202 protein-coding genes, 1 tRNA gene, 1 other RNA gene and 1 riboswitch (2 of these 205 running past the window's edge) are annotated in these 228,966 nt (G+C 66.8%); of the genes, 92 read left to right on the top strand and 112 right to left on the bottom strand.

The window, feature by feature from the left end:
* The 4 genes from xseA to NED98_RS12850 form a co-directional block, all read left to right on the top strand.
* Positions 1 to 84, top strand: partial view of an exodeoxyribonuclease VII large subunit gene (gene xseA, locus NED98_RS12865; protein ID WP_265313271.1) — the 3' portion only. The gene continues 1,281 nt to the left of window position 1, outside the view; the window shows 84 of its 1,365 coding nt (coding positions 1,282-1,365); its start codon lies off the left edge, out of view; the stop codon is at positions 82 to 84.
* 14 nt (positions 85 to 98) lie between these two features.
* A complete protein-coding gene (locus NED98_RS12860; RefSeq protein ID WP_179510856.1) occupies positions 99 to 299 on the top strand; it encodes a DUF2093 domain-containing protein in 201 nt (66 codons plus the stop codon).
* Positions 296 to 1,156 (top strand): M23 family metallopeptidase, encoded by an 861-nt coding sequence (locus tag NED98_RS12855; RefSeq protein ID WP_265313270.1) that lies wholly within the window; start codon positions 296 to 298, stop codon positions 1,154 to 1,156. The genes NED98_RS12860 and NED98_RS12855 overlap by 4 nt, the downstream gene beginning before the upstream one ends.
* Positions 1,157 to 1,704: 548 nt before the next feature.
* The gene (locus NED98_RS12850; protein ID WP_265313269.1) at positions 1,705 to 4,854 is read left to right on the top strand and encodes a TonB-dependent receptor domain-containing protein; all 3,150 of its coding nucleotides are present in this window, start codon (positions 1,705 to 1,707) and stop codon (positions 4,852 to 4,854) included.
* 111 nt (positions 4,855 to 4,965) lie between these two features.
* Here NED98_RS12850 and NED98_RS12845 read toward each other — a convergent pair whose 3' ends face one another.
* Positions 4,966 to 5,442, bottom strand: coding sequence for a hypothetical protein (locus NED98_RS12845; RefSeq protein WP_265313268.1), 477 nt, complete (start codon positions 5,440 to 5,442; stop codon positions 4,966 to 4,968).
* A 277-nt stretch (positions 5,443 to 5,719) separates the two neighbouring features.
* Between NED98_RS12845 and NED98_RS12840 the strand changes: the two genes are divergently transcribed.
* The 5 genes from NED98_RS12840 to NED98_RS12820 all read left to right on the top strand — a co-directional run bounded on the left by NED98_RS12840 (position 5,720) and on the right by NED98_RS12820 (position 14,043).
* On the top strand, positions 5,720 to 8,887 hold the full coding sequence (locus NED98_RS12840; RefSeq protein ID WP_265313267.1) for a TonB-dependent receptor domain-containing protein: 3,168 nt from the start codon (positions 5,720 to 5,722) through the stop codon (positions 8,885 to 8,887).
* A gap of 113 nt (positions 8,888 to 9,000) precedes the next feature.
* The gene (locus NED98_RS12835) at positions 9,001 to 11,019 is read left to right on the top strand and encodes a tetratricopeptide repeat-containing sulfotransferase family protein (RefSeq protein WP_265313266.1); all 2,019 of its coding nucleotides are present in this window, start codon (positions 9,001 to 9,003) and stop codon (positions 11,017 to 11,019) included.
* The gene (locus NED98_RS12830) at positions 11,016 to 12,173 is read left to right on the top strand and encodes an aspartyl/asparaginyl beta-hydroxylase domain-containing protein (RefSeq protein WP_179510862.1); all 1,158 of its coding nucleotides are present in this window, start codon (positions 11,016 to 11,018) and stop codon (positions 12,171 to 12,173) included. Before NED98_RS12835 ends, NED98_RS12830 begins: the two co-directional genes overlap by 4 nt.
* 78 nt (positions 12,174 to 12,251) lie before the next feature.
* Positions 12,252 to 12,509 (top strand): hypothetical protein, encoded by a 258-nt coding sequence (locus NED98_RS12825; RefSeq protein WP_179510863.1) that lies wholly within the window; start codon positions 12,252 to 12,254, stop codon positions 12,507 to 12,509.
* A gap of 22 nt (positions 12,510 to 12,531) precedes the next feature.
* On the top strand, positions 12,532 to 14,043 hold the full coding sequence (locus tag NED98_RS12820; RefSeq protein ID WP_265313265.1) for a putative 2OG-Fe(II) oxygenase: 1,512 nt from the start codon (positions 12,532 to 12,534) through the stop codon (positions 14,041 to 14,043).
* A gap of 102 nt (positions 14,044 to 14,145) precedes the next feature.
* Here NED98_RS12820 and NED98_RS12815 read toward each other — a convergent pair whose 3' ends face one another.
* Both NED98_RS12815 and clpB read right to left on the bottom strand, forming a co-directional pair.
* Positions 14,146 to 17,028: a TonB-dependent receptor plug domain-containing protein gene (locus NED98_RS12815; protein WP_265313264.1), complete on the bottom strand. Its 2,883-nt coding sequence runs from the start codon at positions 17,026 to 17,028 to the stop codon at positions 14,146 to 14,148.
* A 234-nt stretch (positions 17,029 to 17,262) separates the two neighbouring features.
* Complete coding sequence (gene clpB, locus NED98_RS12810) at positions 17,263 to 19,842, bottom strand: ATP-dependent chaperone ClpB (protein WP_265313263.1); 2,580 nt, start codon at positions 19,840 to 19,842, stop codon at positions 17,263 to 17,265.
* 284 nt (positions 19,843 to 20,126) lie between these two features.
* Here clpB and NED98_RS12805 point away from each other — a divergent pair, with 284 nt between their 5' ends.
* On the top strand, positions 20,127 to 20,900 hold the full coding sequence (locus tag NED98_RS12805; protein ID WP_179510866.1) for a class II aldolase/adducin family protein: 774 nt from the start codon (positions 20,127 to 20,129) through the stop codon (positions 20,898 to 20,900).
* A 148-nt stretch (positions 20,901 to 21,048) separates the two neighbouring features.
* Here the strand turns inward: NED98_RS12805 and NED98_RS12800 are convergent, their stop codons facing one another.
* The 14 genes from NED98_RS12800 to rimP form a co-directional block, all read right to left on the bottom strand.
* Positions 21,049 to 22,110 (bottom strand): class I SAM-dependent methyltransferase, encoded by a 1,062-nt coding sequence (locus tag NED98_RS12800; protein WP_265313262.1) that lies wholly within the window; start codon positions 22,108 to 22,110, stop codon positions 21,049 to 21,051.
* Between the two features lie 316 nt (positions 22,111 to 22,426).
* Positions 22,427 to 24,739, bottom strand: coding sequence for a polyribonucleotide nucleotidyltransferase (gene pnp / locus NED98_RS12795; protein ID WP_265313261.1), 2,313 nt, complete (start codon positions 24,737 to 24,739; stop codon positions 22,427 to 22,429).
* A gap of 152 nt (positions 24,740 to 24,891) precedes the next feature.
* The gene (gene rpsO / locus NED98_RS12790) at positions 24,892 to 25,161 is read right to left on the bottom strand and encodes a 30S ribosomal protein S15 (RefSeq protein WP_179510869.1); all 270 of its coding nucleotides are present in this window, start codon (positions 25,159 to 25,161) and stop codon (positions 24,892 to 24,894) included.
* A 23-nt stretch (positions 25,162 to 25,184) separates the two neighbouring features.
* A complete protein-coding gene (truB, locus tag NED98_RS12785; protein WP_265268493.1) occupies positions 25,185 to 26,150 on the bottom strand; it encodes a tRNA pseudouridine(55) synthase TruB in 966 nt (321 codons plus the stop codon).
* Positions 26,147 to 26,839 (bottom strand): site-2 protease family protein, encoded by a 693-nt coding sequence (locus NED98_RS12780; RefSeq protein WP_265313260.1) that lies wholly within the window; start codon positions 26,837 to 26,839, stop codon positions 26,147 to 26,149. The genes truB and NED98_RS12780 overlap by 4 nt, the downstream gene beginning before the upstream one ends.
* Positions 26,840 to 26,939: 100 nt before the next feature.
* Positions 26,940 to 27,530, bottom strand: coding sequence for a thymidine kinase (locus NED98_RS12775; RefSeq protein WP_179510872.1), 591 nt, complete (start codon positions 27,528 to 27,530; stop codon positions 26,940 to 26,942).
* A gap of 94 nt (positions 27,531 to 27,624) precedes the next feature.
* Positions 27,625 to 28,197 (bottom strand): PEPxxWA-CTERM sorting domain-containing protein, encoded by a 573-nt coding sequence (locus NED98_RS12770; protein WP_179510873.1) that lies wholly within the window; start codon positions 28,195 to 28,197, stop codon positions 27,625 to 27,627.
* Between the two features lie 199 nt (positions 28,198 to 28,396).
* Entirely contained in the window at positions 28,397 to 28,780 is a 384-nt protein-coding gene (gene rbfA / locus NED98_RS12765) for a 30S ribosome-binding factor RbfA (protein ID WP_265268495.1), read from the bottom strand.
* 144 nt (positions 28,781 to 28,924) lie between these two features.
* Positions 28,925 to 29,029: a putative holin-like toxin gene (locus NED98_RS23405; RefSeq protein ID WP_353744667.1), complete on the bottom strand. Its 105-nt coding sequence runs from the start codon at positions 29,027 to 29,029 to the stop codon at positions 28,925 to 28,927.
* 80 nt (positions 29,030 to 29,109) lie between these two features.
* Positions 29,110 to 31,833, bottom strand: a complete 2,724-nt coding sequence (infB, locus tag NED98_RS12760) for a translation initiation factor IF-2 (protein WP_179510876.1) — start codon at positions 31,831 to 31,833, stop codon at positions 29,110 to 29,112.
* A complete protein-coding gene (locus NED98_RS12755) occupies positions 31,834 to 32,562 on the bottom strand; it encodes a DUF448 domain-containing protein (RefSeq protein ID WP_179510877.1) in 729 nt (242 codons plus the stop codon).
* Complete coding sequence (locus tag NED98_RS12750; RefSeq protein ID WP_179510878.1) at positions 32,543 to 32,764, bottom strand: tautomerase family protein; 222 nt, start codon at positions 32,762 to 32,764, stop codon at positions 32,543 to 32,545. Before NED98_RS12750 ends, NED98_RS12755 begins: the two co-directional genes overlap by 20 nt.
* Positions 32,764 to 34,386 carry a transcription termination factor NusA gene (gene nusA, locus NED98_RS12745; RefSeq protein ID WP_265313259.1) on the bottom strand — a complete coding sequence of 541 codons (1,623 nt, stop codon included), beginning with the start codon at positions 34,384 to 34,386 and terminating at the stop codon, positions 32,764 to 32,766. The genes NED98_RS12750 and nusA overlap by 1 nt, the downstream gene beginning before the upstream one ends.
* Positions 34,386 to 34,922 (bottom strand): ribosome maturation protein RimP, encoded by a 537-nt coding sequence (gene rimP / locus NED98_RS12740; protein WP_179510880.1) that lies wholly within the window; start codon positions 34,920 to 34,922, stop codon positions 34,386 to 34,388. Before rimP ends, nusA begins: the two co-directional genes overlap by 1 nt.
* Before the next feature lie 256 nt (positions 34,923 to 35,178).
* A riboswitch (glycine riboswitch) is annotated at positions 35,179 to 35,289 on the top strand.
* Between the two features lie 172 nt (positions 35,290 to 35,461).
* Between rimP and gcvT the strand changes: the two genes are divergently transcribed.
* The 5 genes from gcvT to NED98_RS12715 all read left to right on the top strand — a co-directional run bounded on the left by gcvT (position 35,462) and on the right by NED98_RS12715 (position 41,100).
* The gene (gcvT, locus tag NED98_RS12735; RefSeq protein ID WP_265313258.1) at positions 35,462 to 36,616 is read left to right on the top strand and encodes a glycine cleavage system aminomethyltransferase GcvT; all 1,155 of its coding nucleotides are present in this window, start codon (positions 35,462 to 35,464) and stop codon (positions 36,614 to 36,616) included.
* 1 nt (position 36,617) lies between these two features.
* Complete coding sequence (gcvH, locus tag NED98_RS12730; protein WP_179510882.1) at positions 36,618 to 36,989, top strand: glycine cleavage system protein GcvH; 372 nt, start codon at positions 36,618 to 36,620, stop codon at positions 36,987 to 36,989.
* A 155-nt stretch (positions 36,990 to 37,144) separates the two neighbouring features.
* Complete coding sequence (gcvPA, locus tag NED98_RS12725) at positions 37,145 to 38,503, top strand: aminomethyl-transferring glycine dehydrogenase subunit GcvPA (protein WP_265268499.1); 1,359 nt, start codon at positions 37,145 to 37,147, stop codon at positions 38,501 to 38,503.
* Positions 38,500 to 40,074: an aminomethyl-transferring glycine dehydrogenase subunit GcvPB gene (gene gcvPB / locus NED98_RS12720; protein ID WP_265313257.1), complete on the top strand. Its 1,575-nt coding sequence runs from the start codon at positions 38,500 to 38,502 to the stop codon at positions 40,072 to 40,074. Before gcvPA ends, gcvPB begins: the two co-directional genes overlap by 4 nt.
* Before the next feature lie 93 nt (positions 40,075 to 40,167).
* Positions 40,168 to 41,100, top strand: coding sequence for an NAD(P)H-dependent flavin oxidoreductase (locus NED98_RS12715; RefSeq protein ID WP_265313256.1), 933 nt, complete (start codon positions 40,168 to 40,170; stop codon positions 41,098 to 41,100).
* Positions 41,101 to 41,218: 118 nt separating this feature from the next.
* On the opposite strand, the gene NED98_RS12710 is transcribed toward NED98_RS12715, so the two are convergent.
* Positions 41,219 to 43,261, bottom strand: coding sequence for an NAD(+) synthase (locus NED98_RS12710; protein ID WP_265313255.1), 2,043 nt, complete (start codon positions 43,259 to 43,261; stop codon positions 41,219 to 41,221).
* An 85-nt stretch (positions 43,262 to 43,346) separates the two neighbouring features.
* Here NED98_RS12710 and NED98_RS12705 point away from each other — a divergent pair, with 85 nt between their 5' ends.
* Positions 43,347 to 46,253: a hybrid sensor histidine kinase/response regulator gene (locus tag NED98_RS12705; protein WP_265313254.1), complete on the top strand. Its 2,907-nt coding sequence runs from the start codon at positions 43,347 to 43,349 to the stop codon at positions 46,251 to 46,253.
* Between the two features lie 36 nt (positions 46,254 to 46,289).
* On the opposite strand, the gene NED98_RS12700 is transcribed toward NED98_RS12705, so the two are convergent.
* Entirely contained in the window at positions 46,290 to 47,951 is a 1,662-nt protein-coding gene (locus NED98_RS12700; RefSeq protein WP_265313253.1) for an alkaline phosphatase family protein, read from the bottom strand.
* Positions 47,952 to 47,998: 47 nt separating this feature from the next.
* On the opposite strand from NED98_RS12700, the gene NED98_RS12695 reads away from it, so the two are divergent.
* The gene (locus NED98_RS12695) at positions 47,999 to 50,017 is read left to right on the top strand and encodes a protein-disulfide reductase DsbD family protein (RefSeq protein WP_432423322.1); all 2,019 of its coding nucleotides are present in this window, start codon (positions 47,999 to 48,001) and stop codon (positions 50,015 to 50,017) included.
* Between the two features lie 44 nt (positions 50,018 to 50,061).
* Here the strand turns inward: NED98_RS12695 and NED98_RS12690 are convergent, their stop codons facing one another.
* Complete coding sequence (locus NED98_RS12690; RefSeq protein WP_265313252.1) at positions 50,062 to 50,832, bottom strand: arginyltransferase; 771 nt, start codon at positions 50,830 to 50,832, stop codon at positions 50,062 to 50,064.
* A gap of 249 nt (positions 50,833 to 51,081) precedes the next feature.
* Positions 51,082 to 52,326: a threonine ammonia-lyase gene (locus NED98_RS12685; RefSeq protein ID WP_179510890.1), complete on the bottom strand. Its 1,245-nt coding sequence runs from the start codon at positions 52,324 to 52,326 to the stop codon at positions 51,082 to 51,084.
* A gap of 218 nt (positions 52,327 to 52,544) precedes the next feature.
* Between NED98_RS12685 and NED98_RS12680 the strand changes: the two genes are divergently transcribed.
* Positions 52,545 to 53,384, top strand: coding sequence for an NAD(P)-dependent oxidoreductase (locus NED98_RS12680; RefSeq protein WP_265313251.1), 840 nt, complete (start codon positions 52,545 to 52,547; stop codon positions 53,382 to 53,384).
* On the top strand, positions 53,381 to 55,051 hold the full coding sequence (locus NED98_RS12675) for an amidohydrolase (protein WP_265313250.1): 1,671 nt from the start codon (positions 53,381 to 53,383) through the stop codon (positions 55,049 to 55,051). Before NED98_RS12680 ends, NED98_RS12675 begins: the two co-directional genes overlap by 4 nt.
* A gap of 179 nt (positions 55,052 to 55,230) precedes the next feature.
* Here NED98_RS12675 and ctrA read toward each other — a convergent pair whose 3' ends face one another.
* The 4 genes from ctrA to NED98_RS12655 form a co-directional block, all read right to left on the bottom strand.
* Positions 55,231 to 55,926, bottom strand: coding sequence for a response regulator transcription factor CtrA (gene ctrA / locus NED98_RS12670; protein ID WP_179510893.1), 696 nt, complete (start codon positions 55,924 to 55,926; stop codon positions 55,231 to 55,233).
* 220 nt (positions 55,927 to 56,146) lie between these two features.
* A complete protein-coding gene (aguB, locus tag NED98_RS12665; RefSeq protein ID WP_265313249.1) occupies positions 56,147 to 56,995 on the bottom strand; it encodes an N-carbamoylputrescine amidase in 849 nt (282 codons plus the stop codon).
* Positions 56,996 to 57,173: 178 nt separating this feature from the next.
* Positions 57,174 to 58,139, bottom strand: a complete 966-nt coding sequence (locus NED98_RS12660; RefSeq protein WP_265313248.1) for an agmatine deiminase family protein — start codon at positions 58,137 to 58,139, stop codon at positions 57,174 to 57,176.
* A complete protein-coding gene (locus NED98_RS12655; protein ID WP_265313247.1) occupies positions 58,136 to 59,785 on the bottom strand; it encodes a M28 family metallopeptidase in 1,650 nt (549 codons plus the stop codon). Before NED98_RS12655 ends, NED98_RS12660 begins: the two co-directional genes overlap by 4 nt.
* Before the next feature lie 146 nt (positions 59,786 to 59,931).
* On the opposite strand from NED98_RS12655, the gene dapB reads away from it, so the two are divergent.
* The 3 genes from dapB (at position 59,932) to NED98_RS12640 (ending at position 62,111) form a co-directional block, all read left to right on the top strand.
* A complete protein-coding gene (dapB, locus tag NED98_RS12650; protein WP_179510897.1) occupies positions 59,932 to 60,660 on the top strand; it encodes a 4-hydroxy-tetrahydrodipicolinate reductase in 729 nt (242 codons plus the stop codon).
* Positions 60,657 to 61,322 carry an endonuclease III gene (gene nth, locus NED98_RS12645; RefSeq protein WP_265313246.1) on the top strand — a complete coding sequence of 222 codons (666 nt, stop codon included), beginning with the start codon at positions 60,657 to 60,659 and terminating at the stop codon, positions 61,320 to 61,322. Before dapB ends, nth begins: the two co-directional genes overlap by 4 nt.
* 306 nt (positions 61,323 to 61,628) lie before the next feature.
* Positions 61,629 to 62,111 (top strand): SMI1/KNR4 family protein, encoded by a 483-nt coding sequence (locus NED98_RS12640; RefSeq protein ID WP_265313245.1) that lies wholly within the window; start codon positions 61,629 to 61,631, stop codon positions 62,109 to 62,111.
* Positions 62,112 to 62,929: 818 nt separating this feature from the next.
* On the opposite strand, the gene NED98_RS12635 is transcribed toward NED98_RS12640, so the two are convergent.
* Both NED98_RS12635 and NED98_RS12630 read right to left on the bottom strand, forming a co-directional pair.
* A complete protein-coding gene (locus NED98_RS12635; protein ID WP_265313244.1) occupies positions 62,930 to 64,117 on the bottom strand; it encodes an acyl-CoA dehydrogenase family protein in 1,188 nt (395 codons plus the stop codon).
* On the bottom strand, positions 64,114 to 65,154 hold the full coding sequence (locus NED98_RS12630) for an acyl-CoA dehydrogenase family protein (RefSeq protein ID WP_265313243.1): 1,041 nt from the start codon (positions 65,152 to 65,154) through the stop codon (positions 64,114 to 64,116). The genes NED98_RS12635 and NED98_RS12630 overlap by 4 nt, the downstream gene beginning before the upstream one ends.
* A 95-nt stretch (positions 65,155 to 65,249) precedes the next feature.
* On the opposite strand from NED98_RS12630, the gene budC reads away from it, so the two are divergent.
* Positions 65,250 to 66,017, top strand: a complete 768-nt coding sequence (budC, locus tag NED98_RS12625; protein WP_265313242.1) for a meso-2,3-butanediol dehydrogenase — start codon at positions 65,250 to 65,252, stop codon at positions 66,015 to 66,017.
* Between the two features lie 81 nt (positions 66,018 to 66,098).
* Here the strand turns inward: budC and NED98_RS12620 are convergent, their stop codons facing one another.
* From NED98_RS12620 to NED98_RS12605, 4 genes are all read right to left on the bottom strand, one after another.
* A complete protein-coding gene (locus NED98_RS12620; RefSeq protein ID WP_218850045.1) occupies positions 66,099 to 66,857 on the bottom strand; it encodes a 3'-5' exonuclease in 759 nt (252 codons plus the stop codon).
* 4 nt (positions 66,858 to 66,861) lie between these two features.
* Complete coding sequence (gene pgmG, locus NED98_RS12615) at positions 66,862 to 68,247, bottom strand: phosphoglucomutase/phosphomannomutase PgmG (RefSeq protein ID WP_265268515.1); 1,386 nt, start codon at positions 68,245 to 68,247, stop codon at positions 66,862 to 66,864.
* A gap of 166 nt (positions 68,248 to 68,413) precedes the next feature.
* Positions 68,414 to 68,692, bottom strand: coding sequence for a J domain-containing protein (locus NED98_RS12610; RefSeq protein WP_265313241.1), 279 nt, complete (start codon positions 68,690 to 68,692; stop codon positions 68,414 to 68,416).
* On the bottom strand, positions 68,692 to 69,522 hold the full coding sequence (locus tag NED98_RS12605) for a division plane positioning ATPase MipZ (RefSeq protein WP_432423321.1): 831 nt from the start codon (positions 69,520 to 69,522) through the stop codon (positions 68,692 to 68,694). The genes NED98_RS12610 and NED98_RS12605 overlap by 1 nt, the downstream gene beginning before the upstream one ends.
* A gap of 42 nt (positions 69,523 to 69,564) precedes the next feature.
* Between NED98_RS12605 and panC the strand changes: the two genes are divergently transcribed.
* Positions 69,565 to 70,407, top strand: a complete 843-nt coding sequence (gene panC / locus NED98_RS12600; RefSeq protein ID WP_179510906.1) for a pantoate--beta-alanine ligase — start codon at positions 69,565 to 69,567, stop codon at positions 70,405 to 70,407.
* A 217-nt stretch (positions 70,408 to 70,624) separates the two neighbouring features.
* Entirely contained in the window at positions 70,625 to 70,921 is a 297-nt protein-coding gene (locus NED98_RS12595) for an SEL1-like repeat protein (protein WP_265313240.1), read from the top strand.
* A gap of 82 nt (positions 70,922 to 71,003) precedes the next feature.
* Here NED98_RS12595 and topA read toward each other — a convergent pair whose 3' ends face one another.
* The 4 genes from topA to plsY all read right to left on the bottom strand — a co-directional run bounded on the left by topA (position 71,004) and on the right by plsY (position 75,740).
* Positions 71,004 to 73,535 (bottom strand): type I DNA topoisomerase, encoded by a 2,532-nt coding sequence (gene topA / locus NED98_RS12590; RefSeq protein ID WP_265313239.1) that lies wholly within the window; start codon positions 73,533 to 73,535, stop codon positions 71,004 to 71,006.
* 61 nt (positions 73,536 to 73,596) lie between these two features.
* Positions 73,597 to 73,947: a hypothetical protein gene (locus NED98_RS12585; protein ID WP_265313238.1), complete on the bottom strand. Its 351-nt coding sequence runs from the start codon at positions 73,945 to 73,947 to the stop codon at positions 73,597 to 73,599.
* A 112-nt stretch (positions 73,948 to 74,059) separates the two neighbouring features.
* Positions 74,060 to 75,142 (bottom strand): DNA-processing protein DprA, encoded by a 1,083-nt coding sequence (dprA, locus tag NED98_RS12580; protein WP_265313237.1) that lies wholly within the window; start codon positions 75,140 to 75,142, stop codon positions 74,060 to 74,062.
* Positions 75,135 to 75,740 carry a glycerol-3-phosphate 1-O-acyltransferase PlsY gene (gene plsY, locus NED98_RS12575; protein ID WP_265313288.1) on the bottom strand — a complete coding sequence of 202 codons (606 nt, stop codon included), beginning with the start codon at positions 75,738 to 75,740 and terminating at the stop codon, positions 75,135 to 75,137. Before plsY ends, dprA begins: the two co-directional genes overlap by 8 nt.
* Positions 75,741 to 76,009: 269 nt before the next feature.
* Here plsY and murI point away from each other — a divergent pair, with 269 nt between their 5' ends.
* Both murI and hemA read left to right on the top strand, forming a co-directional pair.
* Positions 76,010 to 76,801: a glutamate racemase gene (murI, locus tag NED98_RS12570; protein ID WP_265313236.1), complete on the top strand. Its 792-nt coding sequence runs from the start codon at positions 76,010 to 76,012 to the stop codon at positions 76,799 to 76,801.
* Between the two features lie 84 nt (positions 76,802 to 76,885).
* A complete protein-coding gene (hemA, locus tag NED98_RS12565) occupies positions 76,886 to 78,130 on the top strand; it encodes a 5-aminolevulinate synthase (protein WP_179510912.1) in 1,245 nt (414 codons plus the stop codon).
* Positions 78,131 to 78,218: 88 nt separating this feature from the next.
* On the opposite strand, the gene queG is transcribed toward hemA, so the two are convergent.
* Positions 78,219 to 79,274, bottom strand: coding sequence for a tRNA epoxyqueuosine(34) reductase QueG (gene queG, locus NED98_RS12560; RefSeq protein WP_265268521.1), 1,056 nt, complete (start codon positions 79,272 to 79,274; stop codon positions 78,219 to 78,221).
* Positions 79,275 to 79,302: 28 nt separating this feature from the next.
* On the opposite strand from queG, the gene NED98_RS12555 reads away from it, so the two are divergent.
* From NED98_RS12555 to NED98_RS12535, 5 genes are all read left to right on the top strand, one after another.
* On the top strand, positions 79,303 to 80,220 hold the full coding sequence (locus NED98_RS12555) for an ABC transporter ATP-binding protein (RefSeq protein ID WP_265313235.1): 918 nt from the start codon (positions 79,303 to 79,305) through the stop codon (positions 80,218 to 80,220).
* Positions 80,221 to 80,323: 103 nt separating this feature from the next.
* Positions 80,324 to 81,559: an ABC transporter permease gene (locus NED98_RS12550; RefSeq protein WP_179510915.1), complete on the top strand. Its 1,236-nt coding sequence runs from the start codon at positions 80,324 to 80,326 to the stop codon at positions 81,557 to 81,559.
* A 48-nt stretch (positions 81,560 to 81,607) separates the two neighbouring features.
* Positions 81,608 to 82,849, top strand: coding sequence for a cytochrome P450 (locus tag NED98_RS12545; RefSeq protein WP_179510916.1), 1,242 nt, complete (start codon positions 81,608 to 81,610; stop codon positions 82,847 to 82,849).
* A gap of 238 nt (positions 82,850 to 83,087) precedes the next feature.
* Positions 83,088 to 84,137: an aspartate-semialdehyde dehydrogenase gene (locus tag NED98_RS12540; protein WP_265313234.1), complete on the top strand. Its 1,050-nt coding sequence runs from the start codon at positions 83,088 to 83,090 to the stop codon at positions 84,135 to 84,137.
* 104 nt (positions 84,138 to 84,241) lie between these two features.
* Positions 84,242 to 85,345 carry a DUF3667 domain-containing protein gene (locus NED98_RS12535; RefSeq protein WP_265313233.1) on the top strand — a complete coding sequence of 368 codons (1,104 nt, stop codon included), beginning with the start codon at positions 84,242 to 84,244 and terminating at the stop codon, positions 85,343 to 85,345.
* A gap of 164 nt (positions 85,346 to 85,509) precedes the next feature.
* Here NED98_RS12535 and ftsH read toward each other — a convergent pair whose 3' ends face one another.
* The 9 genes from ftsH to NED98_RS12490 form a co-directional block, all read right to left on the bottom strand.
* Complete coding sequence (gene ftsH / locus NED98_RS12530) at positions 85,510 to 87,477, bottom strand: ATP-dependent zinc metalloprotease FtsH (protein ID WP_179510920.1); 1,968 nt, start codon at positions 87,475 to 87,477, stop codon at positions 85,510 to 85,512.
* Between the two features lie 62 nt (positions 87,478 to 87,539).
* Positions 87,540 to 88,637, bottom strand: a complete 1,098-nt coding sequence (tilS, locus tag NED98_RS12525; protein ID WP_265313232.1) for a tRNA lysidine(34) synthetase TilS — start codon at positions 88,635 to 88,637, stop codon at positions 87,540 to 87,542.
* Positions 88,638 to 88,783: 146 nt separating this feature from the next.
* Positions 88,784 to 89,716 carry a tetratricopeptide repeat protein gene (locus NED98_RS12520; protein ID WP_179510922.1) on the bottom strand — a complete coding sequence of 311 codons (933 nt, stop codon included), beginning with the start codon at positions 89,714 to 89,716 and terminating at the stop codon, positions 88,784 to 88,786.
* A gap of 198 nt (positions 89,717 to 89,914) precedes the next feature.
* Entirely contained in the window at positions 89,915 to 90,862 is a 948-nt protein-coding gene (locus tag NED98_RS12515) for a helix-turn-helix domain-containing protein (protein ID WP_265313231.1), read from the bottom strand.
* A 171-nt stretch (positions 90,863 to 91,033) separates the two neighbouring features.
* Entirely contained in the window at positions 91,034 to 93,313 is a 2,280-nt protein-coding gene (ptsP, locus tag NED98_RS12510; RefSeq protein ID WP_179510924.1) for a phosphoenolpyruvate--protein phosphotransferase, read from the bottom strand.
* Positions 93,314 to 93,546: 233 nt separating this feature from the next.
* Positions 93,547 to 94,569 carry a Holliday junction branch migration DNA helicase RuvB gene (ruvB, locus tag NED98_RS12505; protein WP_265268529.1) on the bottom strand — a complete coding sequence of 341 codons (1,023 nt, stop codon included), beginning with the start codon at positions 94,567 to 94,569 and terminating at the stop codon, positions 93,547 to 93,549.
* The gene (gene ruvA, locus NED98_RS12500) at positions 94,566 to 95,165 is read right to left on the bottom strand and encodes a Holliday junction branch migration protein RuvA (protein WP_179510926.1); all 600 of its coding nucleotides are present in this window, start codon (positions 95,163 to 95,165) and stop codon (positions 94,566 to 94,568) included. Before ruvA ends, ruvB begins: the two co-directional genes overlap by 4 nt.
* 388 nt (positions 95,166 to 95,553) lie before the next feature.
* Positions 95,554 to 96,042, bottom strand: coding sequence for a crossover junction endodeoxyribonuclease RuvC (gene ruvC / locus NED98_RS12495; protein WP_179510927.1), 489 nt, complete (start codon positions 96,040 to 96,042; stop codon positions 95,554 to 95,556).
* Positions 96,043 to 96,167: 125 nt separating this feature from the next.
* Complete coding sequence (locus NED98_RS12490; RefSeq protein ID WP_179510928.1) at positions 96,168 to 96,911, bottom strand: YebC/PmpR family DNA-binding transcriptional regulator; 744 nt, start codon at positions 96,909 to 96,911, stop codon at positions 96,168 to 96,170.
* Positions 96,912 to 97,013: 102 nt separating this feature from the next.
* On the opposite strand from NED98_RS12490, the gene pdxH reads away from it, so the two are divergent.
* On the top strand, positions 97,014 to 97,595 hold the full coding sequence (gene pdxH, locus NED98_RS12485) for a pyridoxamine 5'-phosphate oxidase (protein WP_265268532.1): 582 nt from the start codon (positions 97,014 to 97,016) through the stop codon (positions 97,593 to 97,595).
* A complete protein-coding gene (locus NED98_RS12480; RefSeq protein ID WP_179510930.1) occupies positions 97,592 to 98,539 on the top strand; it encodes a cation diffusion facilitator family transporter in 948 nt (315 codons plus the stop codon). Before pdxH ends, NED98_RS12480 begins: the two co-directional genes overlap by 4 nt.
* 66 nt (positions 98,540 to 98,605) lie before the next feature.
* Here the strand turns inward: NED98_RS12480 and NED98_RS12475 are convergent, their stop codons facing one another.
* Complete coding sequence (locus tag NED98_RS12475) at positions 98,606 to 98,962, bottom strand: hypothetical protein (RefSeq protein WP_179510931.1); 357 nt, start codon at positions 98,960 to 98,962, stop codon at positions 98,606 to 98,608.
* A complete protein-coding gene (locus NED98_RS12470; protein WP_265313230.1) occupies positions 98,959 to 99,627 on the bottom strand; it encodes an EI24 domain-containing protein in 669 nt (222 codons plus the stop codon). The genes NED98_RS12475 and NED98_RS12470 overlap by 4 nt, the downstream gene beginning before the upstream one ends.
* A gap of 193 nt (positions 99,628 to 99,820) precedes the next feature.
* Here NED98_RS12470 and NED98_RS12465 point away from each other — a divergent pair, with 193 nt between their 5' ends.
* Genes NED98_RS12465 through NED98_RS12455 form a run of 3 tightly spaced genes read left to right on the top strand, consistent with a single transcriptional unit; the run spans position 99,821 to position 103,690 of the window.
* Entirely contained in the window at positions 99,821 to 100,819 is a 999-nt protein-coding gene (locus NED98_RS12465; protein ID WP_179510933.1) for an adenosine kinase, read from the top strand.
* Complete coding sequence (gene hrpB / locus NED98_RS12460) at positions 100,809 to 103,397, top strand: ATP-dependent helicase HrpB (protein WP_432423323.1); 2,589 nt, start codon at positions 100,809 to 100,811, stop codon at positions 103,395 to 103,397. Before NED98_RS12465 ends, hrpB begins: the two co-directional genes overlap by 11 nt.
* A gap of 11 nt (positions 103,398 to 103,408) precedes the next feature.
* The gene (locus NED98_RS12455) at positions 103,409 to 103,690 is read left to right on the top strand and encodes an ETC complex I subunit (protein WP_265313228.1); all 282 of its coding nucleotides are present in this window, start codon (positions 103,409 to 103,411) and stop codon (positions 103,688 to 103,690) included.
* A 108-nt stretch (positions 103,691 to 103,798) separates the two neighbouring features.
* Here NED98_RS12455 and NED98_RS12450 read toward each other — a convergent pair whose 3' ends face one another.
* Genes NED98_RS12450 through NED98_RS12435 form a run of 4 tightly spaced genes read right to left on the bottom strand, consistent with a single transcriptional unit; the run spans position 103,799 to position 106,479 of the window.
* Positions 103,799 to 104,308, bottom strand: coding sequence for an NUDIX hydrolase (locus NED98_RS12450; RefSeq protein ID WP_179510936.1), 510 nt, complete (start codon positions 104,306 to 104,308; stop codon positions 103,799 to 103,801).
* Positions 104,305 to 104,973 (bottom strand): TPM domain-containing protein, encoded by a 669-nt coding sequence (locus tag NED98_RS12445; RefSeq protein ID WP_265313227.1) that lies wholly within the window; start codon positions 104,971 to 104,973, stop codon positions 104,305 to 104,307. Before NED98_RS12445 ends, NED98_RS12450 begins: the two co-directional genes overlap by 4 nt.
* Positions 104,973 to 105,878 (bottom strand): TPM domain-containing protein, encoded by a 906-nt coding sequence (locus NED98_RS12440; protein WP_265313287.1) that lies wholly within the window; start codon positions 105,876 to 105,878, stop codon positions 104,973 to 104,975. Before NED98_RS12440 ends, NED98_RS12445 begins: the two co-directional genes overlap by 1 nt.
* Positions 105,879 to 105,885: 7 nt before the next feature.
* On the bottom strand, positions 105,886 to 106,479 hold the full coding sequence (locus NED98_RS12435; RefSeq protein ID WP_179510939.1) for a LemA family protein: 594 nt from the start codon (positions 106,477 to 106,479) through the stop codon (positions 105,886 to 105,888).
* Positions 106,480 to 106,585: 106 nt separating this feature from the next.
* Here NED98_RS12435 and mscL point away from each other — a divergent pair, with 106 nt between their 5' ends.
* The gene (mscL, locus tag NED98_RS12430) at positions 106,586 to 107,017 is read left to right on the top strand and encodes a large conductance mechanosensitive channel protein MscL (protein WP_179510940.1); all 432 of its coding nucleotides are present in this window, start codon (positions 106,586 to 106,588) and stop codon (positions 107,015 to 107,017) included.
* Positions 107,018 to 107,055: 38 nt separating this feature from the next.
* On the opposite strand, the gene NED98_RS12425 is transcribed toward mscL, so the two are convergent.
* Entirely contained in the window at positions 107,056 to 107,487 is a 432-nt protein-coding gene (locus NED98_RS12425) for an RrF2 family transcriptional regulator (RefSeq protein ID WP_179510941.1), read from the bottom strand.
* Between the two features lie 42 nt (positions 107,488 to 107,529).
* Here NED98_RS12425 and ssrA point away from each other — a divergent pair.
* Positions 107,530 to 107,880, top strand: a transfer-messenger RNA (tmRNA) gene (gene ssrA, locus NED98_RS12420).
* Between the two features lie 136 nt (positions 107,881 to 108,016).
* On the opposite strand, the gene NED98_RS12415 is transcribed toward ssrA, so the two are convergent.
* Entirely contained in the window at positions 108,017 to 108,805 is a 789-nt protein-coding gene (locus NED98_RS12415) for an SDR family oxidoreductase (protein WP_265313226.1), read from the bottom strand.
* Positions 108,806 to 108,945: 140 nt separating this feature from the next.
* Here NED98_RS12415 and NED98_RS12410 point away from each other — a divergent pair, with 140 nt between their 5' ends.
* From NED98_RS12410 to NED98_RS12395, 4 genes are all read left to right on the top strand, one after another.
* Positions 108,946 to 109,773 carry an SDR family NAD(P)-dependent oxidoreductase gene (locus tag NED98_RS12410; protein ID WP_179510943.1) on the top strand — a complete coding sequence of 276 codons (828 nt, stop codon included), beginning with the start codon at positions 108,946 to 108,948 and terminating at the stop codon, positions 109,771 to 109,773.
* Complete coding sequence (locus NED98_RS12405) at positions 109,770 to 111,263, top strand: MFS transporter (protein WP_349293260.1); 1,494 nt, start codon at positions 109,770 to 109,772, stop codon at positions 111,261 to 111,263. The genes NED98_RS12410 and NED98_RS12405 overlap by 4 nt, the downstream gene beginning before the upstream one ends.
* A 194-nt stretch (positions 111,264 to 111,457) precedes the next feature.
* A complete protein-coding gene (locus NED98_RS12400) occupies positions 111,458 to 111,976 on the top strand; it encodes a CHAP domain-containing protein (protein WP_179510944.1) in 519 nt (172 codons plus the stop codon).
* A gap of 119 nt (positions 111,977 to 112,095) precedes the next feature.
* The gene (locus NED98_RS12395) at positions 112,096 to 112,743 is read left to right on the top strand and encodes a hypothetical protein (RefSeq protein ID WP_265268538.1); all 648 of its coding nucleotides are present in this window, start codon (positions 112,096 to 112,098) and stop codon (positions 112,741 to 112,743) included.
* A gap of 166 nt (positions 112,744 to 112,909) precedes the next feature.
* Here NED98_RS12395 and NED98_RS12390 read toward each other — a convergent pair whose 3' ends face one another.
* Positions 112,910 to 113,293, bottom strand: a complete 384-nt coding sequence (locus tag NED98_RS12390; RefSeq protein ID WP_179510945.1) for a PaaI family thioesterase — start codon at positions 113,291 to 113,293, stop codon at positions 112,910 to 112,912.
* A complete protein-coding gene (locus NED98_RS12385) occupies positions 113,290 to 113,742 on the bottom strand; it encodes a PaaI family thioesterase (RefSeq protein WP_265268540.1) in 453 nt (150 codons plus the stop codon). The genes NED98_RS12390 and NED98_RS12385 overlap by 4 nt, the downstream gene beginning before the upstream one ends.
* A gap of 104 nt (positions 113,743 to 113,846) precedes the next feature.
* Between NED98_RS12385 and NED98_RS12380 the strand changes: the two genes are divergently transcribed.
* Positions 113,847 to 114,629: a crotonase/enoyl-CoA hydratase family protein gene (locus NED98_RS12380; RefSeq protein WP_265313225.1), complete on the top strand. Its 783-nt coding sequence runs from the start codon at positions 113,847 to 113,849 to the stop codon at positions 114,627 to 114,629.
* A gap of 96 nt (positions 114,630 to 114,725) precedes the next feature.
* Here NED98_RS12380 and NED98_RS12375 read toward each other — a convergent pair whose 3' ends face one another.
* A complete protein-coding gene (locus tag NED98_RS12375; protein WP_179510947.1) occupies positions 114,726 to 115,490 on the bottom strand; it encodes a DUF1134 domain-containing protein in 765 nt (254 codons plus the stop codon).
* A gap of 174 nt (positions 115,491 to 115,664) precedes the next feature.
* Between NED98_RS12375 and NED98_RS12370 the strand changes: the two genes are divergently transcribed.
* Positions 115,665 to 115,754: transfer RNA gene (locus tag NED98_RS12370), tRNA-Ser, on the top strand.
* 164 nt (positions 115,755 to 115,918) lie between these two features.
* Here the strand turns inward: NED98_RS12370 and catB are convergent.
* Together catB and NED98_RS12360 are read right to left on the bottom strand one after the other, a co-directional pair.
* Positions 115,919 to 116,557, bottom strand: a complete 639-nt coding sequence (gene catB, locus NED98_RS12365) for a type B chloramphenicol O-acetyltransferase (RefSeq protein WP_265313224.1) — start codon at positions 116,555 to 116,557, stop codon at positions 115,919 to 115,921.
* A 208-nt stretch (positions 116,558 to 116,765) separates the two neighbouring features.
* Positions 116,766 to 117,359, bottom strand: coding sequence for a methylated-DNA--[protein]-cysteine S-methyltransferase (locus NED98_RS12360; protein WP_179511009.1), 594 nt, complete (start codon positions 117,357 to 117,359; stop codon positions 116,766 to 116,768).
* Between the two features lie 242 nt (positions 117,360 to 117,601).
* Here NED98_RS12360 and NED98_RS12355 point away from each other — a divergent pair, with 242 nt between their 5' ends.
* A complete protein-coding gene (locus tag NED98_RS12355; RefSeq protein WP_265313223.1) occupies positions 117,602 to 118,006 on the top strand; it encodes a winged helix-turn-helix domain-containing protein in 405 nt (134 codons plus the stop codon).
* Here NED98_RS12355 and NED98_RS12350 read toward each other — a convergent pair.
* Positions 117,888 to 118,886 carry a cytochrome-c peroxidase gene (locus NED98_RS12350; RefSeq protein WP_265313222.1) on the bottom strand — a complete coding sequence of 333 codons (999 nt, stop codon included), beginning with the start codon at positions 118,884 to 118,886 and terminating at the stop codon, positions 117,888 to 117,890. The genes NED98_RS12355 and NED98_RS12350 overlap by 119 nt on opposite strands.
* A gap of 6 nt (positions 118,887 to 118,892) precedes the next feature.
* Positions 118,893 to 119,423, bottom strand: coding sequence for a hypothetical protein (locus tag NED98_RS12345; RefSeq protein WP_265313221.1), 531 nt, complete (start codon positions 119,421 to 119,423; stop codon positions 118,893 to 118,895).
* Positions 119,424 to 119,520: 97 nt separating this feature from the next.
* Here NED98_RS12345 and NED98_RS12340 point away from each other — a divergent pair, with 97 nt between their 5' ends.
* Positions 119,521 to 121,578, top strand: coding sequence for a TonB-dependent receptor plug domain-containing protein (locus NED98_RS12340; RefSeq protein WP_265313220.1), 2,058 nt, complete (start codon positions 119,521 to 119,523; stop codon positions 121,576 to 121,578).
* On the opposite strand, the gene NED98_RS12335 is transcribed toward NED98_RS12340, so the two are convergent.
* Positions 121,572 to 122,141: a hypothetical protein gene (locus tag NED98_RS12335; protein ID WP_265313219.1), complete on the bottom strand. Its 570-nt coding sequence runs from the start codon at positions 122,139 to 122,141 to the stop codon at positions 121,572 to 121,574. The two genes, NED98_RS12340 and NED98_RS12335, sit on opposite strands and share 7 nt — an antisense overlap.
* 130 nt (positions 122,142 to 122,271) lie before the next feature.
* Here NED98_RS12335 and NED98_RS12330 point away from each other — a divergent pair, with 130 nt between their 5' ends.
* The gene (locus NED98_RS12330) at positions 122,272 to 123,252 is read left to right on the top strand and encodes a phosphoribosylaminoimidazolesuccinocarboxamide synthase (protein WP_179511014.1); all 981 of its coding nucleotides are present in this window, start codon (positions 122,272 to 122,274) and stop codon (positions 123,250 to 123,252) included.
* A 319-nt stretch (positions 123,253 to 123,571) separates the two neighbouring features.
* Here NED98_RS12330 and NED98_RS12325 read toward each other — a convergent pair whose 3' ends face one another.
* From NED98_RS12325 to NED98_RS12310, 4 genes are all read right to left on the bottom strand, one after another.
* Positions 123,572 to 123,931: a hypothetical protein gene (locus NED98_RS12325; protein ID WP_265313218.1), complete on the bottom strand. Its 360-nt coding sequence runs from the start codon at positions 123,929 to 123,931 to the stop codon at positions 123,572 to 123,574.
* A 56-nt stretch (positions 123,932 to 123,987) separates the two neighbouring features.
* A complete protein-coding gene (locus NED98_RS12320) occupies positions 123,988 to 125,442 on the bottom strand; it encodes a serine hydrolase domain-containing protein (protein WP_265268549.1) in 1,455 nt (484 codons plus the stop codon).
* 34 nt (positions 125,443 to 125,476) lie between these two features.
* Positions 125,477 to 126,517, bottom strand: a complete 1,041-nt coding sequence (locus tag NED98_RS12315; protein WP_265268550.1) for an N-acetyltransferase DgcN family protein — start codon at positions 126,515 to 126,517, stop codon at positions 125,477 to 125,479.
* 65 nt (positions 126,518 to 126,582) lie between these two features.
* Positions 126,583 to 128,589: a serine hydrolase domain-containing protein gene (locus NED98_RS12310; RefSeq protein ID WP_265313217.1), complete on the bottom strand. Its 2,007-nt coding sequence runs from the start codon at positions 128,587 to 128,589 to the stop codon at positions 126,583 to 126,585.
* 201 nt (positions 128,590 to 128,790) lie between these two features.
* Here NED98_RS12310 and NED98_RS12305 point away from each other — a divergent pair, with 201 nt between their 5' ends.
* Positions 128,791 to 129,417, top strand: a complete 627-nt coding sequence (locus tag NED98_RS12305; RefSeq protein ID WP_265268552.1) for a helix-turn-helix domain-containing protein — start codon at positions 128,791 to 128,793, stop codon at positions 129,415 to 129,417.
* Positions 129,418 to 129,568: 151 nt separating this feature from the next.
* On the opposite strand, the gene NED98_RS12300 is transcribed toward NED98_RS12305, so the two are convergent.
* Entirely contained in the window at positions 129,569 to 130,714 is a 1,146-nt protein-coding gene (locus NED98_RS12300; protein WP_265313216.1) for a dipeptidase, read from the bottom strand.
* Position 130,715: 1 nt separating this feature from the next.
* Entirely contained in the window at positions 130,716 to 132,836 is a 2,121-nt protein-coding gene (locus tag NED98_RS12295) for a S9 family peptidase (protein WP_265313215.1), read from the bottom strand.
* A gap of 384 nt (positions 132,837 to 133,220) precedes the next feature.
* On the opposite strand from NED98_RS12295, the gene NED98_RS12290 reads away from it, so the two are divergent.
* The 6 genes from NED98_RS12290 (at position 133,221) to NED98_RS12265 (ending at position 141,471) form a co-directional block, all read left to right on the top strand.
* Positions 133,221 to 134,231, top strand: coding sequence for a dipeptide epimerase (locus NED98_RS12290; protein ID WP_265268555.1), 1,011 nt, complete (start codon positions 133,221 to 133,223; stop codon positions 134,229 to 134,231).
* Positions 134,228 to 135,523 (top strand): peptide MFS transporter, encoded by a 1,296-nt coding sequence (locus tag NED98_RS12285; RefSeq protein ID WP_265313214.1) that lies wholly within the window; start codon positions 134,228 to 134,230, stop codon positions 135,521 to 135,523. The genes NED98_RS12290 and NED98_RS12285 overlap by 4 nt, the downstream gene beginning before the upstream one ends.
* A 60-nt stretch (positions 135,524 to 135,583) precedes the next feature.
* Complete coding sequence (locus NED98_RS12280) at positions 135,584 to 136,627, top strand: N-acetyltransferase DgcN family protein (RefSeq protein ID WP_265313213.1); 1,044 nt, start codon at positions 135,584 to 135,586, stop codon at positions 136,625 to 136,627.
* Positions 136,628 to 136,643: 16 nt separating this feature from the next.
* On the top strand, positions 136,644 to 138,218 hold the full coding sequence (locus NED98_RS12275; RefSeq protein ID WP_265313212.1) for a serine hydrolase: 1,575 nt from the start codon (positions 136,644 to 136,646) through the stop codon (positions 138,216 to 138,218).
* 36 nt (positions 138,219 to 138,254) lie between these two features.
* A complete protein-coding gene (locus NED98_RS12270) occupies positions 138,255 to 139,898 on the top strand; it encodes an N-acyl-D-amino-acid deacylase family protein (RefSeq protein WP_265313211.1) in 1,644 nt (547 codons plus the stop codon).
* A gap of 184 nt (positions 139,899 to 140,082) precedes the next feature.
* Positions 140,083 to 141,471: a serine hydrolase domain-containing protein gene (locus NED98_RS12265; RefSeq protein ID WP_265313210.1), complete on the top strand. Its 1,389-nt coding sequence runs from the start codon at positions 140,083 to 140,085 to the stop codon at positions 141,469 to 141,471.
* Positions 141,472 to 141,739: 268 nt separating this feature from the next.
* On the opposite strand, the gene NED98_RS12260 is transcribed toward NED98_RS12265, so the two are convergent.
* Positions 141,740 to 143,629, bottom strand: a complete 1,890-nt coding sequence (locus tag NED98_RS12260) for a serine hydrolase domain-containing protein (RefSeq protein WP_265313209.1) — start codon at positions 143,627 to 143,629, stop codon at positions 141,740 to 141,742.
* 128 nt (positions 143,630 to 143,757) lie between these two features.
* Positions 143,758 to 144,816 carry an alpha/beta fold hydrolase gene (locus NED98_RS12255; RefSeq protein WP_265313208.1) on the bottom strand — a complete coding sequence of 353 codons (1,059 nt, stop codon included), beginning with the start codon at positions 144,814 to 144,816 and terminating at the stop codon, positions 143,758 to 143,760.
* Between the two features lie 376 nt (positions 144,817 to 145,192).
* On the opposite strand from NED98_RS12255, the gene NED98_RS12250 reads away from it, so the two are divergent.
* Positions 145,193 to 147,910: a TonB-dependent receptor plug domain-containing protein gene (locus NED98_RS12250; RefSeq protein ID WP_265313207.1), complete on the top strand. Its 2,718-nt coding sequence runs from the start codon at positions 145,193 to 145,195 to the stop codon at positions 147,908 to 147,910.
* 322 nt (positions 147,911 to 148,232) lie between these two features.
* Here the strand turns inward: NED98_RS12250 and NED98_RS12245 are convergent, their stop codons facing one another.
* Both NED98_RS12245 and NED98_RS12240 read right to left on the bottom strand, forming a co-directional pair.
* The gene (locus NED98_RS12245; protein WP_265313206.1) at positions 148,233 to 149,354 is read right to left on the bottom strand and encodes a YkvI family membrane protein; all 1,122 of its coding nucleotides are present in this window, start codon (positions 149,352 to 149,354) and stop codon (positions 148,233 to 148,235) included.
* A 389-nt stretch (positions 149,355 to 149,743) separates the two neighbouring features.
* Positions 149,744 to 150,418: a helix-turn-helix domain-containing protein gene (locus NED98_RS12240; protein WP_265313205.1), complete on the bottom strand. Its 675-nt coding sequence runs from the start codon at positions 150,416 to 150,418 to the stop codon at positions 149,744 to 149,746.
* Between the two features lie 126 nt (positions 150,419 to 150,544).
* On the opposite strand from NED98_RS12240, the gene NED98_RS12235 reads away from it, so the two are divergent.
* Positions 150,545 to 152,905, top strand: a complete 2,361-nt coding sequence (locus tag NED98_RS12235) for a serine hydrolase (RefSeq protein WP_265313204.1) — start codon at positions 150,545 to 150,547, stop codon at positions 152,903 to 152,905.
* 31 nt (positions 152,906 to 152,936) lie between these two features.
* Here NED98_RS12235 and NED98_RS12230 read toward each other — a convergent pair whose 3' ends face one another.
* Complete coding sequence (locus tag NED98_RS12230; protein WP_265313203.1) at positions 152,937 to 154,550, bottom strand: S10 family peptidase; 1,614 nt, start codon at positions 154,548 to 154,550, stop codon at positions 152,937 to 152,939.
* Positions 154,551 to 154,670: 120 nt separating this feature from the next.
* Here NED98_RS12230 and NED98_RS12225 point away from each other — a divergent pair, with 120 nt between their 5' ends.
* Both NED98_RS12225 and ribB read left to right on the top strand, forming a co-directional pair.
* Positions 154,671 to 155,231, top strand: coding sequence for a DUF3617 domain-containing protein (locus NED98_RS12225; protein ID WP_265313202.1), 561 nt, complete (start codon positions 154,671 to 154,673; stop codon positions 155,229 to 155,231).
* 117 nt (positions 155,232 to 155,348) lie between these two features.
* Entirely contained in the window at positions 155,349 to 156,491 is a 1,143-nt protein-coding gene (ribB, locus tag NED98_RS12220) for a 3,4-dihydroxy-2-butanone-4-phosphate synthase (protein ID WP_179511035.1), read from the top strand.
* 125 nt (positions 156,492 to 156,616) lie between these two features.
* Here the strand turns inward: ribB and NED98_RS12215 are convergent, their stop codons facing one another.
* The gene (locus NED98_RS12215; protein ID WP_265313201.1) at positions 156,617 to 157,861 is read right to left on the bottom strand and encodes an NADH:flavin oxidoreductase; all 1,245 of its coding nucleotides are present in this window, start codon (positions 157,859 to 157,861) and stop codon (positions 156,617 to 156,619) included.
* A gap of 274 nt (positions 157,862 to 158,135) precedes the next feature.
* On the opposite strand from NED98_RS12215, the gene NED98_RS12210 reads away from it, so the two are divergent.
* From NED98_RS12210 to NED98_RS12170, 9 genes are all read left to right on the top strand, one after another.
* Complete coding sequence (locus tag NED98_RS12210) at positions 158,136 to 159,767, top strand: class I adenylate-forming enzyme family protein (RefSeq protein ID WP_265313200.1); 1,632 nt, start codon at positions 158,136 to 158,138, stop codon at positions 159,765 to 159,767.
* Position 159,768: 1 nt separating this feature from the next.
* The gene (locus tag NED98_RS12205) at positions 159,769 to 160,641 is read left to right on the top strand and encodes an amidohydrolase family protein (RefSeq protein WP_265313199.1); all 873 of its coding nucleotides are present in this window, start codon (positions 159,769 to 159,771) and stop codon (positions 160,639 to 160,641) included.
* 1 nt (position 160,642) lies between these two features.
* Positions 160,643 to 161,725, top strand: a complete 1,083-nt coding sequence (locus NED98_RS12200) for a Rieske (2Fe-2S) protein (protein ID WP_265313198.1) — start codon at positions 160,643 to 160,645, stop codon at positions 161,723 to 161,725.
* 3 nt (positions 161,726 to 161,728) lie between these two features.
* A complete protein-coding gene (locus tag NED98_RS12195; protein WP_265313197.1) occupies positions 161,729 to 163,237 on the top strand; it encodes an amidase in 1,509 nt (502 codons plus the stop codon).
* A gap of 25 nt (positions 163,238 to 163,262) precedes the next feature.
* The gene (locus NED98_RS12190; RefSeq protein WP_209547654.1) at positions 163,263 to 163,553 is read left to right on the top strand and encodes a hypothetical protein; all 291 of its coding nucleotides are present in this window, start codon (positions 163,263 to 163,265) and stop codon (positions 163,551 to 163,553) included.
* A 54-nt stretch (positions 163,554 to 163,607) separates the two neighbouring features.
* Entirely contained in the window at positions 163,608 to 164,366 is a 759-nt protein-coding gene (locus tag NED98_RS12185; RefSeq protein WP_265313196.1) for an SDR family NAD(P)-dependent oxidoreductase, read from the top strand.
* 61 nt (positions 164,367 to 164,427) lie between these two features.
* The gene (locus tag NED98_RS12180) at positions 164,428 to 164,907 is read left to right on the top strand and encodes an Lrp/AsnC family transcriptional regulator (RefSeq protein ID WP_179511042.1); all 480 of its coding nucleotides are present in this window, start codon (positions 164,428 to 164,430) and stop codon (positions 164,905 to 164,907) included.
* Entirely contained in the window at positions 164,904 to 165,398 is a 495-nt protein-coding gene (locus tag NED98_RS12175; protein ID WP_179511043.1) for an Lrp/AsnC family transcriptional regulator, read from the top strand. The genes NED98_RS12180 and NED98_RS12175 overlap by 4 nt, the downstream gene beginning before the upstream one ends.
* Before the next feature lie 157 nt (positions 165,399 to 165,555).
* Positions 165,556 to 168,111, top strand: a complete 2,556-nt coding sequence (locus tag NED98_RS12170; protein WP_265313195.1) for a TonB-dependent receptor — start codon at positions 165,556 to 165,558, stop codon at positions 168,109 to 168,111.
* 123 nt (positions 168,112 to 168,234) lie between these two features.
* On the opposite strand, the gene NED98_RS12165 is transcribed toward NED98_RS12170, so the two are convergent.
* The 8 genes from NED98_RS12165 to NED98_RS12130 form a co-directional block, all read right to left on the bottom strand.
* Entirely contained in the window at positions 168,235 to 169,419 is a 1,185-nt protein-coding gene (locus NED98_RS12165) for an acyl-CoA dehydrogenase family protein (protein WP_265313194.1), read from the bottom strand.
* Positions 169,416 to 170,477, bottom strand: coding sequence for an acyl-CoA dehydrogenase family protein (locus NED98_RS12160; protein WP_265313193.1), 1,062 nt, complete (start codon positions 170,475 to 170,477; stop codon positions 169,416 to 169,418). The genes NED98_RS12165 and NED98_RS12160 overlap by 4 nt, the downstream gene beginning before the upstream one ends.
* Positions 170,478 to 170,488: 11 nt before the next feature.
* Positions 170,489 to 171,280, bottom strand: a complete 792-nt coding sequence (locus NED98_RS12155; RefSeq protein WP_265313192.1) for an SDR family NAD(P)-dependent oxidoreductase — start codon at positions 171,278 to 171,280, stop codon at positions 170,489 to 170,491.
* The gene (locus tag NED98_RS12150; protein WP_265313191.1) at positions 171,277 to 171,696 is read right to left on the bottom strand and encodes a nuclear transport factor 2 family protein; all 420 of its coding nucleotides are present in this window, start codon (positions 171,694 to 171,696) and stop codon (positions 171,277 to 171,279) included. Before NED98_RS12150 ends, NED98_RS12155 begins: the two co-directional genes overlap by 4 nt.
* Positions 171,683 to 172,600: an NAD-dependent epimerase/dehydratase family protein gene (locus NED98_RS12145; protein ID WP_265313190.1), complete on the bottom strand. Its 918-nt coding sequence runs from the start codon at positions 172,598 to 172,600 to the stop codon at positions 171,683 to 171,685. Before NED98_RS12145 ends, NED98_RS12150 begins: the two co-directional genes overlap by 14 nt.
* A 57-nt stretch (positions 172,601 to 172,657) precedes the next feature.
* Positions 172,658 to 173,491 (bottom strand): SDR family NAD(P)-dependent oxidoreductase, encoded by an 834-nt coding sequence (locus tag NED98_RS12140; protein WP_265313189.1) that lies wholly within the window; start codon positions 173,489 to 173,491, stop codon positions 172,658 to 172,660.
* A gap of 14 nt (positions 173,492 to 173,505) precedes the next feature.
* Complete coding sequence (locus NED98_RS12135) at positions 173,506 to 174,279, bottom strand: SDR family NAD(P)-dependent oxidoreductase (RefSeq protein ID WP_179511051.1); 774 nt, start codon at positions 174,277 to 174,279, stop codon at positions 173,506 to 173,508.
* 248 nt (positions 174,280 to 174,527) lie between these two features.
* Positions 174,528 to 176,234: an N-acyl-D-amino-acid deacylase family protein gene (locus NED98_RS12130; protein ID WP_265313188.1), complete on the bottom strand. Its 1,707-nt coding sequence runs from the start codon at positions 176,232 to 176,234 to the stop codon at positions 174,528 to 174,530.
* Between the two features lie 227 nt (positions 176,235 to 176,461).
* Between NED98_RS12130 and NED98_RS12125 the strand changes: the two genes are divergently transcribed.
* The 6 genes from NED98_RS12125 to NED98_RS12100 all read left to right on the top strand — a co-directional run bounded on the left by NED98_RS12125 (position 176,462) and on the right by NED98_RS12100 (position 181,401).
* On the top strand, positions 176,462 to 177,334 hold the full coding sequence (locus NED98_RS12125) for an SDR family NAD(P)-dependent oxidoreductase (protein WP_265313187.1): 873 nt from the start codon (positions 176,462 to 176,464) through the stop codon (positions 177,332 to 177,334).
* Positions 177,335 to 177,449: 115 nt separating this feature from the next.
* Entirely contained in the window at positions 177,450 to 178,217 is a 768-nt protein-coding gene (locus NED98_RS12120) for an SDR family NAD(P)-dependent oxidoreductase (RefSeq protein ID WP_265313186.1), read from the top strand.
* Positions 178,218 to 178,290: 73 nt separating this feature from the next.
* The gene (locus tag NED98_RS12115) at positions 178,291 to 179,442 is read left to right on the top strand and encodes an LLM class flavin-dependent oxidoreductase (RefSeq protein ID WP_265313185.1); all 1,152 of its coding nucleotides are present in this window, start codon (positions 178,291 to 178,293) and stop codon (positions 179,440 to 179,442) included.
* Positions 179,443 to 179,502: 60 nt separating this feature from the next.
* Positions 179,503 to 180,489 carry a quinone oxidoreductase family protein gene (locus tag NED98_RS12110; protein ID WP_265313184.1) on the top strand — a complete coding sequence of 329 codons (987 nt, stop codon included), beginning with the start codon at positions 179,503 to 179,505 and terminating at the stop codon, positions 180,487 to 180,489.
* Positions 180,486 to 180,827, top strand: coding sequence for a hypothetical protein (locus tag NED98_RS12105; protein WP_179511057.1), 342 nt, complete (start codon positions 180,486 to 180,488; stop codon positions 180,825 to 180,827). The genes NED98_RS12110 and NED98_RS12105 overlap by 4 nt, the downstream gene beginning before the upstream one ends.
* Positions 180,820 to 181,401, top strand: coding sequence for a Dabb family protein (locus NED98_RS12100; protein ID WP_265313183.1), 582 nt, complete (start codon positions 180,820 to 180,822; stop codon positions 181,399 to 181,401). Before NED98_RS12105 ends, NED98_RS12100 begins: the two co-directional genes overlap by 8 nt.
* A gap of 87 nt (positions 181,402 to 181,488) precedes the next feature.
* Here the strand turns inward: NED98_RS12100 and NED98_RS12095 are convergent, their stop codons facing one another.
* Together NED98_RS12095 and NED98_RS12090 are read right to left on the bottom strand one after the other, a co-directional pair.
* Entirely contained in the window at positions 181,489 to 181,947 is a 459-nt protein-coding gene (locus NED98_RS12095) for a nuclear transport factor 2 family protein (protein ID WP_179511059.1), read from the bottom strand.
* Between the two features lie 14 nt (positions 181,948 to 181,961).
* Positions 181,962 to 182,396, bottom strand: coding sequence for a nuclear transport factor 2 family protein (locus NED98_RS12090; RefSeq protein WP_179511060.1), 435 nt, complete (start codon positions 182,394 to 182,396; stop codon positions 181,962 to 181,964).
* A 79-nt stretch (positions 182,397 to 182,475) separates the two neighbouring features.
* On the opposite strand from NED98_RS12090, the gene NED98_RS12085 reads away from it, so the two are divergent.
* Positions 182,476 to 183,270, top strand: a complete 795-nt coding sequence (locus tag NED98_RS12085) for an SDR family oxidoreductase (RefSeq protein WP_349293259.1) — start codon at positions 182,476 to 182,478, stop codon at positions 183,268 to 183,270.
* 5 nt (positions 183,271 to 183,275) lie between these two features.
* Positions 183,276 to 184,037: a 3-oxo-5-alpha-steroid 4-dehydrogenase gene (locus tag NED98_RS12080; protein ID WP_265313182.1), complete on the top strand. Its 762-nt coding sequence runs from the start codon at positions 183,276 to 183,278 to the stop codon at positions 184,035 to 184,037.
* Positions 184,038 to 184,074: 37 nt separating this feature from the next.
* Here NED98_RS12080 and NED98_RS12075 read toward each other — a convergent pair whose 3' ends face one another.
* The 25 genes from NED98_RS12075 to NED98_RS11955 all read right to left on the bottom strand — a co-directional run bounded on the left by NED98_RS12075 (position 184,075) and on the right by NED98_RS11955 (position 210,981).
* Positions 184,075 to 185,784 carry an FAD-binding protein gene (locus NED98_RS12075; protein WP_265313181.1) on the bottom strand — a complete coding sequence of 570 codons (1,710 nt, stop codon included), beginning with the start codon at positions 185,782 to 185,784 and terminating at the stop codon, positions 184,075 to 184,077.
* Positions 185,781 to 186,755, bottom strand: coding sequence for an alpha/beta hydrolase (locus tag NED98_RS12070; RefSeq protein ID WP_265313180.1), 975 nt, complete (start codon positions 186,753 to 186,755; stop codon positions 185,781 to 185,783). Before NED98_RS12070 ends, NED98_RS12075 begins: the two co-directional genes overlap by 4 nt.
* Before the next feature lie 2 nt (positions 186,756 to 186,757).
* Positions 186,758 to 187,825, bottom strand: a complete 1,068-nt coding sequence (locus tag NED98_RS12065) for an alkene reductase (protein ID WP_265313179.1) — start codon at positions 187,823 to 187,825, stop codon at positions 186,758 to 186,760.
* 2 nt (positions 187,826 to 187,827) lie between these two features.
* Positions 187,828 to 188,448: a nuclear transport factor 2 family protein gene (locus tag NED98_RS12060; protein WP_265313178.1), complete on the bottom strand. Its 621-nt coding sequence runs from the start codon at positions 188,446 to 188,448 to the stop codon at positions 187,828 to 187,830.
* Positions 188,441 to 189,241 (bottom strand): SDR family NAD(P)-dependent oxidoreductase, encoded by an 801-nt coding sequence (locus NED98_RS12055; protein WP_265313177.1) that lies wholly within the window; start codon positions 189,239 to 189,241, stop codon positions 188,441 to 188,443. Before NED98_RS12055 ends, NED98_RS12060 begins: the two co-directional genes overlap by 8 nt.
* Before the next feature lie 3 nt (positions 189,242 to 189,244).
* Positions 189,245 to 189,790, bottom strand: a complete 546-nt coding sequence (locus NED98_RS12050) for a nuclear transport factor 2 family protein (RefSeq protein ID WP_179511067.1) — start codon at positions 189,788 to 189,790, stop codon at positions 189,245 to 189,247.
* 5 nt (positions 189,791 to 189,795) lie between these two features.
* On the bottom strand, positions 189,796 to 190,545 hold the full coding sequence (locus tag NED98_RS12045) for an SDR family NAD(P)-dependent oxidoreductase (protein ID WP_179511068.1): 750 nt from the start codon (positions 190,543 to 190,545) through the stop codon (positions 189,796 to 189,798).
* A gap of 69 nt (positions 190,546 to 190,614) precedes the next feature.
* Entirely contained in the window at positions 190,615 to 193,053 is a 2,439-nt protein-coding gene (locus NED98_RS12040; protein ID WP_265313176.1) for a TonB-dependent receptor, read from the bottom strand.
* Positions 193,054 to 193,072: 19 nt separating this feature from the next.
* Positions 193,073 to 195,469, bottom strand: a complete 2,397-nt coding sequence (locus NED98_RS12035; protein WP_265313175.1) for a TonB-dependent receptor — start codon at positions 195,467 to 195,469, stop codon at positions 193,073 to 193,075.
* 23 nt (positions 195,470 to 195,492) lie between these two features.
* Positions 195,493 to 196,245: a glutathione S-transferase family protein gene (locus NED98_RS12030; RefSeq protein ID WP_265313174.1), complete on the bottom strand. Its 753-nt coding sequence runs from the start codon at positions 196,243 to 196,245 to the stop codon at positions 195,493 to 195,495.
* Positions 196,242 to 196,715 (bottom strand): nuclear transport factor 2 family protein, encoded by a 474-nt coding sequence (locus NED98_RS12025; RefSeq protein ID WP_265313173.1) that lies wholly within the window; start codon positions 196,713 to 196,715, stop codon positions 196,242 to 196,244. Before NED98_RS12025 ends, NED98_RS12030 begins: the two co-directional genes overlap by 4 nt.
* Positions 196,712 to 197,224, bottom strand: coding sequence for an SRPBCC domain-containing protein (locus tag NED98_RS12020; RefSeq protein ID WP_265313172.1), 513 nt, complete (start codon positions 197,222 to 197,224; stop codon positions 196,712 to 196,714). The genes NED98_RS12025 and NED98_RS12020 overlap by 4 nt, the downstream gene beginning before the upstream one ends.
* A 269-nt stretch (positions 197,225 to 197,493) precedes the next feature.
* Positions 197,494 to 198,207 (bottom strand): EthD domain-containing protein, encoded by a 714-nt coding sequence (locus NED98_RS12015; RefSeq protein WP_265313171.1) that lies wholly within the window; start codon positions 198,205 to 198,207, stop codon positions 197,494 to 197,496.
* A gap of 160 nt (positions 198,208 to 198,367) precedes the next feature.
* Positions 198,368 to 198,916: a VOC family protein gene (locus NED98_RS12010; RefSeq protein ID WP_179511074.1), complete on the bottom strand. Its 549-nt coding sequence runs from the start codon at positions 198,914 to 198,916 to the stop codon at positions 198,368 to 198,370.
* Positions 198,906 to 199,511, bottom strand: coding sequence for an NADPH-dependent FMN reductase (locus tag NED98_RS12005; RefSeq protein ID WP_179511075.1), 606 nt, complete (start codon positions 199,509 to 199,511; stop codon positions 198,906 to 198,908). The genes NED98_RS12010 and NED98_RS12005 overlap by 11 nt, the downstream gene beginning before the upstream one ends.
* A gap of 204 nt (positions 199,512 to 199,715) precedes the next feature.
* Complete coding sequence (locus tag NED98_RS12000) at positions 199,716 to 200,543, bottom strand: 3'(2'),5'-bisphosphate nucleotidase CysQ (RefSeq protein WP_284699544.1); 828 nt, start codon at positions 200,541 to 200,543, stop codon at positions 199,716 to 199,718.
* Positions 200,543 to 201,751, bottom strand: a complete 1,209-nt coding sequence (locus tag NED98_RS11995) for a DUF1214 domain-containing protein (RefSeq protein WP_265313170.1) — start codon at positions 201,749 to 201,751, stop codon at positions 200,543 to 200,545. The genes NED98_RS12000 and NED98_RS11995 overlap by 1 nt, the downstream gene beginning before the upstream one ends.
* Positions 201,748 to 202,770, bottom strand: a complete 1,023-nt coding sequence (locus NED98_RS11990) for a zinc-dependent alcohol dehydrogenase (RefSeq protein ID WP_265313284.1) — start codon at positions 202,768 to 202,770, stop codon at positions 201,748 to 201,750. Before NED98_RS11990 ends, NED98_RS11995 begins: the two co-directional genes overlap by 4 nt.
* A gap of 5 nt (positions 202,771 to 202,775) precedes the next feature.
* The gene (locus NED98_RS11985) at positions 202,776 to 204,026 is read right to left on the bottom strand and encodes a sulfotransferase family protein (RefSeq protein WP_265313169.1); all 1,251 of its coding nucleotides are present in this window, start codon (positions 204,024 to 204,026) and stop codon (positions 202,776 to 202,778) included.
* A 4-nt stretch (positions 204,027 to 204,030) separates the two neighbouring features.
* Positions 204,031 to 204,783 carry an SDR family NAD(P)-dependent oxidoreductase gene (locus NED98_RS11980; RefSeq protein ID WP_265313168.1) on the bottom strand — a complete coding sequence of 251 codons (753 nt, stop codon included), beginning with the start codon at positions 204,781 to 204,783 and terminating at the stop codon, positions 204,031 to 204,033.
* Between the two features lie 154 nt (positions 204,784 to 204,937).
* Positions 204,938 to 206,419 (bottom strand): FAD-dependent oxidoreductase, encoded by a 1,482-nt coding sequence (locus NED98_RS11975; protein ID WP_265313167.1) that lies wholly within the window; start codon positions 206,417 to 206,419, stop codon positions 204,938 to 204,940.
* Between the two features lie 10 nt (positions 206,420 to 206,429).
* Positions 206,430 to 207,209 carry a fumarylacetoacetate hydrolase family protein gene (locus tag NED98_RS11970; RefSeq protein WP_265313166.1) on the bottom strand — a complete coding sequence of 260 codons (780 nt, stop codon included), beginning with the start codon at positions 207,207 to 207,209 and terminating at the stop codon, positions 206,430 to 206,432.
* The gene (locus NED98_RS11965; RefSeq protein ID WP_265313165.1) at positions 207,202 to 208,017 is read right to left on the bottom strand and encodes an alpha/beta fold hydrolase; all 816 of its coding nucleotides are present in this window, start codon (positions 208,015 to 208,017) and stop codon (positions 207,202 to 207,204) included. Before NED98_RS11965 ends, NED98_RS11970 begins: the two co-directional genes overlap by 8 nt.
* Before the next feature lie 148 nt (positions 208,018 to 208,165).
* Positions 208,166 to 209,371, bottom strand: coding sequence for an acyl-CoA dehydrogenase family protein (locus tag NED98_RS11960; protein WP_265313164.1), 1,206 nt, complete (start codon positions 209,369 to 209,371; stop codon positions 208,166 to 208,168).
* A gap of 107 nt (positions 209,372 to 209,478) precedes the next feature.
* A complete protein-coding gene (locus NED98_RS11955) occupies positions 209,479 to 210,981 on the bottom strand; it encodes a FadD3 family acyl-CoA ligase (protein WP_349293258.1) in 1,503 nt (500 codons plus the stop codon).
* 209 nt (positions 210,982 to 211,190) lie between these two features.
* Here NED98_RS11955 and NED98_RS11950 point away from each other — a divergent pair, with 209 nt between their 5' ends.
* The 16 genes from NED98_RS11950 to NED98_RS11875 all read left to right on the top strand — a co-directional run bounded on the left by NED98_RS11950 (position 211,191) and on the right by NED98_RS11875 (position 225,528).
* Positions 211,191 to 211,973, top strand: coding sequence for an SDR family oxidoreductase (locus tag NED98_RS11950; protein WP_265313163.1), 783 nt, complete (start codon positions 211,191 to 211,193; stop codon positions 211,971 to 211,973).
* Positions 211,974 to 212,118: 145 nt separating this feature from the next.
* On the top strand, positions 212,119 to 213,021 hold the full coding sequence (locus NED98_RS11945) for a VOC family protein (protein WP_179511084.1): 903 nt from the start codon (positions 212,119 to 212,121) through the stop codon (positions 213,019 to 213,021).
* The gene (locus tag NED98_RS11940) at positions 213,018 to 213,899 is read left to right on the top strand and encodes a CoA transferase subunit A (protein WP_265313162.1); all 882 of its coding nucleotides are present in this window, start codon (positions 213,018 to 213,020) and stop codon (positions 213,897 to 213,899) included. The genes NED98_RS11945 and NED98_RS11940 overlap by 4 nt, the downstream gene beginning before the upstream one ends.
* Positions 213,900 to 214,092: 193 nt before the next feature.
* Entirely contained in the window at positions 214,093 to 214,893 is an 801-nt protein-coding gene (locus NED98_RS11935; protein WP_179511085.1) for a CoA-transferase subunit beta, read from the top strand.
* A gap of 2 nt (positions 214,894 to 214,895) precedes the next feature.
* Entirely contained in the window at positions 214,896 to 215,810 is a 915-nt protein-coding gene (locus NED98_RS11930) for an enoyl-CoA hydratase (RefSeq protein WP_179511086.1), read from the top strand.
* On the top strand, positions 215,807 to 216,892 hold the full coding sequence (locus NED98_RS11925; protein WP_265313161.1) for an NAD(P)H-dependent flavin oxidoreductase: 1,086 nt from the start codon (positions 215,807 to 215,809) through the stop codon (positions 216,890 to 216,892). The genes NED98_RS11930 and NED98_RS11925 overlap by 4 nt, the downstream gene beginning before the upstream one ends.
* On the top strand, positions 216,892 to 217,641 hold the full coding sequence (locus tag NED98_RS11920; protein WP_265313160.1) for an enoyl-CoA hydratase family protein: 750 nt from the start codon (positions 216,892 to 216,894) through the stop codon (positions 217,639 to 217,641). Before NED98_RS11925 ends, NED98_RS11920 begins: the two co-directional genes overlap by 1 nt.
* A complete protein-coding gene (locus tag NED98_RS11915; RefSeq protein ID WP_265313159.1) occupies positions 217,641 to 218,801 on the top strand; it encodes an acyl-CoA dehydrogenase family protein in 1,161 nt (386 codons plus the stop codon). The genes NED98_RS11920 and NED98_RS11915 overlap by 1 nt, the downstream gene beginning before the upstream one ends.
* On the top strand, positions 218,801 to 219,772 hold the full coding sequence (locus NED98_RS11910; protein WP_265313158.1) for an acyl-CoA dehydrogenase family protein: 972 nt from the start codon (positions 218,801 to 218,803) through the stop codon (positions 219,770 to 219,772). Before NED98_RS11915 ends, NED98_RS11910 begins: the two co-directional genes overlap by 1 nt.
* The gene (locus NED98_RS11905; protein WP_179511091.1) at positions 219,765 to 220,916 is read left to right on the top strand and encodes an acetyl-CoA C-acetyltransferase; all 1,152 of its coding nucleotides are present in this window, start codon (positions 219,765 to 219,767) and stop codon (positions 220,914 to 220,916) included. Before NED98_RS11910 ends, NED98_RS11905 begins: the two co-directional genes overlap by 8 nt.
* Positions 220,916 to 221,833, top strand: a complete 918-nt coding sequence (locus NED98_RS11900; protein WP_179511092.1) for an SDR family oxidoreductase — start codon at positions 220,916 to 220,918, stop codon at positions 221,831 to 221,833. Before NED98_RS11905 ends, NED98_RS11900 begins: the two co-directional genes overlap by 1 nt.
* Complete coding sequence (locus NED98_RS11895) at positions 221,830 to 222,609, top strand: SDR family oxidoreductase (protein ID WP_179511093.1); 780 nt, start codon at positions 221,830 to 221,832, stop codon at positions 222,607 to 222,609. The genes NED98_RS11900 and NED98_RS11895 overlap by 4 nt, the downstream gene beginning before the upstream one ends.
* Complete coding sequence (locus NED98_RS11890; protein ID WP_265313157.1) at positions 222,606 to 223,070, top strand: MaoC family dehydratase; 465 nt, start codon at positions 222,606 to 222,608, stop codon at positions 223,068 to 223,070. The genes NED98_RS11895 and NED98_RS11890 overlap by 4 nt, the downstream gene beginning before the upstream one ends.
* 7 nt (positions 223,071 to 223,077) lie before the next feature.
* Positions 223,078 to 223,455 (top strand): nuclear transport factor 2 family protein, encoded by a 378-nt coding sequence (locus NED98_RS11885; protein WP_179511095.1) that lies wholly within the window; start codon positions 223,078 to 223,080, stop codon positions 223,453 to 223,455.
* 3 nt (positions 223,456 to 223,458) lie between these two features.
* Positions 223,459 to 224,655 (top strand): acetyl-CoA C-acyltransferase, encoded by a 1,197-nt coding sequence (locus NED98_RS11880; RefSeq protein WP_265313156.1) that lies wholly within the window; start codon positions 223,459 to 223,461, stop codon positions 224,653 to 224,655.
* 123 nt (positions 224,656 to 224,778) lie between these two features.
* Positions 224,779 to 225,528 carry an SDR family NAD(P)-dependent oxidoreductase gene (locus NED98_RS11875; RefSeq protein WP_265268622.1) on the top strand — a complete coding sequence of 250 codons (750 nt, stop codon included), beginning with the start codon at positions 224,779 to 224,781 and terminating at the stop codon, positions 225,526 to 225,528.
* 132 nt (positions 225,529 to 225,660) lie between these two features.
* Here NED98_RS11875 and NED98_RS11870 read toward each other — a convergent pair whose 3' ends face one another.
* The 4 genes in view from NED98_RS11870 to NED98_RS11855 are tightly spaced (at most 5 nt apart) and all read right to left on the bottom strand, a layout consistent with a single transcriptional unit that may run on beyond the window.
* Entirely contained in the window at positions 225,661 to 226,017 is a 357-nt protein-coding gene (locus NED98_RS11870; protein WP_265313155.1) for an EthD domain-containing protein, read from the bottom strand.
* A complete protein-coding gene (locus tag NED98_RS11865; protein ID WP_265313154.1) occupies positions 226,014 to 227,135 on the bottom strand; it encodes a Gfo/Idh/MocA family protein in 1,122 nt (373 codons plus the stop codon). Before NED98_RS11865 ends, NED98_RS11870 begins: the two co-directional genes overlap by 4 nt.
* Before the next feature lie 5 nt (positions 227,136 to 227,140).
* Positions 227,141 to 227,998, bottom strand: a complete 858-nt coding sequence (locus tag NED98_RS11860; RefSeq protein WP_265313153.1) for a sugar phosphate isomerase/epimerase family protein — start codon at positions 227,996 to 227,998, stop codon at positions 227,141 to 227,143.
* Positions 227,995 to 228,966 carry the 3' portion of an FAD-dependent oxidoreductase gene (locus tag NED98_RS11855; protein ID WP_265313152.1) on the bottom strand. It continues 714 nt past the right edge of the window, so only the last 972 of its 1,686 coding nucleotides appear in the window; its start codon lies off the right edge, out of view; it ends in the stop codon at positions 227,995 to 227,997. Before NED98_RS11855 ends, NED98_RS11860 begins: the two co-directional genes overlap by 4 nt.

Here is a 228,966-nt window from a genome sequence, read left to right as displayed (position 1 = left end):
GACGGCACGGTCGATGCCAGGGTTGAGGGCGGGCGCTCGCGTGCCTATGCTCAGCCCGAGCCCGAACAGCCTTCGTTATTATAGGTTTTGTCGATTCAATGTTGATGTCCAATTCCGATCGGCCCGCGCGGCTGCACTATCTCGCCAACGGCTTCCGCGTGCTGGTGCCGGGCGATCACGTCGTCTGCGCGGTCTCCGGCGCGCGGATCGCGCTGGAGGACCTGCGTTACTGGGACGTCGCGGGGCAGCGCGCCTTCGCCTCGGCAACGCTGGCGACCGAGGCGCTTTCGCCGCAATGATCCGCACGGGGCGGGGGGCGTTGCTCGCGCTGGCGGTGCTCTGCATGCCGGCAGCACACGCCCAGCCGCTCCGCACCTCGACCCTGCTGCCCCCGGCGGCATTCGGCCCGTTCACCGGGGTCGCACGGCAGGGGGCATTGCTGCTCGGCACCGCGCCCGCCGGGACGACGCAACTCACGCTCGACGACATGCCGATCGAGGTGGCGCGCGACGGACGTTTCCTGATCGCCTTCGATCGTGACGCCGGCCCGCACGCGTCGCTGGTCGCGATCCTCGCCGACGGGCGGCGCGTGACGAAGGAATTCGATGTCGCGCCGGGCGAATGGCGGATCGAGCGGCTCGATCGCGTCGCCAGGACGCCGGTGCCCGATGCGGAATTCGAGCGCCGTCGCCCCGCCGAACTCGAACAGATCAAGGCCGCGCGTCTGGTGCACAGCGATGCCGACGGCTGGCGCCAGCGCTTCATCTGGCCCGCGACCGGGCGCATTTCCGGATTGTTCGGCGCGCAACGTATCTATCGCGGCGAGCCGGGGGCGTATCACGGCGGGGTCGATATCGCGAAGCCCGCCGGCGCGCCGGTCGTGGCGCCGGCCGACGGGGTGGTGATCCTCGCCGCGCCCTCGCCGTTCACGCTGGAGGGCAACCTCCTGATGATCGATCACGGCATGGGGCTCAACAGCGCCTTTCTCCATCTGTCGAAGATCGAGGTGCGGGTCGGCGATCACCTCCGCCAGGGGCAGGAGATCGGCCGCGTCGGCGCGACCGGCCGCGCCTCCGGCCCGCATCTCCACTGGGCAATGATGTGGCAGGGCCGGCGGATCGATCCGATGCGTGTCGCCGGGGCGATGGCGCAATAGCCGGATACTGAAGGCGGTCGGCAGGTCCCGCAGCGGCTGCCGGCGGTCTGTATTCGCGCCCGCTTCACCTGCCGTCCTTCAGTATGGCTGTGCCATCCGTGATGTGGAATCGCGACGGTCAGGCGATGACGGACGGCGTCTTGCTCTCCGCTATGCCGATCATTCCGCAATGAATCCAATCATTGTCGTAAATATGTGGCGCATGAAGTGCTGCACATAATTCATGTCAAATTGTTTTAATCGTGGGATTTTCCGCGGTTTGTAAATTTATTTGATCCATGACTGCCTGTTGCGAACAGGCAACACAGAATTTGTGAACGTCGGATCAAGTAACAGATTCGATTTACATGAACCGAACATGACGTCACCTAGAAGATCGTAAATGGAGCTAAGAATCCCACTTATGTAATCTAAGGTAAAGTCGTGTCAACTTATGTAAAACAAAACGAGTTGTTGCGATTTTTCTTTATTTCTAGCGGACATTTCAGGGGCCGCGTCGAGATCGAGGGAATCAATTCTCCGGTCATCGAAATAGAGGAGGAAAATCAATGAAACGCTTTGCGACAATCTCGGCATTGAGGAGCGGCGCGGCACCCGCGGCGCTTGTTCTGGCGATGGTTCCGGTATCCGCTTACGCGCAGACCGCCCCCGGCACGCCCGCTGCACCGGCCGAGGCGGCGGCGACCCCCGACGTCGTGGTGACGGGCTCGCGCATCCCGCAATCGGTCAATGTCACCTCGGTCGCGCCGGTGACGGTGGTGAGCAACGAGGATCTCAAGCTGCAGGGCACGACCCGCGTCGAGGATCTGTTGAACTCGCTGCCGTCGGTCTTCGCGAGCCAGAGTTCTACCTTGTCCAACGGTGCATCCGGCACCGCAACGATCGATCTTCGCGGCCTCGGCACCAACCGCACGCTGACGCTGGTTAACGGTCGGCGCCTGCTGCCGGGTGATCCCAGCGGCGGTTCTGCGGCCGATATCAACATCATCCCCGCTGCGATGGTCAAACGCGTCGAAGTGCTGACCGGCGGCGCATCGTCGACTTATGGCGCGGATGCCGTGGCCGGCGTCGTCAACTTCATCATGGACACGGATTTCACCGGCGTTCGTTTCGACGGCCAGTACAGCTTCTACCAGCACAGCAACCGCAATAAGCTGATCCGACCGCTCCTCGATGTGCGTCAGGCGGCGGGGCTAGCTGGCTATGGCTATCCCGACGGCTCGGTCGCGGACGGCGGCGCGTTCGACGGCACGATGGCGATCGGCTCGAAATTCGCCGATGACCGCGGGCACGTGTCGGCTTATTTCGGCTATCGCAAGGTCAATCCGGTGCTCCAGTCGCGGCGCGACTACAGCGCCTGCACGATACAGAACACCGGCAGCGGCTCCTTGCGTTGCGGCGGCTCGGCGACGTCTGACAACGGTAATGCGCTGGTTTTCGTCGACGGTTCGGGCAGTTCGACCTTCTACACCTTCAGGCCGAACGGCGGCTTCGAAAATGCGGTGAGCCTGTATAACTTCGCGCCGCTGAATTATTATCAGCGCCCGGACGAGCGTTTTACGGCGGGCGCGTTCGTCAATTACGAGGTCAGCGACGGGTTCAAGCCGTATCTCGAATTCATGTTCATGGACGATCGCACCGTCGCGCAGATCGCGCCGTCGGGCGATTTCGGCAACACGCTGACGATCAATTGCGATAATCCGCTGATGTCGCCGGCGCAGCGTGCGGTGATCTGCGCCCGCCCGAACCTGATCAACGGCGCGCTGGGGAATTTTCCGCTGGCGACCGGCGCGGGCTACAATCCCAACCCGAACACCCCTGCCACGAACTTCATCGATCCGACGACCGGGCAGACCTATAACAAGGGCTTCTTCCAGCTCCTGCGCCGCAATGTCGAAGGCGGTCCGCGCCAGGCCGATTTGCAGCACACCAATTTCCGCGGTGTGCTCGGTGCGCGTGGCGATCTGGGCAAGGCCTGGTCGTATGATGCCTATTATCAGTACGGCAAGACGATCTACTCGCAGACCTACAGCAACGAATTTTCCGTCGCTCGTCTCGGGCGGGCCCTCGATGCGGTGACCGGACCGGCCAATTCCGCTTATGCGGGTCAGACGGTCTGCCGTTCGGTGCTCGACGGATCCGATCCGAACTGCGTGCCGTATAACGTGTTCGGTGGCGCCGGTGCGGCCAGCCCGGAGGCGATCAAATATCTCTCCGCTATCGGCTTCCAGCGCGGCCAGACGGTCGAGCAGGTCGCCAGCATGTCGTTCACCGGCCGGCTCGGCGAATATGGCATCATGTTGCCATGGGCCGAGGAGGGCATCGCCGTGAACATCGGTGGAGAATATCGCAAAGAAACGCTCGAGCTGCAGACCGACCAGGCGTTTCGGGACGGCGATCTGACCGGTCAGGGCGGTACGACCCAGCCGATCTCGGGCGGGTTCCGTGTCCTTGAAGTCTTCGGCGAAGCGCAGGTACCGCTGGTTCAGCGCAATTTCTTCTACGATCTGACGCTGACCGCCGGCTATCGTTATTCGGCCTATAAGACGACCGCCGGCAACACCTACAACACCAATACGTTCAAAGTTGGCGTCGATTTCGCGCCGATCCGCGACATCAAGTTCCGCGGATCGTTCAACCGTGCGGTGCGCGCGCCGAACGTTCAGGAACTGTTCTTAGCGCAGACCATGCAGCTTGCCGGGAACAACGATCCATGCTCGGGCATGATGATCACCGCGACCGATTATGGCTGTCTCGCGCAGGGACTCGCCGTGGGTCAGGCGACCCCGGGGAACCCGGCTGGGCAGTATAACGGTCTGCTAGGCGGCGTCGCGACGCTGCAGCCCGAAAAGGCAACAACCAAGTCGTTCGGGGTGGTGCTCCAGCCGAGCTTCCTGCCGCGCTTCGCATTGTCGGTCGATTGGTTCGATATCAAGGTGAGGGACTCGATCCGCGGGTTTGGCGCCGACGCGATCCTCCTCGATTGTACGTCCAAGGCAACCGCGACCTTCACACCAGAGACGTGCGGCCTGATCAATCGCGACGCGGGCGGCTCGATCTGGTTGACTTCGGGCGGCTATGTGATCGACCTGCCGAGCAATCGCGGCTCCCAGCAGACGCGCGGGCTCGAGATCAACGGCTCGTATACGCAGCCGGCCGGGGCGGCGGGTAACCTGACGCTCACGTTCAACGGCACCTATCTCGATGCCTATAAGGTCAACAACGGCCTGACCCAGCCTTATGATTGCGCCGGTCTTTATGGGCCGACCTGTAGCAAGGGTGGTACGGTCAATTCGGCGGCACCGCTGCCGCGCTGGCGGCACAAGGCGCGGCTGAACTGGCAGTTGCCGGCAGGCGTCGGGCTGTCGGCGCAATGGCGGTACATCAGTTCGGTCCGGGCCGAGACGACGGTCGATAACGAATCGCTCAAGGGCGCGAACAACTTCAACCCCGGCCTGCGCATCCCGGTGCAAAGCTATTTCGACCTCGCGGCTACCGCCACGGTTGCCACGGGCTATACCTTCCGGGTCGGCGTCAACAACTTGCTCGACAAACAGCCGCCGTTAATTACGTCGGGCAACGGCGGGCGCGCGGGGTCGAACCTGTGCCCGAGCGGTTCGTGCAACGGTAATACCTATCCGGCCGTCTATGACGCGCTGGGTCGTTACATCTACGCCGGCTTCACCCTCGACTTCTAAGCCGGGGATCAGCCTGAAAATCAGGGCGGTCGGCGTTATGCCGGCCGCCCTTTTTCGTATGTAACGTCGCGGAAACAATACCGCCGCGCAGCGATCGCCGCGCCGCCGCCGTCAAATCACCCGGCGCACCTTCACCCCCGGCGCATTGTCGACCCGCAGGATATAGCTGCCCAGCGCGCCGCGCCGCACCACGACGCTCACCCCCGGTTTGGGGTTCTTGAAGGTCGGTTTGCCGTCGGTCTGCGTCCACACGCTGCCGTCGTCGAGCTTGATTCGCCAGCCGTCGACGTCGGGCGTCGCGGAGACGATCTTGCCTTCGATCTGCGCCACCTCCTCGGCATCCTGTTCGTCACCGCGCCCGAACAAATGGAAGCTCGGGAGCGATAGGCCGAACAGCCCGCGCTTGGCCTCGCGCACCTGCTGCTTGTCGACGATCACCACCTCTTTCTTTGCAACCGCGTCATCAAGCGACGCGGCGGCGCGATCGAAACAGGCGAGCCGGGCGGCATCGTCCTTGAGCGCGCGGCAATCGATCAGATGCTGGAACGCGGGGGTGCGGCCAGGCGGCGTCTCCGCGTTCGCGACCATAGTTCCGGCCAGCAAAATCAAAGGGATACCGATGAACGGAAGCGCGCGATGCTTGATCAAGAACCCCTCCTGCGTGACGAGCCGGGCGGAGCATCTACGCTCTGTGGCGCCTGCGCAACACCCGAATAACAAACAAAAACCGGCAAGCCCGTTTCAATTTACAAAATGTGACGGAACGTTACGTGAAGAGACATAATTTGAGCGTGGCATGTTCAGGGACCGCGCCGGCGCCAGGGGAAACCACTCCTTGACCGCCGAAACAGAGGAGGAAAAATCAGTGAAGATCTCGGCATTGATGAACGGCTCCGCCCCCGCGGTTCTTGTTCTGGCGATGGTTTCTGTGCCTGCGTTCGCACAAACCACCCCCGGCGCTCCTGCAACCCTGCCTCCCGCCGAAACGGCCCAGGCGACGACCCCGGACGTGGTCGTGACGGGTTCGCGCATCCCGCAGTCGGTCAACGTCACGTCGGTCGCGCCGGTGACGGTGGTGAGCAACCAGGACCTCAAGCTGCAGGGCACGAGCCGCGTCGAGGACATGCTGAACACCCTTCCGTCGGTGTTCGCGAGCCAGGCCTCCACGCTGTCGAACGGTGCTGACGGCACCGCGACGATCGACCTTCGCGGTCTCGGCACCAACCGCACGCTGACCCTGGTCAACGGCCGCCGCCTGCTGCCGGGCGATCCGAGCAACACCAGCGGCTCGGCCGCCGACATCAACATCATCCCGGCCGCGATGATCAAGCGCGTCGAAGTGCTGACCGGCGGCGCATCGTCGACCTATGGCGCGGACGCCGTCGCCGGTGTCGTCAACTTCATCATGGACACGGATTTCACCGGCGTCCGCTTCGACGGCCAGTACAGCTTCTATCAGCACGACAACCGCGACAAGTTCCTGACCCCGCTGCTCAACGCGCGGCAGCAGGCCGGCCTGTCGAACTATGGCTATCCGACCGGCTCGGTCGCCGACGGCGGTTCGTTCGACGGCACGATGTCGATCGGCGCGAAGTTCGACGACAACCGCGGGCATGTGTCGGCCTATTTCGGCTATCGCAAGGTCAACCCGGTGCTCCAGTCGCGGCGCGACTATAGCTCGTGCGTGCTGCAGAACGCCGGTAGCGGCAAACCGCGTTGCGGTGGCTCGGCGACGTCGGATAACGGCAACGCGCTGCTGTTCAACGGTGGTCCTTCGTCGACGGTCTATACGTTCAAGCCGCACGGCGGGTTCGCCAATTCGACCAGCCTGTATAACTTCGCGCCGCTGAACTATTATCAGCGCCCGGACGAACGTTACACCGCGGGCGTGTTCGCGAACTACGAGGTCAGCGATCACTTCAAGCCGTACCTCGAATTCATGTTCATGGACGATCGCACCGTCGCGCAGATCGCGCCGTCGGGCGATTTCGGCAACACGCTGACGATCAACTGCGGTAATCCCGACACCCCGTCGGGGGCCGGTCGCAACCCGCTGATGTCGCAGGCGCAAGCCGACGTGATCTGCGCGCCGGTGAACCTGATCAACGGCTCGTTGGGTGGCTTCCCGCTCGCCGCCGGCGCTCCTTACAACACCAACCCGGGTGCTGCGCCGACGGTCTTCATCGATCCGACGACCGGGCAGCCCTATAACAAGGGCTATTTCCAGCTCCTGCGCCGCAACGTCGAGGGCGGTCCGCGTCAGGCCGATCTGCAGCACACCAATTTCCGCGGCGTGCTCGGCGCGCGTGGCGATCTGGGCAAGGCCTGGTCGTATGATGCTTATTATCAGTACGGCAAGACCAACTATTCGCAGATCTACAGCAACGAATTCTCGGCCGTCCGCCTTGCGCGCGCGCTCGATGTGGTGACCGGGCCGAACGGCACCCCGGTTTGCCGCTCGACGCTCGACGGGTCGGATCCGAACTGCGTGCCGTACAACGTCTTCGGCGGTGCGGGCGCAGCCAGCCCGGCATCGGTGAACTACCTGTCCGCGACTGGTTTCCAGCACGGCCAGACCACCGAGCAGGTCGCCAACGTGTCGTTCACCGGCCGTCTCGGCGAATATGGGCTCAAGACGCCCTGGGCGGAAGATGGCATCGGCGTGAACATCGGTGCGGAATATCGCAACGAAACGCTCGAGCTGCAGACCGATCAGGAATTCCAGACCGGCGATCTCACCGGTCAAGGCGGCGCGACCCTGCCGATCAAGGGCGGGTTCCACGTCTACGAAGTCTTCGGCGAAGCCCAGATTCCGATCGCGCACAACAGCTTCATCTACGATTTGACGCTGAACGCGGGTTACCGTTATTCGGCCTATAAGACGACTGCCGGGAAGACCTACAACACCGATACCTACAAGATCGGCGTGGACTTCTCGCCGATCCGCGACATCAAGTTCCGCGGGTCGTTCAACCGCGCGGCGCGCGCGCCGAACATCCAGGAATTGTTCGCAACCCAGGTCGTTGCGCTCGACGGATCGAAGGATCCGTGCGCGGGCATCACGATCGCCGCCAACAATTATGGCTGTCTTGCGCAGGGCCTCCTCGCCGGTCAGAAGATTTCCGCCAATCCGTCGGGCCAGTATAACGGCCTGATCGGCGGCGTTCAGACGCTGACCCCGGAAAAGGCGACCACCAAGTCGTTGGGCGTGGTGCTTCAGCCGCGGTTCCTGCCGCGCCTGGCGCTGTCGGTCGACTGGTTCGACATCAAGATCCGGAATGCGATCCGCTCGCTCGGGCCTGATGCGGTCCTTTCGGACTGCGTGACGAACGCGACTGCGACCTTCACGCCGGTATCGTGCAGCCTCGTGCATCGCGATGCGGGCGGCTCGCTCTGGCTGACGCCGGGCGGCTATGTGGTCGACCTGCCGAGCAACAACAGCACGCAGGAAACCCGCGGTATCGAGGTCAACGGTTCGTACAGCCAGCCCGTCGGCAATCTGGGCAATCTGTCGCTGACCTTCAACGGCACCTATCTCGATGCCTATAAGGTCAACAACGGCCTGACCCAGCCCTATGATTGCGCCGGTCTCTATGGCCCGGTCTGCAGTAAGGGCGGCACGACCGACGCCGGCTCGCCGATGCCGCGCTGGCGGCACAAGACCCGCCTGACCTGGCAGCTGCCGGAAGGCATCGGCCTGTCGGCGCAGTGGCGCTATATCGGTCCGGTTCGCGCCGAGACGACGGTCAACAACCAGACGCTGCAGGGCGCCAACCCGCTCAACCCGGGGCTGCGTATCCCGTCGTACAGCTACTTCGACCTTTCGGCGACGGCCACGGTCGGCACCGGCTATACGTTCCGGATCGGCGTCAACAACATCTTCGACAAGCAGCCGCCGTTCGTCACCTCGGGTAACGCGGGCCTCGACGGGTCCAACCTGTGCCCGACCGGTCCGTGCAACGGCAACACCTATCCGGCGGTCTATGACGCGCTGGGTCGTTACATCTACGCCGGCTTCACCCTCGACTTCTAAGCCGGGGATCAGCCTGAAAATCGGGGCGGTCGGCGATAAGCCGGCCGCCCTTTTTCGTGCGACGCAAAATGGAGATTGCCTGTGCCCGCGGCGACGTCCAAAAATCGTCCGCGATGACCAGCACGATGACCGCCGATCAGATTACCGCCCACGCGCTCCGCGACGCGATGACCGCGGCGCGCACCGGCAATCTCGCGCGGGCCGGCCAGATCGCCGAGCAGGCGCTCGTGGCCGGCGGGGACGTGGTGCCGCTCAACGCCTTCCTCGGCATGGTGCGTGCGCGCGCCGGCGACGCGGCGGGATCGATCAGGCATCTGCGCGTCGCGCATCAGGGGAAACCGGGCGATGCGACGATCGCATGCAATCTCATCGCTGCGCTGGCCGATAGCGGTGATCAGGAAGGCGCGCTGGATGTCGCCACGCTGGCGCTGGCGCGCGCCGACCCCAGCCTGCGCGTGGCGCGATATCGCGCGTTCCTCGCGCAGTCGCTCGAACGCTTCGGCGACGCGGTCGAGGCTTATGATCATATCGTCGCGCTGGCGCCGAACGATTTCGAAAGCTGGAACAACCTCGGCAATGCGCGGTCAGCGACGGGCGATACCGATGGCGCGGTCGCCGCGCTGGAGCGCGCGGTGGCGCTCGATCCGAATGCCGCCCCGACGCGGCTCAACCTCGCCTCGGCGCTGCGCGCGGCCGATCGCGGCGCAGAGGCCGAAGCCGTGCTGCGCCAGGCGATCGCCGACTTCCCCGGCGATGCCCGGCCGCACCACGATCTCTACGTGCTGTTCAAGGAACTCGGCCGCGATCCGCCGGCGCTGGAGGCGATCGAAGCGGCGGTCGCACTCGATCCGGCGAATGCGAATCTGCAATTCAAGGCCGCGGTCGAATATGGCATCGTGCCGCGGGTCGAGGAGGCGGAGCGCGCCTATCTGGCGGCGCTCACGCTCGATCCGCTGCTGACCGACGCCTATCTCGGGCTCGCGATCCAATATGAACATACCAATCGCGAGGAAGAGTTCGCGCCGCTGCTCGCGCGTGGTGAGGCGGCCGGGGTGGATGCGGGCGCGCTCGCCTTCATCCGTGCGATGGAACTCCGCCGTGCCGGCCGCTTCGACGAAGCGCTCGCCGAGCTGGATCATGTCCCCGCCGAGATCGAACCGGAACGCACCGTGCATATCCGCGCCACCTTGCTCGATCGCCTCGGACGAAGCGACGAAGCGTTCGCCTGCTTCAGCGAGACCAATCGATTGCACGCCGAGGATGCGTCCGACCCGCTCGGACGGGCGGCGCAGTGGCGCGACGTGCTGGAGCGCGAAATCGCGATGATGACCCCGGAATGGGCGGCGAGCTGGCGCCCGCTCGATCCGGCGCCCTTGTCCGACACCGCCGATCCCGTGTTTCTCGTCGGTTTCCCGCGCTCGGGTACGACCTTGCTCGATACGATCCTGATGGGGCACCCCGATACGGTCGTGCTGGAGGAGCGGCCGCCACTCAATCTGGTCGACGAGCGGCTCGGCGGCGCCGAGGCGTTGCCGACGCTGGATGAGGCGGGCGTCGCCGCCGCGCGCGCGCATTATTACGAGGAAGTCGCGAAGCTGGCGACGCTGCGGCCGGGAATGGCGCTGGTCGATAAGTCGCCGCTGTTCCTGCACAAGGCGCTGTTGATCAAGCGGCTGTTTCCGCGCGCGCGCATCATCCTTGCGCTGCGGCATCCGTGCGACGTGGTGCTGAGCTGCTATATCAGCAATTTCAAGCTCAACTCCGCAATGTCCAATTTCCTGCGGCTGGACGATGCCGCGAATTTTTACGATCTGACCTTCCGCCATTGGGAGGCGGCGCGCGCGCTGGTTCCCCTCGATGTCTATCCGATCGTCTATGAGCGGCTGATCGAGGATGTCGAAGGAACGGTGCGGCCGCTGTTCGAGCATCTCGGGCTCGAATGGCACGAGGCGGCGATCGATCACCGCCGGACCGCGCGCGAGCGCGGCTTCATCACCACCGCGAGCTATTCGCAGGTGACGGAGCCGATCTACAAACGCGCCGCGGGCCGGTGGCAGCGATATCGCGAGCATCTCGCCCCGATCCTGCCCGTGCTCCAACCCTGGATAGAGAGGTTCGGCTACAGCCTATGACGGCAAATGGGGGGGCGGATCGCGGGGTGGAACAGGCGCTGGCGGCGGGTGATTTCGGCCGCGCACTCGAATTGCTGCGCGCGGCGTCGGCGGCAAATCCGGGCGATATCGACACCTTGCTCAAACTCGCCGGGGTAAGCCGCGCCGCGGGCCGGCCGCGCGAGGCGCTCGACGCGGTGCATCGCGCGCTCGCGCTCTCGCCGCTGCATTTCACCGCGCTGCTGCTGCGCGCGAGCCTGCTGCAGCGACTGGACGAGGCAAAAGCCGGCGAAGCGTGGGGAGAGGCGCTGGCGCAGCGCCCGGCGGGCGCCTTGCCGCCCCCGTTGGCGGCGGCGGTGGCCGAGGCCGAAGCGCGTCACGCGGCATGGCTGGCGGCGCGCGAGGAGAGACTGGCGGCGGCGATGGCCCCCGTCGAGGCTACAGCCGGTGATGACGAGCGCCGCCGCATCGCGCGCTTCCGCAGCAACGCGCTGCGCCGGACCCGCCCGTTTCACAGCGAGCCGACGCATTTCTTCTTCCCCGAGCTTACCGAGCGCGAGTTCCACCCGCGCGCGCGCTTCCCGTGGCTCACCGATCTGGAGGCCGCGACCGAGGAGATCGCCGCCGAATTGCAGGCGCTGCTCGCCGCGAACCGCGCCGAGCTGGTGCCTTATATCCAATATCCCGATCATCTGCCGATGCGGCAGTGGCAGCCGCTCAACCACAATCCCGACTGGAGCGCGATCCATCTGCTGCAGAACGGGCGGCGCATCGACGGCAATGCCGATCAATGCCCGCGGACGATGGCGCTGATCGATCGCCTGCCGCAACCCGATGTGCCGGGCGCCTCGCCCAATGCGATGTTCTCGCTGCTCGCGCCGCGCACGCATATCCCGCCGCATGTCGGCGTGAGCAACGCCCGGCTCGTTTGCCATTTGCCGCTGATCGTGCCGGAGGGGTGCTGGTTCCGCGTCGGCGGCGAGAGGCGCGATTGGCGGCGCGGCGAGGCGTTCGTCTTCGACGATACGATCGAGCATGAGGCGATGAACCCCAGCGACCGGCTACGCGTCGTGTTCATTTTCGACGTCTGGCACCCCGATCTCAGCCCGACCGAGCGCGCGGCAGTAACCGCGCTGATCGAGGCCGAAGGCAAGGGAGAGCGCGCGGGACTGTAACGAACACCCCGCGAACCGCTTTGCGCGGGTAACCGAATCGCGCTATCAAATCCGCAGGGACTTCGAAAGATACCGCATATGCGTTCGCTTCGTTACGCAATTGTACTTACTGCGCTTATTGGCAGCGCGGCCCCCGCATTGGCGGATGACGCCAAGCCCCGTCCGAAGGCGGATCCCAACCGGCTGATCTGCGAGGACCAGCCGGTGCTCGGCAGCCGGCTTGGCGGAAAACGGATATGCCTGACGCGGGCGCAATGGGACGATAAATATCGTCAGGAGCGCCAGATGATCGAGCGGTCGCAGGTCAATTCGTGCCAGAAGGGCGCGGGCTGCTGATCGTCGCCCGGCGCCGTCGCGGATGACCTTCGCCGAGGCGCTTGCCGCAGTCACTGCCGCACCCGGGGATCCGGACGCGCTGGATGATCTCGCGCGTGCGGCGATGGCGGAAGGAGAGGAGGAACGGGCGCTCGATCGCCTGCTGCCTGCCGCGCGGCAGGCGGGCCGCAATCCGTTATTGTGGCAATGGAGCGGTTTGCTCGCGCGCGCGCTCGAACGGCATGATGTCGCGCTCGCTGCATTCGAACGGGCGGTCGCCAATGCCCCCGGCGATGCCGGTATCGCGCACGGCCACGCCCGCGTTGCGATGGAGGCCGGGGCGCCGGCGGTCGCGCTGTTTGCGCGCGCCCGGCAACTGGCGCCTAACGACGCGGGCGTCCTGCTGGGCGAGGCCGCGGCGCGCTTCGCGGTCGGCAAGATCGAGGCCGCGATCGGGGGGTTGGAGCCGGTCGTCACGGCCAATCCGGGCTGGATCGAAGGCCATGATACGATCGCGCAATTGCGCGCGCTCGCCGGCGATCGCGCCCATGCATTCGCTTCCTATGATCGCGCGCTGGCCGTTGCGCCGCGTCATCCGCCATTGTGGCATGGGCTGGTGGCGCTGCACATTCGCGGCGAAGACTATCGCGCGGCGCTCGCGACGATCGCGCGCGCGCGTGCCGCGCTCGGCCCCAACCCCGATCTCGATGCGCAGGAGGCGATCGCGCGGGGCGAGACCGGCGATCTCGCCGGCGCCGAGCGTCTCTATGCATTGCCGCATGTTCGCACTGCGCCCGGAATGGCGGTGTGGCGGGTACGGCACTTGCTTCGCGCGGCCCGGCTCGATGAGGCAAGCAAGTTGGTCGAAGTCGGGCTCGAGGCTGCCGACGGTGCGATGTGGCCTTATGCGGCGATTACGTGGCGGTTGACCGGCGATCCGCGGCTGGCCTGGCTTGAGGGTGATCCGCGGCTCGTTTCGGTGGTCGACCTTGCCGATCGACTGCCGTCGCTCGAGCGTGTCGCCGAGGTCTTGCGCGGCATACATCGCGCGCGGGGCGCGCATCTCGATCAGTCGGTCCGCGGCGGCACGCAGACCGACGGCCCGCTCTTCGCGCGTATCGATCCCGAAATTCGCGCCCTGCGCGCGGCGGTGGTCGAGGCGGTCGCGCAGCACGTCGCGCAATTGCCGCCGCCGGATGCGCGTCACCCCACCTTGTCGAAGCGGCGCGACCGCGCACCGCGCTTCGCGGGCTCGTGGTCGGTGCGGCTGGTGGGGCAGGGGCATCACGTCAACCACGTTCACCCGCAAGGCTGGATCAGTTCCGCTCTTTACGTTGCGCTGCCCGAAGCGACCGCGGATGGCGGTGCGCACGCCGGCTGGCTGACGATCGGCGGCCCGCAGGCATCGCTCGGTCTCGCTCTGCCGCCGACGCGCATGATCGAGCCCAAGCCCGGCCGGCTGGTGCTGTTTCCGTCGACGATGTGGCACGGCACGGAGCCGTTTCCGGCGGGCGAACGGCTCACCGTCGCGTTCGACGTGCTACCGCCGATCTGACGGCGCCGCCCGGCTCGGGCGCCTGACAGCGACATTGGAGGCAAAAGAAAAGGGCGGCTGTTCGTTGAACAGCCGCCCGTCATTAGGTTGTTACCGTCGTTATCAGAACTTGAACGTCGCACCTGCGTAGATCATGCGGCCGTACAGGTCATAGGTATTCGCAACGGTGTTGGTGCCGGGCCAGCTGACCGGGCTCGTGTCACCGAAGAACGGCGGCTTCTTGTCGAACAGGTTGTTCACGCCGACGTAGAGTTCCATCTTCCGGGTATCGCCAACCAGGAACTTGCCCTGGATGTTGTGATACCAATAGGCCGGAATACGGGTGGAGTCGCTGTCGGCCGGGAGATTATCCCACAGCGGCCCGAGGTATTCGACGCGGTAGTTGAACTGGAAGTTGCTGCTGCCCAGCGTGAAGTTACCGACGACATGGTCCTTGAAGCCCGAGCCGAGGCGGCCGCAGTTATAGCAATCGGCCTGGCCGAGCTCGTCCTGCACCGGACCACCCGGGAACGGCGTCTGCTCCTGCTTGAAGCGATGGTTGTACATCACGTCCATGTCGAGCTTCCACTCGCCCGTAATCGGCACCGAATAACGGCCCTGGATATCCAGACCGGAGACCAGATACGAACCGGTATTCAGGTTGATCGCGTTGACGCGGGTAATGAACCCGTTGGCATCGCGAACGACGTTGTTGCAGAACAACGGATTGCCGCCGGTGAAGCACTCGTCGATCGAGGTCTGCTGACCGATGATGCCGATCGCGTTCTTCACCTTGATGTGGTAATAATCCACCGTCAGGCTGAGGTTGCGAATGGCCCGCGGCGTGAACACCACACCAGCGGTAATCGTGTCGGCGGTTTCGGCCTTCAGGTTCGGGTTGCCGCCGACCAGACCGTCGATCGTCTGCAGCTGCGACGTCGTGTAGGTGAAGCTGCCGCGATTGGCGACCGTCTTGGCGATCCCCGGAATGGCCGCGCAGCCCGCGGGAAGCGGGCCGGTCGGCGTGCCGTCGCCGCCATTGCCGCCGCCCTGATCGCACGGATCGGTGACCGCGAGGAAGGTCTGGCTCTGCGCCGAGAACAGCTCGCTGATGTTCGGCGCACGCGTCGCGCGGGCATAGACCGCCCGGAAGCGGACATCGGGAACCGGGGCGTAGGTTGCGCCGCCCTTGAAGCTCCAGATCCCGCCGATCGTCGAATAATCGGCGTAGCGTGCGGCGCCTTCGAGGCCGAGATAGTAGAGGCCCGGACGGTCCTCGACGATCGGCGCGTCGATTTCGACGAACGCTTCCTTCACATTGAACTTGCCCTTGGTGTTCGACAGCTGGTTGCCCGCGCTGAGACCCGCCTGGGTGAACGGATCGAACACTTCCGAGCTCTTTTCGTGACGATATTCGCCGCCGAACGCGATCGAGATCGGCTTGCCCCACAGCGAGAACAGTTCGCCGGTGACGCTGCCCGAAATCACGTCCTGCTTCACGTTCGCCAGATAGTCGTACAGCACGTTCTGGCCGTTGACGACGTTGACCGAGCCGCCGCCCTCGAGCGCGATCGTCCGGGTCGGCCCGGTGTAGGTCTGCAGGAACTTCGAGGCCGCCGCGGAGACCGTGTTGTACCCGAAGATGTTCATCGGGACGCAACCCGCCGCACGCGCCGCGGGATCGCTGCACTGCACCTGGCCGTTCGGGCCGATCTCGTTACTCAGCGCCGCGCCGTAGTTCGGCATGTAGATCGACTGCGAATAGGTGTGGTCGCGCGTCTGCGAGTGTTCATAGTACAGATCGTACTTCCACTTGCTGTCGCTCGTGATGTCACCCTTCACGCCCAGCACACCGCGCCAGTAATCGCGGTTGTTGTTGTTGCTGCGGCTGAAGATGTCGTTCGACCGACGACGGAACTGGATCACGTCGACGCCGTTCGCGATCGCGGCCTGACGGATCGCGTCGGGAACATAGGGGCTGGTGATCGGGATGCCGGCATAGGCCGAACCGTCGAAGTTGAGCGCGGCGCCCGGCCCGCTGTTGGCGATCGCCGACGGCTCGAGCGACGAGCTCGAGTTGGTGCGTGCATATTGGCCCTGGAAATAGACCTTGAACGCGTCGGAGAAGTCGTAGTTCGCCAGCAACGTGCCCATGTAGCGCTCGACCGGCACCGACAGGTAGCGATCGTGATCGCGGTTGTAACCGTCGATGTTGGCGCCCTGGTAGCGCTTCACGGCATTTTGCGGCGTGAAGGTGTAGGTGCGCCCGCTCGCCGCGGAGAATTGCGTCTGATCGGCATTGCTGACGTCGAACAGGCCCTGCGCCGCATAGGAGCTGCGCGCCGGAAAGTCGTTCGCCGAGAAGCTGCGATCGCGCGAACGCAGGCCGTGGTCGTCATCGTAGCTGAAGTTCGCGACGACATGGCCGCGCCCGTCGCTGAACGACTTGCCGCCGGTGACCGAGACGTACTGACGCCCGGCATCGCCCTTGTCGGAGATCGTGTTCTGGCCGCGGACCGACAGACCTTCGAACTTGTCCTTGAGGACGAAGTTGACGACGCCCGCGACCGCTTCCGAACCGTAAACCGCCGAAGCGCCGCCGGTCACGACATCGACGCGCTCGACCAGGTCGGTCGGGATGTTGTTGATGTCAGCCGCCGAGGTGCCGGCGATACCGACGGTACGACGACCGTCGATCAGGACCAGCGTGCGCGACGAACCGAGGTTGCGCAGGTTGACGGTCGCCTGGCCGTTGCCGGTGGTCGAGAAGTTCGAGCTCGTGCGGCTGAAGTTCTGGCCGACCTGCGGCAGCGTGGCGAGCACGTCCTGGATGTTCGCCGCGCCGGTCTGCTGGATCCGCTCGAGGCTGACGCTCTGGATCGGCACCGAAGCCTGCAGTTCGGGCCGCGCGATACGCGAACCGGTGACGACGACGTCGGCGGTCTCGTCCGCCGGCTGGGTGGCGGACGGCGCGGGCTGCGTCGTGTCCTGTGCATGCGCCTGCATCGCGATCAAGCTCGATCCGAGGATCAAAGCCGAAGCAAGCACACGCCTCTTCGCATGGAATTGCATATGTATAACCCCTCTACGGCGCTGCGGCCGTGATACGCTTAGTGCGGCCGTACGATGTGAGAGGCCGCATGAGGGATCGGCTAAACCCGGTAGCCTTGCTGTCGCAATGGGAAACGGCGCCGCGCCAGAAAGTTGACGCGACGCCGTGGTTTACGTGTCACACTATCGTCATTTGACGGTCAGTACGAGCTTCCCATCCCCCTCGTCGACATCGACGGTGGCCCCATCCTTCACCTCGCCGCGCAGGATCAGCTCGGCGAGCGGGTCCTGCAGATAGCGCTGCACCGCGCGTTTCAGCGGTCGTGCGCCATAGACGGGATCGTATCCCACCCGGCCGAGCCACGCGCGCGCGGCATCGGTCAGCGCCAGCGTCACCTTGCGGTCGGCGAGCAGCTTCTGGACCCGCCCGACCTGGATATCGACGATCGGCCCCATATGCGCCTGCCCCAACCGATGGAACAGGATGATCTCGTCGAGCCGGTTGAGGAATTCCGGGCGGAAATGCGCGCGGACCACCTCCATCACCTGTCCCTCGACCTTCTCGACATCCTCGCCCTCGCCGAGATTGGCGAGATACTGGCTACCGAGGTTCGAGGTGAGGATGATCAGCGTGTTCGAGAAGTCGACCGTGCGGCCCTGGCCGTCGGTCAGCCGCCCATCGTCGAGCACCTGCAGCAAGACATTGAACACATCGCCGTGCGCCTTTTCAACTTCGTCGAACAGCACGACCTGATAGGGCCGCCGCCGCACCGCCTCGGTCAGTACGCCGCCTTCCTCATAGCCGACATAGCCGGGAGGCGCGCCGATCAGCCGCGAGACGGCGTGCTTCTCCATGAATTCGCTCATGTCGATCCGCACCATCGCGTTGGGATCGTCGAACAGGAATTCGGCGAGTGCCTTGGTCAGCTCGGTCTTGCCCACACCCGTCGGCCCGAGGAACAGGAACGAGCCGAGCGGCCGGTTCGGGTCCTGCAGCCCGGCGCGCGCGCGGCGAACGGCGGTCGAGACCGCGCGTACCGCCTGATCCTGCCCGATCACGCGCTGGCCGATCACCTGCTCCATCCGCAGCAGCTTCTCGCGCTCGCCTTCGAGCATCCGGTCGACCGGCACTCCGGTCCAGCGGCTGACGACGCTGGCGATATCGTCGGCGGTCACTTCCTCGCGCAGCATCGCGCCCTTGGTCGCGCCCTGCGCTTCCTCGAGCTGCTTCTGAAGGCCGGGGATCGTGCCGTAGGACAGCTCACCCGCGCGCGCGAGATCGCCGTCGCGCTGCGCCTGCTCCAGCGCGATGCGCGCCGCGTCGAGCTGTTCCTTGAGCTTGGCCTCGGCGCCGATCTTGTCCTTCTCGGCCTGCCAGCGCTGGGTCAGCTCGGCCGATTGCTCCTCGAGATTGGCGAGCTCGCTCTCGAGATTGGCGAGCCGGTCGCGTGACGCGGCATCGCTTTCCTTCTTGAGCGCCTCGCGCTCGATCTTGAGCTGGATGATGCGGCGATCGAGCGTCTCGATCTCCTCGGGCTTGCTCTCCACCTCCATGCGGATGCGGCTCGCCGCCTCGTCCATCAGGTCGATCGCTTTATCGGGCAGGAAGCGATCGGTGATGTAACGATTGCTCAGCGTCGCCGCCGCGACGATCGCGCCGTCGGTGATCCGCACGCCGTGGTGCAGCTCGTAACGGTCCTTCAGCCCGCGCAGGATCGAGATCGTATCCTCGACGGTCGGTTCGCCGACGAACACCGGCTGGAACCGCCGCTGCAACGCCGGATCTTTCTCGACATATTTGCGATATTCGTCGAGCGTCGTCGCGCCGACGCAATGCAGCTCGCCGCGCGCCAGCGCGGGCTTGAGCAAATTGGAGGCGTCCATCGCGCCATCCGATTTGCCTGCGCCGATCAGCGTGTGCATCTCGTCGATGAACAGGATGATATCGCCCTCGGCGGCCTTCACCTCGTCGAGCACGCCCTTCAGGCGCTCCTCGAACTCGCCGCGATATTTGGCGCCCGCGATCAGCGCGCCCATGTCGAGCGCCATCAAGGTACGGTTCTTGAGCGTATCGGGCACGTCGCCATTGGCGATGCGCAGCGCGAGGCCCTCGGCGATCGCGGTCTTGCCGACGCCCGGTTCGCCGATCAGCGCCGGATTGTTCTTGGTGCGGCGCGCGAGGATCTGGATGGTGCGACGGATTTCCTCGTCGCGGCCGATCACCGGATCGAGCTTGCCGTCCTTCGCTGCCTGGGTCAGGTCGCGCGCGAATTTCTTGAGCGCGTCATAGCGATCCTCCGCCGAGGCGGTGTCGGCGGTGCGCCCGCCGCGCAACTGGTTGATCGCGGCGTTGAGCGCCTCCGGGGTCACCCCCGCGGTCTTGAGCGCCTTGCCCGCCGGGGTGTTGAGCGCGAGCGCCAACGCGACGAGCAGCCGCTCGACGGTGACATAGCTGTCGCCCGATTTCTGCGCGATCTGCTCGGCGGCATCGAGCATGCGCACCGCGTCATTGTTGAGTCCCGGCGTGGTCTGCGCGCCCGAGCCGGAGACCGCGGGGATCTTCGACAGCGCCAGATCGGTCTCGGTCGCGGCACGCCGCGCGTCGCCCCCCGCGGACTGGATCAGCCCGGCGGCCATGCCCTGTTCGTCTTCGAGCAGCGCCTTGAGCAGATGCTCGGGCGTGATCTGCTGGTGGTTCATGCGGATCGCGACGGTCTGCGCCGATTGCAGGAAACCCTTGGCGCGGTCGGTGAATTTTTCGAGGTTCATATTGCTCCCCTTGAGATGCCCGAGGATGTAATGTGGCATTTTTGCCACACAAGGGGCGGCGGGTTGGAATTCCGAATACTCTCTCGTCATTCCCGCGAAGGCGGGAATCCATTCCGGCTGGCCTCGCGATTCTTTCCATGACCTGTGCGAATGGATTCCCGCCTTCGCGGGAATGACGGCGGGGAGAAGGCGCACGAAGGCCGCACATCCAAGTCAGATAGCATGATGGAGTCGGCAACGGATCAGGGCTATATGCGTTGCAAATCGAAACAGGAGAGCGACTCATGGCCACGCTGGCGTCCGTCGAGAGCAAGTTGAACTACGTCCCCGGCGAATGGGAGGCGCGGGTCGATCTCGCGGCGGCCTATCGGCTGGTCGCGCTCTACGGGTGGGACGATCTGATCTTCACCCATCTCTCGGCGCGGGTGCCGGGGCCCGAGCATCATTTCCTGATCAACCCCTATGACATGATGTTCGAGGAGATCACTGCCTCGTCGCTGGTCAAAATCGATGTCGAGGGCAATCCGGTCGGCGCGACGACGCATCCGGTCAATCCGGCGGGATTCACGATCCACTCGGCGCTGCACATGGCGCGCGAGGACGCCAATGCGGTGATGCATCTCCACACCCCGCACGGCCAGGCGGTCTCGGCGATGGAATTCGGGCTGCTGCCGCATACCCAGACCTCGATGATCGCGGGGCACGATATCGCCTATCATGACTATGAGGGGATCGCGACCGATCTGGAGGAACGCGAGCGGCTCGTCGCCGATATGGGCGACAAGCATGCGATGATCCTGCGCAACCACGGCACCTTGGCGGTGGGGGACAGCGTCGGCGCGTGCTTCCTGCGGCTCTATTTCCTCGAGCGCGCGTGCGAGGCGCAGGTGCTGATGCTGTCGGCGGGGAAGGAGCACCTCAACAATCCGCCGCAGGGGGTTGAGGACAAGGTCGCGCGCCAATCCGCCCCCAAGGGGATGGGGATGCTCGCCGAGCGGCTCGCCTGGCCCGCGTTGCTGCGCAAGCTCGACCGGATCGACCCAAGCTATCGGGAATAGGGGAGGGGCACGCAACTCAACCCCCTGTTCGCCCTGAGCTTGTCGAAAGGCTGTCCTTCTTCCACGGAAGAAAAGTGCAGGGCTTCGACAAGCGCAGCCCGAACGGGGCGAGGGAATCGCCATTCTCGCGAAGCCGGAACCAGAAGGTTTACCGCGCCTCCAGCACCATATTGAACGGCCCTTCCGTTGCGCGGCGCACCTCCGCGAACCCGCCCTCGCGGACGATTGCTGACAGCTTCGCCTCGCCCGCCTGCGCGCCGAGCCCTTCGCCCACCTCCTGATCGAGCGAGGTCGGCACGCAAATCATCGTCGAAGCGTTGTAATAGAGCCGCCCGACCGGGTTGAAATTCTGCGCCGGCCGGTCCCCCGCGATCGGCTCGACGATCATCCAGCTTCCGCCGGGGGCGAGGATCCGACGCATATGCGCGGCGCACCCGCGCGGGTCGCCCATGTCGTGGAGGCAATCGTACATCGTGACGAGATCGAAATCGCGCTCGGCGATATCCTTCGCGGTCGCGACCTCGAACCGCACCCGCTCGTGCAGCCCGTGCGCGACCGCGTGGCGCCGTGCCTCCTCGATCGACGGGGCATGGAAGTCATATCCGACGAAGGTGCTGTCGGGATAGGCCTGCGCCATCAGCAGCGTGGAGAAGCCGACCCCGCATCCGACGTCCGCCACCTTCGCCCCGCTGCGCAGCTTGGCCTCGACGCCGTCGAGCGCGGGGAGCCACGATTGGACGATATTGTTGACATAGCCCGGCCGGAAGAAGGCGCCGGTCGCGCAGAACAGGCATCCCGCGTGGTCGCCCCAGCGCACCCCGCGGCCGTTGCGGAAACATTCCTCGACCTTGGCCTCGGCCTCGATCATCGCCGCGACCAGCTCGAACGCGCCGGCGAGATAGACCGGGCTGTCGCGATGCTGGAAGACCATTGCCTGTTCGGGCGAGAGGCTGAAGCTGTCGGTCGCGGGGTCGAAATCGATATAGCCGTTGGCGCTCTGCGCGAGTGCCCATTCGCGGACATAGCGCTCATGCAGCCCGCCGGCACGCCGCGCGAGTTCGGGCGCGGTGGCGGGGCCTTCGGCGAGCGCATCGAACAGCCCCAGGCGGAATCCCAGCCGCACGGTCGGCACGCTCATCGCGCCGCCCAGATCGCCCAACATCTTGCCCACGAAGGCGTGGAGCTTCGCCTCATCGAACGACGCCGGCATGATTCTCTCCTCTCGGTTTGCGTGTGCTCGATTCTCCTTGTGCGGCGACCCTATGGGCCGAAATTTACCACATTGCGGTGGGGGCGGCGAATCTGCTTCCTTTCCCTCCGTCATTCCCGCGAAGGCGGGAATCCATTGTGGCTGGTGGAGCGGCTCTTTCCACCAACTGCGCGAATGAATCCCCGCCTTCGCGGGGATGACGGAGGGAAAGCGGGGCGGGTGGGGGGCGATGGTGCGGGCGATCGACGCCCCAAAAGAAAAAGCCCCGGCATCGCTGCCGGGGCCCTTCCTTTTGCTCCGTTGAACGGCGCTGCGATCAGTCGCGGTCGCCGGTCAGGAAGGCGGGGGCGAAGTCGGGCGCCGAGCCCTCGTCCTTGCCGCCTTCGCTGCGCTCGCGGCGCGGGCCGCGGTCGCGGCGCGGGCCACGGTCACCGCCGCGTCCACCGCGATCGCCGCCGCGGTCACCGCGGTCGCCGCCGTCACGGCGCGGGCCGCGATCGCCGCGCGGTTCGCGCGCCGGGCGGGTGTCTTCCAGCTCGGCGCCGGTTTCCTGATCGACGACGCGCATCGACAGGCGAACCTTGCCGCGCGGATCGATCTCCAGCACCTTGACCTTGACCTCCTGGCCTTCGCTCAGGACGTCGGAGACCTTCTCGACGCGCTCGTTCTTGATCTCCGAGACGTGGACGAGGCCGTCCTTGCCGCCCATGAAGTTCACGAAGGCGCCGAAATCGACCAGATTGACCACCTTGCCGGTGTAGATCTTGCCGACTTCCGCTTCCTCGACGATGCCCTTGATCCAGTTCATCGCCGCTTCGATCTGCGCGCCGTCCGACGAGCTGATCTTGATCACGCCCTCGTCGTCGATGTCGACCTTGGCGCCGGTGGTGGCGACGATCTCGCGGATCACCTTGCCGCCGGTGCCGATCACGTCGCGGATCTTCGACTTGTCGATCGTCATCGTCTCGATGCGCGGGGCATGGGCGGAAAGCTCGGTGCGGGTCTCGCCCAGCGCCTTGTTCATTTCGCCCAGGATGTGCGCGCGGCCTTCCTTGGCCTGCGCCAGCGCCGCCTCGAAGATCTCCTTGGTGATGCCGGCGATCTTGATGTCCATCTGCATCGTGGTGATGCCTTCGGACGTGCCGGCGACCTTGAAGTCCATGTCGCCCAAGTGATCTTCGTCACCCAGGATGTCGGAGAGGATCGCGAAATCCTTGCCTTCGAGGATCAGCCCCATCGCGATGCCGGAGACCGGGCGCTTGATCGGCACGCCGGCGTCCATCAGGCTCAGCGAGCCGCCGCACACCGTCGCCATCGACGACGAGCCGTTCGACTCGGTGATGTCGCTGGTGACGCGGATCGTGTAGGGGAATTCCTCCTTGGACGGCAGCACCGGATGCAGCGCGCGCCACGCCAGCTTGCCGTGGCCGACTTCGCGACGACCCGGCGCGCCGAAGCGGCCCACTTCGCCGACCGAATAGGGCGGGAAGTTATAGTGCAGCATGAAATGCTGGTAGGAGAGGCCGCCGAGACCGTCGATCATCTGCTCCGCATCGCGCGTGCCGAGCGTGGTGGTGGCGATCGTCTGGGTCTCGCCGCGGGTGAACAGCGCCGAGCCGTGCGCGCGCGGCAGGAAGTGGACTTCCGACGCAATCGGGCGGATCTGCTTGGTGTTGCGGCCGTCGATGCGGCGCCCGTCCTTGAGGATCGCGGTGCGGACGATATCCGCCTCGAGCTTCTTGACCAGCTTGGCGGCGACGAGCTGCTCCTGCGGCGTCTTGTCGGCCATCGCGGCCTTCGCCTTGCTGCGCGCCTCGCCCAGCGCGGTCTGGCGCGCCTGCTTGTCGGTCAGCTTGTAGGCGGCGGTGATGTCCTTGCCGACGAGTTTCTTGAGCTCGGCCTTGAGCTTGGTCTGGTTGTCCCCCGCGGGGAGTTCCCACGGATCCTTGGCGGCCTTTTCGGCGAGGTCGATGATCGCGTCGACGACCTGCTGGCATGCCTTGTGCGCGAACAGCACCGCGCCGAGCATCACTTCTTCCGAAAGCTCCTTGGCCTCGGATTCGACCATCATCACCGCGTCGTGGGTCGCGGCGACGACGAGATCGAGCTCGCCCTCGGCGACTTCGGCGTCGGTCGGGTTGAGCTGATATTCGCCGTCCTTGTAGCCGACGCGCGCGGCGCCGATCGGGCCCATGAACGGCACGCCCGAAATGGTCAGCGCGGCCGAGGCGGCGACCATCGCCAGAATATCCGGCTCATTCTCGCCGTCATACGACAACACCTGCGCGATGCAGTTGATCTCGTTGTAGAAGCCTTCGGGGAACAGCGGACGGACCGGGCGGTCGATCAGGCGGCTGACCAACGTCTCACGCTCGGTCGCGCCACGCTCGCGCTTGAAGAAGCCGCCGGGGATGCGCCCGGCGGACGAGAACTTTTCCTGATAGTGAACGGTGAGCGGGAAGAAATCCTGCCCTTCCTTCACGTTTTTGGCGGCAGTGACGGCGCACAGCACGACCGTCTCGCCGAGCGTCGCGAGCACCGCGCCGTCGGCCTGACGGGCAACGCGGCCCGTTTCGAGCGTCAGGGTCTTTCCGCCCCACTCGATGCTTACCTTCTGGGTATTGAACATTTCATTTCCTTTGGACCGGCCGCCCTATGCGTCCGGGGCCTCTTTTGCAGGCTGTCCGGCCTGCGCGGTGTCGGGCGAGGGATCGCCCGTGCCCGTTCGCCGGATTGCGAAGGGGCGGATATGAGAAGGGCGCCGCGAGGGCGCCCTTCGTGTCACTTGCGAAGACCGAGCTTCGCGATGAGGGCGAGGTAGCGATCCCCGTCCTTCTTGCGGAGATAGTCGAGCAGCGAACGCCGCTTGTTGACCATCATCAGCAGGCCGCGGCGCGAGTGGTTGTCCTTCGCATGGCCCTTGAAGTGCTCGGTCAGGTTGCGGATCCGCTCGGTGAGGATCGCGACCTGCACCTCGGGGGAGCCGGTGTCGCCGTCCTGACGGGCGTGGTCCTTGATGAGTTCCTGACGGCGCTCAGCGGTAATCGACATTCGAATTTTCCTTCGACATCACATCACAAGTTGAAGCCGCGGACGACGCGGACCTCGCGGTCCGCCACATCGACCAGCGCCACCGGCACGTCGCCGAGCAGCGCGAGGGTCAAGCCATCCTCGGCGACGATCCCGACCAGAACACGCCCCTGGCGGAGCGCCCCTGCCTGATCGGGGGAGAGGGAAAGTGCCGGGATGTCGTCCAGCGCTGCCCTCAACGGCAGGAGAGATTGTTCAAGCGCGTGGCCCATAGCGATTTCGGCCAATTTGTCCAGCGATATCGCTTGGGAGAGGTCGAACGGGCCGGCCTTGGTGCGTCTTAGATAGGTGACATGACCTACGGTGCCAAGCGCCAGCGCGATATCGCGCGCAAGGCTGCGGATATAGGTGCCCTTGGAGACATGCGCCGTCAGCGTCACTTCCTCCAGAACCTCGTCATTCCCGCGAAGGCGGGAATCCATTGCCGCTGCCGGTGCGGCTTCTTCAACGACCTGCGCGAATGGATCCCCGCCTGCGCGGGGATGACAGACAAGGGAATGAACCGTCACGTTCCGGCTGGCGAGCGTCACTTCCTCGCCGGCACGCGCGAGGTCATAGGCGCGCGCGCCGTCGACCTTGAGCGCCGAATAGGCCGGCGGCACCTGCGCGATCGGCCCGGTGAAGCGCGGCAATACCGCGGCGAGCGCAGCGGCGGTGGGGCGCACGTCGCTGGTCGCGATCACCGTGCCCTCGCCGTCGAGCGTATCGGTCTCGCTGCCGAAGCGGATCGTGAAATCGTAGCTCTTGTCGCTGTCGAGCATCCGCCCGGCGAGCTTGGTCGCCTCGCCAAGCGCGATCGGCAATACTCCTGAGGCGAGCGGGTCGAGCGTCCCGCCGTGCCCGACCTTGGCCTTGCCATAGCCCCCTGCGCGCAGCGCGCGCTTCACCGCGCCGACCGCCTGGGTCGAGCCGGTGCCGAGCGGCTTATCGATGACAAGCCAGCCGTTCACAGGAACAGGCTGGCGAAGGAGAGATAGGCGTGCACCAGCGCCTCGGCCGGCGGGCCGACGATATGCTGCATGATGCTCGCCTTGGGGAAGATCATGGGCAATACCACGAGCAGCACGATCAGCAGCGGAAAGCCGAACCGCGCCAGTTTCGCCCATTGGAAGGCGAGCGGACGGGGCAATAGCCCCTCGACGACATGCCCGCCGTCGAACGGCGGGATCGGCAGGAGGTTGAACACCGCGAGAAACACGTTGATCAGCAGGAAATTGAGCAGGTTCGCCGAAACGAACCCGGCGACGCCCTGGGGCGGGCCATTGCCGGCGGCGTAGCCAGTTACCAGCCCGAGCGCGATCGCGGTGACCCCCGCGAGCAGCAGGTTCATCCCCGGCCCGGCGAGCGCCACCGCCACCATCCCCCAGCGCGGGTTGCGCAGCCGCTCGGCGCGCACCGGCACCGGCTTGGCCCAGCCGAACACCGGCGCCTTGGCGATCGCCAGCGCCAGCGGCAGGATCACCGTGCCGATCGGGTCGACATGCCGCAGCGGGTTGAAGCTCAGCCGCCGCTCCTCATGCGCGGTGGGATCGCCGAGCACGCGCGCCATCAGGCCATGCGCCACCTCGTGAAAGACGATCGCGATCACCAGGGGGATGATCCATACGGCGGCGGCATAGAGAACGTTGTCGGGGTTCATGGCCGGTGATCTAGGGACGAACCGTGTCGATGAATAGGCGGAGCGAGCGTATCTTTTGATGTCCGCCGGGTCAGCCCTTCGCCTGAAGGGGAGGGGGGTCTTAAAGCTCCCGCGCTTCGGCCAGCGCCGCGGTGAAATGCCGGCGGCATAGCGCGACATAGCGGTCGTTGCCGCCGATCTCGGTCTGTCGCCCTTCGGCGACCGCGCGGCCGTCGGCATCGACGCGCAGGTTCATCGTCGCCTTGCGCCCGCAGGCGCAGACCGATTTGATCTCGATCAGCGCGTCCGCCAGCGCCAGCAGCCGCGCCGATCCCTCGAACAGCGCCCCACGAAAATCGGTGCGCAGCCCGTAAGCCAGCACCGGAATGCCGTGGGTATCGGCGAGATACGCGAGCTGATCGACCTGCGCCGCGGTAAGGAATTGCGCCTCGTCGACCAGCACGCAGGCGATGCACCCCGCCGCGTGCCGCTCCACTACGATCGCGGCGATATCGGTCGCGGCGTCGAACATCGTCGCGGGTGCGGCGAGCCCGATCCGCGACGAGATCGTCGCACTCGCGAAACGATCGTCGATCGCCGCGGTGAACAGCATCGTCGCCATCCCGCGCTCGCGATAGTTGAAATCGGCCTGCAGCAGGTTGGTCGATTTCCCCGCGTTCATCGAGGCATAATAGAAATAGAGCTTGGCCATCGTGCCGGGGGCATAGCCGCTCGGCCGGCAAAGGAAAACGGCGCCCGCATGTGGGTGCGGGCGCCGTTCCTATTTGTGCAGACCTCGCTGGGGTTCAGGCGAAGCGCAATTGGGTCGGTTGACGGCGGCGATAGCGCATCCGGCCCGCAACCATCCCGAAGCCGAGGATGAGCAGACCCCAGACAGCGGGTTCGGGAACCGCCGCGGCGAGCGAAGTCACCGTGGTGACGCCAAGCCCGGTCGCGCCGTTGCCGTTGACCGCCGCGGTGAAATTATACCCGCCCGACGGCCCCAGGGTGCCGTTCGAGCCGACGTCGGCGCCGAACAGTCGCAGATTGACGCCGTTGAGCACCATATCGAACAGCCCGTTGTTGGCGCTGCTGTAGAAACGGATTTCCGACGGGACCGCGCTGAGCGCGACGCCGTTGAGCGAGAAGCTGAAATTGCTGATCGCCGACGTGAAGGCATAGCCAGCCGCCGCCGTGATCGTATCCGGCAGATCGAATGAGAATTGGAAGGATTGGTTGGCCCTGCTGACGGCAGTGGTGCTGGTGTTGCTGCCCCAGAAGCCGGTGCCCTGGATCAGCACCGCGGCATCCGCGCTGGTGGCAAAGACCGCCAGCGCGACGCTACTGGCGGCAGCGAGAAGCTTTCGTTTTCCAGTCATACTCGAACCCTTTCATACGGCACACGGGGCACCGGCAAATGCCGGCATCCCGCCGATCGACCGCGAAATACACTCGCAGCCGCAGCATGGCCTACGCTTTCGAAGGGTCGATGTTAATCGTTAGGGGCGCGGTAACCGGGCTTTTCGGGGTGGAGAGAGACTCGCCCGGGGTGAGCGGAAGCCGGGTGCGACGAGCCGTTCAATCGAGGTCGCGCGCGACGCCCGGCGCGCGGAGCAGCGAGTCGATATGGCTGCCCTCGTCGAAGCTTTCATCGGCGATGAACTTCAATTTTGCCGCATATTTCAAGTTGATACGCCGAGCCACTTCGCGCTGGAGGAAGGCGGTGTTGGTCCTCAGCGCCTTCAGCACCACCTCTTCGTCGCGGCCCAGCAACGGTTTGACGAACACGGTGGCGTTGCGCAGGTCAGGCGACATGCGGACCTCGGTCACCGACACGAGATGCGAGGCGAGCGTATCGTCGTGGACGTCGCCGCGCTGCAATATTTCCGCGAGCACATGGCGCACCTGCTCGCCGACCCGGAGGGTGCGGACCGAACGGTCGCCGGCTTCAGAGTGCTTCATCTTGAAGTTTCCCGCACGTTTTGGTACATAGGCAAGGTCGCAAAGGTCGAAGTATTTGCTTCACCTCCTGGGCCCGGTTGTTCCAGCATCCGGGCCCAAATCATATCGGAACCCCGGCGTTCCAGCACCGGGGCTCCTTACTGGCTACCCTTGGCCGAGCTTGATCAGCTCAACTACCAAGGCGAGCAACGCGACCAAAAAGGTCGCGAAACCCAAGACCAGTGTCGCAATTGTCTGTGTATTCACCATTCCCTCCTTTCTGACCGGATCGACCGGTCAGGAAAGGAGGTATCAGGAATACAGATCCGCGCCTTTGACGCGGATCTAATTTACAACGTCCGCTCGCGCAGTTCGACCTCGAAGGTTTCCAGGAAGTCGCCCGGCTTGATGTCGGTGAAGTTGTTGGTGAAGGTCACGCCGCATTCGAGGCCGGCGCGCACTTCCGCCACATCGTCCTTGAACCGCCGCAGCGACGCGATCTCGCCATTGTAGATGATGACGTCGTTGCGCGTGATGCGGGCCTTGAGTGCCTTGCGGATAACGCCTTCGACCACCAGCAGACCGGCCGCCTTGCCGTGCTTGCCGGCCGAGAAGACCTCGCGGATTTCGGCACGGCCGACGACCGTTTCGAACGCCTCGGGGCCGAGCTCGCCCGCCATGCCGGCGCGGATCTCGTCGATCAGGTCGTAGATGACGTCATAATATTTGAGCGCCACCTGATGCCGTTCGGCGATTTCGCGCGCCTTGGCATTGGCACGGACGTGGAAGCCGATGATCGGCGCGCCCGATGCCGCCGCGACGTTGACGTCGCTCTCGGTGATCCCGCCGACGCCCGAGTGCAGGATGCGCACCTTGATGTCGTCGGTCGACAGCTTGTTGAGGCTGGCGACGATCGCTTCGACGGTGCCCTGCGTGTCGGCCTTGACGACGAGCGGATATTCGATCGCCTGATTGGCCTTGAGCGCGGAGAACATGCTCTCCAGGCTCGCCGGCGCCGCGGTGGTGCGCTTCTGGAGCAGCACCCCCTGGCGATATTCGGCGACCTCGCGCGCACGCGCCTCGTTCTCGACCACCTGGAGCTGATCGCCCGCCGACGGGGTGCCGGAAATACCCAGCACCTCGACCGGCATCGACGGCTCCGCCTGCTTGAGCTGGCGGCCCTTGTCGTCGACCAAAGCCCGGACCTTGCCGCTTTCCGCGCCGACGACGAACACGTCGCCGACCTTGAGCGTGCCGCGCGTGACGAGCACGGTGGCGACCGGGCCGCGGCCCTTGTCGAGCTTCGCCTCGAGCACCGAGCCCTCGGCAGCGCGATCGGGGTTGGCCTTGAGCTCCATCAGCTCGGCCTGGAGCTGGATCTTCTCGATCAGCTCGTCGAGGCCGGTCTTCTTGAGCGCGGAGACCTCCACGTCCTGGACGTCGCCGCCCATCTGCTCGACGACCACCTCATGCTCCAGCAGGCGCTCGCGCACGCGCTGGGCATTGGCCTCGTGCTTGTCGATCTTGTTGATCGCCACGATCATCGGCTTGCCGGCGGCCTTGGTGTGATTGATCGCCTCGATCGTCTGCGGCATCAGCCCGTCGTCGGCGGCGACCACCAGCACCACGATATCGGTGACGTCGGCGCCACGCGCGCGCATCGCGGTGAACGCTTCGTGGCCCGGGGTGTCGAGGAAGGTGATCTTCGACTTGTCCTTCAGCGTCACCTGATAGGCGCCGATATGCTGGGTGATGCCACCGGCCTCGCCCTTCACCACATCGGTGCCGCGCAGCGCGTCGAGCAGGCTGGTCTTGCCGTGATCGACGTGGCCCATGATCGTCACCACCGGCGGACGCGGCTGGAGCGCGACATCCTCGTCGACCGCATCATCGATCTGCAGATCGATGTCGGCATCCGACACGCGGACGATATTGTGCCCGAATTCGGTGACGAGCAGCTCGGCGGTGTCCTGGTCGATCGTCTGATTGACGGTGACCGGCATGCCCATCTTGAACAGCGCCTTGACCAGGTCGGCGCCCTTTTCTGCCATACGGTTGGCAAGTTCCTGGACGGTGATCGCCTCCGGCACCTGGACGTCACGGACCTGCTTGGCCTGCGGCTCGCGCGGGCCGCTGAACTGCGAACGGCGTTCCTTTTCACGCGCACGTTTGAGCGCGGCGAGGCTGCGCGCACGCGCGCCTTCCTCGCTCAACGCGCGATTGACCGTCAGCTTGCCGCCGCGGCGCTCGTCGCCCTTGCGGTCGCGCTGCTGCGGACGCGCCGGGGCGGCGTTGCGCGGCGTCGCCTGCCCGCTGGGCATGCTGCGCTGCTGGCCGCCGGCCGACGATCCGCTCGATGCGGGCGCGGAAGGCGCGGCCGAAGCGGCGGGCTTGGCCGGCTCGGGCTTGGGCTGCGGCTTGGGAATCTCGGGGCGCACCACCGGGGTGAAGCGACGCGGCGCCGGCATTGCCGGATCGCGCGACAGTTCGAGCGGCGGGGGCGGGGGAGGCGGCGCGGCGGGTTCCGGTGCGGGCGCCGCGGCGACCGGTGCCGGCTCGGCCTTCACCTCGGGTGCCGGCGCAGGCGTCGGCTCCGCTGCCGGCTGCGGCGCGGGCGTGGGTTCCGGGGTCGGTGCGGGTGCCGGCGCCTCGGCGGCTTTGGCTTCGGCCGCGCGCTTTTCCTCGGCGCGACGCGCTTCCTCTTCGGCGGCGCGCTGACGATCGGCTTCTTCGCGACGCCGCTGGTCTTCCAGCGCGTGCATGCGCTGTTCTTCGGCCTCACGCAGCAGACGCGCCTGGCGCTCCTGCGGAGTCTCCCCGGCAGGCGCGCGCGTCGGCGCCGGGCGCGGCGGCTCGGGCGCCTGCTGGACGGGCGGCGGCGGCGGCGGAGCGGCCGGCGTCGCCTCGGGCGTGCCGCCGGGGCCGAGCACGCGGCGCCGCTTCACTTCGACCACCACCGTGTTCGAACGGCCGTGGCTGAAGCTCTGCTTCACCTTGCCGGTCTCGACCGTGCGCTTCAGCCCCAGCGGCGCGCGCATGCCAAGTTTCGGCTTGTCGTTGTCGGTCTCGCTCACTCAAATTCCTCGTCGCGTCGTCACGGCCGGTTGCCCGGATTGTCCGGGCGGCGATGCGCCTTGCGAGGCCGTTTCGCAAGGCGCAGGAGTCAGTTCAGGGCCGATAAATTGCAGCCACCGATCGAGCGCATCGCCCAATCGCGCGGCCGCCATGCGGTCGGTGACGCCGATATGTACCACGTTCTCGCGGCCCAGCGCCATCGACAATATGGGGCGATTCAGCGGCAACGCCAACCCCTTGAGGTCACTTCCTTCGCGATCGGTGCCGACGCGCCACGCCTGCGCCAGTCGCCCGCGCCCATCCGCACCGGCATCGGCGGCGTGGTAAAGCGCGTGAAGTTTCCCTTCGCGCGCAGCGGCTTCGATCCGCTCCGCGCCGGTCAGCAGTGTCCCCGCGCGCGATTCCAGCCCGAGCCGGTCGAGCGCATTGCGCTCCAGCGCGGCGGCGATCAGATCGGGCAGATCGTCGGGAATCGTGAAGTCGTTGGTCTTGAACGCCCGCGCCAGCGCGCCGCGCAACTTGCCCTTCGGCCCGGCGGCGGCGATCAGCTCGGCACGGTTCACCCCGATCCACGCGCCGCGCCCCGGCGCCTTGGCGCGCACGTCGGGCAGCACCTGACCATCGGGGGCGAGCGCGAGGCGAATCAATGCCCCGCGCGCCGCCTGCTCGCGACCGAGAATGCAGGTGCGGGTGGGGGCCGCTACCGTGTCATTGCGAGGGTGCCGCATGTGCGCCTCCCTCGGGCTGGCGGTCGGCGATGAGAATCCCGGCCGAGCCGTAATTCTCCAGCGAAACTTCTTCGATCACGACTTGCACCGCCGCCGGGTTCTTGCCCAGCCGCGCGACCAGCGAGGCGGTGACGTCGGCCACCAGCCCCGCTTTCTGCTCCTTGGTTGCGGAGCCCGCCAATCGGATCGAGACGAACGGCATCAGGCCTCGGACGCCTCCGCGGTGTCGTCGCCTGCGGGCGCGGCTTCTTCCTCGTCGGTGAACCAGTGCGCGCGCGCGGCCATGATGATCTCGTTGCCCTGCTCCTCGCTGAGACCATATTCGGCGAGCACGCCGCCCTTGTTCTCGGTCTTGCGCGGGGCATCCTCGTTGCGGCGGCGCGGCTCGGCGCGGCGCTTCTCGATCAGTTCGTCGGTCGCGAGATCGGCGAGATCGTCGAGCGTGGTGATTCCCGCCTTGCCGAGCGTGACGAGCATCGCCTCGGTCAGATAGGGCAGCTCGGCCAGCGCATCCTCGACACCCAGCGCGCGACGCTCCTCGCGCGCGGCGGCCTCGCGGCGCTCCAGCGCTTCCTGCGCACGGCTCTGCAGCTCCTGCGCGAGATCCTCGTCGAAGCCCTCGATTCCGGCGAGCTCGTCGAGCTCGACATAAGCGACTTCTTCGAGCTCGCTGAAGCCCTCGGCGACGAGCAGCTGCGCCAGCGTCTCGTCCACGTCGAGCTCGTTCTGGAACAGCTCCGAATTGCGGACGAATTCCTGCTGGCGCTTCTCGCTCGCGTCGGTCTCGGTGAGGATGTCGATCGCCTTGGCGGTGAGCTGCGAGGCGAGGCGGACGTTCTGGCCGCGGCGGCCGATCGCCAGCGAGAGCTGATCGTCGGGCACCACCACCTCGATGCGATCTTCCTCCTCATCGATCAGCACGCGGCTGACGTTCGCCGGCTGGAGCGCGTTGACCACGAAGGTCGCGGTGTCGGGCGACCAGGGGATGATGTCGATCTTCTCGCCCTGCATCTCCTGCACCACCGCCTGGACGCGGCTGCCCTTCATGCCGACGCAGGCGCCGACCGGGTCGATGCTCGAATCGTGGCTGATCACGCCGATCTTGGCGCGGCTGCCCGGATCGCGCGCGGCGGCCTTGATCTCGATGATCCCGTCGTAGATTTCGGGGACTTCCTGCGCGAACAGCTTCTTCATGAAGTCCGGGTGCGCGCGCGACAGGAAGATCTGCGGCCCGCGATTCTCGCGCACCACCTTGAGGATCAGGCTGCGGATGCGATCGTTGACGCGCACCACTTCGCGCGGAATCTGCTGGTCGCGGCGGATCACGCCCTCGGCGCGGCCGAGATCGACGACGATATGGCCGAACTCGACGCGCTTGACGACGCCGGTGATGATCTCGCCCGAGCGGTCCTTGAATTCTTCATACTGGCGCTCGCGCTCGGCATCGCGGACCTTCTGGAAGATCGTCTGCTTGGCGGCCTGCGCCTGGATGCGGCCGAATTCGATCGGCGGGAGGGGATCGACGAGGAAGTCGCCGACCACCGCGCCGGCCTGCAGCTTCTGCGCGCCCTTCACGTCGACCTGCTTGTAGATATCGTCGACCTGCTCGACCACCTCGACGACGCGCCACAGGCGCAGGTCGCCGTTGTTCGGGTCGAGCTTGGCGCGGATGTCCATCTCCTGGCCGTAACGGGTGCGCGCAGCGCGCTGGATCGCATCCTCCATCGCCTCGATGACGATCGCACGGTCGATCATCTTCTCATTGGCGACGGAATTCGCGATCGCGATCAGCTCCGCCCGGTTGGCGGTCACGCCGGTGGCCATTAGTCGTGTTCCTCTGCTTCGATTTCTTGCTCCGCGCCCTCGAAGGAGAGCGGGACGGTTGCCTTGATGAGCTTGTCGGTCAGCACCAGCTTGGCGTCGACCACCCCGCCGAACGGGACATGCGCGACCGTGCCGCTTTTCTGGAGGACGATCGCGATCGTCTCGCCCTCGATCCCGGCGAGTTCGCCCTTGAACTGCTTCTGCCCGTCGATCGGCGCGTCGAGCACGATCCGCGCCTCATGCCCGGCCCAGTCGGCGAAGTCCTGCAGCCGCGTCAGCGGGCGATCGATCCCGGGGGAGGAGACCTCCAGCCGGTATGCCTCCTCGATCGGGTCCTCGCGATCGAGCATGTCGGACAGCCGGCGCGACAGTTCGGCGCAATCGTCGATCGTCAGCTGCCGCGTATCGGGGCGCTCGGCCATCACCTGCAGCGTCCGCTCGTCGCCCTTGCCGAACAGCCGCACGCGCACGAGCGCGAAGCCGAGCGCTTCCGCCTCGGGTGCGATCAATCGGGTCAGCGCGGGATTGTCCGCCATCAATGCTCCAAACATGCGTAGTTGCCGCCGCAGGGCGAGCCCCGCAGCCTCTTCATCTGTCGATGTAGAGAAAGCGATCGCGATATAGGCCGAACCCGCGCGGCGCGCAAGCGGGCAACCGCATGGCGCACGCGACGTTGCTCCGGCGGCGCGAAAACCGCCCGTTGCCCCGATAATGGGGGGCATTAGAATTGATGATTGACTCAGGAACATGGCACGGCCAGAGGCTCGCACATCGTGATCCGGGCAACCGGTTCAGGCACGCGCGGGAGAGAGCCGTCGACGTTGCCCTTTCAGGGCAGTCGGGCGGCCGCCGAAGGAGCAACCACCCCGGAATCTCTCAGGCACGCAGGACCGCATGGCGCCGAACGATACTCTGGAAAGCAGGCGCGGCTTTGAGCTGCGCCTCACCGAAGGGGTAACCCGCCGCCGTCGAACGGCGCGGAGGAAGCTCTCAGGTTCCGTGACAGAGGGGGTGAACGGATCGGCCGCGCGGGTTCCCGCGGTGTCGTCACGCCCTTTCTGCCGGAAGATATCTGATGAGCGAAACGATCGACAGCCAAGCCCATAGCGACGACGGTTACGAAGAACCGGCGATCCTGCCGCTGCCGCTCGATGCCTGGCATCGCGCGAAGGGCGGGCGAATGGTCGAATTCGCCGGCTATCACATGCCCGTCCAATATGAAGGCATCATGGCCGAGCATCTGTGGACGCGCGAGGCGGCCGGGCTGTTTGACGTCAGCCATATGGGCCAGCTCACCTTCACCGGCGCGGGCGTGGTGCCGGCGCTCGAGGCGCTGATGCCCGCCGATATCGCCGGGCTCGCGTTCAACCGCGCGCGTTATTCGCTGCTGCTCGATGCCGAGGGCGGGATTCTCGACGATCTGATGCTGACGCGGCAGGCCGAGGATCGCGTCTATATGGTCGTCAACGGCGCGACCAAATATGACGATATCGGGCATATGATCGAGCAACTGCCCGACGATATCACGCTCAACCTGATGGAAGATCACGCGCTGCTCGCGCTGCAGGGGCCGAAGGCGGTCGACGCGCTGGCGCGGCTGATTCCCGGTGTCGCCGATCTGGTGTTCATGCAGGCGGCGGCGTTCGAGTGGCAGGGCCATAAGCTGTGGATCAGCCGCTCGGGCTATACCGGCGAGGACGGGTTCGAGATTTCGGTCCCCGCCGAGGCGGCCGAGGCGCTGGCCGACGTGCTCGTCGCCCAGCCCGAGGTCAAGCCGATCGGGCTCGGTGCGCGCGATTCGCTGCGGCTCGAGGCGGGGCTGCCGCTCTACGGCCACGATCTGTCGCCCGAAACGACGCCGGTGATGGCCGATCTCGGCTTCGCCCTGTTCAAGCGCCGTCGCGAGACGGCGGACTTCCCGGGCGCCGCGCGCATCCTCAAGGAGCGTGAGGAAGGCGCCGCGACCAAGCGTGTCGGGCTGCTCGTCGAGGGCCGTCAGCCGGTGCGCGAGGGCGCGATCGTCGTCGACGCTGCGGGCAAGGAGATCGGCCACGTCACCTCGGGCGGGTTCGCGCCGACGGTCGGTGCGCCGATCGCGATGGCCTATGTCCCCGCCGCGCTCGCGGTGCCCGGCACGCGTGTCCAGCTTCAGCAGCGCGGCAAGCCGCATGACGCCACCGTCGCTGCGCTGCCTTTCGTTCCCCACCGTTACTTCCGAGGAGTGAAGTGAGATGAGCCGTTATTTCACCCAAGATCACGAATGGATCGACGTCGACGGCGAGACCGGCACCGTCGGCATCTCCGATTATGCGCAGGGCCAGCTCGGCGACATCGTGTTCGTCGAAGTGCCTGAGGACGGCAAGAAGCTGACCAAGGGCGACGACGCCGCGGTGGTCGAGAGCGTCAAGGCGGCGAGCGACGTCTATTCGCCGGTGTCGGGCACGGTGATCGAGGGCAATCCCGCGCTTGCCGACGATCCCGCGCTGGTCAATTCCGACCCCGAGGGCGAGGGCTGGTTCTACAAGATCACCCTGTCCGACCCGTCCGAGCTCGAAGCGCTGATGGACGAGAGCGCTTACGAGGCGTTCGTCGCCAAGCTCTGAACCGTTGCCGTCCTGCCGGACTTGATCCGGCATCCAGAGCCGCAAGCGTCGTCGCACGGAACGCTGGATGCCAGGTCGAGCCCGGCATGACGAAGTAAGGGCAAACGCCCGCCGACTATGCCCGGCTCGCGCCCCACGATGAGAAAGCCCGACTGATGCGATATCTCCCGCTCACCCAGCCCGATCGCGCGGCGATGCTCGCGGCGATCGGCGCCTCGTCGATCGACGATCTGTTCGTCGACGTGCCCGAGGCGATCCGCCTCGACGGGCCGATCGCCGGCCTGCCCGGCCACGCCAGCGAACTGGCGGTCGAACGCCATATGACCGCCCTGGCGCGCAAGAACATGTCGGCCGGCGACGGCCCGTTCTTTCTCGGCTGCGGCGCCTATCGCCACCACGTCCCGGCGAGCGTCGATCACATCATCCAGCGCGGCGAGTTCCTTACCGCCTATACGCCCTATCAGCCGGAAATCGCGCAGGGCACGCTGCAGATGCTGTTCGAGTTCCAGACGCAGGTCGCGCGTCTGCTCGGCACTGATGTCGCCAATGCCAGCATGTACGACGGCTCGACCGCCTGCTGGGAGGCGATCGGGATGGCGCGGCGCATCACCCGGCGCGGGAAGGCGATCCTCTCGGGCGGGCTCCACCCGCATTATGTGTCGGTCGCCAGGACGATGGCGAAATATACCGGCGATGCGCTCGACGTCGCGGTCCCCGCGCTGACCGCCGAAACCGATCTCGAGGCGCTGATCGCCAAGATCGATGGCGATACCTCGTGCGTCGTGGTGCAATATCCCGATATCCTCGGCCGCATCGCCGATCTGCGCCCGCTGGCCGATGCGTGCCACGCGCAAAAGGCGCTGCTGATCGCGGTGGTGACCGAGCCGGTCGCGCTCGGCGCGATCAAGTCGCCGGGCGAGATGGATGCCGATATCGTCGTCGGCGAGGGCCAGTCGATCGGCGTCGGGCTCCAGTTCGGCGGGCCTTATGTCGGGCTGTTCGGCTGCAAGGACAAATATGTCCGCCAGATGCCGGGCCGGCTCACCGGCGAGACGGTCGATGCCGACGGGCGGCGCGGCTTCGTGCTGACGCTTTCGACCCGCGAGCAGCATATCCGCCGCGAGAAGGCGACCTCGAACATCTGTACCAATTCCGGCCTGTGCGCGCTGGCTTTCTCGATCCACATGACCCTGCTCGGCGAGGCGGGGCTGCGCGCGCTGGCGGCGGCCAATCACGCCGGCGCGGTCGCCGCGGCGGAGCGGCTGGCCAAGGTGCCGGGGGTGCGGCTGGTCAACGAGACCTTCTTCAACGAATTCACGCTCGATCTCGGGCGTGAGGCGCGCCCGATCGTCCGCGCGCTGGCGGACAAGGGGATCCTCGCCGGGGTGTCGCTCGGGCGGCTCTATCCCGACGAGGCCGGCCTCGCCAACGGGCTCGTCATCGCAGTGACCGAGACGACCACCGCGGAGGATGTCGAAACACTGGCCCAGGCGCTTGAGGAGGTGCTGGCATGAGCGCGATCAACCAGAGCGGCTGGCGCCCGACCGCCCCGCAGCAGGGCGGCAACGCGGCCCCCACCTTCACCGGCAACAAGGCATTGATGCTGGAAGAGCCGCTGATCTTCGAGATCGGCGACAATCACACCACCGGGGTCGAAGTGGCCCCGCCGGTCACCGCGACCAGCCGGCTCGGCGGGCTAGCGCGCACCGCGGCGATCGACCTGCCGGGGCTCAGCGAACCCGAGACGGTGCGGCATTATACCCGCCTCAGCCGGCAGAATTATGCGATCGACCTCGGGCTGTTCCCGCTCGGCTCGTGCACGATGAAGCATAATCCGCGGCTCAACGAGAAAATGGCGCGGCTGCCCGGTTTCGCCGATCTCCACCCGCTCCAGCCGATCGATACGGTGCAAGGCGCGCTCGAGGTGATCCAGCAACTCGCGCACTGGCTGGTGACGCTGACCGGCATGCATTCGGTGGCGATGAGCCCCAAGGCCGGGGCGCATGGCGAATTGTGCGGCATCCTTGCGATCAAGGCGGCGCTGGAGAAGCGCGGCGAGGGGCATCGCAAGGTGATCCTCGTCCCCGAAAGCGCTCACGGCACCAACCCCGCCACCGCCGCCTTCGCAGGCTTTGCGGTGGAGGATATCCCCGCCACCGCCGATGGCCGCGTCGATACCGCGGCGCTCAAGGCGCGGCTCGGGCCGGATATCGCCGGGGTGATGATCACCAACCCCAATACCTGCGGGCTGTTCGAGCGCGATCTCAGGACGATCTCGGAGGCGGTTCATGCCGCCGGCGGCTATGTCTATTGCGACGGCGCGAACTTCAACGCGATCGTCGGCCGGGTGCGGCCGGGCGATCTCGGCGTCGATGCGATGCACATCAACCTGCACAAGACCTTCTCGACCCCGCATGGCGGCGGCGGGCCGGGGTCGGGGCCGGTGGTGTTCTCCGAGCGCCTCACCCCGTTCGCCCCGCTGCCGTTCGTCGAGAAGCGCGGCGATCATTTCGCGCTGGTCGAGGAAGAAACCGCGCAGGATCACCACGCCGACAGCTTCGGCCGGATGACCGCCTTCCACGGCCAGATGGGGATGTTCACCCGCGCGCTGACCTATATCCTCAGCCACGGCGCGGACGGCCTGCGCCAAGTCGCCGAGGATGCGGTGCTCAACGCCAATTACGTGCTGCGCAGCCTGAGCGACGTGCTCGACGCGCCGTTCGCCGCCTCGGGGCCGTGCATGCACGAGGCGATCTTCTCGGATAAGGGCTTCGCCGAAGGCTTCTCGACGATCGACGTCGCCAAGGCGCTGATCGACGAGGGTTTCCACCCGATGACGATGTATTTCCCACTCGTCGTCCACGGTGCGATGCTGGTCGAGCCGACCGAGACCGAGAGCAAGGCGACGCTCGATCAGTTCATCGGCGCGCTGCGCTCGGTGGCCGAACGCGCGCTTGCCGGCGACGAGACGTTGCGCACCGCGCCGCATTTCGCGCCGCGCAGCCGGCTCGACGAAACCCTCGCCGCGCGCAAGCCGGTGCTGGTGTGGAAGGCACCGGAAACCACCGCCGAAGCGGCGGAGTAACATACCCGGATTTCGGCGCCGGCCCGTTTGGGGCTGGCGTCGGCACCGTGTTCATGCCAACCCGTCTTTCGAAAAACGAAAGAGGAGCGGGCAATGGCGATCAGGACGCGCATCACCGAGCTGCTGGGGATCGAAAAGCCGATCATCCAGGCCGCGATGGGCTGGATCGCGCGCGCGCAATTGTCTTCCGCGGTATCCAATGCCGGCGGGATGGGGATCATCGAGACCTCTTCGGGTGAGCTCGACGCGGTGCGCGGCGAGATCATCAAGATGCGCACGCTCACCGACAAGCCGTTCGGGGTGAATGTCGCGCAGGCCTTCGTCCGCGATCCAGAGATCATCCGCTTCGTGATCGATCAGGGGGTGAAGTTCGTCACCACCTCGGCCGGCGATCCGATGAAATACACCGCGATGCTCAAGGATGCGGGGCTGACGGTATTCCACGTCGTCCCCAATCTCGCCGGGGCGTTGCGCGCGGTCGAAGCGGGGGTCGACGGGCTGATCGTCGAGGGCGGCGAGGGCGGCGGGTTCAAGAATCCCAAGGACGTGTCGACGATGGTGCTCGTCCCGCAGGTGGTCGAGGCGGTCGACGTGCCGGTGGTCGCCGCAGGCGGGATCATGGACGGGCGGACGATGGCGGCGGCCTTCGCGCTCGGCGCCGAGGGCGTGCTGATGGGGACGCGCATCCTCTCCTCCGCCGAAAGCCCGGTCCACGACAATTGGAAGCGCGCGATCGTCGAGGCGGACGCGACCGATACCGTCTTCCTCAACCGCAAGGGGCCGGGGCCGGCGCTCCGCGCGCTGCGTACCGAGCGTACCGCGCGGCTCGCGGCGGAGGGCTCGCCCAATATCTTCGGCGAGTTCGCCGATACGCAGCGGGTCTATTTCGCGGGCGATCTGGAGGCGGGGATCGCGCTCACCGGGCAGGTCGCCGGGCGGATCCACGATGTGAAGCCGGTGGCGCAGATCTTCGACGAGACGATGCGGGAATATGAGGCGGTGACCGCGGGATTGCCGCGAGGATAGGGGGCCAGGCGCTTCCTAACCCCCGCTCGCCCTGAGCTTGTCGAAGGGCTGTACTTCTGAACGTGCAGGGCTTCCACAAGCTCAGCCCGAACGGCGAGGGAGTGCGCCAATGAAGCGCTCAATCCCACCCCGCCAGTTCCGCGAGCCACACTGCGGCGGTGCCGTCGCTCGGCGCGCGCCAGTCGCCGCGCGGGCTGAGCGCGCCACCGGCCGACACCTTCGGCCCGTTGGGCAGCGCCGAACGCTTGAACTGGCTGGTACGGAAGAAGCGCACGAGGAATTTCTCCAGCCACGCGCGGATCGTCTCGAGATCGTAGGCAACCCGCGCCGCTTCCGGGATGCCCTCGGGCCAGCGCCCCGCCGCGGCATCGCGCCACGCGTGCCAGGCGAGGAACAGGATCTTCGACGGCGCGAGGCCGAAGCGGATCACATGATGCGCGAAGAAATCGTTGAGCGCATAAGGCCCGATCCGTGCCTCGGTGCTCTGGATCGCGCCGTCGGCGCCGGCGGGGACGAGCTCGGGGCTGATCTCGGTCGAAAGGATCGCGTCGAGCACCGTATCGGTCTCGGCGTCATATTGGTCGGTCGCGATGCACCAGCGGATCAGGAACTGGATCAGCGTCTTGGGCACGCCGGCGTTGACGCCGTAATGGCTCATCTGATCGCCGACGCCATAAGTGCACCAGCCGAGCGCCAGTTCGGAAAGGTCGCCGGTGCCGACGACAAGCCCCTCGCGCTGGTTGGCGAGGCGGAACAGATAGTCGGTGCGCAGCCCGGCCTGCACATTCTCGAACGTCACGTCATAATGCGGCTCGCCATTGGCGAAGGGGTGGCCGATATCCTCCAGCATCCGCGTCGCGGCGGGGCGGATGTCGATCTCCTCGGCGGTGACGCCCAGCGCCTTCATCAGCTTCCACGCATTCGACTTGGTGGCGTCGCTGGTCGCGAAGCCGGGCATGGTGATGCCCAGAATGTCCGCGCGGGGCCGCCCGAGCCGGTCGAGCGCCTTGGCGGCGACGATCAGCGCGTGGGTCGAATCGAGCCCGCCCGAGACACCGATCACCAGCCGCTTCGCCCCGGTCGCCTCGAGCCGCTTGGCCAGTCCCTCGACCTGGATGTTGAAGGCCTCGTAGCAATCCGCGTCGCGCTTCTCGGGATTGTTGGGTACGAACGGGAAGCGCCGCAGCGGGCGGCGCAATCCGACATCGGCGAAATCGGGCGCATGCGCGAATTCGACGCGGCGGAAGCGCGCCTCGGGGTGGCCGGCGAAGGCGGCGGCGTCGTTGAACGTGCCGAACCGCGCGCGCTCCTGCGCCAGCCGCTCGCAATCGACGTCGGCGATGCACAGGCCGGGTTCATGATCGAAGCGCGTCGATTCGGCGAGCAGCTCGCCCAGTTCGTGGATCGTGCCTTGCCCGTCCCACGCCAGATCGGTGGTGCTCTCGCCGGGTCCGGCCGCGGCGTAGATATAGGCGCTGACCCCGCGCGCCGATTGCGCCGCCGACAGCATCGCCCGCTCGCGCGCCTTGCCGATCGTCACGTTCGACGCGGAGAGGTTGCAGCACACCAACGCCCCGGCCAACGCCCCGATCGTCGAGGGCGGGATCGGCGCCCAATAATCCTCGCAGATTTCGGCGTGGAACACGAAATGCGGCAGATCGCTCGCCGCGAAGATCAGATCGGTGCCGAACGGCACCTCGGCATCGCCGATGCGGATCGCCAGCCCCGATAGCCCGCCGCCGCTCGCGAACCAGCGTTTCTCATAATATTCGCGGTAATTGGGCAGATAGGTCTTGGGCACCACCCCCAGGATACGCCCCCGCGCGATCGCCACCGCGCAATTGTAGAGCCGCCCGTTGCGCGCCAGCGCCGCGCCGACCAGCAACACGGGGGACAGATCGCGCGTCGCGGCAACCACCGCCGCCAGCGCCTCGCGCGTCGCCGCCTGCTGCGCCGATTGCAAATGGAGATCGTCGATCGCGTAGGAGGTGAGGTTCAATTCCGGAAAGACGACGAGATCGACCGCCTCGTCGTGCGCGCGACGCGCAAGCGCGATCGTCGCCTCGGCATTGGCGGCGGCATCGCCGACCGAGGCGCGCGGCATCGCGGCGGCGACGCGGAGCAGGCGATGGGCGTGGATCGAACGGAACACTGGCTTCATCGCGTGCTTACCTAATGGGCTTTGTGCTTCAGCGCCATCGTTCCCGCTTTCCGCGGCGAGACGAAGGGGATAGTGCTCTGCGGCGATGAACGGAACGACCGTGGATCCGCGCTGGGTTGCGCATCAGCTCGCCGGCGGCGGGGCGCTGGCTGAGATGATGCTGGCGAAGGACTGGTCGTCTTCCCCGCTCGGGCCGATCGAGCACTGGCCGCGCGCGTTGCTCGGCGCGATCAGCCTGATGCTGCCCGCCGGCGCGGAGATCGTGCTCTTCTGGGGGCCGGACTATGTCGCGCTCTACAACGACGCTTATGCCGCGACGATCGGCGACCGGCATCCGACCGCGCTCGGCCGGCCGGGGCGCGAATCCTGGCGCGAACTGTGGGCGTCGCTCGAACCGATGCTGGCGCATGTCCGCGCCACCGGCGAGACCTATCACGCCAAGGACCGGCCGTTCCCGATCGAGCGCGACGGCGTTCGCGAGGAAGTCTATTTCGACATCTCCTATTCGCCGGTTCGCGAAGATGACGGCGCGGTCGGCGGCGTGCTGTGCATCGTCTCCGAAACCACCGAGCGGGTGCGCGCGGCGCGCGCGGTGGCGGAGGACAAGGCGCGGCTGGCGCAGATGTTCGAGGAAGCGCCGGGGTTCATCGCGGTGCTGCGCGGGCCGGATCATCAGTTCGATCTGATCAACCTCGCGGGCCGCGAGCTGATCGGCGACCGCGACGGCGACGTGCTGGGGCGGCCGGTGCGCGAGGTGCTGCCCGAGCTGATCGAACAGGGCTATCTCGCGCTGCTCGATCAGGTGCGGACCACCGGTCAGCCCTATCGCGGGAGCGGGGCGGCGGTCGCGTTGCGCCGCCGTCACGATATCGAGCCGGAGGTCCGTTACGTCGATTTCGTCCTCCAGCCGCTCGTCGACGCGAACGGCGCGATGGACGGCGTGTTCGTTCAGGGCAGCGACGTCACCGACCGCCATCTCGCGGAAAACGCGCTGGCGCTGAGCCGCGAATCGCTCGAGCTGGCGACCGAGGCCGCCGGTGCGGGCACCTGGGACGCCGATCTCACCGGGGCGACGTCGCGGGTCAGCTGGTCCGATCGCGCCAAGGCGATCTTCGGCGTCGCCGCCGGGCAGGCGATGAGCATCGACGATTTCTACGCCTTGCTCCATCCCGACGATCTGGGGCGGGTGCGCAGTGGCCTCGATGCGGCGACCGATCCGGCGGTGCGCGAATTGCTCGATATCGAATTCCGCATCTTTCGTGCCGATACGGGGGAGATGCGCTGGCTGGCGGCCACCGGGCGCGGCATGTTCGCCGATCAGGCCTGCATCCGCGCCGCGGGGACGGTGATCGACATCACGCGCCGCCGGCAGGACCGCGAGGCGCTGCGCGAGAGCGAGGCGCGTTTCCGCAACCTGTCGGACAGTCTGCCCGCGCTGATCTGGCAGACCGACGAGCTCGGCAATATCGTCTTCGCCAACCGCTTCTTCGAAACCCTGCTGGGGGTGTCGCCGGCCGAGATCATCCGCGATGGCTGGACCCGGCTCTATCTGCCCGAGGATCGGCCCAGGATGGGTGAGGCGCGGATGCGCATCTTCGCGGAGCGCCGACCGGTCGGCGGCGACTTGCGGCTGATGACCGCGAGCGGCGATTCATGCTGGGTCCATGCCGAGGCGCGCGCGCGGATGGTCGATGGCGTCTATCGCGGTTACGTATGCTGCGCGGTCGACGTCAGCGAGGCGCATCTGGCGGGCGAGGCCCTGGAGCGGCGGATCGCCGAGCGCACCCAGCAGCTCACCGAGCAGATCGCCGAGCGGCAGCGGGTCGAGGCGACCTTGCACCAGATGCAGCGGCTGGAGGCGGTGGGGCAGCTCACCTCGGGCGTCGCGCATGATTTCAACAATCTGCTGACGGTGGTGCTCGGCAATATCGCGATGCTGGAGCGCACGCTGGGTGCGGCCGGGGGTGATGCCCGGACGATGCAGCGGCTGGAGCATGTGCGGATGGCGGCGGAGCGCGGCGCGACGCTGACCGCGCAATTGCTCGCTTTCTCGCGGCGGCAGCGGCTCGAGGCTAAGGTGATCGATCTCAACGCGTCGATCGCCGGGATGCGCGAGCTGATGGAAAGCTCGCTCGGGCGCGCGATCACGATCGATACGCGCCTTGCCCCCGGGGTGTGGCCGGCCTTGGTCGACCCAACCCAGTTCGAGCTGGTGGTGCTCAATCTGGCGATCAACGCGCGCGACGCGATGGGCGCGGCGGGGGGCACCGTCACCGTCACCACCGCCAATGTCGTGCTCGGCGAACCGGCCGCGCCGGCCGATCCCCCTGCGGGCGATTATGTGATGGTCGCGGTGTCGGACACCGGCGAGGGGATGACCGAGGCGGTGCGCGCGCGGGTGTTCGAGCCCTTTTTCACCACCAAGGCGGTGGGCAAGGGATCGGGGCTCGGGCTGGCGCAGGTCTATGGCTTCGTCAAGCAATCCGAGGGCGGGGTGCAGATCGAGACCGCGGTGGGCGAGGGGACGACGGTGCGCGTCTATTTGCCGCGCGCGGCGGGGGACGCCGGGCGGCCGGCGGTCGATCCGGTCGGGGCGAACGGCACGTCGGTCGCGGGGCGGACCGTGCTGGTGCTCGACGACGACGATCACGTCCGCGCGGTGACCGCGCAGGAATTGCGCGACGCGGGCGCGACGGTGATCGAGGCGGCCGACGGCGCGAGCGGGCTGATCGAGCTGCGCAGCGCCGCGACGATCGACGCCGCGGTGGTCGATTTCGCGATGCCGGGAATGAACGGCGCCGAATTCGCCGCGCATGCGCGTGGGCTCGATCCGCACCTGCCGGTGCTGTTCGTCACCGGCTATGCCGATCTCGAAGCGCTGGCCCATGCCGGCGAGGATCGGGTGATCCAGAAGCCGTTCGCCCCCGGCGCGGTCGCGCGACGGCTGGGGGAGATGCTGGCGGGGGGATCGCGACCTGACGGCCGCACTTAGCCCGTCACGCCGGCTCAAGCCCGGGGCGACGGGAGGTCAGCGCGGACAGGTCGACGCGGCGGTCGCATCCAGATCGAGGCAGCGCCCGTCGAGCCCGCTGACCGGCAGCCCGATCGTCGCGGCGAGCGTCGGCACGATATCCACCGTCTCGACCGACAAGGGCTGCTCGAACGGCGCGATCCCCTTGCGCCAGAACAGGATCGGCACGCGGCGGTCGTAATCCCACGGGCTGCCGTGCGTCTCGACATAGCCCGGGCCGGGGACCGGGATCGGGGTGACGCGCGGCTTGGTCAGCAGCAGGATGTCGCCCGACCGTTCGGCATCGAACGAGGCGCGCGCGCGCTCCAGCAGCGTCCAGTTTTCCGGCGGCCCCTTGGGCATCGGGGTCGCGGCGATCTGCTCGCGGGTCAGCGCGGCGGCGATCTGCGGCATCGCGGTGTAGCGCCGCACCGCCTCGGCGATCACCCTGGCGCGCTTCGCGGCGGGGACGTCGTTGGCGACATAGACGTCGCTCTCCGCCGCGATCAGCACCGGGCCGGCGATGCCGAGGTCCTTGCCGATCTCCGCCCCGACCTTCTTGGGCGAAAAGCCCGCATCGAGCCGGGTTTCCATCGGCATCGCATGCTGCACCTGGCGTTCGGTGAGATCGTGCGCGCCGTGATCGGCGGTCAGCGCGACCTCATAATCGACCCCCAGCCCGTCGAGCGCGTCGAAGAAGGTTTCCAGCGCGAGATCCAGCTCGTTCATCTGGATGCACATCTCGCTGCCCTGCGTGCCATAGCTATGGCCGACATAATCGGTCGCGGAGAGCCCGACGATCAGCAGATCGGGCGCCGCGCCGGTGCCGAGCTTCATATCCTTGGCGAGGCCATAGGCCATGCCGAGCACCGCGGTGTCGATCGCCGGCGAGGCGCGGAAGCCCTTGGCGTCGCCCGCCGCGCGCTCGAACCGCCCGGTGCCGAGCGTCAGCGCGCCGGCCTGCACCGGGCGCGCGATCGCCGCGCACCAATTGGGCAAGGGCAGCGGCCCCTGCGGCTTGGCGATCAGATCGGCGACCGCGGTCTGTGCGCGCACGACGGTCGGCGGCGCCTTGCGATCGGCGTAGGAGGCGAAGGTCTTGCCGTTCCAGAACCACAATTCATCGACCTTGTGCCCGCCCATCATGATCGCCGCGCGATCCTTGCCGGCGACCGAGACGACGCGGGTGGCGGGATTGGCCGCCTTCATCATCTCGCCCAATGTCGGGACCTTCAGATGCAGGTCCGAGGCGGTATAATCGTCATGCGTCGAGCCGGGGACGCGCTCGTCCTCCGCGCAATAGACCAGTTTGTCGGCGCGCCCGGCCTTCTGGTCGACCCAGGTATTGGCGATGATCCCGGTATGTGCGGGGCGCATCCCCGTCAGGATCGTCGAATGGCCGGGGCAGGTCTCGGTCGCGGCATGGCTCTGATAGCCCGAGGGGAAGACCACGCCCTGCAGCAGCCGCGCGAACCCGCCGGTAAAGCGGTTGCGATATTGCGCGAACAGATCGGCGGAGAATTGGTCGACCGAGATCGCGACGATCAGCTTTGGCGGGGTGGTCGGCGCGGGCGCGGCGGCGGGGGCTGCGGCCGGCGCGGGGGCTTGCTGCGCGGCCACCGGCAGCGCGATCGCGGCGGACATCAGGGCAAGGGGCAGGGCAGCGATCCGCACGTTCATCTTCGGTCCTTGGTGCAATTGGTCGGGCACGGTATGTCCGCGCCATGATGGCGAGACAAGCGTGGTTAGCGGCATTTCTGGTCGGGTTGATGACGCTGTTCGCGTTGCGCGCCGTCGCGCAGGAGCAGCATCTGGCGATGCGGCTGGTCGCGGAAAGCGCGCAGCCGGCGCCGGGCAAGGCGGTCACACTGGCCTTCGATGCGGATCCAGCGCCGGGCTGGCACGCCTATTGGCAGAATCCGGGCGACGCGGGGCTCGGCACGCGGCTCGAATGGACGCTCCCCGCCGGGATCACCGCGGGCACATTGCGCTATCCGATCCCGGGGCGGCTGACGATCGCCGGCCTGATGAACTATGTGTTCGAGCATCGTTTCGCGATGCTGGTCGATCTGAAGATTCCGCCCGGCCTTGCCGCGGGCACGCGGCTGCCGGTGAAGGTGAAGGCCGATTATCTCGTCTGCACCGATCAATTATGCGTCCCCGAGACGCAGACGCTCGAGACTATGCTGACGATCGGCGACGGCGCGGTCGACGCGGCGACGCGCGCGCGGTTCGACGGCTGGCGGCGCGCGCTGCCGCAACCGCTGAGCGCGACCGCGACCTGGGCGGCGAGCGGCGGCATGTTCCGCCTCGCGGTGCCTTATCCCGCCGATGCGCCGGTCAAGGATGCTTATTTCTACGCCGCCGCGGCCGGCGCGGTGGATTATGCCGCGCCGCAGAAGGTGGGGCGCGACGGCGACCGGCTGGTGATCGAGACCAAGGCGGCGGCCAGCCCCGTCTCCGGGCGGATCGAGGGCGTGCTCGCGACGGGGGAGGGGCGCGGCCTCTCGGTGGTCGCGATGCCGGGGCCGGTCGCGGCGCTGCGCGATACCGGCGGCGCGTGGGGCGGCGCGCTGGTGGCGTTCGCCGGGGCGGTGCTCGGCGGGCTGCTGCTCAACATCATGCCGTGCGTCTTCCCGATCCTCAGCCTCAAGGCGCTGAGCCTCGCGCGATCCGGCGAGACCGCGGGTGCCGCGCGGCGGGAGGCCTTGGCCTATACCGCCGGGGTGATCCTCGTCTGCCTCGCGCTCGGCGGGGCGCTGCTCGCGCTGCGGGCCGGGGGCAGCGCGGTCGGCTGGGCCTTCCAGCTGCAGGACCCGCGGGTGATCGGCGCGCTGCTGCTGCTCGTCGCAGCGATCGCGTTCAACCTCGCCGGGCTGTTCGAACTGCCTACCCCGCGCTTCGCCGGCAGCGGCGGGGCGAGCGGGGCGTTCATGACCGGCGCGCTCGCGGCGTTCGTCGCGACGCCGTGCACCGGGCCGTTCATGGGGGTGGCGCTCGGCGCGGCGCTGGTGCTGCCGACGCTCGCCGCGCTGCTGGTGTTCGCCGGGCTCGGGTTCGGCATCGCCTTGCCCTTCCTGCTGATCGGCTTCGTTCCCGCGCTGCGCCGGCTGCTGCCCCGGCCGGGGGCGTGGATGGCGCTGGTGCGGCGCATCCTGTCGGTGCCGATGTTCCTCACTGCGCTCGCGCTCGCCTGGGTGCTCGGGCGGCAGGCGGGGAGCGACGGGCTGACGCTCGCGCTCGCCGCGATGCTGATCGGCGCGCTCGCTTTATGGTGGACCGGGCGGCGCCAGCAGCGCGGGGCGAGCGGGGCGTGGTGGCCCGCGCTGGCCGCGCTGCCCTTTGCGCTGGCGGCGGTGGTGATGCTCCGTCCCGCCGCGGCGGCCGCGCCCGCGGCGGCGATCGCCGGGGCCGAGCCGTTCAGCGAGGCGCGGCTCGCCGCGCTGCGCGCCGAGCGGCGGCCGGTGTTCGCTTATTTCACCGCCGATTGGTGCCTGACGTGCAAGGTCAACGAAAAGGCCGCGATCGAGACCGAGGCGGTGGCGCAGGCGTTCGCCAAGCGCAAGGTGGCGGTGCTGGTCGGCGACTGGACCAATGGCGATCCCGCGCTCGGCCGGTTCATCGAGGCGAACAACCGCGCCGGGGTGCCGCTCTATCTATGGTACGCCCCCGGCGCCCCGGCGCCGCGCTTGCTGCCGCAGGTGCTGACCAAGGATATGCTGGTGGCGCTGCCCGAGGGACGTTGAGCGGAAAATTGATCCGTTGGGGAGTCCTGGTCTAACCTGCGGCCCTAAGCCGAAACCAACGCCGCCGCGCTGGCGGTTTCCTCTTCCGGCAGCACCGCCCAGCCGCGCGGGCCGAGCATCTCCATCGGGCGATAGCGCGTCTTATATTCCATCCGCGGCGAGCCCTTCACCCAATAGCCGAGATAGACATAGGGCAGCCCCGCGGTGCACGCGCGCAGGATGTGATCGAGGATGATCAGATTGCCCAGTCCCGGCCGCTCGGCGAGTTCGGTATCGAAGAAGCTGTAGATCATCGACAGCCCGTCCGCCTGCCGGTCGGTGAGGCACGCGCCGATCAGCCGGCCCTGCGCGCCGTTCACCGAAGGCTCGCGATATTCGACGATCACCGAATTGACCGGCGATTGCTCGATCATGTCGGCATAATCGCTCTCGTCCATCTCGGCCATCCCGCCGCCGGGGTGCCGCGCCGCGAGATAGCGGCGGAGCAATTGATATTGCTCGTCGGTCGCCCAGGGGCGGCACGCCGTCACCTCGAGATCGCTATGGCGGCGGAGCAATTTGCGCTGGGTGGCGTTGGCGGCGAATTCCTGCGCCACGACGCGCACCGAAACGCAGGCGGTGCACCCCGCGCACGACGGGCGATAGGCAACCGACTGGCTGCGGCGGAACCCGATCCGCCCGAGCGCATCGTTCAGCTCGCTGGCATGTGGGCCGGAAAGCTCGGTGAACACCTTCCGCTCCTGCCGCCCCGGCAAATACGGGCACGGTGCGGGACTGGTTACGAAGAAACGTGGAAAGCGAAATGGCGCCGTCACCGCCCAAACCCCCTGACGCGGCGTGACGATTCACGCTCGTGTCGGCGAAATATGAAGCGACTCGGCAATCGTGAAAAGCGTCTTAACCATGAAAAGGAGTTAATGCTGTCCCGCTTTGGCTGCGAGGGGCGTCCCCGTGCGCTAAATCTGGATCATTGGCTCCACCCCGGCGAAGGCCGGGGTCCAGCGTCGGGCCGGTCGCAACTGGACCCCGGCCTTCGCCGGGGTGGCAGGGGGATATGTATCCCGCTAACCCGCCTCGACCTGGCTCACCTCATAGCCGCCGTCGCGCAGCGCGCTGATCAGCCGGTTGAGATGCTGGCGGTCGCGCGCCTCGCATTCGATATCGGCGATCAACCCCTTGGCAGGAAGCGAGGTGAACACGCGCTGGTGGTACACCTCGATGATGTTGACGCGCTGCTCGTCGAAGATCCGCGCGACATTGTAGAGCGATCCCGGCTGGTCCTTGAGCCGGATACGCAGCCGCGCGAGCCGCCCCGATCGCGCCAGATCGCGCAGCAGCACGTTGGCGAGCAGCCGCGTGTCGATATTGCCGCCGCACAGCACGACGCCGACGGTCTTGCCGCGGAACCGCTCCGGGTGCTGCATCAGCGCGGCGAGCCCGGCGGCGCCCGCGCCCTCCGCGACGGTCTTTTCGATCTGGAGCAGCAGGCTCACCGCTTCCTCGAGGTTGCGTTCGGAGACGAGCAGGATGTCGTCGACCAGCGCCTTGACCATCCCCGCGGTGATCGACCCCGGCTCCTTGACCGCGATGCCCTCGGCCAGCGTATCCCCCGCGCACGGCATATGGGTGCCGTTGATGCGGTTGTACATCGAGGGAAACAGCTCGGCCTGCACCCCGATCACCTCGATCGGCCGCGCCGCCGCGCGCGCGACCGTCGCCATGCCGGAGATCAGCCCGCCGCCGCCGATCGGGGTGATGAAGGTATCGATCTCGGGCGCGTCCTCCAGCATCTCCAGCGCGACCGTGCCCTGCCCGGCGATCACGCGCGGATCGTCGAACGGGTGGACGAAGGTGAGCCCTTCGCTCGCCTCCAGCGTGCGGGCATGGGCATAAGCCGCGTCGAACGTATCGCCCTCCAGCACCACGGTCGCGCCGTGGCCCTGGGTCTGCGTCACCTTCACGATCGGGGTGGTGGTGGGCATCACGATCGTCGCCGGCACGCCCAGCCGGTTGGCGTGATAGGCGAGGCCCTGCGCATGATTGCCCGCCGAGGCGGCGATCACCCCGCGCGCCCGCGCGGCGTCGCTGAGCTGGAGCAGGGTGTTGAGCGCGCCGCGCTCCTTATAGGCGGCGGTGAACTGAAGATTCTCGAACTTCAGATAGACCGTCGCGCCGGTCAGTTGCGAGAGCGTGCGGCTGATGAGGGTCGGCGTGCGTACAATCGAGTCGCGAATCCGCATGTGCGCGGCGCGCACGTCGTCGATCGTGACGGGAAGCGATTCGTTGCTCGTTGCAAGGGTGGCCAACATAACCTCCATCTGGAGCGGCGCCGGACCGCCGCCCATTTGTCGTCATGCCGGACTTGATCCGGCATCCAGAGCCGCGAGCGACAGCATGCGAGGCTCTGGATGCCGGGTCGAGCCCGGCATGACGACATAAGACAAAACCGGAAACGCCCTTTTGGGCTGAATGCCGATCGGCCCTAGACCATCTGGCGCGCCGTGGAAACTCCGCCTAATCGACCTCTATGAAGATCGCATTCATCGGCACCGGCGTCATGGGCGCCCCGATGGCCGGGCATCTCGCCCGCGCCGGACACGACGTCACCGTCTACAACCGCACCCGCGCCAAGGCCGAGGCCACCGGGCTCAGGGTGGCGGACACCCCCGCCGCCGCCGCCGCCGGGGCGGATGCGGTGGTCGCCTGCGTCGGCAACGATGCGGATCTGGAGCAGGTGACGCTGGGCGAAAACGGCGCCTTCGCCGCGATGCGCGCCGAGGCGGTGTTCATCGATCACACCACGGTTTCCGCCGATATCGCGCGGCGGCTGGCGGCGGTGCGCGTGCTCGTCGTCGATGCGCCGGTCTCGGGCGGGCAGGCCGGGGCGGAGAAGGGCGCGCTCTCGATCATGTGCGGGGGCAGCGACGCCGCGATGGCGCAGGCGCGGCCCATAATGGAAGCCTATGCCGCGCGCATCGTCCATGTCGGCGCCGCGGGGGCGGGGCAGCAGACCAAGATGGTCAACCAGATCTGCATCGCCGGGGTGGTGCAGGGGCTGAGCGAGGCATTGCGCTTCGCGCAGGCGAGCGGGCTCGATCTCGACAAGGTGTTCGAGGCGGTCTCGGGCGGCGCGGCGCAAAGCTGGCAGATGGTCAACCGCTGGGGGACGATGGCCAAGGACGAGTTCGATTTCGGCTTCGCGATCGACTGGATGCGCAAGGATCTCGGTCTCACCCTCGACGAGGCGAAGCGCAACGGCGCGGTGCTCCCGGTCGCGGCCCTGGTCGATCAATTCTATGCCGAGGTACAGAAGATGGGCGGCGGGCGGCAGGATACCAGCGCCTTGGTGCGGAGGCTGCCGCGGTGAAGGCGGCGCTGCTGGCGGCGGCCGCCGCGCTCGTCCCCGTTCCCGCGCTCGCCGATGCGCTGATCGACAATGTCCAGGGCATCACGCTCGATCGCAACGGGCAGGTCGTCCGCTTCAAGGCGATCGTGATGGACAAGGACGGCAAGGTCGTGCGCCTCGTCCCGCCGAACGAGCCACCGCACAAGCCGACCAAGAAGGATCCCGGCCCGCGCTACGACTGGCGCGCGGACCTCAAGGGCAAGGTGCTGCTCCCCGGCTTCATCGATGCGCACGGCCATGTCGTCGAGCTCGGCTTCGCGGCTTTGTCGCTCGATCTGTCGGACACCAGGTCGCTCGACGAGGCCAAGGCGAAGGTCGCCGCCTATATCGCCGCCAACCCCGATCGGAAGTGGATCATCGGGCGCGGCTGGAACCAGGAGGTATGGGGGCTGGGTCGCTTTCCCACCGCCGCCGATCTCGATGCGATCTCGGCCGGGCACGCGGTCTGGCTCGAGCGCGCCGACGGTCATGCCGGCGTCGCCAACAGCATCGCGATGCGTGAAGCGGGGGTCACCGCCGCCACCCCGACCCCGACCGGGGGGCGGATCGAAAAGACCGCCGGCGGCCAGCCCGCCGGCACCTTCGTCGATGCCGCCAAGCAATTGGTCGAGAAGGTCATCCCGCAACCCTTGCCCAAGGAGCGCGACGCTGCCTTCCTCGCCGCGCAACAGGTGCTGCTCGGCTATGGCGTCACCGCGATCGCCGATATGGGGACGACGCTCGACGACTGGCTGAGTTTTCGCCGCATGGCCGATATCGGCGCGCTGCGCGTCCGCGTGATGAGCTATGCGATGGGGGTCGAGACCGCGAGCCGCGTCGGCGGCAAGGGGCCGACGCCGTGGCTCTACGCCGATCGGCTGCGGATGGGCGGGGTGAAGCTCTACGCCGATGGCGCGCTCGGGTCGCGCGGGGCGTGGCTCAAGGCGCCTTACGCCGACGCGCCGGGGCAGACCGGGCTCGGCTTCAACAGCGACGCCCAGCTCCAGAACCAGATGAGCCGCGCGGCGATGGACGGCTTCCAGGTCGCGGTCCATGCGATCGGCGATCGGGCGAACCAGCAGGTGCTCGATGCGATCCAGGCTCTGTCGGATACCTATGCCGGCGACCGCCGCTGGCGCGTCGAACATGCGCAGATCGTCGACCCCGCCGATCTGCCGCGTTTCGGTCATTTCACCACCATCGCCTCAATGCAACCGATCCACCAGACCAGCGACCGTACGATGGCCGAGGCGCGGCTCGGCGCGCAGCGGCTGGCGGGGGCCTATGCATGGAAATCGATGCTGGCGAAAGGGTCGAAGCTCGCCTTCGGATCGGACACCCCGGTCGAGAAGCCCGATCCCTGGGCCGGCTGGGCGGCCGGCTTCACCCGGCAGGACGCCGACGGGCAGCCCTATGGCGGGTGGCGGCCGGAGGAAGCGCTGACCCGCGAACAGGCGTGGTGGGCCTATACCGGCGGCGCCTCCTACGCGGGCTTTGCCGAGAACAAGTTCGGCATCCTTGCGCCAGGGCAGCGCGCCGACTTCATCATCGTCGACCGCGACCCGCTCAACGCCAGCCCGACCGAACTACGCAAGACGGTGGTCGAGCAGACTTGGATCGGCGGCGAGAAGGCGTGGGAGCGGAAGTAGCGCACCCGCTTTCCGTTCGCCCTGAGCTTGTCGAAGGGCTGCCCTTCTTCCTCGAAAGAAAAGGGCAGGGCTTCGACAAGCTCGGCCCGAACGGGATGGCTTTCGATAACTCCCAGAATCAAGCGGCCGCGGCACCCCCCGATGCCGCGGCCGCCTCCCGGTAGCGATACAGGTGCTGGTCAGGCGACCTGTGCCGTCTCCTCCGGTTCACGCAATACATAGCCGCGTCCCCAGACGGTTTCGATATAATTCTCACCGTCGCACGCGAGGCTCAGTTTCTTGCGCAATTTGCAGATGAACACGTCGATGATCTTGAGTTCGGGCTCGTCCATCCCACCATAGAGATGGTTGAGGAACATTTCCTTGGTCAGCGTCGTGCCCTTGCGGAGCGACAGCAGCTCCAGCATCGCATATTCCTTGCCGGTGAGGTGGACCCGCGCGCTATCGACTTCCACCGTCTTGGCATCAAGGTTGACGGCGAGTTTGCCGGTTTTGATAACCGATTGCGAATGGCCCTTCGAGCGGCGCACGACCGCGTGGATGCGGGCGATCAGCTCCTCGCGGTGGAACGGCTTGGTGACATAATCGTCGGCGCCGAAGCCGAACGAGCGCACCTTCGAATCCATCTCGCCAATGCCCGAAAGGATCAGCACCGGGGTGGTGACCCGGGCGACGCGCAGCCGCTTCAACACGTCGTAACCGTGCATATCCGGCAGGTTCAGGTCGAGCAGGATGATATCGTAATCATAGAGCTTGCCGAGGTCCAAACCCTCTTCGCCCAGATCGGTCGAATAGACGTTGAAGCCTTCCGCGCTCAGCATGAGTTCGATGGCTCGGGCCGTTGTGGGCTCGTCCTCGATCAGCAAAACTCGCATCTGCAATCCCCCATCCGAGACTGCGATCCGCCCCCATTTTTAGGATCGCATTCAGAATCATTAACCAAATACGGTCTGAACGCAAAAGGTTAATTTCGTCTTAAGCCAGGGATTCCGGCGAGTCGCGCGCGATGCAATACGGCGAATCGGGCAAATTATGCGGTGATGGGGAGAAATATGCGCTTGAACCGTTGCGCTATGGTAAAGACCCCCGCCGCGGCTAAATGTCCTGCACTAACCGTCCGTAGAGCTCCGGCCGCCGATCGCGGAAGAAGCCGAAGGCGGCGCGGTGGCGCTTCACGCGATCGATGTCGAGCGTCGCGGTGATCACGCCCTCCTCGGTGCGGTCGAGCTCGGCGAGGATGTCGCCGCGCTCGTCGCAGATGAAGCTGGTGCCGTAGAAGGTCTGGCCGTGCTCGGTGCCGACGCGATTGGCGGCGACGACCGGCACGACGTTCGACACCGCATGGCCGACCATCGCGCGGCGCCACAGCCGCGCGGTATCGAGCCCCTCGTCATGCGGCTCGCTGCCGATCGCGGTGGGATAGAACAGCAGTTCGGCGCCCATCAGCATCATCGCGCGCGCGGTTTCGGGATACCATTGGTCCCAGCAGATCCCGACGCCGATCTTCGCCGCCGGGCCGTTCCACACCTTGAACCCGGTGTTGCCGGGGCGGAAATAGAATTTCTCCTCATAGCCCGGACCGTCGGGGATATGGCTCTTGCGATAGACCCCGGCGACCTTGCCGTCGGGATCGACCATCGCCAGGCTGTTGTAATGATGCGGCCCGTCCGCCTCGAAGAAGCTGGTCGGGATCCATACTTTGAGCTCGGCGGCGAGCGCCTGCATCGCGGCGACCGCGCGATGCTCGCCGACCGGCTTGGCGCGGGTGAACAGCCCCTCGTCCTCAACGCGGCAGAAATATTCGCCCTCGAACAATTCGGGCGGCAGGATCACCTGCGCCCCCTTCGTCGCTGCCTCGCGGACAAGGCGGGAAACATTGGCGATATTGCCCTCCAGATCGTCGGAGAAGGCAAGCTGCAGCGCGGCGACGGTGATCTCGGTCATGCGCGCGCATGTAGGGGATAAGCGCTGGCGAGCCAATGGCGTGCGATGCTCCCCTCCCTGGTGAAGGGAGGGGGCTGAGAGCGGGTGGGCATAAGGCGCGCGGGCCGGATCTTCGCAGGCCAACCCACGCCCGACGCCTCCCTTGTTCAAGGGAGGGGAGTGAAGAAAAGGGTGACGGTTACCCCGGTATCTGCTGGCTGATGCAGTGGAAGCTGCCCCCGCCGGTGAGGATCGCATCGGCGCGCAGCCCGACCACCTCATGCTGCGGGAAGATCGCCTGGATCGCCTGCACCGCCGCCTGATCGTTCGCCGCGCCGTAGAGCGGCACGACCACGCTGGCATTGCCGATGTAGAAGTTCATATAGCTCGCCGGCACAATCTCGTCGTCGCGGATCACGCGGCCGGGGGAGGGGATCGGCACCACCGCCAGCCCGAACGCCTCGGCGCGCGCCGCGGCCTGCTGATAGACCTGCCAGTTGGGATCATTGTCCGCCGCGACCGGGATCGCCAGCCGCCCCTCGCCGACGAACCGCGCGAGATTGTCGACATGCCCGTCGGTATGATCGTTGAGCAGCCCGTCGCCGAGCCACAGCACGCGATCATAGCCGAGGTCGCGCTGGAGCCGCTCCTCGATCTCGGCCTTGCCGATATGGCCGTTGCGATTGGGGTTGAGCACGCATTGCTCGGTGGTGACGACCAGCCCGGCGCCGTCGCCGTCGAGCGCGCCGCCCTCGAGCACCCAATCGCATGGGACGATGCTCTTCTTCGCGCGGCGGGCGAGCCGTGCGCCGATATCGTCGTCGCCGGGCAGGTCATATTTGCCGCCCCAGCCGTTGAACGCGAAATCCCGCGCGGTGCCGTCGCCGGTCAGGATCACCGCGGTATCGCGCAGCCAGATATCGCCGAACCGCTCGACGACGACCTCGGCGAACGGCGCGAGTCTGGTCGCGGCGACACCCGCCTCGGCATCGGCGGCGACCAGCAGCACCTTCTCGCCGCGCCCGTCGGCATGCACCGCCTTGGCGAAGGCGGCGACTTCGGCGCGCGCCTCGTCGAGGTCCTCCTGCCACAGCTCGGCGTGCGACGGGAAACCGATCCACACCGCCTTGTGGTGCGCCCATTCGGGGGGAGGGGGCAGCGTCACTTCGTGGCCCCCCGCGAGGTGTCGCGGATCGCGCGGAATTCGGCGGTCGGATACCAATTGGGCCATGCGTCGCTGTCGGCCAGCTCGCGCCCGAGCTGATAATAGATCGTCAGATCCTGCACCGCGCCCGACCAGTCCCACTTGGGATCATATTCGTCCTGCGGCTTGTGATAGCGGTGGGCGTTATAATCCTCCGCCGCCGCGCGGCCCGCAGCGACCCCGCCGTTGACCAGATCCTCGCCGCTTCCCCCCGACAGCATCGGCACGCCGAGCTTGGCGAAGGAGAAATGGTCGGAGCGGTAATAATGGCCCTTCTCCGGGGTCGCTTCGGCCACGATCGCGCGGCCCTGCGCGGCGAGCAGCGGCTTGACCATATCCTCCAGCTCGGACTTGCCCGCGCCGGTGATCTCGAAATCCCTGGTCGCGCCATTGACGTTGAGCACGTCCATATTGACCCCGCCGACCGTCTTGCCGAGCGGGAACACCGGATGCGCCGCATAATAAGCCGAGCCGAGCAGCCCGCTTTCCTCCGCAGTCACCGCGAGAAAGGCGATCGAGCGCCGCGCCGGCCCCGCCTTCGCCTGCACCTCGGCCATCGCGATTAGCCCGGCGACCCCCGAGGCATTGTCGACCGCGCCGTTACAGATCCCGTCGCCGTCGACCGGATCGCAATGCCCGAGGTGATCCCAATGCGCCGAATAGAGCACTGTTTCGCCCGGCGCGCTCTTGCCCGGCAACAGCCCGATCACATTGTGCGAGGCGCTGCGACGGATCCTGTTCGAAAAACTGCCGGAGAATTTCGTCCCCAGCGGCACCGCCCTGAACCCCTTGTGCTTCGCGGCTTCGGACAGCGCCGCGAAATCCTTGCCCGCGGCGGCGAAGATCTCTTTCGCGCGGTCGAGCTGGATCCAGCTGACGATCTCGCTCTGGTCCATATGGTTGTTGGCTTCGTCCAGCTCGTGCTGCGCGCCGGTCCATGACGAGCGCACCACCGCCCAGGGATAGGCGGCCGGCTCGGTATCGTGGACGATGATCGCGGCGGCGGCGCCCTGCCGCGCGGCCTCCTCGAACTTATAGGTCCAGCGCCCGTAATAGGTCATCGCGCGGCCCTCGAACGGGCCGGCGCCGGCGCCGGCCTCTTTGGTCTGCCAATCGGGATCGTTGACCAGGATGACGACGGTTTTGCCCTTCACGTCGACGCCGGCATAATCGTTCCAGCCCTTTTCGGGCGCGTTGATGCCATAGCCGACGAACACCATGTCGCTGGCCTTGAGCGAAATCTTCGGCACGACGCGATAGGTGCCGGCGACGATATCGTCGCGATAGGCGAGCGAGATCGGCTTTTTGCCCCCGATGACGGTGAACGGCGCGATGTCGGTGGCGGTGATCTCCACCATCGGCACGTCCTGGGTCCATTTGCCGTTATTGCCCGGCTGGAGCCCGGCGGCCTTCATCCGCTCGACGATATAGGCGACGGTCTTTTCCTCTCCGGCGGAGGTCGGCGCGCGGCCCTCATAAGCATCGGAGGACAATTCCTTGGTCACCGTTTTCAGCGTGTCGACCGGGATCGCCGGGGCGGCCGGCTCGGCGAGCGCCGGGGTGGCGAGCGCGGTGGCGAGAAGGAACAGGGACAGGCGACGAGGCATTAAGGGGCTCCGCAATCGGGAAGATGCCGCTGTTTGGCAGCGCCGCGAGCGGGGTGCAAGGCGGCCGGATCGCGCCGATCAGGTGTCGCCCCGCCGCACGATCTGTGTCATGCGCATCGGCGGACGAGGAAGGACGCTGGGAGTATATGACCAAGGTCGGAATCTACGGCAGCGCGGGGCGGATGGGCCGCGCGATCGCGACCATTGCGAATGAGGAAGGCGTGACGGTCGCCGGCGGGGTCGATGCCGGCGGCGACGCGGCGGCGCTGGCGCGCGCGGCCGATGTGCTGGTCGATTTCTCCACCCCCGCGGCGCTCGAGGCGAATCTCGCGGCGGCGGTGGCGGCGGGGACGCCGATCGTGATCGGCACCACCGGGCTGACCCCGGCGCACCACGCGGCGATCGATCGCGCGGCGGAGAGGATCGCGGTGCTCCAGACGGGCAATACCTCGCTCGGCGTCACGCTGCTCGCGGTGCTGGTGCAGGAAGCGGCGCGCCGGCTCGGGCCGGAATGGGATATCGAGATCGCCGAAATGCATCACCGCCACAAGGTCGACGCCCCCTCGGGCACCGCGACCCTGCTGGGCGAGGCGGCGGCGGCGGGGCGCGGCACCACCTTGGGCGAGGTGCGCGTCGACAGCCGCGCGGGGCTGACCGGCGCGCGGAGCGAGGGGACGATCGGCTTCGCCTCGCTGCGCGGCGGATCGGTGGTCGGCGATCATCTGGTGGTGTTCGCGGGCGAGGGCGAGCGGATCGAGCTCGGGCATCGCGGGGAGGATCGCACGATCTTTGCGCGCGGCGCGCTCAAGGCGGCGCTGTGGCTCGCGGGCAAGCCGGCCGGGCGCTATCATATGGCCGAGGTGCTGGGGCTTTGAAGAAGGCGGACATTTTCGAGTTCTACCGCCGGCTCGCCGAGCTCAACCCGCATCCGGAGACCGAGCTCGAATCGGGCAACACCTTCCAGTTGCTCGTCGCGGTGGTGCTGTCGGCGCAGGCGACCGACGTCGGGGTCAACAAGGCGACGCGGCGGCTGTTCGCCGAGGTGACGACCCCCGAGCAAATGGTCGCGCTGGGCGAGGAGGGGCTGAAGCAACACATCAAGACGATCGGGCTGTTCAACACCAAGGCGAAGAATGTCATCGCTTTGTCCGAGGCGCTGATCGCCGAACATGGCAGCGAAGTGCCGGCCGATCGCGACGCGCTGGAGAAACTGCCGGGGGTCGGGCGCAAGACCGCCAATGTCGTGATGAACGTCGCGTTCGGCGCGGAGACCTTCGCGGTCGACACGCATATCTTCCGCGTCGGCAACCGCACCGGGCTCGCCCCGGGCAAGACCCCGCTGGCGGTGGAAAAGAAGCTCGACAAGGAAACCCCGCAGCCGTTCCGCGTCCACGCGCATCACTGGCTGATCCTCCACGGCCGTTACACCTGCAAGGCGCGGACGCCGGAATGCTGGCGGTGTGTCGAGGTGGATCTGTGTGCGTTCAAGCCGAAGACACCGGCGCCGAAGGGGGCGAAGGTGGAGGGTGGGGGCTAGTGGATTGATTCAGACGGATGGTTCCCGCTTCTCTCAGCCGTCATGCCGGGCTTGACCCGGCATCCAGAGTCTCAGGCGGTGTCCTTTGTGGCTCTGGATGCCGGGTCAAGCCCGGCATGACGGGAAAGGATCCCGGGACTCATCCGTTGTGTTCTCACTACTAGCGGTTGGAGTCTTTCGCACGCGGGTGCGGCAGTTACTGGGTGGATTGTTGACGGTCGGCTTAGCGGTGGGCCCCAGACGAAGAGCGGGCATTGCGATTGGTCAGCGGCGTGATACGGTCTTGCCATCATATAGAGGCTCTCCATGACCCTGGCGCGATTTATCGAGCTCTGGACTTCGACCGATTATCCACCTGAACGTGTGACCGAAGTCGACCTCCGTAACATCGAGCAGCGATTGGATTTTTTGCTGCCCGACGATTACCGCCGAGCCGTTCTGGAAACCGGCCTCCCGCGCCCGACCGTTGCGCTCATGGACGCCATCATTGAACGTCACCTCGAATTGAACTGCCTGGGTGATTTCTATTCCCCAGCTGAGATTATTGAGGAGACGGTAGGCTGGCGCGCGATAGGGATGCCAAAGTCACTGGTGGCTTTTGCAAGTGATGGATGCGGTAACAAGTTTTGCTTCGATACGGACCGCCTGAACAGAGGCGGTCGAGAGGGCCGGGCGATCTGGTTCTACGATCACGACTTCGGGACGGTAGAACAGATCGCCGCGACCTTCGACGATTGGATGGACGCGTTCTGCCAGGTGGAGCCGTGGAGCGACGTTGATCCGACGTAGAGTCGGCGGTTAGGGATGGCATTTTCCAGCGGTTAAAGAGAATCCGCCGTCCGGGACTAACGACTTGGCGTGGGTGGATTTCAGACAGGCAACTGTTGGCCACTGCAAGACGCAGAGTTGACCTTGCCCGAGCCTCGGTTCGGTCGTAATTAACCAAGACAGATAGGGGGAGCAGATTTGCGCCTGTCAGCGATCTTGTCATTTTTCGCGACAGCGATTGCCATTGATGCGCAGGCGAGAGCGCAAGAACTTCAGTGCCTCGCCCCTTTTCCAAAATTGCTCTCGGACGAGGCATTTGCCCGGTATTCCGTTAAGATGCCGTCGCGGCCCTCGAGCGCGCACGTGTCGGACGTGCGGATCGGCGAGGCGCACCTTTATCGCACCGTGATCCGGCGGGCGGTAAAGAGCGGACCTGATTTTGCTGGCCATTATAAAATCGTTCGTATCGGCTGCGGTGCAGCAACGGTCTGCGTAGCGATAGCGGACACGCTGAGCGGAAAAGTTTACTTTCCGCCGGAGATTAAGGCTACGTCCGCGCTACTCGTTGATACGGGAAGTGCGAACGTAAATACCCTTAACTATCGCCCGAATAGCTCTCTCTTGATCGTCATTGGGTTACCCAACGAGGATTCTTCGCGGGCCGGAGCGAGCCATTATATATGGCGTTCCGGAAAATTACATCTTGTCCACTATATTCCTGCGGCCAAGCTCTGTTCCCTCCCACCTTCGACGCGATTCTAAAGGGCAGGTTTTAGGCTGCGCTCTTTGCATCACCAGCGGCGGGAATTGGGGCGCTAACTGCCAACGGCCCGCCCCAATCACCCCGCCCGCACCTCGCGAAACGGGATCGTCCGATCCACCTCCGGCTCCTTCGGCAGCCCCAATACGCGTTCGCCGATGATATTGCGCTGGATCTGATCGGTCCCGCCGCCGATCGAGGTGAAATAGGCATTGAGCGTCAGGAAATTGGCGTCCTCCGCGCGGGGATGCTCCGCGCCTTCGAGCAGGCTTTCAACGCCGAGCAGCAAGGTGCGGACGCGTGCTTCCTCGTGGAGGATGCGGCTCATCGCCAATTTGCCCAGCGACATGATCGAGGATGACGTGCCTTGTTGCAGCTCGGCCTTGGCGCGCTGGGTGTTGAGCCGGTTGAGCACGCGCCACGCGATCGTCTGCGCGAGCTGCTGGCGGATCACCGGATCGTCGAGCTTCCCCGCCTCGCGCGCCAGCCCGATCAGTGCGTGGTCGCCCTTCGGCCCCGCCGCGCCCGATCGCGGCCCGCGCGCTGCATCGCCCATCACCGAGCGTTCATAGGCCAAAGCAGTCTGCAACACGCCCCAGCCGCCGTTCAATGGCCCGAGCAGATTGTCCTCGGGCACGAAGGCATTGTCGATGAACACCTCGTTGAAATGCGCCTCGTCGGTGATCTGGCGCAGCGGGCGCACCTCGACGCCGGGCTGCTTCATCGGCAGGAAGAAGAAGCTGATCCCGCGATGCTTGGGGACATCCCAATCGGTGCGCGCGATCAGCATCCCGTAATCGGCGATCTGCGCGCCGCTGGTCCACACTTTCTGTCCGGAGACGCGCCACCCGCCGTCGACCTTGTCGGCGCGGGTGCGGATCGCGGCGAGATCGCTCCCCGCGCCCGGCTCCGAATAGAGCAGGCACATGCCGACCTCGCCCGCGAGCAATTGCGGGACGATCTCGCGCCGGAAGGCGGGGGTAGCGTGCGCCAGCGCGGTATTGGCCCACAGGTTGCTGCGATCCTGCCCCGCGCCGGGCGCGCCGACTGCGGCGAAGGCGCGCTCGACGATCCGCGCCTGTTCGTCGGCCAGCCCCCGCCCGTAGAAATCGCTCGGCCAGCGCGGTACCGCCCAGCCGGCGTCGCGCACCTTGGCGAGCCATTCGGCGCGCGGATCGCGGCCGAAGCTTTCCTTATGCGTTGCGGTGCCGCGCCAATTGGCGGCGAGCCATGCCTCGACCTCGGTTTTCAGCTGTTCGTCGGTCATGCCTCAACCTCCAGCGCGCGGACGTAACGCTCACGCCAATGATCGCTGTCGCCGTAAAGCTGCGCCGCCGATCGCGCGCGGCGCAGATAGAGATGCGCGGGATGCTCCCAGGTGAAGGCGATCCCGCCGTGCATCTGGATGCCGTCCTTGGCGCAGCGGACGAAGGCGTCGGCGCAGGCGAAGGCGGCAAGTGCGACGCTTTCCGCGCGGGCCGGCGTATCTTCCGCGACCTGGCGCGCAGCGTCGCGCGCGGCGCTGGTCGCGCTTTCCGCCTCGAGCAGCAGATCGGCCGCCATATGTTTGATCGCCTGAAAGCTGCCGATCGCGCGGCCGAACTGGTGGCGCTCGCGGGCGTAATCGACCGTCATGTCGAGGATGCGCCGCGCGCCGCCGGCCTGCTCTCCGGCCAGCCCGATCAAAGCGATATCGCGCGCCGCGGCGATCCGCGTGCCGTCGCCGATCAGCGTCGCCGGGCCGCGGAAGGCGACGTCGGCGAGCCGGCGGGTGCGGTCGAACACCGGGAGCGGGACGATCTCCGCATCTTCGCGCGCGACCGCGAACACCGCATCGTCGAGCGTGACGAGGATCGTGTCGGCGATCGCCGCATCGGGGACGAAACGCGCGGTGCCCGCCAGCCCCGCGCCGTCGCGCCGTACGTCGCCGCGCCCGGTCCAGTCGTCGCGCCCGGCGAAGGCGACCGCGGCGATGCTATAGCCGCCGGCCAAGGCCGCGAGCCGTTCGCCGTCGAGCAACGCCGCGGCGATCGCGGTCGAAAGGAGCGGGGCGGGGAGCAGCGCCGCGCCGGCCGCTTCCATCACCAACTCGAGCTCGATCGCGCCGAGCCCGGCGCCGCCATGTTGCTCGGGGACGGTCAGCCCGACCACCCCCAGATCGGCGAGCGCGCGCCACAAGGCCGCGTCATGCCCGGTCTCGCTCGCCATGATGCGGCGCACGTCGCTTTCGGCGCAGCGGTCGGCGAGCAGCCGGCGGAGCGAGTCGAGCAGCGCCGCGCGTTCGTCTGCCGTCAGTCCCGCCATCGCTTTTCCTCTCCCCGGCGCCGTCTTGTCGGCTGCCCATAACGAAAGTTATGATCGCGCGCGGTGGCAAGTCAACCAAGCGTCGGGAGAGGATGATGCGGTTTGCGAACAAGGTGGCGCTGATCACCGGCGGCGGCTCGGGCATCGGCGCGGCGACCGCGCGGCTACTGGCGCGCGAGGGCGCGGCATTGGTGGTGGTCGATATCGCCGCCGATCATGCGCAGGCCGTGGCAGCGGAGACCGGCGGAATCGCGGTCGAGGCCGATGTCGCGCGCCGCGCCGATGTCGAGCGCGCGGTGGCGGTCGCGGTTGAGCGCCACGGCCGCGTGGATATCCTGTTCAACAATGCCGGTATCGGCTGCATCGGGCGCACCCCCGATCTCGATCCCGAGCAGTGGGAGCGGGTGATCGCGATCGATCTCAATGCGGTGTTCTACGCCTGCCGCGCGGTGATCCCGCATATGCCGAGGCCTGGCGGTGCGATCGTCAACACCGCGTCGATCTCGGGGCTGGCGGGGGATTATGGCTTCAGCGCCTATAATGCCGCCAAGGGTGCGGTGATCAATTACACCCGCACGCTGGCGATCGATCATGCGCGCGAGGGGATCAGGGTCAACGCCTTGTGCCCCGGGCTGATCGCCACTCCGCTGACCGCCGGTGCGGCGGCGCTGCCGGGGCTGGAGCAGGCGTGGCATGCCGCGATCCCGATGGGGCGGGCGGGGACGCCCGAGGAGATGGCCGAGGTGGCGGCGTTCCTTGCCTCCGATGCGGCGTCCTATGTGACGGGATCGGTGATCGTCGCCGACGGCGGGCAGACGGCGTGGACGGGGCAGCCCGATCTGACGCGGTTTCTGCCGGGGTGAGTTGGCCCAAACCACCCTTGTGCTCCCGCGAAGGCGGGAGCCCAGTCTGGGTCCCCGCCTTCGCGGGGATACAAGAAGGGCTTACAGCAGCAATTCCTGACGGTCCGGCCGCCCGACATGCCCACCCCCGCGGCGGCGCGCCATCTCGGTCTCGGCGGTGAAGCGCACATCGGGGTCGCGATCGGTGAGAAAGCCGATCAGGCTTTCCTCCTCGATCTCGCGCCAGTCCTTGCCGCGATCGGGGCCGTAGCGCACCCGCGGGAGCAGCCCCGGCAACCGCGACCATTCGAGCAATTGCTGCACCCCCACTTCGTTGAGCATGTCGCGCAGGTGGAAGGCGGTGACGTAAGCGTCGGGGAAAGCGCGATGCGCGGGCAGCCCGGTTTCGTGGACCAGCCCCTCGGGCTTGCGCCAATAGCGCAGCACCTGATTGGAAAAGCTCGGCGAATCCTGCCACAGCCGCAATGCGCATTTCCACGTGCAGATCCATTCCGCGCCGTGGGTCAGCGCCGAGGTGCAGAACACCTGCTCGAAATCGGCGCGATGCGCGGCGAGCGCGACGCGGCGCGGCCACGGATCGAGCACCGGGCGCGCGACATCGTGCCAGTAAGGCGCGTCGGCGACATCCTCGTCGCGGATATGGTGGATCGCCTGGGTGATCGGGGGCATCAGCCGCCCCGGATTGACGAAGCGGGCGCCGCTGTCGCCCGCGACTTCCCACCGCCCGTCGGCGCCGAGCGTGACGTCCTGCCAACCGATTTCGCACACGCCGTGCTGGGGCGGGGTGGGGCCGGTGGTTTCGAGATCGATGACGCGGATGATGCTGGGGGTGGGGCGCATGATCCTAATGTGGGGTGTCGGGCGCCGCATGTCGAGCGACCCCGCTCGGCGCGAGTTGCGCGTCGATCGCGGCGAGCACGCGCGCGAGCGCGGCTTCGTCATGCGCTTCGGCGCGCGCGGTGAGCATATCCTCGGTGTGCGAGACGCGCAGCAGCCACCAGCCGTCGGGGGTGGTGACGCGCGCACCGTCGGTCGTATCGACCGCCGCGCCGGCGGCGCGCAGCCGCGCGATGACCTCCGCCACCACCGCCTCCTTGCGCGCCGGATCTACCGCGAAGCGCAATTCGGGGGTGCTCACCACCGGCGGCATCGCATCGCGCAGCGCGTCGAGCGTCGTCCCCGACGCGGCGACCGCATCGATCAGCCGCACCGCGGCGAGCAAGGCATCGTCGAAGCAATGCCATTCGCCGCCGAAGAAGATATGCCCGCTCATCTCGCCCGCGATCGGCGCGTCGAGCTCGCGCATCATCGCCTTGATGTTGCTGTGCCCCGATTTCCACATCACCGGCTGCCCGCCGAGCGCGGCGATGCGATCGAACAGCGCCTTGCTCGATTTCACATCGGCGACGATCGCCGCGCCGGGGCGCTCGCGCAGCACGGGTTCGACCAGAATGGACAGAATCTGGTCGCCGCGCAGCACGCGTCCCTGCCCGTCGACCGCGCCGATCCGATCGCCGTCGCCGTCGAAAGCGACGCCGAAATGGAGCCGCTTCCCGACGACCAACGCGCGCAATTGCGCCAGATTGGCGTCCTCGGTGGGATCGGGATGATGATTGGGAAAATTGCCGTCGACATCGGTGAACAGCAGGTGATGCTCACCCGGCAGCAGCTTGACGAGCTGCTCGATCGCCGGGCCCGCCGCGCCGTTCCCCGCATCCCAGCCGATGCGCAGACCTCCGGCGCAGCCGGCGGCGACGCGACGGACATAGCGATCGAGCACCGGCGCTTCGGTGATTCGCCCGCTGCCCGTTTCCCAATCGCCGGCCTCGGCGGTCCGCGCGAGATCGCGGATCGCCGCACCGAACACCGGGCGACAATGATGCAGCATCTTGAAGCCGTTGTGATCGCCGGGATTGTGGCTGCCGGTCACCTGGATGCCGCCATCCACTTCTAGCGTCGCGGCGGCGTGATAGAGCATCGGCGACGGACCGAGCCCGATGCGCACGACATCCACGCCGCTCGCGGTGAGCCCCGCGACCAGCGCGGCCTCCAGGGCCGGCGAGGTCAGCCGCCCGTCATAGCCGACCGCGACCGAACGCCCGCCCGCGCGGCGGATCATCGTGCCGAAGCTGCGCCCGAGCGCCAGTGCGTCGGCGGTGTCGAGCGTGCGCCCGACGACGCCGCGGATATCGTAGTCGCGCAGGATCGAGGGAGCGAAACAATGCGCCATCGGCGCGGCTTAAGGTGAGGAAACCGGCACGTCAAAGTTACATGCGGTGGCGCGAACGCTGATGTGCTCCCGCGAAGGCGGGAGACATTCTTGCCACTCCGGCGCAGGCCGGGGGCCGGCATCGGGCCGGTCGTAACTGGACCCCGGCCTGCGCCGGGGTGGTATCTCAACGATCGACCAGCAGATCGCGCGCCGCGTTGAGCGCCCGCGCGCGCTCCGCCGAGCCGCCGCGATCGGGATGCGCCTCGGCCATCAGCCGGCGGTGCGCGGCGCGAATCGCCTCGTCGTCGGCATCCCGCGCGACGCCGAGCAGCGACCGCGCCGCCCGTCGCTCCGCCGCTTCCACCGGCACCGCCCGGCGCGGTTTCGGCCGCGCGCCGAACGCATCCTTCCACAGCCGCCACCCGGCATAAGCGACGAGCAGCGCGAGGACGAACTTCGCCATCAGGCGAACAGCGGCATCGCCGGCTCGGGGAGGGCAAGCCCGGCCATCATCTCGCGCAATTCCTGCCGCGCGGCGACATGGCTCAGCCCCATCGCGCCGAATTCCTTGGCGTCGAGCATCGTCAGCCCGGCGGGGAACAATTCGCGATAGATCACGCGCTCGCCGAGCCCCGGGATGATGCGGAAGCCGACGCGCTTGGAAAGCTGATCGAGCGCATCCGACACGCGGCGCATGTTGCGCGCCTCGATATGCTGGAGGCGGTTGCGCAGCACGACCCAGTCGATCGTCGTCCCGTCCGCCTTGGCGCGCGCCTTGCGCGCTTCCCAGATCAGCTCCGAATAGAAGCTCGGACGGGTGACCTTGAAGGTTTCGGGGTGGACCTGCCCGATCAGGTCGAAATCGACGAAGCTGTCGTTCATCGGCGTGACGAGCGAATCGGCGCGCGACGCGGCGACGCGGGCGACCGGATCGTCGCGCCCCGGCGTGTCGATCACCAGATAGTCGCTGCCCTCGGCCAGCTCGTCGAAGAGCGATTCGAAATTGCCGCTCTCCTTGCCATCGCCGGTGGCGTGGCGCGGGACGGCGAGTTCGGCGCCGGTGCGCTTCACGGTTTCGGCGCGATTGTCGAGATAGCGGCCCATCGTGCGCTGGCGGTGGTCGAGATCGAGACACGCGACTCGCGCGCCCTGCGCGGCCAGCGCGATCGCGACATGCACCGCCGTGGTCGATTTCCCCGTCCCGCCCTTCTCGTTGGCGAAGACGATGACGTGGGTTTGTCCGTTACCGCTGGGCAATTGGTCGAATCCCTTGTTGATCCCCTGGATAGGCACCCATAGAAGCCCGGTCCGTCAAGGACGAGGGGGTAAAGATTAGTGTTGACCGTTCGTGACCTCGCCGCGCTGCGTGAAGCGGTGAGGGAGTTTCGCGCCGAGGGTATGCGTGTGGCGCTGGTGCCGACGATGGGCGCGCTGCATGCCGGGCATATCGCCTTGGTCGAGGCGGCCAAGCGGCCGGGCACGAAGGTCGTCGCGTCGATCTTCGTCAATCCCCGCCAATTCGGCCCGAACGAGGATCTTTCCCGCTATCCGCGTCGCGAAAAGGCCGATCTGACGATGCTCGAGGACGCCGGCTGCGACCTTGCCTGGCTGCCCCCGGTCGAGACGATGTATCCCGAAGGATTCGCCAGCAACGTCCAGGTCGCCGGGGTGAGCGAGGGGCTCGACGGTGCGGCGCGCCCCGGTCATTTCGACGGGGTCGCGACGGTGGTGTCGAAGCTGTTCAACCAGGTCGCGCCCGATGCGGCCTATTTCGGCGAGAAGGATTACCAGCAATTGCAGGTGATTCGCCGGATGGTCACCGATCTTGATTTTGATATCGAGATCGTCGGGGTGCCGACCCAGCGCGACGATGACGGGCTCGCGCTCTCCTCGCGCAACATCTACCTCGACGAGACCGAGCGGCAGAAGGCGGTGGCCTTGCCGCGCGTGCTGGGGATCGCGGCGCGCGCGATCGGCCGCGGCGACGATCCCGCGGCGGCGCTGGCCGAGGCCGAGGCGAGCCTGACCGGCGCGGGCTTCACGGTCGATTATGTCGCCTTGGTCGATGCCGAGACGCTTGAGGCGAATCCGGGCGCAGGCCGCCCGCGCCGGCTGCTCGCCGCTGTGCGGATGGGGGGGACCCGGCTGATCGACAATATTGCGGTCGAAGAGGTTTAAGCCCTGCCTCTCCGATAAGGGTTACCTCTCCCCGTTCGGGCTGAGCTTGTCGAAGCGCTGCACTTTCTCCCGATGAAGCAGGGCAGCCCTTCGACAAGCTCAGGGCGAACGGGTTTTTCTGCGCTCCCAAAACGTCCTTAATGTCGTTAACCATTTTTGAACGACCGGCGCTGCACGCTGTCTTCGGTTCGGTTTGTCACCGCATTGGGGGCGTGAGATGGGAAACAGTCTCAAGAGCGCGGAAATTTTGATCGAGAGCCGGTTGCGCGACGCGGCGCGGGGGGATTGCACGGCGTGCTATGACCTTGGCGTCGCTTATTCGACCGGCACCTCGGGGGTATGCTTCGATCTGATCGAGGCGCACAAATGGTTCAACCTCGCGGCGATCGCCGGCGACGAAGCGGCGCAGATCGCCCGTGCCGAAATCGCGGGGGACATGACCCCGCGCGACATCGCCGTCGCGCAACGCGCCGCCCGCGACTGGCTGGGCGGGCATCGCGCGCAGGCGGCCTGAGCCTACCCCCTTTATGTGCTCCCGCGAAGGCGGGAGCCCAGTCTGGGTCCCCGCCTTCGCGGGGACACAAGGCGTTACGCAATCACTTCTTCGCCGCCGCCTTTTTCGCCGGTGCTTTCTTCGCCGGCGCCTTCTTCTTCGGCGCGGCCTTCTTCTTGCCCTTCGCCGGCGCCGCTGCGCGCGCGTCGATCAGCTGCGCGGCTTCCTCCAGCGTGAGCTGATCGGGGGCGATCGTCTTGGGCAGGGTCGCGTTGGTCGTGCCGTCGGTGACATAGGGGCCGTAGCGCCCCTCCATCAGCTTGATCTCCGCCTCGGTGCGCGGATGCGCGCCCAGCACCTTGAGCGGCTCGCGGCTGCCGCGCTGTGGCCGCCCGCCGCCCGCCGCGGCTTCGGCCAGCTTGACCACCGCGGCGTTCATCCCGGTCTCGAACACCTCGGCGGTCGATTGCAGCCGGGCATATTTGCCGTCATGCGCCAGATATGGCCCGTAACGCCCGATCGAGGCGGTGATCGGGTTGCCGCTGTCGGGATGCGCGCCGATCGTCCGCGGCAGGCTGAGCAGCTTGAGCGCCCATTCCAGATCGAGCTCGCCGATATCCTTGGGGATCGACGCGCGCTTGGCGTCCTTGCCCTCGCCGAGCTGGATATAGGGGCCGAACCGGCCCGATTTGCGCTCCACCTCGAGCCCGGTCTCGGGATCCCGGCCGAGCGATTCGGGGGCGCTGCTCTCGCCCTCGCTGCCGCCCGGCTGGGCGAAGCGACGGGTATATTTGCACTCGGGATAATTGGAGCAGGCGATGAACGCGCCGAACCGCCCGCCGCGCAGCGCGAGCTTGCCGTCGCCGCAATTGGGGCAGGCGCGTGGATCGCCGCCGTCGGCGCGCTCGGGGAACAGATAGGGCGCGAGGAACTGATCGAGCGCGACGGTGATGTCCGACGGCTTCTGTTCCATCACCTCGGCGGTGCGCGGTTTGAAATCGCGCCAGAACGCCTCCAGCACCGCCTGCCATTGCGCGCGGCCGCCGGAGATATTGTCGAGTTCCTCCTCCAGCTCGGCGGTGTAATCGAACCCGACATAGCGTTCGAAGAAGCGTTCGAGGAACGCCGTCACCAGCCGCCCGCTCTCCTCGGCGAAGAAGCGGTTCTTCTCGACGCGGACATAGGCGCGGTCCTTGAGCGTCTGGATGATCGAGGCATAGGTCGAGGGGCGGCCGATGCCGAGTTCCTCGAGCCGCTTGACCAGCGACGCTTCGGAGAAGCGCGGCGGCGGTTGGGTGAAATGCTGCTCGGCCTCGACCGCTTTCTTGGCCGGCGCATCGCCCTCGCGCATCCGCGGCAGGCGGCGCGCATCGTCGCCCTCGGCATCGTCGACGCCTTCCTCGTAGAGCGCGAGATAGCCGGGGAACAGCACGACCTGCCCGGTCGCGCGCAGAATGTGGCGCCCGGTGCCGTCGGCCAGCTCGACCGTGGTGCGCTCCATCCGCGCCGAGGCCATCTGGCTCGCCAGCGCGCGCTTCCAGATCAGCTCGTAGAGCCGCGCATGATCGCCCGATCCCACGCGGTCGCGCGAGAAATCGGTCGGGCGGATCGCCTCGTGCGCTTCCTGCGCATTCTTCGCCTTGGTCTGATATTGGCGCGGCTTGTCCGGCACATAGCTCGCGTCATAGCGATCGGCGACGGCGCGGCGCGCGGCGGAGATGGCGGAGCCGTCCATCTGCACCCCGTCTGTCCGCATATAGGTGATCGCGCCGTCCTCGTAGAGCGCCTGCGCGATCCGCATCGTGTGGCTGGCCGAGAAGCCGAGCTTGCGCGCCGCCTCCTGCTGGAGCGTCGAGGTGGTGAAGGGCGGCGGCGGGTTGCGCGTCGCCGGCTTGGTCTCGACCGACTGGACCGCGAAGCGCCCGGCCTCGACATCGGCTTTGGCGCGCTGGGCGGTGCCCTCGTCGCCGATCGACAGGCGATCGAGCTTCTTGCCGTCCCACTGGACGAGGCGCGCGGCGAACGGCGTGCCGTCCTGCTCCATCGCAGCGGTGACCGACCAATATTCCTGCGAGCGGAACAGCTCGATCTCGCGCTCGCGGTCGACGATCAGGCGCAGCGCGACCGACTGGACGCGCCCGGCCGATTTCGCGCCGGGCAGCTTGCGCCACAGCACCGGCGAGAGCGTGAAGCCGACGAGATAATCGAGCGCGCGGCGTGCGCGATAGGCGTCGATCAGATCGGTATCGAGATCGCGCGGCGCCGCCATCGCGGCGGTGACCGCAGGCTTGGTGATCGCGTTGAAGGTGACGCGCTCGACCTTGTCGGGCAGCGCCTTGCGGTTCTTGAGCACCTCGCGGACGTGCCACGAGATCGCCTCGCCCTCGCGATCGGGGTCGGTGGCGAGGATCAGGCGATCGGCCTTCTTCGCCTCGTCGGCGATCGCCTTGAGCTGCTTGGCCTTGTCGGCGTAATTTTCCCATTCCATCGCGAAGCCGTGGTCGGGATCGACCGACCCGTCCTTGGGCGGCAGATCGCGGACATGGCCGTAGCTCGCGAGAACGCGGTAATCGGCGCCGAGATATTTCTCGATGGTTTTCGCCTTGGCGGGCGATTCGACGATGACAAGTTGCATTGCGGTCCGGATGTTATCCCTCACGTATACGCGCGAGGGTGGAGAAGCCCCGCGGGGCACGTCAAGAGCGTGGCGTCGCGCGCCAGGCGAGGAAGAAGCCGAGACCGAGCATCAGGTCGATCACCCCGAACGGCAGCAGGAAGGCCGGCGCGCGGCCCTGCGCGTAGAGGAGCGTGACCGGCACGCCGAACACCAGCTTTTCGAGCACCGTCACCGGCATCAGCGCGCGATAGCGCGACGGATCGCCGCCGATGATCCAGAAGACGAGCTGGAACACGCTGGCGGTGCCGATGAAGCCGTAAGCGACCGCCTCGGCGCCCGGCGGCGGGGCCTGGAGATATTGCGGGAGCAGGACGGCGAGCCCGTAAATCGCCGCGCCGCGATACCAACGTGAGACCCATTTCGGCGCCATCGCGTCCTCCTTTTTTACTCCCCTCCCTCATAAAGGGAGGGGCTGGGGGTGGGTGTGCGGGATACCGATTCATATCCTCGCAGGCCAACCCCACCCCCGGCTCCTCTCTTGTTCAAGGGAGGGGAGAAATCAGGCTCACCCGCCCTCCCGCATGCCGCTCGAGCCGCCCCGCCAGTTCCAGCTCGAGCAGCACGATCTGCACGATCGCAGGCACATAGCCCGATTGCCGGATCAGCTCGTCGACCGCCACCGGCACCGGGCCGAGCAGCGCGACGATCGCGCGGCGCGCGGCATCGTCGGCGTCGGCGGGCGGGATCGGATCGAAGCGCATCGCCGGCGCGCGGATCGCGCGCGGGTCGATCGGACGGATCTGTTCGAGCACGTCGGCGGCGCTCTGTACCAAGGTCGCGCCTTCGCGGATCAGCAGGTTGCATCCTTGCGCGCGCGGATCGAGCGGGCTGCCGGGGACGGCCATCACCTCGCGCCCCGCCTCATTGGCGAGCCGCGCGGTGATCAGCGACCCCGATCGGGGCGCGGCCTCGACCACCAACGTCCCCGCCGCGATCCCGGCGATGATGCGGTTGCGGTGCGGGAAGTGCCGCGCGCGCGGCTCGGTGCCGGGGGGCATCTCGGCGATCAGCAGCGCCTCCTCGCCGATCTGCTGCTGGAGCGCCTCGTTTTCCGGCGGATAGGGCACGTCGATGCCGCCCGCGATCACCGCGATCGTCTGCCGGCCCGCCCCCATATGCGCGGCGGTATCGATCCCGCGCGCCAGCCCCGACACCACCGCCGTGCCCGCATTCGCCAGGTCGTGCGCGATCTGGCGTGCGAAGCGGCAGGCCGCGGCCGAGGCGTTGCGCGCGCCGACGATTGCCACCACGGGCTTGTGCGCGAGCGCGATGTCGCCGCGCACGACGATCGCCGGCGGGGCGCTTTCCAGTTCGGCGAGCAGCACCGGGTAAGCGCTGTCACCGATGAACACATGCCGCGCGCCGAGTTCGGCGACGCGCCGCAATTCGCGTTCGATCGTGCGCGGTTCGGGGGGCCTGGGTGCGGTGCCGCCGCCGCGCCGCGCGAGATCGGGCAAGGCGGCGAGCGCGCGGGTCGCGTCGCCGAAACGCGCGATGAGCTGGCGATAGGTGACGGGGCCGATGCCCGGGGTGCGGATCAGCCGCAGCCGATCGACATCACGCACTTTTGCGGCCGACGCGCGGCTCGGTGCCGTCGATCAGCCGGCCGATATTGGTGCGATGCTTCCACAGCACGATCAGCGCCAGCGCGATGAGCAGCGGGACGATATCGAACCAGCCGAACGCCGCCGCCGCCACCGGCGCGGCGATCGCCGCCGCCATTCCGGCGAGCGAAGAGATGCGCAGCGTGGCGAGCAGCCCCAGCCAGATCGCGGCATAGATCAGCCCGAGCTGCCAGTGCAGCGCGAGCACGATCCCCATCAGCGTCGCGACGCCCTTGCCGCCGCGGAAGCCGAGCCAGATCGGGTAGCAATGGCCGAAGAACGCCCCCGCCGCCGCCAGCGGCGCATCGCCGGGGAAAAGCCGGTCGACGATCAGCACCGCGGCGAAGCCCTTGGCCATATCGAGCAGCAGCGTCGCCGCCGCGAGCCCCTTGCGGCCGGTGCGCAGCACGTTGGTCGCGCCGATATTGCCCGAGCCGATCTTGCGCAGATCGCCCGCGCCGAACGCGCGGGTCAGGATCACCCCGAACGGGATCGACCCCAGCAGATAGCCGATCAGCAGCGCGGCGGTCGGCGCGGACGAGAGGAATCCGGTTTCCAGTGTAGAGGCCCCCTATGACGAAACGCCCTTTAGCCTGAAAGCGGAGGGCGGTCTTGTATTTTGTCGTCATTGGCGGGGTTGGCAACTGCGCCTTTTGTCTCTCTTCTCCCCTCCCTGGAAGGGAGGGGCGGGGGTGGGTTGGTGTGGGGGGCACCGGGATCGCATCCTCGCAGGCCAACCCATCCCCAGCCCCTCCCTTGTTCAAGGGGAGGGGAGAAAGAAGGAAGCGGGCTTGTCTGGCGCGCGAACCGGCCTAATTGCTCGCACCGATGAGTGACACGCGGCCCGTCCTGTTCTTCGATTCGGGGGTCGGCGGGCTGTCGATCGTCGCGCCGGCACGACGCGCGCTGCCCGCCGCGCAATTCGTCTATGTCGCCGATTCGGCGGGTTTTCCTTATGGCACCAAGACCGAGGCGGAGATCGCCGCGCGGGTGCCGGCGCTGCTCGGGCGGCTCGCCGAACGCTATCGCCCGCGGCTGATCGTCATCGCCTGCAACACCGCCTCGACGATCGCGCTGGCGGCGGTGCGCGCGGCGCTCGATCTGCCGATCGTCGGCACCGTCCCCGCGATCAAGCCGGCGGCGGCGATGAGCGTCACGCGGACGATCGGGGTGCTCGGCACCGAGGCGACCGTGCGCCAGGCCTATGTCGATGATCTCGCGCGGCGCTTCGCCGCCGATTGCCGGGTGATCCGTCACGGCTCGGCCGAGCTGGTCCAGCTCGCCGAGGCGAAGCTGCGCGGCGAGCCGACCGATACGGCGCGATATAAAGCGGTGCTCGCCGGGCTGTTCGATCAGCCGGGGGGCGAGCGGATCGACGTGATCGTCAACGCCTGCACGCATTTCCCGCTGGTCGAGGCGGAGCTTGCCGCCGCCGCCGCGCCGCATGCGGTGCGCTTTGTCGACGGCGGGGAGGGGATCGCGCGGCGAATCGTCCATCTCACCGAAGGGCAGGATATCGCCCGCGCTGCCGCCGACGTCGCGGTCTTCACCGGCGAAGGCGACGAAAAGCTCGCCCCCGCGCTCGCCGGCTACGGCTTCGCGCGGATCGAGCGGCTGTAGCGCGGGCACGACCGGCGCGGGCGATCAGTGCAAGCGAGGATTTCCGCTGGCGCTGCTGCTGACATGACGGTAAGCGACCGGGACATGAGCATCGAGCATAATGAGGCGCGGCCAGTGGATTATGGACGCGTCTTCAATCAGGCGATCGACCGGCTGCATGCCGAGGGGCGGTATCGCGTGTTCATCGATATCCTGCGCAACAAAGGGGCTTACCCCAATGCGCGCTGCTTCGCCGGGCATAACGGGCCGAAGCCGATCACGGTATGGTGCTCGAACGACTATCTCGCGATGGGGCAGCACCCCAAGGTGATCGCGGCGATGGAGGAAGCGCTCCACGACGTCGGCGCCGGCTCGGGCGGCACCCGCAACATCGGCGGCAACACGCATTACCACGTCGATCTCGAAGCCGAACTCGCCGATCTGCACGGCAAGGAAGGCGCGCTGCTGTTCACCTCGGGCTATGTCTCGAACGAGGCGACGCTGGCGACGGTGGCGAAGGTGCTGCCGGGCTGCATCATCTTTTCGGACGAGCTCAACCACGCCAGCATGATCGCGGGGATCCGCAATTCGGGCTGCGAGAAGCATGTCTTCCGCCACAACGATCTGGCGCATCTCGAGGAATTGCTCGCCGCGGCCGATCCGTCGCTGCCCAAGCTGATCGCGTTCGAGAGCGTCTATTCGATGGAGGGCGACGTCGCGCCGATCGCGGCGATCTGCGACCTGGCCGACAAATATAATGCGCTGACCTATCTCGACGAAGTCCATGCCGTCGGGATGTACGGCGCGCGCGGCGGCGGGATTTCCGAGCGCGACGCGGTGGCCGATCGGCTGACGATCATCGAGGGCACGCTGGGCAAGGCGTTCGGCGTGATGGGCGGCTATATCGCCGCCGACAAGGTGATCATCGACGTGATCCGCAGCTATGCGCCGGGGTTCATCTTCACCACCTCGCTGTCGCCGGTGCTGGTGGCGGGGGTGCTGGCGAGCGTGCGTCACCTCAAGCAGAGCTCGGTCGAGCGCGACGGGCAGCACGAAGCCGCCGCGAAGCTCAAGGCGATGTTCGTCGAGGCCAATCTGCCGGTGATGCTGGGCGAGACGCATATCGTCCCGGTGCAGGTCGGCGATCCGGTGAAGGCGAAGAAGATCAGCGATATCCTGCTCGCCGAATATGGAATCTACGTCCAGCCGATCAATTACCCCACCGTGCCGCGCGGCACCGAACGGCTGCGCTTCACCCCCGGCCCGACGCATAGCGAAGCGATGATGCGCGAGCTGACCCAGGCGCTGGTCGAGATCTGGGACCGGCTGGAGATGCGCAAGGCGGCGTGAGGGGTTAACGCCCTATCGCCGTTCGCCCTGAGCTTGTCGAAGGGCTGCACTTCTTTCCGCGGAAGAAAAGGGCAGGGCTTCGACAAGCTCAGCCCGAACGGGGATGGGCAAGCCTTTCCATCGCCCAAGCAGCCGCCTCGCGCACCACCTCGTTCGGGTCGTCGAGCAGCGGCGCCACCGCCGCCTGCAATCCGGCGTCCCCGCTATTCCCCGCCGCGATCAGGCAGTTGCGCATCATGCGATCGCGCCCGATGCGCTTGATCGGCGATCCCGAAAACACCTGGCGGAACGTCGCATCGTCGAGCGCGAGCAATTCGGCGAGCCGCGGCGCGGCGAGTTCCGCGCGCGGCAGGAAGGCGCGGTTGGCGCGCGCCGCTTCGGCGAATTTGTTCCACGGGCAGGCGGCGAGGCAATCGTCGCAGCCGTAGATGCGGTTGCCCAGCGCCGCGCGGAATTCCACCGGGATCGGCCCGGCGTGCTCGATCGTGAGATAGGAGATGCAGCGCCGCGCATCGAGCCGATAGGGCGCGGGAAAGGCATCGGTCGGGCAGGCGCGCTGGCACGCGTCGCACGAGCCGCACCGGTCCCGCCCCGCCACGTCGGGCGTTAGCGACAGCGTGGTGTAGATCGCGCCGAGAAACAGCCAGCTCCCGTCGGTGCGGCTGACGAGATTGGTGTGCTTGCCCTGCCAGCCGAGCCCGGCGGCCGCTGCCAGCGGCTTTTCCATCACCGGCGCGGTATCGACGAATACCTTGAGATCGCCCCCCGCCTCCGCGACCAGCCAGCGCGCGAGCGCCTTGAGCGCCTTCTTGACGATATCGTGATAATCGACCCCCTGCGCATAGACCGAGATCCGCGCGCGCGCGGTTTCGCCCGCCAGCCGCATCGGGTCCTCGCGTGGGGCATAGCTCATCCCGAGCGCGATCACGCTTTGCACCTCGGGCCACAATGCCGCGGGGCTTTCGCGCTGATGCGCGCGCGTCTCCATCCACAGCATGTCGCCGTGCGCGCCCTCGGCGAGCCATTGGTGCAGTCGTTCAGCGGTGCGCGGCGCGGCATCGGCGCGCGCGATGCCGCAGGCGGCGAAACCGAGCTCGGCCGCCTTCTCCTTCAGTCGAATGTCGAGGGGGGTATTTACTTCCACCTTTTCCCGCTAGCACATGGAGGAGAGCATGAGCGACACTCCAGCGATCACCGCCACTGGCCTCGTCAAGCGTTTCGGCGGACGGCGCGTCGTGGACGGCGTCGATCTCATCGTTCCCCAGGGGATGGTCTATGGCGTGCTCGGCCCCAATGGCGCGGGCAAGACGACCACGCTGCGGATGCTGCTCGGCATCATCGAGCCCGACGAGGGCAGCCGCACGCTGCTCGGCTATGGGCATCCGCGCGCGGCGAGCGATCTCGTCGGCTATCTCCCCGAGGAGCGGGGACTCTATCCCGCGATGAAGGCGCGCGAGGCGATCGCCTTCATGGGCGCGCTGCGCGGGCTGCCCTGGGTCGAGGGGCGGCGGCGCGCGGTGGCGATGCTCGAGGCGAACGGCCTCGGCCATGCTGCCGATCAGAAGATTCGCAAGCTTTCGAAGGGGATGGCGCAGCTCGTTCAATTGCTCGGCTCGGTCGTCCACCAGCCCGAGCTGATCGTGCTCGACGAACCCTTCTCCGGGCTCGATCCGGTCAATCAGGAGCGGCTGGAGGCGCTGATCCTCGCCGAGCGCGATCGCGGCGCGACGATCCTGTTCTCGACGCATGTCATGGCGCACGCGCAGCGGCTGTGCGACCGGCTGGCGATCATCGCAGGCGGCACCCGCCGTTTCGAGGGGACGGTGGAGGAAGCGCGCGCGCTGCTGCCGCAGCAGGTGCATTATGTGGCGCATTTCCCCGATGCGGCGATCCGCGCGCAATTGCCGCCCGATGCCGTGCCGGCGGGGGAGGGGTGGCGGTTCGAATTGCCGCGCGACGGGATCGAAGGCCTGCTCCGCCGGCTGATCGATGCGGGCTACGGCATTTCCGGGCTGTCGATCGAACGCCCCGGCCTCCACGAGGCGTTCGTCCGCATCGTCGGCGATGCCGCGCGGGAGGAGGTAGCGTGAGCCACGCCCGCTTTCCCGCACCCGCTTGTGTCCCCGCGAAGGCGGGGACCCAGTCTGGGTTCCCGCCTTCGCGGGAGCACATCTCGTTCGCCGGAATGTCGGCATGAGGCTCCCCCGCGCGCTCCGCCAGACGCTGACGATCGCCCGGCGCGATTTCGTCGCGACGGTATTCACCCCGATCTTCCTCCTGTTCCTGCTCGCGCCGGTGATCATGGGGTCGTTCGCGACGATCGGCAGCCTGGGGGCGATGAACGCCTCCGCCGGATCGGCGGCCAAGGCGCGGCTGGTGGCGATCGTGCCCGCGCGCGAGGCGGCGCTGCTGCGCGATGCCGATGCCGCGCTCCGCCCGTTGTTCCCGCGCGATGCCCGTCCGCCGACGCTCGAGATTCGCGCGCCGTCGGGCCATGCCGCCGCGCCGCGCGAGATGCTCGCCAGCGCCGGCACCGATGTCGAGGCGGTGCTGACCGGGCCGCTCGATCGCCCGCAGATCGTGCGCGCCGGCGATGCGCGGCACGATGCGGCCTATCTCGCCGCGCTTGCCGATCGCGCGTTGCGCATGTCGCGCGATCCGGCGGCGCGCTCCGTCCCGGAGATCAGCGTCGCGCCGCGCGGCGCGCCGAGCGCGGGCGGGCGCAGCGCCTCCGGGTTCCTCGCGGTGTTCGGGGTGTTCTTCCTCACCCTGTTCCTGTCGGGGCAGGTGGTCGGGACGATGGCGGAGGAGCGCAACAACAAGGTGATCGAGGTGCTCGCCGCCGCAGTGCCGCTGGAAAGCGTATTCCTCGGCAAATTGCTCGGCATGTTCGGGGTGGCGGCGATGTTCGTCGCTTTCTGGGGCGTGGTGCTGAGCCAGATCGGCGCGATGCTGCCGGACGGGCTCGATGCCTTTACCCCGGCGGTCGGGCTGGTGCCGTTCGCCTTGCTGTTCGTCGCTTATTTCACGATGGCCTATCTGTTGCTCGGCTCGGTGTTCCTCGGGGTCGGCGCGCAGGCCTCGACGATGCGCGAGATCCAGATGCTGTCGCTGCCGATCACGATCGTGCAGGTCGCGATGTTCGGTCTCTCCTCCGCCGCCGCCGCGAACCCCGATTCGCCGATCGCGCTGGTCGCGGCGGTGGTGCCGCTGTCCTCGCCCTTCGCGATGGCGGGGCGCGCCGCGATCGAACCGGAAATCTGGCCGCATCTGCTCGCGCTCGGCTGGCAGGCCTTGTGGGTGGCGATCTTCATCATGATCGGCGCGCGGTTGTTCCGGCGCGGCGTGCTGCAATCGGGCAGTCCGGCCGGCGCGTGGCGCAAACTGTTCGGCCGATCCGGCCGGACCCGCGAGCGCGTCGGCTATTGACATTTGTGTCAGCTATGGCTTTCCTTGTGCCAGGATGAGGAGATAGCCATGGCTACGTTGGCGACGAACGCGCTCGAAACCTTTGACGTCGATCCGCTCGATGTCAGCCGGGCGGAGCTGTACCGCGACGATACGTGGCACGAACCCTTTGCAAAACTGCGCGCAACCGCGCCGGTCTATAAGACCGAGCATTCGGCCTATGGCACCTATTGGTCGGTCTCCACCTACAAGCCGATCGTCGAGGTCGAGTCGCTGCCCGATCTCTATTCGTCCGAAGCGGGGGGCATCACGCTCGCCGACTTCATCGAGGATTCGGACGTGCGCATGCCGATGTTCATCGCGCGCGATCGCCCGGTGCACACCGGCCAGCGCCGCACCGTCTCGCCGGCGTTCACCCCGTCGGAAATGGTGCGCATGTCAGCGGATATCCGCCGCCGCACCGAGGAGGTGCTCGATAGCCTGCCGTGGGGCAAAGAATTCGACTGGGTCGATACCGTCTCGATCGAGCTGACCACCCAGATGCTGGCGATCCTGTTCGATTTCCCGTGGGAGGATCGCCGCAAGCTGACCTTCTGGTCGGACTGGGCGGGCGATATCGAACTGGTCAAGAGCGAGGAGCTGCGCAAGCAGCGGCTCGAATATATGTATGAATGCGGGGCCTATTTCCAGAATCTGTGGAACCAGAAGGTCGGCAAGCCGCAGACGCCGGATCTGATCAGCATGATGATCCATTCGGACGCGATGAGCCACATGGATCATTTCGAATTCATCGGAAACCTGATCCTGCTGATCGTCGGCGGCAACGATACGACGCGCAACACGATGTCGGGGCTGGTCTATGGCCTCGACCAATTCCCCGACGAGCGCGCCAAGCTCGAGGCGGATCCGGCGCTGATCCCCAATGCGGTGAGCGAAACGATCCGCTGGCAGACCCCCTTGTCGCACATGCGCCGCACCGCGACCGCGGATACCGAGCTGATGGGGCAAGAGATCAAGGCCGGCGACAAGCTCGCGCTCTGGTATATCTCCGCCAATCGCGACGAGACGGTGTTCGGCGAGGATGCCGACAAGCTCGTGGTCGATCGCCCGAATGCGCGGCGCCATCTCGCCTTCGGGCACGGCATCCACCGCTGCGTCGGCGCGCGGCTGGCCGAATTACAGGTCGGCATCCTGATGGAGGAAATGGCCAAGCGCCGGATGCGGGTGAACCTGACCGGCGGGGTCGAGCGCGTCTCGGCCTGCTTCGTCCACGGCTATCGCAAGATGCCGGTCGAACTCACCAAATACTGACCGCCGGGACACAAAATTACGATTTACAGACCTGCGCGGACACGATATCGGCCCGCGTGATGTTTCAGATGGTCAAAACCATTAGCACCAAGCCGACCCGCGCGAGCGGGGCGGTCTGGTCGTGCTGACGGTTTAACCCCAGGCCACCGGACACAGCCCCGCCGAAGCGCGGGGCGGCCTTGAACGACAAGTCCGAAACCAACCCCGCGCCTCCGCTCAAGACAGGAGACGCGTTTCAATGACCTCTTTCCGCACCTCGCCCGATCGCCTCAATGTCGGCATCGTCGGTGCCACCGGCCTTGTCGGCGGCATGATGCTGTCGCTGCTCGCCGAGCGCAATTTCCCGCTGACGTCGCTGCGGCTGTTCGCCTCGGCACGCTCGGCGGGCTCGACGCTGCCGTTCCGCGGCGCTGAGATCGTGGTCGAGGATGCCGAGACCGCCGATTTCGCCGGGCTCGATATCGTCTTCTTTTCCGCCGGGGGCTCCACCTCGAAGGCGCTGGCCGGCAAGGTCGCGGCGGCGGGCGGCGTGGTGATCGACAATAGCTCGGCGTGGCGCGGCGATCCCGAGGTTCCGCTGGTTGTCGCCGAGGTCAACCCGGAGGCGCTGCGCGAACTGCCCAAGGGGATCATCGCCAACCCCAATTGCACGACGATGGCGGCGATGCCGGTGCTCAAGCCGCTCCACGATGCGGCGGGGCTCAAGCGGATCGTCGCGAGCACCTATCAGGCGGTGTCGGGCGGCGGGATGGAGGGCGTCAACGTCCTGCACCGCCAGATCGTCGCGGGCGCCGAGGGGAGCGCCGCGCTGGCGCGGGACGGCGGCGCGGTCGATCTCGGCGAGCCGGAAAAGTGGGCGGTGCCGATCGGCTATAACGTCGTCCCGCTCAATTATGTGATGGCCGAGGAAGGCTATACCGAGGAGGAGATCAAGCTGCGCGACGAGAGCCGCAAAATCCTCGGCATTGCCGGATTGGCGGTCTCCGCGACCTGCGTGCGCGTCCCGGTGTTCACCGGCCACTCGCTCTCGATGAACGTCGAATTCGAGCGGCCGATCACCCCGGCGCAGGCGACCGAATTGCTCGCGCATGCGCAAGGGGTCGAGCTGGCCGAGGTGCCCAACCCGCTCGACGCGACCGGCAAGGACCCGGTGTTCGTCGGTCGCGTGCGCCGCGATCCCACCGTCGCGCACGGCCTCGCGCTGTTCGTCGCGGGGGACAATCTGCGCAAGGGCGCCGCGCTCAATGCGGTCCAGATCGCCGAAGTGCTGCTCGAACAGGGGCGGTGAGATCGCCGACGGTGAAGCCTCGGCGGTGATGCTGGGGCTTCGCTATCCCTTTGCCAAGCCCGCGTGCCGGCGGTATTTCCCGCCGGCGAAAAAGGGGGGCAGGGATGACAGGGATCGAAGCGGGCGCGGATATCGCCACCGGGGCGTTGATCGCGCGCGCGGTCGAGCCGGCGGAGGATCGCGCCGCGCACGACGGCCACGATAGCGGGGTCTGCCTCAATTGCGGCACCACGCTGATCGGCACGCATTGCCACGCCTGCGGCCAGGCGGGGCATGTCCATCGCACGCTCGGCGCGATCGGGCACGATATCGCGCACGGCGTGTTCCATTTCGACGGCAAGATCTGGCGTACCTTGCCGATGCTCGCGTTTCATCCGGGCGATCTCACGCGGCGCTATATCGCGGGCGAGCGGATGCGCTTCGTCTCGCCGCTGGCGATCTTCCTGTTCGCGGTGTTCCTGATGTTCGCGATCGTCGCCAGCCTGCCCGGCTGGCATATGGACGGCGGGAATTTCCTCAAGCCCGGGGTCAACGGCGGGATCATGCAGGCGCGCGCCAAGCTCGCCGAGGAGAACAGGCGCGCCGCCGCGATGGCGAACGAGGCGCGCGCCAAGCTGGCCAAGGAACAGCGCAAGGCCGATCCCGATCAGGCCCGCATCGCCACGCTGCAGCAGCGGATCGGCAAGGCCGACGAAGCCGCGCGCACGATCGGCAATGCGCAGAAAGTGCTCGGCGGCCCGCCGGGCGCCGCCGCCGCCGAAGCACCGCTGCCCGACGAAAATTGGTTCGAGGCCAGGATGCGCCACGCGCGCGAGAACCCCGAGCTGCTGCTCTACAAGATGAAGAACAGCGCGTATAAATACAGCTGGGCGCTGATCCCGATCTCGCTGCCGTTCGTGTGGCTGCTGTTTCCGTTCAGCCGGCGCTACGGGCTGTACGACCATGCGGTGTTCACCACTTATTCGTTGACCTTCATGTCGCTGCTGACGGTGGTGCTGGCGGTGCTCGCCGCGGCGGGGGTGCCCGAATGGATGCTGTGGACCGCGGCGGGCATCATCCCGCCGGTGCATATCTACAAGCAATTGAAGGGCGCCTATCGCCTGAGCCGCCTGACGGCCGGCATCCGCACCGCGCTGCTGAGCCTGATGATCCTGTGCGGGGTGATCCCGATCTTCTCGGTGCTGCTGGTTTATATGGGGGTGGGGTAGGGCGCATCGGCTCCGCCCACCGTCATCCCAGCGCAAGCTGGGATCGCGTGCCGCAGGCGTCGCCCTTGCCGCCCGAGATCCCGGCTTGCGCTGGGATGACGGGGATCAACAAAAAACCCCGGCGGGTTACGCCGGGGTTTTTCGTTTCAGTCTCGTCCGCCCGGTCAGGTCCCGGCGGGCGAGGGGTTGCCGAATGGCCCGGTCGGCCGCCGCGTCTTGGGCACCGAGGTGCCCGCCGCCGCGACGATCGTCGTCTTGGGGCCGTTGTCGATCCGTCCGATTTCCTCGCCGGCGATCAGCTTCTTGATCTCGTCGCCGGTCAGCGTCTCATATTCGAGCAGCGCCCCGGCCAAAGCGTGGAGCTGGTCGATATGCTCGCTCAGCACCTGCTTGGCGCGGTTCAGCCCGCCCTCGACGATCGAGCGGATCTCGTCGTCGATCAGCTGCTGCGTCTGGTTCGACATCCGCACCGGCTGCGACGCCGAATAACCGAGGAAGCTCTCGCCCTCCGGCTGCGAATATTCGACCGGGCCGACCTTGTCCGACATGCCCCATTTGGTGACCATGTCGCGCGCCAGCCCGGTGGCGTATTGGATGTCGCCCGAGGCGCCCGACGAGACCTTGTCGTAGCCGAAGATCACTTCCTCGGCGACGCGCCCGCCCATCGCCACCGCGAGGTTCGCGTACATCTTGTCGCGGTGATAGCTGTACGAATCGCGCTCCGGCAGCCGCATCACCATCCCCAAAGCGCGGCCGCGTGGGATGATCGTCGCCTTGTGGATCGGGTCCGACGCGGTTTCGTGGAGCGCGACGATCGCGTGCCCCGCCTCATGATAGGCGGTCATGCGCTTCTCGTCCTCGGTCATCACCATCGAGCGCCGCTCGGCGCCCATCATGACCTTGTCCTTGGCTTCCTCGAACTCGGCCATCGCGACGAGCCTTTTGCCCTTGCGCGCCGCCATCAGCGCCGCCTCGTTGACGAGGTTGGCGAGATCGGCGCCCGAGAAGCCCGGCGTCCCGCGCGCGATCGTGCGGCTGTCGACGTCGGGCGCCAGCGGCACCTTCTTCATATGGACTTCGAGGATCTTGACGCGCCCTTCGATATCGGGGCGCGGCACAACGACCTGCCGGTCGAACCGGCCCGGGCGCAGCAGCGCCGGATCGAGCACGTCGGGGCGGTTGGTCGCGGCGATGATGATGATGCCTTCGTTCGCCTCGAACCCGTCCATCTCGACCAGCAGCTGGTTGAGCGTCTGTTCGCGCTCGTCATTGCCGTTGCCGAGCCCCGCGCCGCGATGCCGGCCGACCGCGTCGATTTCGTCGATGAAGACGATGCACGGCGCCGATTTCTTGGCCTGTTCGAACATGTCGCGCACGCGGCTCGCGCCGACGCCGACGAACATCTCGACGAAGTCCGAGCCCGAAATGGTGAAGAAGGGCACCCCCGCCTCGCCGGCGATCGCGCGGGCGAGCAGGGTCTTGCCGGTGCCGGGCGAGCCGACCAGCAACGCGCCCTTGGGAATCTTGCCGCCCAGCCGCGCGAATTTCGACGGGTCCTTCAGGAATTCGACGATTTCCTGCAATTCCTCGCGCGCTTCGTCGATGCCGGCGACGTCGTCGAAGGTGACCTTGCCCTCTTTCTGCGTCAGCATCCGCGCGCGGCTCTTGCCGAAGCCCATCGCGCCCGATCCGCCGCCCTTCTGCATCTGGCGCATCACGAAGAAGGCGATGCCGAGGAACAGCAGGAAGGGCAGGGCCTGGACAAGCACATATTGCCAGATCGACGGCGATTCCTCCGGCCGCCCCGAAATCGCCACGCTCGCCTTGCGCAGGCGATCGGTGAGCTGGGGATCGGTGACCGGATAGGTCTTGAACTTGTCACCCGACTTGAACGTGCCGGTGATGAGGTCGCGGCTGACGTTGACCTCCTTCACGGTCCCTTCGTCGACCTTGTCGAGGAAGGCCGAATAGGCGATCGTATTGCCCTGCGGCGCGGGCGTCTTGCCGTCGAACAGCGTGACGACGAGCGCGAGCGCGAGCAGAATGCCGACCCAGATCAGCAGACTCTTCATCCACGGATTGGGGCCGCCGCCGCTATTCTCGGGGCCGGGCTGCTTGTCCTTGTCGATCATACGCTACCTTTCACCGCCCCAATGTAGGCGACGGGAGGTTAATGGCAATGGAACAACCTCGATCAAGCTGATCGACGCGGCGGCGCTTTGGTAACCGTCCAGATTTCGCCGTGCGGTGTCAGCATCACGCCGGCCTGTGTAGCCGATGTTCCCGCGGCGAGCGAGTCGAGCAGCGGCTCGATATTGGCGGCATCGCTCCATTCGGGGACGGTAATGGCGTGACGCGCACGCGTCTCGCCGATCGCGCGGCGGGCGAGACGGCGGCGCAGCTCGCGGGGCAGGTCGCTGACATCGAGGGTGAGGGGTGATTCTTCCGCGGCACCCTTCGCCGTCATGCCGGGCTCGACCCGGTATCCAGAGCCACGAAGGTCACCGTCTGCTGCGCCGGATACCGGGTCGAGCCCGGCATGACGATGCGGGGTCGGATCGCGCGTGCGCTCGGCCCACAGTCGGTCGGTGACGAAGACCAGCGCCGCCTCCGCTTCAGCCAGCGCGGCGGCGGATCGGGCGAGCGCGATGGGATCGAGCGCCGGGGTCTCGGCGAGCAGAGCGCGGAAGCGGGTGCGGTCGTGGCGCGCGTCGGCGTTGCTGGGATCGTCGACGAACGGTACGCCGGCGTCGGTGGCGATGCGGCGCAGATCATCGCGCCGCCAGCCGAGCAACGGGCGCAGGACCGGGAAACCCGCGATCGTGGCGCGCGCGCGTACCCCCGCGAGCCCCGCCGCGCCGGACCCGCGCACGGCGCGCATCAGAAAGGTCTCGGCCTGATCGTCGGCGTGATGTGCGGTGAGCAGGGCGAGCGCGCCGGCGTCGCGTGCCCAGCGCGCGAGCAAAGCATAACGCGCCTCGCGTGCCTGCGCCTGGATGCTGGCGCCGGCGATCGGCGCCTCGGGCGTCAGGATCGTATGAGGAACCGCCAGCGCGGCGCAATATGCGGCGACCATCGCCGCCTCATCGGCCGCCGCGACGCGGAGGCGGTGGTCGACCGTCGCCGCGACGATCTGCCCCGGCAGCGCGGCATATGCGAGCGTGAGCAGCGCCATACTGTCCGCCCCGCCCGACACCGCGATCGCCAGCCGTCCGGTGGCTTCGAGGCGCGCGAGATCGGCGCGGAAGCGATCGAGGTCGGCAGGGGCGATCATCGGCACCTGGGATGTCATGCGCAAAAAATATCCGTTCGCCCTGAGCTTGTCGAAGGGCTGCCCTGCTGGGCGAGGAAGGGCAGGGCTTCGACAAGCTCAGCCCGAACGGGATAAGCGGTTTTACCCTAATGTGAGGCGCCGTGTTCTGGGGCGCCTCACCCCCCTCACTTGCACTTCGCCGCTGCGCGCGCGCGCTCGATATCGCCGCGCATCTGCGTGCTGATCTTTGCGCCATAGACGTCGCTCAGCTCGCCATAGACCTTGCAGGCATCGGCCGGCTTGTTGAGCTTCATCAGCGACTGGCCGAGATAATAAAGGCTCTCCGGCGCGCGCTCGCCGTCGGGCATCTTCTTGTAATTGTCGTAGAAAGCGATCGAGGCGAGGCTCGGCTTGCCGTCGTCGAGATAGGTGCGGCCAATCAGATATTGCGCATAGCTGGCGCGGCGCGAGCGCGGATAATCCGCCACCACCTTTTTGAGCTGGGTCACCGCCTCGGGGTAGAGCTTCGCATTCCACAGCCGGTAGCCGTAGATATAATCGTCCTCGTCGGGCTGCGACGTATTGGGCTTTTCGATCGCCGCGAGCCGCCCGGCGCGCGCCGGATCCTTGCCCGCCTGAGCGGGCGCGGCGGGGGCCGGCGGCGGCGTGGTCGGCTTGCGCCCCGGCGGCGGCGCGGCGCCTGGTTCCTCACCGCCGCCGATGCCGCCGGCGACCGGCGCGGCGCCCGCGCCCCCGGCGATCTTCGCGTCGGTTTCCTTGCGATAGGCGGTGAACTGCTCCTCGAGCTGGCGCATGCGATATTGCGTCTGCTCGACCTGCCCGGTCAGGTTGGTGACCTGCTGTTCGAGCAGATTGACCCTTTGGGTAAGGTCGGCGAGTGGCGCGGTCGCGGGGGAGCCGATCTCGCGCCCCGGCGGCGGGGCGGCGGTGATCTGCGGCTCGACCGAGGGCGGCAGGCCGTTGCCCGGAAACACCTTGCGCTGCACCGCGCGCATTTCGCTTTCGAGCCGCCCGACGCGGCCCTCCAGCCCTGATTGCGCGAAGGCCGGCGCCGCCACGCAGATCGCCGCGCCCGCCAACAACACCAAATTACGCATGTTCATCCCCTAGAGCGTCGTGCGCAAAACCTAATCCGCCCCGGCCTGCGCCGGGGTGGAGGTCGCTAACTTGTGTCCCCGCGAAGGCGGGGACCCAGTCTGGGCTCCCGCCTTCGCGGGAGCACAAGGAGGTTTCGGTGTGATCCCGATCAAACGCACGATGCCCCACCGCGCGGACGCGGTCTGTCAGCAAAGGCTTCATTGCCCCGGCGGCGTACCGGCCGGTGCCGCGCTATTGGCGGCCGGCGCGGGGGCTGCCGGTTTCGGATCGGTAAAGGCCGCCGGGCGCGCCGGGGTCGATGTCGGTGCGGCGGCGGCGCCGGAAGGCGTCGCGGCGCCGGCGGCCGGGGCCGCAGCCGGCGTGCCGGAGACGCGCGCCGAAAGCGCCGCGGCGCTCACCGCGATGCCCTTGATCGGGCGCGATCCGTCGCCGAGCGGCGGCAGCGCCGAGCCGTTGAGCGTCACGGTCAATTTGTCGGGGCGGCCGACGTTGATCTTGGGATCCTTGGCGTCGGCCGGCACGTCGAACTTGTCGCCGGCCTTCATCGTGCCGAGGTACAACGTCTTGTCGTCGGCGTCATAGACGCGCAGCCACACCGCATCGGTCGCGGTGAGCGTGACATGCCCGCTGGCGGGGTTCTGCGCCGCGGCCGGGGTGGCGGTCGGCACCGGGGCGACCACCGCGGGGGCGCTGGCGACGCTCGCGCTCTCCGCGCTGCCGCTGTTGCGCCACATGCCGACCGCGAACCACAGCACCGCGAGCACGACCACCGCGAGCGCAACGCCGGCGGCGACGATCACCACCCCGCGCGAGGGCACCCGTGCCGGATCGGCGATCTCATAGGGCTGATATTGCGCGACCGGCCGGCCGATCCGCGCCACTTCCTCGCGCGTGTCGCGCGCCAGCGACACCTCGTCCTCGCCCACCGTGCGGGCATAAGCGCGCACGAACCCCACCGCATAAGTGGGGGAGGGGAGGGAATCGTAGCTGCCGTTCTCGATCGCCTCCAGATGCCGCAGCGGGACGCGGGTGCGCGCCGCAATCTCCGCCAGCGCAAGCTTTTGCTTTTCGCGCGCACTCCGCAGCCGCTCGCCGACCGAGCGGGGAATAAGCGCATTCTGTTCGCCGTTTGCGGCGTCGGTCATGGAAGTCTCCGGCGCGGGCAACGCTCCCTTGCCCGCGATTTTTTCCACCTGTCCCAAAGCCCGACAAGCGTGTCAATCGGGCGGGCCGACGATTGGGACGGATCGACCCAAGTTCCGCGCTTTTCTACCCGTCGCCATACCGGGGCTGACCCGGCACGGCGGCGCGGAAACTCACCCTAATTCGATCCGCTGCGCCGCGGCGAATTCGCTCAGCGCGCCGCGGAAATCACGCGGACCGCTGGCGAGCAGCCGCTGCATCTCCGCGACCACCGCGGCGTGATCGAGCGAACGGACCATCGCCTTGATCGGCCCGACCGCCGCGGGGGTGATCGACAACCGTTCGATCCCCAGCCCGATCAGCGCCATCGCCTCCAGCGGACGCCCGCCCATCTCGCCGCACACCGTCAGCGTCACCCCCGCCGCGCGTGCCGGCGCGACGACGCTCGCGACGAAGCGCAGGATCGATGTCGAGAGCCAGTCGTAGCGCTCGGCGAGCTTGGGATTGGCGCGATCGGCGGCGAACAGGAATTGCGTAAGATCATTGGTGCCGACCGACAGGAATTGCAGCTTGGGCAGCAGCAGATCGAGCTGATAGGCAAGGCTCGGCACTTCGAGCATCGCGCCATAGCGGATCTCGTTGGGCAGGCGGCGGCCGCGCCGCGTCAGCCAGTCGCGCTGCGCCTCGAACAGGTCGCGCGCCTCGTCGAATTCCCACGCTTCGGAGACCATCGGGAACATCACGTTGAGCGTGCGCCCGGCGGCAGCCTCGAGCAGCGCGCGCGCCTGCACCTTCATCAGCCCGTCGCGCTCCAGCCCGAGCCGCAGCGCGCGCCACCCCATCGCCGGGTTTTCCTCGTCGGCGGGATTGTCCTTCAGATAGGGGAGCGCCTTGTCGCCGCCGATATCGATCGTGCGGAACACCACCGGGCGGTCCCCCGCCGCATCGAGCACCTCGCGATACAGCCGCTGCTGCCGCTCGCGCGCGGGGAGGGTGGCGGAAACGAGGAACTGGAATTCGGTGCGGAACAGGCCGATCCCGTCGGCGCCGGTCAGGTCGAGCGACGCCACGTCGTCGCGCAGGCCGGCATTGACCATCACCGTGATGCGCTTCCCGTCGCGGGTTTCCGGCGCGACCTCGCGCAGCGCGGCATAAGCGGCGCGGCGCTTCTGGCGCAGCGCGAGCTTGGCCTCGAACGCCTCCTCCATCGCGCTCGAGGGGCGGACGAGCACCGATCCCTCGCCGACGTCGAGCAGCAGCAGGTCGCCGTCGGCGATCAGCCGCCGCACGTCGCGCACCCGGCCGAGCACCGGCACCCCCATTGCGCGCGCGACGATCGTGACGTGCGCGGTGAGCGAGCCTTCCTCGAGGATCACTCCCTTCAGCCGGCGGCGATCATATTCGAGCAATTCGGCCGGGCCGAGATTGCGCGCGATCAGGATCGTGTCGGTGCGCAGCCCCATTTGCGCCGCGGTGCCCATCTGCCCCGAAACGATCCTGAGCAATCGGTTGGAGAGATCCTCCAGATCGTGCATCCGGTCGGCGAGCAGGGGATCGTCGATCTGGCGCATCCGCTGGCGGGTACGCTGCTGGACGCGCTCGATCGCTGCTTCGGCGGTCAGCCCGGAATCGATCGCCTCGTTGATCCGCCGGCCCCAGCCTTCGTCGTAAGCGAACATCTTATAGGTGGCGAGCACCTCCTCATGCTCGCCGCCGGTGCCGAATTCGGCCTCGCGCGTCATGCGGTCGATCTGCTCGCGCATCTTGTCGAACGCGGCATAGACGCGGTGCCGCTCCGCCTCGATATCCTCGGCGACGGTATGTTCGATCGTGATCCGCGGCTGGTGGAACACGGCATAGCCCGCCGCCATCCCGTCGACCAGCTTCTGCCCCGCGATGCGCACGCTGGCGGTCGATTGCGGGCTCGCCCCGCCGGCGGGGCCGCCGTCGCCGTCGATCAGCCCGGCATTGGCGATCAGTTCGGAAAGGACCATCGCCACCGTCTGCAGCGCTTCGATCTCGACATCGGCATATTTGCGCGCTTCGCTATGCTGGACGGCGAGCACCCCCACCGCCCGTTCGCGGCGGATGATCGGCACCCCGGCGAAGCTGTGGAAACGATCCTCGCCGGTTTCGGGGCGATAGGCGAAATGCGGGTGGCTGGCGGCCTCGTCGAGGTTGAGCACCTCGACATCCTCGGCGATCGTCCCGACCAGCCCCTCGCCCAACGCGAGCTTGGTGACATGGACCGCGCTCGGATCGAGCCCGCGGGTCGCGAACAATTCGAGCACGCCTTCGCGCAGCAAGTAGATCGAACAGACCTCGCTCTCCAGCGCTTCGCCGATAATCTCCGCCACCTGGTTGAGCTTGGCCTGCGCGTTCGAACGCGCGGCCATGACATCGTGGAGGCGGACGAGAATCTCTCGGGCGGAGGCGGCGGCGGAAAGCGGCATAGGGGACAGCTATCAGACCGAAGCCTTGGGTGCCACGCAACATTATGTGCTTTGTAAATTCGAAATGGGTGCTTTGTTCGGGCGTTACTCCCTTCTTCTGCTCCCCTCCCTGGTGAAGGGAGGGATCGGGGGTGGGTTGGCCTGCGAGGAAGCGGATCGGTAACCACCATACCCACCCACCCCCAGCCCCTCCCTTCACCAGGGAGGGGAGGAAGAAGAGGGAGGGCGTACGCTCAGTCGAACAACCCGTCCTGCGCCCCCGCGGGCGGGTTGAGCCCGAGGTGCTTCCACCCGCCCGCGTTGAGCATCCGCCCGCGTGCGGTGCGCGCGACGAGGCCGAGCTGGATCAGATAGGGTTCGATCACTTCCTCGATCGTGTCGCGCGGCTCGGACAGGCCGGCGGCGAGCGTTTCCACGCCCACCGGGCCGCCGCGATAAATGTCCGCGATCATCGTCAGATAGCGGCGGTCCATCGCGTCGAGCCCGAGCTGGTCGACCTCCAGCCGGTTGAGCGCGCGATCAGCCGCCTTGGCGTCGACCTCCGCGACCCCGGCGACATTGGCGAAATCGCGCACCCGCCGCAGCAGCCGCCCCGCGATCCGCGGGGTGCCGCGCGCGCGGCGCGCGATCTCCGCCGCGCCGTCGCGCGCGATATGCAGATCGAGCAGCCGCGCCGCGCGCGACACGACATGTTCGAGCTCGTCGATCGTATAGAATTGCAGCCGCACCGGGATGCCGAAACGGTCGCGCAACGGGGTGGTGAGCAGCCCCTGCCGCGTCGTCGCGCCGACGAGGGTGAAGCGCGGCAGATCGATCCGCACCGATCGCGCCGACGGTCCTTCGCCGATCATCAGATCGAGCGCGCGATCCTCCATCGCGGGATAGAGCACTTCCTCCACCGCGGGCTGGAGGCGGTGGATCTCGTCGATGAACAGCACGTCGCCGTCTTCGAGATTGGTCAGCAGCGCGGCGAGATCGCCCGATTTGGCGATCACCGGCCCCGAGGTGGCGCGGAAGCCGACCCCCATTTCGCGCGCGACGATCTGCGCCAGCGTCGTCTTGCCGAGCCCCGGCGGGCCGAACAGCAGGACATGATCGAGCGCATCGCCGCGCGACTTCGCCGCCTGGATGAACACGCGCAGATTCTCGCGCGCGGCCTTCTGCCCGACGAATTCGTCGAGCGTCTTGGGGCGCAGCGCGGCATCGACATCCTCCGGCCGGCGGGCGGGGGTGATCAGGCGATCGCTGTCGGTCATCGCGCCGCCTTACGCAGCGCGAGCCGCACGAGCGCGTCGAGCGTCGCGCCCGGCCCCAGTTCCTCCTCCGCCGAAGCGACCGCCGCGCTCGCCTCCGCCGGGCGGAAGCCGAGATTGAGCAAAGCCGACACCGCATCCGCCCCCGCGCCGCTCGCCGCCGCCGGCGCAGCGCCGCCGCCCGGGCCGAGCGCGATGCCGCCGGCCTTGTCCTTCAATTCGCGCACGATCCGCTCGGCGAGCTTGGGCCCGACACCATTGGCGCGCGCGACCATCGCTTTGTCCTGCGCGGCGATCGCGCGGTTGAGATCGGCGGGTTCGAGCGCGGACAGGATCGCCAGCGCGACCCGCGCGCCGACCCCCTGTACCCCGGTGAGCAGCCGAAACCAGTCGCGCTCCTCGGCACGCGCGAAGCCGACGAGGCGGATGAAATCCTCCCCCACCAGCATCTCGGTGAACAGGATGCACGCCTCGCCGACTGGCCCGATCGCCGCCAATGTGCGCGACGAGGCGCCGACGAGATAGCCGACCCCGCCGACGTCGATCACGGCATAATCGACCCCGGTCGATTCCAGCCGGCCCTTGAGGTGCGCGATCATGAATCGCGGCGGGTGAGAAAGATGAGGCGCACGCGCATGGCCGGGACATAACCGGAACAGGCGGGCGGCGGAAGCGGCTTTTAATGCCGGGCGTTGCGCATGATCGCACCGCCGTTTCCGCGGTTCGCCGTGATTACAAAGGTTTAATGGCGGTTGATCGCCGGCGATGCGATTATCCGCACTGTAACGACATTCACTTGGCCCCCGGGAGTATGTGGGAGGCACCCCGCCGGTTCGCGCCGGCGGGGTTTTTTGCGTAGCGCCTGCCTGGTCTCGCTCCCCTCCCTGGAAGGGAGGGGCTGGGGGTGGGTGGGTATGGGGGTTACCGGTCCGCTTCCTTGCAGGCCAACCCTCCGACCCCTCCCTTCCAGAGAGGGGAGAGCCAGCTTCAAACGATCCCCGCGCGCCGGCTGGCGAGGTGATGCGCGTGGGTGATCGCCACCGCGAGCGCGTCGGCGGCGTCGGGCCCGGCGATCTTCGCGCCGGGCAGCAGCCGCGCGACCATCGCGTGAACCTGCGCCTTTTCGGCATTGCCGACCCCGACCACCGCTTTCTTGACCAGCCGCGCGGCATATTCGCCCGGCTCGATCCCGGCGCGGGCGATCGCGAGCAGCGCGACCCCGCGCGCCTGCCCGAGCTTGAGTGTCGATTGCGGGTTGGCGTTGACGAACACCTCCTCCACCGCCGCCGCATCGGGGGCGTGATCGACGATCAGCGCGGCGAGCACCGAATCGAGATACGCCAGCCGCCGCGCCAGCGGTTCGGCGGTATCGGTGGTGATCTTGCCGTTGGCGATATGCGACAACCGGTTGCCCTCGGCGCGGATCAGCCCCCAGCCGGTCGTGCTCAAGCCGGGATCGACGCCGAGAATGATCAAAGCCCCTCCCCTTCAGGGGAGTTGCCGCCCCGTGTGTCCCCGCGAAGGCGGGGACCCAGTCCCTCGATCACCAGCGTCCTATTCCTTCACCCTCGGTCCCCGCCTTCGCGGGGACACACATGCTCTCAGCCCAGCTTTTCCATCACCTCATCGGAGACTTCGTAATTGCCCCACACCTGCTGGACATCGTCGTCGTCGTCGAGCGTGTCGATCAGCTTGAACAGGGTCGCGGCGTCGCCTTCGTCGACCTGCACGATCGTCTGCGGCCGCCACGCGAGCTTGGCGCCTTCGGGTTCGCCGAGCACCGGCTCGAGCGCGCGTGCGACTTCGTGGAGGTCGGCCTGCGCGGTCCAGATCTCGTGCCCGTCCTCGCTCGACTGGACGTCCTCCGCGCCCGCCTCCAGCGCCGCCTCGAACACCTTTTCCGCGTCGCCCGCGCTCGCCGGATAGGTGATCAGCCCCATGCGATCGAAGCCGTGGCTCACCGAGCCCGACGCGCCGAGGTTGCCGCCGTTCTTGCTTACGGCGGTGCGCACATTGGTCGCGGTGCGGTTGCGGTTGTCGGTCAGCGCCTCGATGATCAGGCTTACCCCGCCGGGGCCGAAGCCCTCGTAGCGCACTTCCTCGTAATTCTCCGCGTCGCCGCGCGTTGCCTTGTCGATCGCGCGCGCGATATTGTCCTTGGGCATCGATGCTGCCTTGGCCGCGTTGACCGCGGCGCGCAGTCGCGGGTTCATGTCGGGATCGGGCGTGCCCATCTTCGCCGCGACGGTGATTTCGCGGCTGAGCTTGGAGAATGCCGCCGAGCGCTTCTTATCCTGCGCGCCCTTGCGGTGCATGATGTTCTTGAACTTGGAATGGCCTGCCATGGGGACTCCGAAAATCTGTGGCCGCCCCTCTAGGCCTCTGACAAGGCGCGCTCAAGACGCGCGCGATGGCAAAGCCCGCGACGCGGCGCTATGTGGGCGCGGATGACCCACGATCCCTTCGCCCTGTTCGATGCCTGGTATGCCGAGGCGCGCGCGAGCGAGCCGAACGATTCCAATGCGATGGCCCTGGCGACCGCCGACGCCGAAGGGCGCCCGTCGGTGCGCATGGTGCTGCTCAAGGGGCATGGCCGCGACGGCTTCGTTTTCTATACCAACCGCGAGGGGCGCAAGGCCGGCGAGCTCGCGGCGAACCCGCATGCCGCGCTGCTGTTCCACTGGAAATCGCTGCGCCGCCAGATTCGCATCGAGGGCGCGGTGACGCTGGCGAGCGATGCCGAGAGCGACGCCTATTTCGCGACGCGCAGCCGCGATTCGCAACTCGGCGCCTGGGCCTCGGATCAGTCGCGCCCGCTCGATGCGCGCGCCACCTTTGAGGCGCGCTTCGCGGCGATGGAAACGCGCTTCGCCGGGCAGGACGTGCCGCGCCCGCCCTTCTGGGGCGGGTATCGCGTCGTCCCCGAGCGGATCGAATTCTGGCAGGACCGCGCGCACCGCCTCCACGAGCGCCGGCTGTTCCTCCCGGACGGCGCGGGCGGGTGGAGCGAAGGGTTGCTCTACCCATGACCGGCGAGGAACGCCGCCGCATCATCCCCTTGGCGATGCGCGCCGCGCTCGCCAGCGTGGCGATGGCGACCTCGCTGCTGCTGCTCAAGGGTTATGGCGCGTGGCATACCGGATCGGTGGCGATGCTCGGCTCGCTCGCCGATACCGCGCTCGATCTGCTCGCCAGTCTCGTCACGCTCTACGGCGTCAAGCTCGCCGCCGAGCCCGCCGATCACGATCACCGCTTCGGCCACGGCAAGGCCGAGGCGCTTGCCGCCTTGTTCCAGGTCGCGCTGATCACCGCGTCCGCCGCGGCGATCGCCTGGCGCGCGATCGCCGCGCTGCGCAATCCCGAGCCGACCCACGACGCCGGGCTCGGCATCACCGTGTCGGTGCTGGCGATCGCCGCGACGTTGCTGCTGCTGTGGTATCAGCGGCACATCATCCGCCGCACCGGATCGGTCGCGATCATGGCCGACAATTTGCATTACCAGTCGGATGCGCTGCTCAACGGATCGGTGATCGTCGCGCTGGTGCTCGATCAGCTCGTCGGGTGGAGCTGGGCCGATCCGGTGCTCGGCATCGTCATCGCCTTGTGGCTGGCCTGGGGGGCGTTCCAGGCGTCGAGCCAGGCGATCGACCAGCTGATGGACAAGGAATGGCCCGAGGACCAGCGCGCCGCTTATATCGAGGTCGCCGCGCGCTCGCCGGGGATCCGCGGCATCCACGATTTCCGCACGCGCCGCTCGGGCAGCCATGATTTCGCGCAGTTCCATATGGAGGTGGCGGCCGACCTGACCGTCGCCGCGGCGCATGAGATCGTCGTCAACGTCGAGCAGCGGCTGCGCGATGCCTTCCCCAAGGTCGAGGTGCTGATCCACCTCGATCCCGAGGGCTATGTCGATACCGACAATCCCTTGGTCGAGGCGGATGTGACGCCGCACTGGTTCGGCAAGCGGATCTAGGCGCTTCCCTACTTTCCCCCCTCCCTTCCCCAGGGAGGGGGGAAAGTAGGGAAGCGGGAAATCCCCCTATTTCCCCCGTCGCGTTAGCGCCGAGACGCAGCTTGCGCGGTCGATTGCGCTGCCGTCGGGCTCGCGCGCGTCGATATAGGTGACGCGCTGTTCGTTGCCGCGCGGATAGAGATAGGCGTCGAGCACGCAGATGCGGCTCTGGAACTGCAGCTTGCGCGCATCGCCCTCGCGCACGTCGGCGTCGGGCTGGCCGAACAATTTGACCAGCGCGGCGGCATCCTGCCCGATCACGCGTTCGAGCCCGCTCGACGTATAGGGCAGGGCGACCGCCGCGGGGGTCGCCGGCGGCGCGGTGGTCGCGGTCGAGGCGCAGCCCGCCAGCAGCACCGCGCCCGCCAAAATCGAAAACCTCATGTCCGTCCCCGGTGGAAGAAATGCGTTGCCATCGCCGCGCCGAGCACCGGCGCGAGGATGTTGAGCAGCGGAACCACGAACAGCCCGGTCGCCGCAAGCCCGAGCAGGAAGCGCCGCGCGCCGTTCGTCCGGCGCCACGCGCGCAATGTCGCCGCATCCATATGCCGCGCCGCGACCATATCGCCGAGATCGCGCCCGAGCAGCCAGCCGTTGACCGCGAAGAATAACGCCGCGGTGCCCACGCCGGTGACGAGCAGTACGCCATAGAGCGGGAGCAGCAGCAGGTTGATCGCCACGACCCGCGCCGCCGATCCCAGCCCCATCATCAGCGCGCGATGCAGCGGCACCGGCCGCGCGCTCGCCAGCGCGGCGGGATAATGCCGCGCCTCGACCGCCGTGACCACCTCGTCGGCGAAGATGCCGATCACCGCGATCGCCACCGCGCGGAACAGGAACCAGAAGGCGAGCGCGAGCCCGACGATCGTCGCGGCGGAGGCGATCTCGTCATGCCATTCGCTTTGCGCGAGCCACGTCTCGACGCCCCACCACAAGCCGACGCCGAGCAGCACGAACAGCGCGAGCGTGAGCAACAGGCTCTTGCCCAGCACGCGCAGAATACGCGGATCGCCCAATTGGGCCACCGACAGGGCGAGTGCGCCGAACATTGTCAAAGGGATGCAACGGCAGCAGGCGGTTGCGCAAGATGCGGCGTCCCCCCGCATTCCGTTGTGTCTCCGCCTTCGCGGGAGCACAAGGGCGCCGGGGCGCCGACAGTTGCCCTGATCGGCTTTGCCGCTTAACGCACCGCTCGTTTGCGTTCGCCCAACGGCCGCACCCAGAGATTCGGAGACACCAATTTTGACCAGCCCCAATTACGCCGTGGTGGCGATCGGCAATGCGATCGTCGACATCCTCGCGCCCGCCACCGACGAATTCATCGCCGACAACGGGATGACCAAGGGCGCGATGCAGCTCGTCTTCTCCCCCGAGGAGGCCGATGCGCTCTACGCCAAGATGGGGCCGGGGCAGGAGATTTCGGGCGGATCGGCGGCGAACACGATCGCCGGCATCGCCTCCTTGGGCGGCAAGTGCGGGTTCATCGGGCAGGTCGCCGACGACCAGCTCGGCGCGGTCTTCGCGCACGACATCCGCGCCGCGGGCATCCGCTTCGACACCGCGACGCGCCCGGGCCAGCCGACCACCGGCCGCTGCCTGATCTTCGTCACCCCCGACGGGCAGCGCACGATGAACACCTTCCTCGGCGCGTCGCATTATCTCCCCGCCGCGGCGCTCGACCGCGCGCTGATCGCCGATGCGCATTACCTCTATCTCGAAGGCTATCTGTGGGATCCGGAGGAGCCGCGCGCCGCGATGCGCGCCGCGATCGACGTCGCCCGCGCGGCGGGGCGCAAGGTCGCCTTCACGCTCTCGGCCGAATTCGTCATCGAGCGCCACCGCGGCGCGTTCCACGAGCTGATCGACCACGGGCTGATCGATGTTTTGTTCGCCAATGAGGCGGAAATCATGTCGCTCACCGAAACCGCCGATGTCGAGGCGGCGATCGCCGCGGTGCAGGCGAAGGTGCCGTTGCTCGTCGTGACGCTGAGCGAGCGCGGCGCGCTGGCGATCGCGGGCGGGGAGCGCGTCCACGTCCCCGCCGCCCCGGTCGAGAAGGTGGTCGACACCACCGGCGCGGGCGATCTGTTCGCGGCAGGCTTCCTCCACGCGCAGGCCGAGGGGCGCGATCTCGCGCAGTCGCTGCGGCTCGGCGCGATCTGCGCGGCCGAGGTGATCAGCCATTTCGGCGCGCGCCCGCAGGTCGATCTGAAGCAGCTCGCGGCGGAGTCTGTTGGCTGACGATCTGCCCATCCACGCCGTTTTGCCCGATCTGCTCGCCGCCCTGCGCGAGCGATCGGCGGCGGTGCTGGTCGCCCCGCCGGGGGCGGGCAAGACCACCGCGGTCGCCCCGGCGCTGATCGCGGAAGACTGGTGCACGGGCGAGGTGCTGCTGCTCTCGCCCCGCCGGCTCGCCGCACGCGCCGCGGCAGAGCGGATGGCGGCGCTCGCCGGGGAGCCGGTCGGGCGGACCTTCGGCTATGCCACACGGCTCGACAGCAAGCGTTCCGCGCAGACCCGCGTCACGGTGGTGACCGAGGGCATTTTCGTCGCGCGCATCCAGAGCGACCCCGAACTCGCGGGCATCTCCGCAGTGCTGTTCGATGAAGTCCATGAACGCAGCCTCGACGGCGATTTCGGGCTGGCGCTGGCGATCGATGCGCAGGCCGGATTACGCCCTGATCTCAGGCTATTAGCGATGTCGGCGACGCTCGACGGCGCGCGCTTCGCGCGGCTGCTCGGCGACGCACCGGTGATCGAGAGCGAGGGGCGGAGCTGGCCGCTCGAACTGCGCTACCTGGGCCGCACCGGCGAGACGCGGATCGAAGACGCCATGGCCGCCGCGGTTCGCCAGGCGTTGCGCGAGACGCAGGACGGGGTGCTCGCCTTCCTCCCCGGCGTCGCCGAGATCGAGCGCACCGCCGAGCGGCTGGAGAATATCCCCGGCGTCACGCTCCACAAGCTCCACGGCAGCCTCGATCCCGCCGCGCAGCGCGCCGCGATCCGCGCCGAGCCGGACGGCGCGCGCAAGCTCGTGCTCGCCACCTCGATCGCCGAGACCAGCCTGACGCTCGACGGGATCGGCGTGGTGGTCGATTCGGGGCTGGCGCGCCGCCCGCGTTACGATCGCGCGGCGGGGATGACGCGGCTCGTCACCGAGCGCGCCAGCCAGGCCGCGGTGACCCAGCGCGCCGGTCGCGCCGCGCGCCAGCGGCCGGGGGTCGCCTATCGCTTGTGGGAAGAGGCGGCGACCGCCGGGCTGCCGCGCTTCGATCCGCCCGAAATCCTGGAGGCGGATCTTTCCGCTTTGGTGCTGGCGAGCGCGATCTGGGGGGTCGCCGATCCGCGCGATCTGGCGTGGATCGACGCGCCGCCCGACGCCGCGGTGGCCGAGGCGCGCGCCCGGCTCGCCGCGCTCGATGCGATCGACGCCGACGGCCGCCCCACCGCGCACGGCCGCGCGGTCGCGGTGCTGCCGATGCCGCCGCGGCTCGCGCATATGCTGATCCGCGCCGGGGAGATCGGGCTGGCCGAGACCGCGGCGGAAGTCGCGGTGCTGCTCGGCGAGCGTGGGCTGGGCGGCAACGACCCCGATCTCGAGCTGAGGCTGCGGCGCTGGCGCGGCGATCGCGGGCGCAAGGCGCAGGACGCGCGCGGCCTCGCGGCGCGCTGGGCGCGGCTTGGGCACGTCGCCCCCAACCCCTCGACCGTTCGCCCTGAGCCTGTCGAAGGGCGTCCTGCCGGTCGTGATGTGAAGACGCCCTTCGACAAGCTCAGCGCGAACGGGTCGGGGGATGCGCATGACGCTCCAGCCGATCGCGCCACTCGTGTGAACTTCGTGAACTTTGGCGACGGGCTCGCGACCTGCATCGCCTTGGCCTTCCCCGATCGCGTCGCGCGTCGCCGCGATGCCTCGGGAGAGCGCTGGGCGTCGGTCGGCGGGCGCGGGTTCAGGCTCGACCCGACATCGCCGCTGGCGCGCAACGAATGGCTCGCGGTGGCCGAGACGCAGGGGATGGCGGCCGGTGCGCGCATCCTTTCGGCGGCGCCGATCGACGCGGCGGTGGTCGAGGCGCTGTTCGCCGACCGGATCGAAACCCGCCACACCGCCGAATTCGACCCCGCGAGCGGCGCGGTGCGCCCGTTGCGCGAGCGGCGGCTCGGCGCGGTGCGGCTGTCGAGCGGCCCGGATTCGCACGCCGCGCCCGAAACGATCGCGGCGGCGCTGGTCGAGGGGGTGCGGCGCCACGGCCTCGATCTGCTGCCGTGGAGCGAGGGCGCGCGCGCTTTTCGCGTGCGCGCCGATTATGCCGGGGTGGCGCTCGACGATGAAGCGTTGCTCGCGCGGCTCGACGAATGGCTGCCGGCGGCGGTCGAGGGGCGGCGGCGGCTCGATGCGATCCCGCCGGGCGCGCTGACCGAGGCGATCCGCAACCTGCTCTCGTGGGACGATCTGCAACGCATCGAGCGCGTCGCCCCGGCGCATTTCGCCAGCCCGGCGGGCAGCACCCATGCGATCGATTATGGCGCGGAGGGCGGGCCGCGCGTCGAATTGCGCGTGCAGGCGTTGTTCGGGCTCGCCGAGCATCCGGTGGTGGGGGAGGGGCGGGTGCCGCTCGTCCTGTCGCTCACCTCGCCGGCGGGGCGGCCGATCCAGACGACGCGCGATCTGCCCGGTTTCTGGGCGGGAAGCTGGGCGGCGGTGGCGAAGGAAATGCGCGGCCGCTACCCCAAACATCCCTGGCCCGACGATCCCGCGAGCGCCAACGCCACCTTGCGGACGAAAAATGCCGATGCAAGGCGCGCGCAATCGCGATAAGGGAGCCCATCATGCCAACCGCTCGCATCTATCAGCGCCCGAAAAATGCCATGCAATCGGGCAAGTATCGCACCGACCACTGGGTGCTCGAATTCGAGCCCGCGGAAGCCAAGAAGCCCGATCCGTTGACCGGCTGGGCCGGCAGCGGGGACACGCGCGATCAGGTGCGGCTCGGTTTCCCGACCCGCGAGGCGGCGATCGCTTATGCTGAGCGCGAGGGGCTGGCCTTCACGGTGATCCCCGCGCCCGAACGCAAGCTCAAGCTCCAGGCCTACGCCGACAACTTCCGGTGATCTAACCGCCGTTCCCCCTGAGCTTGTCGAAGGGCAGCCCTTCCTTCTGCGGAAGAAAAGGGCAGGCTTCGACAAGCTCAGGGCGAACGGAAGGATGATCGCCGCTCGCTAAACCAGCGTATCGGCGAGCAGCAGCAGCATCTTCACGTCGATCGCCACGCCTGCCGCGCGCTTCGCCGCGACGAACGCGGCGACCTCGCGCCGCGGGACGAGATGGACGATGATATTCTCGTCCGCATCGCCGCCGCCTACGCCGGTCTTCACCAGATCGTGCGCGCGGACGAGGGTGAAGCCTTCGCTGACCATCCCGGGCGAGGAATAGAAGAAGCCGAGCGGCTCGATGCGCCCGGCGCGATACCCGGTTTCCTCCTCCAGCTCGCGCGTCGCGGCGGGGCCGACCGCTTCGCCCTCCTGCTCGTCGCCGATCAGCCCGGCGGGCAGTTCGAGGCAATTGCGCCCGAGCGGGACGCGATATTGCTCGACGAGCACCACCTCGTCCGCCGGGGTGATCGCCAGGATCACCGCCGCCTCGATCCCGCGCGCGCGTGAGGCATATTCCCATTTGCCGTCCTTCATCATGCGGATGAAGCGGCCCTGCCAGACGGTTTCTGCTGTCATAAGGTGATGAGTCGATCCGGTAGTTCGTTGGTATCGCCCGGCGTGCGCGGGAAATGTTCGGCGAGGACCAGCCCGATCTGCGTCACCGCCGCGGCCATCCCCTCCGCCGCGCGGCCCTGCTTGAGCGGCCCGATCAGCGCGGCCATCGCCGCGCCCCAGGTCGCATCGGGGACGCGATCGTGGATCGCGGCATCGGCGATGATCTCCGCGCGATGCTCGTCGAGGCTGAGGTAGAGCAGCACCCCGGTCGCGCCGATCGTGCGCTTTTCCGCGGCGGCGCGGAAAATCGCGAGCGCGCGGGCGCGGACGCGGCGCGCCTTGGTCGCGCGCGGGGTCAGCGCCAGCCGCAGCGGCCGCCACGCGAAGACGACGCGGCAGATCAGGAAGACGATGACGAGGACGAACAGCGCGATCGTCAGCACCGCGTTGATCGGAACCGCCGGCGCCCAGGGATCGAGCCATTGATGCAGCCGCTCGATCGGCAACGGGAAGGCGGCGAGCAACGCGATCGCGAGCAGCATCGCCAGCATCGTCCAGTGCAGCGCGACATCGTGATAGGCATCGGACGACCGCGCGACGACGGTGACGATCTCGCCGTCGGTTCCTGCCTCCGCCGCGGTGACCGCCGCGGTCACCGAATCGCGCTCTGCAGCCGTCATCCGCATCACCAATCCCCCGAAGCGCCGCCGCCGCCGAACGATCCACCGCCGCCGCCGGTGAAGCCCCCGCCGCCCCAGCCGCCGCCACCCGAATCGCCGCCACCACCACCGCCCCAGCCGCCACCGCCGCCCCAATTGCCGCGCGAGGCTTCACGGCCGATCTCATTGGCGATCGACCACAGCACGATCGGCAACGTGCCTGAGCCACTGCCGTCGTTGTAGCGCTGGCCGCGCCCGCGCCGGGCGAAGAACAGCAGCACGAACACCAATACCATGCCCCAGAAGATCAGGCCGAGCGGAATGCCGCCGCCCGCCCGCTGGCGCCGGTGTGCCTCGTCATATTGCTTGACCGCCGCGTCGAGCCTCGCCTGCGCTTCCTCGGGCGAGGCGCGGAGCTGGGCGATGATCGCATTCGCGCCGGCTTCGATCGCCTCCGGAACCTGGTTCGCGCGGATGCGCGGCATCATCTCCTGCTGGATGATGACGCTCGACAGCGCGTCGGTCAGGATCGGTTCAAGCCCATAGCCAACCTCGATGCGCGGGCCACGTTGACCGGCCGGATTGCCGGGCGCCGCGAACAGGATGACGCCGTTGTTGACGTCGCGCAGCCCGACGCCCCAGTTCCGGCCGAGCCGGTAGCTATATTCCGCGAAGGGATAGCCTTGCGTATCCTTCACCGTCACGATGATGAACTGCCGCTTGGTATCGCGCTGCAACGCCTCGAGCTTCTGCGTCAGATCGGCCTTCACCGCGTCGGGCAGCACCCCGGCCTCGTCCACCACCAGCCCGGTGAACTTCGGAAAGGTCTGCGCCGCCGCGGGCAGTGCCAGCGTCGCGAGCAACGCGATAAAGAGCGCGAGCAACGCCCGGGCCCATTGCCATTCGGGCCGAGCAGCGGCCGGGGGGCGCATCGTCACCTCAATTGCCGAAGTTCACCTTGGGCGCGGTATCGGCGCCGGGGGTGGTCGCCTCGAACGGCACCATCGGCTTCGCGCCGTAGAAGATCTTCGCGCCGATCGCCGCCGGGAAGGTGCGGATCGTGGTATTATATTGCTGCACCGCCTGATTGTAATCGTTGCGGGCGATGGTGATGCGGTTCTCGGTGCCTTCGAGCTGGCTCATCAGCGTGGTGTAATTGCCCTGGCTCTTGAGCTCGGGATAGGCCTCCTGCAGCCGCTGGAGCGACAGCGTCAGTCCGGCCTGCGCATTCTGGAACTGCTGCATCTTGGCCGGATCGGTGAGCTGGTCGCCGGACACCTTGACCTGATTGGCCGAGGCGCGCGCCTGCGTCACTTCGACGAGGATATCCTTCTCCTGCGCGCCGGCGGCCTTCACCGTGGCGACGAGATTGGGGATCAGATCGGCACGGCGCTGATATTGGTTCTGCACATCGGCCCAGCGCGCCTTGGCATTTTCCTCGGCGGTCGGGATGCTGTTGATGCCGCAACCGGAAAGCGTGAGCGCAACGCCGGCAATCGCGACCGAGCGGATGGCAATCGGACGAAACGTCATCGGGGGTCATCCTCCTGTTTCTGTCCTAGCCATATAGGACACTCGCGGCGCTTGGCGAAAGGGCAATCGGCGACTAATCATTCGCCACCCACAGAGGAGAGCGGGAATGTTCAAGGAGTTCAGGGCATTCATTGCGCGCGGGAACGTGATGGACCTCGCCATCGCGGTCATCATCGGCGCGGCGTTCGGTAAGATCATCACCTCGCTGACCGAGGACGTGATCATGCCGGTGATCGGGAAGATCTTCGGCGGCCTCGATTTTTCCAGCTATTTCATCGTGCTCGGCGACGTGCCGGCCAAGCTGCAGGGATCGACCGATTATGCCGCGCTCAAGAAGGCGGGCGTGCCGCTGCTCGGCTACGGCCAGTTCATCACCCAGGCGGTCAATTTCCTCATCATCGCCTTCATCATCTTCCTGATGATCCGGGCGGTGAACCGGGTGATGCCGAAGAAGGAAGAGGAGGTTGCGGCCGAGCCGGCCGATGTCGCGCTGCTGCGCGAAATCCGCGACGAGCTGCGTAGCCGTCGCGGTGCGTAAATAATTGTCGCCGGCCCGTCGCCCCTCGGGGCGGCGGGTCAGGCCGCGACGAGATGCTCGGCGGTGGCGTCGGCCAGGCTGGTGCCGTCAAGGATGCGCGCGGTTTCGTCGCGCACCCGCATCATCGCGTGGCGAATCGCGCAATCCGCCTCGCTCTTGCAATCCTTGCACGGGCGATAGGCGGTGCGGCTGACGCAGGGGACCAGCGCGAGCGGCCCCTCGATCACGCGGATGATCTCGCCCAGCGACACCAGATGGCTGGGGCGCGACAGGCAATAGCCACCCATCTTGCCGCGGTGGCTGAGCAACAGCCCAGCATCGCGCAGATCGGCGAGAATCAACTCGAGGAACTTGCGTGGCACATTCGCCTCGGTCGCGATCCGATTCATCGGAATCGGCGGGCTGCCGGCGGGGGCCTCGGCCAGGAAGAGCATCGCGCGAAGCGCGTAACGGGAACGCTGCGTCAACATGATAGCTTGCTCTATGCACCCCTATTATGGCGAGCGAAAGGCGGGCTTTTAGTTTTCGTACCAAGCCCCTATATCGGTCTCGCTCGCGGGGCTCGCCCCACGGCTATGGCGATAAACGCCGGCGATTAATAGGCGCAGCGGACCCGGGGGCAGTACCCGGCGGCTCCACCACCAACCGTCCGTTCCACGGACGGGTGATGACGGGGCCGAACCAGGATCGACGTGTGTTGAAAAGCGCTGGCTTTTGCTCGGAATGGGACCACCGTGACGGCCCGTACACAAGTGCCAACGATAACGAGGCGCTCGCGATTGCCGCGTAATCAGTGACCTAACGGTCTAGATTACAAGGACAAAAGCGCGGTTGGACCGCACCGGGCAACAGAAGCGGATTCCAGCGGCACGGGGAGCGCCGGGCAACAGAAGCTCCCCACCTTCCATATTCTAGCTTCCACCCCGGCGCAGGCCGGGGTCCAGCATCGGGCCGGTCGTAACTGGGCCTCGGCCTGTGCCGGGGCGGAGAGATCTTGTCCTACGGCTCGATGCTCGTTCCCAAGGCGGCGTTAACGAGTCCGCCGTCGACCACGAGCGTATCCCCCACGACATAATCCGACGCGCGGCTCGCAAGGAAGATCGCGGCGCCCGCCATATCGTCGAAATCGCCGATACGGCGCATCGGGATCGTTTTCGCCACTTCATCGCCATGATCGCGCGCGGCGCGGTTCATCTCGCTGGCGAAGGCGCCGGGGGCGAGGCTGGTGACGATGATCCCGTCCTTCACCAGCCGTGCCGCCATCCGCTTGGTGAGATAGATCAGCGCCGATTTCGACGCATGATAGCTGTAGGTCTCCCACGGATTGAGCCGGAGCCCGTCGATCGAGGTGATGTTGATCACCTTCGACGGGCGGTCGTGGCTCGCCTGCCGCTTGAGCAGCCCGTGAAGCGCCTGCGTCAGGAAGAAGGGCGATTTCACGTTGAGGTCCATCACCTTGTCCCAGCCGCTTTCGGGAAATTCCTCGAACGGCGCCCCCCATGCGGCCCCGGCGTTGTTGACGAGGATGTCGAGATGATCCTCGCGCGCCGCAATGTCCGCGGCGAGCGCCTGGCACCCCGCGACGGTCGACACGTCATGCGGGATCGGGATGCAGTTCGGCCCCAACTCGGCGGCGGTTTCCTCGCAAGCGGGGGCTTTGCGCGAGGAGATGTAAACCTTCGCGCCCTGGTCGATATAGGCCTTGGCGATGATCTTGCCGATCCCGCGCGATCCCCCGGTGACGAGCGCGACGCGCCCTTCGAGGCTGAAAAGTTTGCTCAGGCTCATCGCTCTCTCCTGCATCCTTGTTCGATGTCCTCGCGCTACCGGAGGCGCTCGCGCGAAGCAAACCGATAGTTCGAACCGTCATATGATTGACGTGGGGCAGCCCCATACTATGCTGCCGAAAAACTTGGAGAGGAGAATTTATGCGCTTCACGGGCAAGCGCGCCGTCGTCACCGGCGGCGCCTCCGGCATCGGCCGTGCCACCGCGATCCGGCTGGCGGAGGAGGGGGCCGAGGTGTGGATCGGCGACGTCGACGAAGCGGGCGGGCGCGAGGTGGCGGAAACCTCGAACGGCCGCATCCGCTTCCAGCGCTGCGACGTGACCAAGGCGGAGGATATCCGCGCGCTGATCGAGGCGGCGGAGGCGGCCGGCGGCGTGGACGTGCTGTTCAACAACGCCGGCGCCGGCGGCGCGCGTGAGCATATCGACGAAATCTCGCCCGACGATTGGGATCGCACCCAATCGCTGCTGCTGCGCTCGGTCGCGCTCGGCATCCGCTATGCCGCGCCGTTGATGGCGAAGCGCGGCGGCGGGGCGATCGTCAACACGTCGAGTGTCTCGGCCTTGGGCAGCGGCTATGCCCCGATCGCTTATTCGACCGCCAAGGCCGGGGTGCTCCATCTCACCAAGGTCGCCGCGGCGGAACTCGCCAAGGATTCGATCCGGGTCAATGCGGTGGTGCCCGGGTTCATCACCACCAATATCTTCGTCAGCGCGCTCGATCTGCCGAGTGACAAGCGCGCGGCAGCGAATCAGGTGATCGGCGGGATTGCAGCGCACGCGCAGCCGGTGAAGCGCGCCGGGCGCCCGGAGGATATCGCAGCGGCGGTGGCCTATCTCGCCAGCGACGATGCGGCGTTCGTCACCGGGACGCACATTCTGGTCGATGGCGGGCTGACGATCGGCACGCGGCAGAGCTGGGATCCCGAAATGCCGGGCATGTTCGAGGCACTGGAGTCGATGGCGTGAATGCCCGCATCACGCCCGCCGAGGCGATGCCGCTGACGACTCCGCCGGCGCGTCGCCTGTCACCGGGCGTGATGGGAAGTTACGGCTTCGGCGCCGCGGCCTATGGCGTCAAGGATTCGGGCTTCGGCACCTTCCTGCTGCTGTTCTACAATCAGGTCGTCGGGGTGCCGGCGGCGACCGTCGGCTTCGTGGTGATGATCGCGCTGATCGTCGACGCGTTCGTCGACCCGACGGTCGGTTTCCTCTCCGACCGCACACGCAGCCGCTGGGGGCGGCGGCACCCGTGGCTTTATGGCGCGGCGCTGCCGATCATGCTCGGCTGGGTCGCGCTGTGGAATCCGCCGATCGGCCAATCGCATATGCTGATCCTGGTGTGGCTGTTCGTCACCGCGGTGCTCGTGCGCAGCGCGGTGAGCGCTTATGAGGTGCCGAGCCAGGCGATGGCGGTCGAGCTCAGCGCCGATTACGACGAGCGCACGCGGATTATGTCCTACCGCTATCTGTTCGGCTGGCTCGGTGGGTTGCTGATGCTGGTCGCGGCCTATGTCTATTTCCTCGCGCCCGCGCCGGGCTATCCCAACGGGCTGCTCAACCCGGCGGGCTATCGCGGCTTCGCGATCGCGGGCGCCTTGTTCATGGGGCTGGCGATCCTCGTCTCGGCGATCGGCACGCATCGCGAGATCCCGCGGCTGCCCAATCCGAAGATCGAGAAGCAATCGCTCGCGCGGAACCTGCGCGACATGGTCGAGACGCTGAAGAACAAGGCGTTCGCAGTGCTGATGCTGGCCGGCCTGTGCGCCTATACCGGGCAGGGGATCATCTACGCCATCTCCAATTACGTCGCGAGCTTCGTGTGGCGCTTCGAGGGGATGACGTTCCTCTATTACAGCATCACCTTGTTCGCCGGGGTCGGCGTCGCCTTCGTCGTCGCGCCGGCGGTCGGGCGACGCGGCAGCAAGCCCAGGATGGCGGCCTGGGCGTCGACGATCGCGGCGGTGCTGGGCACCGCGCCCTTCTGGCTGCGGCTTGCCGGCTGGTTCCCGGCGGTCGGCGATCCGTGGCTGCTGCCGCTGGTGTTCCTCTTCGCCGGGCTGTCCACCGCCGCCGGGGTCACCGCCTATATCACCGGCGCGTCGATGCTCGCCGATGTGGTGGAGGAATCGGAGGTGCGCACCGGGCGGCGCTCCGAGGGGCTGTTCTTCGCCGGCGGCTTCTTCATCCAGAAATGCACCAGCGGGGTGGGCATCTTCGTCACCGGGCTGATTCTCGCTGCGGCGGGCTTTCCGGCGAAGGCGGTGCCCGGGCAGGTGCCGGTGCCGGTGCTCGATCGGCTGACCGCGATCTACGGCGCCTGCTACCTGCTCTTCTATTGCCTCGCCGCCTTCTTCTATGCGCGATTCCCGTTCGGTCGCGGCGAACATGAGGCACGGCTGGCGCAGCTTGCTGCAACCGGCGTCCTCGAGTCGGAACCCCGCCAGCCCGCAGCATGACCCCCCCATGAACCGCATTCGGATCGAGTCATCGGCGCGTCGAAACGATTCATCGGAAACGCCGCGGGCGGCACTTGGTTTCCTTGGTTTCTGCCCGTAGCCGGAATTCACCGAACGTCCTGTTGACCGGGGGGTCGCAAGTGAATTTGAAGGTTTTGGCTGCGCGTTTTGCGCTGGTGGCTTCGTGCGGCCTGATGGCAGCCGCCCCGGCGTCTGCTCAATTCTGGCAGTGCGCCACCTATGCCCGCGAGATTTCCGGCATCCAGATCCGCGGCAACGCGAACACCTGGTGGGGCCAGGCCGCCGGCCGCTACGAGCGTGGCGCCGAGCCGCGCGTCGGCGCGGTGCTGGCGTTCAAGCCGACCCGCCGCATGCGCGTCGGCCATGTCGCGATGGTTTCCCGCGTCGTCAGCGATCGCGAAGTGCTGCTGACCCACGCCAATTGGTCGCGCCCCGGCCGCGTCGAAACCAATGTCCGCGCGATCGACGTGTCCCCCAACAACGACTGGTCCGAGGTCAAGGTGTGGTACGGGCCGACCGGCGATCTCGGCAGCTCGACCTATCCGGTCAACGGCTTCATCTACGCCGATCATGCGCCGGAAACGCGTCCGGCGCTCGACAACGGCACCGAGCGCACCACCGCGTTGGCCAATGTGGCGATCGCCGCGGCCGCCAAGGCGCCGGTGACCGGCGGACTTTCGCTCGCACAGTAAGCGCCGCGATGCCGCGCGCCATTGCCAGCGCGCGCGGAACGATTATGGTGCAGCGCATACGGGGCCGCCTTCGATCGCAAGCGCGGCCCCATGTTGTGTTCGAGCCAAGGTATAGCCCCGTGACCCTTCGCCAATCCGTTGCCCCGATTGCCCTTCTCGCTGCGTTGGGGGGCTGCGCGAAGACCGGCGACATCGATCTCACCTCCGGCGTCGGCATCACGGCGGTGCGCTCGGCCTGCCCGGTGGTCGGGGTGCCGGCGGGGACGGGCGACATCACCTTGTTCGATCCGGCAACCAGCCAGGACGAGCGCGCGATCGATGTGGTGGCGAACATCACCAATGTCCGCTCGACCTGTGACGACAGCGGCGCCGAAGTGGCGACCACCGTCACCTTCGACGTGCGCGCGCGTCGGACGCGGACCGAGGGCGCGCGCGACGTGACCTTGCCCTATTTCATCACCGTCGTGCGCGGCGGCAATGCGGTGACCGCCAAGCGCATCGGCCGCGTCGGGCTGCATTTCGACGCGGGGCAGGCGATCGCCTCGACCAACGGCCAGGCCTCGACCACGATCAACCGCGAGGCGGCGACGCTGTCGAAGGAAGTTCGCGACAAGCTCAATCGCAAGCGCAAGGCGGGCGAGCAGGATGCCGCGGTCGATCCGCTGAGCGCGCCCGACGTGCGCCAGGCGGTGCTCTCGGCCAGCTTCGAGGCGCTGGTCGGCTTCCAGCTGACGCAGGATCAGCTCAAATATAACGCCCAGCGCTGAACCGTAAGACCGGGTGACGCCTATGGCAGGGTATCGTGCGCAAAATATGCTCCGTTCGCCCTGGGCTTGTCGAAGGGCTGTCCTTCTTCCTCGCGAAGAAAGTACACGGCTTCGACAAGCTCAGCCCGAATGGGAGAGGTAATCGCTGCGTAACGCCGCGTGCGGCTCAATCCCGCTCGATCAGATAGTTCATTCGTGCCGCGGCGATCGGCCGGCTGCGATCGTCCTGCCACGCGAAGGCGTCGACATTGGCGACGCGGTTGCCGAGCCGGGTGATGCGCCCCGCCGCGCGGGTTTCCAGCCCGCGGCCGCCGCGCATGAAATCGACCGTCACGTTGATCGGCTTGATCCGGCCGCCGCCTTCGTTTTCCAGCGCATGGCGCAGCGCGGCGATCGCCGCCACCTCGAGCAGCCCGGAGATCGCGCCGCCTTGCAGGAAACCGGGCCGGCCGAGCACGTCGTCGTGGAACGGCATCACCATCACCGGGGTGCCGTCTTCCGCCAGCTCCAGCGTCGCCTTGAGCAATCCGGTATAGGGGGGCAGCTTCATTTGGCGGCTTTCGGATAGGCGCCGTTGGGCACCATGAAGGTGGCCGCGACATGCGCGATCGGGTCGTCGATATCGCCGTCATGCGCGATGCCGCGCGTGAAGGAGATCGATCGCGCGATGCGCAGGCATTCGGCGCGGCCGATCACCGTTTGCCCCGGCCGCGCCGGGCGGAGGTAATCGATCCGCAGGTCGAGCGTGGCATGCGGCGCGAAGGCGCCGATTTTCTGCCACACCGCGATGCTGGTCGCCATGTCCATCATCGCGATGATCGGGCCGGAGGCGAGCACGCCGCTTTCCTCGTCGCCGATCAGCTCGTCCGAATAGGGCAGCGCCAGCTCGACCCAATCGTCGCCGCGCGCATGATAGCGAATGCCCAGCCGCCCGCCGTGGCCGCCGAACGACCGGCCATTGGCCATCCCGATCGGCATGGTTGTGGGATCGAAGTTCATGGCGCGTCTCTACGGACCAAACTCGCGCAGGACAACGCCGCGTGCCGTTGTCCTTCGCGCGATTGGACCGTAACGCTGGTGCGACAAAGCCATAGGAGAGCGCGATGGAACAGCGGGTGACGATCACGGTTGCGGACGGCGTGGCCGATGTCCGGCTCAATCGCGCCGACAAGATGAACGCGCTCGATCCCGCGATGTTCGCCGGGATCAACGATGCGATCGCCCAGCTCGCCGGGATGAAGGACGTGCGCGTCGCGGTGCTCTCGGGCGAGGGACGGGCGTTCTGCGCGGGGCTCGATATGGCGTCGATGGCCGGCGGCGGATCGGGCAACGATCTCGCGGCGCGCAGCCACGGCCTCGCCAATGCGCCGCAGAATGTCGCCTGGGGGTGGCGCGAGCTGCCGATGCCGGTGATCGCGGCGGTGCACGGCGTCGCGGTGGGCGGCGGCTTTCAGGTGATGTCGGGCGCCGACATCCGCATCGTTCACCCGGCGACGCGGATGTCGATCCGCGAAACCTATTGGGGGCTGGTGCCCGATATGGCGGGCGTCGCGCTGTGGCGGACGCTGGCGCGCGACGACGTGCTCCGCGAGCTGACCTATACCGCGCGCGAATTCTCCGGCGCGGAGGCGCTGGGCTATGGTTTCGCGACCCGGCTTGACGAGGAGCCTCGCACTGCCGCGCTGGCGCTGGCACGCGAGATCGCCGGCCGCAACCCGCAGGCGGTGCGGGCGTCGAAGCGGCTCTACAATCTTGCGGCCGACGCGGATGCCGCAGCGGTGCTTCGCGCCGAGAGCGCCGAGCAGATCGCGCTGCTGCGCTCGCCCAACCAGATCGAGGCGGTGCGCGCCAATATGGAGAAGCGTGCGGCGGTTTTCGCTGATTGACGGGGCAGACCGGCCGACCTCAGCACATTGGCCAGTTCGTCGTCACGCCGGGCCTGACCCGGCATGACGGTAAAAGAGCGGACCCGGGTTGGCTGCTCAGAAGGGCAGCCACTTCGATTTATGGCTGAACTTCATATAGCCGACATTGACCCCGGCGCGCCAGCCGACCCCCAGCCGCACCGGGATCAGCACGACATTGCCGCGCCGCAAATAGGTCGCGGCGAAGCCGCCGACGAAATAGAGCCGCCCCTCCGCGGCGGGGAAGCGGCGGTACAATTCCTCGGTATCGTAAAGGTTGTAGACCAGCACGAAGACCTTGTTGGCATCCCCGCCGAGGTCGAAGCCGACCGACGGCCCGGTCCAATAGACCGGCATCTGTCCCTCGACCTTATGGGTCATGATCCCCGAGCCGTAACGCAGCCCGACGACCACCGCGCCCGATGCCTCGCGCCCGGCGATATAGGCATTGGGCTCGCCCTGCTCCTTGAGGATCTTTTCGATGATCCCGGCAAGGCCCGCGGCGCCCTTGCCGAACACGCCTTCGCCCGCGCTGATCAGATCGTCGCGCTTGAAGGTCTCGGCGGCGTTGCTCGTCTGCTGCGCGCGCTCGGTGCGCATCGTGCTGCTGTTGTCGCCGGCCGGCGCCGGCGCCTGGGCCGGCGGCGGGGCGGACTGTTCGGGCATCGGCTCGTCGGGATAGTTTTGCGGCGCGGGCGGCGGCGTCTGTGCCGATCCGCGCGGGGCGGGGGCGATATCGTTGTCGATCGCCTTGTTGGGGTCGATCGTGCGGACCTGAGCGGGGGCGGCCGCGCCGACCATCACCGTCGCGGTCAGCCCTAGGGCCAGCATCACCTTGCGCATCTTCGTCATCCCCCCGGGCACAAAATCGTCCCGATCAGCGATTCTAGCGCCGTCGCGGCTTTCGCGGCAATGAACCGGACGACGACCCGAGTCGATTTCGCGCCGAGGCGAATCGTTGCACGATCGGTTGATCGCACCGATTCCGCTCGCTATAGGCCCCCCTCACGCCGCACCGGAGACGTGGGTGAGTGGCTGAAACCAACGCTTTGCTAAAGCGTCATACGGGAAACCGTATCGAGGGTTCGAATCCCTCCGTCTCCGCCAGTTTTCCTTAAAATTCATGTAGTTAAACTGGGTGTGCGGCTCGCCGGCCCCGGTTCTCCACGCGCTTTCGCGGCCAATTCCAGCGCATGATCGCGTCGAATCGTCGTCCCGCCCGTCCGCTTTGGGGGGGCGGACGGGCGGGAGTTTGACGCGACCGATCGCGCTTAACGTTCGATCTCGCCGATCTTTTGCCAGTGCGCGTGAAGCGCCGCGATATCGCCACTGGTGAGCAGCGGCATCGCCGCGTGGAGCTGGTCCTCGCTCCAGTCCCACCATTTCAGCGCGAGTAGCCGCGCGATATCGGCGTCGTCGAACCGTTTGCGGATGACCCGCGCGGGATTGCCGCCGACGATCGCATAAGGCTCGACATCGCGCGCCACCAGCGCGCGGGTGCCGATCACCGCGCCGTCGCCGATCGTCACGCCGGGCATGATGATCGCCTCCGAACCGATCCACACGTCGTTGCCGATGATCGTGTCGCCTGCCGGCTGGTAGCCGTTCGCCGCGCCGGCGAAGGCCGGCACCTCCGGCATCCAGAAAAAGGGAAAGGTGCTGATCCAGTCGTTCCGGTGGCCCTGGTTGCCTGCCATGATGAACGCGGCGCCCGATCCGATCGAGCAGAAGCTGCCGATGACGAGCTTGTCCGCGTCGGCATCGGGCAACAGGAAGCGGGCGCAGTCGTCGAAGCTGTGGCCGTGATAATAGCCGGAATAATAACTGTAGCGCCCGACCGAGATGTTGGGGTGGGTGACCTGACGATCGAGTGTGATGCCCTTGAACGGGCTTTCGAAGAAATTGCGCATTGAAAAATACCACCGAATGCTGGCCGCCGGTGTGGCAGCCGATCGCGCGTCGACGCACGCGCGGAGAATCCGGCGAGCCGATCGGGCCAGCCGGGGCAACGGCTTCCCGCGGCGAAACGCGGAAAGCGGATTCAGATGGTACAGTCTGCCGACTTCATCGCGGCATCATGCGCCGGATCGCACCTCGGACACAAGGACGCCCTGTTCCTTAGAAATCGAAGCCGGGCTGCTCGGGCTTCTTCGCTTCGGGCTTCTTCCCCGCGTCGACCGCGATCGACACGCCTTCGAGCTCGAGCATTCGCGCCTTGGAGAAGGAGCCGCCCGGCGCCGAAAACCCGCCGATCTTGCCGCCCGCGGCGGTGACGCGGTGGCACGGGACGATCAGCGGGATCGGGTTGCTGGCCATCGCCTGGCCGACATCGCGCGCGAATTCCGGCCCCGCGCCAAGCTCCTTGGCGATCGCGCCATAAGTGGTGGTCTCGCCCCAGCCGAGCTTGCGCACCCGATCGTAGACGCGCGCGAAGAACGGTTCCTGTTCGCCGAGATCGATCGGCACATCGCCGAAATCGACGCGCTCGCCGGCGAAATAGCGACACGCTGCGTCGACGATCGCGCGGACCGGGGCGGGCGGGTCGACGATTGTCGCATCGGGCGCGCGCCGTAGCAGCGCCCAGCTCGCTTCGCGCGCGGTCCGCGCCGGCAGGCGAAAGCTCGATATGCCGCGATCATTCCATCCGATCGCGGCATGGCCCGCCGCGGTTTCGAAGACATGATAGCGGGTGGCAAGTGCTGGCTGAGTCACATCTAACCCCGATCGGCAACCTTGCCGATGTGGGACGGGATCGTCGAAACGTCCAGATCGCTCGCGGCCGCGATGATCGAGCGCAAGGAGCGGTTCGAGAACATCGCGCTGGATTTCCTGCTCGCGCGATAGCTAGCCCCTCGTCGTCCCGGCCGCTCGACAAACCGGACGCGCGGCTTCAACATCGTGCGCGCTCAACGGGCCGATGTGACGTGGAACGATCCAAACCCTTCAAACTGAAAATGCAGATTTTGTGCGGTGACGAAATCGCGTTCGGGCCGGGCAAGGCGGATCTGCTCGAGGCGATCGCGCGCGAAGGATCGATTTCGGGCGCCGGCCGGGCGCTGGGCATCAGCTATCGGCGGACGTGGCAATTGGTCGATATGATGAACCGCTGCTGGTCCGAGCGGCTGGTCGAGACGCTGCACGGCGGCGGGCGCGAGCGCGGTGCGCGGGTGACGCCGTTCGGCGAAAACGTGCTTGCGCATTATCGCCGGGCGGAAGCGCGCCTCGCCGAGGAAGCCGCGGCTAGCCTCGCGGGGCTGATGCGCGACCTGCGTCCGGCGCCGCTGCCGGCGAAAGCGGGCGCGGGCAGCCCGGCGGCGGCAGCGACAAACGAGGATCGTGCAGGAAAGCCGCGTCGGTAAGCCCGGTCAGGAAATCCGCGAGCGCGGCGATCGTCGCGTCGTCCAGCCCGCGCGCGGTGTCGTGGCGGCGGATCGCATCGGCGAGCATCGGCGCGCTGCCGTCGTGGAGATAGGGGGCCGAGACCGCGACATTGCGCAGCCCGGGGGTCTTGAACCGCCCCGCGTCCGCCGCGCGTCCGGTGATTTCGGCGAGGCCCGTGTCGCGCGCATTCGCCGCGGGCGGGGCGATCGCGTGGAAGCGATCGTCGGTCAGGTCGGTGCCCGCATGGCAGGCCGTGCAACCCCGCGTCGCAAAGGCGCGCAGTCCTGCGCGTTGCGACGCGGATAAAGCATCCTGCCGCCCGGCGCGATAACGGTCATAGGGCGTGTCGCGCGAGATCATCGTGCGCTGGAACGCGGCGATCGCCGTCACAACCTGCGTGGCGTCGATCACCCCGCCGCTCGGGAAGGCGGCGCGGAATTGCGCGCGATAGCAGGCGTCGGCGCCCAGCCTTTTGCCGATCTCCGCCTCATGCCCCTTCATCCCCATCTCGATCGGATGCGTGCCGAACAACGGGATCGCGGCCTGCGCCTCCAGCGTCCGCACGCGCGGATCGCCCCAGGTCAGCGCGGCACGCGCGGCGACATTGGCGAGGCCCGGCACGTTGCGTCGCCCCGGCGCGCCGGTGACGCCGGGATGCGTCGCATTGCCGTCGCTGAACCCGCGGCGCTGTTCGTGGCAGGTCGCGCAGGCCATCGTCCCGTCGACCGACAGATCGGCATCGTAGAACAGCCGCCGGCCCAGCTCGACCTTTGCCGCCGCCGTGTCGTCACGCGCGGCCGCCACCGCGATCGCGCCCGCGGCGAGCGCCGCCGCGGCCAGAGCCAAGCGAACCGGCATCGGCGATCAGGGCAAAGGTGCGATCAGCACCGTCAGTTCGGCCGTGGCATTGGCCGAGATCTGAAGCACGTAATCGCCCGGCTCGAGCGAGAAATCGACCATCTTGCGGATCGTCGAGCAGGCGGGGCCGTGGCCGTGCGCGGTCGAGACGACCGCCTTGCCGTCGCGCACCACATCGATCCACGCCGCTGAACCGAGCGCGACGCGATAGCCGCCCGCGCGCGCGATCGTGAATGCCAGCAACCCGCCGTGGCTCACGCTGCCGCCGGGCTTTTCGGGCTGGAGCGGGTAATGCACCGTCGGTGTCGGCAGCAACGTTACCGTCGCGGCCTTGCCCGGAACGAGCGTTGCGCGCGCCACCCCGTCGCGATCGGTGGCGGCGGCGAGCGGTGCGGGGGTCGCCCAGCCCGCCAAAGCCGCGGGCAGCGCGGGTTTCGCTTCGGCGGAGCAGGCGGGGGGCGTTTGCGCCGATGCCGCCGGCGCGGTCATCGCCATCATCGCCGCCGCCCATATCGCGCGCGTCCACTGCCGATCCATCTTTGCCCCCGTTTCGAATCCGATCTCTATATCTGGATATATACAGAGCTTCGATCGCGGTCTATGCGCGCCGGGCGAAACCGCGAGGGGGAATGCGATGCGAACGATCGTTGCCGGGCTGCTCGTGTCGAGCGCGATCGTCGCCGCCCCGCCGGTGCTGGCGCAGGCGCAGGACAATGACGCGGCGTTCGGCCTCGGCCAGATCGTCGTCACCGCGCCCAAGGTCGAGGGTGTGGCGATCGGCGGCGATACCCTGTCGTCGGATGCGATCTTCGCCTTCGATCGGCAGCGGCTCGACGATGCGGTGAACCTCATCCCCGGGGTCACTGCCTCGAACACCGGCGGATCGCGCAATGAACGGCTGATCCTGGTGCGCGGGTTCAACCGCTTCCAGGCGCCGCTGTCGATCGACGGCGTGCGCGTGTTTCTCCCTGCCGACAATCGGCTCGATTACGGCCGCTTCCTCACCAGCGACATCGCCGAGGTGCAGGTCGCCAAGGGCTATGCCTCGGTGCTCGACGGGCCCGACGGGATGGGCGGCGCGATCAACCTCGTGACGCGCAAGCCGACCCGGCCGATCGAGGCGCAGGTGCAGGCGACGCTCAACCTCGGCCGCGCGGTGGACTATGCCGGCTATAATGTCGCCGGGCTGATCGGGACGCGGCAGGACAAATATTATGCGCAGGCGAGCTATGCGCGCAACGATACCGATCATTGGGATCTCGCCGGCGGCTTCGTCCCGACGCCGAGCGAGAATGGCGGGCGCCGCAACCTTTCGGCGGCGCGCGACTGGCGCGTGAACTTGAAGGCAGGGTTCACCCCCAATGTCACCGACGAATATTCGATCAGCTATACCAAACAGAGCGGGATGAAGCTCGCCCCACTCAGCACCACCGATCCGGCGGCGATCCAGCGCGCCTGGACCTGGCCTTATTGGGATATTTCCAGCGTCTATTTTCTGTCGACCACCGCTTTGGGCGAGATGGCGACGCTCAAGACCAAGATTTATTACAACCAGTTCGACAATCTGCTCAGCGCGTGGGACGACGCCAGCGAAACCACCCAGACCAGGCCGCGCGCGTTCAACAGTTTCTATCACGACAAGGCGTGGGGCGGATCGGCGCAGCTCGATCTGCGCCCGCTGCCCGGCGATACGCTGAGCCTCGCGGCCTTCTACCGCCGCGACAAGCATGTCGAATTCCAGCAAAGCTTCCCCGGCGGCGGGTTCGAGCCGCCGCAGACCTCGATCGAGGACGGCTATAGCATCGCGCTGCAGAATATCGCCGAGCTGGCGCCCGCGCTGACCTTCACCGCCGGCATCAGTTACGACTGGAAGGATCTGCGCCGCGCGGAGGATTACGCCAATAACGCCTTCGTCTTCTATCCGCTGGTCAATCATTCGGCGCTGAACGGGCAGGGGCGGCTGTCGTGGAAACCGTCCGAAACGAGCGAATTGCACGCCAGCATTTCCGATCGCACGCGCTTCCCGACCTTGTTCGAACGGTTCAGCTCGCGCTTCGGCGGGGCGGTGTCCAACGCCAATCTCCGGCCCGAGCGTGCGGTGAATTACGAGATCGGCGGATCGCGCCGCTTCGGCATCTGGCGCGCGGAGGGCGCAATCTTCTATTCGCACCTCACCGACGTGATCGTCGCCGAACCGTTCATCTTCACGAGCTGCACCCCCGCCGGGGTCTGCACGCAGAATCCGGTGACCAAGAGCTTCAACCTCGGCCGCGGCAATTTCTACGGCGGCGAGCTGTCGGTCACCGCGCAGCTTCTCCCCGGTCTCGCGATCGGCGGCAATTATACCTACACGCATCGCGACTTGCGCGATCCCGGCGTACCGATCTTCCGCCCGACCGACGTGCCGACGCACAAGGCGTTCATCTATGCCGATTGGTCGCCGGTCGCCGCGGTGCATGTGCGGCCGAGCGCCGATATCGCCTCCGATCGCTGGACGGTGAATACCGCCGGCACCGCTTATTTCCGCACCGGGAATTATGTCGACGTGGGGCTTGCCGCCGATTGGGATGTCTCGCGCCGGCTGACGATCGGGGTGGGCGCGCGCAACCTGCTCGATCGGAATTACCAGCTCGCGGCGGGCTACCCCGAGCCGGGGCGCAGCTTCTTCGCGCGTGTTGCGGCGCGCTACTGACGCGTATCGACCGCAATCCAGTTGGTTTCCCAGCTTCGGCCGTTATCCGCGGAATAAGCCTGTTCGAAACGGGCTTCTTTCGCGGTCGCCGTGATCACGAAGCGGACGAGGATCGCGCGCCCGTCGAGCGTATCGTGCGCATAGAACAGCCCGCGGCCGTGATCGCCGAAGCCGCCGTAAACCGGGGTCGTCAGCGTGCCGCTGCGTGCATTGGCGTAGTTGAGGCTCCATTGCCGCGATCGCGGATCATACAGCCGCAGCGCCGCGCCCTCGATGCGCCCGGCGGTGCCCGAGACCGACAGTTCGACGAGATTGAACCGGCCATCGAGGATCGGGCGGACCACGCTCGTTCCCTGATAATCGGCCCAATCCGGCGCGGCGCCCGACAGCGGATTGCGCAGTAGCCGCAGCCGCGTAGTCCAGGTGCCGAATTCCCAGTCGAAGTCGTGGCGACCGTCGCGGCTGGCCTGGGCCTTGGCGGGATCGGGCGGCGGTGGCGTCTGTGCGACTGCACTCCCGGCGATCAGCGCAGTAACGGTGCAGATCAACGTCGATTTTCGCATCGGTCGTCGCTCTTTGCTGTGTCGGGCGCGATATAGGGCAAATCCCGCTGCCCCGGAAGCGCGCCGGCCGCCCGCTGACAATGCCGGCGCATCCGGCTAGGGCGAACCTCCGGTCCCGGAGAATCACTGAATGTCGTCGATCGATTTTACCGCTTTCGCATCGCGCACGCTGGACGATGCGACGATCCCCGAACTGCCGAACCATTATCGCGGCAAGGTGCGCGACAATTACGATCTGGCCGACGGGCGGCGGATCATCATCGCCAGCGACCGGCTGAGCGCGTTCGATCGCATCCTGTGCGCGATCCCGTTCAAGGGCGAGGTGCTGACGCAGACCGCGCGTTTCTGGTTCGAGCAGACTGCGGACATCTGCGCCAATCACGTCCTCGATTATCCCGATCCCAACGTCCTCATCTGCCGCCGGCTCGACATCCTGCCGGTCGAGATCGTCGTGCGCGGTTATCTCGCGGGGACCACGGGCACCTCGATCCTGACCCTCTACAAAAAGGGCCAGCGCACGATGTACGGCATGACGCTGCCCGATGGCCTGCGCGACAACGCCCGGCTCGCCGCGCCGATCATCACGCCGACGAGCAAGGAATTCGACGGCGGACATGACGAGCCGCTGACCCCCGCCGAAATCCTCGAGCGCAAGCTCCTGACCCCGGCGCAATGGGACGAGCTGAGCGCGACCGCGCTGGCGCTGTTCGCGCGCGGGCAGAAAATGGCGGAAGCGCGCGGGCTGATCCTCGCCGACACCAAATATGAGTTCGGCGTCACCCCCGACGGCACGATCGTCCTCGCGGACGAAATCCATACGCCGGACAGCAGCCGTTACTGGCGGCAGGCGACCTATCAGGCGCAATTCGAGGCCGGCGAGCGGCCCGACAGCTTCGACAAGGATTTCGTGCGCTCGTGGGTCGCGGCGCGGTGCGATCCCTATCATGATCCGATCCCGGCCATCCCGCGGGACCTGATCACCGGCACCGCCGCGGTCTATGCCGAGGCGTTCGAGACGATCACCGGCAAGACCTTCGCACCCGATCTCGGCGGCGCGACGGTGCTGGAACGCATCCGCGCGCGGCTGGCTCCGCTGTTCGGCGCGGGGTGAATCACGGTAACGGGCGCACAACACGATCCACCCCGGCGTAGGCCGGGGTCCAGTTACGAGCGGCCCGATGCTGGACCCCGGCCTTCGTGGTCCCCGCAAAGTATTACTTTGCGGGGTGCCCCTTCGCCGGGGCGGAAAAGCGAACGCACGATGCGCTAGTGGTGAGAACACAACGGATGGTTCCCGCTTCTCTCAGCCGTCATGCCGGGCTTGACCCGGCATCCAGAGTTTCAGGCGGTGTCCTTTGTGGCTCTGGATGCCGGGTCAAGCCCGGCATGACGGGAAAGGATTCCGGGACTCCTCCGTCTGAATCAATCCACTAGCGGCGGTAACCGAAGCGGCTGCTCTCGAACGATACCACGGCGCCGGCATTGTCGCCGAGCGGGATCGCCGCGGTGCCATAGATGCCGCGCGTGCCGTAAGAGCCGATCATCATCCCCACCTCGCCGTGGATTCCGCGATCCATGCGTTGCGACTGGGTCAGTTCGCCGCGCGCGGCGGCGGCGCTGTCCACCGTGTTGCGATCGAGGATCGCGTTGCGCTGTTCGTCGGTGAGGCGAACGGTGTCGGCGTCGCCGGCGGCGGGCGCCGGCGCCGTTTGTGCGAGCGACGGCACCGCTCCTACAAGGGCGAACGCAGTCGCGAACACACGGAAGCCGAGCGGCGTGGGGCGAGTCATGGCGCCCTTCTTATACCGTCCAACCCGACTGGCAAATGAACGACACGCGGTGTCGATCACGGCTTCACGAGATGGAAGGTCTCATAAGGCATCGAGGCGAAGGACAGGCGCGGGTCCTGGCTGTCGCCGAAGAACTTGATCCGATCGTACGGACCGCCGGCACGCGCGCCGGTGATTTCCTCATATTCCGCCGGCCCGATCTGCTCGTAGGCGGTCTTGCGCCCCGCCGCGGTGACGGTGACGATATGCGCGCCGCTCGCCTCGACCTTGATGTCGTTCTCGGGATCGGCCGGCGCCGAATAATCGCGGCGGTTGGCGCGATAGCTGCCGAGCACCGGTGCCGATTTGCCCGTGTAGCGCGGCGCGGGCGCCTGGGGAAACAGCCGCCCGATCAACGCGTTGCGCAGCTCGGTCCGCGCGATCCCGCTTTCTGGGCCGCCGGTGAACGAGATGAAGAGACCGATGTTGCGTTCGGGCGCGATGACGAGATCCGAGTGGAAGTCGACCGTGTTCCCGGCATGCCCCACCATTCGCGGCCCGGCCTGACGCTCGACGAGGAAGCCGTGCGCCATCCCCGGCAGGCCGGGGACATTGGCGTAAAGATCGCTTTCGAGCAGCGCGACCGATTGCGCGCTGAGGATGCGCTTGCCGTCCAGCGCGCCGCCCCCGAGCAGCGCCAGCATGAACCGCGCCATATCCGGCGCGGTCGCGCTCGCCGAGCCCGCCGGCATGATCGAGCTGAGATATTCATAAGGCTTGGGGACGAGCTGACCGTCGACCCATTTGTGCCCGTCCGCCATCCGCGCGGCGAGCGCCGGGGGCAGAGGCTCGCGGAAGGTGGTCGAGGTCATGCCCAGCGGGGCAAAGATGTGGCGCTCGACATAATCGGGATAGGCTTCGCCCGATACGCGCTCGACGATATAGCCGGCGAGCGCGGCGCCATAGTTCGAATAAGCGATCTCGGTCCCCGGCGCCCACAGCCGCTGCGGAATATGCGCCTTGATCCACTGCTGATAGGGGGTGATCTTGTCGGGGCTGTCGAACAGGAAGCCGCCGAGATCGCTCATCCCCGGGCTGTGCGACATCAGATCGCGCACGCGGATCGGTGCGCCGTTGAAATCGGGGATGCGATAATCGAGGTAGCGGTTGACGTCGGCGTCGAGGTCGACCTTCCCCGCCTCGATCTGCTGCATCAGCGCGACCCAGGTGAACAGCTTGGAGACCGATCCGGGGCGAAACAGGGTGCGCGCGCCGTCGACCGGCACCTGCTTGGCGACATTGGCGAAACCATAGCCGCGGGTGAACAGCACGCGGCCGTCCGCCACCACCGTCACCACCGCGCCCGCTACCTGTCGGCTGGCGATCTGCCCGGCGACGACCCCGTCGACGAAATCGGGGAGCCCGGCGAGCCGATCGGCCTGAACCGCCGGCGCCGGCCGGGGCGGTTCGGCGAAAGCGAGCGACGATGAACAGGCAAGCGCGGCGCAGGTAAGAGCGCGAATCCAGGGCATCAGAATTCTCCGAACGAAATGAAGAGGGCGCGGCTCACGGTACGCCGAGGCAGCTCGCAACCAGTTGGTCGAAGGCGGCGCCGCGCCGGATCGGGTCCGCAACCGGAAGCCCGAGCCGCTCCGCGTCGCGCGCCATCAACGCCGCGGCGGCATCGGCGTCGAGCGCGGCGGTATTATAGGCGAAGCCGGCGCAGCGGATCGCGGGGTTGGTCCGCCGCCCGAGCGCGATCGTCAGGTCGACGATCTCCTCGACGGTCGGCACGCCATAATCGGGAACGCCGAGCAGGTGCGCGCGCCCCGGTTCGTGGCAGACGACGAACACGTCGGGCTGGCTGCCGTGGAGCAGCCCCAGCGATACCGCGGCATAGGCCGGATGCAGCAACGATCCCTGGCCCTCGATCACGTCCCAATGATCGGGCGCGGCGTCGGGCGACAGCGATTCCGCCGCGCCGGCCTCGAAATCGGAGACGATCGAATCCATCGGTATCCCGCCGCCCGCGATCATGATCCCGGTCTGCCCGCTGGCGCGAAAATCGACCGCGACGCCGCGCGCGGCAAAGGCGTCGGCGAGCGCTAGGGCAGTATATTTCTTGCCGAGCGCGCAATCGGTGCCGACCGTCAGCAGCCGCTTGCCGCTGCGCTTGCGCCCGGTGGCGATCGGTAGCCCGGCGGGCGGGGTGCGCACGTCGAACAGCCGGCGGCCATGATCTTGTGCGGCTTGCGCGAGGCCGGGCACATCGGTGAGCCGGCTGTGCATCCCGGCGATCAGATCGAGCCCGGCGGCGAGCGCCTCGATCAGCGCGGGCCGCCAATGCGGCGGGATCACGCCGCCGCGGTTGGCGACGGCGATCACCATCGCCTTCGCGCCCCTCGCCGCGGCGTCAGCGGGGGAGAGCTGCGGCAGCCCGGTGCGCACCGCGGCGGGATCGCAGGCATATTCGCCGATGCATTTGTCGGCGGCCCAGTCTCGCAATCCGAATGCGGTCTTGGCGAAGCCGGGTTCGACGACGTCGCCGACGAACAGAAGATAGGGAGAAGGAAGTTCAGTCGCGTTGTTATTATTATCCAGGCTCATCCGGTCATCCTCTCGACGTGGCATAGATGGTGGCGATCATCCTGCATGACCGCCACCACGCTTCGTCAATATTTCGTCGAGATCGACAGGAGGCTGTAGCTGTAGCCGACGTAAAGGATGATCAGCGTCGCGAGGAGGATGAGCACCGCCCAGAGCTTGCTCGTCCACTTGCGCCCGTCGTGCTGCGCCAGCCAGAGGTTCCAGCCGGCAACGCCGACCGCGCCGATCAGCACCACGATGCTGAGGATCTGGAGCAGCACCAGATACGGATCGAGCACGCCCGACAGGTTGCGCAGATTGGCGAACATCGCGGTGATCATCGCCGCCCAGCCGATCACCACGCCGACGACCAGCCCGGCGGCGATCCGCGTCGCGCGATAGACGGTGAGCGGGCGACCCGAGAGGTTGAGCGAGGCCTTGTAGCGGCGCCGGATCGCCCAGCCGATCGGCCATGCGAGGAAGGTCAGCGCCAGCACCGCGAGGCTGAGATAGGTCGCCGGCGTCAGCCACGACGGCGAGATGCTCGCGGGAACGCGATCGAACACCATGAACGGCGAGATGCCGCCGATGCTCCAGCGGACGACCTTGCCGTCGACCACCTTCGCGGCGAGCTGTTCATGACCGAAGCGGTCGCGCCACACGAACGGCGCGATCTCGACCCATTCGCGCGGGCGGCCGCCGGGCGTCTTGAGCGACGGCACCACCAGATTGCCCTTTTCGTCGACTGTCACCTCGGTCGGCCCGAGCAGCCCGGCGAGCGCGAGGAAATTGGTTTCGGAGCGGCGGCTGTTGCGCCACGTCCCGGCCATCATCTGCGCATGCTGTTTCGCGGTCTGCGCATCGACCCGCGCGGTCACCGGCTTGCCGGGGAAATAGCGATCGGCGAAATCCTCGAACAGGCTGGTGCGCAGCGCGCCGACCGCGCCCATCTTCCCCGGGCTGTTGAACGACACGTACAGCCCGACATGATCGTTGATGAACAGATGCAGCGAGGTGTGGAACGCCACGGTATCGCCGAGATGCGCGATCACCTCATGCCCGTTCACATTGGTCTCGAAAAAGCCGAGCTCCATCCGGTTGAGCGGCGGGATCAGCGATTGCGGGTTCACCTTGTCGAGCGGGCTGTTGTGCATCATCGCCGCGATCTGCGGGCTGAGGATGCGCTTGCCGCCCAGTTCGCCGCCCTGCAGATGGGCGAGCATGAACTTCGCCATATCGACGCCCGAGGCGGAGAGCGACCCGGCCGGCGCGGGGCCGACCAGTTCGAACGCTGCGGCGGTGCCTGGCTTGGGATAGCCCGTCGCCATCTGCCCGACGAGCTGCTTGGGGAGCGGCTGGCGGAAGGTCGCGTTGGTCATGCCGAGCGGGGCGAAGATGTGGCTGTCGACATAATCGTCGAACGACTGGCCCGAGGCGCGCTCGACGATATAGGCCGCCAGCGCGGTCGCCCAGTTCGAATAGGCCGGAGTGGTGCCCGCATCATAGATGCGCACGGGCTGCGACGCCTTGAGGAAATCGCCGAGCGGGCGCAGGTGATCGGGATCGTAGAAGATCACGTCCTTGCCGGTTTCCTCGAACCCGGCGGTGTGCGTCATGATCTGGCGCAGCGTGACCGGCTGGCCGTTGCGCGGCGGAATCTTGAAATCGATGTAGCGATTGACGTCGGCATCGAGATCGAGCTTGCCCGCCTCGACCTGCTGCATCACCGCCGTCCAGGTGACGAGCTTGGAGACCGAGCCGGGGCGGAACAAGGTGCGATAGGGATCGACCGGGGTGCGCTTCGCGACATCGGCATAGCCGAAGCCGCGCGCGGTGAGCAGCTGCCCGTCCTTGACCACCGTCACCACCGCGCCGGGGATGTCGCCGCTGCGCAGCGCATAGGGCATATAGCCGTCGAGCCAGACGTCGACGTCGCTCTTGGTCAGCGCCGCGCCGGCCGGAAGCGCGGCGGCGGGGGTGGTGGCTGCCGCAGGGGCGGGGGTGTTCGGGGCTGGTTTGTCATTCCCTTGGGCGAGCGCGGCGCTGGCGACCAGCGCCACCGCTCCTAATGCCCAGGTCCGCATCGACCGCATTCTCTCTCTCCCTGTTCTGCCCGTGGCGCGCGATTTGGCCCCATCGGGAGAAATGTGCCGATAGTTTGGCAATAGCAGGATGTATGATCCTAATCGGAGAAATATGTCAATCCGGGACCTTCTTCGGAAACGGAGGAGATTGCGTCGCCAAGCGCAACGATGCTACGCGCATCTCCAATTAGAGACTGGGATGATGAGCGAATGGCGAAGCGACGCTCGACGTTAGGCGCGGTGATCAGGCAGTTGCGCGACAGCAACGGATGGACGCTGCGCGAGATGAGCGAGCGCACCGGCATTCCGGTCTCCACCTTGTCCAAGGTCGAGCACAACCGGCTGACGTTGACCTACGACAAGCTGCAGGAGCTGAGCGTCAGGCTCAACATCCGCATGTCCGATCTGTTCGCCGAAAGCGACGCCGCGCCGGAAGCGGCGCCGGTGACCGCGCGGCGCAGCATCGGCACGCGCGAAAACGCCTTCCGCGTGCAGACCGCCAATTACGATTATTATTATCTCTGCACCGAATTGCGCCGCAAAAGGATGATTCCGAATATCACGACGATCCGCGCGCGGACGCTCGAGGAATTCGGCGAGCTCGTCCACCACGGCGGCGAGGAATTCATCTTCGTGCTCAAGGGCAGCATCGTCGTCCACACCGAATTCTACGATCCGGTGACGCTCGAACAGGGGCAGTCGATCTATATCGATTCGAACATGGGCCACGCCTATCTTGCCGCGCCCGATTGCGACGAGGCGGTGACGCTGGCGGTGATGTCCAGCGCGGACGACGACCTGATGGATTCGCTCCTCAACATCCACGGCGAACGCTGAGGCTATTCTTCCTCTGACTCCCCTCCCTCGTGAAGGGAGGGGCTGGCGGTGGGTGGGTATGAGGCGGGTGCTGCGGTATCCCCCACACCAACCCACCCCCGCCCCCTCCCTGGTGAAGGGAGGGGAGAAGGAAGAAGCGATCGGCCGCGCCTCACTTCCACGTCGCGCCCAGCAGCCGCCGGAAATTCCCCCCGAGCACCGCGCGCACATCGGCGTCGCTATAGCCGCGGCGCACCAGTTCCTCGGTGAGATTGTAGATCTTGAGCGGGCCGCTGAACGCCTCGATATCGATCTTGTCGCGGAACGCGTAGCTGCCCTTATACCCCGCCTTGAGCGCGGCATATTGATCGGGCGCCATCTTGTCATAGCCGTAGAGATCAGCGTCGGTGCCGATCCCGACATGATCGATCCCGATCAGCTTGCGGACGTGATCGATATGGTCGGCGACATTGGCGATCGTCGTCGGTTCCTGCCCGCTGACGAAATTGCGCACCCCGGTGATCCCCATCACCCCGCCCTTGGCGCCGAGCGCCTTGATCGCCTCGTCGGTCTTGGTGCGGGGGTGGTTGTTGATCGCGCGGCAATTGCTGTGGGTGATCGCGATCGGCACCGGCGATACCGCGATCGCGTCGAGCGTCGTGCGATCGCCGCAATGCGAGGTATCGACCAGCATCCCGGCGGCGTTCATCGCCTTGACGACCTCCACGCCATAATCGCTGAGCCCGCCGTCGACCCGGTCGGTGCAGCCCGATCCGATCAGATTTTGCGTATTATAGGTGAGCTGCGACACGCGCTGGCCGAGATTATAGAAGCGCGCGACATCCTTGGCGGTGCGGAAGTGATCCGAATCCTGCAGCCCCATCATCACCGCGGCCTTGCCCTGGCGCTTGGCGCGATCGATGTCGGCGGCGTCGCGGACGAGCGTGAACACCTCGTCATTATGTCCGACGAACGCGCTCCACCCGGCGAGGAATTCGAGCACTAGCGCAAAGGCATCGGGGCCGCCGACGCCGACCGAATTGTGGAAGGCGGTGATCCCGCTCGCGCGGAAGTCGGCGATCTGCGCCTCGGACAATTTGGCCGCGACGGTCTCGGGGCGGAAATCGAGCGACAGCGGGCCGAGCATGTCGATGACGAGCGAGCTCTTGACCAGATCGACGACGCGCTTGGCATAAGTGCGCGTCGACGCGGCGTGGACGCGATACATGCCGGTGTTGAGCATCGGGAAGGCGACGAGCGTCGATGCCGTCGCCATGCCGCCGATCATCGCCCGGCGCGTCACGCGGGTCTTGTCCATCTTATTCACTCCCTTGTTTGGCGGATTGCGGCTTCAGATGCGCGTCGAGGAAGCGCACCATCGCGCGATCGGCGCGCAGCCAGGTGTCGTGGCGCAGGAAGCCGTGGATCTCGTTGGGGAAGATCAGCTCCTCGAACGGCGCGTTCTGCGCCGCCAGCCGCCGCGCGAGATCGACCGTCTGGTTGAACGGCACGTTGCGATCGTCGTCGCCGTGGATCAGCAGCACCGGCGAGCGCCAGCCGGGCAGCGCCGCCTCGGGCGAGCTGTCGAACGCGGTGCGCAGCGCCTCGGCGTGGTCGCCCTGTTCGTAGCGTTTCGGCGCGGCGAACCCGAACATCGACCAGTCGTGGACGCCGTGGAAATCGACCCCGGCCTTGAAGATGTCGCTGTTGCGCGCCAGCGCATGTGCGGTGAGCAGCCCGCCATAGGAGCCGCCCCAGATCCCGATCCGTGCCGCGTCCACCGCGGGGAGCGACTGGAGATAGCGTGCGCCCGCGACGACATCCTGATATTCCGCATTGCCCGCCGCGCCGGCCTTCGCCGGATGCTGGAAATCGCGGCCATAGCCGATCCCGAGCCGATAGTTCACCGACAGCACGACATAGCCGCGCGACGCGAGATATTGGTTCATCGCATAGCTGTGGGTGTAATAATCCATATAGGACCAGCCGAGCAGCATCTGGCGCGGCGGCCCGCCGTGGACGAAGATCAGCGCGGGATGCTTGCCCCCGCCGCCCTGCGGGGTGAACAACTGGCCGTGGATCGTGAGGCCGTCGGGCGCGGCGAAGGTAACCGGGGTGGGGACGACCAGCCGGTCCGACGGATAGGATGCGGCGGTCGCGGGCAGCACGCGCCCGCCGCGCCCGTCCGCCTCCGCCAGCGTCACGCGTGGCGGCTCGTTCGTCGTTGCGGCGATATAGGCGAGCTTGCCGCCGGCGAGCGGGGTCGGCGTCCATTCGAGCCCCTTGCCGCCGCTCAGCGCGACCGGCGCCGCCCGATCGACCGGGACGCGATAGAGGTGGCGGCGATCGATATCCCCCGCCGCGCCGCCGGTATTGGCGCTGTAGAGCAGGCTCGCGCGATCGGGCGCCATCGTGACATGTTCGACGATGAACTCGCCCGGGGTCAGCAGCACCGGCTCGCCGCCGGTCGCGGCGAGCGAGTAGAGATGCGCCCAGCCGTCCATTTCGGCGCGGAAGGTCAGCCGGTCGCCCGCGCCCCATTTGAGATACAGCCCGCCCGGCACCTGCGGATAGGAGCCGCGCAACGTATTCGGGCTTTGCCACACGCGCTTCGCGGTGCTGCCGTCGGCGGCGGCGACCCATAAGGAGAAGGGGTTGGGCTTGGCGACGAGCGGCGATTCGAGGATGCTCACATCCCCCGCGCGCCGCGCGAAGGCGATGCTTTTCCCGTCGGGCGACCAGGTGGGGGAATCGTCGATCGCGGTCGCCGGCGCGAGCCACACGATCGGCCGGTCGGGGCCGTCATAGACGCCGATGAAGCTGTGATCGCCGCGATCCGACACGAAGGCGAGGCGCTTGCCGTCGGGCGACCAGGCGATCTCCTCGATCTTCCCGCGATCGTAGAACAGCTTCTGCGGCTTGTCCGTGCCGTCCGCGCCGACCGTCCACACCTGATTGTCGCGCAGAAAGGCGATCCGCCCCGACGCCGACACCTTCGGCCCTTCGCCGTCGGCGACCTTGACCGGCGCGCCGCCGTCGACCGACGCCCAGATCTCGATCGACGGCTGGGTGACGACCGAAGCCGGGTTGGCGGCGGGAAGCCCGTCCGCAAAAGGATTATGCTCGACCGCGCCGTGCGTCCACGCCAGCACGCGTCCGTCGGGCGAGAAAGCGAGATCGGACAATTCCTGCCCGTCGTCGTCGGTGCCGTTGGTCAGCCGCCGCGGGCGGTAATCGGGCGCGGTCGCATACCAGATGTTGCGGCGCCCCTGATGCAATTCGGTCCAGGCGATGCGATCCGCGGCGGTCGGCGCGGCCAGTTCCCCGACGAACGTATAGGAGAGAAACGCTTCGAGCGGGGCCGGCGACTGCGCGAGCACCGGAACCGTGATCGACAGTCCCGCGACGGCCGCGAGCATCAACGAGCGCTTCAACTTCATGCGACTTATCCCCTCTTCATTCCGCCGGGGCGGACCCGGAATCGAAAAGCTGGCTCGACTCAACGGGTCGATTGTCCGATGGGAACGCTATTGTCCTGATTGAGACTCGTCAATCGCAGATCAGGACAAGGGGGAGGGCGGCCACATCTCCGTTACCCCGGCTCAAGGCCGGGTGACGGTGGGGTAAAGGGGACGGACCTTTGGAATGTCGTCCGTCCCGCGACTTGCAAAATTTTCCGAACAGGCTTGAAAAGTCCTGATAGGGCAAATAGTGCCCGATCATCTGAAGGAGAGGGTGCTCGCGCCCGGGGGCAAGGCCGGCGATATGCGGCCGCGCTCCCCCGAACGTCGCTCCTCCGCAACACCGCAACGGGAGTGTTCCGCATGGCCAAATTGTCGCTGGATGTTCAGGTCGAGCGCCTGCCCTACAAGGCCGCCTTCCGCATCTCGGGCTATGTGTTCGACGGCGTGAATTGCGTCATCGCGACGTTGAGCGACGGCACGTATCGCGGCCGCGGCGAGGCCAATGGCATCTATTATATGGGCGACGACGTGCCGCATATGCTCGCCGCGCTGGAGCATGCGCGCGCCGATATCGAGGCCGGGGCGGATCGCGCCGCGCTGCGCGAGATCATGCCGGCGGGCGGCGCGCGCAATGCGGTCGATGCCGCCTTGTGGGAATTGGAGGCGCAGCGCAGCGGGCTTCCGGTGTGGAAGCTCGCCGGGCTGCCCGAGGCGAAACCGGTGGTCACCACCTTCACGCTCGGCGCCGACGATCCCGCGCTGATGGCGGCGAGCGCGGTCGCGTTCGGCCCGGTCAAGGCGATCAAGATCAAGCTGACCGGCGATCTCGATCTCGATATCGCGCGCGTCCGGGCGGTTCGCGCCGCGCGGCCCGACGTGTGGCTGGGGGTGGACGGCAATCAGGGGTTCAAGATCGCCGATCTCGATGCGCTCGCGGCGGCGATGGTCACCGAAAAGGTGTCGCTGATCGAACAGCCGCTCGCGCGCGGGCGTGAGGCGGATCTCGACGGCTATCGCTCGCCGGTCCCGATCGCGGCCGACGAAAGCGCGCTGACCCTGGCCGACGTGCCGGGACTGGAGGGGCGTTTCCAGGTCGTCAACATCAAGCTCGACAAGTGCGGCGGGCTGACCGAGGGGCTGATGATCGCCCGCGCCGCGCGCGACATCGGGCTCGACGTGATGGTCGGCAATATGGGCGGGTCCTCGCTCAGCATGGCGCCGAGCCTCGTGCTCGGCCAGCTTTGCGATATCTGCGATCTCGACGGGCCGATCTTCCTCAAGGAGGATCGCAATCCGGGGATCGTCTATCAGGACGGCACCGCCTGGTGCGACGAGCGGGTGTGGGGCGCGGAGTCACGGGTCGCCGCATGACCGAGATGCGGCAGGCGGGTGAGGGGGAGGCGACGTGGTTCGGTCAGCCGCGCGGGCTGACGATCCTGTTCCTCACCAACATGTGGGAGCAATTCTCCTATTTCGGCATGCGCGCGCTGCTGGTCTATTACATGACCCGGCAGTTGCTGTTCACCCAGCCGCATTCCTCCTTCGTCTACGGCGCCTATACCGCCTGCGCCTATTTCACCCCGATCGTCGGCGGGGTGATCGCGGATCGCTATCTGGGCAAACGGCGCGCGGTGATCATCGGTGCGAGCATCATGGCGCTCGGCCATTTCCTGATGGCGTTCGAGGCGATGTTCTACATCGCGCTCGCGACGATCGCGCTGGGCAACGGCTTCTTCCTGCCCAGCCTGCCGAGCCAGATCAACGGCCTCTACCGCGGGGACGATCCGCGGCGCGGCTGGGCCTATAATGTCTATTATGTCGGCATCAACATCGGCGGGTTTCTCGCGCCATTGATCTGCGGCACGCTCGGCGAGCTTTACGGCTGGCATTACGGCTTCGGCGCGGCCGGCGTCGGGATGCTCGCCGGGTTGCTGATCTATCTCGGCGGGCAGCAATATCTGCCTGCGGATGTTCGCGCGAAAGACGCGGCGCCCGCCCCGGTCGATGAAAGCGGACCCTCGGGCCGTCGATTGGTCCTGGTGCTCGGCGCGGTCGGGCTCGCGGTCACGGTGTTTCGCGGCGCTTACGAACAGGTCGGCAATACCGTTGCCTTGTGGGCGGAAAGCGGCGTCGATCGCCGGCTGGGCGGTCTGTCGATCCCGATGACCTGGTTTCAATCGCTCAATCCGTTGCTGGTCATGCTGCTGACCCCGATCCTGCTCGCGGTGTGGCGGCGTCGCGCGGCGGCTGGATATGATGCCCCGCCGGCGCGGCGGATGGCGCTTGGCGCGCTGATCGTCGGCGGCGCCTATTTCCTGCTCGCGGCGGTGACGTGGTTCGCGGGGGACATGAAGGCGAGCTGGCTGTGGCTCGCGCTGTTCTTCCTGATCTTCACGATCGGCGAATTGTTCGTGCTGCCGATCGGTCTCGGTCTCTTCGCCCGCCTAGCCCCCCCCAAGCTGGGGGCGACCACCGTCGCCGCCTGGTATCTTGCGATCTTCAGCGGCAGCCTGTTCGCCGGATTGGTCGGCGGGCTGTGGAGCCTGCTCGATCGCAGCAGCTATTTCACCCTGCTCGCGGTGATCGCGACGGTGGCGGCGGGGCTGCTCCGGCTGCTCGATCAGCCGATCCGACGTATCGATTTGTCTCAATCAGAAAATTGAGTTGAAATTTTTCTAATTAGGATCATGATGCCTGTATAGAGCATCACTCGGATAAGGAATATGACGATTCTACACCAGGCCATCACCGCTGGCGCGCTGTCGCTGCCGCAGCCTTATTTGCTGTTTCTGGGAGATGCGGCCGAGCGTGGTTATGCCAAGACCGCGCTGGGCCTGGCCGATTGGGCGGGGGATCGCTGCGTGGGCGAATTCGTCCTGCCGGAATGCGCCGTCACCACCGGCCTCGCCCGGATGACGCCTGCCGAGGCTCACGCGCGCGGTGCGCGATCGTTGCTGATCGGGGTCGCCAATATCGGCGGGGTCATCCCCGAGCGCTGGCTCGGCGCGCTGGTCGAGGCGCTCGAAGCGGGGCTCGATCTGGTCAGCGGGCTCCACGAGCGGCTGAGCGATATCCCGGTGCTGGCGAAGGAAGCCGCGCGGCTCGGCCGCCAGCTGATCGACGTGCGCAGCCCGCCGCCGGGCATCCCGACCGGCTCGGGGCGCAAGCGCAGCGGCAAGCGGCTGCTGACGGTCGGCACCGATTGCGCGCTCGGCAAGAAATATACCGCGCTCGCGCTCGCCGAGGGGATCAAGGCGCGCGGTGTCGCCGCCGATTTCCGCGCGAGCGGCCAGACCGGGATCATGATCGCCGGCGCGGGCATGCCGATGGATGCGGTGGTGTCCGATTTCCTCGCCGGTGCGGCCGAATTGCTCAGCCCCGATGCGGCGGACGATCATTGGGACGTGATCGAGGGGCAGGGCTCGCTGTTCCACCCGGCCTATGCCGCGGTGTCGCTCGGCCTGCTCCACGGCAGCCAACCCGATGTGTTCGTCGTCTGCCATTTGCCGGGGCGCGAGACGATCATGGGGATGCCGCAATTCCCTATTCCTTCGATCCGTGCGGTGATCGATCAGACGATCGCGCTTGGCAGCCTGACCAATCCGGCGATCCGCTGCGCCGGGATCAGCCTCAACACCGCTGCGCTGGATGCCGCCGCGGCCGAGGCCGAGATTGCCGCGCTCGCAAACGCTTATGGCCTGCCCGTGGCCGATCCGGTGCGCGGCGGACCGGCGCTGGAGCGGCTGATCGATTCCTGCCTGGCATAACAACGGGACAGCTCGCATGAAGCGCATCCTCACCGCCGTTATCCTCGCCTCGGTCGCGTTTCCGGTCGCGGCGCTCGCGGCGCCGCCCGAGGGGTTCGAGGCGCGGGTCGAGGCGCTGCGCCGTGCGACCGGGGTGCCCGGCATGGGCGTGGCGATCGTCGAAAACGGCGCGCCGGTGCTGGTGAAGGGCTTCGGTGAGAAGCGGATCGGGTCGGGTGAGGCGGTCACCGCGCACACGATCTTCCCGACCGGGTCGACCGGGAAGGCATTCACCGCGGCGGCGCTCGCCTTGCTGGTCGATCAGGGCAAGATCGGCTGGGACGATCGCGTGATCGATCATCTCCCCGATTTCCGCATGTGGGACGCCTGGGTCACGCGCGAGATCACGATCCGCGATCTGCTGGTGCATCGTTCCGGGCTCGGGCTCGGCGCGGGCGATCTGCTGTTCGTGCCGCGCAGCCAATTGTCACGCGCGGAGACGGTGCGGCGGCTGCGCTACCTCAAGCCGGTGACGAGTTTCCGCAGCGCTTATGCCTATGACAATGTGCTCTATATGGTCGCGGGTCAGCTGATCGAGGCGGTGAGCGGCCAGCGCTGGGAGGATTTCGTTCGCGAGCATGTGCTCCGCGCCGCGGGGATGCGCGATTCAGTCACCGACGACAATGATCGCTTCGCCAGCGCCGACCGCGCCCAACCGCATGCGCGGATGAACGGTGGGCTGCGCGGGGTGGGCGATCAGGAAGCGCTCGACGAGCGTGACGGGCTCGGGCGCAATGCCGCTCCGGCGGGTGGGTTGGCGGTGAGCCCGGCGGATATGGCGACCTGGCTCCAGATCCAGCTTGCGCACGGCAAATTGCCGCAGGGCGGGCAACTCTTCAGCCCGGCGCAAGGCGCCGAGATGTGGAAGCCGGTGACGCCGATGCCGATCGGCGAGGAGCCCGAGGCGCTGAAGCTCACCCAGCCCAATTTCCTTAATTATGCTTTGGGCTGGACGGTGAGCGACTATCGCGGGGCGCGGATCATCCAGCACAGCGGCGCGGTGTTCGGGTTCCAGACGATCGTCGTGCTGGTCCCCGAAAAGAATGTCGGCTTCGCGATCGAGATCAACAGCGAGGACGGCGAGATCCTGCGCGGGTTGGCGTATGAATTGCTCGATCATTACCTCGGGCAGCCGGCGAACGACTGGCCGGCGAAATTCGCCGCGGTAAAGCGCCAGCGCGTTGCGGCGGGGCTCGCGGCGTTCAAGGAAAAGGCCGGCAAGCCCGCGAAAAGCGGGCCGTCGCTGCCGCTCACCGGCTATGTCGGCACCTATAACGATCCATGGTACGGCGATATCGCGGTGACCGGGGACCAGCGCGGGCTGCGGATCGATTTCAAATCGACCCCGCGCATGTCGGGGCGGCTCGAGCATTTCCAATATGACAGCTTCGTCACTCGCTTCGACGACAAGACGATCGAGCCGGCCTATGTGACCTTCAACCTCGATGCCGAGGGGAAGATCGCGCGCGTCACGATGAAGGCGGCCTCGCCGATCGCGGATTTCAGCTACGATTATCACGACTTGCTGTTCACGCCGGTAAAGGGGCGCTGAATCGCGCGCCACAATCCAAAGGGAGAGAGGGACGCCATGAGGAAACATTTCGCGCTCGCCGCCGCGCTGCTGATCGGCACCGCGCTGGCCCCTGTGGCGACGCCGGCACCGGCGCAGGCGCCGGCCACCGATTACGACATCGTGATCCGCGGCGGGCGCGTGCTCGACGGCGCGGGCAATCCCTGGGTCTATGCCGATATCGCGATCAAGGACGGCCGCATCGCCAAGATCGGCGTGGTACGCGGCAAGGGACGCGACGAGATCGATGCGCACGGCCGCTATGTGTCGCCCGGCTTTATCGACATGATGGATCAATCGGGCGAGGTGCTGCCGAAATCGGGCGCGGCCGAGAATAAGCTGCGGATGGGGGTTACCACCGTCATCGCCGGCGAGGGCGGCACTCCGGTCGATGCGGCCGAGATCGGCAAATATCTCGACGGGCTTGAGAAGACCGGGATCGCGGTCAATTTCGGGACCTATTACAACGCCGCCCAGCCGCGGATGAAGGTGTTGGGTGACGGTGCGGGCACCCCGACCCCGCAGCAGCTCGAAACGATGAAGGCCGAAACGCTCGTCGCGATGAAGAATGGCGCGTTCGGCGTGTCGACCGCGCTGATCTATCCCCCCAACAGTTTCCAGTCGACCGACGAGGTGGTGGCTTTGGCTTCGGTCGCAGGGAAATGCGGCGGCTTCTACGCCAGCCACATGCGCGACGAGAGCGCGAAACTGATCGAGGCGATCGACGAGGCGATCGCGATCGGCGAGCGCAGCGGCGCCAAGGTCGAGATCTTCCACCTCAAGGCCGCCTATCGCCCGCTGGCGGGCAAATTGATGCCGCAGGCGCTGGCGCGGATCGCCGCGGCGCGCGCGCGCGGGGTCGATATTGCGGCGGACCTTTATCCCTATACCGCCGGCGGCACCGGGCTCGACATCACCGTGCCCAACTGGGTGTTCGCGCAGGGGGCGAAGACCGGGTACGAGCGGCTGCGCGATCCGAAGATCCGCGAACGGCTCAAGCGCGAGGTTGCGGCGGGGTCGCAGCCGGGCTGGTCGAATCTGGTCGAGGCGGCGGGCGGCTGGGATCATGTCGTCCTCGCCAATGCCTATGATCCCAAGATGGACGCCTATCGCGGGCAAAGCCTCGCGGCGATCGGCAAGGCGCTGGGGCGCGATCCCGCCGACGTGGCGTGGGATATCCTGCTCAACGCGCTCCCCAACCGCGCCTATGGCCTCTATTTCATGATGGACGAGCCCGATATCGAGCTCGCGCTGAAAGCGCCGTGGACCAGCATCGGCACCGATGCTGGATCGGCGGCGAAGTTCGGCGAGATGGATGCGCTCGGGCTGCCGCACCCGCGCTCTTACGGCACCTTCCCGCGCATCCTGGGCGACTATGTCCGCAAGCGGCATGTGCTGACGCTGGAGGATGCAGTGCGCAAGATGACCTCATGGCCGGCGCAGCGCATGGGGCTGGCGGATCGCGGCGTGCTGCGCGAAGGGTTGCGCGCCGACATCACGATCTTCGATGCCGATACGGTGGAAGAAGGCAGCAGCTGGGAAAAGCCGCTCGGCGCGCCGAAGGGGATCGACGATGTGATCGTCAACGGCGTCGCGGTGCTCCGCGCCGGCAAGACCACCCCCGCGCGGCCCGGCGTGGCGCTGCGGCATAGCTGTAGCTAGGTGTCGGGCGCCACTTCGTAAATGCCGTCATCCCGGCGCAAGCCGGGATCTCCGGCCGCAGGCGCCCGCCGAGTGCCGCCCCCCACTTCCCGAACATAGTCCTTCATCGTCTCTTCCATATCCGATTGACACAATCGTAGGCGCCTACATAATTGTCGGCAACGACGATTTGAAAGGTTGAGTCATGATCCTGTCGAGACGCTATGTCTTGGGCGGAGGGCTGGCGCTTGCCTGCCTGCCGCGACATGCTTCGGCCGCGCAACCGCTCACGCCTGCGGACTGGCTATCTGGATGGCTCGCTGCGTTCAACGATCCTGGCGGCGCCACTTATCCGGATTTCGTCAGGCGCAACATACCGAACCTCGCCCCCTATCTGGAGGAGGATCTGGGGGTGCGCGAAGCGTCCGGCGGTCTTGTCCTTCTACGCAGCGAGCAGACCGCGCCCCGGGAAATCACCGCCTGGGTTCGCGACCGCAACTGGGATCGCTTCTCCAAGGTCGTGCTGTCGATCGGCGATAACACGATAGATGACCTGTCCTTTACAGGCGCGCCCGCGCCGCCAAGCTTCGCCGTTCGGCGGATGGGTGAAGCCGAGGCGCTGCGCGCGTTGCGCCGGAAATTGCGCGCCGAGGCAGCCGCCGGCCGTTTCTCGGGATCGGTGCTGGTCGCCAAGGGAGATCAGCTTCTCCTGCGCGAGGCCTATGGCGCGCAGGATGCGGGAAATATGCGGGCGGTGATCCCGGCCACCCGCTTCTGTATCGGCTCGGCTGGCAAGATGTTCACGGCGGTTGGCGTGCTCCAGCTCGTGCAGGCCGGCCGGCTGAGCTTGGCTGATACGATCGCGATGCGCCTGCCCAACTATCCGGACACGCCGCTCGCCCGATCGGTGACCGTCCGGCACCTCCTCACGCATACTGGCGGGACCGGCGATTTCTTCGGCCCCGATTACGACATGCATGAATCGGCGCTTCGCACGCCGTCCGACTTCGTCCGGCTGTTCGGCCGGCGCGATCCCCTGTTTCCACCTGGTTCTCGCTGGGGCTACAGCAATTTCGGCTTCATCCTGCTCGGCGCGATCCTCGAGCAAGTGTCTGGTCAGAGCTGGGATGCCTATTTGCAGCAGAACGTCTTTAGCCCCGCCGGTATGACGGCGACCTCGGCCGTCGCGTCCCCGGAAGAGACGGCCGAGCCGCTCAACGGCGCGGCGCAAACGGGGCTGAAACCGTTACCCTATTATGTCGGCCTGCCTGCCGGAGGCGGCTATTCGACGGTGGACGATCTGCATCGCTTTGCGCTGGCGCTTCAGCAGGATACGCTGCTCGATCCGACGCATCGCCGCATACTCACGACCCCGGTGATCCCTGCCGGCAGTGCACGATGGTCGCTCGGTCTGCGCATCGCCATGCGCAACGGCGAACCCTGCTTCGGCCACGGCGGCAGCGCCCCGGGTGTGAACGCCGACTTCGCCGTCTATCCACGCGCCGGGTACGCAATCATCACGCTGTGCAACCGCGGGCACCCCCACGCCTTGAACGTGGCCGAGTTCGTCGGCACCCGATTGCCAATCGCGTAACCCCGGTTTCGTTAAGAACGTCGGCTTCGGGTTCGCCGCACGATCTTGTGAATGGCCATAAGGGGCGCGAGGCGAGATTGTTGGCTCGGTGCGCCCCGAACGGCGGCTTCTATCGCCAGCGGCCGTTCACAGTTTAATGTGCGAGTAGCCGGGTCTGGTCGGGAGCGGCCATTTCCGCCGAATGCGATCACCGGCAGCTATAGCGTTCGATCTACACCAAAACCGCCGTGCGGATTTCTGCCCATAAGCCGCTCTCAAGACCCTATTCTCAATAATTCACCGACATCGCCAGCAGCCCGAACATCCACGCCGTATAGCCGAGCATCAGCAGCGCAAGCAGCAGCGCCACGCTCCACATCCGTCCGAACCAGCCGCGCTTGCGCCGGAACGCCAGCAACAGGTTCCACCCCGCCACAGCGACCCCGCCGAGCAGCACGATGAGGCCGCCGATCTGCAGCAGCCACAGCCACGGATCGTACTTCCCGATCATCTCCATCGCATTGAGGCAGGCCAGCCAGCCGATTACCAGCGCCAGTGCCAGCCCCGCGGCAACGCGCGCGCCACGATAGGCGAGCAGCGCGCGACGCCCGAGTGTCAGCGGCGCGCGATAATGCCGCCGGATCAGCGCCGCGACGGGCCATTGCACGAAAGTAAGCAGCAGCACGCCAAGGCTCGCGATCAGCGCGGGGATGATCCACGCCGCCGAGCGCGACGGCGCGACGCGATCGAACACCGTGAACGGCGAGGCGGAATCGACGCTCCAGCGCACCACCTTGCCGTCGACCAGCTTGGCGGCGAGCCGCTCGTGCCCGCCGACATTGCGCCAGACGAAGGGCGCGATCTCCACCCATTTCATCGGCTTGCCATTGGTGCCGCGCGATACCGGGACGACGAGCCCGCCCTTGTCGTCAACGCTCACCTTCACCTGCCCGAGAAGATTGGGCAGCGCGAACATCGTCGTTTCCGCGCGGCGGCTCTTGATCCAGGTGCCGGTGAGCATCCTGGCATGTTGGGCGGCGGTCTGCGCATCGACGCGGCCGTCGGCGGGGCCGATCGGTGGGAAATAGCGATCGGCGAATTGCTCGAACAATTCATGCCGCACCGCGCCGACCGCCGTATCCTCGCCCCAGGAATTGAGCGAGACGTAGAGCCCGACCTTCTCGTTCATGAACAGATGCAGCGCGGTGTGATAAAGCGTTGTATCGCCGAGATGCCCGATCACCTCGCGCCCGTTGATATTGGTTTCGAAGAAACCGAGTTCCATCCGGTTGAGCGGCGGCAACAGAGTCAGCGGGCTATCGTGCATCATCCGTGCGGTGGCCGGCCGCATCAGCCCGGCGCCGTCGTCGAGATGCGCGATCATGAAGCGCGCCATATCCGCCCCGGAGGAGGTCAGCGCCCCCGCGGGCACCGTCGGCAGATATTCGAACTTCCCCGATTTCCCCGAAGCGAGTTTGTATCCCGACGCCAGCAGCGGCGCGAGCGCCTTGGGCAGCGGCTGACGGAAGGTCGAATGGCTCATCCCGAGCGGGTGGAAGATATGGCGCTCGACATAATCGTCATACGGCGTTTTGCTGACGCGCTCGACGATATAACCGGCGAGCGTGGTGCCGTAATTGGAATAGGCCGGGGTCGTGCCCGGGGCGTAGATCCTGCGCGGCAGCTGCGTCTTGACGAACTGGCCGAGCGGCATGAACGCGGTCGGATCGGTGAACATCACATATTTGGCATGTTCCTCGAACCCCGCGGTATGCGTCATCAGCTGGCGCATCGTGATCGGTTTGCCGTCTTTCGGCGGGATCGTGAAATCGAGATAGGTGTTCACGTCGGCATCGAGATCGATCCGACCGGCCTCGACCTGCTGCATCACCGCCGTCCAGGTGAACAGCTTCGAGACCGAGCCGTTGCGGAACAGGGTGCGCGCCGGATCGACCGGCGTGCGCTTCGCGACATCGGCATAGCCGAACCCGCGCTGGGTGAGGATCTTCCCGTCCCTGACCACCACGACCACCGCGCCCGCGATATCGCCGCGCTTGAGCGCATAGGGCATATAGCCATCGAGCCAGGCGTCGGCATCCTGTCGGGTCAACGGTCGGGCGGCGGGGGCGCTGGCGCTGGCGGCGGTCGGTTCTGCGAGCGCATCGCCCGCGCCGAGCAACAGCAGCGCCGCGATGAAACTCCCTGATCGTGTCTTTATCGTCGTGCCGGCCTTTCTTGTGCTCCCGCGAAGGCGGGAGCCCAGACCGGGTCCCCGCCTTCGCGGGGACACAAGGAGGGGCGACGGGCTCACTTGGCGTGGCCCGCGGCCTGATCGGCGCGCACCGCCGCGATCATGTCGCGCACAGCGACGACCACCGTGTCGGGATAGTCGACCTGAATATAATGGCCGGAATCGGGGGCGATCCGCTGCTCGCCGCGGGTCGACCATTGCGTCATCTCGCTATGCAAGCCCCGCCACAATTGCTTGAGGCGTACGCCGTCCTGTGGCTGGAGCCCCAACATCTTGAGCTGCGTCGGCGTATAGGGCGCCATTGCGGTCAGCACGATCAACGGGCGGTTGCCGAAATTGTGGCTGGCGCGCGCCTCGTCGAGCGTCCGGTCGAAGCCGTCGAGTTCGTTCAGCGATCCGTCGATCGAATGGCTGCTATAGGCGGCAGTCTCGGCATTGGCGCGCGCGGGCAGTTTCGGCGATCCGCTGCCGAGCGCGACGACCAGCCGAGGTACGCCCATCCACGACAGCTTCGCCGCCGCGCGCACTATGCCGATCTGGCTACGCGGATTGAGATCGGCCTTCACCGTCGCATTCATCCGCGAGACCTGATCGGGATGGCTGGGGTCTACCAGCACGAGCCCGGCGACCTGATCGCCATATTTGGCGGTGTAGATCGTCGCATAGGGCCCGCCAACCGAGTGCCCGACCAGCACGATCGGGCCGGCGATGCCGGCGCGGTTCAGCAGGACGTGCAGATCGTCCGCTACCGCCGCGCCGTCCTGCGGGGTGGATTTGGCATCGCTCCACATGATCCCGGCGCGATCGTAAGCACAGGCGCGCGTGAAGCGGGCGATCCTGTCGTGCACCAGCCGCCAGTCGGTCGAGCCCCCCGAACCAAGCCCGGATTCGAACACGACGATGGGAGAGCCCGCGCCGCGGCAATCGAGGTGCATGTTGCGCCCACCGACATCGACCAGCTTGCCCGGCGGCGGATAGGAGCTTTTGGCATTGATGCGGCTAATCGCTTCATAAGTAGTGCCGGCTACGACGGTCAGCGCGAGCAGGCCGGCGGCGCCTTTCGCGATCCGCTTGGTCCAGCGCCAGTTCTTTTTGGGAGTGTCGTTAGTCGGCATGAAGCGCGCGCTCCTCTCCTGATCGGGCGGGCTTATGCCGGTCGGTCCTAAAGTTTTCAATATGTGAAAATTCTCTGACCAGGATTCATCGCGCCCGGATTGTTGGCCTATTCAAGGTTTGGTGGAATATAACGTATATATTACAGATAATTATGTGGAAATTCCGGCGACTTCGGTTCGGAGTGGGCGGGCCGTTTCAGCGCGATTTTCATTTCCCGAGACGGGCATATAATCCGTATTGGGATTGCATTTTCTGATAAGGCGTGCTCAATCGCGATCGGACTGCTCCTGCCGAGATGGCGAGCGGGAGCGGGGAGGGGCGTCACCGGGAAAACCGCCGCTGCGGCGCCAATTTAGAAACGACGAGGGGAGATTCATGACAGCCAAGCGCACATTCTGGTCGGCAGGCACCGCTCTGGCGGTGGTGTTGGGGTCGACCCCCGCGCTCGCGCAAACCGCGCCGGGCGCGCGCGATGTCGCCGCCGATCGCACCGCATCGGATTCGAACCAGGATGTGGTCGTCACCGGATCGCGCATTCAGCGGCTCGGCTTCGATGCGCCGACCCCGACGACGGTTATCAGCGAGACCGAATTGCGCATCGGCAATCGCCCGAGCATCGCCGGGGTGCTGAACGACATGCCGCAATTCCGCGCGACGCTCACCCCGGCCACCACCACCGGCAATACGACCAGCGGCACCTCGACCGCCGATTTGCGCGGGCTGGGGGCGTTACGGACACTGACGCTGCTCGACGGGCACCGGTTCAACGGCAGCGCCGATCTCAACACGGTGCCGCAAAGCCTGATCAAGCGCGTTGACGTCGTCACCGGCGGTGCCTCGGCAGCGTGGGGCTCGGGCGCGGTCGCGGGGGTGGTCAACATCATCCTCGACGATGAGATGAAGGGGATCCGGCTCGGCGCGCAGACCGGGATTTCGACCCGCGGCGACGGCGAGCGCTATAGCTTCGACGGCGCCTGGGGTACCGACTTCGCCGGCGGGCGCGGCCATTTCATGGTCGGCGGCGATTATACCGACGACAAGGGCATCTTCGGCCGCAAGAGCAGGCCCAATCTGGAAGCGGGGGTATTCCAGCGCGCCGACGGGCAGCTCATTCGCGCGCAGGACGTCAATTATACGATCCTCAACCGCGGTGGCTCGATCCTCAGCCTCACCGGCGCGCCGCGCAATCTGGTGTTCAATCCAGACGGCACCGTCGGGCCGCTGCCGCTCGGCAGCCAGACCGCCGGGCAGTTCACCGTCGGCGGCAATGGACAGAATATCTACGATTATGTCGCGGTCTCGTCGCCCTACAAGCGCACCAACGTCTTCGCGCGCGCGACCTATGATCTGACCGACTCGCTCAAATTATGGGCGAACGGCAGCTTCAACCGGATGACCGGCGATTACGGTTTCTTCCCCGAAACCCCGCTCGCGGTGATCATGCCGGACAATGCCTTCCTCACCCCCGCTGCGCGCGCGCAATTGGCCGCGAACGGGGTGACGGGGCCGTTCGTTCTCGGCCGCATCCTTGACGATGTCGGCCCGAAGAAGATCCTGAACTTCAAGTATAGCCGCCGCAATCTGGAGGGCGCGATCGGGCTGAAGGGCAAGATCGGCGACCATTGGGGCTATGACGTTTATTACGATCACGGCGAGTCGCGGATCGATCAGTCGCTCTACAATCAGCGCATCACCAGCCGCTTCAACAACGGCGTCGATTCGGTGCTGGTCAACGGCAAGGCGGTGTGCCGCATCAACGCCGACGCCAACCCGGCCAACGACGATCCCGCCTGCGTGCCGATCAACCTGCTCGGCAACGGCAATATCTCGCCCCAGGCGCTCGCTTACGCCTTTGGCGGCAATCACTTCATCTATACCAACAAGCTCGACGCGGCGGGCGCCAGCGTTCACGGCCAGCCTTTCTCCACCCCGGCCGGCCCGGTCGACATCGCTTTCGGCACCGATTGGCGCTGGGAAAAGATGATCACCAATTTCGTCGACCCGCTGTCGCAGGCCAATGCCTTTGCGACGCTCAATTCGTCCGCGACCAACGGCGCGTTCAGCGTCAAGGAAGCGTTCGGCGAGGTCAACGTGCCGGTGATCAACGTGCCGGACACGATCAAGCTCGAGGTCAACGGCGCGGCGCGTTATTCGGATTACAGCACCAGCGGCGGGATCTGGACGTGGAAGACCGGCGGCACCGCCCGGATCGCCAGCGATCTGTTGCTTCGCGCGGTCTATTCGCGTGACATCCGCTCGCCGAGCATCACCGAATATTTCCTTTCGCGCGCAACCAATATCGGCAACCTGCAGGATCCCTATCAGGGCGCCCCGCAGGCGAATGTCGTCATCTATTCCGGCGGCAATCCCAAGCTGACGCCGGAAACCTCGCATACGCTGACCCTGGGCGGTTCCTATTCGCCGCGCTTCTTCAAGGGGTTCAGCGTGTCGCTCGATTATTATTCGATCGACATCCGCAACGTGATCACCACGGTGACGGCGCAGGACGCGTTGACGCAATGCTATAATGCGTCGCCCAACGACCCGACCTGCGGCGGGATCATCACGCGCAACCCCAATGGCACGATCGGCTCGATGCTGGTCCTATACCGCAACCTCGCGGCCTATAAGACGCGCGGCCTCGATATCGAGGCATCCTATCGCCGCCCGCTCGGCGACGGCATGGTGACGATGCGCGCGGTGGCCAACCATATCTTCGATCTCAATATCAACGGCACCGACGTCGCCGGCATTGTCGGGGGCGATACCGCTTTCTCGACGCCGAAATGGCGCCTGACCGGATCGGTGAGCTATGCCGACGACAATTTCGGGGTCGATCTGCGCGCGCGTTACGTGGGCGGCGGCATCTACAGCACGGTGAAGGGCGGCAACGGGCAGTATATCCTCAACAACGATGTGAGCAGCCGGACTTATGTCGATCTTGGGCTGCAGTTCAAAGTGCAGCAGCAGTTCACCTGGTTCGTCAACATCAACAACATGTTCGACGTCGATCCGCCGCTGACCCCGTACAACAACCCGAATTACGATGTCATCGGTCGCTACTTCTCGACCGGTGTGAAGCTTAAATTCTGAGCGCTCCCTCTTACGCCAGAATTGACTGGGGCGGTGACCATCACGGTCGCCGCCCCTTTTTCTTTGCGGGAAGGGGCATGCGACGGTGCGCCTTATCCACACCGTCATCCCGGCCTTGAGCCGGGATCGATCGTGCCTCAAGCTTTACGGCAGGAGCCGCTTGTTCCGCGCCTGCCTCCCGATCGACCCCGGCTCAAGGCGGGGTGACGGTGGAATGCACGGAGTGAGGAATCCCCACACGAAACCGGCCCGGCATCCGGAATTCGGATGCCGGGCCAGCGTAACCGCAGCGCTGGTCGGCCCGCGAGCGGGCCGCGCTATCTCAGGCGATGCTTTCGTCCGCAATCGGCGCGGCGCGCTTCGGCCGCAGCAACCGCGCGACCCCGATCGTCAGCAGCGGCGCGATGTAGATCAGCAGGATCGCATAGGCCATCATGCGATAGCCGTCCGCGATCAGCGCGACGAGCCCGACATTGGCGGCGATGAACACCGATCCCAGCGTGATCGCACCGGGCACGACGATGCGCAGCGCCGGCGGCGTCTGGCGCCCGCGACGCTCGTTATGCACGTCGAGCCGCGCCATGAACGCCTGGACGAACCCCACGCTGCATTCGAGCAGGGCGAAGAACACCATCCCCTGGAACGCGAAGTGGAACACCGGGATATGGAGCGCCTTCAACGCGAAGTCCGACGGCAGCGGCTCGTGGAGGATATTGGGATAGAAGGGGATCAGGCAGGTGAAGAAGGCGAGCGCGGGGATCATCGCCAGCGGGCCGGAGAGCAGCCCCGCGATCACCGCGTCGCGATCGGATTTCAGATGCCGCAGCACCGGCAGGATCAGTACCGCGCCGATGACATTGTAGGAAGCATAAGTGATCCCCCCGGTCGCCCAGCCGGTGGTCGGGATCGCGCGGCTCAGCCCCGCGCGGATTTCCGGCATGAACGAGGCGAGGCACAGCACGAGGAAGATCGCATAGACCCCGTAAAGCAGCACCGAGACATATTTGAACAAGGTCTCGGCCGCGCCCTGGCCCAATGCGACGACGGTCAGGGTCAGCGCGATCAGCGCCAGCGTGCCGACCAGTTCGGGCAGCCCGAACAGCGAGGCGCCGAGCGCGCCCGCCGCCGATCCGAAGATCGACAGCACCAGCACGAGGAACGCGAAATAGATGACCTCGAACAGGAAATCGAACCGGCCGAGCAGGTTGCGGAAGAAATTGTGATAGTCGGTCGCGCCGATGCGGAACGCGAACAGGAAGGTCAGCGCGCAGACCCCGCTCCACAGCGCGGTCGCGAGCAGCATCCCCTGAAGCCCGCCAACCGGACCCGCCGGCATGAAGAATTCGACCAGCTCGCGACCGGTGGCATAGCCCCCGCCGATCACCACCGCCTTGAAGGCGAGGCCGGGCAGCAAATAGCGATTAAGCGCACTCCAGAACTGCATCCCGCGGCCCTCCCTGCTCGTCATTTTCTTATTGAGACAAATATGTCCTAATTTGAAATTGAGCTGTCGGCAAGAGGGGGAGCGCTGGCGTAGACCGGCATTGGGGTGATCGACGCGCTGCGTTCCATTGCCCCCGTCACCCGGCCTTGAGCCGGGTCCATTGCGCCGTCAGCGTAGGGGTAGTGGTCAAAACATAACGGATGAGTCCGGAAGAAATCCCCACCGTCATGCCGGACTTGACGGTTGAAAAAAGACCGGAACCATCCGTCTGAATCTATCCACTAGACCCTCTTGCCCTGCCTTGCCTCCCGATGGACCCCGGCTCAAGGCCGGGGTGACGGGAGGAAAGCCGACGGTATCCTAAGGACCCAACTAAATATCGATCCGCCCTAGATCGCTTCGATCGGCTTGAGCAGCGGCCTCAACGCCTCGTTGCCGGCCGAGCAGACGCACAGGATTCGGCACGGCGCGTCGCCCGTCGCGACATAAGCGTGCCCCATCATGCCGTCGAAATAGATCGAATCCCCCTTCTCCATCGCGACGGGCGCGTAAAGGTCGCAATGGAAATCGCATTGCCCCTCGAGCACCATCGCATATTCCTCGCCGGGGTGACGCATCAGCTCGCCGAAAGCCTCGATCGACCGCACCTGCACGTCGAGGATCATCGGGTTGAGCGATTTCCGCAGCAGATCGGCGGCGGGATAGATATAGTCATAGGTCGCGGTGCGGATCGACGGGCCGTGATTGGCGCGGGTCACGCTGCGACGCCCGCTGGTCGGCTCGGCCCCCCGCGCGGGAGAAAGCGCGCGTGCAGGCGCGCCGGCGGCGAACAGCCGTGTGATATCGAGATCGAGGCTTTGGCTCAGCCGAAGCAGCTTGCTGTAATTCAACGGCATCTTGCCGGTCTCTACCTTGGACAGGGTTGAGACAGGCAGCCCGGTCAGCCGGCTGACGTCGGCCAGGGTCATTTTCCGCTCGATCCGCAATTGCCGCAGCACCGCGCCCGGATCGACGTCCTCGTCTGGCCACTCGCGCTGTGGTTTGTGGGAATCGGCCGCAGACATTCAAATCCTCCCGGCAATCGGCCCGATCGGCCTGAATGGAAAATAGCGCCGATTTTTTCAATTTTCATCCCATATTGACAAAAATTCAGATTATGAAAATTTCGCGCGCTTGCTGGGGAGATGATGATGCGAACCGACCGATCGCGCGCCAATTGGCTGGCAAGCGCCTTGCTGCTGAGCGTTGCGCCGATCGGCCTCGCCGCGTCGCCGGCGGCGCTGGCTGCGCCTGCCGCATCGGGCGACGTCATAACGCCGCCGCAGGTCGCTGCGGTCGCCGCGCGGGTCGCGGCGGCGGCGCAGGCCGAGGTCGCCGACAAGCAGATACCCTCGATCGCGATCGCGCTGGTCGATCGTTCGGGGGTCGTCTGGCAGCAGGCGTGGGGCGATGCGGGTGCGGCGGACAGCTTGTATCGCGCGGGATCGGTGACCAAGTTGCTCACCGATGTCGCGGTGATGAAGCTGGTCGAGCAGGGCCGGCTCGATCTCGACGCGCCGGTGACGCGCTATCTGCCCGATTTCCATCCGCACAATCCGTTCGGCGCACCGATCACGCTGCGCCAGTTGATGACGCATCGCAGCGGGCTGGTGCGCGAGCCGCCGCGCGGGCATTATTTCGATGCGGCGACGAAGGGCGAGGCCGATACGGTCGCCAGCCTCAACCAGACCACGCTCGTCGCGCGCCCGGGCACGATCACCAAATATTCCAACGCCGGGATCGCGGTGGTCGGCGAGGTGATCGCGCGCGTGATGCGCATGCCCTATGAGCGCGCGATCGGCGAGCTGGTATTGTCGCCGCTGGGGATGAACGCCAGCGGCTTGTCGCGCGCCGCGCTCAAGCATCCGGTCGCGCGCGCGCAAATGGCGTCATTCGACGGCGCGCGTTTCCCCGCGCCGTCGTTCGATCTCGGCACCCCGGCGGCGGGGAGCCTTTATACCAATGGAACCGATCTCGGGCGGTTCGTGCGGATGCTGCTCGACCGCGGCGCGCTGCCCGGCGGCAAGACGCTTCTCCGCGCCGATACGCTGGAGGGGATGTGGCGCGCGCAATATCCCGACGGCAAATACGGGCTCGGTTTCGCGCTCGGCTCGAGCGCGGGCGTGCGCACCGTCGGGCACGGGGGCGCGGTCTATGGTTTCGCCACCGACGTCCGGCTCGCCCCCGAGGCCGGGGTCGGGGTGATCGTGTTCAGCACGGTCGATGCCGGAACGAGCGCGCGACGGCTGGGCGATTTCGCGCTTGCCAGCCTGCTCGCGGCGCAGCGCGGCGGCGATGCCCCCGTTTGGCTGCGCTCGACCGCGATCGGCGGTGAGCGCGCGGCGCGGCTGTCGGGGCGGTTCGTCGACGGCGACGATAGCGTCAATTTGCGGGTCTATCAGGGCGGGCTGGTGCTCGATGCGCCCGAGGCCGCGGGGGAGGTGCGCGAGGCTGGCGGGCGCGTGCTGCTCGACGATGCACAGACCTTCGACGACCGGCTGGCGCTCGATCCCGCCGGGCAATGGGTGGAATTCGCCGGTCGCCGTTACACCCGCGCCGAGTGGCGCAGGCCGCCCCCGCCGGATGCCGAGCTGTCGGCGCTGATCGGCGAATATGGCTTCGATCACAATATCCTGCGCATCTACCAGCGGGACGGCAAACCCTATGTGCGGATCGAATGGACCGACTGGCGCCCGCTCGGCCGCGTCGCGGCCGATGTCTATGCCTTCCCCGCCGATCGCGGCCTCTATCCGCACGAGCAACTACGCTTCGAGCGCGATCGCGACGGCAAGGTCATTGCCGCGATGCTCGGCGATATCCGCTTCCCGCGTCGCGATTTCGGCGCCGAGGCCGAGGCGGCGGTGCGCGCGACGATGCGCAGCGGGATCGCCGACCTCCGCCGCGCCGCGCTGAGCGCGACCCCGCCGGCCGAGCCCCCGACCGCGCGCGCCGCCGATCTGGTCGCGATTCGCCGGATCACCCCGGGCATCCGGCTCGATATCCGCTATGCCACGCCGAACAATTTCACCGGCCATCCGATCTACGAAAGCGCCGGGGCGTTCATGCAGCGCCCCGCGGCGGAGGCGCTCGGTCGGGTGCAGCGCGAATTGGGCGATCAGGGCTTCGGGCTGCTGATCCACGACGCCTATCGCCCGTGGTATGTCACCAAGATCTTCTGGGACGCGACCCCGCCGCAGAACCGGATGTTCGTCGCCGATCCCAGCCAGGGGTCGCGGCACAATCGCGGCGCGGCGGTCGATCTGACGATGATCGATCTCAAGACCGGCACGCCGATCGTGACGACCGGGCGCTACGACGAATTCTCCAGCCGGTCCTATACCGATTATGTCGGGGGGAGCGACGAGCAGCGCTGGCTGCGCGAGGTGCTGCGCCGGGCAATGGAGCGCAACGGCTTCACCGTCTATCCCGAGGAATGGTGGCATTTCGATCTCGACGGCTGGCAGGCCTATCCGATCGGCAACCAGACGTTCGAGCAATTGACGGTGCGTTGAGCGCGGGCTTCACCTGCGCGCAAATCGCCGCCTACCGCCGCAGATTATCGGTCCGCCGGATGAAATCCGCGACGTCGGTGTGAAACGCCTTGAGCACCGAGGGATTGACGTAGACCATGTGCCCCGATTGATAATAGCGATAGTCGATGTTCCCGCGCAGACTGGCGGGAATCGGCAGGTGGCGCATCTCATAGCGTCCCGAGAAATAGGGCGTCGAGATGTCGAAATAGCCGCCGCTGACCAGCACCTTGAGATTGGGGTTCTGCTTCATCGCTACCGCCAGATCGGGCAACACATTGGGCAGCGCGATCAGCGCGCGTTCGGCACCTGGCGGCTGATGCTTGTAATCCCAGCTCTCATAGACGCTGATGCCGGATTTGTGCGCGATCCCCTCGCCATAGCCCAATGTGCCGCGCGCATAATCGTTGAACGCCGCGACATAAGCGGCTTCGATCCCCGCGCTCTGTGGATCGTAGCTCGATAGCTTGCTGAGCGGATCGAGCGTCGCGCCGGTGAAGCGCGTGTCGAGCGTGCCGGTGGTCAGGCCGTCGCTCGCCAGCAATTCCTTCTGGAACGCGCCATATTCGATCCGGAGGTCGCTTTTGAGCAGATAGTCCGTCGACAACCCGGTATAGCCGGAAAGCTTCGCCGCAATCGCCTGCCGTCTGTCGGCGGGAAGCAGATCGCCCTGCATCAGCGCCGCGGCATAATCGCCGGTCGCGAACCGTTCCACCTCGTCGAGAAACGCGGTGAGATCGGCCGGCCGGTTGGCGATCTTCTGGTGGTACCAGGCGGTCGCGGCATAGGTCGGCAGCGTGACGACATAGGGCTGGTCGACGCCCGGATTGACCCGCGGATCGTCCGGCAGCAAATCCCAGTTGAGGATATCGGACAAGAGGACGACGCCGTTGAGGTCGATCCCTTCCTTTTGCAGCGCGAGCGTCATCCCCGCCGCGCGCATCGTGCCATAGCTTTCGCCGAGCAGATATTTCGGCGAATTCCAGCGGTGATAGCGCGAAAGGAACTGGACGACGAACTTGCTGAAGGCATGGATGTCCTGATCGACGCCGTAGAAAGCCGCCGCCTTGTCATTGCCCGCGACGCGGCTGAACCCGGTGCCCGGCGCATCGATGAACACCAGATCCGATACGTCGAGCAGGCTCTCGTCATTGTTGATCGTGCGATAAGGCGCGGCGGGGGTGTGCTGCTTGTCGGTGGTCTCGACCCGTACCGGGCCGAAGGCGCCCATGTGCAGCCAGATGCTCGACGATCCCGGACCGCCGTTGAACAGGAAGGTGATCGGGCGGTTGGCGGCGGGGGCGCCGGTCTTGAAATAAGCGGTGTAGAACATCGACGCCTCGGCCGGCTTCTTGGCGTCCTTGTCGTCGCTTTTGGCCGCGTCCCGCTCGAGCGCATCGGTGTCGCTCCAGCCCTTGGGGTGGACCACCAGCGTCCCCGCCACCGCGCGATAGGCGATGCGCGTGCCGCCGACCGTCACGCTGCCGCTCGACGAAACCTCGGTCGGCTCGAACAGCGAGTGGGCGGGCGCGCTCTTGGCGTCCTCCTTCTTGTCGGCGGCCGGGGCGGCATGAACGGGGGCGGTCGACGCGAGCAGCGCCGCGATCGGGAGCAGGGCATATTTCATAAGCGCAATGCCTGCCCGCCCGCGCGCATCGTGTAAACGGGTGCGGCGAACAAAAGGCGTGCTACGATCGATCTTGTTGATTATGCTCGGCAAACCGGGGGACTCATGGGAGCAGAATTTATGCGTTCGATTGCACCGGCCGCCACGGTCGCCGCGCTCGTCTTGCTCGGCGCGTGCGGGAAGCATGACGGCAACGCCGTTTCGATGACCAACGCCTCGGTCGACACCGTCGCCAATGTCGCCAAGGCACAGCAGATCAAGCTGCAGCCCGGCCAGTGGGACATGACCGTCGAGATGGTCAGCCAGGAGATCAAGGGCGCGCCCGCCGGCATGCCCGCGCAGCCCAAGATGCCGCCGGTCTCCACCAAGATCTGTCTCACCAAGGAGCAGGTCGAAAAGCCCGAGAATATGTTCGCCAACGGTCAGGCCGACTTCAAGAAGAACTGCGTCTTCGACAAGTTCGACATGAGCGACGGCAAGATCAGCACCCAGATGCATTGCACGATGCCCAACGGGATGAAGGTCGAGGGCGCCAACAGCGGCACTTTCTCGGCGACCGAGATGGCGTCCGAATCCACCGCGACCGTCTCGGGCATGCCGGGCGGGATGAGCAGCACGACGCGCACCAAGATGAGCGCCAAGCGCACCGGGGAATGCAGCGCCACGCCGACCGCGGGCTGATCGACCCTATTCCCGTTCGCGCTGAGCTTGTCGAAGGTTCAGCGCGAACGGGCGGTTGGACTCGATGCCCTCCAAATGGACGAAGCGGAGTCGCGCGAATCCGCGTATAACCCGCCCATGACGCAGGAATCCCAGCTCAGCCGCATCCGCCACGCGTTCCTCTCCAGCCCGGAGGAATTGATCGACGAGGCGAAGAACGGGCGGATGTTCATCCTTGTCGATGATGAGGATCGCGAGAATGAGGGCGATCTCATCATCCCGGCGCAGATGGCGACCCCCGATGCGATCAATTTCATGGCGCGTCACGGCCGCGGGCTGATCTGTCTGGCGATGGCCAAGTCGCGGGTCGACCAGCTCGGGCTCGATCTGATGAGCCGCAACAACGGCACGCGGCACGAAACCGCCTTCACCGTCTCGATCGAGGCGCGCGAGGGCGTCACCACCGGAATCTCCGCCGCCGATCGCGCGCGCACGATCGCGGTGGCGATCGATGCCGCCAAGGGCGCCGAGGAGATCGTTACCCCCGGCCATGTCTTTCCGCTCGTCGCGCGCGAAGGCGGGGTGCTGGTTCGTGCCGGGCATACCGAGGCAGCGGTCGATATCGCGCGGCTTGCCGGGCTCAATCCGTCGGGCGTGATCTGCGAGATCATGAAGGACGACGGGACGATGGCGCGGATGGACGACCTCGTCGCCTTCGCCCAACTCCACAATCTCAAGATCGGCACGATCCGCGATCTGATCGCCTATCGCCGCCGCCACGACCACCTCGTCGAATGCGTCGCCGAGACGAAGGTGACGAGCAATTTCGGCGGCGACTGGACCGCCAAGACCTATTTCAACAAGGTCGAGCACAGCGAGAATCTGGTGCTGGTGAAGGGGCGTATCGTCCCCGGCGAGCCGACTCTGGTGCGGATGCATGCCTTCTCGGTGTTCAGCGACATGCTCGCCGAAATGGGCGACCGCGCGACCCTGCTCCACCGCGCGATGGCCGCGATCGGCGAAGCGGGCGCGGGGGTGATCGTGATCCTCAATCCGGTGCGCAGCAATTACCTGCGCGATCAGATGCGCTCGCATGCGGGCGCACAGCCGGTGGTCGAGGAATTGCGCGATTACGGCATCGGCGCGCAGATCCTCGCCGATCTCGGGATCCACGATATGGTCCTGCTGACCAGTTCGCACCGCAATATCGTCGGGCTGGAAGGCTATGGGCTGAATGTGGTGGCGGAGAAGCCGATCCCGGGGGTCGAGGCGGGGGAATAGTCAAAACCTTCGTTCGCCCTGGCTTGTCGAAGGGCTGTACTTCCTGCCGCGGAAGAAAAGGACAGGGCTTCGACAAGCTCAGGGCGAACGGGGGTAGGTGCTTCCGTTCTAGCGAGGCAAGCGCATCACCCCACCGCACTCGCCGGTATCCTGGTCAACTCCGCATCGACCCCGCCGGTCAGCACGCAGGCCGTGCCGCCGGGCGAATACATCATCGTCACGCACAGATTGCATGCGGTGCAGCCCGATCTGCGCTCGCTGCCGTCGCGGAAGCGGTTGATGATATCGGCGTCGTGGATCAGGATCCGCCCCAGCGCGACCGCATCGAACCCGTCGGCCATCGCCTGTTCCACCCCGTCGAGCGACTGCACCCCGCCGAGATAGGCGAGCGGCATCTTCACCGACCGGCGGATACGCAGCGCGAGATCGCGCAGATAATTTTCGTGGAACACCACGTCCTTGGGCTCGGACAAGGCCTGCAGCCACATGCCGAGCGCGATGATCGGATTGGCCGGGCGCGCACGGTTCGATTTGGGGAAGGGCGAGCCGAACATCGCGGTGATCGATTCGACGTTCATCCCGTTCGACAGCACCGCCATATGCGCGCCTTCGGCCTCGATCGCGCGCGCCACTGCGACGCCGTCCTCGATCGTGTTGCCGCCTGCCTTGCCGTCGGTCATGCTGAATTTGACCAGCACCGCCAGATCCTTGCCCACCGCATCGAGCACCCGGCCGAGCACCTCCGACGGGAAGCGCACGCGGCGTTCGATCGCCCCGCCATAATCGTCGCGGCGGCTGTTGTAGAATTTCGAGATGAACTGGCTGAGCAGATAGCCGTGCCCCATGTGGAGCTCGACCGCGTCGAACCCGGCGCGGCGCGCGCGCTCGGCGGCGGCGACGAATTCGGCGATCATCGCGTCCATATCGGCGCGATCCATCCGTTTCTTGAGCCAGCGGTTGGACATCACGCCGACCTTGTTGAACCCCCCGCTGGCGCTCAGCGGGCGCGACGCCTTGAGCACGTCCTTGGGCAAGAAGGTGAAGCAGCCGGCGTGGGTGATCTGTGCCGATGCGGCGGCGCCGTGGCGATGCACCCCGTCGGTCAGCGCCTTGAGATCGGGCAGCGACGCCTCGTCGAGCGTCACCTGATCGACGAAGGTGCGCCCGTCGAGGCTGGGCGAGCAATAGGCCACCGTCGTCAGCCCGACGCCACCCGCGGCGATCTGTTCGTGGAAGCGCGCGAGCGCCTTGGTCACCACGCCGCCCTTGGCCTTGCCCTCGTTGGTGGCGGATTTGATGAAGCGATTGCGCAAGGTGAGCGGGCCGATCGTCACCGGGCTGAACGGGGAGGGGGCGTCGTTCGCCTGCACTGCATCATCTCCATTATGATTTGACGCAATTTGGCGCTGAATCCGGGGTTTCGTCAATGACTAGCGTAGAATTTCAGGATAATTTCTACGAAAAGTACATGTCGTCGGTAACTCCCTCCCTCACCCCGGCGTTGAGCCGGGGGGGCGATGGGAGATACGATCGTCGTCAATCGGGCTATTGCAAATACGCAAAATGTATCTCACAAAATTACGCAAATAAGCAATACGCAGCCGAATCGGCGATCGAATCGGCGCGACAAAGGTGGAGAGGGAGATGGCGGCGGCCGATCCGATCTTTGCGGCGCTCACCGCGCCCGGCACGCCGTTCGAGATCGGCGAGCGCGGCGGGATGCAGCAGTTCGTCCGCGCGCCGGCCGACCTCAACAGCCTGATCGAAAGCGCGCGGCGACACGGGGCGGCGACCTTCATCGTCGAGGGCGATCGCCGGCTCAGCTATGACGAAACCTTCGTGCGGCGCGACGCGCTGGCGGCGATGCTGACGATCGCGCCGGGCGAGCGCGTCGCGATCTGCATGCGCAACCGCGCCGAATGGATGATCGCCTTCCTCGCGACGATCCGCGCCGGCGGCGTGGCGGTGCTGGTCAACAGTCGCGGCGCCCCGGCGGAATTGCGTGCCGCGGTCGAGGAATGCACCCCGGCGCTGGTGCTGGCGGACAGTGAGCGCGCCGCGTTGCTCGTCGCGGCGGCTTATCCCGGCCGGGTGATCGACGCGCGCGACTTCCCCAGCGAAGGGCGCTTCGATCGCGAGATCGCGCCCGCCGCGCCCGACGATCCCGCCGCGATCCTGTTCACCTCGGGCACCACCGGGCGGGTCAAGGGCGCGGTGCTCAGCCATCGCAACCTGATCACCGGGCTGATGAGCGTCCAGCTCGCCGGGCTGATGGTGTTGCAGAATGCGGCGCAGCAATATGGCGTGCCGGTCGAGACGATCCTCGCCAACCGCCCGCAATATGCGACCCTGCTGGTCTATCCTTTGTTCCACATTTCGGGGCTGGGCTCGGCCTTTCTCTCGCCGATGTTATCGGGCGGCAAGGTGGTGATCATGCGCCGCTGGGAGCCGGAGGAGGCGCTGCGGCTGATCGCGGCCGAGCGCGTCACCGCGCTCAACGGCGTGCCGACGATGCTGTGGGACGTGCTCAACCGCGCCAAGATCGACGCGGTCGACATCTCCTCGCTCAACAATATCGGGACGGGCGGGCAGGCGCTGCCGATCAACCTGCTCGAGGCGGTGCAGGCGGCGGTGCCCAACGCCTTTCTCGGCACCGGCTTCGGGTTGACCGAGACATCGGGCGCGGTGGCGATGGCGCTCGGTGCCGATTTCCTGCGCAAGCGCGAGGCGGCGGGGCGGGTGCTCGAACTGGCCGAGGCGCGGGTGCTCGATGCAGCGGGGAAGGTGTTGCCGCCGGGCGCGATCGGCGAGATCGCGGTGCGCGGGCCGATGGTGATGCTAGGCTATTGGAACCGCCCCGAGGAAACCGCCGCGGTGCTCGATGCCGAGGGCTGGTTCCGCACCGGCGACATCGGGCGGATCGACGAAGAAGGCTATATCTTCATCGTCGACCGCAAGAAGGACATGGTCATCTCGGGCGGCGAGAACATCTATTGCGCCGAGGTCGAGCGCGCGTTGAGCGAATTGCCCGAGGTCGCGGAAGGCGCCGCCTTCGGCCTTCCCGACGAAAGATTGGGCGAGCGGCTCGTTGCGGTGGTGCTCGCCGCTGGGCTCAGCGAGGATCAGGTGCGCGATCACGTCGCGACGACCCTGGCGCGCTACAAGGCGCCGGTCCGCGTCGCCTTCGCGCGCACGCCGCTGCCGCGCAATGCGGTGGGCAAGGTCGACAAGATCAGGCTGCGCGCGATGTGGCCCGAGCTTTCAGGAGAAGCATGACATGGCAATGCCGACCGACATCCGGGTGATCGACTGTATGCTCGGCATCCCTGAGGCGGAAGACCGCTCGGCGTGGTTCGAATTCTTCCGCCCGTTGCTCAAGGACGCGCAGAGCGTCGAGCAGTTCACGATGCCGGCGCAATATATGTTCAAGGACATCCCGCAGAGTGGGAAGACCGACGATTTCGTCGCCTGGACGGTCGACCAGATGGACCGCTTCAACATCGAAAAGGCGCTGGTCGGGTGGAACGGCAACGCCACCTCGCTGCGCGCCAAGGAGCGCTATCCCGATCGCTTCTTCTTCGACATGCCGGTCGATCCCAATGGCGGGATGGCCGAGGTGCGGCGGATCAAACAGGCGCATGCCGAACATGGCATCAAGGCGATCAGCGTCTTTCCGGCGGGGACGCTGCCGCAGGTGGCGATCAACCACAAATATATGTTCCCGCTCTATGCCTGCGCGGTCGAGCTCGACATTCCGATCCTGCTCAACGTCGGTATTCCCGGCCCGCGCATTCCGATGGAAACGCAGCGCGTCGAGCATCTCGACGAAGTGTGCTGGTTCTTTCCCGAGCTCAAGGCGGTGATGCGCCACGGCGCCGAGCCCTGGGAAGCATTGGCCGTCAAGCTGATGCTCAAATGGCCGAACCTCTATTATTCGACCAGCGCCTTTGCCCCGAAACATTATCCCAAGGCGATCATCGACTACGCCAATACGCGCGGCGCCGACAAGGTGATCTACGCCGGCTATTTCCCGATGGGGCTGAGCCTCGATCGCATCTTCAGCGACATGCCCAACGTGCCGTTCAAGGACGAGGTGTGGCCCAAATTCCTGCGCGACAATGCGCTCAAAGTATTCGGACTGGAGAAATAAGATGGCGGACCAGGCGTTGACCGATGCGCGCACCGCACCCGTCGCGGTGTGGCAGATGCTCGCCGGGTTGAAGGGCGATGCGCTCAAGGAATGGCGGATGGCCGAACCGCGCAACCGCGCGCCGGTCGCCGATCGCAACCTCGATCTGCCCTATCCGTTCGGCTGGTATCCGATCCTGCTGTCGAGCGAGCTTCAGGTCGGCGAGGTCAAGCCGCTGCGCTATTTCAGCACCGATCTGGTGGTGTGGCGCGGCGAGGACGGTGCGGTGCGGATGCTCGATGCCTATTGCCGCCACCTCGGCGCGCACATGGGCTATGGCGGGCGGGTCGAGGGCAATATGCTCGAATGCCCGTTCCACGCGTGGCGCTACGACGGCAGCGGGGTGGTGCATGAGATCCCCTATGCCAAGGTGATCCCGCCGCAGGTCCGCCGCCCGTGCGACCGGCAATGGCCGTTGACCGAGGCCAATCGCTGGATCTGGATGTGGTATCACCCCGAGGGCGCGGCGCCGCAATGGGAGGTGGCGCACGTCCCCGAGGCATCCGACCCCGACTGGACCGATTACGACATCCAGGAATGGTATGTCTGGGGCAATATCCAGAACATGGCCGAAAACGGCGTCGACGCCGCGCATTTCAAATATATCCACGGCACCGCGACCTTCCCCGACTATAAGTTCGAGTGGAACGGGCACCGCCGCGCCGCCTATGTCGATGCCAAGCTCGGCACCCCGCAGGGCGAGGTCGACGGGCGGATCGCTTATGAGACGGTCGGCCCGGGGCAGAGCTGGACGCGTTTCACTGGCATTTCGGAAACACTGCTCGTCGCCTGCCTGACCCCGGTGGAGAAGGACAAGATCCACGCGCGCTTCTGCTTCACCCAGCCCAAGTCGCAGGCCGAAGGGCCGATGGCCGGGCTCGCGCGCGCGATCATCAAGGATATCTGCAAGCAATTCGATCAGGACAAGGTGGTGTGGGACCGGCAGAAATATCTGCCGCGTCCGTTGGTGTGCGATGGCGACGGGCCAATCGGGATGTTCCGCAAACATTATGCGCAATTCTACGCCGGCGCGGCGGAAGCCTGACGCGTGGAACTGACGCGCAGGGCGGTGGTCGCGGCGGGGGCTGCGGTTGCGGTCGGCGGCGTGGCCAGGCCCGCCGCCGCTGCCAAGGCCGGATTGCTCGACCGGCATGACGCGCTCGGCCTCGCCGCTTTGGTCAAGACGCGGCAGGTCTCGCCCAGCGAATTGCTCGATGCGGCGATCGCGCGGTGCGAGGCGATGAACCCGCGCTTCAATTTCCTCGCGCGCCAACATTATGATTATGCGCGCGAGGCGATCGCGCGCGGACTGCCGCAGGGGCCGTTCACCGGCGTGCCGTGGTTGGAGAAGGATCTCAACACCTTCATCGCAGGCGAGATCACCGGGCAGGGCAGCCGTTACTATAGGGATTATCGCCCGACGGTCACCTCGGAGCTGGTCAGGCGCCACGAGCGCGCCGGGCTGGTGATCTTCGGCAAAACGACGACCCCCGAATTCGGCCTCACCGCGACGACCGAATCCAAGGCGACCGGCGCGACGCGCAATCCGTGGAACCCCGAGCATATCGCCGGCGGCTCGTCGGGCGGCGCGGCGGCCGCGGTGGCATCGGGCGTGATCCCCGCCGCGCACGCCACCGACGGCGGCGGTTCGATCCGCATTCCGGCGTCGTGCTGCGGGTTGTTCGGATTGAAGCCGAGCCGCGGCCGCGTGCCGATGGGGCCGCTGAGGACCGAGGGCTGGGGCGGGCTCTCCTGCCACCACGCGGTCACGCATAGCGTGCGCGACAGCGCGGCATTGCTCGATGCGACCCACGGCGGCGAACCCGGCTCGCGCTATGTCGCGCCGACCCCCGAACGCTCGTTTCTCGAGGAAGTGACGCGCACGCCGGGCAAATTGCGCATCGCGCTGATGATGACCCCGCCCGGCGGGACCCCGGTCGACGCGGAATGCGCCGCGGCGACGATGAGCGCGGCCAAATTGTGTGAAAGCCTCGGTCATATCGTCGAGGAGGCCGCGCCCAAATTGGATGCCGGCGCGATCGGTCAGGCGGGGTTCGTGATGATCGGCGCCTCGGTCGCGGCCGATCTCGATGCGCGCGCCAAGGCGACGGGCATCCCGCTCGGCCGCGACGTGGTCGAGCGGGTCACTTTGTCCTTCTATCGAGAATATGGCGAGAAATTCAGCGCGATGGACTGGGTGCGCGCCAATAACACGCTCCAGGAAGCAGCCGTCACCTTGGCGCAATTCATGACGCGCTATGACCTGATCCTGTCGCCGACGCTCGCCGAATTGCCGCTCAAGCTCGGCACGATCGATCTGTCGCAGGAGGATGTGCAGCTGTTCATGCGCAACGTGACGCCGTTCACCCCCTTCACCGGGGTCTATAATATGACCGGCCAGCCGAGCATGTCGGTCCCGCTCGGCATGTCGGCATCGGGCTTGCCGATCGGGGTGATGTTCTCCGCGCGCTACGGCGACGAGGCGATGCTGTTCCGCCTCGCCGGGCAGCTCGAACGCGCGGCGCCGTGGAAGGGCCGCCGGCCGCCGATCGCCTGACACCGACAACCGCTGGGAGGAATGCATGATGCATCACGTCGCGCCGCTGCTGGGATTGCTCGGGCTGATCGGCCTCGCCGGTTTCGCGGTTTTGAAACATCCGGTCGATAAGGCGCGCCCCGGCGGCTGGATGCGGCACGGGGGGCTGCTCGGCCTTTTCGGACTGGCGGGCTTCTGGATTCCCGGTGCGGGGGCGGCCGGGGCGTTCGGCGCGCTGGGGCTGTGGGACCATCAGGACCCGCGGCTCGCCCTGTGGGGCAAGCTGGGGCTGGTCGGCATCGTCGGCCTGCCGTTCATCGCTTTGGCGATGCTGTAGGCCTTTCTCCCTTCCCTTGAACAAGGGAGGGGAGGTGCAAGCGGAACAGATCGAATGCGTGGATTGCGGAACAAGATAGGGATCGTCGCCGGGGGCGGGCGCGGGATCGGGGCGGCGACCGCGCGGCGGCTCGCCGAGGAAGGCGCCGCGGTGGTGATCGGCGATATCATGGCCGATTGGGCCGAGGAGGTCGCCGCCGCGATCCGCGAGAGCGGCGGCCGCGCGATCGGGGTGCGGCTCGACGGCACCTCGGCGGAATCGCAGGCCGCGATCGTCGCCACCGCCAGCCGCGAATTCGGCGGGCTGGATTTCTATCACACCAATCTCGCCGGCGGGACCGACGGCGACGTCGATGCGCTCAACTGCGCGGTCGACGTTCTGGAAACCTCCTTCGCGATCAATGCCAAAAGCCATTTCCTCGCGACTCAGGCGGCGCTCCCCCTGCTGCTCGCGCGCGGCGGCGGGGCGATGATCTACACCTCGTCGGGCGCCGCCTCGGGCGGGGCGCCGTGGCAGGTCGCCTATCCGATGGCCAAGAATGCGATCCACGCGCTCGCGCGCCATGTCGCGTCGCGCTGGGGCAAGGACGGTGTTCGCGCCAACGTGATCTGCCCCGGGCTGGTGCTGACCGAGGCGGTGAAGCAGCATCTGACCGCGGAATATGTCGAGCGCGGGCTGAAGGCGGTGCCGCATCGCCGGCTCGGCCAGCCCGAGGATATCGCCGCAATGGTTGCTTTTCTCGCCTCCGATGACGGTATCTGGATCAACGGGCAGGTCTATCACGTCAACGGCGGCGCGCAGATGCGCGATTGACGGCGGCATTGACGAGCGGCCTCGACACGCTCAACGGGCGAGCGAGAAGAAGGGCAGCACGATGAATGACAATTTCGTTCTCGATGAGGTGGATCGCGCCATCGTCCAGCAATTGCGCGACAATGGCCGCGCGACCAACCAGCAGATCGCCGAGACGCTCGGGCTGACCGCCGCCACCGTTTCGTCGCGCATCCGGCGGATGGAGGATGCCAATAAGCTGCGCGTCGTCGCGGTCTCCGATTTCGCCGCGCACGGCTATAACATGCTGATGCAGGTCGCGATCGAGGTCGACGGGCGCCCGGCGACCGAGGTCGCGACCGAGCTCGCCGAGCTGCCCGAAGTGTTCGCCGCGCATCTCGTCACCGGGCGGCACGATATCGACATCCTGATCGCGCTGCACGATTCGGACGAACTGCCCGATTTCCTGCAGCACAAGCTCGCGCCGGTACGCGGCATCCGCACGATCGTGCCGTCGATCGTTACCGACGTGCTCAAGTATAAATTCGATGTTGCGCCGATCGAGGCGCGGGAGGGCGAATGACCGCGCCGACGCTGGATCAGCTCGATCGTCAGCTGATCGATATTTTGGCCCATGACGCACGGGTCAGCAACCGCAAGATCGCCGCCGATCTCGGGGTGACCGAGGGGACGGTGCGCGGCCGGATCAAGCGGCTGCAGCAGGACGGGCTGATCGCCTTCACCGCGATCACCAGCCTGCGGCTCGAGGATTCGGTCAAGCTCGCGATCATCGGGGTGCAGGCCGAATATGCCAGGCTGCGCCCGATCGCCGAGCAGATCGCGGCTTTTCCCAATGTCGATGCGGTGATGATCGCGATGGGGCGGTTCAACATCCTCGTCGTCTGCCTGTTCAGCGAGCTGGACCGGCTTTACGCGCTCGCGTCCGACCAGATTCTCGTCATCGACGGGGTGCACCACGTCGAAACCTCGATCGCGGTGAAGACGGTCAAATATAATTCGCGCGTCGTGCGGATCGCGGAGGCCGAGCGAGTCGTCGACGCCGACGGGGGCTGATGCTCCGCGAACGACAATATATTTTGCATCCTTTTACTTGGATGCGGAATCTTGATTGACATAAATTACGAACTTTGAAAACCTCCCCGCTGACGCCGGACAGGGGATCGCACCCGCATGAACGCGGGGCGGACCGCCGGCAGGGGAGGAGAGGCTCATGAAGTCTTGGCATCGGGCGACCGTGCGCGCCTTGCTGGCGAGCGGCGCCGGGCTGGTACTGCCGATCGCGGCGCAGGCGCAGAACGGACAGCCCCCGCAGCAGGCCTCGACCGGCGGGCTGACGGAGATCGTCGTCACCGCGCAAAAGCGCGAGGAAAACCTCCAGCAGACCCCGATCGCAATCTCGGCGATTTCCGCCAAGCAGGTGGAGTTGCGCGGCATTTCCGAGATCAAGGATCTCAGCGCGCTGGCCCCCAATGTCGCGATCGCGCCGGGCACGACCAATGCGACCGCCGCGGTGGTCTCGATCCGCGGCATCCCGACCCCGGCCGACGAGACGCAGGGTTATGATTCGCCGATCGGGCTCTATCTCGATGGCGTGTATCTCGCGCGCTCGTCCACCGCCTCGTTCGAGGTGGCGGATATCGAGCGCGTCGAGGTGCTGCGCGGGCCGCAGGGCACCTTGTTCGGGCGCAACACGACCGGCGGCGCGATCAATTTCATCACCAAGCTGCCGACCGACTATGCCAGCCTGAAGTTGCGGTTCGGCTACGGCAATTTTAATCAGTTGACCGGGCGCTTCATCCTCAACAGCGGGACGATCGGCGACGTGCTGCGCATGTCGATCGGCTATCTCCACAAGCAGCGCGATGGCACCGTCGACAATCCGCTCCAGCCCGATCGGCTGCTCGATCCGGGCGGCAACAAGACCGACAGCGTGCGCTGGGCGGCGACGCTCGATCTGGCGCATTGGCTGAAGATCACCAACATCTTCGATTATACCCGCGTCGACGGCGTCGCATCGGCGCAGCAGCTCGCACAAGTGGGGGACGGGACCTTCCGGCCCAATGTCACGATCGGCGGCAACACTTTCTCGCAGGTTCAGCCGGCCAATGTCGCGGGCTATCTCGCCGAGGCCAATGTGCTCCAGCCGGGGTGCGGCAAGCCGGTGCAGCTCGCGCGGCTCGATACCCTCTGTCTCGATCAGGCCCGGCTGTCGAGCGACCGCGTGTGGGGCGAATTGTTTCGCGTCGAGGCCGATCTCGGCGGGGTGACACTGCGCTCCTCGACCGCGTGGCGCGGCTGGAAGAACAGGATCGAGGGCAGCGATCTCGACGGGATGGGGACGTTGCGCGGGCCGCTGTTCACGCAGACGTCGCTGCTCAACGGTTTCCCGGTTGGGGTGCTGTCGTTGTTCCAGCCGGCGGGCACCGCGGCGTTCCTCGCCGGCCAATCGGTACCGACGACGACGCAGCCCCTGTTCCAGGCGAGCAACGTGCGCCGCCAGCATCAGTTCAGCCAGGAGCTCGAGCTTGTCTCGGGCAAGGGCAGCGCGTTCGAATGGGTGGTCGGCGCCTTCTATTTCCGTGAGAACGGTTATGAGCGCAACGACCAGAGCTTCGGCTTCGTGCTCGACACCAATCAGGCGGTGTTCACCCCGACGAACTTCGGCGCGCTCGCACCGGTGCTGCAGGCGGCCAACCCCGCACGTTACCGGCTGGTGCCGACGCCCAGCTCGGTGCTCGGCTATAACGCTTACGGTTCGTCAAAGGCGATCTACGGCCAGGCGACGTGGCGGCCGGGTGGAGCCGATGCGCCGCTCGGGTTCACGCTCGGGCTGCGTTACACCTGGGATACCAAGCGGATGGCGCGGTTCCAGAACGGGCCGACGCCGTTCACCGCGCCGGTCGATCTCGCGCTCAACGACCAGACCGCCAAGTTCAGCGCGCCGACCGGCAATTTCACGGTCGATTATCGCGCCAGCGACGAGGTGAACCTCTATGCCCGCGTCGCGCGCGGCTATCGCTCGGGCGGGTTCAACGCGCGCCAGTCGACCAGCGCCGCGGCCAATATCCCGCTGATCCCGTTCAGGGACGAGAAGATCTGGTCGTATGAAATCGGCGCCAAGACCGAATTCGCCCACCGGCTGCGGCTCAACGGTGCGGTGTTCTACAACCAATATTCCGATCAGCTCGCGACGATCCCGATTCCGGGCGGCGCGACCTTCGGCACGCAGGTGGTGAATGCCGGCAAGACCAATTATCTCGGCGCCGAGCTCGAAGGGCAGCTTGTCCTCACCGACGAACTCTCGCTTGACGGGTCGGTCGGCTATGTTCACAAGAACGTGAAGCAATTTCCGGCGGCGGATATCAACGGCGTGATCCAGAATATCGCCCCGGTGATCACGCTCGGCAATTCGCCCGATTGGACCGCCAATGCCGGCGCGACCTACACCCGGCCGATCGGCGGCGGCGCCCGGCTCACGGCGCGGGCGGGGTGGAATTACGTCTCGTCGCAGGTGATGTTCGCCAACCCGCTCGCCGCGCCGTTCCAGCAGGTGACCTCGGGCAGCGCGCGTGGCTTGTGGGATGCGCAATTGCGGATCGACGATTTCGATCTCGGCGCGGCCAAGGTCAGCGTGACTTTGTGGGGAAAGAACCTCACCAACAAGGCTTATGTCGCGCGCGGCATCGATTACGGCCAGCTCGGCTGGGGCGGGGTGATCTACGGCGATCCGCGGACCTATGGCGTGACGCTCGATCTGAACTTCTGACGAAAAGGCGCCGGTCGGGAAGCACTGACCGGCGCTTTTCGTCGTCCCAGCGCAGGCTGGGATCTCAGGCCGCAAGCGCGAGCTATGGGGCACGCGATCCCAGCTTGCGCTGGGATGACGGGATTATATCGACCCCCGCGGCTCGCGCGGCAGGCCGAGCGCGCGCTCGGCGACGATGTTGCGCTGGATCTGGTTGGTCCCGCCGTAGATCGTGTCCGCGCGTGCCGAGAGGAACAGGTTCGGCAGCATCGGGAAATGATAGTCCTCGTCGTCGGTCACCTCGCCGGCCTGGCCCAGAACGTCCATCGCCAGCTCGCCGAGCGAACGCCGCCAGCTCGCCCATTGCAGCTTATAGGTCAGCGCCGCGCCGTCCGGGCGCGCGTGATCGGTGTGGCTCAGCATCCGCAGCGCGCCGTAACGCATCAGCCGCAGCCCGATCTCGGCCCTGGCGATGCGCTGGCGGATCAGCGGGTCTTGCGCGCTGCCATTCTCCCGCGCGGCGGCGATGATCGCATCGAGCTCGTTGCGGAAATTCATCTGCTGGCCGAGCGTCGAGACCCCGCGCTCGAACGCGAGCAGTCCCATCGCCACCTGCCAGCCGTTGCCCGGCGTGCTGACGAGATTGCCCGAGGCGGTGCGCGCGCCGTCGAAGAAGGTTTCGTTGAACTCGGCCTCGCCGTTGATCTGGCGGATCGGGCGGATCGTGATCCCCGGCTGGTCGAGCGGCATCAGCAGGAAGGTGAGCCCCTTCGGCCCCTTCGAGCCTTCCTCGCTGCGCGCGACGACGAAGATCCAGTCGCAGATCTGCGCCAGGCTGGTCCAGATCTTCTGCCCGTCGACCACCCATTCGTCGGTCGCCGCGTCGAGCCGCGCCTTGGTGCGGACATTGGCGAGGTCGGACCCTGCGTTGGGTTCGGAATAACCCTGGCACCACAGCACCTTGCCGGAGGCGATCCCGGGGAGGAAGCGTTGCTTCTGCTCCTCGGTGCCGAAGGTCAGGATCGTCGGGCCGGCGAGTTCCACCCCCATGTGCGCGATCCGCCCCGGCGCCCCGGCGCGGGCATATTCCTCGGCGAAGATCACCTGCTGCGCCAGCGTCGCGTCGCGGCCGCCCCATTGGCTCGGCCAGCCGATCACCGACCAGCGGTCCTCGCCCAGCTTGAGCTCCCATTCCTTGCGGCGCTCGGCCGCCGCGGTGAGCCCGGTCAGCCCCTTGAGGTCGCTGAATTCGCCGTGCATCTGCGCGTTGAGCCAATCGGCTGCCTCGGCGCGGAACGCCTCATCCTCTGGCGAGAAGCCCAGTTTCATGCGGCGTCTCCCAGCCCGATCAGTTGCGCGATCCGCTCGCGATGCCAGGCGCTCGTCCCGAGCATCGACTGGATCGCCTTGGCGCGTTTGAAGAACAGATGCGCGTCATGCTCCCAGGTGAAGCCGATCCCGCCGTGGAGCTGGATCATGTCGCCCGCGCAGCGGAAATAGGTGTCGGCGGCGAAGCTCTTGGCCGAATGGAGCGCGATCGGCGCTTCGTCCGATCCTTCGTCGACCGCGCATGCCGCCCAATAGACCGCCGAACGCGCCTGCTCGATCTCGACCATCATGTCGGCGAGGCGGTGCTTATACGCCTGAAAGCTGCCGATCTGGCGTCCGAACTGGACGCGCTCCTGCGCATAGCCGACGGTGCGGTCGAGCGTCGCCTGCGCGCCGCCCAAAGCCTCGGCGGCGACGCAAATCCAGCCGCCTTCCTGCGCCGCGCGCAACGCCGCAGCGGCATCGCCGAGCGGCTCGGCCGGGGTATCGATGAGCGTCAGCCGCGCGAAGGGGCGCGTCTGGTCCAGCGTCGTGCAGGCGGCGACGATCAGCCCCGCCGCGCCGCGCTCGACCAGCCACGCGGCGCTGTCGGTGGCGATCAGAAATACATCCGCCGACGCGCCATGCGCGACGAAATCGACCGTTCCCGACAGTCGGTCGCCCGACGCAGTGACCTTCGCGGCGAGCCCCGTCGCGCCGATCGCCTCGCCGCTGGCGAGCTTCGGCAGCCACACGGCCTTTTGCGCCTCCGATCCGCCGCGGGCGAGGCCATGTGCGGTCATCGCCAGCGAGCCGAGCATCGGCAGCGCCGCGACCTGCGCGCCTGCCGCTTCGGCGAGGATCGCGAATTCGACCAGCCCCAGCCCGGAGCCGCCATGCGCCTCGGGCAAGGCGATCCCGGCGAGCCCCAGTTCCTGACAGAAGCTGTGCCACAAGGCGCGGTCGACGCCGTCATTGTCCATGGCGGCGCGGGTGCGCTCGCTGGTGGCGTTTTCGTCGAAGAAGGCCTTGGCCGTCTCCGCGATCATCGCCTGTTCGTCGGTGAATGCGAAGTTCATCTGTCTTCCGGTCAGCCGGCCTGCAACACGGCCGAGAGGTTGGGATTGCGACGCAGCTCGTTACCGCCGTCGACCGCGAAGCTCTGCCCCGTGACCCACGACGATTCCGGCCCTGCGAGATAGCGTACTGCCTGCGCGATATCGACCGGTTCGCCGAAGCGGCCGAGCGGGAATTCGGGGGCGAAAGCGTCGAGCACGCCCGGCGTCTGGAACATCGGCCCGGTCGCGTCGCTGCGGGTGAGGCCGGGGCGGACGGCGTTGACGCGGATGCCGCGCACGCCGAGCTCCTCGGCCGCGCCGCGCACCAGGGCCTCCAGCGCGCCCTTGGCGATATGATAGCTGGCGAGGAAGTGGAACGGCAGCTTCGCCGCGGTCGAGGAAATGCACACGATCGCGCCGCCCGGCTGCATCAGCGGGACGCCGTGGCGGATCGCGAGGAAGGTGCTGGTGACGTTGAAGTCGAAATCGTGGCGCAGTTCGTGCGCTTCGAGCGACATGAACGGCTTGAACCCGCCGCCGCCGACCGTCGCGACGATTACGTCGAGCCGCCCCGCGATCGAATGCGCGGCGCCGAGCGCCGCCTGCACGTCGCCCTCGATGGTCGCGTCGCCCGCGAACACTTCGATCCGCGCATCGGGCACCGCGGCGAGGATTTCGGCGCGGCTGCGCTCCAGCGCGTCCAGCCGGCGCCCCATCAGCAGCAACGTCGCGCCGTCGCGGGCGAGAAGCAGTGCGGAGGCAGTGGCGATCCCGCCGCTACCCCCGGTGACGATCGCGGTCTGCCCGTCGAGCGGGCGCGTCATTGGCCCATTGTCCGCGTTTCCTCCCAATCGACGATCAGCGTGCGCTGGCTGAAGCGCCATGCGCCGCCCTCGCGTCGCCACTGATCCTGATAGCGGATCGACCAGCACAACAGGCTCTTGCCCCCGTCCGCCGCGACGAGATGGTCGGCGGTCGAATAGGTTTCGCCCTCGGCGCGATCGCCATGGATCGTGACGAGCTGGTTGTGGACGCGATGCTGGGTCTTGAGGAACATGCGTTCGAGCAGGTCGATGCTGCCGAGCACCGCATCGCGCCCCTCAATGCGGAAGCCCGGGCCTTCGACCACGCAATCCTCGGTCATCACCTCGGTCCACAGCGCCTTGTCGCGCCGATCGGCGCCGGCGGCGTAGAGTTCCGCAGTGCGGCGCAGCGCCGCCTCGTCCTCAAGCCGAGACATTGGCCCCGCCATATTGCGCGACCACCTCGGCGACCGCATTGGCGACATCATTGCGCGTATAGCCAAGCAGCGCCGTTTCGGCCGGGTCCGGCTCGTAGCGGATCCAGTTGCCGCGCCCCTGCGGAATCGCGACATCGGGGAGCAAGGGGTGCGATTCATCGCGCGCCTCGGGGCGCGCGGCATTGCCGGCGGCGGCGAAGAACAGCCCGAAATAATCCGCGAAGCTCAGATTCTCGTCGCCGACCAGATAGGCCTTGCCCGGCTCGCCGCGCAGCAAGGCGCCTTCGAGCGCCTGGCTCAGCGAGCGGAACGACATGAAATTGGTGCCCCCGGCGGGTGCGTACACCGGGATGGGCAATTTGCCCTCGGCCCAGGCGACATAGGGCTCGAAGATCATGCTCGACAGCCCCGGTACCGCGCCGACCATGAAGGGCGCGTTGACGCTGATCACGTCGAAACCCGGGCGGGTCTCTGCGCGCGCGCCCTCGCAGGCGAGTCGGCGCGAGCGGATGTAGAAATTGTTCTTTTCGAGCTCGGGCGCGGCCTGCGGGTAGAAGCTGCCGAGCTGGATCACGCGCTTCACCCCGGCCTCGCGCGCGGCGCGCATGAAGGCGGGGACCGCCTCGGTATTGGCGCGGTTGAGATGCTCCTGCGCATCGATCGAGGGCGGGATGTGGCGCGGATCGTTGCCCGCGGCGAAGATGATCGCGTCAAACCCCTTGAGGCGATCGGGGGTGAAATCGCCCGCGACATAATCGCCCTTGAGGAACGGCATATCGGCCATTGCGGTGCCCGCCGGCGCGGGGTTACGCGCGGCGATCGACACGTCATGGCCCTTTTCCGCGAGATGGATCGCGGCATGGCCGCCAAGACCACCGGTGCCGCCGACGACGAGGATTTTCATAGTCTCTCTCCTAGAGCGCCGAGCGCCAAACAGCCCGAACCGTGGGGGATATTGTCATTAGGCCGGAATCCGCAGGCCGTTGCCGCTGACCAGCGGGACGACCGTCCATTGTCCTTCGGGGGTCCGCGTCCAGCCCGCCGCGGCGAGCGCGCCGCCGTCGACGTGGATCGTCGTCCCCGTCACCCAGCTCGCGAGCGGGCTGGCGAGATACAGCGCCGCGCCCGCGATGTCCTCCGGCTTGCCGAAGCGGCCGAGCGGGATCCATTTGTCCATATGCGTGCGATTCTCGGGCGGGATCATGTAATCCAGCGCGACCTGCGGCGTATCGGTGGTCTCGGGAGCGATATCGTTGATGCGAATGCCATCCGGCGCCAGTTCGAGCGCGAGGCATTTGCTCAACGCGGTCACCGCCGCCTTGCACGCGCCATAGACCGCGCAATTGGGGATGCCGCGGAACGCCTCGATCGAGGTCACGCTGACGATGCTCGATCCCGGCGCGGCGGTGCGCAGCAGCGGCAGCATCGCGCGGGTGACGCGCATCACCTGGCCGAAATTGATCTCGACGATGCCGTCGATTTCCTCGTCGCTCATCGTTTCGAACGGCTTGGCGTGGAGGAAATCGCCGACATTGTTGACCAGCACGTCGAGCCTGCCGAAGCGTTCTTTCAGCGTCGCGGCGAGCGCGGCGACCTCGGCGCTCTTGGTCACGTCGCAGCGTAGCGCGAGCGCGGCGGGATAAGCCGCGGCGAAATCGGCGCGCAATTCCTCGCTCACCTCGGCGATCGCCACGGTCGCGCCGGCGGCGGCGAATGCCTCGGCACAGGCGCGGCCGATCCCGCGTCCGCCACCGGTGACGAGCACCGTCTTCCCGGAATAATCGAGCGGGTTCATCGCGGCGGCTCCCATTATGACGGCAGATAGAGTTGCGCGGCCTTGCCGCCGTCGACCGGCAGCGCGGTGCCGGTGATATAGCTTGCGGCGTCGGACAGCATGAACAGGATCGCCTCGGCGAGTTCGTCGGGCGCGCCGCCGCGGCCCATCGGGATCGCGTCGATCGTCTTGGCGGCGGTATCGGGCGCGGCCTTGCCGAACGCCTCGGTCGCGGCGGTCTGCACCTGTCCGGGGACGATCGCATTGACGCGGATGCCCGATCGCGCGCCCTCCATCGCGGCGACCGCGGTGAACTGGATCAGCGCCGCCTTCGACGCCGAATAGCTCGCCATATAAGGCGCGGCGCGGATGCCGCAGGAGGAGGAGATGTTGACGATCGAGCCCTTGCCCTGTTTCGCCATCACCCCCATCGCCGCCTTGGTGCCGACGAACACCGCATCGGCGTTGACCGCGAAATCCTGCCGCCACTGATCGAGCGTCAGACTGCCGATCGGCGCATAATGGACCGACATCGCATTGTTGACCATCATGTCGAGCCGGCCGTGGCGCCGCGCGACATCCTCGACGAGCGCGGTGAACGCCGCATCGTCGGAAACGTCGAGCTGGTGGATTTCGACCTTGCCCCCGGTCGCGGCGATTTCCGCCTCGGCCTCGGCGAGCTTGTCCGGCCGGCGCGCGCAGATCGCGACGGTCGCGCCACGCTGCGCGAGCAACCGCGCGGTCGCCCGGCCGATGCCGTCACTCCCGCCGGTGACGATCGCCACCTCTCCCGTGAAATCCTGTGTCATTGGCGCGGTTCCACCGAATCCGATTGCGCTGAAGTCAACGCAATTGGCGCGTTGGCGGCGTGACTGTCAATGCATAGCGTAAAATATATGACGTTGAACTACGAAAACACTCAATGCCGCGCTCCTTTCTTGGGTCTCCGCGAAGGGCCCCCATCTAAAGTATTACTTTGATGGGAACCCAAGGCGGGACCCAGCCTGGGCTCCTGCCTTCGCGGGAGCACAAGCCGGGCTTGGGATGACGGGAATAGCTACCGCGCCCCGCGCACCAATCGGCCCGGCAGCGCGCCGGTCGCCTCGCCGTGGCGGCGGATCACCGCGCCCGACACGATCGTCGCATCGTAACCGCTGGCGCGCTGATCGAGTCGTCGCCCGCCCGCGGGCAAGTCGCGGACGATCTCCGGGCGGTGCAGCTGCAGGCGATCGAGGTCGATCACATTGATATCCGCCTTGGCGCCGATGCGCAGCACGCCGCGATCGCCGAGCCCCACCGTCTGCGCGGTCCGTGACGTGAGCATATGGATCGCCCGCGCCAAGTCGATCCGCTGCTCCGTCGCGTCGCGCACCCAATGCGTAAGGAGGAAGGTCGAATAGCTCGCGTCGCACACCGCGCCGTAATGCGCCCCGCCGTCACCGAGCCCGGGGACGCAATTAGGGTGGGTCAGCATCTCATATGCCGCGTCGAGCCGGCCGTTCTCATAATTGCCCAGGGCGGCGAGGAACATCGCCTCGCCCGCGCTGTCGAGGAAGGCGTCATAGGCATAATCGGCCGGGGTGCAGCCGCGCGCGGCGGCAAGCGCGGCGATGCTCTGATCGGCAGGTGGGGCGTAATTCGGCGGATCGTTGAGCGGGAACATCCACTGCCAGATTCGCGCGATGCCGGAGAGCGGGTGGCCCGGCTCGGGGGTGTCGGAAAGGATCGCGCGACGCACCGCGGGATCGCGCATCGCCGCGATCCGCTCGGCGAGCGGGAGGTGCGCGATCGCGCGATAGCTCGGGCACAGCACGAAGGGGTGGACCGATAGCTCGATCCCGGCGATTAGCCCGATCGGCCGCGGCATCACCTGCGCGGTGATCGACGAGCCGGCGGCATTGGCCGCTTCCATCCGCGCGATCGCCTCGCGCCAGGTCGGCGGCCCGTCATTGCCGCAAGCGAGCGTATAGGTCGCGGGGCGGCCGCATGCCTTGACCACGTCGGCCATCACGTCGAACTCGTCGGCCCAGCCGCGATAGGCGTCGAGCACGATCTGCAATATGCCCGAACCGGCATCGCTCATCCCCGCGCAGATCGCCTTGAGTTCGGCGGTGTCGGCGTCGTAGCTCGGGATCTGATCGCCGTCGGCGGTGCGGTGGATGTTGAGCCGAGAGGTGGCGAAGCCGAGCGCGCCGGCCTCGACCGCCTCCCGGCTCAGCGCGCGCATCCGCGCGAGATCGCCCTCGGTCGCTGCTTCGCGTTTCGCGCCGCGCTCGCCCATCACATAGACGCGCAGCGGGGAGTGCGGGAGATAGGCGGCAACGTCGATATCGCGCCGCCCCGCCTCGAGCCGGTCGAGATAGTCGGGAAAGGTCTCCCAATCCCAGCGCAGCCCTTCGGTCATCACCACGCCGGGGATATCCTCGACCCCCTCCATCACCCGGACGAGCAGATCGCGGTCGTCGGCGCGGCAGGGCGCGAAGCCGACCCCGCAATTGCCCATCACCGCGGTGGTGACGCCGTGTGACGAGGAGGGCGCGAGCCGCGCGGACCAGATCGCCTGACCGTCATAATGGGTGTGGACGTCGACGAAGCCAGGGGTGACGATCCGGCCCCTGGCGTCGATCTCCTCGGCGCCACGCCCGCCGACATTGCCCAGCGCGACGATCTGCCCGTCCTTCACCGCGACATCGCCATCGAACAGTGTCCCGCCGCTGCCGTCGACGATCGTCCCGCCACGGATCACCAGATCATGTTCGCTCATGCGCCGCGCCTCTCCAGTCGGATATTTCTAATCCTAAGCTTCCCGCGGCGACAGGGGCCAGGCATCATCCATTTTGGCTAAAAGCGCTCAGAAAACCTCCTCGTCATTCCCGCGAAGGGAGGCGTCGACATTGGCCTTGTGCGCAGATAATTACGTTTATAAATTCGAGTCTGTGGGCTATTTTGATAAAAATACGCTAGTTTGCGTCGAATCGGGAAAGGATTGTCATGGTCGAGCCGAAGGTTGCACTGGTCACCGGCGCCAGCCGGGGCGCGGGGGCGGGAATTGCGCGCGGGTTCGGCGAGAAGGGGATGACGGTCTATGTCACCGGGCGGAGCACCGCGCCGGGGCTGGCGCACGGCTGGGACGGCACGGTGCTGCCGGGCACCGTCGGCGAAACCGCCGAGGCGGTGACCAGGGCAGGGGGCAAGGGGATCCCGGTGGTGTGCGATCATAGCGACGACGCGCAGGTCGCCGCGCTGTTCGAACAGATCGAGCGCGAGCAGGGGCGGCTCGATATCCTCGTCAACAATGCCGCTTACATGCACCGGCAATTGATCGAGAAGAAACCGTTCTGGGAAAAGGAACTGGCGGCGGTCGGCATCCTCGATGTCGGGCTACGCTCGGCCTATGTCGCGAGCTGGCACGCGGCGAAGATGATGGTGCGGCAGGGTTCGGGGACGATCGCCTTCGGCTCGTCGTTCGGCGCCTCCTGCTACATGCACGGGCCGGCCTATGGTGCGCAAAAGGCGGGGATCGACAAATTCGCACATGATATGGAGCATGATCTGCGCGAGACGGGCGTGCGCACCTTCTCGATCTGGATGGGCCCGCTGGTCACCGAGCGCTCGGCGATCGCGCGCGAGACCAACCCGGAACAGTATGAAGGCTTCATCGAGACCGCCGAGAACCCCGAGTTCACGGGGCACATCATCTATGCGCTGGCGACCGATCCCAAGGGCGCGGCGCTCAGCGGGCGGACGCTGATCGGCGCGGAAGTGGCGCGCGATCTCGGCGTCACCGACCGCGGCAAGGAGCGGCCGTCGTATCGCGAGATGCTCGGCAGCCCGCCGGAGCCGAACCCGGCGGCGGTTTATTGAGAGGCCCGCAGCGACTCCCCCTATTGTGCTCCCGCCAAGGCGGGAGGCCAGGCTGGGTCCCCGCGTTCGCCGGGACACAAGGGGGGCTGGCGATGTCAAACGGAAAGGACATTAAGTGACATCCAAGTTGAACCTGCCGGCGACCGGCGTGATCGTGACCGGCGGGGCCTCGGGGATCGGGCTGGCCTCGGCGAAGGCGCTCGCCGCGGTCGGCCGCCCGGTCGCTTTGTGGGATATCGCGGCCGATCGTGCGCGCGATGCCGCGGCGGCGGTGGCGCAAGAATTCGCCGTCAAGGCGATCGGCCTCGGCGTCGATATCCGCGATCTCGACAGCTATGACGCCGCGATCGAAGAGAGCCGCGCGGCGATGGGATCGATCGGCGGGTTCGTCCACGCCGCGGGCGTCGTCGATACCGCATCGATCGACGGGATGACCGCCGAAAGCTGGGACGCGGGGATTCACACCCATTTGCGTCCGCTCGCGTTCCTCGCGCAGAAGCTCCAGCCCGATCTTGCCGCCAACAAGGGGGCGGCGATCGTCGCGATCACCTCGATCAACGCGACGCTCGGCAATGCGATCAACCCGATCTACACCGCGGCGAAGGGCGGGATGCTCTCGCTGGTCCGCTCGCTCGCCGACCGGCTGGCGCGGGACGGGGTGCGGGTCAATTCGGTGTCGCCGGGGCAGATCATGACCCCGATGATGAAGCCCGCGGTCGACAACCTCCCCGGTTTCTTCGAGAAGCGCATCCTGCTCGCGCGGATCGGCGAGCCCGAGGAAATCGGCAGCGTGGTACGCTTCCTGATGTCCGACGACGCAAGCTACGTCACCGCCGCCGAACTGGTGGTGGACGGGGGCAATATCTCGTCGCAGCGGGTTTAGTCCAAACGGACCAAGCGCGCGCATCGCTCTCCGCTTATTCCGGCTGCAAGTCAGATCAGGAAGGTGGAGAGCGATGAAATTCTCGATCATTTACGAAGCCCAGATGGTGGACACGTCGCGCGAGAACGAGGCGCGGACGTTCCATGAAATCATCGAGCAGTCGTTGCTCGCCGAGGAAATGGGCTTCGATAACGTGTGGGCGGTCGAGCATACCGCGCTGACCCAATATGCGCATATGTCGGCGCCCGAGACCTTCCTCGCCTTCCTCGCCGGCAAGACCACGCGGCTCGGGATCGGTCACGGCGTCGTCTGCCTGCCGCCCGCGATGAACCACCCGGTCAAGGTCGCCGAGCGCATCGCGACGCTCGACATCCTGTCCAACGGCCGCGTGCATTTCGGCATGGGCAAGGGCGGCACGCAGCAGGAGGCCGGGACGTTCGGTTACGACCTGAATGACCTTCAGCCGATGATCGACGAGTCGATGTATCTGATCCCCAAGATCATGGTGCAGGACGAGATCGAGCACGAAGGCACCTACATCAAGATCCCGCGCCGCCCGATCCACCCCAAGCCGTTCCAGAACCCGCACCCGCCGATCTATATGGCCTGCACCCGCGAGGCGACGCTCGTCGCCGCCGGTTCGCGCGGCATCGGCGCTTTGGTGCTGGGCTTCGCCGGCCCGGACGATATCGCCAAGAAGAATGCGGTCTATCGCGAGCATTTCCGCAATCGTAAGCCCGAGGATCAGGTCGGCTTCCGCCCGACCGAGCATCTCGCCGCGCTGTGCCCGTCGATCGTGCTCGATGACCGCGAAAAGGCGCGCAAGATCGGTCTGCGCGGGCAGCGCTTCTTCGTCGAGAGCCTCGGCCACTGGTATCAGGGCGGCCCGAAGCCGACGATCGACGAGGAGCTGACCGGCGACCAGCAAGCCGCGATCCTCCAGCAGGAGAAGGAAGCGGTGGTCGCCTATCTCTCCGAGGAGAAGATCGCGATCGGCACCGAACATACCGGCAGCTACGAGGAAGTGCAGGACGCCTACGGCACCGCCGACGACTGCATCCGCTATGTCCAGCGGCTGTTCGACTCAGGCGCCGACGAGATCCTGTTCCTGTTCCAGATGGGCGGCGTGCCGCACGCCGCGATCATGGAGACGATCCGCAACATCGGCGAGAAAGTCATCCCGCACTTCCGCGCGTTGGAAGCGGCGAAAAAGGCGGCCGAATAATCTCCCTCCCACCTGGCCTGCCCAATCGGGCGGGCCATTTTTTTAGGCGAGGAGAGAGAGATGCGCGCGATTGCGATCACCGGCTTCGGCGGCCTCGAGCGGCTGCAACTGGCCGACTTGCCCCAGCCGACGCCGGGACCGGGCGAGGTGCTGGTCAAGGTGGCCTATGCCGGGGTCAACCCGGCCGACTGGAAGGCGCGCGAGGGCAAGCTCTCGCGTTATTTCGAGTATAAATTCCCGTTCGTACTTGGGTTCGATCTTTCCGGCACGGTTGCGGCGGTCGGTGCCGGGGTCGAGGGGGTGAAACCCGGCGACGCGGTGTTCGGCATGTCGAAACAGGGGCAGGGCGAGAATGGCGCTTATGCCGACTATTGCCTCGCCTGGCCGGCGATGCTCGCGCCCCCGCCGCCCGCGATGAGCGCGGCCGAAGCCGCCGGGCTGCCGGTGGCGGGCGTCACCGCTTATGGCGGGCTGGTCGATGCCGGCGCGCTCAAGGCCGGGCAGAGCGTCCTGATCAACGGCGGCGCCGGCGGGGTCGGCAGCCTCGCGATCCAGATCGCGCGCGCGGTCGGCGCGCGGGTCGCGGTGACCTGCGGTGCGCGCAACGCGGATTATGTCCGCGAGCTCGGCGCCGAGCGCGCGATCGATTATGCCAACGAGGATGTCGTCGCCGCGGTGCGCGACTGGACCGGCGGCGCAGGGGTCGATCTGGTGCTCGATGCGGTCGGGCTCGATACGTTGCTGCCGCGCGCGACCGAACTGGTGAAAGCGGGCGGCCGTTTCGTCGAGATCGAGACGTTGATCTCGGCGGCGAGCGAGGAGCAGGTCGCCGCCGCGGCTACGAAGGGCGTGACGATCCTCTCCAATATGGTCGCGGTGATGCGCCAGCCCGAGCATCTCGCGGGGCTCGCGGCGATGTGTGCCGCGGGCAAGGTGCGCGCCGCGCCGACCGAGGCGCTGCCGCTCGCCGATGCCGCCGAGGCGCACCGGCGCGTCGAAAGCGGGCATGTCCGCGGCAAGATCGTGCTCGCGGTGGCGGCGCAATGACCGCGGTGCAGATCATCGACGATCTCGTCGCGCGGCCGGGCGAGGGCAAGGCGCTGCTCGATGCCTATATGGCCGATTACGCCCCCGGCGCGCGGGCGCGCGGGATGGTGCTCGATCGCGTGCTGGTCAGCCCGCCCTTGTGGATGGACGATCAGCCCAACACGCTGACGATCGTCTGGAATGTCGAGGGGGCCGCGGGCTGGTGGGGGATGCGCCTCGCCGCCGGCGCCGATCCGAGCGCGACGGCGTTCTGGGAAACCGCCGGCGCCCGGCTGGTCAGCCGCGCGCGCCGCTTCGCCGCGGCGCCCGAGGATGTGGAGACGCTGTGCAATGGCTAAATTCACCGCGCTGATCACGCTCCAGCCCGGCGCCGATCGCGACGCCTTCGCGCGCAATATCGGCGATGCGACGCTCGCCCAGCCGACCTTGCCGGGGGTGTTCGACGGGGGCGACCTGATCCTCCACCGTCAGGTCGCGAACGAGGCCGTCCCGAGCGACGCGGCGATCGCGCATATCGACAGCGCCGTCTACGAACCGATCGGCGGCGGCGCGCATGAGCCGGGGCTGCGGAACGGGGTCTATCGCTGCCTGCTGCTCGCGGTGAAGCCGGGCACGCCGGAGGCGACGGTACGTCAGTTCGAAAGCGAGACGCTGGCGATGCCGCATTATATCGGCACGATCCGCAACTGGCGGTTGAGCCGGGTGACCAAGGCGAGCGGCGCGCGCGTGTGGACGCATGTGTGGGAGCAGGAATATGCCGATATCGGTGGGCTGCTCGGGCCGTATATGACCAACCCCTATCATTGGGCGCGGGTCGATCGCTGGTTCGATCCGGAATGCCCGGAGTGGATCGTCGATACGCGGCTGTGCCACAGCTTCTGTGCGTTCGAGCGGAGCGTGCTCAATCCCTGAACAGCGCGAACGGCCCCATCAAAGTACTACCTTGATGGGAACCCAAGGCGGGGACCCAGACTGGGCCTCCGCCTCCGCGGGAGCACATTAAGTCCGCGCGCTCGTCACCACCGGGCCTTGCGACAGCGCGCAAGTATAAACGCGCGCCTTCACCCGCCAGCCGTCGGAGGTGCGGACCAGCACATCGTCATATTGCCCCCACATCGAATAGAGCGCGCCGGGGAAATCACCCTGGCCGAGATGCACCGCATAATAATGCACCTTGGCCCGCGCACTATCGCCGTCGATCGCGATGCGGAAATTGCCGACATTGTGATGCGTCGCGCCGCAATTGGAGTTCGGCCCGAGATTGGCGTGCATCGAGGCAATCAGGCTTGCGCGGTCGGGGCTGATCACACCGGGGCCGAGCGCCTGGGTATAATCACCCGTCGCATCGGCGGCGAAGACTTCGTGCAGATCATCGAAAGTCTTCCCGTCGACGATCTCGCAATAGCGGATATAGACCTGCTGGATCGCGCGCTCGTCGAGCAGCATTTGCAGCGACATAGGAATCCTTCCTCTCACGAAGCCTGGGGGATTGCGGCACCGAGCAGCGACGGATCGCCGACATGCGCGGCGAGCGCATATTCCCAGCGCGTCGCGCGCCACCCCTCGGCGGTGCGGCGCCAGCGCACATGATAGCGGCCGATCGCCTCGTAGACGCGCGTCGCGTAGAGCTGATCGCAATGGAAGGCGCGGAACGGAGTGGTGCTGGTCGCGGTATCGCCCTCGACGGTAGCGAGCGTTGGCCCGAACAGATGCTGCGTCGGCCCGCACGGATCGAGGAAGCCGCTGATCATCGCGACGAAATTGGCGCGTCCGCGCACCGCCTCGGGGGCGAGCGTCACCGCGGCGACGTCTTCGGCGAACACCTGATCGAGCAGCGCCCAGTCGCGCGCGTCGAGCGCCTGCGAATAGGTCGCCATCGCCACTTCGATCGCTTGCCGATCGTCCATCGCTCTCTCCTGATTCGTAATTTGATTGCTTGAATGTAGCGCAAAGTGGGTCGAAGGTGCGTAAAAGATATCTGCTTGCGTGAAGGAGACGGGTGTGGGGCGGTTGAGCGGAAAGATGGCGCTGATCCTGGGCGTCGCGCCCGGCAATCTCGGCGAGCATATCGCGCAACGCTTCGCCGACGAGGGCGCGCGGCTGATGATCGCCGGGCGTCGTGCGGAACCGCTCGACGAAGTGGCCGCGCGGGTCGGCGCGCTCGCGCAAGTCTGCGATATCGAGAAGGAAAGCGATATTCGCGCGCTGGTCGCGGCGGCGCAGGAACGGCTGGGTCGAATCGATATCGCGCTCAACGCCACCGGCTGGGGGCTGCTCAAGCCGTTCACCGAGCATGACCGCGCCGAGCTGGAGCGGATGTGCGCGGTGCAGTTCATCGGGCCGTTCCAGCTGTTCCAGTCGCTGGTCGAGGTGATGCCGGCGGGCGGGTCGATCATCCAGATCTCCTCGGTCACCGCGACGATCATGTTCGATCACCACGCCGCTTATATGGGGACCAAGGCGGGGCTCGATCACGTTATCCGCTGCGTCGCGCACGAATATGGCCATAAGGGCATCCGCGCCAATTCGCTGTCGCCGGGCGGGATCGCCGATACGCCGATGTCGGGCGGCGGGCTCGATCTGCCCAAGGTGCGCGATCTCTATGCGCGCGAAATCCCGCTCGGGCGGCCCGGCGTGGCAGGGGACGTGGCGGATGCGGCCTTGTGGCTGGCGAGCGACGAATCCGCCTTCGTCACCGGGCAGAATATCCATGTCAGCGGCGGGCAGACGCTGCGCCGCAATCCGTCGATCGGGGAAGTGTTTGCCGCTTTCGGAGGGTGAGCGCGATGCTTGAAGGGGCGTATCGGATCGGGCTGGGGCTGATCGTCGCAATGGGGCTGATGGCCTTCGCGACGACGATCCGCGCCCCCAACGGCTATGGCCGCTATCTCAATAAGTTCGAGGGGACGATCGCCGCGCGCCCCGGCTGGCTGATCTTCGAGGCGCCGCAGTGGATGGCCTTCGCGCTGACCTTCTGGTTCACCGCGCGCGCGATCAATATCAATGCGGCGACCTTGCTGCTGTTCGGCTTGTGGCAGGCGCATTATCTCTATCGCGGGCTGGTGATGCCGTTTCTGATGCGGATTGGCAGCAAGCGGCTGCCGATCGCGACGATCTGGTTCGGGCTGCCGTTCAATGCCCTCAACGGTTTCGTGAATGGCTATGCAGTGGGGCATGCCGAGCATCTGGCGAGCGCTTCGTGGCTGGGCGATCCGCGCTTCATTGCCGGCCTCGCGATCGCGGGCGTAGGCTGGGTGATCAACGTCCATTCCGACAATCTGCTGTTCCGGCTGAGGAAGCCCGGCGAGACGGGGTATCGCGTGCCTTACGGCGGGATGTTCCGCTTCGTCTCCAGCGCCAATTATCTCGGCGAGATCATGTTGTGGATCGGCTGGGCGATGATGACCTGGACCGCGGCGGGGCTGATCTTCGCACTGTTCACGATCGCCAACCTCGGCCCTCGCGCGCTGAGCCACCACAAATGGTATCGTGCGACCTTCGCCGATTACCCGCCCGAGCGAAGGGCGCTGATCCCGTTCATCCTGTAACGTCATCCCCGCGGAGGCGGGAATGACGGAACGGGCGCTACCGGTTCGCCCGCGCGACATGCCGGGCGACGCGGCGGCCGGAGAAGAAGCAGTCGGCGTAGGACAGCCCGCTGACATAGGTCTGCGAGGCGATGCCGACCGCGGTGCGCCCGGCGGCGTAGAGCCCGGGGATCGGCTTGCCCGCCTTGTCGAGCACCAGCCCGCTCTCCTCCTCCACCCGCAGCCCGCCGAAGGTGATGACCGGCAGCGGCAGGAATTTGCTCTCTACCGAGATATCCATCGCGTAGAACGGGCCGCGCTCGATCGGCTGCATATCGCTGCGCTCCTTGCCGAACGCATCCTCCACCTCGCCGCGCGCGGCGCGGTTATAGGCCGCAACCGTCGCCGCGATCGTCGCGCGGTCCAAGCCGATCTTGTCGGCCAAGGCATCGAGCGTCGGCGCCTTCACCGCGTTGAACGCCAGGTTGAGCAAGGTCACGTCGCGCTGGAACGGCACGAGCATCGGATCGCGCGCCTGTTTGAACGCCTGTTTGCGCAACGCCGCGTCATAGATCAGCCAGCCGATACCGCCCTGATGATCGCCGATATGTTCGCCGAGCGTCGCGCCATAAACGGTTTCGTCGACGAAACGCTCGCCTTTGGCGTTGACGACGATCGCATCGGACCACGCCTTGGGCGGGTTGATGAAGCGCCACGCGCTGATCTTGTCCATCAGCGCGGTCGATCCGCCCGCGGTCATCCCCAGCACGATCCCCGCGCCCTGATCGCCGAGCGTGCCGTTGGGCATCCCCTTGGCATAGGCCGGCGCATAACGCGCGACCATCGCCGGGTTCATGATGAACCCGCCCGCGCTGAGCAACACACCGTCGCCTGCGCGCAGCCAGCGTTCCTCGCGCGCGCTCGCCTCGATCTTCATCGCTTTCCGGAGGAAGTGATTGCCGAGCCCGATCGTCACCGAGGCGAAAGGGAGGGAGGGCGGCAGCGCGGCGAGCAAGGTATTGGCGCGGCGGATATAGCGGGTGAAGCGCGCCGCGGCGGCAGAACCGGCGGGGATCGACAGCACCTTGATCCCGACCACCCGGCCGTTGCGGTCCATCACCAATTGCCGCGCCTCGGTCAGCGGGTGAAAGGCGAGGCCGAGCCGCAGCGCCGATTGCCGCAGCGGATCATAAATCCCGACACCGAGCCCCCAGGCTTTCTTGCCGTTGCGGGTATAGGCGCGGTGGCCGCGCGCGGCTGGCCTTGCGATCTTGCGATAGCTCGCGACGAGCGAATTGTCCGGGTGGTAGAGGAAGTAATCGAGCGGCGGATAGGACGCCTTCTTGCGCCACACCTTGGCATTGAGCTTGCCGCCGTGCTTTACAATCCAGTCGATCGTCGCCGGGCTTTCCTCGACGAAGCGGCGCAAGGTCGCATCGGCGACGACCTCGCCCGCCTCGACTTTGAGATATTTGTACATCTCCTCCGGCGTGTCTTCCTCGCCGGCCTCTTTCTGGATCGCCGTCCCGCCGCCGGCATAGAAGACGCCGCCGTTCGCCGCCGTCGAGCCGCCGCCCTCGTAGCGGTCGATCGCGATCACGCTGACTCCGCGTTCGAGCGCCTCCAGCGCCGCCGCCACCCCTGCACCGCCGAGCCCGACGACGACCAGATCGGCGGTCTCGGACCAGGGGTGCGCATCGGGATCGTCGAGCACAAGCGGGTCTTCGACCGCGAGGTTCAAACCGGCGGCAAGCGGCGAAACGGTCATGCTGCGGCGATTGTCCCGAGAAATTCGACAAGTGTGGCGTTCACGTCCGGGGTGCGTTCGAGCTGCATCATATGCCCCGCCTTGGGCAACATGCGCACCGCGCGGACATCGGCGTGATGATCGGGAATATGCGCGATCGGATCGTCGCCGTGCCACGCCTCCAGATCGACGTCATTCTCGCTGCCGATGAAATAGAAGGGGGGCGTGCTCTTGATGCCCTCGAACGCGCGGCGCTGTTCCCAGCGAATGTCCATCGCGCGATACCAGTTGAGCCCGCCGGTGAACCCCGAGCGGCTATATTCGGAGACGAAGAATTCCAGCTCCAGCTCGTTCAGCCACGCCCAGGGCAGCGGCGGCGGCTCGGGCAACGCGTCGATATAGGCGGTGCCGGGCGGGTGGCTCCAGACGTTGAGATAGCGGTAATCGCCCGACAGAGCGTAGAACACTTTCGACAGGAACCGCCGTGGTTCGGCGTTCAGCGCGGTATCGGCCGGGCCGTAGGGGCGGAAATAGTCGATGTGGATGAAATGGTCTTTGGCGTGTTGCGCCGCCTCGGCCAGCGGCGAGATCGCCGGATCGTGGACCGGGAAGGGGTTCTCCAGCCCGATCACCGCGCGCACGCGCTCGGGGTGGCGCAGCGCAAGGTCGTAGATCGTGAGGATGCCGAAATCGAGCCCGACGAACACCGCCTGTCGTTCGCCGAGATGGTCGAGCAGCCCGATCAGATCGCCGACGGTGTGATCGACGTCATAAGCGCGCGGGTCGGCCGGCGCCTCGGTCTGTCCCATCCCGCGCATGTCGGGCGCGACGATGCGCCACCCGGCGGCGGCGAGCGCGGGTATCTGGCGGTGCCAGCTGAACCAGATATGCGGAAAGCCGTGGCACAGGATGACCAGCGGGCCTTCACCCTGTTCGACATAATGCATGTCGATATGGTTGATGCGGGCATAGCGGTGCATCCACGCGGCCATAATCAGCCCTCCGTCAGCGCGGGATAATCGGTGTAGCCCTCGGGGCCGGCGGCATAGAGCCCCTTGAGCTCGAATGGCGCGAGCGCGGCGCCCTCGCGGAAGCGGCGGACAAGATCGGGGTTGCCGATATACGGGCGGCCGAACGAGACCGCATCGGCGCGACCGTCGCCGACGATCTGCTGCGCCTCGGCGAAGTCGATGCTTTCGTTGAGGATCAGCTTGCCGCGCCAATTGGCCGCGGCGACCGCCACCCCGTCGACCTGCGGCACGTTGAGCCGGATCAGGTGGAGATAGGCGACGCCGAGCGGCGCGGCCGCCTGCAACAATGCGGCATAGGTTTCGGCCGGGTCGTCGTCGTGGATGTCGTTGAACGGATTGCCGGGGCAGATGCGGAAACCGACGCGATCGGCGCCGATCGCGCCCGACAAGGCCTCCAGCACCTCTACCGTGAAGCGGATGCGATTGGCGACGCTGCCGCCGTAGAGATCGGTGCGCCGGTTGGTCCCGGTCGAGAGGAATTGCATCGGCAGATAGCCCGAGGCGCAATGCAGCTCGACCCCGTCGAACCCTGCCGCCAGCGCGAGCCGCGCCGATTGCGCATATTCCTCGACGATCCCCGCGATCTCGTGCGTTTCGAGCGCGCGCGGCATATCCATCTCGACCTGCCCGGCGCCGTCGGCGAAGATCTTGCCGCGCGCCTGCACCGCGGAGGGGGCGATCGTCTCGGCATCGGGATGCTTGTTGAGCCGGCTGGCGATGCGCCCGCAATGCATCAACTGGACGACGATCCGTCCGCCCGCGTCATGCACCGCATCGGTCACCGCGCGCCACCCGGCGGCCTGTGCCGCATTGTGCAGCCCCGGGGTGCGGCAATAGCCCTTGCCGGTCGCGCTCGGCTGGGTGCCCTCGGTGACGATCAGCCCGGCGCTGGCGCGCTGGCGGTAATATTCGGTCATCAGCGCATTGGGCACGTCGCCCTCGCCGGCGCGGCTGCGCGTCATCGGGGCCATCACGATCCGGTTGGCGAGCGACATCGCGCCGAGCTTTACGGGATCGAACAGGGTGGCCATCGTCAGCGTACCCGGACGCGCGGCGCCTCGGCGGTGCCACGCATACGATTGATGAACTGGTCGAGCGGCGCCGGTTCGGGCACCGGTCCCTCGGGCGCGCCACCACGCGCCCAGAATTCGCGCCACGAAGGGAAGAGTTCGTGGAACCCGCCTTCATAGGGTTCGCGCCCCGGCCAGCGCATCTTGCGGTCGCCGATCGGCGGCTTGTTGAGATCGGTCGCGTACCAATAGAGCGGCAGCCGGCGACGGAAATACCAGCGCCCGTCGATCCGCTCATAATCGTCGACATACATCATCTGCATGATCACCCATTCGGGGCCGGTCTCATGCTCGTTCTTCGAATAGACGATCCCGCGCGCGTGATCAGGATCGTCGAACTCGATGATGTGCCCGCCGATATGATGCGAGGTGCCGTTGAACTGCACCCGCATCGTCTCGTCGAGATAAGCGCGCAGCGCCTCGCGCCCGCTGGTTTCCTTGCCGACGCGGACATCGACGGGGAACAGCCCGACCATCGCGTCCATGTCGCGCATGTCGAGCGCCAGCGCATATTTGGCGGGCAACTGGCGGATCGTGTCGAGCGATTCGAGCCGGTCGATCCGCGCGGCGAGATCGTCAGACAAAATACGAGCCTCCGTTGACGGTGACGACGCTGCCGGTGGCGTAGGAGGATTGGTCGCTGGCAAGGAACAATGCCGCCGCGGCGATCTCTGCCGGCTGCGCCATTCGGCCGAGCGGGACGGCGGCCTCCATCGCTTTCACCGCATCGTCAGGGACACTTTGCATGATCGGGGTGTTGGTCGGGCCGGGGTGGATCGCGTTGACGCGGATGCCGCGCGGCGCGACCTCGCGCGCCAGCCCGCGGGTCAGCCCGACGATCGCCGCCTTGCTGGTGACATAATGGATCGGGCCTTCGCCCGACGCCGCCGAGGTGGAGGCGATATTGACGATCGATCCCCTGGTGCCGTCGCGCGCCATCAGCCGCAAAGCGGCGCGCGCGCACCAGAAGGCGCCGTCGAGATTGACCCCGATCACCCGCCGCCAGCCCTCGTCGGACATATGGATCGTCTGATCGGGATAGACGCTCGGCGTCTCGCCGCGCGCGATCTGTGCCTGTCGCTCGGCGACCGCGGCATAGAGCTCGGTGCTGCCGTCATTCGGCCCCTGGCCGGTGCCGGCATTGTTGACGAGGACATCGACCCCGCCGAACTCGGCATCGATCCGCGCGAAGGCCGCGTCGACCGAGCCGCTGTCGCTGATGTCGCAGGCGACGCCGAGCATCCCCGCCGCGATGCCGTCGACCCGCATGTCGAGCACCGCGACCCGCGCGCCCTCGGCGCGGAACGCCTCGGCGATCGCGCGGCCGATCCCGCTCATCCCGCCGGTCACCACCGCGCGTTTGCCGTCGAGCCGCATCGCTCAGTCTCCCCGCTTGAGCAGGCGGAAGAAATCGTAGGAGGGGTCGGTCGGACCCGGCTGGCCGAATTTCGATCCGGCGAGGAACGGGTGGTCGCGATCGATGATCGAGGGCGCGTGGACATTCGCCCAGTCGGTGACGATCGCGCGGTGGAGGAATTTCCACTTGCCGCCGCGGCGTTCGTATTTGTCGAAATAACGCCCACCGACCAGCACGTCGATCGGCCCGTCTGGCGTCCGCGCGCGGTGCATCGCCAGCAGATAGACCTCGCCCTCGGCATAATCGCCGTCGATCGCGAGATTGATCGTCGTGACATTGTGATGAAGGATTTCCATCGGTGCCTGGATCTCGGGCAGCTTGTCGATGAACTCCATCGCCGGCCCGCAAAAGAACGCGCCGTGATCGTCGATCGCATCCTCGTGATAGAGCGTCCGCATCTTGGCGTGGTCGTGCCGGTCGGCAGCGTTGCAATAAGCCGTGATCAGCGCGCGGATTTCCTCGCGGTCGAGCAATTCCTGCACGCGCGGATCGAGCCCGGTGTCGGTCATCATCGTCATCCTGCAGTCTGCCCGCCGTCGACCGCGAGCATCGCCCCGGTGATGAAGCGCGCTTCTTCGGAGGCGAGGAAGGCGATCGCCGCAGCGATATCGCCCGGCTCGGCCATCGGCGCGATCTTCGGCGACATGCGCTCGACCAGCGGCCATTCGACCCCCTCGATCGCGTTGAACCCGCCCGCGATCAGCGGCGTATCGACCGCGCCGGGGCATACCGCATTCACCCGCACCCCGCGCGAGGCATATTCGATCGCCACCGCCTTGGTGAACCCGACCACGCCGTGCTTCGACGCGGCATAGGCCGAGGCATAGGCCGTCCCGACCAGCCCCGCCGCCGAGGCGACGTTGACGATATTGCCCTTCACCGCTTCGAGGAACGGCAGGGCATGTTTGCTGAGGTGGAATACCCCGGAAAGGTTGATGTCGATCAGCTGGCGCCACGTCGCCTCATCGATCTGCGCGGTATGGCCGAACCCGCCGATCCCAGCGACATTGCACAATATATCGAGCCGACCGCGCCATTTGCGCGCGGTGGCGATCAGCGCTTCGCACGACGCGGCGTCGCCCGCGTCGAACGCGAAGACCGCGCTGTCGGTGGCGAGGCTCCCCGCGGTGCGCATCGCGCCGTCAAGATTGCGGTCGGCGCAGATCACCAGCGCGCCCTCGGTCGCGAGCCGCACCGCGGTGGCGCGGCCGATCCCCGATGCGGCGCCGGTGACGAGCGCGACTTTGCCGTTCAAGCCTTTCATCGATCCTCCCAGTCGCGCGGTCGAAGGGGGCGGGGGGCCGGCGGCGCGGCGCGCCGGCCCCCTTTGCCGTCAGAATTTCAGCGTCGCATCGAACCCGAAGGTGCGCGGCTCGCCGTAATTCACCCCGGCGATGCCGATCGACGGGCCGAAGTCGATCCCCGCTTGCCGCGTGTGCTGATCGAGCAGGTTGTCGCCATAGACGCTGAGACGCAGCGTCGCGCGACCGGCCAGCGCGATGTCCGACAGCGCGATGCGCACCCCGAGCAGATCCTGGCCCGGATCGGCGATCACCTCGTTCGCCGGGTTGAGCAGGTCGATCGTGTGGAAATAGCGCTTGCTGGTGTGCGCATAATCGACCCGGAACATCAGATCGGCGAAGCCCAGCGAATGCGACGCCTGCGCCCCGACATGCACCGTCCAATTCGGCACATAAGGGAATTTGGCCTGTTTGGCATAATCGCCGACGACCCCGGTCGCGGGATCGACGATCAGGAATTCCTTATATTTCGGATCGACATAACCCAGGCTGGCATCGAGCTGGACGCGCCGGATCGGCACCGCCAGCGCCTCGATCTCGAACCCCTGGTAACGCGCATTGGCATTGGGGATGAAGCCGTTGCCGCCGGCATATTGCGGCACCTGCAGATCGTCATAATCGGTGCGGAAGATCGCGCCGTTCAGCCGCAGCCGGTGATCGAAGAATTCGGTCTTGAACCCGGCTTCATAGGCCTTGGCCTTCTCCGGCCTGAAGGTGAACGGGAAGGTCCGGCCGGTCGCGAGGTCCACGCCCGCGCGCGCATCGAACCCGCCCGACTTATAGCCGGTCGAGAAACGCGCATAGGTGAGGATATCCTTGGTCCACTGGAAGCTGACCGAGCCGAGGTACGACCAGTTGCTGAACGACAGATCGCCGCTGCGCGACGGGCCCGGGGTCGGGCCGGGGTTCGGCAACTGCCCGGTGAAGGGCTGGGCGGTGGGGATGCTCGTTTCGTCGATCGAGCGGCTGTCGTGGGTGTAGCGGATGCCGCCGGTGAGTTCGAGCCGCTGGTCGAGGATCATCGGCTTCCAGCTCACCTGCCCGAAGCCGGCGACGGATTCGCTGCGCGTGTGATAGGCGAGCGTCTGGCCGAGGTTGACCCCGATCAGATCGATGTTCTGCGCGCTCAGCGCATTGCCGACCGCCGCGGGGAAGCCGAGCGCGGCGAGATAGGCCGGCGGCAGGACGAGCGTGAAGTCGTTGGTGTTGAACTCGCTGGCATGTTCGTTGAAATAATAAGCGCCAAGGACGTAGCTCAACGTATCGGTCTTGCCGAGGATCTGGAATTCCTCGCTGAACTGGCGCTGCTTCAGGTCCTGCTCATAAGCGACGAACGGCGAGACGCGCTGCACCGACCAAAGTGTCGGCGAGGTAAAATCAATCACCTGTCCCTTGAGATTGCCGGCATAATTGGTCGGCTCGATCGAATCCCAGCCGCGCCACGCGGTGATCGACTTGAAGGTCAGCGCCTTACTCACCTCATAAGCCGCGGTGATCGACGTGCCATAGGTCTTGGCGGTCTGCTGCCCGACATATTCGTAAGGCACCTTCTCCATATATTGCGGGCTGACCACGAACTGGTCGCCGCCATAGGACGGCGAACGCGCGAAATAGGTCGCCGCCGGCTGATAGGCGCTGACGATCTCGAACGGCCCGCGCTGGCCCTTGGCATAGCTATAATCGCCCGTCACATCGACGGTCAGCTTGCCCCAGTCGCCGTGGATCTTGCCCCACGCCGAGGTCGCCTTGCGCGCCCCCGGATCGCGGTTGCTGGGCGTGTTGGGATTGTCGACATAGCCGTCCCGCTCGCGCTGCATCACCGAGAAGGTCGCGGAGAGGCCGGTGTCGCCCCATTTGCCGGTATCGACCGAGGCGCGCGCGAACCAGCTGTTGAAGCTGCCGTAACCCGCCTTGAGCTCGGCGCCGAACACGTCCGACGGCTTCTTGGAGATGATGTTGATCGCGCCGCCGGTGGTGTTGCGCCCGTACAGCGTGCCCTGCGGCCCGCGCAGCACCTCGATCCGTTCGGGGTCGACCAGATCGAAATTATTCGCTGCCTGCCGCCCGAGATAGACGCCGTCGAGATAGACCCCGACCGGGCTGTCGATCGTCAGCAGCGGCTCCTGCGAGCCGATGCCGCGGATATAGGGCTGGGTGCCGGTGATGCTCCCCGAGGATTCGGTGATCGACACGTTGGGGACGAGTTGGCTGAGCTTGTCGACGCTCTTGAAATTGAGCTGGTCGAGCGTCTGCGCGCCAAGCGCCGAGACCGACACCGGGGTCGACTGGAGGTTTTCCTCCTGCCGGCGCGCGGTGACGACGATATCGGTGATGCGGCCTTCGTCGACGCCGGCCCGCTGGGGGGCGGCCGGCGCCGGCTGCGCCGCGCTATCTTGCGCCCGTGCCGGCGCGGCGAGCGCGACCGACAGGGCGGCAAGGCTTGCCGCGACGCAGATGTGGGAACGGTTCATTCGGAACTCCTTGCGAGACTTAGAACTTCACGCCCGCCGTCACCCCGAAGGTGCGCGGATCGGGGAAGTAAGCGACCGTCAGCCCGCCGAAGCCGGGGCCGAAATCGATGAAGTTCTGCGGGTTGCGTTCGTTGGTGAGGTTGCGCACCCACAGCGAGATTTCCGCCTTGGTGCCGGCGAGCTGGATATCGCCCAGCGAGGCGCGCATGTTGACGATCGTGCGACCCGGCGACTTGGTGTTATTGGCATTCTGATCCGACGGGCTCGCCGTCACCAAAGCATAAGGGAAAGTATAGTAAGACGACACGAAGTTCATGTCGGCGATCAGGTTGAACTTGCCCCAATCCCCCTGCGCGACGCGCCAGTCGGCCCCCATCGAGACAGTATATTTCGGCGCGTGCGGGAAGGCGCGGTTGTTCGACACGTCGGTGGCGACCCCGTCGATATAATCGATATAGTTCTTATACTTCGCGTGGAGATAGGCGAACGAGGTGTTGAACGTCAGCCAATCGGCCGGGCGCGCGATCGCCTCGATCTCCAGCCCGCTGATCCGCGCCGCAGCGGCGTTGCGCACGATCGACGCCGCCGCACCTTCGGCGGTGAAGATCGATAGCTGGATGTTCTTGTGATCGTCGAGGAAGCCCGCGACGTTGAACTGCAGCGTATTGTTGAGCAGCTTGGTCTTGATGCCCACTTCGTAGCTGTTGACCGTCTCCGCCTTATACGGGCAGGTCAGTTCGGCCGGCGCGGCGCAGCCGGGCAGCGAGGCGGTGGTGCCGACGATATTGGTCTCGCCGTTGAACCCGCCCGATTTGAAGCCCTTGGCATAGCGCGCATAGAGATTGATGTGATCGGTCGGCTCGTATTTGAGCGTCACTGCCGGGCTGAAATCGTGGAACTTCGCATCGGGCACCCCGCCGAACGGCACGTTGATCAGCGTCGTCGCCTGCGGCGTGTTCGGCTGCGCGATCAGCAGCCGGCGGATATCCTTGCGCTCGTGCGTATAGCGGATGCCGCCGGTCAGCGTCACCTTGTCGACGATCTTCAGATCGGCCTGCGCATAAGCGGCATAAGCTTCGGTATGCGAAGCATAGTCGGATTCGAATGCGGTCGCGCCGCCGAAGAAGGACTGCGGCCCGAGCGTCTCGGCGAAATCCTTGAAGTAATAAAGGCCGGCGACATAGTTCAGCCGGTCCTGAAATGCCTTGCCGGTGACCTGCAATTCCTGGCTGAACGCATGATAACGTGTCCGCCGCCCGGTCGCCGCGACCGGCAGCGGCGAGCCGTCGAGATCGAGATTGTCGTCGAAGCGCAATTGACGGAAGCCGGTGATCGACTTGATCGTCGTCTGCGCCCCGACATCCCAGGTCGCGGTCAGGCTATGCCCCTCGGTCCGCGTCCGCTCGTAGAGCGGGTTGGCGTCGAGGCTGGCGGTCGATTGCCGCGTCTGGTTGGTGTAGAGATTGAGCGGGAAGAAGGCGCCGACGAAGCCGTAAGACGGCGAATTCGGATCGAAGATGTCGCGCGGATCGCCGTTGCGGTTGACGCGATAGAGCTGCGCATAATCCGGCCGCTGGTGATAGCGGCTGTAATCGAACGAATAGTCGAACGTCAGATTGTGCGCCGGCTGCGCGCGCACTTGCGCCATGAAGCTTTCGCTCTGCAGGTCGTTGGTGCGATCGGTCGGGTTCTTCCCCGCAAGGAACGCCTGCGGATAGGGATTGGGCACCAGCTTGATGAAGCCGTCGCGGCGCTGGATCGTCCCCGACAATTTGACCGAGAAGATGCCGATCTTCGGCAGATCGAGCACAGCCTTGCCGCGCCAGAAATTGTAATTGCCGTAAGTGATCTCGGCTGAGCCGCCCCATTCGCCGCTCGGCTTTTTGGTGATGAGATTGACCGCCCCGGCGAGCGCATTGCGGCCGTAGAGCGTGCCTTGCGGGCCGCGCAGCAGTTCGACGCGCTCGAGATCGGCGACGTCGAAGATCGAGCCCTGCGCCTTGGCGATATAGACGCCGTCGAGATACAGGCCGACCGCCGGCTCCCAGGTGATCGCCGGGTTGATCGTCACCGAGCCGCGGATCGAAATCTGGCTGATCGTCTTGTTCGAAGGCGCGCGCTCGATCTTCACGTTCGGCGCGATCGAGCCGAGCCGGTCGATCGAACTGATGTCGCGCGACTGGAGGAACTGGCTGCTCACCGCGGAAATCGCGATCGGCACGTTCTGGACATTTTCGGCGCGCTTCTGCGCGGTCACCACGATATCGCCGATCCCGGCGCCGCTGCTATTGTCGGCCGGGACGGGCGCGGCCTGCTGCGGCGTGGCGGGCGCGGTCTGCGCGAGCGCGGGCGGGGCGCCCAGCGCGGTGATCAGCGCGAACAGGCTGGCGCTCGATGCGTAAACTCGGTTTCTCATCATTCCATCCTCCCCAAAGGCATTCATTGCGCCGTTTCGGCGCCGGTAAGCTTGTGGCTGTGATCGTGGCGTCCGCGCCCGAAGAAGCGATCGAGCGCATCGGCATCAGCCCTGCCGAACGCGGCCCGATCGGCGGGCAGCAAGGCATCGAGCGCGGCGGTGGCGCGCGGCGTCGCGGGCCGCTCGGCGACGCGATCGAACCAGCGGCGCAGCGCGGGCAGCCCGCGCCAGCGATCGCGCCCGTCGGTGAGCAGCGGGAATATCGCGTCGGCGGTCCTGACCCACGGCCAGGTCGCGATATCGGCGAGGCCGTAATCGTCGCCCGCCAACCACGGCGATTGTGCCAGCCGCGTGTCGAGCACCCCGAGCAGCCGCGCGACCTCGCTCTCATAGCGCTTCAATCCGTAGGTCTCGGTCGGCGCATAGCGGAAGAAATGGACGTACTGGCCGAACATCGGACCGATCGAGGCGGTCTGGAACATCAGCCATTGCAGCGCGATCGAGCGCGGCATCGCCACGGCCGGCAGGAAGCGCCCGGCCCGTTCGGCGAGATAGAGCAAGCCGGCGGCGCTTTCGAACACCGCGAACGGGGCGTCCTGCGCGTGATCGATCAGCACCGGCACCTTGCCGCTGGGATTGAGCGCGAGGAATTCGGGCGTCCGCTGTTCCCCGGTGAATACATCGACATGCCGCAGCCGATAAGCCAGCCCGCATTCCTCAAGCATGAGGACGAGCTTGAGCACATTGGGGCTGGTCATGCCGAGGATCTCGATCATGCCGCTGCGCCCCCGAGAATGTGGAAGGTCAGCGCCGGATCGGGATCGTTGAATACGCGCTCATAGATGCGGGTATAGGTCGCGCGGCGGATCTTCCACGCGCCACCCTCCAGCACATATGTGTCGCGATAGGTCGCCGCGCCGATCGTCGTGAGATTATTCTCCTTGAGGTTCAGCGCATAATCGACCAGCCGCCACTCGCCGTCGGCGGTGCCGTCGCCGTGGACGTCGATGATCGGGTGGTGGACGGTGTGGCAGGCGACGAAATCCTTGTTGAACGCCGCGCCGAGCGCCTCGAGGATCGCGTCGCGCCCCTCCGCCTGAAAGCGATAGCTGCCGCCCTGATAATCGACCGCCGCATCGGCGGTGAACAACGTCTCCAGCAGCGGCAGATCGCAGGTGTCGATCCCGCGGCAATAGAGATATTTGACGCGCTTGATGCGTTCGATCGCTTCGAGGTCCAGCGTCATGCCGTCGCCGCCTCCTTGCGGCGGGCGTGGATCGCCTCGGCGCGCGCCTTGAGCGCCTGCGCGGTATCGTCGAACGCGCGTTTCACCCACGGCCCGCAGAAGCGCATGACGTGGATGCCGGTGTCGCCGAGGAAGGCGTCGGTCGAATGATAGGCGCAGCGCTCCGGCCCCAGCGCCTCGATGATCTGGTCGCGCCGCGCCGGATAGGGCCAGGCATCGTCATAAGGGAGCTGCCACGACAGCAGCTTCTCCGGCTCGAATGCGCAGACATATTCGCAATTGGGGAAGGTCGCGTCGGGCTCGGTGTAGCTTTTCAGCGTCATGTGGACCGGCGCGCCCATTTCCAGCGTCGATTCGGCGGCGATGCAGAACGGGTTCCACTCGCCGTAGCGCGGCAGATCGGTGAGGATTTCCCAGATCAGCGCGGCGGGGGCGTCGATCTCGACACGTTCCGACCTCACCACCGCATCGGGGTTGAACCAGGTCCGGGGGTCTTCGCCGTCACACATCACCGCTCTCCTGCTGCGCATCCTGCGGGCAAACGCCGTCGATGCTGCTTCTTTGCGCAGAATATTGGCGCCAAGCGGCGGGCTACGTCAAGCTTGCAATACGCATTTCGTGGTGATTTGCCGAAAAAAATCCGCATTTGCGGAAATGTGATGCGGCTTTGTCACAAGACATCCGCTTTGCTCTCACGCCCTCAAAAGGAGCCGGGATGCGCGTCTTACGACGCGACCCGTCCCCCGGCCCCTCCCTTTTGGGGAGGGGATGCGCGTTTTCAGCGGCCCAGCCGCTTGATCTCGAACTGGCTGGTCGGGATGCAATCGATCCGGTCGAAATCGATGAAGCGCGCGCAGCTTTCCATCATCTGCTGCTGGTTGGCGGCGAGCTTCGCCGGGTCGTTCGGCGCGTCGAAATAGACCCCTTCGTCGGTCAGCGCGGCGCGCGGGAAACATTCCTCGACCATCGCGGCATAATCGGGCGCGCCATAGGTCAACGGGCGGATGACGAGGTTCTGCACATATTCGAAATTGGCCTGCGTCTCGATCCCGGTGACGGTGTGATCACGCTGCCAGATCTCGCGCCACGCCTCCCACGTCAGCCGCGGCGGGCGGCCGAGGAACACGACCTGCGAGAAGCCTTCGGTGCGCACGCCCGGCTGGGGCGGGTGCCGGTTATTGGCGATAGCGGTCGATTCGCACACCAGCCACGCAGCGAAGCGCGGCGCAGCTTCAGCGACGATCGCGTCGAGGGGCTGGCGGGCGATATCGCGCGCGCTGTCGATCCACAGCTGGACCACCGCATCCATCTGCGGATTGGTCGAGGCCATGCGTGGCGATGTGCCGTTGGCGACATCGGCGTCCTGCAGATTGATGCGCACCGCATAGGCTTGCTCGGCGAGCCGCGGGGCGATTTCGTCCTTCAGCCGGGCGTTGAACGCGTCGCGGTCGGTGGCGGTGTCGCGCCACAGCGCATAGACGATCTTTTCCATCGGATGGCTCTCCCAAACAGTCCGTTAGAGTAAACTACCCCCCGTTCGCCCTGAGCCTGTCGAAGGGCTGTCCTTCTTCCTTGGAAGAAAAGGGCAGGGCTTCGACAGGCTCAGGGCGAACGGAGGAGGGGAAAGTGCGATCTATGCCGCGTGTTCCCGGTCAGCTCGCGAAATCATATTCCGCGCCCGCGCTCGCGCCGTCCCAGTCGCGCGAGGCGACGACGCCGCTGGTGAAGCCGTCGAGCGTCGCGGGATTGGCCTCGATCAGCTCGAGCAGGATCGTCGGATCGTGCGGCGCTTGCAGATAGGCGACGCGGGTCGCGCCGCCGCCGGCTTCGGCGTCGAACAATAGCTCCAGCCCGTTGCGCGCCGCCGTGACCTTGGCGGTCGCGACATCGTCGACCAGCCATGCAATGTGGTGCATCCCCACGCGCACCCGCCCCGCACCGTCATGATAAGGCGACGGGCCTTCGCCAAGCGGACGGATGATCTCGATCTGCATCCCGTCCTGATAGGAAAGCGCGACGTCGATCGTCACGCTGACCGGTTGGCCGCGATACCGCCCTTCGAGCGTGACGTTGCGATAGACCGTCCATGGCCCGACCCCGGCGAAGCGCCGCCAGCTTTCGGTCGAGGCGTCGAGATCCTCGGTCAGCCACGCGGTCTGGCGGATGGCGCCGAGCGACGCGATCAGCCCGTCACGCGTCATGCTGCGCCTCGGCCTGTTCCAATATCGCGCGGGCACGCGCCGCGGTGGCGATCTCGCGCCCCATCTGATCGAGCATCGCCGCGATCTTGGGATCGAGGCACGAGCCGTCGGGGGCGAACACCGGCTCGATCGTGTTGACCGCAACCCCCATCGGGGTGTTCCACCCGCGCAGCGCGTGGACGATATTGCGCAGCGCGGTCAGCGTGTTGACCGCGCCCTGCCAGCCGGCGCCGGTCGCCACGCTGCCCACCGGGCGGCCGTGGAAATAGGGGTTTTCGTCCTCGCGCATGTCCTCGGTGTAATCGAGCGCATTCTTGACCAGGCCGGAGATGCTGCCGTGATAGCCCGGCGAGCCGAGGATGATCCCGTCGGCGCGACGCAGCGTCTCGACCATCTCGCGCGCCGCGTCGCAGCGATCGGAGGTCGAGGGATTGAACAACGGCATGTCGAGCTGCGCGCCCGCGATCAGCTTCACTTCCGCGCCAACGGCTTCCGCCCCCTTGAGCGCCAGCACCAGCGCCTTTTCGGTCGAGGAATCGGGCTTCAGCGTCCCGCCGAGCGCGACGACGAAGGGGCGGGGCGTGGGATTCGTCATGCAGCGGACCTTTTTTCTTGCTGTTTCAGGGTCTAAACTCATTCAGGACAGCGTCGTGATCGTCCGGAGAAGCCCGCTGGCAAGGAGCGCAGCGCAGACGCGTAGCAATAGCTACGCGCAAGCAAGCGACGCCGTCCAGCGGGCTTCTCCGGGCGACCCCTTCGGGGCGGGCGGCTTTTGGCGCCATGCGGCGTCGCGCGTCGGTCACGATGCATGAGCATCGCTCTCTCCTTGCTCCTTGCCTGGCACCAAAATCCGCTCCGTCACGGCGTTGTCCTGAGTGAGTTTAGACCCTAGCGCGGCGCGCACCCGGGCTGTGAGGTGCTTGGGGCAGATCAACAGATCGGGCAAGCTGGGGTTGGCACTATTGTAGCGCAAGGGCGCGCCGTCGATGCGGGTCGCCTCATAGCCCGCGGCGAGCGCGACCGCGGCGGGGGCGCAATTGTCCCATTCATATTGCCCCCCGGCGTGGAGATAGATGTCGCCCTGGCCGAGCAGCACCGCCATCGCCTTGGCACCCGCCGAGCCCATCGGCACCAATTCGGCGCCCAGAGCTGCGGCGACCGCCTCCGCCTCGGCGGGCGGGCGGGTGCGGCTGACGAGCAGGCGGACGCGTTCGGGACGCGGCTGATCGGCGGGCGGCGCATCGGTGCGCAGCACGAGGTCCTGCCCCGGCAGCGCGACCGCGCCGATTGCCGGCGCGCCGTCGATCGCCAGCGCGATATGCACCGCCCAGTCGCCGCGGCCTTCGGAATATTCGCGCGTCCCGTCGAGCGGATCGACGATCCACACGCGGGACTTTTCCAGCCGCACCGGATCGTCGACGCTTTCTTCGGAGAGCACGCCGTCGTCGGGGCGCTGCGCCTTGAGCGCTTCGAGGATGAAGGCATTGGCGACGAGATCGCCCGCCTTGCCGAGCGCCTTGCCGGCGATCAGCCCGCTGTCGCGCAGATCGAGCAACAGGCGGCCCGCGGTCTCGGCGATCTGCGCGGCGAGCTCGGCGTCGCAGGACAGGGCATGGGTGTCGGTCATCAGGCGGTTACCTCTCCAGTCATCAGCGCTTGTGCATTGTCGAGATAACCCCAGCCTTCGCGCGCCAAATCCTCCACTTGGACTAAATGGACCGTGACCGGCGGCGGGGTTTCGGTCTTGATCAGCCGCAGGCTCATCCCCCCGCGGACATGGCCCCAGGTCGGCACCCAATTGCCGCCGTCGAGCGCGGGGCGCGTCGCCGAAACCACGATCCGCACGGAGCCGTCGGGCTCGTAATGCGCGCGCAATTTGTTCACGTACCCCAGCCCGTCCTCGTAACAGTCCAGATTCTCCTGCCACATCGAGCAGAGCTGGAAGATCCACGTTTCGGTCTCGGGCGGGGTGAAGCTGAGCACCAGCGCCTGATCCGGCTCGATCCGCCACGTCCCGAAGGCGTGGTGACGATCGGCGACCCCGCCGTTCGAGAGATAGAGATTGCGTGAGAAGCGGAGCATATTGGGGAGGTCGGCAAGCCGCTCCTGCCACCAGGCGCGGACCAGCTCGACATAGCCGAGCACCTCATTGCCCGCCTTGGCCAGCCCGCTCGCCACATCGGCAGGGGCGATCGGGGAGGAGGCGGTGCCGTCGACGCGCTCGATCCGCATCACCGGTTCGCGCTCATTGGCGCGATCGAGGTGGACGATGCGGATCAGCAGCCCGCAGCTGTCGGCGGTCAGCGGCAGCCAGTTGCGCGCGCGCTCGGCGCCGCCCACCCACACTTCGAAATTTCCCTCGGCGTCGAAATCGATCGCGTCGCTCTGCAGGAAACCGGTGGTGTTGAGCCGGGTGACGTCGAAATCGGCGAGCGCGGCAAAGCCCTCGCCCGCCCAGTCGCGCGCGGCATGATCGCGCGGGATGGGCGCGTTCCACGCCGCCATCACGAAATAGGGCACGGTGCCGCGATTGCCGGTGATGCGATATTCACGCGCTTCATCGAATTCGCAGAGCAGATGATCCTGATCGGGGCTCTGGAAATTGATCGTCGAGCGCCACGGCACGTCGCGCAGCCGCGGCCGGTTGGGCTCGCAATTCTCGACGAAGCGCTCGCAGCCGTTGCGCACCAGCCTGGTGAGGAAGCGGTAGAATTCGGCGCGATCCTGCGCGTCGGGCTCGTCGCCGAAACGATCGATCGCGCGCCCGGCGAGTTTGAGCTGGTCGCAGAAATCGTCCCACGCGCGGCCGGTGAGGAGGCGTTGTTCGGCGCTCATGCTGCTTCTCCGAAAGTGACGAGAACCTTCGCCGCACGTTCGGTATCGGCGGCGGTGGCGAAAGCCTCGGTGAAATCGCGGAAGTCGAAACGGTGGCTGACCAAAGCTGTGGTATCGATCGCGCCGCGCGCGAGGATATCGACCACCTCGGCGAATTCGGTCGGATAGGCCATCGCGGTGGTGATCCGCATCTCCTTCGCCAGCACCAGCGCGAAATTGACCGGCACATCCTGATGATGCACCGCGATCACCGTGAGATGCGCGTGGAAGCGGGCATTGGCGAGCACCGCGGGGATCACCGGCGGCGCGCCGGACACCTCGATGAACTGGTCGGTATCGACCACCTTCATCCCGTAAAGCTCGCTCGTGCCGTGTTCGGCGCCGATTGTGTCCCAGATATCGCCGTCATCGGGGTTGAGCGTGACGCGCGCGCCGAGCGCACGGGCGCGGGCGAGCCGGCCGTTCGAGCGATCGACCGCGATGATATCGGTGATGCCCTTGTGGCGCAGCATCGCGACCACCCCGAGCCCGATCGGCCCGGCGCCGAATACCACCGCTTTCTCGCCCGGCTCGGCGCCCGAGCGATAGACGCCGTGGAGCGCGACCGACAGCGGCTCGACCAACGCGGCGGTCTCGAAATCGAGCGTGTCGGGGATCGGATAGACCATCGGCTGCGAGCTGATGTCGCGGACGAGGATCAGCGGGGCGAAGGCGCCCGCGCCGCCGCTGCCGATATAATTGCTCGGCGTGGTGGGATCGACGACGACCCGCTGGCCCGGCGCGACCCCGCTGACCTTGCTGCCGACGGCCTCGATCGTCCCCGAGAATTCATGCCCGAGCGGCACCGGTGCGCCGGTCCCGCCGACCGGCAGGCCGCCGGCGCGGGCATAGCCGAGATCGGTGCCGCAAATCCCGCAGGCGGCGACGCGGACGACGATATCGTCGGGGCCGGGCACCGGGGTTTCGATCTGGTCGATCCGCACGTCATTGGGGCCGTGGACGGCCACGCTGGGCATCATCGCGGTCACAATTTTTCCTCCGCCACCGGGAAAGCGTCGAAGTAGAAAGCGAAACGTTCGCGCAGCGCGGCGATATCGACGTCGAAATCGCCCGCGAGATCGTACACCACCTTGCCGTGCATCGCGCGCGGGTGGCTGGCGACATAAGCGTCGATCGCCGCGCGCGCCTCGGGGGTGCGTTCGAGCCCGGCGAGCGCGGCGATGCGATCGAGGGTTGCGTCCTGATCGGCCATATAGCGATCGAAATAGACGTCGAGCGACCGCTCCGGTCCCCACGAGGCACGATCGCGCACGCAGCGGCGCAGCAAGGTCTCGATCCGGTCGATCCAGTAGCGCGCGGTGGCGGGGGGATCGGTGTCCCTGCGGCGCAGGCGATCACCGTAGGCGATCATCGTCACCGCCGACTGGATCACCGCCAGCGGATCGCGGTGGGTGATCACGAGGGTCGCGTCGGGGAACACCGCCTTCAACGGCCCGAGCTGCTCCATATGCTGCGGCGATTTGAGCACCCAGCGGCGCGGCCCGCGCAGCCAGGTGAGCAATTGCAATACCTTCTTTCCGTAAGCGTAATGCGGCGTCTGATCGTGGGTCAGATAATATTCGCGCCACGCATGCGGGCGGCTGAGCCATTCGAGTTCGTAGGAAGCGAAATCGATCTTCTGCAGCTCGATCTCCTCATGCGTGTGATCGGGCGCCATTTCGTGCATCGCGCGCATGTGCGGCAAAGCTTCCTCGAACGCGCCCCAGAATTGCCGGGTCTGGAGGAAACGCGGGTCCTGCGATCGATCGGCGGGCGGTGTGCCTTCGGGCACCGGCTGCATCGATTCCCACAAGGGCATCGAATTGAGCCGCGGATCGGCCGACAGGATATTGACGAGATGCGTCGTCCCCGATCGCGGCAGCCCGGCGATGATGATCGGGCGCTCGATCTCGATATCGAGGATTTCCGGTTGGCGCCGGATCATGTCCTCGACCTTCAACCGGTTGATCGCGAGCCGGATGAAATCGTTGAACAGCGACGCGCGGCCCCATGGGTTGAGCCCGGTATCGGCGTCGACCGAGGCGCACCATAGATCGAGCCGCGCGACGAATTCGCGGTCGCCGAAATCGGAGAGCCCGGTCGCGGCGCTCGCGGCATCGAGCACGGCTTGCGCGGCCAGCCGCTCGGGCGGCGCGGCGCGCGCGATCATCTCCTCGAGCAGCGGCGAAAGCCGCGGCCGGGCGAGATCGTCGATGCGGATGGGGGAAGCGCTCATCGCGTCACCCCACCACGCTATAGCCGCCGTCGATCAGCAGCGTCTGGCCGGTGATGAAGCTCGCCGCCGGGCTGGTGAGGAACAGCACAGCGCCCGCGATATCCTCGGGGACGCCGATTCGCCCCAACGGCGTCCGCGCGATCGTCGGCGCCAGCACCTCGGGCATATGCTTGACCCCGGCGGTCATCTTGCTTTCGGTCAGCCCCGCGGCGACGGCATTGGCGCGGATATGATGCTTGGCCCAGGCGAGCGCGAGCGTCTTCATCATCTGCACCAGCCCCGCCTTAGCCGCGCCGTAACCCGGCACCTGCTCGATCCCGAAGAAGCTGGAGAGCGAGGCGATGCCGATGAACGACCCGCCGCCGGCGATGCTGCTCGCCGCCAGTTTGTCGCGAAAGGCGTGGGCGAGGCGATAGGCGCCGGTAAGGTGCATCCGCACCGCGCGATCGAAGATGTCGGGCTCATATTCGTCAAGCCCGATCGTCATCAGCGCGATGCCGGTGGAGTTGATCAGGATATCGCACCGCGCGGTGGCGGCGGCTAACGCGGCGATGCTGTCGGCGCTTTCGATATCGAGCTGGCGATAGCCGCAGCCCGGAACCAGATCGTCGTAATCGCTCGCCGACGCGCGGGTGCCGGTGATCGTGACATTGGCGCCCGCCTCGCGATAGGCCGCGGCGATCGCCGCCCCGATCCCGCCGCTACCGCCCGCGACCAGCACTTCCGCGCCGGCATAATCGAAACGCACGCCTTTCATCGTTGTGGCTCTCCTGTCGTGGTCGGCGCGGTCGTTGCCGCGCCTGTCCAAATACAATCCGTTCGCCCTGAGCTTGTCGAAGGGCGTCCTGCCGTTCGCGAGTTCGGGCCGCCCTTCGACAAGCTCAGGGCGAACGGGGATAAGTGACCCCGATCTAACGCACGATGCTTTCGCCGACCGCCGTTGCGGCCCGACGCCCGGCCATCCGGCCGAAGAAACTGCCGTCGGCGAGGCTCATGCCCGAGCTGTAGCCGTGGCCCCAGCGCGGCAGCCCGCAGGTCGCGCGACCCGCGGCGTAAAGCCCCGCGATCGGCTGGCCGGCGCGATCGAGCACCTCGCCGGTCGGCAGGGTGTTGAGCCCGCCGAGCGTGAAGAAGGAAAAGAAGCTGGTCCTGAAATTGAGTTCGAGCGCGGCGAACGGCCCCCGATCGAGCACCTTCAGCCACTCGGGCGCCTTGTGGTAGATCGGGTCGTGCCCCTCGGCGGCGTAGCGGTTGAAGGTTTCCACCGTCGCCGCCAGCGTCGCCTCGGGGAGCCCGAGTTCGCGCTCCACCTCGGCCCAGCTATCCCCGACCGCGGCGATCTCGATCCGCGCGAGGTCGATCGGGCGGCCGAAAATCTCGTTGTCGACCAGCAGGAAGACGCGCTCGCCCGGCTGGTCGAGCATCGTCCGGCTGACCCGGCCGTGATAGCAATCCTCGTTGATGAAGCGCTGCCCGCGCTCGTTGACGAAAATGCCCTTCACCAGACTTTCGGGCATGATCCACGGGCAGGTGGTGAAGAATTCGTCCATATGGATCGCGTCGCCGCCCGCGGCCATGCCCATCAGGATGCCCGAGCCGTTATCGTTCTCGCCGATCGGTTCGGATGCGCGCAGCGCGCCGGGGGCGTAGCGCCTGACCATTTCGGCATTCATGCAGAAGCCGCCGGTGGCAAGGATCACCCCCTTGCTGGCGCGCACGTAAAGCGGCTTGCCGTCGATCCGCACGACGACGCCGACGACACGGCCCTTGTCGCCGACGAGGCAGAGTGTCCGCGCATCGGTGTGCACGTTGACGCCGAGCGCGCGGACGCGCGTTTCGAGGATGTCGATCAGCTTGCGCCCGCCGCCCCAGCCCATCCACTGGATTGTATGGCCGCGCGGGGCAGGGGTGGCGGTCTCGGCGAACGGCCATGCCGCCTCGCTGCCCGACCAGATCAGGGTATCGTCCTCGGCCGGCTCGATGATTTTGCCGGGAAGGAAGCTGCCCTTGTAGGGCACGCCCTGATCCTTGAGCCATTGATAATGGTCGAGGCTCTCGGCGGCGTAGAGCCTGACCTTGGCCGGATCGGCATCGGGGCCGCCGGCCATCATCAGATAGCCCTCAAGCGCCTCGGTCGTATCGGCGAACCCCGCGGCGCGCTGCGCATCGGTCCCGCCGCCGCCGCCGATATACATCTCCCCGCCCGACAGCGCCGAAGCGCCGCCGCTGCCCGAGGTCGCCTCGAACAGGGTCACCCTGGCGCCGGCCTCGGCCGCCTCGATCGCGGCGCAGGCGCCGGCGATGCCGAAGCCGACGATCGCCACCTCGGTCTCGACGTCCCACGCCGGAACCTCGCTTGCCGCGAGCAGGCGGTGCGGCGCGAAATCGGTCACGCCGGCGCTCCTAGACGAAGCGCGCGGTGCAGCTGCCCACGCCCTCGAGGTTCATGACGAACACGTCGCCGATGCGCGCCGGTTCGAGCGGCACGAGTGAGCCCGAGAGGATCACATCGCCCGCATCGAGCGTCACGCCGTAGCGCCCGAGGGTATTGGCGAGCCACGCCACCGCGGTGAGCGGCGATCCCTGCACCGCCGAGCCATAGCCTTCGGACAAGGGCGCGCCATTCTTGGTCACCGTGACCTTGAGCCCCGGCAGATCGACCGAGCGTGGATCGACCCGCGCCTCGCCGACGACATAGACCCCGCACGAGGCATTATCCGCGACGGTATCGACGATGCCGATCTTCCAGTCGTCGATCCGGCTGTCGACGATCTCGAAGCACGGCGCGATCGCCGCGGTCGCCGCGAGCACGTCGGCGTCGGTCACCCCCGGACCGGTCAGCGGCGCCGAGAGGATGAAGGCGATCTCCGCCTCGGCGCGCGGCTGGATCAGCCCGTGCGCATTCACGTCGATCACCCCGTCTGGCACGTCCATCCGATCGGTGAGAAAGCCGAAATCGGGCTGGTGGACGCCGAGCATGTCCTGCACCGCCTTGCTCGTCACGCCGATCTTCTTGCCCACCACGCGCTCGCCTTCGGCGCGGCGCCGCGCAAGGAAATCGAGCGAGATCTGATAAGCGTCGTCGATCGTCAGCTCGGGATTGCGCGCGATCAGCGGGGCGACCGTGTTGCGGCCGCGCAGCGCGGCGAACAACTCGGCGCCAAGGGCGGAAACGTCAGCCACGCAGAAAATCCAGTGCGTAACGGTTGAACTCGGCGGTGCGTTCGACCTGCACCCAATGCCCGACCTTGTTGAAGATCATGAAGCGCGCATCGGGGCAGGCGTCGAGGAAGCGCTGCGCCCCCGAAGCGGGGCAGAATTCGTCATTCTGGCCCCAGAAGCCGATGATCGGCATCGGCAATTCGCCGAGCCGCGGCGCGAGATTGGGGGTGCGCATCCGCGCCAGCACGTCCTTGGGCTGGGTGCGCGCGACCGCATAGCGTTCCGCGACCAAAGCATCGGTGATCACCGATGCGTCATAGACGAGGTTCGAGACGAGCTTGCGCTGATCGTCGAGCGTGAAATCGGGGCTGGTGAAATCGCCGACCATCTTGGCGATCCCCGGCATCGCGAAATAGACCGGCAGTTCCTCGATACAGCCGGGCGCCATCAGCACCAGTTTCTCGGCGAAACCGGGATGATCGAGCGACATCTGGATCGCGACCCCGCCGCCGAGCGAATTGCCGACCAGCACCGCTTTGGTCACCCCGGCCTGGACGAGCGCGTCGTACAAAGTGTCGGTGAACAGCGCGAGCGTATAGTCGATGCCCTCGGGCTTCGATGAATCGCCGTAACCGATCATGTCGGGGAGCAGGACGCGGTAACCCGCGTCGACGAAGGCGGCGATATTCTGCTTGAAATTGGAATAGCCCGACGCGCCCGGCCCGCTGCCGTGGACGAACACCACCGCCGGCCCGCTGCCCGTCTCGGCGATCGAAATCTCATATCCGCCGGCGACCTTGTAGATCGTACGCTTCACGTCGTTGGCCATTCGATCCACTCCGTTTTTTTCTATCCCGCCATTCCCGCGAAGGCGGGAATCCATTCACCCAGGTTCTTGCGATAAAATCGCAACGGCAGCGCATCTGGATTCCCGCCTTCGCGGGAATGACGAAGAAGGTTTCTTCTCAAATCATCGCTCAGAGGAACATGAAGCTCGGCGGCTCGCCGAGCAGCGCGTTGACCACATCCGGCCCGAAGTTATTCGGATCGTTCGCGACATGCGCCCGCGCCGCGTGGAGATCGAGCCACGGCTGGATCACCGGGCTCGACATATAGATCGCGCGCCCGCCGAGCAGCGGCAGCAGCCCGTCGACCAGCGCGGCGCAGCGCCGCACCACCGAGCCCGACTGGAAGCGGAACAACGTGCGCTCCTCCATCGGGATCGGCTCGCCCGCCTCGGCATGCGCGATCATCGCGTTGAAATTGCGCGCCAGCACCGCTTCCATCTCGTCGATCTCGGCCCAGGCCCTGGCGATCGCATTCTGCAGCAGCGGATCGGCCTTGGAAGCCTTGCCGGTGTTGGTCGAGATGCGCGTCTTCATGATCTCGATCGCGCTTTTGGTCGCCGCCTTGGCGCCGCCCAGCGCGGCGCTGGAGACGAGCCGCACGAACACCTGCGCCCAGGGCAGGCGATACATTGGCGCGTCATTCTCGACCTGCCCCGGATTGGTGCACAGGAAGCCATCGCTCGCCTTGTGGGTGCGATGCTCGGGGACGAAGGCGCGGTCGACCACGATATCCTGGCTGCCGGTGCCCTGCAGCCCGAAGACATGCCAGGTGTCCTTGATCTGATAATCGCTGCGCGGGACGAGGAAGGTGCGCATATCGGGCGCATCGCCTTCCTTGGCGGGCGGGATCATCGCGCCGAGCAGCACCCATTCGCAATGTTCCGACCCGCTCGAAAAGCCCCATTGCCCCGAAAGATAGAAACCGCCTTCGGTCCGCTCGACCTTGCCCACCGGCTGATAGGAGGAGGAGACGAGCGTCGCGTCATTCTCGCCCCACACTTCCTGCTGCGCCTGATTGTGGAACAGCGCGAGCTCATAGGGGTGGCCGCCGACCACGCCATAGACCCAGCCGGTCGACATGCAGCCCTCGGCGAGCAATTTCTGCACCTCGAAGAATATATTGGGGTGCATCTCATAGCCGCCCCAGCGCTTGGGCTGGAGGATGCGGAAGAACCCCGCGGCTTGCATCTCGGCGATCGTCTCGTCGGGGATGCGGCGCTGTGCGGTCGCCTGCGCGGCGCGCGCCTTGAGCGCGGGGATCATCGCCCGCGCGCGCTCGATCAGTTCCTCACCGCTCGGAATGCGTGCGCTCGCCTGTTGTGCGGCTGTCGCCATTATAGTCTCCTTGCCCGCTATCTGCGCTTGTCGCGGAGAAATCGAGGCTGAAAGTTCGATATTCGTAATGAAAACTATATTTGGCTACGCAAGCCGTCAATCCGGATTCAGGGGCGCAATGCAAATTTCTGCACCTTGCCCGATGCGTTGAGTGGGAGCGCCTCGACGATCTCGATGCTGCGCGGCGCTTTGTAATTGGCCATGTTGGCGCGCGCCCAGACGAGCAGTTCGTCGGCATCGGGCCTATGCCCGGCGCGCGGCACGACGAACGCCTTGCCGACTTCCCCCAGCCGTTCGTGGGGAATGCCGATCACCGCGGCGAGCGCGACATCGGGGTGGCGTTGCAACGCGCGCTCGATTTCGGCCGGGTAGCAGTTGAAGCCGCCCGAAATGTACATGTCCTTGATCCGGTCGGTGATCACCAGCTCGCCGCCCGGCTCGAACCGGCCGATGTCGCCGGTATGGAGCCAGCCGTCCGAGTCGATCGCCTCGGCGGTCGCGCCATCGTCCTCGAAATAGCCGCGCATCACGTTGAAGCCGCGTACCAGCACCTCGCCCGCGCCGCTCTCGTCGGGATCGGCGATGCGCACCTCGATCCCGGGGATCGGGCGGCCGGCGGTGCGCGCGACGATCTCGGCCGGGTCGTCGGCGGCGGAGATCGAGACGATCCCGGCGGATTCGGTGAGGCCGTAACCGGTCAGCACGGTATCGATCCCCAGATCGCTGCGCATCCGCTCGATCAGCGCGGCGGGGACCGAAGCGGCGCCGGTGATCGACAGCCGCAGCGACGACAGGTCGGCGTCGCCGAGATCGGTGGCGAGCAGGGTCTGGAAGATCGCCGGCGGCCCCGGCAGCACGCTGATGCGGTGCGTCGAGACGAGGTCGATCAAACGCTTGGTATCGAGGATCGCGAGCGGATAGATCGTCGCCCCCGCGATCAGGCAGGCGAGCCACCCCGCCTTATAGCCGAAGGTGTGGAAGAAGGGGTTGACGATCAGATAGCGGTCGCCCGCGCGCAACCCGACCGCATTCACCCAGGTGCGGAACGAGCGCACCGACGCGCCGTGGGTCGCGACGACGCCCTTGGGGTCGCCGGTGGTGCCCGAGGTGAACAGGATGTCGCACGCATCGTCGGGGGCGATCGCGGGGAGGGCGATGCTTTCCGGCGCGGTGGCGACGAACGCGTCCCATTCGGCGCCGAAGCAGATCGTGCGCTCGAGGTGCGGCAGATCCTCGCCGGCGAGCAGCGTCGGATAATCGGTGTCGAGGAAATCGTGGACGGTCAGCAGCGTCCGCGCACGCGACTTGTTGAGGATATAGGCTGCTTCATTGCCCTTGAGCCGGGTGTTGAGCGTCACCACCACGCAGCCCGCGGCCTGCGCGCCGACGCAGGCGAGGATCCATTCGGGGCTGTTTGGTGCCCAGATCGCGACACGATCGCCCTTTGCCAGCCCTGCGCCGGCGAAGGCGCGCGCGATCTTCTGCGATTCGGCCCACAGGCCGGCGAAGGTCACAATGCGCGCGCCGTCAACGATCGCCGGCTGGTCGCCGAAACGGCGCGCGGCGGCTTCTGCGACGGCGGTAATGGTCATCGGCTCAGATTCGGCCACAGGCTCATCCTCTAGTATGCGTAGTCAAAATAGCATCAGGCTACGCAAATTGTACATTGCCTATCGACTCGCTTCGACTATCTTGTTGCGCGACGCGAGGATGGGGCCGGAATCGGCCGGTATAGGCCGCCCGCCGTCGCCATGTCGGTCAAGCCCCGAATGGTGATGGGAATGCGCGGGAAACCGGGCAACGACGGGGATCGGCCAGGATGGAGGATGCGCAGGGAATGTCGGTCGATCCGCTGAATTTCGCAGGCCGCGTGGTGGTCGTCACGGGGGCGAGCCGGGGCATCGGCCGCGCGATCGCGACGCGTTTCGCCGCGGCGGGGGCGACGGTGATCGGCTTCGGCCGCAGCGTCCCGGTCGAATCGCTCGGCTATGAATTTCAGGCGTGCGACGTGCGCGATCCCGAGGCGGTGCGCGCCGCGATCGATGCGATTGGCGCCGCGCACGGCCGGATCGACGCGGTGATCAACAATGCCGGCGGCTCGCCCGAAAGCGACGCCGCCACCGCCAGCCCGCGCTTCGCCGAGCGGGTCATCGCGCTCAATCTGCTCGGGCCGCTCTATGTCGCGCAGGCGGCGCATCGCTGGATGCAGGCCAATGGCGGGGCGATCGTCAACATCGCCAGCGTCTCCGCGACCCGCCCCTCGCCAGGCACCGCGGTCTATGCCGCGGCCAAGGCGGGGCTGGTCCAGCTCACCCGCAGCCTCGCGCAGGAATGGGGGCCGACCGTGCGGCTCAATTCGATCATCGTCGGCTATATCGCCACCGAGGATGTCGCGACGACCTATGGCAGCGCCGATGCGCAGGCCGCGATCGCCGACACGCTCGGGCTGCGCCGGCTCGGCCGTCCGGAGGAGATCGCCGACGCGGCGTTGTTCCTTGCCTCGCCGATGGCCTCCTATGTCAGCGGTGCCTCGCTCGCGGCGGACGGGGGCAATGAATGGCCGTCGTTCCTCGCGATCCTCAAGGCGCACTCTGGCAAGTGATCGGCTCGTAACTTTCGGTTTGCGTATTACTTTTGGCAAATTGATGCGCATTCCGCTTGAAATGGCAAAAGGGCGTCGGTAAGCCGGTGAGAGGGGAGGCGCGAGCGGCCCCGACTCAGAGGCCCGATCCAGAGAGGTATGCCGAATGGCAGTGAAATCATTGGCCTATGCCGTCATCGACTCGGCCGATATCGACGCGTGGCGGCGCTATGGCGAAGAGGTCATCGGTGCGCGCGCGCTTGAAAACACTGGCGAGGGCGGCGCGGACGAGGTGCGGCTGCGCTTCGACGAGCGCCCGTTCCGCCTGCTGATCCGCAAGGCCGATGCCGACAAGTTCCACGCCGCGGGCTGGGTCTATGGCTCGAAGGCCGATTATGATGCCGGCCTCGCCAAGCTGCGCGCCGCCGGCGTCGCGCTCGAGCCGGCGAGCGCGGCGGAGGCGAAGGATCGCCATCTACGCGAATTCGTGCGGCTTAACGATCCCTCGGGCAACCTGCTCGAACTCGGCTGGGGCAACATCGTCGACGGCAAGCCGTTCATCTCGCCGGTCGGTGTGCCGCATTTCGAGATGGGCGAGATGGGGCTGGGGCATGTCGTGCTCCCCGCGATGAAGCTCGCCGAGACGCGCGCTTTCTATATCGATCTGCTCGGCTTCGGCGACAGCGACGAGATGCGTGCCTTCATGCAGGGCGGGCCGGACGATCCCGGCATCGGCTTCCACTTCCTGCATTGCGACAATCCGCGCCACCACAGCATCGCGCTGGGCGAATATCCCGCGCCGTCGGGGTGCATCCACATGATGTTCGAGGTGCCGACGCTCGATGCGGTCGGCCAGGCGCTCGATCGCGCGATCGCCGCGGGGACGCACATCTCGTCGAGCTTCGGCAAGCATATGAACGACAAGATGTACAGCTTCTACATGCGGACCCCGTCGGGCTTCGACATCGAATATGGCACGGGCGGCATCCGCCCGGACTGGACCACCTTCACCCCCACGATCAGCCTCAAAGAGGATGAATGGGGCCATCACTGGAATTTCGGCGGATGACCTTCGACAAGCGCATGACCGCGGCCGATTTCGTCGGCCAGCTCAAGGACGGAATGACGATCGGCATCGCCGGCTGGGGCCCGCGGCGCAAGCCGATGGCGCTGGTGCGCGAAATCCTGCGCTCGCCGCTCAAGGACCTGACGATCGTCGCTTACGGCGGCCCCGATATCGGGCTGCTGTGCGCGGCGGGGAAGGTCAGGAAGCTGATCTTCGGCTTCGTCTCGCTCGATGCGATCCCGCTCGAGCCGTGGTTCCGCAAGGCGCGCGAGAGCGGCGCGATCGACGTGCTCGAGCTTGACGAGGGGATGTTGCAATGGGGGCTCAAGGCGGCGGCGATGCGGCTGCCGTTCCTCCCGACGCGCGTCGGGCTCGGCACCGACATCATGACCCACGGCGGGTTCAAGACGGTCAAATCGCCCTATGCCGATGGCGAGGAATTGCTGGCGATGCCGGCGCTCCGCCTCGACGCCGCGCTGATCCACGTCAGCCGCGCCGATCGCTTCGGCAATATCCAGGCGCTCGGCCCGGATACTTATTATGACGAATGGTTCGCCCGCGCCGCCGACAAGGCCTATGTCTCGGCGGAGGAAGTGGTCGAGCGGATGGACGAAAGCTATCCCGATCCGGCCGACGCCAAGACGTCGATCTTCGAGCGCTGCTTCGTGACGGGGGTGATCCCTGCGCGCTTCGGCGCGCATCCGACGTCGATGCCCCCGGCCTATGGCTGGGACATGGGCTATTTCAAATCCTATGCCGCGGCGGCGGGCGAGGAAGGCGGCTGGGATCGCCTCAACGCCGATATCGCTGCGGGGGAGGAAGCCTATCTGGAGCGCGTCGGCGGCGAGAAGATCGCCAGCCTGCCGCTGCCGATCTTCTAACGAAGCGTTTGGAGATGCAGCTCAACCTCTCCCCGTCATTCCCGCGAAGGCGGGAATCCATTCTGGCTGGCCTATGGGCTCTTGCCGCGACGCCGGCGCGAATGGATTCCCGCCTTCGCGGGAATGACGGGAGATCGATGGGCAGGGGCGCTCCCCGGCACATTTTTCGAACCGATTATAAAAGAGGCGAAGCATGAGCGCTTCCGATTTCACCCTCGCCGAACTGCTGATCGTCGCCTGTTCCGAGGCGTGGCGCGGCAATGGCGAGGTCGTCGCCACCGGTATCGGCCCGATCCCGCGCATCGCCGCGGGGCTCGCCAAGCTGACCCACACCCCCGAATTGATGATGACCGACGGCGAGGCGTTCCTCGTCGAGGAGCCGGTGCCGCTCGGCCCGCGCGGCGATTACAAGCCACGCTTCGCCGGTTACCTCCCGTTCTCGCGCTTCTTCGACGCCGCGGTGTGGTCGGGCAAGCGCCACGCGATGGTCACCCCGACCCAACTCGATCGCTTCGGCCAGACCAACATCTCGTGCCTCGGGCCGGATTATCGGCAGCCCAAGGTGCAGATGCTCGGCGCGCGCGGCTTTCCGGGCAACAGCATCAGCCACATCAACTCGATGTTCCTGCCGCAGCATTCGAAGCGCGTGTTCGTCGAGGGCGAGGTCGATATGGTCTCCAGCGTCGGCTACAATCCCGCGCGGACCAAAGGCGTCAACACCGATCACCTCGACCTGCGGCTGATCGTCACCGATCTCGCGGTGATGGATTTCGGTGGGCCGGATCATGCGATCCGCGTCGTCTCGCTCCACCCCGGCGTCACGCTCGACGAGGTGCAGGAAGCAACCGGTTTCCCGTTGGCGGTGGCCGACGAGGTGCGTGAAACGCCGGCGCCGACCGCGGAGCAGCTTGCGATCATCCGCCGCCTCGATCCGCACGACATCCGCGCCGGGGTGATCAAGGGCAATCCGGCCGGCATCCGCGAAAGGGCTTGAACATGAGCGATCTCGTCACCCCGCAGCAGGTCGATATCACCTACGAAACCGACACGCCCGTCACCTATACGGTCGAGAATGGCGTCGCCTGGGTGATGATGAACCGGCCGACGTTCAACAATGCGCAGAACAGTCAGATGACCTATGCGCTGGACGACGCCTTCCGCCGCGCGACCGACGACGATGCGGTGCGGGTGATCGTGCTGGGCGGGGAGGGGAAGCATTTCTCCGCCGGGCACGATATCGGCACCCCGGGGCGCGATCTGCACAAGAGCTTCGATCGCAAGCTGCTGTACGCCGATCACACCAACAAGCCCGCCGCGGAACTGCTCTATACCCGCGAGCAGGAAGTCTATCTCGGCATGTGCCGCCGCTGGCGCGACATTCCCAAGCCGACGATCGCGATGGTGCAGGGCGCGTGCGTCGCGGGCGGGCTAATGCTCGCCTGGGTGTGCGATCTGATCATCGCCACCGACGACGCCTTTTTCCAGGATCCGGTGCAGAAACTGATGGGCATCCCCGGGGTCGAATATTTCGCCCACGGGTTCGAGCTGCCGCCGCGCGTCGCCAAGGAATTCCTGCTGCTCGGCGAGCGTTTGCCGGCCGAACGCGCCTATAGCTTCGGGATGGTCAACAAGATCGTGTCGCGCGCCGAATTGCGCGATGCGGTGTCGGATTGGGCGCAGAAGCTCGCGGTGCAGCAGCGGCTCGGGCTGTGGCTGACCAAGCAGGCGTTCAACCATGTCGAGGATCTGCGCGGCAAGCGCACCGCGATGGATGCGGTGTTCCACATGCATCATTTCGCGCATGCGCAGAACGATCTCACCACCGGCCATTCGCTTGGCGGGGTGACCGCCAAGAGCGCCGCTGCCGACAACAAGAAAGCGGCAGACGCCAAAGCTGTGGATGGGGCATGAGCGACCCGCTCGCCACGATCCTGACCGAGCGGCTCGGCTGCCGCCTGCCGGTGATCCAGACCGCGATGGGCTGGGTCGCCGAGCCGGCGTTGGTCGCCGCCTCGTGCGAGGCGGGGGCGTTCGGCTTCCTCGGCGCGGCGGTGATGACCCCGCGCGAGGCGGCGGAGAAGATCGCCGATGTGCGGCGGCGCACGTCGCAGCCGTTCGGCGTCAATTTCCATATGTTCCAGCCCGGCGCGGGCGAGATCGTCGACCTGATCCTCGCCAATCGGAATCAGGTGCGCGCGGTGAGCTTCGGGCGCGGGCCTGATGCCAAGATGATCGCGCGTTTCAAGGACGCGGGCATCCTGTGCGTGCCGACCGTCGGCGCGGCGAAGCACGCCAGGAAGATGGTCGAGCTCGGCTGCGACATGATCACGGTGCAGGGCGGCGAGGGCGGCGGGCATACCGGCGCGGTCGCCACCACGATCCTGCTGCCGCAGGTGCTCGATGCGGTGAAGGTGCCGGTAATCGCCGCCGGCGGGTTCGCCGACGGGCGCGGGCTTGCGGCGGCGCTGGCCTATGGCGCGGTGGGCATCGCGATGGGGACGCGCTTTCTGCTGACGGTCGAGAGCGCGCCGCCGGAAGTCGCCAAGAATGTCTATCTCAAGGCCGGCACCGACGACATCCACGTCACCACCAAGATCGACGGCCTGCCGCAGCGCATGGTCCGCACCCCGATGTTCGACCGGATCGAGAAATCGGGCCCGATCGGCATGTGGCTGCGTGCGATCGAGGGCGGGCTGGCGATGAAGGCGCGCACCGGCGCGAGCTGGGGCGAGCTGATCGCCGCCGCGCGCGGGATGACCAGTCACGGCGGGCTGAGCTTCATGCAGGCGATGCTCGCCGCCGCCGCGCCGACCTTGATCCAGAAAGCGGTGGTCGACGGCGATATCGAGCATGGCGTGATGGCCACCGGGCTCGTCGCCGGGCGGATCACTTCCTTGCCGACCTGTGCCGAACTTCTCGCCGATATCGAGCGCGAGGCGCGGGCGCGCATCGCCGCGCTGACCGCGACCGTCGCCAACGAAAGAGCCGCCTGATGCCGATCCGCACTTATGTCGCCGACAATATCGGCGAGGTCATCCTTGATCACCCGCCGGTCAACGCGCTCGACAGCGCGGGCTGGAACGAGCTGCCGGGCATCATCGAGACGCTTGGGCGCAACCCCGACGTGCGCTGCGTGCTGATCCGCGCCGAGGGCAAGGGTTTCTGCGGCGGGGTCGATATCAAGGAGATGCAGGCGCATCCCGAGCGGATCGTCGATCTCAACCGCGGCAATTACCGCACCTTCCGCGCGGTGCGGAACTGCGAGGTGCCGGTCGTCACCGCGGTGCATAATTTCGTGATCGGCGGCGGGATCGGCATCTGCGGCGCCTCCGACGTGGTGATCGCCGCCGAGGGCGCGTTCTTCTCGCTGCCCGAGGTCGATCGCGGCGCGATGGGCGGGGCGAGCCACCTCCAGCGCATGTTCTCGATCCAGAAGGTCCGCGCGGCCTTCTTTACCGGTGGGCGCATCCCGGCCGAGGAAGCCTATCGCATCGGCGCGATCGAGAAACTCGTGCCGCTCGATAAGCTGTACGAGGAAGCGCGCGCCTTCGCCGCGGTGATCGCGTCGAAGAGCCGCAAGGCTTTGGTGATCGCCAAGGAGGCGCTCAACGGCATCGAGCCGCGCGACGTCGATCACGGCTATCGCTTCGAACAGGGCTTCACGCTCGAAATGTACATGCACGAGGACAGCCAGAAATCGCGCGACGCCTTCGTCGAGAACAAGGGGGCGGCCAAGTTCTGATGGACCTCACCTACACCCCTGAACAACAAGCCTTCCGCGCCGAAGTCCGCGCGTGGATGGAGGCGCATGTCCCCAAGGAGCCGCTGCTGACGCTCGAAGGGCGTGCCGGGTTCGACGCGCACGTCGAATGGGAACGCACGCTCGCCGGCGGCAATTGGGGCATGGTCACCTGGCCCGAGGCTTATGGCGGGCGCGGGCTCGATCTCATTCGTTGGCTGATCTTCGAGGAAGAATATTATCGCGCCGGGGCGCCGCTGCGCGCCAATCAGAACGGCATCTTCCTGCTCGGCCCGACGGTGATGGAATTCGGCACCGACGAGCAGAAGGCGCGCTTCCTGACGCCGATGGCGAAGGGCGAGATCATGTGGGCGCAGGCCTGGTCCGAGCCCAATGCGGGATCGGACATGGCCGCGATCCGCTCGCGCGCGGTGCGTGACGGCGACGATTATGTCATCTCGGGGCAGAAGACCTGGTCGAGCCGCGCGGCCTTTGCCGATTGGTGCTTCGGGCTGTTCCGCACCGACCCGGAGTCGAGGCGCCACAAGGGGCTGAGCTTCATCCTCGTGCCCTTGGACGCGCCCGGGGTGACGATCCGCCCGATCCGCCAGCTCCACGGCGAGACGGGGTTTGCCGAAATCTTTTTCGACGAGGTCCGCGTCCCCGCCGCCAACCGCATCGCGGGCGAGGGCGAGGGGTGGAATGTCGCGATGGCCACCGCCGGGTTCGAGCGCGGGCTGATGCTGCGCAGCCCGGCGCGCTTTCAGGCGGCGGCGAAGCGGCTGGTCGATCTCTATCGCGCGCATCAGCGCGATGCCGCGCCGAGCGCGCGCGAGGCGGTGATCAAGGCGTGGGCCGAGGCGGAAGCCTATGCGCTCAACACCTATAAGGTCGCCTCGACCGTGATGGCCGGGGGCAAGATCGGCGCCGAGGCGAGCCTCAACAAGATCTTCTGGTCCGAGCTCGATCGCGCTTTGCATCGCACCGCGATGAGCCTGCTGGGCGCGGCGGCCGAGCTGAAAGAGGTCGGCGGGCGCGTCAATCAATGGCTGGAGGGCTATATCTTCTCGCTCTCCGGGCCGATCTACGCCGGATCGAACGAGATCCAGCGCAACATCATTGCCGAGCGGCTGCTCGGTCTGCCGCGGTTGGGGGCGGGCTGATGAACTTCGCGTTCACCGACGAACAGATCGAATTGCGCGACGGCGTTCGCGCCTATCTCGAAGGCACCCACGGCGCCGAGGTGTTGCGCCGGCTCGACACGGAGGGCGGGCGCGATCCCGTGATCTGGCGCGGGCTGGTCGAGATGGGGCTGACCGCGCTGATCGTCCCCGAGGCGCAGGGCGGGCTCGGGCTGGGGCTGATCGAAGCGGCGCTGGTCGCGGTCGAGCTGGGCCGCGCCGACGTGTCCGAGCCGGTCGCCGACAGCGCGTTAGTCGCGCCGCGGCTGATCGCCGACGAGGCGCAGCTCGCGGCGATTGCCGCGGGCGAGCTCAAGGTCGCGCTGGCGCATCCGGTCAATCCATGGGTCGCCGATGCCGATCAGGCTGGGCTGGTGTTCGGCGGCAGCGCGACCGGCGAGCGGCTGGAAAGCGCCGATCCGCTCCGCCGGATGTTCGCGGTGGCGCGCGCGGAGGCCGATGCGCGGATGCTCGATCACGCCGCGCTGATCGCGGCGGCGCAGCTTGTCGGGGCGGGCGAGCGGATGCTGACGCTGGCGACCGATTACGCCAAGGATCGCGAGCAATTCGGTCAGGCGATCGGCGGGTTTCAGGCGATCAAGCATCACCTCGCGAGCGTCGCGGTGGCGTTGGAATTCGCCCGGCCGGCGCTGTGGCGCGCGGCCTATGCGCTGGAAAACGGGCATGAGCGCGCCGGGGTCCATGTCAGCCACGCCAAGCTCGCCGCGACCGACGCCGCGGTGCAGGCGGCGGAGACCGCGATCCAGGTCCACGGCGCGATGGGCTACACCTATGAAGTCGACCTCCATTACTGGATGAAGCGCGCCTGGGCGCTCGCCGGTGCGTGGGGCGACCGCGCCTTCCACCTCCGTCGCCTCGACGACGCCGTGATCGGCGGTGCGATGGCGATCGGCCCCGATCAGAGTTTCGAGACAGGAATGACACATGGCTGAAGCCTATATCGTCGACGCGGTGCGCACCCCGATCGGCCGCAAGAAGGGGACGCTTGCGGGGGTCCACCCCGCCGATCTCGGCGCACACCCGATCAAGGCGCTGATCGAGCGCACCGGCGTCGACCCCAAGGCGGTCGATGACGTCGTCTGGGGTTGCTGCGACACGATCGGGCCGCAGGCGGGCGATATCGGCCGCACTGCATGGCTCGCTGCAGGGCTGCCCGAGGAAGTACCGGGGGTGACGGTCGACCGCCAGTGCGGCTCCTCGCAGCAGGCGGTGCATTTCGCCGCGCAGGGGGTGATGAGCGGGACGCAGGATCTGGTCGTCGCCGGCGGCAGCCAGGCGATGAACGCGATCCCGATCTCGGCCGCGATGTTCGCCGGCCAGCCTTATGGCTTCGATAGCCCGTTCCTCGGTTCGGCCGGCTGGCTCGCGCGCTACGGCGACGAGGAAGTCAACCAGATCAAGTCGGCTGAGATGATCGCCGACAAATGGGGCATCGGCCGCGAAGCGATGGAGGCGTTCGCGGTCGAATCGCACGCCCGCGCGCAACGCGCGACCGAGGCCGGCTGGTTCAAGCGCGAAATCGCGCCGCTCGCCGGGCTCGAAGCCGACGAGACGATCCGCCCCGCGACGAGCCTTGAGGGCCTCGCCGCGCTCAAGCCGGTGCGTGAGGGCGGGGCGGTCACCGCCGGGGTCGCCAGCCAGAATTGCGACGGCGCCGCTGCGCTGCTGATCGCGAGCGAGGCGGCGGTGAAGGCGCATGGGCTCAAGCCCCGCGCGCGCATCCACCACCTCTCGGTCCGCGCCGCCAATCCAGTGTGGATGCTGACCGGCCCGATCCCCGCGACCCAGCACGCGTTGGCCAAGGCGGGCATGTCGATCGCCGATATCGATCTGTTCGAATGCAACGAGGCGTTCGCATCGATCCCGATGGCGTGGATGAAGGAACTCGGCGTGCCGCACGAGAAGGTCAACGTGCAGGGCGGGGCGATCGCGCTCGGCCACCCGATCGGCGCCACCGGCGCGCGGCTGATGACCACCCTGCTCAACGCGCTCGAGCGCACCGGCGGCCGCTACGGCCTCCAGACGATGTGCGAGGGCGGCGGGCAGGCCAATGTGACGATTATCGAGAGGCTGTAATGGGAATTTGCGAAGGACGGGTGGTCATCGTCACCGGGGCGGGCAACGGCCTCGGCCGGGCCTACGCGCTCGGGCTGGCGGCGGAGGGCGCGAAGGTCGTGGTCAACGATCTCGGCGTCGGGACGCACGGCGAGAGCGGCGAGACCAAGGGCGCGGCCGAACGCGTCGTCGACGAGATCCGCGGCGCGGGGGGCGAGGCGGTCGCCAACACCGACGATGTCGCGGATTGGGATGCCGGCAAGCGCATCGTCCAGACCGCGCTCGACGCGTTCGGGACGTTGCATGCGGTGGTCAACAACGCCGGCTTCGTGCGCGATCGCATGTTCGTTTCCTGCACCCCGGAGGAATGGGATGCGGTGACGCGGGTCCATCTGCGCGGACATTTCTGCACCAGCCGCCACGCGGTAGACTTCTGGCGCGCGCGGCAGAAGGCGGGCGAGGCGATCGATGCGCGGATCATCAACACCACCTCCGGCGCCGGCTTGCAGGGCAGCATCGGGCAGAGCGCTTATTCCGCCGCCAAGGCCGGGATCGCCGCGCTGACCCTGATCCAGGCCGCCGAGCTCGGGCGGTATGGCATCACCGCCAATGCGCTCGCGCCCAATGCGCGCACCCGCATGACGATGACCGCCTTCGCCGACACGATGACCTCGATGCAGGAAGCCGCCTTCGATCCTTATGCGCCCGAAAATACCGCGCCCTTGGTCGCGTGGCTGGCGAGCGAGCAGTCGCAGGCGGTGACGGGGCAGGTGTTCGAGCCGTTCGGCGGCACGATCCGCCTCGCCGAAGGCTGGACCGACGGCCCGACGTCGGCCGATGTCGGCCGCGCGCTGCGCGCCGATGAGGTGGGCGTCGTCGTCGGCGATCTCGTCGCGCGGCGCAACCCGGCCAAGCCGGTCTATGGAACCGGCGCATGATCCCGCCGGTCTATCCCACCCCGCGCGGGCTGCTCACCGGCAAGACCGTCGTCGTCACCGCCGCCGCCGGCACCGGCATCGGCTATGCGGTCGCCAAGCGCGCCGCCGAGGAAGGCGCGCGGCTGCTGATCAGCGACTATCACGAGCGCCGGCTCGGCGAGGCCGCCGACCGCATCGCCGCGGAAACCGGCACCCCGCGCCCCGCGACGATATTGTGCGACGTGACGGTCGAGGCCGATGTCCAGCGGCTGCGCGATGCGGCGCATGACACGCTCGGGCATGTCGACGTGCTGATCAACAACGCCGGCTTGGGTGGCGAAGTGCCGATCGTCGACATGACCGACGATCAATGGTCGCGCGTGCTCGACGTGACCCTGACCAGCGTGATGCGGATGACCCGCGCCTTCCTGCCGGGCATGTATGCCCGCAAGTCGGGGGCGATGATCAACAACGCCTCGGTGCTCGGCTGGCGCGCGCAAAAGGGGCAGGCGCATTATGCCGCTGCCAAGGCGGGCGTGATGGCCTTCACGCGCTGCGCGGCGGTCGAGGCGGCGGAGCATAACGTGCGGGTCAACGCGGTCGCGCCGTCGATCGCGATGCACGCTTTTCTCGCCAAGGTGACGAGCGACGATCTGCTCGCCGAGCTGAGCGCGCGCGAGGCGTTCGGCCGTCCTGCCGAGGTGTGGGAAGTGGCCAACGTGATGATCTTCCTCGCCTCCGATCTGTCGAGCTATATGACCGGGGAGACCGTCTCGGTCTCCAGCCAGCGCGCATGAGCGGGCCGGCGGTCTTCGCGTCGCCGCGCGACCTGATCGGGCAGGAGGGGCGGCAGTTCGGCCCGACCGACTGGCTCCCAATCGAGCAGGACCGGATCGACGGCTTCGCCGACGTGACCGGCGATCATCAGTGGATCCACGTCGATACCGAGCGGGCGAAGCAGGGCCCGTTCGGCAAGACGATCGCGCACGGCTATCTGACGCTCAGCCTCGCCAATTATTTCCTGCCGCAGCTCGTCGAGGTGCGCGGCTTCGCGCATGCGGTGAATGTCGGTGCCGATCGGCTGCGTTTCCTCGCCCCGGTCCCGGTCGGCTCGCGCATTCGCGGGGTGGGCGAGCTGGTCAAGTTCGAGGAGGTGAAGGGCGCGGTCCAGTCGATCGTGCGCATCACGATCGAGATCGAGGGCAGCGACAGGCCGGCCTGCGTCGTCGATACGATCAGCCGCTATTTCCCGGAGTAAGCACAAGATGTTGAGCCACGAAGACAAGGTGCGCGTCGTCGAGAGTTATATCGACGCCTTCGCCAATCAGAATCCCGAAGGCGTGGTCGCGCTGTTCGCCGAGGATGCGACGGTCGAGGATCCGATCGGTTCGCCGGCGCATCGCGGGCTGGAGGCGATCCGCACCTTCTACACCGCCTCGATGGCGACCGGCGCCAAGCTCAAGCTTGAAGGCCCGGTGCGCACCGCGAGCGATTATGCCGCTTTCGCTTTCTCGGTGACGCTCAACTACGGCGGCGAGAAGCGGGTCGACGTGATCGACACCTTCCGCTTCAACGAAGACGGCAAGGTGATCGAGATGCGCGCCTATTTCGGCCCGGCCAACATGCACGGATTTGAAGGATAAGACATGCGCGAAGTCGTTATCGTCTCCACCGCTCGCACCGGAATCGGCAAGGCCTATCGCGGCGCCTTCAACATGACCGAGGCGCCCGCGCTCGCCGGCCATGTCGCCAAGGCGGCGGTCGAGCGCGCCGGGATCGATCCCGCGCGGATCGATGACGTGATCATGGGGGTCGGCAACCAGTGGCTGACGCAGGCGGCCAACGTCGGCCGCCTGACCCCGCTGGTGGCAGGCATCCCCGAAAGCGTCGCGGGGATGACGCTCGATCGCAAATGCTCGTCGGGGCTCAACGCGATCGCGCTCGCCGCGCGCTCGATCATCGCGGGCGATAACGATGTCGTGCTGGCGGGCGGGGTCGAGAGCATCTCGATGACGATCACCAAGGATGCGCCGCGCTATCAGAACAAATCGGCCAAGGCGGCCGATCCGACGATCTATATCCAGATGATCGAGACCGCCGAACTGGTCGCCGAGCGCTACAATGTCAGCCGCGAGGCGCAGGACCGGTTCAGCGCGGAGAGCCAGCAGCGCGCCGCCGCCGGGCAGGCCGCGGGCAAGTTCGCCGACGAGATCGTGCCGATCACGGTCGAAAAGCAGCTCTACGAAAAGGACGGCAGCAAGGCCGGCACCGAGACGGTGACGCTCGACCGCGACGAGGGTGTGCGCGCGGGCACCACCTACGAGGCGCTCGCCGGGCTGAAGCCGGTGTGGAAGGACGGCGAGTTCGTCAAGGAAGGCAAGTTCGTCACCGCCGGTAACGCCAGCCAGCTGTCCGACGGCGCCTCGGCGCAGATCGTGATGGACCGCGCCACCGCCGAGCGCGAGGGGCTGCCGATCCTCGGCGTCTATCGCGGTTTCCAGGTTGCGGGTTGCCGGCCGGACGAAATGGGGATCGGCCCGGTGTTCGCGGTGCCGAAACTGCTCGAGCGCGCCGGGCTGACGGTCGACGATATCGGGCTGTGGGAACTGAACGAGGCGTTCGCCAGCCAGGCGCTCTATTGCCGTGACCAGCTCGGGATCGATCCCGACAAGATCAACGTCAACGGCGGCGCAATCGCGATCGGCCACCCGTTCGGGATGACCGGCAGCCGGTTGACGGGGCACGCGCTGATCGAGGGCAAGCGCCGCGGGGTGCGCTACGTCGTCGTATCGATGTGCGTCGCCGGCGGGATGGGCGCGGCTGGGCTGTTCGAGATTATCTGACAAGCATCCGTCATTCCCGCGGAGGCGGGAATCCATTCTGGCTGGCTTCGCGACTCTTGCCGTGACCTGCGCGAATGGATCCCCGCCTCCGCGGGGATGACGAACCTACAAAGGAGAGCGATGATGGCCGGCCTGTTCGAAGGGAAAACCGCGTTCGTCACCGGCGGCGGCAGCGGGATCGGCCGCGCCACCGCTTTGTCCTTCGCGGCGGAAGGCGCGAAGGTCGCGGTCGCCGATCTGCGCGGCGCCGATGCGGTCGCCGACGAGATCAACGCCGCGGGCGGCGAGGCCTTTGCGATCGCGCTCGACGTGACCGACGAGGCGGCGGTCAATGCCGCGGTCGATGCGGTGGTGGCGCGTTGGGGGCGGCTCGACTGCGCGTTCAACAATGCCGGCGTCACGCTCGAGATGCTCGATACGCCGTGGGGCGATGTCGGCGCCTATGACAAGACGATCGACATTAACCAGCGCGGCGTGCTGCTGTGCATGGCCGCCGAATTGCGTCACATGGCGCCGCGCAACAACGGCGCGATCGTCAACACCTCGTCGATCGCCGGCCTGTCGGGCGCGGGCGGTGCGGGTTATTGCGGCAGCAAGCACGCGGTGATCGGTCTCACCCGCTCCGCCGCGCTGCGCTTCGCGGCGGAGGGGGTGCGGGTCAACGCGGTGTGCCCCGGGGTGATCGAAACCCCGATGACCGCCCCGATCGCCGCCGACCCGCAGGGCCGCGCCGTGCTCGATCAGATGACCCCGATGGCGCGGATGGGCCGCGCGCAGGAGATCGCCGATGCGGTGATCTTCCTCTGCTCGGACAAAGCGAGCTTCATCACCGGCCACCCGCTCGCGGTGGACGGGGGGTATATGGCGCGGTGAATCGCTGAACCGACACCGTAATGCCGGGTCAAGCCCGGCATGACGGTAACTTATTGTATTAGCCGGAATACTTGGAGCCGGAGCCCAATTCCCGCCGATCGTCACTCGTGTGAACTTTGTGAACTTTGCCGTTCAGATCTCGCTGCGCCGTTCCTCGACTACGAACATCCGGGTCCTCGCGCGGTCGATGAAATTCTCCTCATCCGCCGCGAGCCGTGCTGCCGCTTCGGGCTGTGACACCGCCGCGATCGCCGCGTCGTAACTCGCGCGGTCGGCGTACCAGATCTCGGTGACGCTGTCGTAGTCGAACGGCGGCGTCTCGGCGAACGCGAACGCGCCTTCGGCCTCGGGATAATTGCGCCGGTAATCGACGATCCCCGGCATCAGCGAGCGAACCAGCGGTGCGTGGTTCGCCTCATAATAAGCGATGAACTCAGCCCGGCTGACCCCCGGCTTGGCCTTGAGCAGCGCGATCGTCTTGACCGTCATACCGCCTCCACATCGACCCAGCGTCGCTCGGCGGCCGAGCGGCGCACCGCGTCGAGCACCGCCTGTCCGGCGGCGGCGTCGCGGAAGTCGGCGGCGTGCTCGCGGCTGTCGACCGCGCGGCCCTCGATCCGCGCCTTCATCTCGCCGAACAGCCGGGTATAGGGCGCGACGTCGAAGCCCTGGCTGTGCCAACGATCCTGCTCGGTCTGCACCAATTCGCCGATCGGGAAGGGGGTAGGGGGCGGATTGACCAGATCGGCCGGCGTCTCGATCTGCCGCGCCTCGCCGCCCCGCGCGACCCACACCTGCTCAGGCTCGCCGAACGCATTGCCGCTCTGGATCCATGCGCCGCCTTCGCTGCCGACGACGCGGGTCGACATGACCAGCGGCCCCGGCATCGCCATCCCCGCGGCGATCAGCCCCTGTGCGCCGTTGGCGAGCTCGAACTGGAAGCTGTAGCAATCGTCGGCGGTCATCGTCGGCCGCCCCGGCGCGAGCTTTTGCAGCATTCCGCTTACCCGGCGGAATTCGCCCAAAGTGGTGCGCACCTGATCGATCATATGCGCGCCGAACGCGCCAAGGAACCCGCCGCCCTGCGCGGCATCCTCCCACCAGGGCGACAACGGCTCGGTCGGGTCCTGCAACCCGGGCTGGAAATAGAAACGCTGGAAATGCTGCGGCTCGCCGATCATCCCGTCGTTCACCACCCGCGCGAGCAGCGCCTGCGCGGTATCGAAGCGGAATTCGGCGCCGAGCATATGCACGATGCCCGCCGCTTCCGCCGCCCGCAGCATCGCGCGCGCCTCGGCGAGATCCTTGGCGAAGGGCTTTTCGCACAGCACATGCCGCCCGGCGGCGATCGCCTCCATCACGATCGGAAAATGCGTGTGCGGCGGGGTGGCGACCGTCACCAGCCGGATCGACGCATCGGCAGCGAGCGCTTCGGCAAGGCTGGTCGCGACATGCGGGATGCCGAGCGGCGCGGCGCGCTCGGCGGTGCGCGCGCGATCGCGCCCGACGATCGCGCGGACCTCGATCCCCGCATCGCGCAACGCGCGGACATGCGTGAACAGCCCGAAGCCGGTGCCGACGACGACCGCGCCAAGAGTGTCCGTCATGCGTATCAGCCCCTTGCTTTGTGCAGCGTCGCGCGGGTGGTCTCGGCGCAGCGCCGCGCGGCTTCATCGGCGGGGAGCGCCGACAGCGTATCGGAAAAGACCTCGATCGAGATCGGCGCCTTGCTGCCGATCGCGTCCAACGTGCGGATCATGCCCACGAGATCGAAAATGCCTTCGCCCGGCATCAGCCGGCCCTTGGTCATTTCGCGCAGCGGATCGGCGTCGGTCGGCGGCGGGCCGTCGTTGATCTGGACCCCGAACACGCGGTCGCCGGGGGTGCGCGCCAGTTCGTCGAGCGTCACATTGCCGCGGAACAGATGCCAGCTGTCGATCATCAGCCCGCCGTTGCCGCGGCCCGCGCGCCGGACGACCTCGCAGGTGTCGGCATAGGTCGCGATGCCCCCGCCGACGACATATTCGAGCTGGACGGTGAGCCCCAGATCGCGCGCCCGATCACAGATGTTGGCGAAGGCCTCGGCGGCTTGATCGATATCGACCGCGCCGTCGAACATGTCGATGACGGTGATCGACGAGGCGCCCGCCGCCACCGCCACCGCCAGATAACGCGGCGCATCCATCCCCTTGAGCAATTGCGCGAGCGACGCCGGCATCGTCGGGCCGGGCTCGCGCCCCGGCAGCCCGAGATAAATGCCCTCCACCTCGGTGACAACCAGCCCCTCGTCGGCGGCGCGCTCGCGCAGGTCTTCCGCGCTCACCCCGCTCGCGACCATCTGCTGATAATCCGCCCCCATCAGCGAGACCCCGGCGAACCCCGCCTCGCGCGCCGGGCGCAGCCGATCGAGCACCGGCACCGACATCATGCTGCCGGCGGAGAGGATCAGGTCGGTCGGCGCGAGCGTCACTGGTTGACCCGGGTCGCGTGGCGCGCGGCGAGCCAGCCGAAGGTCATCGCCGGGCCGAGCGTCGCGCCCGCGCCCGGATAGGTGCGGCCCATCGCCGCCGCCGATGCGTTGCCGATCGCATAAAGCCCGTCGATCGGCCGCCCCTCGGTATCGAGCACCCGGGCATTGGCGTCGGTCGAGAGCCCGCCGTTGGTGCCGAGATCGCACGGATAGATCGGGATCGCGTAAAACGGCCCCTGTTCGATCGGCGCCAGCGTCGGATTGGGCGAGACCGAGGCGTCGCCGTAATGCCGGTCATAGGCCGAGACGCCGCGGTGGAAATCGGGGTCCTCGCCCTTCACCGCAAAGCCGTTGAAGCGCGCCACCGCAGCGGAGAAGGCCGCCGGATCGACCCCCATCTCGCGCGCCAGCCCCTCGATCGTGTCCGATTTCCTGAGGATCTTGCGCATCGCTGCGGGGATGCGTTTGTCGGCGCTCGGCTTCCCGGCCATCATCGGGCCGAGCATATATTTGCCGCGATACCGCGCATCGAACACGAACCAGCTCGGCACGGTCGGCCCCTCGGGGCTGTTGGCGCGATGCATCTCGCCGCCGGCGACGTGGTAAGACGCCGCCTCGTTCATGTAGCGCTTGCCCGCCTGGTTGACGATGATCGACGAGGGCAGGGCGCGCTCGACGAACATGATCCGCGCGCGATCCTCGCCTTCGAGCATGAAGCCGGGTCCCCACCACGCCGAATCGAGCAGATCGGTGCCCGCGCCGACCGCGGTGCCCGCCGCGAGCGCGTCGCCGGTGTTGGTCGGCACGCCCGCGCTCCAGTCGCCGGTTGGGCCGGGGAGATATTTCTGGCGCAGCGCGAGATTGTGATCGAACCCGCCGCTCGCCAGCACCACGCCCTTGCGTGCGCGCACCGTCACCTTCTGCCCGTCGCGCTCGACGATCGCGCCGGTGATGCGGCCGTTCTCGCG

It is taken from the genome of Sphingomonas lycopersici (assembly GCF_026130605.1).
Classification (GTDB): Bacteria; Pseudomonadota; Alphaproteobacteria; order Sphingomonadales; family Sphingomonadaceae; genus Sphingomonas; species Sphingomonas lycopersici.
This window is presented reverse-complemented; position numbering and strand designations above follow the sequence as displayed.

Excerpts from the sequence above, each read along its gene's own strand:
- NED98_RS12010 (WP_179511074.1), bottom strand. The coding sequence starts at position 198,916 with ATGACGCGTGACGGGCTGATCGCGTCGCTCGGCGCCATCCGCCAGACC.
- NED98_RS11940 (WP_265313162.1), top strand. The coding sequence starts at position 213,018 with ATGACCTTCGACAAGCGCATGACCGCGGCCGATTTCGTCGGCCAGCTC.
- NED98_RS12125 (WP_265313187.1), top strand. The coding sequence starts at position 176,462 with ATGGTCGAGCCGAAGGTTGCACTGGTCACCGGCGCCAGCCGGGGCGCG.
- NED98_RS12100 (WP_265313183.1), top strand. The coding sequence starts at position 180,820 with ATGGCTAAATTCACCGCGCTGATCACGCTCCAGCCCGGCGCCGATCGC.
- NED98_RS12025 (WP_265313173.1), bottom strand. The coding sequence starts at position 196,715 with ATGACGCTGGACCTCGAAGCGATCGAACGCATCAAGCGCGTCAAATAT.
- NED98_RS12815 (WP_265313264.1), bottom strand. The coding sequence starts at position 17,028 with ATGCAGGCGCATGCACAGGACACGACGCAGCCCGCGCCGTCCGCCACC.
- NED98_RS12585 (WP_265313238.1), bottom strand. The coding sequence starts at position 73,947 with ATGGCGCCGAAATGGGTCTCACGTTGGTATCGCGGCGCGGCGATTTAC.
- NED98_RS12035 (WP_265313175.1), bottom strand. The coding sequence starts at position 195,469 with ATGAGAAACCGAGTTTACGCATCGAGCGCCAGCCTGTTCGCGCTGATC.
- NED98_RS12005 (WP_179511075.1), bottom strand. The coding sequence starts at position 199,511 with ATGACGAATCCCACGCCCCGCCCCTTCGTCGTCGCGCTCGGCGGGACG.
- NED98_RS12185 (WP_265313196.1), top strand. The coding sequence starts at position 163,608 with ATGCGTGGATTGCGGAACAAGATAGGGATCGTCGCCGGGGGCGGGCGC.
- NED98_RS11980 (WP_265313168.1), bottom strand. The coding sequence starts at position 204,783 with ATGAAAGGCGTGCGTTTCGATTATGCCGGCGCGGAAGTGCTGGTCGCG.
- NED98_RS12225 (WP_265313202.1), top strand. The coding sequence starts at position 154,671 with ATGCGTTCGATTGCACCGGCCGCCACGGTCGCCGCGCTCGTCTTGCTC.
- NED98_RS12285 (WP_265313214.1), top strand. The coding sequence starts at position 134,228 with ATGACCGAGATGCGGCAGGCGGGTGAGGGGGAGGCGACGTGGTTCGGT.
- NED98_RS12095 (WP_179511059.1), bottom strand. The coding sequence starts at position 181,947 with ATGTCGCTGCAAATGCTGCTCGACGAGCGCGCGATCCAGCAGGTCTAT.
- NED98_RS12655 (WP_265313247.1), bottom strand. The coding sequence starts at position 59,785 with ATGCCTCGTCGCCTGTCCCTGTTCCTTCTCGCCACCGCGCTCGCCACC.
- pdxH (WP_265268532.1), top strand. The coding sequence starts at position 97,014 with ATGACCCACGATCCCTTCGCCCTGTTCGATGCCTGGTATGCCGAGGCG.
- NED98_RS12320 (WP_265268549.1), bottom strand. The coding sequence starts at position 125,442 with ATGCCCTGGATTCGCGCTCTTACCTGCGCCGCGCTTGCCTGTTCATCG.
- NED98_RS12595 (WP_265313240.1), top strand. The coding sequence starts at position 70,625 with ATGGGAAACAGTCTCAAGAGCGCGGAAATTTTGATCGAGAGCCGGTTG.
- NED98_RS12265 (WP_265313210.1), top strand. The coding sequence starts at position 140,083 with ATGATCCTGTCGAGACGCTATGTCTTGGGCGGAGGGCTGGCGCTTGCC.
- NED98_RS12050 (WP_179511067.1), bottom strand. The coding sequence starts at position 189,790 with ATGACCGACACCGGGCTCGATCCGCGCGTGCAGGAATTGCTCGACCGC.
- NED98_RS12610 (WP_265313241.1), bottom strand. The coding sequence starts at position 68,692 with ATGGCGAAGTTCGTCCTCGCGCTGCTCGTCGCTTATGCCGGGTGGCGG.
- NED98_RS12755 (WP_179510877.1), bottom strand. The coding sequence starts at position 32,562 with ATGCGGCACCCTCGCAATGACACGGTAGCGGCCCCCACCCGCACCTGC.
- NED98_RS12710 (WP_265313255.1), bottom strand. The coding sequence starts at position 43,261 with ATGAAGCCAGTGTTCCGTTCGATCCACGCCCATCGCCTGCTCCGCGTC.
- NED98_RS12680 (WP_265313251.1), top strand. The coding sequence starts at position 52,545 with ATGAAGATCGCATTCATCGGCACCGGCGTCATGGGCGCCCCGATGGCC.
- NED98_RS12335 (WP_265313219.1), bottom strand. The coding sequence starts at position 122,141 with ATGCGAAAATCGACGTTGATCTGCACCGTTACTGCGCTGATCGCCGGG.
- NED98_RS12230 (WP_265313203.1), bottom strand. The coding sequence starts at position 154,550 with ATGAAATATGCCCTGCTCCCGATCGCGGCGCTGCTCGCGTCGACCGCC.
- NED98_RS12550 (WP_179510915.1), top strand. The coding sequence starts at position 80,324 with ATGAGGCTCCCCCGCGCGCTCCGCCAGACGCTGACGATCGCCCGGCGC.
- NED98_RS12825 (WP_179510863.1), top strand. The coding sequence starts at position 12,252 with ATGCGTTCGCTTCGTTACGCAATTGTACTTACTGCGCTTATTGGCAGC.
- NED98_RS11945 (WP_179511084.1), top strand. The coding sequence starts at position 212,119 with ATGGCAGTGAAATCATTGGCCTATGCCGTCATCGACTCGGCCGATATC.
- clpB (WP_265313263.1), bottom strand. The coding sequence starts at position 19,842 with ATGAACCTCGAAAAATTCACCGACCGCGCCAAGGGTTTCCTGCAATCG.
- NED98_RS12635 (WP_265313244.1), bottom strand. The coding sequence starts at position 64,117 with ATGACCGACGAACAGCTGAAAACCGAGGTCGAGGCATGGCTCGCCGCC.
- NED98_RS12290 (WP_265268555.1), top strand. The coding sequence starts at position 133,221 with ATGGCCAAATTGTCGCTGGATGTTCAGGTCGAGCGCCTGCCCTACAAG.
- NED98_RS12250 (WP_265313207.1), top strand. The coding sequence starts at position 145,193 with ATGACAGCCAAGCGCACATTCTGGTCGGCAGGCACCGCTCTGGCGGTG.
- NED98_RS12830 (WP_179510862.1), top strand. The coding sequence starts at position 11,016 with ATGACGGCAAATGGGGGGGCGGATCGCGGGGTGGAACAGGCGCTGGCG.
- NED98_RS12515 (WP_265313231.1), bottom strand. The coding sequence starts at position 90,862 with ATGACCGACGCCGCAAACGGCGAACAGAATGCGCTTATTCCCCGCTCG.
- NED98_RS12780 (WP_265313260.1), bottom strand. The coding sequence starts at position 26,839 with ATGAACCCCGACAACGTTCTCTATGCCGCCGCCGTATGGATCATCCCC.
- mscL (WP_179510940.1), top strand. The coding sequence starts at position 106,586 with ATGTTCAAGGAGTTCAGGGCATTCATTGCGCGCGGGAACGTGATGGAC.
- NED98_RS12080 (WP_265313182.1), top strand. The coding sequence starts at position 183,276 with ATGCTTGAAGGGGCGTATCGGATCGGGCTGGGGCTGATCGTCGCAATG.
- NED98_RS12275 (WP_265313212.1), top strand. The coding sequence starts at position 136,644 with ATGAAGCGCATCCTCACCGCCGTTATCCTCGCCTCGGTCGCGTTTCCG.
- NED98_RS12845 (WP_265313268.1), bottom strand. The coding sequence starts at position 5,442 with ATGGTCGCGAACGCGGAGACGCCGCCTGGCCGCACCCCCGCGTTCCAG.
- NED98_RS12190 (WP_209547654.1), top strand. The coding sequence starts at position 163,263 with ATGATGCATCACGTCGCGCCGCTGCTGGGATTGCTCGGGCTGATCGGC.
- NED98_RS12345 (WP_265313221.1), bottom strand. The coding sequence starts at position 119,423 with ATGGATCGGCAGTGGACGCGCGCGATATGGGCGGCGGCGATGATGGCG.
- topA (WP_265313239.1), bottom strand. The coding sequence starts at position 73,535 with ATGCAACTTGTCATCGTCGAATCGCCCGCCAAGGCGAAAACCATCGAG.
- NED98_RS12770 (WP_179510873.1), bottom strand. The coding sequence starts at position 28,197 with ATGACTGGAAAACGAAAGCTTCTCGCTGCCGCCAGTAGCGTCGCGCTG.
- NED98_RS12245 (WP_265313206.1), bottom strand. The coding sequence starts at position 149,354 with ATGCAGTTCTGGAGTGCGCTTAATCGCTATTTGCTGCCCGGCCTCGCC.
- NED98_RS11885 (WP_179511095.1), top strand. The coding sequence starts at position 223,078 with ATGTTGAGCCACGAAGACAAGGTGCGCGTCGTCGAGAGTTATATCGAC.
- NED98_RS12205 (WP_265313199.1), top strand. The coding sequence starts at position 159,769 with ATGGCAATGCCGACCGACATCCGGGTGATCGACTGTATGCTCGGCATC.
- NED98_RS11915 (WP_265313159.1), top strand. The coding sequence starts at position 217,641 with ATGGACCTCACCTACACCCCTGAACAACAAGCCTTCCGCGCCGAAGTC.
- NED98_RS12470 (WP_265313230.1), bottom strand. The coding sequence starts at position 99,627 with ATGTTCGGCGCACTCGCCCTGTCGGTGGCCCAATTGGGCGATCCGCGT.
- NED98_RS12150 (WP_265313191.1), bottom strand. The coding sequence starts at position 171,696 with ATGTCTCGGCTTGAGGACGAGGCGGCGCTGCGCCGCACTGCGGAACTC.
- budC (WP_265313242.1), top strand. The coding sequence starts at position 65,250 with ATGCGGTTTGCGAACAAGGTGGCGCTGATCACCGGCGGCGGCTCGGGC.
- NED98_RS12115 (WP_265313185.1), top strand. The coding sequence starts at position 178,291 with ATGAAATTCTCGATCATTTACGAAGCCCAGATGGTGGACACGTCGCGC.
- ruvA (WP_179510926.1), bottom strand. The coding sequence starts at position 95,165 with ATGATCGCGCACCTCAAGGGCCGGCTGGAATCGACCGGGGTCGATTAT.
- aguB (WP_265313249.1), bottom strand. The coding sequence starts at position 56,995 with ATGACCGAGATCACCGTCGCCGCGCTGCAGCTTGCCTTCTCCGACGAT.
- NED98_RS11990 (WP_265313284.1), bottom strand. The coding sequence starts at position 202,770 with ATGATGCCCAGCGTGGCCGTCCACGGCCCCAATGACGTGCGGATCGAC.
- NED98_RS12130 (WP_265313188.1), bottom strand. The coding sequence starts at position 176,234 with ATGAGCGAACATGATCTGGTGATCCGTGGCGGGACGATCGTCGACGGC.
- ctrA (WP_179510893.1), bottom strand. The coding sequence starts at position 55,926 with ATGCGAGTTTTGCTGATCGAGGACGAGCCCACAACGGCCCGAGCCATC.
- NED98_RS12055 (WP_265313177.1), bottom strand. The coding sequence starts at position 189,241 with ATGCGGCTCGACGGCAAACGCGCGGTGGTGACCGGCGGGATGAGCGGG.
- nusA (WP_265313259.1), bottom strand. The coding sequence starts at position 34,386 with ATGGCCACCGGCGTGACCGCCAACCGGGCGGAGCTGATCGCGATCGCG.
- NED98_RS12350 (WP_265313222.1), bottom strand. The coding sequence starts at position 118,886 with ATGCCGGTTCGCTTGGCTCTGGCCGCGGCGGCGCTCGCCGCGGGCGCG.
- NED98_RS12145 (WP_265313190.1), bottom strand. The coding sequence starts at position 172,600 with ATGAAAATCCTCGTCGTCGGCGGCACCGGTGGTCTTGGCGGCCATGCC.
- tilS (WP_265313232.1), bottom strand. The coding sequence starts at position 88,637 with ATGACATCCCAGGTGCCGATGATCGCCCCTGCCGACCTCGATCGCTTC.
- NED98_RS12175 (WP_179511043.1), top strand. The coding sequence starts at position 164,904 with ATGACCGCGCCGACGCTGGATCAGCTCGATCGTCAGCTGATCGATATT.
- NED98_RS12860 (WP_179510856.1), top strand. The coding sequence starts at position 99 with ATGTTGATGTCCAATTCCGATCGGCCCGCGCGGCTGCACTATCTCGCC.
- NED98_RS12165 (WP_265313194.1), bottom strand. The coding sequence starts at position 169,419 with ATGAAACTGGGCTTCTCGCCAGAGGATGAGGCGTTCCGCGCCGAGGCA.
- gcvT (WP_265313258.1), top strand. The coding sequence starts at position 35,462 with ATGAGCGAAACGATCGACAGCCAAGCCCATAGCGACGACGGTTACGAA.
- NED98_RS12135 (WP_179511051.1), bottom strand. The coding sequence starts at position 174,279 with ATGACACAGGATTTCACGGGAGAGGTGGCGATCGTCACCGGCGGGAGT.
- NED98_RS12545 (WP_179510916.1), top strand. The coding sequence starts at position 81,608 with ATGGCTACGTTGGCGACGAACGCGCTCGAAACCTTTGACGTCGATCCG.
- NED98_RS11880 (WP_265313156.1), top strand. The coding sequence starts at position 223,459 with ATGCGCGAAGTCGTTATCGTCTCCACCGCTCGCACCGGAATCGGCAAG.
- NED98_RS12535 (WP_265313233.1), top strand. The coding sequence starts at position 84,242 with ATGACAGGGATCGAAGCGGGCGCGGATATCGCCACCGGGGCGTTGATC.
- NED98_RS12040 (WP_265313176.1), bottom strand. The coding sequence starts at position 193,053 with ATGAACCGTTCCCACATCTGCGTCGCGGCAAGCCTTGCCGCCCTGTCG.
- NED98_RS11925 (WP_265313161.1), top strand. The coding sequence starts at position 215,807 with ATGAGCGACCCGCTCGCCACGATCCTGACCGAGCGGCTCGGCTGCCGC.
- NED98_RS12015 (WP_265313171.1), bottom strand. The coding sequence starts at position 198,207 with ATGGAAAAGATCGTCTATGCGCTGTGGCGCGACACCGCCACCGACCGC.
- rimP (WP_179510880.1), bottom strand. The coding sequence starts at position 34,922 with ATGGCGGACAATCCCGCGCTGACCCGATTGATCGCACCCGAGGCGGAA.
- NED98_RS12540 (WP_265313234.1), top strand. The coding sequence starts at position 83,088 with ATGACCTCTTTCCGCACCTCGCCCGATCGCCTCAATGTCGGCATCGTC.
- gcvH (WP_179510882.1), top strand. The coding sequence starts at position 36,618 with ATGAGCCGTTATTTCACCCAAGATCACGAATGGATCGACGTCGACGGC.
- NED98_RS12455 (WP_265313228.1), top strand. The coding sequence starts at position 103,409 with ATGCCAACCGCTCGCATCTATCAGCGCCCGAAAAATGCCATGCAATCG.
- pgmG (WP_265268515.1), bottom strand. The coding sequence starts at position 68,247 with ATGGCGCATTGTTTCGCTCCCTCGATCCTGCGCGACTACGATATCCGC.
- NED98_RS12440 (WP_265313287.1), bottom strand. The coding sequence starts at position 105,878 with ATGCGCCCCCCGGCCGCTGCTCGGCCCGAATGGCAATGGGCCCGGGCG.
- NED98_RS12030 (WP_265313174.1), bottom strand. The coding sequence starts at position 196,245 with ATGATCGAGATCCTCGGCATGACCAGCCCCAATGTGCTCAAGCTCGTC.
- NED98_RS12160 (WP_265313193.1), bottom strand. The coding sequence starts at position 170,477 with ATGAACTTCGCATTCACCGACGAACAGGCGATGATCGCGGAGACGGCC.
- NED98_RS12480 (WP_179510930.1), top strand. The coding sequence starts at position 97,592 with ATGACCGGCGAGGAACGCCGCCGCATCATCCCCTTGGCGATGCGCGCC.
- NED98_RS12330 (WP_179511014.1), top strand. The coding sequence starts at position 122,272 with ATGTCGTCGATCGATTTTACCGCTTTCGCATCGCGCACGCTGGACGAT.
- hemA (WP_179510912.1), top strand. The coding sequence starts at position 76,886 with ATGAGCATCGAGCATAATGAGGCGCGGCCAGTGGATTATGGACGCGTC.
- NED98_RS12075 (WP_265313181.1), bottom strand. The coding sequence starts at position 185,784 with ATGACCGTTTCGCCGCTTGCCGCCGGTTTGAACCTCGCGGTCGAAGAC.
- NED98_RS11960 (WP_265313164.1), bottom strand. The coding sequence starts at position 209,371 with ATGGCGACAGCCGCACAACAGGCGAGCGCACGCATTCCGAGCGGTGAG.
- NED98_RS11995 (WP_265313170.1), bottom strand. The coding sequence starts at position 201,751 with ATGAGCGCCGAACAACGCCTCCTCACCGGCCGCGCGTGGGACGATTTC.
- ftsH (WP_179510920.1), bottom strand. The coding sequence starts at position 87,477 with ATGATCGACAAGGACAAGCAGCCCGGCCCCGAGAATAGCGGCGGCGGC.
- NED98_RS11910 (WP_265313158.1), top strand. The coding sequence starts at position 218,801 with ATGAACTTCGCGTTCACCGACGAACAGATCGAATTGCGCGACGGCGTT.
- NED98_RS12255 (WP_265313208.1), bottom strand. The coding sequence starts at position 144,816 with ATGCCGACTAACGACACTCCCAAAAAGAACTGGCGCTGGACCAAGCGG.
- NED98_RS12435 (WP_179510939.1), bottom strand. The coding sequence starts at position 106,479 with ATGACGTTTCGTCCGATTGCCATCCGCTCGGTCGCGATTGCCGGCGTT.
- NED98_RS11900 (WP_179511092.1), top strand. The coding sequence starts at position 220,916 with ATGGGAATTTGCGAAGGACGGGTGGTCATCGTCACCGGGGCGGGCAAC.
- NED98_RS12000 (WP_284699544.1), bottom strand. The coding sequence starts at position 200,543 with ATGACCGACACCCATGCCCTGTCCTGCGACGCCGAGCTCGCCGCGCAG.
- NED98_RS11905 (WP_179511091.1), top strand. The coding sequence starts at position 219,765 with ATGGCTGAAGCCTATATCGTCGACGCGGTGCGCACCCCGATCGGCCGC.
- NED98_RS12340 (WP_265313220.1), top strand. The coding sequence starts at position 119,521 with ATGCGAACGATCGTTGCCGGGCTGCTCGTGTCGAGCGCGATCGTCGCC.
- NED98_RS12400 (WP_179510944.1), top strand. The coding sequence starts at position 111,458 with ATGGCAGCCGCCCCGGCGTCTGCTCAATTCTGGCAGTGCGCCACCTAT.
- NED98_RS12445 (WP_265313227.1), bottom strand. The coding sequence starts at position 104,973 with ATGCGGATGACGGCTGCAGAGCGCGATTCGGTGACCGCGGCGGTCACC.
- NED98_RS12355 (WP_265313223.1), top strand. The coding sequence starts at position 117,602 with ATGCAGATTTTGTGCGGTGACGAAATCGCGTTCGGGCCGGGCAAGGCG.
- NED98_RS12155 (WP_265313192.1), bottom strand. The coding sequence starts at position 171,280 with ATGACGCGCCCGCTCGACGGGCAGACCGCGATCGTCACCGGGGGTAGC.
- NED98_RS12280 (WP_265313213.1), top strand. The coding sequence starts at position 135,584 with ATGACGATTCTACACCAGGCCATCACCGCTGGCGCGCTGTCGCTGCCG.
- NED98_RS12170 (WP_265313195.1), top strand. The coding sequence starts at position 165,556 with ATGAAGTCTTGGCATCGGGCGACCGTGCGCGCCTTGCTGGCGAGCGGC.
- gcvPA (WP_265268499.1), top strand. The coding sequence starts at position 37,145 with ATGCGATATCTCCCGCTCACCCAGCCCGATCGCGCGGCGATGCTCGCG.
- NED98_RS11865 (WP_265313154.1), bottom strand. The coding sequence starts at position 227,135 with ATGACGGACACTCTTGGCGCGGTCGTCGTCGGCACCGGCTTCGGGCTG.
- NED98_RS12240 (WP_265313205.1), bottom strand. The coding sequence starts at position 150,418 with ATGTCTGCGGCCGATTCCCACAAACCACAGCGCGAGTGGCCAGACGAG.
- NED98_RS12390 (WP_179510945.1), bottom strand. The coding sequence starts at position 113,293 with ATGAAGCTGCCCCCCTATACCGGATTGCTCAAGGCGACGCTGGAGCTG.
- NED98_RS11950 (WP_265313163.1), top strand. The coding sequence starts at position 211,191 with ATGGAGGATGCGCAGGGAATGTCGGTCGATCCGCTGAATTTCGCAGGC.
- NED98_RS12200 (WP_265313198.1), top strand. The coding sequence starts at position 160,643 with ATGGCGGACCAGGCGTTGACCGATGCGCGCACCGCACCCGTCGCGGTG.
- NED98_RS12140 (WP_265313189.1), bottom strand. The coding sequence starts at position 173,491 with ATGAACCCGCTCGATTATTCCGGGAAGACGGTGCTCGTCACCGGTGGC.
- catB (WP_265313224.1), bottom strand. The coding sequence starts at position 116,557 with ATGCGCAATTTCTTCGAAAGCCCGTTCAAGGGCATCACACTCGATCGT.
- NED98_RS12385 (WP_265268540.1), bottom strand. The coding sequence starts at position 113,742 with ATGAACTTCGATCCCACAACCATGCCGATCGGGATGGCCAATGGCCGG.
- NED98_RS11890 (WP_265313157.1), top strand. The coding sequence starts at position 222,606 with ATGAGCGGGCCGGCGGTCTTCGCGTCGCCGCGCGACCTGATCGGGCAG.
- NED98_RS12835 (WP_265313266.1), top strand. The coding sequence starts at position 9,001 with ATGACCAGCACGATGACCGCCGATCAGATTACCGCCCACGCGCTCCGC.
- NED98_RS12520 (WP_179510922.1), bottom strand. The coding sequence starts at position 89,716 with ATGCGTAATTTGGTGTTGTTGGCGGGCGCGGCGATCTGCGTGGCGGCG.
- NED98_RS12065 (WP_265313179.1), bottom strand. The coding sequence starts at position 187,825 with ATGGCCACCCTGTTCGATCCCGTAAAGCTCGGCGCGATGTCGCTCGCC.
- NED98_RS12640 (WP_265313245.1), top strand. The coding sequence starts at position 61,629 with ATGACCCTGGCGCGATTTATCGAGCTCTGGACTTCGACCGATTATCCA.
- gcvPB (WP_265313257.1), top strand. The coding sequence starts at position 38,500 with ATGAGCGCGATCAACCAGAGCGGCTGGCGCCCGACCGCCCCGCAGCAG.
- ribB (WP_179511035.1), top strand. The coding sequence starts at position 155,349 with ATGACGCAGGAATCCCAGCTCAGCCGCATCCGCCACGCGTTCCTCTCC.
- NED98_RS12555 (WP_265313235.1), top strand. The coding sequence starts at position 79,303 with ATGAGCGACACTCCAGCGATCACCGCCACTGGCCTCGTCAAGCGTTTC.
- NED98_RS12415 (WP_265313226.1), bottom strand. The coding sequence starts at position 108,805 with ATGAGCCTGAGCAAACTTTTCAGCCTCGAAGGGCGCGTCGCGCTCGTC.
- NED98_RS12375 (WP_179510947.1), bottom strand. The coding sequence starts at position 115,490 with ATGCGCAAGGTGATGCTGGCCCTAGGGCTGACCGCGACGGTGATGGTC.
- NED98_RS12105 (WP_179511057.1), top strand. The coding sequence starts at position 180,486 with ATGACCGCGGTGCAGATCATCGACGATCTCGTCGCGCGGCCGGGCGAG.
- NED98_RS11935 (WP_179511085.1), top strand. The coding sequence starts at position 214,093 with ATGAGCGCTTCCGATTTCACCCTCGCCGAACTGCTGATCGTCGCCTGT.
- NED98_RS12310 (WP_265313217.1), bottom strand. The coding sequence starts at position 128,589 with ATGCGGTCGATGCGGACCTGGGCATTAGGAGCGGTGGCGCTGGTCGCC.
- NED98_RS12805 (WP_179510866.1), top strand. The coding sequence starts at position 20,127 with ATGGCCACGCTGGCGTCCGTCGAGAGCAAGTTGAACTACGTCCCCGGC.
- rbfA (WP_265268495.1), bottom strand. The coding sequence starts at position 28,780 with ATGAAGCACTCTGAAGCCGGCGACCGTTCGGTCCGCACCCTCCGGGTC.
- NED98_RS12775 (WP_179510872.1), bottom strand. The coding sequence starts at position 27,530 with ATGGCCAAGCTCTATTTCTATTATGCCTCGATGAACGCGGGGAAATCG.
- NED98_RS12210 (WP_265313200.1), top strand. The coding sequence starts at position 158,136 with ATGGCGGCGGCCGATCCGATCTTTGCGGCGCTCACCGCGCCCGGCACG.
- NED98_RS12020 (WP_265313172.1), bottom strand. The coding sequence starts at position 197,224 with ATGTGTGACGGCGAAGACCCCCGGACCTGGTTCAACCCCGATGCGGTG.
- NED98_RS12630 (WP_265313243.1), bottom strand. The coding sequence starts at position 65,154 with ATGGCGGGACTGACGGCAGACGAACGCGCGGCGCTGCTCGACTCGCTC.
- NED98_RS12325 (WP_265313218.1), bottom strand. The coding sequence starts at position 123,931 with ATGACTCGCCCCACGCCGCTCGGCTTCCGTGTGTTCGCGACTGCGTTC.
- ptsP (WP_179510924.1), bottom strand. The coding sequence starts at position 93,313 with ATGCCGCTTTCCGCCGCCGCCTCCGCCCGAGAGATTCTCGTCCGCCTC.
- NED98_RS12070 (WP_265313180.1), bottom strand. The coding sequence starts at position 186,755 with ATGGCCGCGTGGATGCACCGCTATGCCCGCATCAACCATATCGACATG.
- NED98_RS12410 (WP_179510943.1), top strand. The coding sequence starts at position 108,946 with ATGCGCTTCACGGGCAAGCGCGCCGTCGTCACCGGCGGCGCCTCCGGC.
- ruvB (WP_265268529.1), bottom strand. The coding sequence starts at position 94,569 with ATGACCGACAGCGATCGCCTGATCACCCCCGCCCGCCGGCCGGAGGAT.
- NED98_RS12450 (WP_179510936.1), bottom strand. The coding sequence starts at position 104,308 with ATGACAGCAGAAACCGTCTGGCAGGGCCGCTTCATCCGCATGATGAAG.
- NED98_RS11965 (WP_265313165.1), bottom strand. The coding sequence starts at position 208,017 with ATGGCCAACGACGTGAAGCGTACGATCTACAAGGTCGCCGGCGGATAT.
- NED98_RS12800 (WP_265313262.1), bottom strand. The coding sequence starts at position 22,110 with ATGCCGGCGTCGTTCGATGAGGCGAAGCTCCACGCCTTCGTGGGCAAG.
- NED98_RS12705 (WP_265313254.1), top strand. The coding sequence starts at position 43,347 with ATGAACGGAACGACCGTGGATCCGCGCTGGGTTGCGCATCAGCTCGCC.
- NED98_RS12750 (WP_179510878.1), bottom strand. The coding sequence starts at position 32,764 with ATGCCGTTCGTCTCGATCCGATTGGCGGGCTCCGCAACCAAGGAGCAG.
- NED98_RS12270 (WP_265313211.1), top strand. The coding sequence starts at position 138,255 with ATGAGGAAACATTTCGCGCTCGCCGCCGCGCTGCTGATCGGCACCGCG.
- NED98_RS12490 (WP_179510928.1), bottom strand. The coding sequence starts at position 96,911 with ATGGCAGGCCATTCCAAGTTCAAGAACATCATGCACCGCAAGGGCGCG.
- NED98_RS12305 (WP_265268552.1), top strand. The coding sequence starts at position 128,791 with ATGGCGAAGCGACGCTCGACGTTAGGCGCGGTGATCAGGCAGTTGCGC.
- dapB (WP_179510897.1), top strand. The coding sequence starts at position 59,932 with ATGACCAAGGTCGGAATCTACGGCAGCGCGGGGCGGATGGGCCGCGCG.
- NED98_RS11920 (WP_265313160.1), top strand. The coding sequence starts at position 216,892 with ATGCCGATCCGCACTTATGTCGCCGACAATATCGGCGAGGTCATCCTT.
- rpsO (WP_179510869.1), bottom strand. The coding sequence starts at position 25,161 with ATGTCGATTACCGCTGAGCGCCGTCAGGAACTCATCAAGGACCACGCC.
- NED98_RS12425 (WP_179510941.1), bottom strand. The coding sequence starts at position 107,487 with ATGTTGACGCAGCGTTCCCGTTACGCGCTTCGCGCGATGCTCTTCCTG.
- NED98_RS12715 (WP_265313256.1), top strand. The coding sequence starts at position 40,168 with ATGGCGATCAGGACGCGCATCACCGAGCTGCTGGGGATCGAAAAGCCG.
- NED98_RS11985 (WP_265313169.1), bottom strand. The coding sequence starts at position 204,026 with ATGAGCGCTTCCCCCATCCGCATCGACGATCTCGCCCGGCCGCGGCTT.
- pnp (WP_265313261.1), bottom strand. The coding sequence starts at position 24,739 with ATGTTCAATACCCAGAAGGTAAGCATCGAGTGGGGCGGAAAGACCCTG.
- NED98_RS12380 (WP_265313225.1), top strand. The coding sequence starts at position 113,847 with ATGGAACAGCGGGTGACGATCACGGTTGCGGACGGCGTGGCCGATGTC.
- NED98_RS11930 (WP_179511086.1), top strand. The coding sequence starts at position 214,896 with ATGAGCGATCTCGTCACCCCGCAGCAGGTCGATATCACCTACGAAACC.
- NED98_RS12700 (WP_265313253.1), bottom strand. The coding sequence starts at position 47,951 with ATGAACGTGCGGATCGCTGCCCTGCCCCTTGCCCTGATGTCCGCCGCG.
- NED98_RS12620 (WP_218850045.1), bottom strand. The coding sequence starts at position 66,857 with ATGCGCCCCACCCCCAGCATCATCCGCGTCATCGATCTCGAAACCACC.
- NED98_RS12315 (WP_265268550.1), bottom strand. The coding sequence starts at position 126,517 with ATGAGCCTGGATAATAATAACAACGCGACTGAACTTCCTTCTCCCTAT.
- NED98_RS12110 (WP_265313184.1), top strand. The coding sequence starts at position 179,503 with ATGCGCGCGATTGCGATCACCGGCTTCGGCGGCCTCGAGCGGCTGCAA.
- NED98_RS12685 (WP_179510890.1), bottom strand. The coding sequence starts at position 52,326 with ATGTTGGCCACCCTTGCAACGAGCAACGAATCGCTTCCCGTCACGATC.
- NED98_RS11870 (WP_265313155.1), bottom strand. The coding sequence starts at position 226,017 with ATGACGGTCAAGACGATCGCGCTGCTCAAGGCCAAGCCGGGGGTCAGC.
- NED98_RS12090 (WP_179511060.1), bottom strand. The coding sequence starts at position 182,396 with ATGGACGATCGGCAAGCGATCGAAGTGGCGATGGCGACCTATTCGCAG.
- NED98_RS12475 (WP_179510931.1), bottom strand. The coding sequence starts at position 98,962 with ATGAGGTTTTCGATTTTGGCGGGCGCGGTGCTGCTGGCGGGCTGCGCC.
- NED98_RS12850 (WP_265313269.1), top strand. The coding sequence starts at position 1,705 with ATGAAACGCTTTGCGACAATCTCGGCATTGAGGAGCGGCGCGGCACCC.
- NED98_RS12695 (WP_432423322.1), top strand. The coding sequence starts at position 47,999 with ATGGCGAGACAAGCGTGGTTAGCGGCATTTCTGGTCGGGTTGATGACG.
- NED98_RS12295 (WP_265313215.1), bottom strand. The coding sequence starts at position 132,836 with ATGAAGTTGAAGCGCTCGTTGATGCTCGCGGCCGTCGCGGGACTGTCG.
- NED98_RS12045 (WP_179511068.1), bottom strand. The coding sequence starts at position 190,545 with ATGAAAGGCTTGAACGGCAAAGTCGCGCTCGTCACCGGCGCCGCATCG.
- NED98_RS23405 (WP_353744667.1), bottom strand. The coding sequence starts at position 29,029 with ATGGTGAATACACAGACAATTGCGACACTGGTCTTGGGTTTCGCGACC.
- NED98_RS12235 (WP_265313204.1), top strand. The coding sequence starts at position 150,545 with ATGCGAACCGACCGATCGCGCGCCAATTGGCTGGCAAGCGCCTTGCTG.
- NED98_RS11875 (WP_265268622.1), top strand. The coding sequence starts at position 224,779 with ATGGCCGGCCTGTTCGAAGGGAAAACCGCGTTCGTCACCGGCGGCGGC.
- NED98_RS12820 (WP_265313265.1), top strand. The coding sequence starts at position 12,532 with ATGACCTTCGCCGAGGCGCTTGCCGCAGTCACTGCCGCACCCGGGGAT.
- murI (WP_265313236.1), top strand. The coding sequence starts at position 76,010 with ATGAGTGACACGCGGCCCGTCCTGTTCTTCGATTCGGGGGTCGGCGGG.
- NED98_RS12300 (WP_265313216.1), bottom strand. The coding sequence starts at position 130,714 with ATGGACAAGACCCGCGTGACGCGCCGGGCGATGATCGGCGGCATGGCG.
- NED98_RS12180 (WP_179511042.1), top strand. The coding sequence starts at position 164,428 with ATGAATGACAATTTCGTTCTCGATGAGGTGGATCGCGCCATCGTCCAG.
- NED98_RS12855 (WP_265313270.1), top strand. The coding sequence starts at position 296 with ATGATCCGCACGGGGCGGGGGGCGTTGCTCGCGCTGGCGGTGCTCTGC.
- NED98_RS11895 (WP_179511093.1), top strand. The coding sequence starts at position 221,830 with ATGATCCCGCCGGTCTATCCCACCCCGCGCGGGCTGCTCACCGGCAAG.